We start from the raw sequence: 227119 nt of genomic DNA on the forward strand, positions 1-227119 counted from the left end.
GCCGAGCGCGGCGATGGAGGGCAGGCCCTCGGTGGTGGCGGGCTTGGTGACGCCCCGGGGCTTGTGGCCCTTGCCCCAGAGCTTGCGCAGCGAGGGCACGGAGACGAAGCCCTCGGCGATGCCGGAGGCCAGGCCGATGCGGGCGAGGGAGCCGGTGTCGCCGTAGCAGAGGAACCTCGGGTACCACTCGGGGTGGTACTTGGCGTTGGAGCGGTACAGGGCCTCCAGCTGCCACCACTTGGAGAAGAAGAGCAGCAGCTTGCGCCACAGGCGCAGGACGGGGCCCGCGCCGATGCGGGCGCCCTCCTCGAAGACGGAGCGGAACACCGCGAAGTTCAGTGAGATCCGGCGCACGCCGAGCTTGGGCGCCACGGCGCACACCTCGGCGACCATGAACTCCATGACGCCGTTGGGCGCGCTGCGGTCGCGGCGCATCACGTCGAGCGAGATGCCGTCCCTGCCCCAGGGCACGAAGGACAGCAGGGCAAGGAGTTTGCCGTCGGGGTCGAGGGCCTCGACGAGCAGGCAGTCGCCGTCCTCGGGGTCGCCGAGCCGGTCGAGCGCCATGGAGAAGCCGCGCTCGGTCTCGGTGTCCCGCCAGGCGTCCGCCTTGTCGATGATCGCCTCCATCTCCTCGTCGGTGAGGGAGGCGTGGCGGCGGACGCGAGCGGTGGCGCCGGTGCGCCGGACCCGGTTCACGGCCTGGCGCGTGACGCGCATGTCGCGGCCGTCCAGGTCGAAGTCCGGCACGTGCAGGATGGCCTCGTCACCGAGTTGGAGCGCCCCGAGCCCGGCCCTGACGAAGGCCGTCGCGCCGTCCTCGGACGCGCCCATCACGGCGGGCGCCCAGGCGTACCGCCGGGCCACGTCCAGCCAGGCGCCGATGGCGTGCGGCCAGGCCTCGCGGTCGCCGACGGGGTCGCCGCTCGCCAGGCACACGCCCGCCTCGACGCGGTAGGTCACGGCGGCCTTGCCGCTGGGCGAGAAGACGACGGCCTTGTCGCGCCGGGTGGCGAAGTAGCCGAGCGAGTCCTGGTCGCCGTAGGCGCCGAGCAGGGCGCGGATGCGGGGTTCCTCGTCGCCGTGCAGGGCGGCTTCCATGCGCTGGGAGCGGAAGAGGGTGGCGGCGGCGTTGAGCAGCGCGAGGGCGCCGAAGAGGCCGAGGAAGAAGTACAGCGGGCGCGGCGGCGAGCCGGCGAAGTAGTCGTGGCCCTGCAAGAGGCCGCCGCAGACCCGGTTCGCCGCCCACAGCAGCCGCTCGCCACGGGGCAGCGTGCCGGGGAACAGCTCGACGAGGCCCCAGCCCAGGAGGACCGCGATGCCGAGCCCCGCGGCGAGCACGGCGACGGCCCGCCACAGGGCGCCGCGGCGCGAGTCGGCGTAGAACTCGGCGCGCGCCAGGATCAGCACGACGAGGGCCGCGCCGCAGACGACGAAGGACGGCAGCGACTCACCCCAGTAGCCGAGGGCGAAGCCGAGGACGTCGAAGGCGACGAGGAGGCCCAGATAGACCACCACGAGCCACCAGGCGACCTTCTTGCGGGCCGCGGTGGCCGCGGCGAGCAGGAAGAGGAAGACGGCGTAGGCGAGGTTCGGGCTGACCGGCACGGTGAGCTGGTCGAGGAAGCGGATGACGGGCCGCAGCAGCCTGCGCAGCGGCGCGATCACGGCGAGCACCGCGCAGCACAGGCCGAGGACGCCGAAGAAGGCCGCGAACACCTCGGGCACGCGGTGGAGGCCGCTGACGCGGAAGCCGCCGGGGCGCGTGCCGCCCGGGGCGCCCGGCTCGTGCACGGTGGCGCTCATGGTCACGACTCTAGGAACAGGTGGGGCGCGCCGCCCGTCGAGCGCGGGCAGAGCCCACGCCGTCGCTGCCGGGGAGGCCCGCGAAGGCCGCCGGACCTCGGAACCAGGTCCTCCGATAGCCTCGGAGGCGTGACCGAAGAGCCCACGCAGCAGCCGTCCCAGCAGTTCGAACGGGGCACCGACGGCCCCAAGGTGATCGTCGTCGGGGTCGACGGCTCGGATTCCTCGCTGCGCGCCGCAGCGTATGCCGGAGGCCTGGCCCGGCGGCAGCGGGCGCTGCTCGCCGTCGTGTACGTCCAGCCGGTGCTCGCGGCGGGCGTCGCGCTCGGGGCGCCGGTCGCGGAGGTCACCGACGAGATCGCCGAGAGCCTGATCGCCGAGATCCGGGACGCCACGGAGCGCGTGAAGGGCATATTCGACGTGCGCTGGGAGTTCCACACCTTCCGCGGCGACCCGTACAACGGCCTGGTCACGGCCGCCGACGAGCTGAAGGCCGACGCCGTCGTGGTGGGCGCGTCCGAGCAGGCGGGCCACCGCATCGTGGGCTCGGTCGCGGTGCGCCTGGTGAAGTCGGGGCGCTGGCCGGTCACCGTGGTGCCGTAGGGCCGACCGGGGGAACCTCGTCCGTGCGAAGGGGGCGTGCCGACGCGTGGTGCGTGGTGTCTTCCGTGCCGGGTGCGCCTGAGCCAGGATGATCCGCCAGCAGCCGACCGCCGCCAGCGAAGAGGTGAGGCTCATGGCCGGACTACGGATGGGGCAGGGCGTCCTGCGGCGCAAGCCCATCGAGCAAATCGACGACACCGAAGCCACCGAGGCGGGGGGCGGGGGCACGCAGCTCACCCGCTCCCTCGGCCTGTGGCAGCTCACCGCGATCGGCGTCGGCGGCATCATCGGCGCCGGCATCTTCACGCTCGCCGGCACCGTGGCGAACGAGAAGGCCGGGCCCGCGGTCCTGATCTCGTTCCTCATCGCGGGCGTCGCCAGCGCCGCCGCGGCGTTCTCGTACGCGGAGTTCGCGGGCCTGATCCCCAAGGCGGGCTCGGCCTACACCTACGGCTACGCGGTGCTCGGGGAGATCACCGGCTGGTTCATCGGCTGGGACCTGCTGCTCGAGTACACGGCGATCGTGGCGGTGGTCGCGATCGGCATCTCCGGGTACTTCAACTTCCTCCTGAACGAGATGGGCGCGGACCTGCCCGACTGGATGCTGGGCGCGCCCGGCACGGGCGGCGGCCACAAGGTCGACCTGTTCGCCGCGGTCCTGTGTCTGTTCATCGCGTACATGCTCACCCTCGGGATCAAGAACGCGGCGCGCTTCGAGATGATCATCGTGATCCTGAAGGTGCTCGTCGTCCTGCTCGTCATCGGCGTCGGTTTCTTCCACGTCGAGACCGGCAACTACGCGCCGTTCTTCCCCTTCGGCGTCAGCGGCGCCTTCACGGGCGCGGCCACGGTGTTCTTCGCGGTCTTCGGTTACGACGCGATGAGCACGGCCGCCGAGGAGTCCAAGGACGCGCAGCGCCACATGCCGAAGGCCATCCTGTACTCGCTCGCCATCTCGATGGTCCTGTACGTCCTGGCCTGCCTGGTCCTGACGGGCATGCAGGACTACAAGGACATCGACCCCGAGAGCGGCTTCTCCTCGGCGTTCAAGGCGGTGGGCCTGAGCGGGCTCGCGGACGTGATCGCGGTGGGCGCGATCATCGGCATCCTCACGGTGATGTTCACGTTCATGCTGGGCTGCACGCGCGTGTGGTTCTCGATGAGCCGCGACGGGCTCCTGCCGAAGTGGTTCGCCAAGACGCACCCGACGCGGCACGTGCCGACGCGGGTGACGTGGATCGTCGGCTTCGCCTCGGCCGCCATCGCCGGTTTCCTGCCCATCGGCGAGGCGGCGGAGCTGACCAACATCGGCATCCTGCTGGCCTTCGTCGTGGTGTGCGTCGCGGTAATCGTGCTGCGCTACAAGCAGCCCGACCTGCCGCGCACGTTCCGCTGCCCGGGGATGCCCGTGGTGCCCGCGATCGGGGTGGTCTTCTCGATCTGGCTCATCACCTTCCTCCAGTGGCAGACCTGGGCCCGCTTCGCGGTGTGGTTCGCGGTGGGCCTGGTGGTGTACTTCGCGTACTCGTACCGCAAGTCGGAGCTGGCGAAGAGCGAGCGGGGCGGGCCCCGGGACCCGGGGCAGAGCGCCTGAGCGGCCTCAGGGGGTGAGGAGGTCCCCGACGGCGCTCAGGAGCCCGCCGACGACGGCGCCGACAAAGTCCACCACCCACTGCCCGAGGTCGGTCGGGACGACCAGGACGACGAACAGCAGTACGACACCTGCCATCAGCAGGTCCCCCGGCCGGCCGCCGGTCAGGGCGTGGCCGCGTACGCGCAGCACGATGATGACGGCCAGCAGGAACGCCACGTTGATCGACAGACTCACCCGGCAGGCCTCCCGTCAGGCGCGGCACCGGTCGTGCCCCACCCTTCCTGCATAGCCACCGCCGGGCGCCGAGGGGGGTGCTTTACCCGTGATTGACGGGGAAAAGCCACCCCGAGGCTGGAATCGCCGGACGCCTGGGCGAGGGCCCGCGCCCCTGGGGCCTCAGGGGGCGGCCCTCACTTCCCCATCACCAGACCGTCCTCGGCGGCGCCGCGGCTCAGCACGACGCGGCGGATGCGGTCGCGCACGTCCCGTACGTCGGCGCCCCGGTCCAGGGCGGCGTTGAGGTTGACCACGCGTCCGGCTCCGGTGTCGAACCAGTGCGGGACGAACTCGGCCTTGGACACCTCCCAGCGGCCTCCGGGCGCGCGCGGCGGGGCGAAGGTGAAGCGGCCGACGGTGCCCTGGTTGCCGCGCGGGTCGTGGACGCCCGCGTGGTTGATCATGTCGCCCGCGATCTGGTCGCCCATGCCGTAGATGACCCAGGTGCCGTTGACCTTCTCGTACGCCTGCGGGACGTGGGCGTGGGTGCCGAGGATCAGGTCGATGTCGGGGCGGCCCGCCGTGCGCGCGGCCGTCAGCTGGCGGCCCAGGCGCAGCTGCTGGCGGTCGGGCGCGTCCTGCCACTCGGAGCCCCAGTGCAGCGAGACGACGACCACGTCGGCGCCCGCCGTCCGGGCGGCGCGCGCGTCGGCGAGGATGCGCTCGCGGTCGATGAGGTTCACCGACCAGGGCCTGCCCTCGGGCAGGGGGATGCCGTTCGTGCCGTACGTGTAGGCCAGTTGGGCGACCTTCGCGCCGCCCGCGCGCAGCCAGGCCGGAGAGCGGCCCTCGGTGGCGGTGCGGCCCGATCCGGCGTGCTTGATGCCCGCCTTGTCGAGGGCCGCGAGGGTGCGGTGGATGCCCGGGGTCCCGGCGTCGAGGGTGTGGTTGGAGGCGGTGGAGCAGGAGTCGTAGCCGGTCGCCTTGAGGCCGGTGGCCACCTGGGGCGGGGACTTGAAGGTGGGGTAGCCGGTGTAGTCGCCGTGCGCGCCGTACACCGTCTCCATGTGGCAGATCGCCAGGTCGGCCGGGGAGACGACGGGCCGGGCGCCCGCGAGCATCGGCGCGAAGTCGTAGCCCTCGCCACCCGCGTCCGCCCGGGCGGTACGGATGATCGAGGCGTGCGGCAGGACGTCGCCGGAGGCGACGAGTGTGAAGGGGCGGGCCGCGCCCTTGCTGCCGCCCGCCGCGGACAGGGCGGGCGCGGGCCGCTGCCCGTCCCGCCGCCCTTCGGGGCCTGGCGCGTCAGGGGCGCCGCAGGCCGCGGCGGCGACGGCCACCGCCGCCGCGAGGAGGGCGAGGGCCCGGTGGGGGGACCGAGGGGGCGGGTCGGCGGCCCTGGTGCGCTGTGTCATCGGCCTGTCTTCCATATGAGGGGAAATCAGATAAACAGATACAGACCGTGAGACATGGGGTGGTCAAGAAGCGATGCCGCCCATATCACTGAAATGGACCTCAACGCAGAGTGATCTGAGCGGAAAAACACAGAGGCGCCGACCTGCGACGAAACCGGGTGAATGGTCAAGGGTCGGCAAAGTGCCTTGCTCAGCACCCCCGTTGGGTAATCGTCTTGGCTCATCCGTGTTCCGGGTTGGGGGGCCAGAAGCCGGTGACGCACACACGGAGCCTCGGAAGCTAGGAAGGCGGAGCGTGATGCTGCACGAGAGCACGGGCGGCACCGGAGGCACCGGCGGAGACGAGCTGACGGTGCCGATGGCGTGGCTGTACGCCGAGTACATCGCGGACGAACTGCTCCGCACGGGCGACCTGATGCCACCCACCTCGTTCGAGTACCGGGCGGGGCGCGACGCGCTCGCGCTCACCATCTTCCTGTCGGACACGCGCGGCGAGCTGTCCGGCATCCGCGTGGTCTCGCAGCTGGAGACCTGGCTGTCCCTGACGGCCCACGACGGGGAGTGGCAGGACTGGGTGCGCGAGCGCATGGACGGGCGCACCGCCGACGCGATGGCCGCGCGCGGACCCGCGCCCGACCTCGTCCTCGCCGAGGCCGCGTGGCGCTGGCTCGAGGAGACCGAACTCCTCGCGCCGGACCTTGACGCGGTGCCCGGCGGCGGCCCGGGGCCCGGCGAGGACGACGTGCCGAAGGTGTGGACCCCGGCGTGGCAGCTGGGCCTGCCGCTCGGCCACTTGGCGATCCAGCTCTTCTGACGCGGGCGTGCGGCACGGGGGCGGCTCCCGGCCCGTTGAGTGATGCGGCGGCGTTTTCCGTACCGGAGGACAGGCACGGAGCACCCCACCGACAAGGAACGCCATGAGGTCCCTGGAGCGGCACCGCGACGCCGGAGCCTACGCGCTCGGCGTCCTCGACCGAGCGGACGCGTTCCGCTTCGAGGACCACCTCACGGACTGCCCGCGCTGCCGCGCCGACCTCGACGAACTCGCTCTGCCCGCCCGCTTGTTGCTCGGCCACGGCCGCGATCTGCCGCCCGCCCCCGGCCCGCTGCTGCTCGACCGCGTCCTCGGCGAGGCCGCCCGCACCCGCCGGATCCGGCGCAGGCGGTGCCTGGGCGCCCTCGCGGCCGGCCTCGCGCTCGCCGTGGCCGTCCCCGCGGCGGCCGTGCTCACCCCGGACGGGCCCGGTCCGCTGCGCGCCGCCGCCGCCGACGCGCGCGGCGAGATGGCCGCCGTGCTCACCGCGCGCGCGTACGCCGGGGGCACCGCGGTCGACCTGCGGGTGCGGGACGCGCCGCGGGGGCGCGCCTGCGTGCTCGTCGCCGTGGGCGTCGACGGCTCCGAGGAGACCGTGACGACGTGGCGGAGCACGGGGCGGGCGCTGACGACGCACGGCGGCACGGGGCTCGGCCCCGACCGCGTCGACCACTTCGAGGTACGGGCCGCCGACGGCACCGGGCTGCTCACCCTCCGCCCCCGCTGACGCGGGGCAACCCCGGCACAGGGGACCGGGGTTGCCTCTCCCCCCGGGCCGGCGCGCGCGGGCTACTTCAGGAGCCGTGACATGCGGCGGTCGGCCAGGGGCTTGCCACCGGTCTGGCACGTCGGGCAGTACTGGAGGGAGGAGTCCGCGAAGGACACCTCGCGGATGGTGTCGCCGCAGACCGGGCACGGCTCGCCGGCGCGGCCGTGGACGCGCAGGCCCGACTTCTTCTCCGCCTTCAGGCGGGCGGCGGCCAGGCCGTGGGCGCGGGCCACGGCCTCGGTGAGGGTGGCGCGCAGGGCGGCGTACAGCCGGCTCGTCTCCTCGGCGGTGAGCCGGTCCGCACGCTTGAAGGGGGACATGCGGGCCGCGTGCAGGATCTCGTCGCTGTAGGCGTTGCCGATGCCCGCGATCAGGCTCTGGTCACGCAGGGCGCCCTTGAGCTGCCGCCGCTCGGCGGCGAGGAGTCGCGCGAAGCGGTCCTCGGTGAAGCCCGCGGCCAGCGGGTCGGGGCCCAGGCGGGCGATGCCGGGCAGCGCGGTGGGCGCGTCCGTCACGTACACCGCGAGGCGCTTCTGCGTCCCGGCCTCCGTCAGGTCGAAGCCCGCTCCGGTCTCCAGGGCCACGCGCAGCGCGAGCGGGCCCTTGCCCGGCCGGGGCGCGCCGCTCGGCAGCGGGTCCTGCCAGCGCAGCCATCCCGCCCGCGCCAGATGCGTGACGAGCCACAGGCCGCCGGTGTCGACGGCCAGGAACTTGCCGTGGCGTGCCACCCCGGTGACGGTGCGGCCTTCGAGCGCCGTCACCGGCGGGTCGTACGTCTTCAGGACGCTCACCGCGACGGGCAGCACGCGGACGATCTCGTGCCCGGTCAGCTCCTCGTCGAGGAACTCCCGCAGCGCCTCGACCTCCGGCAGTTCCGGCATCGCTCACCTCTCCTCGCGCCGCGTGCCCCTCCCGGCATCCTCACGCCGCGGGGCGCGCGCCGCATCCCCGGGCCGGTTCCGCTCTCCCCTGTCGAGGGCGCGCACCGTCCCGGCGCGGTGCAGCTTGTCGGGGTTGCGCATGCCGTACAGGCCGGTGATGCGGCCGTCGTGGATCTCGAAGGCGAGCAGCCAGTCGAGCACGCCGTCGACGACGAAGCGGGCCGCGGGCATGCCGTTGTACGTGGCGTGCTCGAAGCGGGTCGTGTCGGTGCCCGCGCGGGCCACGCCGAGGGCGAACCGGGCGACGTCCTCGCGCCCGGTGATCGGGTGGCGCGCGGCGGTGGCCTTGCCGCCGCCGTCGGAGAGCACCACGACGTCGGGCGCGAGCAGGTCCATCAGCGGCTGGACCTCACCGCTCGCCGTCGCGAGCAGGAAGCGCCGGACGACGTCGCGGGTCGCCGCGGACCCGGGCTCGAAGCGGCGCCGCCGGGCGTGCACGTGGCGGCGGGCGCGATGGGCGATCTGCCGGACGGTGACCTCGGTCTTCCCGACCGAGGCGGCGATCTCGCCGTGCGTGTAGCCGAACACGTCGTGCAGGACGAACACCGCGCGCTCGGTGGGGTTCAGGGTCTCCAGGACCAGCATCATGGCCATCGACACCGACTCGGCGAGGATCGCGTCGTCGCTCACCTCGGGCGCGGTGCGGATCGGCTCGGGCAGCCACGGGCCGACGTAGTCCTCGCGGCGCGCGCGGACCGAGCGCAGGTGGTTGAGGGCCTGCCGGGTCACCACGCGGACCAGGTAGGCGCGCGGGTGCTCGACGTCCGCCGGGTCGACGGCGCTCCAGCGCAGATAGCTCTCCTGGAGCACGTCCTCGGCGTCGTCGGCGCTGCCCAGGATCTCGTAGGCGATGGTGAACAGCAGCGGGCGGTGTGTGGTGAAGGCGTCCTCGGCCATGCGGCTCCTTTCCTGACGCCCATCGAGACACACCGGGCCGGAAAAGCGTGACAGCCCGGCGCTGTGATCTCCTTCACGCGCCGGTCAGGCCGTGCCCCGCGCCGGGACGACGAACTCGCACCACACGCACTTGCCGCTCCCCCGCGAGTCCACGCCCCACCCGTCCGCGAGCCGGTCCACGAGCAGCAGGCCGCGCCCGGAGACACCGTCGTCGGAGGCCTCGCGCAGGCGCGGCAGCGCGCTGGAGGAGTCCTCGACGTCGACGCGAAGGCGCCGGTCGGCGCCGCTGACGACGCGCAGGGTGACGATGGCGGGCCCGTCGGTGTGCATCAGGGAGTTGGTGATCAGCTCGTCGGCGGCCAGCTCGATCTCGTCGGCGCGGCCCCGCGCGCCCCACGCGCGGACGGCCGCGCGGATCATGTGCCGGGCCTCCGCGAGGCCTTCGGGGTCGCCCGGCGCGACGTGCTGCTGGAGCCGCCCGCCGGAGCGCGGCGCGTCCACGGCCACGCGGCGCAGCAGGAGCAGCGCCGCGTCGTCGTCGCCCCGGCCGTCGTCGATGCGGCCGCACAGCAGCTCCGCGAGGTGCTCCAGGTCGCGCGGCCCGGTGCTGACCAGGCCCGCGAGCGCCCGGGTGCCGTCGTCGAGGTCGGCGCCCGGCTCCTCGACGAGGCCGTCGGTGTAGAGCAGCAGGGTCTGGCCCGGGTCGAGTTCGAGGGTCGTGACGGGGTAGTCGAGCCGCCCGAACTCGGCGGAGAGGCCGAGCGGCAGGCCGCCTTCGACGGGCACCCGGCGGCAGGTCCCGTCGGTGAGCCGGAGCAGCGGGTCGATGTGCCCGGCGCGCACCAGCTGGACCACGCCGGTGGGCAGGTCGGCCTCGACGTACAGGCAGGTGGCGAAGCGGTCGGTGTCCAGCTCGTGCAGGAAGCCGGAGGCGCGGGCCACGACGGTGGCGGGGGTGTGGCCCTCGGCGGCGTACGCGCGCAGCACGATGCGCAGTTGGCCCATGACGGCGGCGGCGTGCGTGTCGTGGCCCTGGACGTCACCGATGACGGCGCCGACGCGGCCGCCGGGCAGGGGGATGACGTCGTACCAGTCGCCGCCGACGTCACGGCCGAGCGCGGCGCTGCGGTAGCGCACGGCGATGTCGGCGCCCGGCACGCCGGGGATGGTGCGCGGCAGCATGGCCTGCTGGAGGCCCTGCGCGAGGTCTTTCTCCTGTTCGTAGAACATGGCCCGCTGGAGGCTCTGCGCGATGCTGCTGCCGAGCGCCACGATGACGTTGCGCTCCTCCTCGGTGAAGCCGGTTCTGTCCTGGTAGAGCAGGCCGAGCGCGCCGATGGGCCGGGCCTGCGCGATCAGCGGCAGATAGGCGGCGGCCGTGATGCCGAGGTGCTCGATGTGCGGCCACAGGATCGGGTACGAGGACGCGAAGTCGTCCGGCGACTCGATGAAGCGCGGGGAGAGGGTGCGCACGGTCTCGCTCATTGGGTACGGCTCGTCGACCCGGGTGACGCGGGTGCCGGGCACGTAGCTGCCGGAGGGGCCCTCGGCGACGAGGCGGATGCGCCCCGACTCGACGAGGCCCATGACGATGTTCGACGCGCCGAGGTTGGCGAGTCCGTGCCGGTCCTTGAGGACGTCGATGACGTCGGCGACGGTCCGGGCGTGCGCGAGGGCCGCCGTGGTGTTCTGCACGATGCTCGTACGGCGGCGCCGGTCCGCCTCGGCCTCGACGCGCTCGCGGTGGGCCGCGCTGTCGCTCAGCTCGCGGGTGGCGTCGCGCACGATGCCGACGATGCGCAGCGGGCGGCCCGTGGCGTCGCGCAGGATGTGGCCCTGGGTGTGGGTCCAGCGCAGGCTGCCGTCGCGGCGCCGGACGCGGAAGTACGCGCCGTAGGTGACGCTGCCGTCCTTCATGGCCTGCGAGACCTGGCTGTCGAGGCGGTGGGCCTCGACGGGCAGCACGCGCCCCGCGAGGCTCTCGGGGCGGTTGTCGAAGTCCTCGGGGCGTACGTCGAACAGGGCGAGGGCCTCCTCGTCCATGAGCAGCAGCCGGCTGCCCAGGTCCCAGTCGAAGCTGCCCATGCCGAGTCCGGGCCCGTACGTGGCGAGGAAACAGCAGGTGGCCTCGGATGCGGAGCCGCCGCCGCAGCGCCGCACCGCCGCCTCGACACCTTCCGTGCCCGCGTCCATGCGCCAACGCTAGGCGCACCCCGGGACGGCCGCATGTGCACGGCGTCGTCCCTGGTGCGGGCGGTCGGCGCGGGTCATCCGGCGAAGGGGTCCTGGCCGGGCGGCGGCACGTCGGTGCCGTCCGGCTCCAGGGGGTCACCGGGCGAGGGGCAGCCGGGCGGGAGCGGGACCGGGGCGGTGTCCTCGGGGGTCCGGGTGCCGGGCGTGGGGCAGTCGGTGGAGGTGGTGTCCTCGCCGGGGGTGGTGCCCTCGTCGGTGCCGTCAGTCCCGTCAGTCCCGTCAGTCCCGTCAGTGCCATCGGTGCCATCGGTGCCGTCGGGCTCCAGGGATCCGTCCGAGCCGGTGGGGTCGGGCTCCTGACTGCTCGCGTCGGGAGTCGTCTCGTCGGGGCTCGTCTCGTCCGGGGTCGTCTCGTCGGGCGTGGTCGGGTCGGGGGACGTGGTCGGGTCGGTGGGGGTCGGGCGCGGGGGCGGCACGGGGCGGTCGCCGTCGGCGTCCTCGTCCCCGGTCCGCCGCTCGATCCAGGTGTTGTTGACGATGTTGACGATCGTGATGTGGGTGATGGGGCGGGGCGCCGGGGTCACGACGATCACCTGGGTGGGCCGGTAGCCGCTCCACGGCTGTCCGCTGTGGCGCGGGGACTGCCGGAAGGCGACCGGCGGCTTCAGCGGGTTGCCGCAGGCGCAGCGCACCCGGGGCAGGCCGCGGTCGTCGACGAGGACGGCGGTGCCCGCCTGGAGCACGGCCTGGTAGCCGGTGGCGTGGCCGTCGCGGTAGCCGTGGTTGGTGATCCGGGTGTCGGCGCGCAGCACGACGGGCGTGAGGCCGCGCAGATACGCGGGGATGCCGTCGCGGGCGATGCCCGAGGCCTCGGCGAAGGCGCGGGCCTTGGCCGGGTCCGCGGTCAGATAGGCGATCTGCCGGCCGGTGTCGCAGCTGCCGAGCCGGTGCGTGCCGCCGTAGAGGCCGGGCGTGCCGCCCGCGAGGGAGCGCAGGCCCTGGTCGGTGGGCGAGGCCGAGCCGGTGGGCGGGGGCTGCGGCGAACGGGTGACGGGCGGGGGGCTCGCGGCATCCCTGGCCGTGGACGCGGTGAAGGGGTCGGGCCCCTGGGCGGCGACGGGCTGGAGGAACAGCTCGCGCCCGCTGTCGGACGCGGCCTTGGTGGTGTCGCCGCCGTCGCCCCCGGAGCAGCCGGCGGCCGCGAGGGCCGTGGCCATCGCGAAGGTCGTCGCGTACGTGCGGAGCGCTGAGCGCATGGGTGTCTCCCGCCTGTCGCCGGGCAGATTGCTCCCCATTGTCTGGATCGGCTTACGGCGGCCCGCAAGCGGAACAGGGGGCGCCCCCGGGCCGCGGGGGGGGGGGGGGGGGGGGGGGGGGGGGGGGGGGGGGGGGGGGGGCGGCACTCCCCCCCCCCCCCCCCCCCCCTCCCCCCCCCCCCCCCCCCCCCCCCCCCCCCCCCCCCCCCCCCCCCCCCCCCCCCCCCCACCCCCACCCACCCCCCCCCCCCCCCCCCCCCCCCCCCCCCCCCCGCTTCTGTGGACCGGACCGTGAGACGTCGTCAGCCGGCCAGGATCGCCCGGGCCAGCTTCGCCGTCTCGGTGGGGGTCTTGCCGACCTTCACCCCGGCGGCCTCCAGGGCCTCCTTCTTCGCGGCGGCCGTGCCGGAGGAGCCGGAGACGATGGCGCCGGCGTGGCCCATCGTCTTGCCCTCGGGCGCGGTGAAGCCCGCGACGTAGCCGACGACCGGCTTGGTCACGTTGGCCTTGATGTAGTCCGCCGCGCGCTCCTCGGCGTCGCCGCCGATCTCACCGATCATCACGATCAGGTCGGTGTCGGGGTCGGCCTCGAACGCGGCCAGGGCGTCGATGTGCGTCGTACCGATGACCGGGTCGCCACCGATGCCGACGGCCGACGAGAAGCCGATGTCCCGCAGCTCGTACATCATCTGGTACGTGAGCGTGCCGGACTTCGAGACCAGGCCGATGCGGCCCGGCTTCGTGATGTCGCCCGGGATGATGCCCGCGTTCGACTGGCCGGGGGTGATCAGACCCGGGCAGTTCGGGCCGATGAGCCGCGTCTTGTTGCCCTTCTCCACCGCGTACGCGTAGAACGCGGCGGAGTCGTGGACGGCGATGCCCTCGGTGATGACGACCGCGAGCGGGATCTCGGCGTCGATGGCCTCGACGACGGCGGCCTTCGCGAAGGCCGGCGGCACGAAGAGGACGGAGACGTTGGCGCCCGTCTTCTCCATCGCCTCGGCGACGGTGCCGAAGACCGGGATCTCGGTGCCGTCGATGTCGACCTTGGTGCCCGCCTTGCGCGGGTTCACGCCGCCGACGATGTTCGTGCCGTCACCCAGCATGAGCTTGGTGTGCTTCATGCCCGTGGCACCGGTCATGCCCTGGACGATGACCTTGCTGTCCTTGTTGAGGAAGATAGCCATGGTGGTCTGAGTCCCTCGTCCCTTACTTCGCAGCCGCAGCGAGCTCGGCGGCCTTGTCGGCCGCGCCGTCCATGGTGTCCACGCGCTGCACCAGCGGGTGGTTGGCGTCGGAGAGGATCTTGCGACCCAGTTCGGCGTTGTTGCCGTCGAGGCGGACGACGAGCGGCTTCTCCACCTTCTCGCCCTTCTCCTCGAGCAGCGCGAGCGCCTGGACGATGCCGTTGGCGACCTCGTCACAGGCGGTGATGCCACCGAAGACGTTCACGAAGACCGACTTGACGGCCGGGTCGCCGAGGATGATCTCCAGGCCGTTCGCCATCACCTGGGCGGAGGCGCCGCCGCCGATGTCCAGGAAGTTGGCGGGCTTCACGCCGCCGTGGGCCTCACCGGCGTAGGCGACGACGTCGAGGGTCGACATGACCAGACCCGCGCCGTTGCCGATGATGCCGACCTCGCCGTCGAGCTTGACGTAGTTGAGGTCCTTGGCCTTGGCGGCAGCCTCGAGCGGGTCGGCTGCGGCCTTGTCCTCCAGGGCCTCGTGCTCCGGCTGGCGGAAGTCGGCGTTGGCGTCCAGGGACACCTTGCCGTCCAGGGCCAGGATGTCACCGGAGGCGACCTTGGCCAGCGGGTTGACCTCGACGAGGAGGGCGTCCTCCTTGACGAAGGTGTCCCACAGCGTCACCAGGACGTCGGCGACCTTGTCCGCGACCTCGGCCGGGAACTTCGCCGCCTCGACGATCTCCCGCGCCTTCTCCGGGGTCACGCCCTTGTTGGCGTCGATCGGGGTCTTGGCGACGGCCTCCGGGCGGGTGGCCGCCACCTCCTCGATGTCCATGCCGCCCTCGACGGAGGCGATGGAGAGGAAGGTGCGGTTGGTGCGGTCCAGGAGGAAGGAGACGTAGTACTCCTCCACGATCTCCGGGGCCGTCTCGGCGATCATCACCTTGTGGACCGTGTGGCCCTTGATGTCCATGCCGAGGATGTCCGTGGCGCGAGCGACGGCCTCGTCCGGCGTCGCCGCCAGCTTGACGCCGCCGGCCTTGCCGCGGCCACCCACCTTCACCTGCGCCTTCACGACCGACTTGCCGCCAAGGCGCTCAGTCGCCGCGCGCGCCGCCTCAGGCGTGTCGATGACTTCACCGGCCAGCACCGGTACACCGTGCTTGGCGAAGAGGTCCCTCGCCTGGTACTCGAACAGGTCCACGCGCGTCCGTCCCTTTTCAGTGATCTCGCGCCGCTGTCGCCAGCGGCTTCAGTCTCTGCGTGCTCTGCGTGGGCGTGCCGCGAAGGGCAACGTGACTGCGCTGTCACAAGGGAGGCGTAGCCGAAGAGTCCGGTACGCGGCATGTCCGTCTCGCAGGTTATCGCCGTGGGACCTGCGTCCCTAAATCGCAGATCACATTTGCGCGGTGATGACGGTCACAGATCGTGCCCGGCGTGGTAGGCGGGCGGGGCCCGAGCGCCCCGTCGGCGCGGCCCCTCCCGGCCTCCGGGCCCGGGTGGGCCCCGCCGACGACGGTCTCGGCGGACCCCACCCGTTCGCTCTCGCGATCAGCGATCGCACGTGGTGCCGTACGTGCTCCCGCACCCGCGAGGGCCGGGCCCCCGGCCCCCGCGATCCCACCCGCGAACAGCCGCCCGACCCGCTACCGGTGGGTACTGCTCGTGTCCGGCAGGGGCAGCGGACGGCGCTCGATCGCCGCGGCCATCACGTCGGGGAAGTGGTCGGGGGTGCAGGCGAACGCCGGCGCGCCGAGCCCGGCGAGCGCGGCCGCGTGGTCGTGGTCGTACGCGGGCGCCCCTTCGTCCGACAGCGCGAGCAGCGTCACGAACTGCACTCCGGAGGCCTTCATCGCCGCGACCCGCTTGAGCATCTCGTCCCGTATCCCGCCCTCGTACAGGTCGGAGATCAGGACCACGACCGTGTCGGCCGGGCGGGCTATCCGGGACTGGCAGTACGCGAGCGCCCGGTTGATGTCGGTGCCGCCGCCGAGCCGCGTGCCGAAGAGCACCTCCACGGGGTCGTCGAGCTGGTCCGTCAGGTCGACCACGCTGGTGTCGAACACCACGAGCCGCGTGCTGATCGACCGCATGGACGCGAGGACCGCGCCGAACACCGAGGAGTAGACGACCGACGCCGCCATCGAGCCGGACTGGTCGACGCAGAGGATCACGTCCTTCTTCACCGCCTGCGCGGCCCGTCCGTACCCGATGAGCCGCTCGGGGACCACCGTCCTGTACTCCGGCAGGTAGTGCTTGAGGTTGGCCGCGATCGTGCGGTTCCAGTCGATGTCGTGGTGGCGCGGCCTGCGCACCCGCGCGCTGCGGTCGAGCGCGCCGGTGAGCGTGGCGCGGGTGCGGGTCGCGAGCCGCTTCTCCAGGTCCTCGACGACCTTCCGCACGACCGCTCTCGCGGTGTCCTTCGTCTCCTCCGGCATCGCCTGGTTCAACGAGAGCAGCGTGCCGACCAGGTGGACGTCCGCCTCCACCGCCTCCAGCATCTCCGGCTCCAGGAGCAGCGCGGAGAGCCCGAGGCGGTCGATCGCGTCGCGCTGCATGACCTGCACGACGGACGACGGGAAGTACGTCCGGATGTCCCCGAGCCAGCGCGCGACGGACGGCGCCGACGCCCCGAGCCCCGCGGTACGCCCCTGCCCCCGCTCCTTCTTGCCCCCGCCGCCCCCGTACAGCGAGGTCAGCGCCCCGTCCATCGCGGCGTCCCGCCCGGCCGGCGCGCACCCCGTGCCATCGGCCCCGCCCCCACCGAGCACGAGCCGCCACCGCCGCAACCGCTCATCCCCCGGTCCCGCCTCGCCGCCCATGCCTTGCGCGCCCTCCGCCTCGCGCCCGGCCCCTGTGACCTCCACGGCCCTCGTGTCCTCCGCGCCGCCCGCAACCTCCGCGATCCCCATCAGGCCACCCCCACGAGGAAACCGCCCCGTGCGGCCATGGCCCGGCTGCCGCCCGAGCCATTGCCCCGGCCGTCGCCGCGGCCGCCGCCCCAGCCCGTGTCGCCGTCATCGTCGTCAGCACTGCCGTGCACGACACCACCGCCCTTGAGTCGATCGTCCGTGTCCGTGTCCGTGTCCGTGCCCGTGTCCCCGAGCCCCAACAGCAGCCCCACCACCGGCAGGACCGCGTCCGCCCGCTCCCGGTCCGGCTCGGGGGCGAAACCGGGCACCCCCGCGGCGGCCGTCGCGGAGCCGCCCCGGCCCGGGCCCCGCCGCACCAGCTCGCCGAGCGTGCGCCGCACACCCTCCTCGTACGCGGAGAACGTCCGCCGCAGCAGCGGGAGTACGTCGACGAAGGCCTCGGCCGACACTCCCGTCAGCCACTGGTCGACGAGCCCGAGCAGCCGCTCGTCGTGCACGAGCAGCATCCCGCCGCCCGCGCCCCCGCCGACGAACCCCTCGATCCACGCGGCCGCCTCCCCCGGCTCGCTCCCCCGTGACAGTGCGAGGCCCATCAGCCGCGCGGCCTCCTCCTCGGCCAGCGCACCGTCGTCCATCAGCAGCCGAGCACTCCGGCCCCGGACGACCCCCACCACCCGCTCCCCCTCAGCGAGGCCCCGCACCACCCGCAGCCAGCGCGCCCGCACGCCGCTTCCCGCCGGGCCCGCCCCGTCCAGCAACCCCACGGCCCCGTGCACCGCGTCCACGCGGCTCCGCATCCGCCCCGCGGCCTCCGCGTCGAGCCCCACACACGCCGACGGCAAGCCCACGCACACCCGCTCCGCGAGCCCGAGCGCCACCTCCCCGAGCGCCCCGGTGTCCGTGCCCCGCACGTCCCCGTACCGCAGCGACCGCACCAGCGCGGGCAGCGCGTCCGCCAGGTGCCCCACGTCCGCGTCCAGGGCCGCCCGGTCGGCGAGCACCCGCATCACCACGGGCAGGGCCGAGGACAGCTCGGCCAGCAGGCACCGCTCCGCCAGTGCCGTGACGTCGGCGAGGGCCTCCGCGCCCACCGCGTCCGCCGTCGCCTTGGCGGTCGCGGCGGCGGCCACGGTCGTGCCCCACACCCCGGCCTCGGCGACCCGCACCGACAGCTCCGGCTCCCACCGCAGCCGCCAGGTCTCCCGGAACGTCCCGGTGCTGCCGCGCGACCGCGCGGGCTCGCCCCAGCCGACGCCGAGCAGCCGCAGCCGGTGCAGGAGCCTGCTTCGCGCCGCGTCGGTCTCCTTGCGCAGGTCGAACTCCACCTCCCGCTCCAGCGCCTCCGGCTTGAGCCGCAGCTTGCGCTGGAGACGGCCGAGGTCCCGCTGCAACGGCACGGCCGGGGCGGACTCCGGCACCTCGCCGAGCACGTCGCCGACGACGAGCCGGTCGTGCACCAGGGCGAGGGGCACGTCCGAGCCGTCGCACATCACGGCCCGCACCGCGTCCAGCGTCTCGGTGAGCCCGGCGAGCGGCCGCCCGCGCATCGCGGCGAGCGTGTCCGCGAGCCGCACCGCCTCGATGACGTGCGCGGACGACACGAGCCTGCCCTCCTCCCTGAGCAGCCCCGCGACCCTGGTCAGCCAGCGCTCCACGGGCCGGTCGGGCGCGCCGAACAGATGGCCGTACCAGCCGGGCGAGTCGATGCCCGCGCCGTACCCGCTCGTACGGGCCAGACGGCGGTGCGTCCAGGGCACCCACGTCATGTCCACCTTGACCTTCGGCAGCCCCTTGAGCAGCGCCCGGTCCGCGGCCACCGTCGTCCTGAGCCGCAGCGCGGGCACGTGCCAGGCCCCGCACACCACGGCGACGCCCTCGGCCCCGAACTCCCGCTGCGCCGCGCGCACTTGCAGCCGCATGTATGCCTCGCGCAGCAGGTCCCGGTCCTCGCCGCCGCCCGGTGTCTCGCGGAGCGCCCCCATGGCCTCGCCGAGCGCCTCGAAGGGGGCGAACGGGTCGGCGCCCGCGCCGCGGTGCTCGACGACGTCCTCCCACCAGCGCTCCGGGTCGTCGTACCCCCCGGCCCCGGCGAGCGTGCCGATGGGGTCTCCCCTGCCCGGCCCCGGCCCGTCCGGCTCGCCCTGCTCCTCCTCGCGGCGCGCGAGCGTGTGCGCGGCCGGGAGGTCGATGAACCGCACCGGCACCTCACGCCGCACGGCCCACTGGATCGCCACCCACTCCGGCGAGAACTCCGCGAGCGGCCAGAACGCCGACCGGCCCGGCTCGTCCACCACGTGCGCGAGCAGCGCCACCGGCGGCCGCATGTCCTCCTCGGCGGCGAGCCGCACGAGGCCGTCGGCCTCCGGAGGCCCCTCGATCAGGACCACCCCCGGAGCCGCCGCGTCGAGCGCGGCCCGCACCGCGCGCGCGGAGCCGGGGCCGTGGTGCCGCACCCCGAGCAGCAGCGGCCCGCCGGGGCGCCCCCTGGTGGCCGTCATGCGCTCACCTCGCGGCACGCGCGGTAGAAGTCCTTCCACCCGTCGCGCTCGCGCACGACCGCTTCCAGGTACTCCTGCCACACCACGGTGTCCGCCGCCGGGTCCCGGACGACCGCCCCGAGGATGCCCGCGGCGACGTCACCGGCGCGCAGCACGCCGTCCCCGAAGTGCGCGGCGAGCGCCAGGCCGTTGGTGACCACGGAGATCGCCTCGGCCGTCGAGAGCGTGCCGCTCGGTGACTTCACCTTCGTACGGCCGTCCGTCGTGACGCCGTCGCGCAGCTCGCGGAAGACCGTGACGACGCGGCGGATCTCGTCGATGCCGTCGGGTGCGGCGGGCAGATCGAGGGAGCGCCCGATCTGGTCGACGCGGCGGGCGACGATGTCGACCTCGGCGTCGGCGCTCTCCGGCAGCGGAAGCACCACCGTGTTGAATCGGCGGCGCAGCGCGCTGGACAGGTCGTTGACCCCCCGGTCGCGGTCGTTCGCCGTCGCGATCAGGTTGAAGCCGCGGACGGCCTGCACCTCCTCCCCCAACTCCGGTATGGGCAGGGTCTTCTCCGACAGGATCGTGATCAGCGTGTCCTGTACGTCGGCGGGGATGCGGGTCAGCTCCTCGACCCGGGCCGTCATGCCCTCGGCCATGGCGCGCATCACCGGGCTGGCCACGAGCGCGTCGCGGCTGGGGCCGTGGGCGAGGAGCTGCGCGTAGTTCCACCCGTAGCGAATGGCTTCCTCGGGGGTGCCCGCGGTGCCCTGCACCAGGAGCGTCGAGTCGCCGCTGACCGCCGCCGCGAGGTGCTCGGACACCCAGGTCTTCGCGGTGCCGGGCACGCCGAGCAACAGCAGGGCGCGGTCGGTGGCGAGCGTGGTGACGGCGACCTCGACGATGCGGCGCGGGCCCACGTACTTCGGCGTGATCGCGGTCCCGTCCGGCAGCGTGCCGCCCAGCAGATACGTGGCCACGGCCCAGGGCGAGAGCCGCCAGCGGGCCGGGCGCGGCCGGTCGTCCTGCGCGGCGAGCGCGGCGAGTTCGGCGGCGAAGGCGTCCTCGGCGTGCGGCCGCAGCTCCTGCGCCGCACTCTCCCCGCCGCCCTCCGCGGGCCCCGCGGACGCGGCGCGGCCGCCGGTCGGCTCCACGGAAACGGTCATGGTGGTCCCCCTCAAGCTCGGGCATGCGCGAGCCACCCGAAGCGCGCATGCGTCGGCAACGACGCGGCCTCGCCGACGACTCGGCCGCGATGTGGTTCCACGGTGCACCACGCCACTGACAATCGCCCCCGTCGCGCCCCTGACCTGCATAAATGCCGCCCTCACCGCTGATTGTCAGTGGCGGGACCTACCGTCGGTGACATGACTCAGCAGGGGGTGCGCTGGACGGCGGACCAGGTGCTGGCACTGGCACCTGACGCGCCGTCACTCAAGGCGGGAAGCAGGCTCGGCGTCGCCGGGCCGTGGTCGCAGGCGGGCAGTTCGGGCGAGGGGGCGGTGTGGGGACTGTGCAAGGGCAGCGGCAGCAAGCCGTACCAGACGGTGATCGACGTGGCGGACGCGGCGGGCCCGGCCTACAAGTGCACCTGCCCGAGCCGCAAGTTCCCCTGCAAGCACGCGCTCGGCCTGCTGCTGCTCTGGGCGGGCGCGGGCGGCGGCTCGGGGGCTCCTGACAGGTCAACAGGGCCTGGCGGGGCGGCCGGACCTGGCGGATCGACGGACACGGGCGGATCGGCGGACACGGGCGGATCGGCGGACACCGGCGGATCGGCGGGCCCGGTGCCGGAAGGCGCGGTGCCGCCGGACTGGGCGCGGCAGTGGCTGGACGCGCGACGCGAAAGAGCGGAGGCGAAGCGGAGCCCCGCCGCGGCCGCGGCGCCGCAGCGGACGGCCGCCGACCCGGAGGCCGCGCGCAAGCGGGCGGAGCGCCGCGCCGAGCGCGTCACGGCGGGCGCGACGGAGCTGGAGCGACGCTTGGCCGACCTGCTGCGCGGCGGCCTGGCCACGGCCGAGCACTCCGGGTACGGACTGTGGGAGGAGACGGCCGCCCGCATGGTCGATGCCCAGGCCCCCGGACTCGCGGCGCGGGTGCGGGAGTCGGCGGCCATACCCTCCTCCGGATCGGGCTGGCCCGCCCGGCTCCTGGAGGAGTGCGCCCTGCTGCACCTGCTCGCCTCGGGCTGGCTGCACCGCGACCGGCTCCCCGCCGCGCTGGCGGCCACGGTCCGCTCCCGCGTCGGCCTGCCCGCACCGGCCCAGGGCGCGCCGGTCAGGGACACCTGGCAGGTCCTCGCGCAGTACGACACGGCGGACAGCAAGCTCACCACCCGCCGCGTCTGGGTGCACGGCGAGCGGTCCGGGCGCACGGCCCTGCTCCTGTCGTACGGGGCGGCGGGCCGCGCCCCCGCCCTCAGCCTGCCGGTCGGCCTGGCCCTGGACGCCGAGCTGGTTCCGTACGCCGCCGACCCCGCGGCCCACGGGCTCCGCGCCGACCTGGGCGAGCAGTTCACGGCCCCGGCCCCCACCACGCACCGCCCGCCGGGCCTGCCCCCGGCAGCGGCCACAGCCCGTTACGGCGAGGCGCTGTGCGACGACCCGTGGCTGGACGCCTGGCCGGCCACCCTGGCCCGGGTGATACCGGTCCCGGCCCCCGGCAGGGGCCCCGGCGCGCAAGCGCGATGGCAACTGGCCGACGCGGACGGCGACACGGCCCTGCCCCTCACCCCGGCCGCCGCGTCCCGCTCCGGCCTGTGGCGTCTGGTCGCGCTGTCCGGGGGCGCCCCGCTCACCGTCTTCGGCGAGTGCGGCCACCAGGGCTTCACCCCGCTGGCGGCCTGGGCGGACGGCACGACGGAGACCGTGCGGCTGCGAGAGGAGAGCGAGCGAAGATGACGACACCCACCGCCCACGCGCGGGCACCGCATACGCCCGACGCGGAGCCCGCCGCCCCACCACGCCCGACACCTGCGGCAGGGGCCCACCCCCCGGCCCGTACGCGGCCACCGGCGGACCCCCGCCCCGCCCGAGCCGCGGAAGCCTTCACCCACACCCCCTGGGAAGAGCTGGTGACGGCGGCGCTCCTGGGCACCGACCGGCGCACGCCTCCCCTGGACGCGCCCGGCAAGGAGGCCCCCACCGCCCTCCTGGACGCGGCGGCCGTCCAGACGGTGCACCGCAGGGCGGGCCTGCGTCCGGCGCCCGCCGCCGCGCGCCCCGCGCCCGCCCCCGAGGACCCCCGGCCCGTCGTGCCGCCCGCGGCCCGGCGCCGCCTCGCGAGCCTGCTCGCCGACCACCCCACCGCGGGCGGCGGGCGCCGCGGCACCGCGCCCGACCTCATGGAGCTGCTGCCCCAGTGGCTGGCCCTGGCCAACGACCGGGGTTTCACGGCCCCGCCGGAGCTGCTGCCCGCGCTGTTGACCGCGGCCCGCGGCCGCACCGACCTGCGCCCCCAGGCCCTGGCCTTCGCGGGCCCGCGCGCCCTGTGGCTCGCGGGGCTCAACCCGGACTGGAAGTTCGCGCTGCGCGCCGCCCCGCACCGCGCCACGGCCACCGCGGCGCGGGACGGGGCGGAGGTGGAACGCCGCTGGCAGGAAGGCCTGTTCGCGGAGCGCGTCGCGCTGCTCGCCGCGCTGCGCGCCCACGACCCCGGCGCCGCGCGCGCCCTCCTGGCCGGCACCTGGGCGACGGAGCGCGCCGAGGACCGGCTCATGTTCCTGGACTCGCTGCGCACGGGCCTTGGCCCGGCCGACGAGCCGTTCCTGGAGCAGGCCCTGGGCGACCGCAGCCGCAACGTCCGCTCCACGGCCGCCGAGCTGCTTTCCGCCCTGCCGACCTCGGCGCTCGCCGCCCGCATGGCCGACCGCGCCGCCTCCTGCGTGGCGCTCGACCGCACCGCGAGCACGCCGACGCTCACCGTGGAGGCGCCGCACGAGTGCGACGCGGGCATGGAGCGCGACGGCGTCACCCCCAAGCCGCCCGCGGGGCGGGGTGAGCGCTCCTGGTGGCTGGGCCAGCTGGTGGAGGCCGCGCCCCTCGCGACCTGGCAGCGCAGACTCGGCGGCCGCACCCCGGCCGACATCGTGACGCTCCCCGTCACCGACGACTGGCGCGGCGAGCTGCACGCCGCGTGGTGCCGCGCCGCCGTCCGCCAGCGCGACGCGACCTGGTCACGGGCGCTGCTCGGTCCTCCGTCGGCGCCGGACGCGGCGGGCCCGGGCGCGGTGTCCCTCGCGGAGCGCGCCAAGCTCCTCGCCGCCCTGCCCGCGCCCGAGCGGGCCGCGTGGGTGGCGGGCTTCATCGACGCGCACGGCCTGTCCGAGGCCTTCCAGCTGCTCGGCGTGTGCGCCGTGCCCTGGGCCCCCGACCTCGGCCGCGCGGTGGTCGACGCGCTGAACATCGCGCGTGACGCGGGCAGTTACCCCTGGAGCTTCAGCGGCGTCATGGGCCTCGCGGAGCGCTGCCTCGACCCGGCCGAGGCCGTGCGGCTCGACGCCCTCACGGCCGTGCCGGACGAGGGCGAGGACTCCGCGCCCGGCGCCGGTGGCTACTGGTCGGAGGCGTTCCAGCGCCTGGTCACCACCCTGCGCCTGCGCGCGGCGATGCGGGAGGAGCTGACGCCGTGAGGCACGCCACCGCCCGGCCCGGGGAAGCCCTCAGGGGCCGGCCCCGGGGAGCGCGCGCGGTCCTAGGCCTCGGTGTGCTGCCGTACGTTGCCCCGGACCCAGTCCACGATCGCCGTGGTCGTCGCCCCCGGCGTGAAGATCTCCGCCACGCCCATCTCCTTGAGCGGCGGGATGTCCTCCTCGGGGATGATGCCGCCGCCGAAGACCTGGATGTCCGCCGCGTCGCGCTCCTTCAGGAGTTCGATGACGCGGGCGAACAGCGTCATGTGCGCCCCGGACAGGATGGACAGGCCGATCGCGTCGGCGTCCTCCTGGATGGCCGTGTCGACGACCTGCTCGGGCGTCTGGTGCAGGCCGGTGTAGATGACCTCCATGCCGGCGTCGCGCAGCGCCCGCGCGATCACCTTGGCCCCGCGATCGTGGCCGTCGAGCCCCGGCTTGGCGACCACCACGCGGATCGGACCGGCTCCCACACCCATCACTGCCTCCATGTACCGACGTCCATGTACGGAAATTCCGCTGTCCCAGCACGGATACCCCGCGCCGCACCGGCCGGGTAGGTGAACGAACGTTATCCCCAGCATCGCGCAGCACGCCGTTTCGTGGTGGAGAGGGAGGGGGAAATCACACGGTGGGACACGTTCGCTGCGCCGCTCCCGTTTCACGGGGCGAGAGCCGGGGGCCGCGCGAGGGGAGCCGCTGCGAGGCCGCCGCACCACCATGCCGTCAGCCGCACGGCATGGTGGCGGCGGTGTGTCGCCCGCGGTGCGACGCATCGTGGTTCGTCATGCCTCGACCAGGGCTTCCCATGAGGGGCACACGGGGGACGAGGGTGTCTGCCCGTGTGCCGACCGGGAGGTCGACATGACGGTCACGAGGATCCACCCCTTTCGCCTCTGCGGCGCGCTGCTGCCCGCGAGACTGGCGGGACTCCCCATCGCCCTGCTGAAGGCGACGGCCCTGGAGCTGGCGATTCTCGCCGGGCACCTGCTGCTGTACCCCTCGGGCATCGTCCAGGAGCGGCGCCCGGCCCCACAGCCCCCGCCTCCCGACGCCCCGCGGCTCCCGGCGCGGGACAAGCCACCGGTCCTGCTCCTGCACGGCTTCATCGACAACCGCTCCGTCTTCGTCCTGCTGCGCCGCAGCCTCGCCCAGCACGGCAGGCAGCACCTCGAATCCCTCAACTATTCGCCGCTGACCTGCGACATCCGCACGGCGGCCGAGCTGCTCGGCCGCCATGTGGAGGAGATCTGCGAGCGCACGGGCCATGAGCGCGTGGACATCGTCGGCCACAGCCTCGGCGGCCTCATCGCCCGCTACTACGCGCAGCGTCTCGGCGGCGACGCCCGCGTCCGCACCTTGGTCACCCTCGGCACCCCGCACACGGGCACCCGCGTCGTGCCGCTGGCGGACGCGCACCCGATCGTCCGCCAGATGCGGCCGGGATCGGACGTCATCGAGGAGCTGCGGCAGCCCGCGCCGGGCTGCCGCACGCAGTTCGTGAGCTTCTGGAGCGAACTCGACCAGCTCATGGACCCGGTGGAGACGGCCTGCGTCGACCACCCCGACCTGATGGCGCAGAACGTGCGCGTCTCCGGCATCGGACACCTCGCCCTGCCGGTGCACCCCGCCGTCGCCTCGGCGATCCGGCAGGCGCTCGACCTCGCGGAGCCCGCCGCCGACACCCCGGCGCAGACAGGCGGCCTGACGGTCGCCTGACCCGCGGGGCGCGAAGGGCGCCCCTCCTCCGGGTGGGACGGAGCCCGACGGCCCGTCCGGCCGCTGTGTGACGACGGCCGGACGGCCCGCCGAGGCGCGCGCCCCACCGCGTCCACACCCCGCCGACCTCGAACATTCCTCGAACGCAAGGCCAAGCCTGTGCCCGCAGTCCGCCGAAAGGCGGCCGAATGCCCGTTTCCTGCGAGCACGGAACCTGCCGAAGATTGTCGCGCCCGCATACCGCCGGGTACAGTCGCGGCACTGCGCTGCCAGCCCCCATGCTGTCGAGGCGAAAGAGAAGTTGGTGAACGACCGTCACCCGCCGGGGACCCCCGCTCCGGCCCCGGCACCCGACGCCGACTACGCTCCCTACGGTTCCTACGACCAGAGCGCGCAGCACGTCGGCTACGGGTACGACGGCTACGCCACCGGCACCTTCACCGCCACCGGGTTCAACGCCCCAGGCGCGTACGACGGCACGGGCGTCTTCGACACTTCCGGCTCCGGGTTCGCGGCCGGCGGAGGTTTCCCCTCCGACCCGCTCTTCGGTGAGCTTCCGGGCCAGGCCTACGACACCGGCCAGTGGGCCACGACGGGCCAGCAGCCCCTGGGCCACGACGGTTTCAGCGCCCCGCAGGGCCTCTCCCCGTACGACACGGGCAGCCACGAGACCACGGGCATGTGGGACACCGGCGGGTACCAGCAGCTCGCGGACATCCCGGCGCAGCCCGGCCCCGAAACCACCGCCAGCTGGTCCCCCGCTACCTGGAGCGACGCCCAGCAGACCGGCCAGTGGGCCACCCAGGTCTTCGACACCGGCGCGTACGACGCCACCGCCTGGAACTCCGACGACGGCCATGAACCGTACGGCGCGACGTACAGGACCGAGGAGCCGGACGAGGCCGGCGGAGCCGCTCCCGACACGGGTGACGCCTACGAAAACGGCGACACCGCCTCCGGCTCCTACGGCGCGTACGACCAACCGGCCGCCGACGAGCACGAGTTCCCTGCCGACGACACGCCCGGGGACGCACTCGGCGACATCGAAGCGGGTGCGAGTTCCAGCGAACACGCCCCCTCCGAGCGCCCGCGCTCCACGCGCGCCGCCGCCCCGCGCACCCGCACCCGGTCGCGCCGCTCCCCCGCCAAGCGCTCCGCGCTGCTCACCGTCGCCGTGCCGTCGGCGTGCGTGATGGGCGTCGCGGGAGTGGCTGCCGCGTCGGTGAGCGGCCTCAGCGGAGGCGGCGACGACAAGAAGGAGACGCGGGCGGCGGCCGCCCCGGACGCCGCGACCGTGCAGCCGTCCGCCGCGAACAACAAGCTCGACACGCAGCTGGCCAACCTCTCGGCCGACGCGGGTGACTTCGCCGACCGCGCGAGCCGTACGCAGGAACGTATTGACCTCAAGGCCGCCAAGGACGCCGCGCACAGGAAGGCGGTCGCCGAGGCCGCGCGCAAGGAGCGGCTGCGCCCGAAGTTCGCGCTCCCCGTCTCGCAGCACGGCCTGAGCGCCTACTACGGCCAGGCGGGCGTCAACTGGATGTCACAGCACTCTGGGATCGACTTCCCCGTGTCGTACGGCACGCCCGTGCTGGCCGCGACCGACGGCGTCGTCTCCACGAAGTGGAACAGCGCCTACGGGAACATGGCGATCGTGACCGCCAAGGACGGCACGGAGACGTGGTACTGCCACCTCTCCACGCACAAGATCTCCAACGGCCCCGTGAAGGCGGGCGACACCATCGCCTACTCCGGGAACTCCGGCAACTCCACCGGCCCCCACCTGCACTTCGAGGTGCGCCCCGGCGGCGGCTCCGCGATAGACCCCCTGCCGTGGCTGCGCAGCCACGGCCTGGACCCGACGTAGGCGGAGCGAGCACCGCCGCCCTCCTGGTGGAGGCGGCAGAGCCCCCTCGCCCCCCTCCACGGGGCATCGATCAGAGCTTCTCCACCGGCGCGTACCGCAGCAGCAGGCGCTTCGGCTTCTCGCCTCCGAAGTCCACCGTCGCCTCGGCGTTCGCCCCCGTGCCCTTCACGCCGACCACCGTGCCGAGGCCGAACTGGTCGTGCGTGACGCGGTCGCCCACGACGAGCGAGACCACCGGCTTCTCCGCCGCCCGGCGCGTGGCGAACCCCTGCGCGCCCCCCGCGCGCGAGCGCGACGACGACAGCGAGGACGCCACTCCCCCGGCGGGGCCCGAGGAGACGGGCGCGCCGACGGAACCCGTCCGCTTCCACTCCAGGTGGGTCTCCGGGATCTCCTCCAGGAACCGCGACGGCGGGTTGTACGACGGCTGGCCCCAGGCACTGCGCATCGAGGACCGCGTGAGGTAGAGCCGCTCCCGCGCGCGCGTGATGCCGACGTACGCCAGGCGGCGCTCCTCCTCCAGCTCCTTGGTCTGGCCGAGGGCGCGCATGTGCGGGAACACGCCGTCCTCCATGCCCGTCAGGAAGACGACCGGGAATTCGAGGCCCTTGGCGGTGTGCAGCGTCATGAGCGTGATGACACCCGAGCCGTCGTCCTCCTCGTCGGGGATCTGGTCGGAGTCGGCGACGAGCGCCACCTGCTCCAGGAAGTCGGACAGCGACGCGGCCTCGCCCTCCCGGCGGTCCTGCTCGAACTCCAGGGCCACGGCGGCCAGTTCCTGGAGGTTCTCGATGCGCGTCTCGTCCTGCGGGTCCGTGGAGGACTGCAGCTCCGCCAGATATCCGGTCCGCTCGAGCACGGCCTCCAGGACGACGGCGGGGCCCGCGCCCGACTCGACGACGGTACGCAGCTCCTCCATCAGCGTGTTGAACCGCTTGACGGCGTTGACCGAGCGGGCCGCCATGCCGTACGCCTCGTCCACGCGGCGCAGGGCCTGCGGGAAGGAGATCTTCTCGCGCTGCGCGAGCGCGTCGATCATGGCTTCGGCGCGGTCGCCGATGCCGCGCTTCGGCACGTTCAGAATGCGGCGCATGGGGACGCCGTCCTCCGGGTTGGCGAGAACCCGCAGGTAGGCGAGGACGTCGCGGACTTCCTTGCGCTCGTAGAAGCGGACGCCGCCGACGACCTTGTAGGGCAGGCCGACGCGGATGAAGATCTCTTCGAAGACACGCGACTGCGCGTTCGTCCGGTAGAAGATGGCGACGTCGCCGGACTTCGCGTCGCCCGCGTCGGTGAGCCGGTCGATCTCGTCGGCGACGAACTGCGCCTCGTCGTGCTCGGTGTCGGCGACGTAGCCGATGATGCCCGCGCCCGCGCCGGCGTTCGTCCACAGGTTCTTGGGGCGGCGGCTCTCGTTGCGCTCGATGACCGCGTTGGCGGCGCTGAGGATCGTCTGCGTGGAGCGGTAGTTCTGCTCCAGGAGGATCGTGGTGGCGTCCGGGTAGTCCTCCTCGAACTGGAGGATGTTGCGGATCGTGGCACCGCGGAAGGCGTAGATTGATTGGTCGGCGTCACCGACCACGCACAGCTCGCCGGGCTCCTCGCCTTCCTCGCCCTCCGCGAGAGAGGGGCCGACCAGCTCGCGTACCAGCGCGTACTGCGCGTGGTTCGTGTCCTGGTACTCGTCGACCATGACGTGGCGGAAGCGGCGGCGGTAGTGCTTGGCCACGTCCGGGAAGGCGCGCAGGAGGTGCACCGTCGTCATGATCAGGTCGTCGAAGTCGAGGGCGTTGGCCTCGCGGAGCCGCGACTGGTACATCGCGTACGCCTGGGCGAGGGTCTTCTCGAAGCCGTCGGCGGCCTGGGCGGCGAAGTCCTCCTCGTCGATCAGCTCGTTCTTCAGATTCGAGATCTTGGCGCTGAAGGACTTGGGCGGGAACTTCTTCGGGTCCAGGTCCAGGTCCCGGCAGACCAGGGCCATCAGGCGCTTGGAGTCCGCGGCGTCGTAGATCGAGAAGGAGGACGTGAAGCCCAGCTTCTTGTACTCGCGGCGCAGGATGCGCACGCACGCGCTGTGGAACGTCGACACCCACATCGCGCCCGCGCGCGGGCCGACGAGCTGCTCGACGCGCTCCTTCATCTCGCCCGCGGCCTTGTTCGTGAACGTGATCGCGAGGATCTGGCCGGGGTGCACCCCGCGCTCGGCGAGCAGATACGCGATGCGGTGCGTCAGCACGCGGGTCTTGCCGGAGCCCGCGCCCGCGACGATGAGCAGGGGGGAGCCGGCGTGCACCACGGCCGCGCGCTGGTTCTCGTTCAGCCCGTCGAGGAGGGCCGCCGGGTCGAGGGCCGGGCGCGGGGCACCGTCCCGGTAGTACCCGTCACGGGGCGCGGGCGCGTCGAACTTCCCGTCGAACAGGTCGTCCGGAATCGGCTCCGGAGCGCTGTCCTCGGGCGGCGGCGGGGGCTCCTCCTCAGCGCCCTGCGAGGGCTTGAGGTCCGCCAGGAAGCTGTCGTCAAAGAGGCTGCTCATCGCCTCCCGAGTCTAGGCGGCCCCACTGACAACCCGCCCCGGGTTCCGGCCACCGCCGCGGCCGCCCGGGCCCGCCCCACGGGGCGCCGCGGGGCGGCCACGCGGGGCCACGCCGCAGGTGAGGCGGGTCAGGGCGGTGCCGGGGAGGGTGCGGGGGCGCGGCGAGGGTGCATAAAGTCACGAAAATGTATCGGGCATATCGAACATCAATCTTCCCCCGCGCCACAGGAGTTGGCTAGCGTGCTCCGCGGGCCGCACGTCCCCCCAAACCGGCGAACCACGCCGGGCCGCGCGGCCTCCGCCGAGTCCCACGCGCGCCGATCCCGGCGCGCCCGGAGCCGGGGACCCACCATGATCTTGGGGTGAATCCGTCCCGCCGCACCGCGTACGGGCCGGTAGGGCAGCCCTTCCGAACCGCCCGAACCCGACAGCTAACCCGGTAGGCGGTCCACGGAAGGAGTCGCCTCCCTTGGCGTCGCACCGCAAGCCGCGCACCCGCTCACCCCTGGCGCGCACCGCCCCCGGCCTCGGCATCACCACGGCCGCGCTGACCTCCGTAGCGCTCCTGTCACAGAGCGCGAACGCGGCGCCGTCCGCCCCCTCACGGCCCACCGGGCCCGCCGAGCCGAGTCTCGAAGAGGTCCAGAAGAAGGTCGACGACCTGTACCACCAGGCGGGCGTGGCCACCCAGAAGTACAACTCGGCCAAGGAACGCACCGACAAGCAGCGCAAGCACGTCGACAAGCTCCTGGACGACGTCGCCGAGCGCACGGACGACCTGAACGAGGCCCGTCAGCGGCTCGGCTCGTTCGCGGCCGCCCAGTACCGCACGGGCGCCGTCTCCGAGACCGCCGCGATGATGCTCGCCGACGACCCGAAGGGCTTCTTCGACCAGAACCACCTCGCGGACCGGCTCACCAGCCGCCAGAAGAAGGCGGTCGACGACTACCGGACCCAGCAGGTCGCGGCCACCAAGCAGCGCGCGAAGGCCGCGAAGAGCCTGAAGACGCTCGGCGCCTCCCGTGACGAGCTGAAGACGAGCAAGCAGACCGTCCAGGCCAAGCTCGGCGAGGCCCGCACGCTCCTTTCGAAGCTGACCGCCGAGGACAAGGCGCGGCTCGCCGCCATCGAGAAGCGGAAGCAGGAGGCCGCCCGGCGCAAGGCCGCCGAGCTGGCCCGTGAGCAGGCCGAGGCGGAGCGCAAGCGGAAGGCGGAGGAGGCGCGGCGGGAGCGCGAGCGGGAGCGGGGCTCCGGCGAAGGCTCGGGGGCTGGGGCCGGGTCCGGGACGGGGGCGGGGTCGGGCGCCGACTCCGGCTCCGGCTCGGATTCCGGCTCGGGCCCGGGTTCCGGTTCCGGTTCCGGCTCCGGTTCCGGGAGCACGGGCGGCGGGTACGCCGCGAAGGCCGAGAAGGTGATCTCCTTCGCCGAGCAGCAGATCGGCAAGCCCTATGTGTGGGGCGCCACCGGCCCCGGCTCGTACGACTGCTCGGGGCTCACACAGGCCGCGTGGAGGACCGCCGGGATCTCGCTGCCCCGCACCACCTGGGACCAGGTGAAGGCCGGCACCAAGGTGTCCACCTCCAGCGCCAAACGCGGTGACCTGGTCTTCTTCTACGACGACATCAGCCACGTCGGGATCTACATAGGCAACGGCAAGATGATCCACGCCCCCAAGCCGGGCGCGAACGTACGCGTCGAGTCGATCTACTACATGCCGATCCACAGCGTGGTCCGGCCCGCCTGAGCCACGTCTCCGTAGGACGGCGACACGTTTTCGGCCCTCTACTTTTCGGCCCTCTACGGAGAAGATTCGCTCTTCTCCGTAGAGGGCCGAAAACGTGGGCGGCGGGCGGCTACGTCCACAGGACGGCGATGAAGATGTTCGCCGTCGTCAGCGCGCCGACCGCGCCGAACATCGCCTTGTCCACCTTCTCCTCGTCCCGCTTCAGGTACACCAGCCCGAGGATCACGACGAGGACCGCCATCTTGATGCCGATCTTGAGGTTGTTGACCTCGTTGTCGTCGGCCTGGTTCAGGCCGACCAGGACCACGCCAGTGATCAACATGGTGAGCGCGCCGTGCAGCATCGCGGGGCTGAAGCGGGCCGTGCCCTCACCCATCGCCTTCATCTGGGTCAGGAAGCCGCCCAGGAGCGAGGCGATGCCGATGATGTGCAGGCCGACGAAGAGATGGATGAGTACGTCCATGGGGCGGAGCCTAACCGGGCCCGTATCACCCCCCATCAGGCAGGTGGGCCACAAACGCCACATCGGTCACAGGAGCGGGTGAAGCGGACTCCGACCGGCCGCCGAGGTGGTCGCGTCCGGTCACGAGCGGGCCGCGGGCGCCACTTCCGCACAACAGGGCACGACCCGGTGACGGCGAGGTTTAGCGTCCATGACCGGTGACCGGCTCCCCACCGTCGTCCGGACCAGGGACGGCAGCCGGGCACCACCGCCGAGAAGTCCGGCGGCGCCCCGTCCCCCCTGTGCGAGGCGCCGCCGGACCCGGACCTGGCCACTGTGGAAGGACGTGGAGCCTCCGTGGCACAGCACCGCAAGCCGAAACAGCGCCCGCTCAGCGGCCATACCGCCCGCACCGCCGCCACTCTCGCCCTCGCGTCGGCCGCCACGGCGACCGCCTTCGAGGGCACAGGACACGCCGAGCCACGCCTCTCCCCGGGCGAGGTGAAGACCAAGGTCGACCAGCTCTACCGCGAGGCGGAGGTCGCCACCGAGAAGTACAACGGCGCCAAGGAGAAGGCCGACCGCGCCGAGGAGTCCCTACGAGACCTGCGCGACGAGGCCGCCCGCAAGACGGAGCGGCTCAACTCCGCGCGCCAGGGCCTGGGCTCCCTGGCCACCGCCCAGTACCGCACCGGAGCCATCGACCCGTCCGTCCGGCTCGCGCTCTCCGCCGACCCGGACGCCTTCCTCGACCGGGCCGCCCTCGCCGACCGCGCGGGCCGACGTCAGGCCGCCGAGGTCGCCGACGTACGGCGGCAGGTCCGGGAACTCGACCAGCTCCACACCGAGGCCGACGACACCCTCGGGGACCTCAAGACGCGCCAGGCGGACCTGAGGAAACACAAGAAGACCGTCACCGGCAAGCTCGCCGAGGCCAAGCGGCTGCTCGCCCGGCTCACCGCCGACGAACGGGCACGCCTCGCCGCCACCGAGCGCGGCGACGGCGGTGACGGCGGTGACAGCCCCGCGGGCTCCGACCGGGCTTCCCGTGCCGACACGCGCGGCACGGCCCCTACCGGGACCGCGAAGGCCCCCACCGCCCGCGCCGCACAAGCCGTCGCGTACGCCCACAAGGCGCTCGGCAGCCCCTACGTATGGGGCGCCACGGGCCCCAACGCCTTCGACTGCTCCGGCCTCACCCAGGCCGCCTACCGCGCGGCCGGCGTCTCGCTGCCACGCACGACCTACGCCCAGATCGACGCGGGCCGTCGCGTCGGACGCTCCGAACTCCAACCGGGCGACCTGGTCTTCTTCTACTCCGGCATCAGCCACGTCGGCCTCTACGTGGGCGGCGGCCAGATGATCCACGCCCCCAACCCCAGCGCCCCGGTCCGCCTGGCCCCCATCGACCAGATGCCGTTCGCGGGGGCGACGCGGGTGGCGTGAGTGCGGGGTGTGGCGGCGCCGTCAGACGAGTCGCCGTGCCGTCGCCCACCTCGTCAGCTCGTGCCGGTTCGACAGCTGGAGCTTCCGCAGGACCGCCGACACATGCGACTCGACCGTCTTCACGGAGATGTACAGCTGCTTGGCGATCTCCTTGTACGCGTACCCGCGCGCGATGAGGCGCAGGACCTCGCGCTCGCGCTGCGTGAGACGGTCCAGGTCCTCGTCTACCGGCGCCGCGTCCGTCGACGCGAAGGCGTCCAGGACGAACCCGGCGAGGCGCGGCGAGAACACCGCGTCGCCCTCCTGGACCCGGAAGATCGAGTCGACCAGGTCGGTGCCGGTGATGGTCTTGGTGACATAGCCGCGGGCGCCGCCCCGGATGACGCCGATGACGTCCTCGGCGGCGTCCGAGACCGACAGCGCGAGGAACCGCACCGGGCTCTCCACGTCCGCCATCAACGGCGCGCAGCGGCGCAGGACCTCCACTCCGCCGCCACCCGGCAGATGCACGTCGAGCAGCACGACCTCGGGCCGCGTCGCCGTGATCACCGTGACCGCCTGGTCGACGTCCGCCGCCTCGCCGACGACCTCGACACCCGTGCGCTCGGTCTGGCCGATCTCCGCCTGCACTCCCGTGCGGAACATCCGGTGGTCGTCGACCAGGACGACCTTCACCCGCCGCGCGGCGCCGGCCCCGCCCTCGGCCCCGGCTTCCACTGCCCCGGCGGCCGGATCCACGGGCCCGCTCGCTTCGGTCGCGTCGCTCATGTCGCCGCCGTCCTCTCCATCTCCAGCTCGACTTCCGTGCCGCCGCCCGGCACTGTGCGCAGCCGCGCCGTACCGCCGTTGCGCTGCATGCGGCCGATGATCGATTCTCGTACGCCCATGCGGTCGTCCGGTACCGCGTCCAGGTCGAAGCCCGGGCCGCGGTCGCGGACGGACACGAAGACCGTCTCCCCCTCCACCTCGGCGAAGACCTGCACCGCACCGCCCTCGCCACCGTACTTGGCGGCGTTCACCATCGCTTCCCTCGCTGCCTGCATCTGTGCTGTCAGGCGCTCGTCGAGCGGGCAGTCGCCGACGACCACCACCTCGATGGGGACGCCGTGCTTGTCCTCGACCTCCGCGGCGCTGCGCCGGACCGCCTCGGCGAGGGTGTCGGGCTCCTCCGCCTCCTCCTTGCCGGTGCCCTCCGGCTTGTACAGCCAGGCACGCAGGTCGCGCTCCTGGGCCCGGGCCAGGCGGCGGACCTCGCCCGGGCTGTCGGCGTTGCGCTGGATGAGCGTCAGGGTGTGCAGCACCGAATCGTGCACGTGGGCGGCGACCTCGGCGCGCTCCTGGGCACGGATGCGCATCAGCCGCTCCTCGGAGAGGTCCTGCGTCATGCGGACGAGATAGGGGCCCGCGAGCAGGGCTATGCCGACGAGCACGGCGAGCGCCGCCTGCAACGCCGCGCCCAGGTCGGACGCGGAGCCGCGCAGCACGAAGATGCCGGACACGCCGACGCCGACGAGGAGGACTCCGGCCGCGGTCCGGGCGAGCGTCAGGGTGCGGCGCTTGCGGCCGACCTCCATCCAGCGGGCCCGCCGGGCGTTGTCCGCCTGGCGCCAGACGAGGGCGACACCTGCGGCGACGAGCAGCGTCGGCCAGAGATACGCCTTCGTCGGGCCGCCGAGGTCCACGCTGCCGACGAAGACCATGGCGACGGCGAGCATCGCGAGGAGCGCGACGATCTGGCCCTTGTCCGGCTTGCGGGCGACGAGTCTGCGGCGGCCGTCCGGGGCCGTCTCGGTGGTCACCACGGCGGCGCGCTGGGCTGCGACGCCGCCCACGCCGAGCGGCACGAAGAACCAGAACGCCGCGTACAGCAGCGCGCCCAGGCCGTTCGCCGTGAAGAGCCCGATGAAGATGAGCCGCACCCAGATGACGGGCAGCCCGAGGTGGCCCGCGAGACCGCGCGCGACCCCGCCGAGCAGGCGGCCCTCACCGCTGCGGTAGAGCTTCCGCAGCGGCCGCTCGTCTTCGATGGGTACTGCTGCGGCGTCTGGCATGCCACCGATGGTCACACGCGGGCGAGGGCCGGGGCATCAGGGTCGATCCCCGAGACTCCCCTGATCTCGGGGCCGGTCACCGGCCGGTCGCGGGCCGGTCGCGGGCCGGTCGCGAGGACGGTCGCGAGGTCGAAGGCGGGCGGTCGCGGGGCGGGCGGTCGCGGGGCGCGGGGCCCCGCGTCAGGGTCTCGGCTCCGGGGCCGTCAGGGGTGATATCAGGGTTCGGCCAGGGTTGTCCCGACTGCCGCGGGCGGGGCGGGGCCGTCACCATGGACTCATGACAGATCAGCAGCCCGCGCCCGGCCCGCAGGCCCCGCCGCGCGATCATCTGTCCGCCACGGCCGAGGAGCCGGGCGGGCCGGAGATCACGCGCGAGCGGAAGTTCCGCCGCGACCGCCGGCACCGCAAGCTGGGCGGTGTGTGCGCGGGGCTCGGCCGGCACTGCGACATGGACCCGGTGATCTTCCGCATCGGCCTGGCCGTGCTCGCGGTCACGAGCGGTATCGGCCTGGTCTTCTACGGCTTCGCGTGGCTGCTCATTCCCTATGAGGGGGAGGAGGAGAACGAGGCGCGACGACTGCTGACCGCCCGAGTGGACGGCCACGCCCTGACAGCGGTCCTCTTCGCCCTCGTCGGCTGCGGTGTGTTCCTCACCCTCATCAGCAATGGCGGAGCACTGACTTTCGCGGCCGTCCTCGGCCTCCTCCTCGCCGGTGCGGGGTACTGGTCGCGACAGCGCGGCACGCCGGACCCCGACCCGGCGGCCGCCCAGGCCGTCGCGGACGCCCCGCCGGAGACGAAGGCGCCGCCCGTCACCGGCGCCCCGTCCTGGTGGCGCAGCCCTCTCGCTGACGAGGGCACACCCAAGTACTTCTGGGGCCCGGACTCGATCGCGGTGGAGTATCAGCCACCGCCGGGGCACACCCCCGCGTGGGGCGCGCCGCCCTTGGACAAGCAGCCGCCCGGACGTCGCGGGGCGCGCTGGATCGGTGGCTGGGTGTTCCTGGCCGCCCTGCTCGCGGCCGGCCTCGGCACGAGCCTGACCTGGGAGGACGAGCCGCTCGGCACCAGCTTGCAGACGGGGTTCGCCTGCGCCCTCGGCGTACTCGGCCTCGGCATCGCGATCAGTGCCTTCCTGGGGCGCACGGGCGCGGGCTCCATCCTGCTCGCGGTGATCATCGCCGCCCTCGTCGCCACCTCCGCGGCCCTGCCGAAGAACATCACGACGGACTGGATACGCAAGGGCTGGACCCCGCCCACAGCCTCGGACATCCGCCCGCGGTACGAGCTGGGGACGGGCGTGGCCACCCTGGACCTGAGCCGGGTGGACCTCCGCGAGGACCAGACGGTGCACACGCGGGCGGAGGTGGGCGCCGGGAAGCTGAAGGTGATCGTGCCCAAGGACGTCAAGGTGGACCTGAGGATCGAGGTGGGCGTCGGGGACATCCAGCTGCCGAGCGACGACAGCCAGGACGTGGACATCGCCCCCGACAAGCAGAAGAGGGTGACGCTGGACCCGCCCGCGGGCGTCAAGGGCGAGGGCGCCCTCGACCTGCGGCTCGAGGTCGGCGTCGGACAGGCGGAGGTGGCACGTGCTGCGTCATGAGTTCCAGCCGGGCCGGCTGGTCGCGGGGGTCTTCGTGGCACTCGCCGGCCTTGTCTACGCGGGTGACGCGGGTGGCCTGTGGGACACGCCCTGGTTCGTGATCATCCCGATCGTGTCGGGAGGTCTGGGCCTCGCGGGCGCCACGGCGACCGTGGCCCACGGCATACGCAAGAGCCGCGGCAGCCGCACCGTCGGCCGTAAGGACGGGCCGCGATCCACCGGCCCGGGCGAGGCGCATGCGGGCGAGGTGGGCCGGGGCTAGCGCACTCTCAGCCCGGAGGCTTCGCGGCGTCGGGCGAGCCAGGCGTCGACGGAGAGGAAGGAAGCCCCGGCGAGGACGAGGGGCAGCCAGGCGATCAGGTAGGCGAGGTCGTTGCCGTAGTAGTAGGGCTCGGCGGACCAGCTCATGGTCAGCCAGAGGCTGAGCGAGATCAGCGCCCCGCCGAGCGCGGCGATCCGGGCGAGCAGGCCGATCAAGGTGCCGATGCCGACGGCCAGTTCACCGAGGGCGATGGCGTAGCCGAAGCCGACGGGGCTCTTCAGGGCCAGGTCGACAAGCTCGGGGATGGCGGAGATGTCACGGATGTTGCGCATCTGCTCGCCGATCGAGCCGGTGCCGCTCTCCTTCATGAAGGCGCTGTCGGTGAGCTTGTCCAGGCCCGCGTAGATGAAGGTGACACCGAGGAAGATCCTCAAGGGGAGCAGGGCGTATCGGGTGGCGGTGTCCCGCCAGTCGTTCCGCCGCGCATAGCCGCTGTGGGTGTCCGTGCGCATGCCGTGAACCATGGCTGACCGCCGCCTCTCCCGTTGAGCCGTCAACTGACGATACGTAGGAAAGGGAGCCGCCGCTCAGTGGCGTGCGGCGGATCGCACGAGGTATGCCCGGAAACCACGGGGTGGGTGGCTCCGGGCACGCGGAAGGGGGGAGCACATGCGTCCGTTCGACGCGGTGCGGGCTGCCGGACGGTCTGTCGCACGGTCCGTGCGGAGGCTGGTGCGGCGGGGCGGTCAGTCCGTCACGTCGATGGTGCAGCGGTTGGTCTCGACACCCGCCGCCGTGACCACTTGGACGTCGACGCGGCCGGGCTCGACGTCGACGGGCACGGGCACGGTCAGGACGGTGTCCGAGGGGTTGGTGAAGCCCCCGGCGACCGGCACGAGCGGCACGTGGACGTGGACGGTGCCGATGCGGACGGCCATCCGGGCGAGCCGGTCCGCGCTCTGCGCCCCGGGTGGCACGAATCCCGCGCCGCGGATCTCGATGTCGTCCCCTGTGCGGATCGGCGCGTCCAGGTCGCCCGCCTCCCGGGCGCGGACGACGGACAGGATCACGGGCCGGCCGCCTTCGGAGTACTTGCCCGCCACGTATGTGGCCGCCGATACGAGCACGAGGAGCGCGAGGCCCCACGGCAGGTCGGGCAGTTGCTCGGGGCGCCGCGCGAGCCGGACGGCGACGAAGACGACGGCGGCGGTGCTCACGAGGAGGTACTGGGCGTCCGCGAAGTGGCCGCGGCCCGAGTCGTCGGTGAGGAGGTCTGCGGCCCTCGGTCGGTCGGCGCGCACCTTCTGCAGCTTCTGCGCGAGGACCCTGAGGCCCACCACCCGGCGGACGAGCACGGCGACGGCGCAGACGACGGCGAGGACGGTCACCAGGCCCGCGACGCGGTCGAGTTGGAGGCCGTCGATGAGGGCGTCACGCTCGTCATCGGCGGCAGTGGCGAGTTCACCCGCGAGGACGAGCACGGCGAAGACGACGAGCAGCACCCAGGAGGCGGCGACGGCACGCGAGGTGGACAGACGGTTGTCCTCGCCGATGACGGGCGCGAGCACACCCCCACGCGCGCGGTGCAGATACGCGGCACCGGAGAGCAGGAAGGCCACGGCGAGCGCGGCGAGCAGTCCGGCCGTGCGCGTGTCCGTCCAGCCGGTGCCGAGGGCCGTGAGCGCCTGGACGAGCAGGAGCGCGACGACGCCCGCCCAGACGGCGGCGAGGGTGTACCGCCACAGCCGGGCGAGCCAGGCCACCCCCTCGGCGCGCCCGCGTTCGGCCACGGCCTTGGCGGACTGGGTCAGCTCGTCCGACACCCACTGGCGGGAAGCGCCCGCCGAGTGGACGACGGCCGCGGGCACGCCCTGTCCGGCCGCCAACTCGTCGCGCTTGGCGAGGAAGGCGGCCACGGCACGCCGATGCCCCTCGCGTGCGCCGTGCGGGCAGTCGCCGCACGTGCAGCCACCCCCGTGCGTGCTCTGCCTGGCTTCCTGCACCGCCACCGCGTACCCCGCCTTCCCCGCCCTCGGCCGAGGCCGTGATCGAACCCGTGACCGGCTCTGCCGCCGCCCACACGCCCGCGAACTACCCTGCAATGACTGGGAATTGTGCCGTACGGACGCCTGTGCGTGTTCCGCGGGTCAGGTCAGCGGGGGTGGTCCGGTTTCACGCGTGTTGACGCGGGGTTCGGACGGGCCCGGCCGGACGGTGGGCGCGGTGGGTTCAGGCGAGCGGATCGGGTTCGGCGCGGGTGGCGAGCTGGACCTCGGGGTGGGCGGCGAAGGCGGCCTGGTCGACGCGGCGGCGCCCCTTGAGGACCTGGCCCGCCCCGTGGGCGAGGACGAGGTCGCTGACGGTGATGTGCTCGAAGGGCATGCCGAAGGGGTTCACCCGGAAGCGGTCCGGGTGTGCGGGGTCGCGCGCGGTGGTGCGGCCGGAGACGCCGCCCTGGGGAAGAGCGTCCGGAGCCGGATGTGCCTGGCGAGGGCACGGAGGTCCGGGAAGGGGGACAGAAGGTGTCTGGTATTGGCATCAGACTGTGGGCATGACATGCAACTGGGAAGCGTTCACGACTGCGGAACCCGAGCTGGCCGGTCAGGTCGAGGAGCGGTTCGGGCAGTTCACCCACCACGTTTTGGCGACGCTGCGCAAGGACGGGTCGCCGCGCACGTCGGGCATCGAAGTCCGCTTCCTGCACGGCGAGTTGTGGCTCGGGATGATGCCGGGCTCGCTCAAGGCACTGGACCTGCGGCGCGATCCGCGGTGCACGCTCCAGGCGAATCCGGGGTCGGGCACGGAGATGGGCGGCGGGGACGTGCGGATCTCCGGCCGGGCGGTGGAGGTGAGCGACCCGGAGACGGTGAAGTTGTACGCGGACGAGGTGCGGCCGCCGGACCCGTCGGCGTTCCACCTGTTCCGGGTGGAGCTGACGGAGGTCGTGCGGACGTCCATCGAGGAGGAGAAGTATCTGGCCGTGCGGCTGTGGAAGCCGGGGCAGCCGGTGCGTACGACGCGGCGGACGTGAGAAAGCCGGTGCCGCCGTCCCCGGCGGGGGCGGCGGCACCGGCTCTCAGGCCTGGGGGCGCGGGCGGGCCTGGAGGCCCGGGCCGGCCGTGGGGCTCGGCCCCATCGGTCGGGTCACTCCCACTCGATGGTGCCCGGCGGCTTGCTGGTCACGTCGAGGACGACGCGGTTGACGTCGGCGACCTCGTTGGTGATGCGGGTCGAGATCTTCGCGAGCACGTCGTACGGCAGACGGGACCAGTCGGCCGTCATGGCGTCCTCGGAGGAGACGGGGCGCAGCACGATCGGGTGGCCGTAGGTGCGGCCGTCGCCCTGGACGCCCACGGAGCGGACGTCGGCGAGGAGCACCACGGGGCACTGCCAGATCTCGCGGTCGAGCCCGGCGGCGGTGAGTTCCTCACGGGCGATGGCGTCGGCCTCGCGCAGCAGGTCGAGGCGGTCCTTGGTGACCTCGCCGACGATGCGGATGCCGAGGCCGGGGCCCGGGAAGGGCTGGCGCTGGACGATCTCGTCGGGCAGGCCGAGTTCCTGGCCGACCATGCGCACCTCGTCCTTGAACAGCTGGCGCAGCGGTTCGACGAGCTGGAATTCGAGGTCCTCGGGGAGGCCGCCCACGTTGTGGTGGGACTTGATGTTGGCGGTGCCGGTGCCGCCGCCGGACTCGACGACGTCCGGGTAGAGGGTGCCCTGGACGAGGAAGGCGACGTCCTCGCCGCCCGCGGCGCCCTCGGCGATGATCTCGGCCTGGGCCTGCTCGAAGACGCGGATGAACTCGCGCCCGATGATCTTCCGCTTCTCCTCGGGGTCGGACACCCCGGCGAGCGCGGCGAGGAACCGCTCCTGGGCGTCGACGACCTTCAGCTGCACGCCGGTGGCGGCCACGAAGTCCTTCTCGACCTGCTCGGTCTCGCCCTTGCGCATCAGGCCGTGGTCGACGTACACGCAGGTCAGCTGGGAGCCGATGGCCTTCTGCACCAGGGCGGCGGCCACGGCGGAGTCGACGCCGCCGGACAGACCGCAGATGGCGCGCTTGGTGCCGACCTGGGCGCGGATGGCGGCGATCTGCTCTTCGATGACGTTGCCGGTGGTCCAGTTCGGCTTCAGGCCCGCGCCGCGGTAGAGGAAGTGCTCCAGGACCTGCTGGCCGTGCGTGGAGTGCATGACCTCGGGGTGGTACTGGACGCCGTAGAGCTTCTTCTCGTCGTTCTCGAAGGCGGCGACGGGGACGACGTTCGTGGAGGCGGTGACGGCGAAGCCTTCGGGTGCGGCGCTGCACGCGTCGCCGTGGGACATCCACACGGACTGCTCGGCCGGGGTGCCCTCGAAGAGGGTCGAGCCGGGCTTGGAGACGCTGAGCGGGGTGCGGCCGTACTCACGGGCGCCGGTGTTGTCGACGGTGCCGCCGAGGGTGGTGGCCATGAGCTGGAAGCCGTAGCACATGCCGAAGACGGGGACGCCCGCCTCGAACAGGGCGCGGTCGACCGCCGGGGCCTCTTCCGCGTACACCGAAGACGGGCCGCCGGAGAGGATGATCGCCGCGGGGTTCTTGGCGAGCATCTCGGAGACCGGCATGGTGCTCGGCACGATCTCGCTGTAGACCCGGGCTTCGCGGACGCGGCGGGCGATGAGCTGGGCGTACTGCGCTCCGAAGTCGACGACCAGAACGGTGTCGGGAGCGGCGGCAGCGGGAGTCGCTGAGGACACGGCGGCGGCCTTCCGGCGTTGAGCGTGCGCAGGAGGTTCGTGAGCGGAAGGGTGCACGAGGGGTGCGCGCGCGGTTGGAGCTGGGGTTGTTTTGTCGATTCTAACGGGCCCGGCCGTGGCGCCTTCGTCGTATCCGACGGAGCCCGGGCCCCCGCCCCCGGCGACGCAGGCCTTCCGACGACCGCCCCGGGCCTGCCCCGGACCTGCCCCGGACCTGCCGCAGACCCCCCGCGCGCCTGCCGCGGGCCCGTCCCGACCCCGCTCACGGGCCCGCCCAGCACCGTGGCCGAGGCCCGTCGTGGTGGGGCTCAGGGTCGGCCGTGGCAGTGGGGCGGGCGGCGCCCCCGCTCGCCCCGCCTCTCACGATGCGAGCCAGCTCACACATCCGGTTTGACCCGCCGCGCGCGCCTGGGGGCATACTGACCCCGTGAACAAGCACCTCGGCTTCCTCTTTACCTATGGCAACCGGCCCGCCGGCTGCCATGGTCGAGCTGCTTGATCCTCTGACAAGCGACTTCCCAGGCGCCCCGGGCCGACAAGGCCCGGGGCGTCCTGTCGTTTCCGGGTCCTGTCGCTCCGGGGCACCGACGCCAGCCGATTCCAGCGAGGAGCCCCACCATGACCGCCACCGCGCAGCAGCCCACGACCCCGGCCCGTACGACCGCACCCGCGGGCCCCGCCGAGCGGACGGGAGCCCGTACGCCTGAAGCCGCCGAGCTGATCGGCGGTGCCCGTGAACGGATCGACACGCTCGACGACCGGATCATTGGTCTGGTCCAGGAACGGATGGCGGTCTCCGCGGTGATCCAGGAGGCCCGCATCGGCTCGGGCGGGCGGCGCGTGAACCTCTCGCGTGAGATGGAGGTCCTCGCCCACTACCGGGACGCGCTCGGCAAGCCCGGCACCGCGCTCGCGATGACGCTCCTCGAGCTGTGCCGGGGCCGCGTCTGAGGCGCCCCGGCGCGGGCCGGGGGAGCCGCCGGGCCGCGCTCGGCTAAGAGGACGCGCCCGCTCCGGAGGGGCACGTGCGCACGCGGAACCACTGCGCCACGGACCTGAGTTCGGACGGCTTCTCACCCGTACGGCGCGTGACCGGTTCCGGACGGGCTTCGTTGGTCCCGGTGTCCGTGCCAGCCAGGGGCGGGCCCGAAAGAACCACGCGTGGCTCCTCCGCTGGGGCGATGAGGCGTATGGATCATTCGTACGCCGTGGGACCTCGCCCCAGAGATGTGACCGGACGGCAGGGGACAGCAGCCCGGTCACCCAGGGAACGGTCGGCTCCGGGGACGCCCGGAGCCGACCGGCCTCAAGACCTCCCGCTCGGGTGTTCCCCTCGGGCACAAGTGGATGCAGTCGAAACGGTTGCGCGGAGAACCGGCCATCCTCCACGATGCGTAGAGGGCGAACGGAAAGCCCCGTATCACCAAACTTCACCGCCATTGGTCTAAACCAACCGTGCGCCCCTTGTGCGCCGGGGCGGCCACCGGCACACGAGCCGGCGGATGCACAACCAGCGAGACGCACCACCAGCGACACGCACGACCTGCGACACGCACGACCTGCGGCACGCACCACCAGTCGGCAAGCGAACCACCGACACACGAGCCAGCGGCGTACTCCCCCCGGCGCCGCCCCGAAGCACCGGCGCTGCCCTGACGTCGGTGCTGACAGCCAAGGGCCCCGCGGATCCGTCCCGCGGGGCCCTTCGCTCGTCCGCCGAGCGGCGGCTACTTCACCTTGGCGAGCTGCGCGTCCATGACCGCCGCCGGGATCTTCGGCTGAGCGTCCGCCCGGTCCGCCGACGGCCGGTCCGAGGCGCCGTACTCGCGGCTCTCGTCCTCACGCGCCACGCTCCGCGGGTCGTAGAGGTTCGACGCGGCGAACGACACGAGCGTGGAGCCCTTGCGCACGACGGTGACCGTCCAGCGCTTCACGTTCTCGTCCTGACGGCCGCCGACGCGGTAGCCGACGGCCTCATCGCCCTTGTCCGGCGCGGCCAGCGCCTTGACGCCGAAGTAACGCAGATCGCCGGTGCGGAAGGCGGCGCACTTCTCGGCCTCGGCCGCCGCGCGCAAGCGGGCGAGGGCGCGCGTGGACGCGGCCTCGCTGCCGTACGCGTACAGCTCGACGTCCGTCGTCGACAGGTCCTTGGCGGTGACCGTGCGGCCGACGTGGCCCTTCGCACCGGGCGGCGTGGCGGACGTGAGGAGGTCGGCCAGCGGCGCGCAGGCGGCCGGGGAGGCAGCCGCGCCGGCCCACGCGGCCTCCAGCTTGTTCGGCCTGCGCGTGGTCACGTCGTGACCGCGGACGTCGCCCTTGGCCAGGGAGGCCGCCGTCAGCTCGGCCGACGCGGCGCCACCGCCGGCCGCACCGCCCGACGCGCCACTCGACGAGCCGTCCGACGAGCCGTTCCCGGATGACGCGCTGCCGCCGCCCGGCCCCTTCTGCCTCGCCTGCTCCGTCGACGACTTGCCCCCGTCGCGGCCGCCGCCGTCACCGCCGCCGCACGCGGCGGTCAGGCCCAGCGTCGCCGCGACCGACGCGGCCACCACCACACGCGACACAGCTGACTTCACGTTCCCCCTACTTTCGCCCTACTCGTTCCGCGGAGCCCCGGCCGTTGCCACCAAGCCCGCTTCCGCACCATGCGGAATGCCGGATGCGGATGCGGAGTCACCCGCACCCCTTCTACGACCGAAGATCGCCGCGGGCGGTTCCACCGATCGGCACCGAATTGCAAACGGTCACCCTCGCCAGGACCAGAACCGGTACGGGCTCAGGAGCAGGATCGCGAGGGCCATCAGGCTCGCGACGATCACCACGCTGCGGACCTGGCGCCACCGCCCGGAGCCGGGGCCACCGCGGCGCGGACCCGTGGGCGCGGCCCGCCAGTCGTCCGGGCGCCAGGGCTGTGCCGCCGCCTCCTTGCGCTTGCGGCGTTTGCGCCCCACCGTGCCCTCGGCCTGCTGTCGAGCCGCCTCCGCGTCCAGCTTGCGCAGCCGCTCGGCCACCATGCGCGCCCGCGCCGACGGCTCCTTGGGCGCCGACGCGCGGATGTCCCGCTCACTGTCCTCCGCGAACCTCGCCCACACCTCGTCGGGTATGGACGCCTCGTCATCGGGCTCACGCGGCGACTGTACGGACACTGTGCCCCCATCCCCCGCCCGTTGCTCCCCAGCGGGATCCATCTCGCCTGCAAATGGGGGAAGTTCTACGACACCTCGCGCGGGCCGCACAACCCGGACCCTTCACATCCTTCAGGGGTGTGACCCAAACCACATAAATTTTACGTGAGTTCGGAGGCAACCATTCACAGTAAACACAGGTCATGCATGCGTAACTACGGCCACTTCCGTGCCCCGGCGCGGAGGCCCCAGCTTCGTGCCACGCGGGGACGCGCGGTACGCCGGACTCACCGAGGTCTTCATGAAGCTTCGCCGTGCCCTGGCCACCGCGGCGGCCACCGCCGCACTCGCCCCGCTCGCGCTGCTCTCGGCCCCGGCCGCGCTCGCGACCGAGGGCGGCACCGCGACGCCGGGCACGACCGTGAGCGAGACCCCGGACCCCTCCGACACGCCCCCACCGGGCGCGGAGGAGCCGAAGGAGAAGCCCGGCGACAAGCCGGGAGAGCCCAGTGAGCCCGGTGAGCCCGGCACCCCCGAAGACAAGCCCGGCGAGCCCGGCGGCAAGCCCGGCGACGCGCAGAAGCCCGGTGAGAAGCCCGGCGACGGCGAGAAGCCCGGCGGCAAGCCCGGTGAGAAGCCCGGCGGCGAGCCGGGCGGCAAGCCCGGGGAAGAGCCCGGCGACAAGCCCCCGTCCACCGGCAAGGACCACGAGAAGGACCCCGCCCCCGAACCCTGCGAGGTCGACGACGAGACCGGCGACGACCTCGACAGCAAGCTCGAACTGAGCCTCGAAGGCCTGCCCGGCAAGATCGAGGCGGGCAGCGGCTGGCACGAGTTCACGCTGACCGCGGCCAACCCCAGCGACGACGAGCTGGGCGAGGTCAACTGGCTCGCGGCCGTGGACAACTTCTCCGACAGCGAGCACGAGCGGAACTGGCTGAGCACGTACGCGCGCATCCAGTACTACGACCCGGCGGCCAAGGGCTGGAAGTCGATCGTCGACGAGGTCTCGGACGGCAGCTACTTCGGCAAGACCACGCTCGGCGCCCACGAGCAGATCGCACTCGAGCTGCGCCTCGACATCAGCGCCGAGGCCCCGGCAGGGCCGGGCTACGCGCTCGGCCTCGGCGGCTACACGGACGCCGAACTCGGCTGCGCGCACAGCTCGTTCGACTTCTTCGAGTTCACGGTCCTGAAGCCGGGCAGCGACATCGACTACCCGGGCGTGGCCATCCAGCTGCCGGACAGGCCCGCCCCCAAGCCGCAGGGCGGCGTCAAGCCCGTCAAGCACACCACCGTCACGACGACCCCGACCCCGGTCCCCAGCGGCAGCCTCGCCGAGACCGGGTCGAGTTCCGCGCTGCCGGCCATCGGCATCGTGGGCGGCGTCGCCGTCGTCGCGGGCGCGGGCGCCGTGTTCGTGGTGCGCCGCCGTGGTAACTCGGACACCGTGTAACGCGCTCCGCGCGCGGGTGTGACACGAGACCACCGCAAGACGCGAAGGACCTGCACTCGGAGGGGGGTGCAGGTCCTTTCGCCGTACTGGGGCCCAGGAGGACCGGAAGCACCCCGAGGCCATGGAGCCCCCGGGGGCCCCGGCTCACCCCTTGGGCGGCACCACCGGCACCCCGAGGAACGGCAGCCGCAGCGCCCCGAAGGCGTCCGCCGGAACCGCCGGGGACTTCGGCTCGACCGGCGCGAGACGCACGTACGCGGCCCCCTGCGCGGGACGCGGATCGGTGCCGCCCTTGTTCGGCCAGAACGACATGGCGCGCTCCGCCTGCGCGGTGATCGTCAGCGACGGGTTCACGCCGAGGTTCGCGGACACCGCCGAGCCGTCGACGACGGAGATCCCCGGGTGGCCGTACAACCGGTGGTAAGGGTCGATGACCCCCGTCTCCGGGGAGTCGCCGATCGGGCAGCCGCCCAGGAAGTGCGCGGTGAGGGGGGTGCCCATCAGCTCGCCGACGTTCGAGCCGGGGAAGCCGTTGATCTCCTCCGCGATGAGGGTCGCGGCGCGGGTCGCCTCCGGGATCTGGTCCGGGTTGGGCGCGCCGTGGCCCTGCCGGGCCGTCAGCAGGCCCTTGCCGAGGCCCTTCTCCTTGCGGTACGTCGTCAGCGAGTTGTCCAGGGTCTGCATGACCAGGCCGATGATGGTGCGCTCCGACCAGCGGCGGTTCGACAGGGAGCGCAGGGTGAGCACCGGGTGGCGGGCCGAGTTGGCGAGCCAGCCCGCGACCCGAGCCTTGCCGCCCTTGGTGGTGTAGGGCACCTGGAACAGGGTGAGGCTGCCCATGGCGTTGGACTTCTTGCCGTAGCGGACGGGCTCGATGTGGGTGGTGCTGTTCGGGTGGATGGACGAGGTGATGGCCACGCCCCGGCTGAAGTCCGCCCGGCCTCCCTGGGCGCTCCCGTGGCGCTTGCGGTAGCGGCGGTCGGAGGTTTGCGCGCCCACCAGGGCCTCGGAGTTGGTGCGGGTCAGCTCGCCGAGGCGCCCGGAGACACGCGGCAGCAGATGGCTGTCCTTCATGCGGTGCAGCAGCGTCTGCGTGCCGTAGGTGCCCGCGGCCAGGACGACCCGCCGGGCCCGGAACGTGTGTCCCTTGCCCTTGCGCTTGTTGTCGGTGGGCAGCGTGGCCACCGCGTAGCCGCCGCGCGAGTCCTCGGTGAGGGTGACCACCGTCGTCATCGGGTGGATGACCGCGCCGGCCTTCTCGGCGAGGTACAGATAGTTCTCCGTGAGCGTGTTCTTCGCGCCGTGGCGGCAGCCCGTCATGCACTCGCCGCACTCGGTGCAGGCCCGGCGCGCGGGGCCCGCGCCGCCGAAGTACGGGTCGGGAACTTCCGTACCCGGGTCGGCCGTTGACTCACCGGTGGCGTCCCGCCCGTCACCGAAGAAGACACCGACCGGTGCCATGTGGAAGCTCTCGCCCACTCCCATGGCCTCGGCGGCCGCCTTGAGATGGACGTCGGAGGGAGTCGTCGTTGGATTGAGCCGCACCCCGAGCATGCGCTTGGCCTGCTCGTAGTACGGACGCAGCTCGTCCTGCCAGTCCGTGATGTCCTTCCACTGCGGATCGTCGAAGAACGCCGCAGGCGGTACGTAGAGCGTGTTCGCGTAGTTCAGCGATCCGCCGCCCACGCCCGCGCCCGCCAGGACCATCACGTTGCCGAGCAGGTGGATGCGCTGGAGGCCGTAGAGGCCGAGAGCGGGCGCCCAGAGGTAGTTCTTGAGGTCCCAGGAGTTCTTCGGCAGGGTGGCGCGCGTGAAGCGGCGGCCCGCTTCCAGTACGCCTACGCGGTAGCCCTTCTCCGTGAGCCGCAGCGCGGCCACGGAGCCGCCGAAGCCGGAACCCACGACGAGGACGTCGTAGTCGTACCCCTCGCTGCTCTCTCCGCCCTCGCTCCGGACGGAGTTCTCCTGTGGCATCGGCTCTCCTCGCAATCCGCGGGCTGTCTGTGGCTGGTCGCGCGGTCCCCCGCGCCCCTTCGGGGCGCTGCCGTCAGCGCAGGCGCAGTGCCTTCATCACCTTCAGGCTCGTCGTCATGAACTGCGCGTACTTCTCGTCGTCCATGCCGAAGGACGGCGCCAGCGGGATGAGGCGCTGGTGGGCCACGGTCTGTGCCTCGGTGTACTTCAGGATGCCCTCGGAGCCGTGGCGGCGGCCGAGGCCCGAGTCCTTCATGCCGCCCATGGGCGCCTGCACGCTGCCGTAGGCGGGCGCGAAGCCCTCGTTGACGTTGACGGTGCCGGTGCGCAGGCGGGCGGCGAGGGCGCGGCCGCGCTTGCCGTCCTTCGTCCACACCGAGGAGTTCAGGCCGTAGGGCGTGGCGTTGGCCAGCTCCACCGCCTCGTTCTCGTCGGTGAAGCGGTAGACCGAGACGACCGGGCCGAAGGTCTCCTCCGTGCACACGGCCATGGGCGCCTCGACGCCGTCGAGGATCGTGGGCTCGTAGAAGTACGGGCCGATGTCGGGCCGTGCCGTGCCGCCCGCGACGAGCGTGGCGCCCTTGGCGACGGCCTCGTCGACGTGCCGCCGGGTGGTCTCCAGCTGCCGCTCGCCGACCAGCGAGCCCATCTCGGCGCCGTACGCGAGCGAGCACCCGAGCCGCATCGCCCTGGTACGCGCGGCGAACCGCTCGACGAACGCGTCCGCGATCGACTCGTGGACGTACAACCGCTCGATGGAGATGCACAGTTGGCCCGCGGAGGAGAAACAGGCGCGCACCGCGCCCGCGGCGGCCTTCTCCACGTCGGCGTCGTGCAGGACCAGCATGGCGTTCTTGCCGCCGAGTTCGAGGGAGACGCCGACGAGCCGGGCGGCGGCGCCCGCGGCGACCTCGCGCCCGGTGCGCGTCGAGCCGGTGAAGGAGACGTAGTCGGCGTGCTTGACCAGCTCGGGGCCCACGACGGGACCGTCGCCGAGCACGACCTGGAACGCCTCGGCGGGCAGGCCCGCCTCGATGATGAGGTCCCGGGCCCACAGCGCGGTCAGGGCGGTCTCGGTGTCCGGCTTCATGACAAGCGCGTTGCCCGCGACGAGGGCGGGCAGAGCGTCGCCGATGGACAGCTCCAGGGGGTAGTTCCAGGGCGCGATCTGGCCGACGACACCGCGAGGCTGGCGCAGCTCGGTGACCTTCGTCAGGGCCGGTACGACACCGGTGTGGCGCTTGGGGTTCAGATAGGCGGGGGCGCGGCGGCCGTAGTGACGGGCCGCGACGACGACGGCCTGGATCTCCTCGTGCGCGTGCAGCCGCGCCTTGCCCGTCTCCAGCTGGATCAGGTCGAGGGCCTCGCCCTGGCGCTGGAGCAGCAGGTCGTGGAAGCGCAGGAGCACCGCGGCGCGCTGCCGCACGGGCGTGCGCGCCCAGGCGATCTGCGCGGTACGGGCCCGCTCGAAGGCGGTGGCGACGTCATCGGGCGTGGACTCCGGCAGCTCGGCCAGCCGCTCGCCGGTGAGCGGCGTGTGGTTGGCCGTGCGGCCCGAGCCGAGCACGTCGCGGGTGAGGTGGGCGACCAGCTCCGGCGTGACCACGTCGGCGGCGGTGCGGGCGCCGCGCGGGGCCTGAGCGATCGGGTTCGTGCCGAGGGGTGCCGCGGGGGCCTGCGAGTCCGTCATGACGGTGAGCGTATGCCTGAGCGGAGGCTTTGGGTACCCATGGGTAACGGGCTTTCACCGGTCTCGCACGTGGGCGCGACCACCCCCCGGCACCGCGCCAGTGCCCGCTGGCAGCAAAGCCGCTGATCAGGGCGTTAACCGGAGTCGGCCGCGTCCTTGCCCACCTTCAGACGCTCCCGCGCGGCCTTGAAGAGAGCGGTGCCCCGCTTCTCGTGCGTGGCGACTCCCTTGGGCATCCGCACCATCAGCTCGTAGGCCTCCCCCGCGTCGGTGACGATCATCAGCCGCATCTCGCGGGTGACCGCCGCCCGGCCCGCGTTGCCCCCGCCGTCCTTGTACGTGGCGTCCTTGTACGTGGCGTCGAGCAGCGCCGCGCCCTGGCCGTGGAAGCTCGTCGGGGACATGGTCGTGGTGGCCTCGTCGTAGGGCGGTCCCTCGTACTCCTGACGCTCCTCGTCCGCCCAGGCGAGGGCGTTCTTCGCGGGCGCCTTCGCGGGTTTGGTGAACCGCAGAACGACCCGGCCGCCCGGCTCGGAGTACTCGACGGCCGACTCCCCGGGATCGCGGACGACCTCGGTGTAGGAGGCGGGCACGGAGACCTCGGCGGACAGCTCGCGCTCCTTGTGGGCCTTCCAGCGGGTGCCGGACGACGTCGGAGCCGGCCCCTCCGGCGTCACCTCCTCGGGCGGGAACACACCGCCCTCGCCGACCTCTTCGCCGGAGACCGACTCCGCGTCGTACGTCTCCCCGCCGTCGCCGTCCGCCATGGAGGTGCCGAGCCAGACTCCGCCGCCGACGAGCAGGGCGCCCACCAGGGCCGCGGCGAGCAGGGCGGGGGTGCGGCGGCGGGGCGCCGGCGCGGGGCTCTCACGGCCGCCCCTCGCCGGACCGGTGACCTCGCCCGCCGGGTCCCCTTCAGCGGGCGCCCCCGCCGGGTCCCCTTCAGCGGGCGCCTCCTCCTCGGACTTTGGACGAGGCGTGGCGCGCCGGGGCGGCTCGCCCTCTCCACGCGCGGCGCCTCCGGGCGCCTCCGCCACCTCGCTGAGCGCCGACGCCACCTCCGCCGCGGTCGGGCGCTCCTGCGGGTCGCGGTGCAGCAACCTCTCGATCAGTGGCCCCAGTTCACCCGCCCGCTCGGCCTTCGGGACCTCCGCCGAGAGGACGGCCGCGAGGGTCGACTCCAGCGACGTACGGCGGAACGGGGACCGGCCCTCCACGGCCGTGAACAGCAGGACACCGAGAGACCACAGGTCGGACGCCGGGCCCGCGCCGGGGCCCGACATGCGCTCGGGCGCGATGAACTCCAGCGAGCCGACGAACTCGCCGCTGACCGTCAAGGACTCCTCGCCCTGGATGCGGGCGATGCCGAAGTCGGTGAGCACGACGCGGCCGTGCGGGCCGAGCAGCACGTTCGCGGGCTTCACATCGCGGTGCACGATGCCCTTGGCGTGCGCGGCCGCGAGCGCGCCGACCAGGGCGAGGCCGATACGGGCGGACTCGGCGGGCGTGAGGGCGCCACGCCTGAGCACCTCGTGCAGCGACTCGCCCCGGACCAACTCCATGACGATCCACGGCAGTTCGTCCTCGCCGGCGACCACGTCGTGGACGGCGACGGCCGCCGGGTGCTCGACCCGCGCCGCCGCCCGCGCCTCGCGCCGCAGCCGGGCGTACGCGCGCCGCCGCTCCTCGCCGTGCGGGTCGCCCGGAAGGCGCGGCTCCTTGACGGCGACCTCGCGGTCCACCAGCTCGTCGACGGCACGCCACACGGTGCCCATGCCCCCGGAGCCGATGCGCTCGACGAGCCGGTAGCGGCCCCCGATCACACGTCCGCCCTCAGTACTCATGTGTCATGAGTACCGTGCGCGGACGCGCGGGGGCCACCCCGGTGATCGTCCCGTGACCGAGCGTCAGCGCCCCGCGCGTCAGGGCTTGCTGATCTCCAGGTCCTCGATGGCCTTCCTCGCCACCTCACGGCCGCGCTCGGTGAAGTCGCTCTTGGCCGGGTAGTCGATCCACAGCTTGTACATGTCTCCGGACTTGGTCCGGTAGTAGAAGATCGTGGCCTCGCGCGGGTACTCCGTCTCGCTCTCCTTGTTCGTGTACGGGATGACGTTCTCCGCGGACTGGCTGCCCTTGTAGTCGCCCTGCGTGGTCTTCTTGCCCGGCCGCAGCGCGTCCGGGCTCAGCGACGAGCCGAGTACCGAACTGCCCTCGTCCAGGGCCTTCATGTCCTCGTACGCCTCGGCCATGGAGGTGCCCGCGATGTAGTTCAGGTCGTCCTCGGCCTTCTTGTCCAGCGTCAGCGTCACCGAGATCTGGCCGCTGGAGTCCCGGTAGGAGACCCAGTGCTCCTTCGGCGCGGCGTCGTCGCCCGGCATCCATGTCGCATAGCCCTTGGGCGCCCACACCGTGGCGCCGAGCTTCTTCTCGTCGTGCTTCTCCCACTCGCCCGCGTCCGAGGAGTCGCCGCCGAACGGGTTCACGGCGACGAGCACGCCCGCCACCACCACCGCGGCCACCGCGGCACCGATCGCCACGAGCGCCTTGCGGCCGAGGAACACGCCCCCGCCGCGCGCCGCCGGGTCGCCCGCGACCGTGACCACCCGCGTCGGCGGCAGCTGCGGGGGCTGCGGCGGCCGTACGGCGTCTTCGAGGAGCCCCCGTACCCGCGCCGCGTTCGGGCGGTGGCCGGGGTCCTTGTGCAGCAGGCCGTTGATGGCGTCGGCGAGCGGGCCCTGCGCGGAGGCGGGCGCCGCGGGCGTGGCGTTCAGGACGGACTGGAGCGTGGCGGGCGTGTTGCTGCGGCGGAAGGGGGACACGCCCTCCGTCGCCGCGTACAGGACGACGCCGAGCGACCACAGGTCGGACGCGGGGCCGGGACGCTGGCCGAGGACGCGCTCGGGGGCGATGAACTCGGGCGAGCCGACGAAGCCGCCGGTGTCCGTCAGGTTCGTCTCGCCCTCGATCTGGGCGATGCCGAAGTCGGTGAGGACGACGCGGTCGTGGTCGCCGAGCATCACGTTGTCCGGCTTCACGTCGCGGTGCAGGATGCCCGCCGCGTGCGCCGCCTCCAGGGCGCCGAGCACTTCGAGGCCGACGCGCGCCGCCTCCCGCGCGCCGAGGGTGCCCTCGCGCAGAGCGGCGCCGAGCGAGCGGCCCCGTACGAACTCCATGACGATCCACGGCTGGCCGTCCTCGACGACGACGTCGTGGACGTTCACGACCGCCGGGTGGTCCAGGCGGGCCGCGGCGCGGGCCTCGCGGCGCATCCGCTCGAAGGCGTTGGCGCGCTCGCGCTCGGGCAGGTGGTCCGGGACGCGCGGCTCCTTGACGGCCACCTCGCGGTCCACGGTCTCGTCCTTGGCGCGCCACACCGTGCCCATGCCGCCGTGGCCGAGCTTGGAGAGCAGCCGGTACCGGCCGCCCACGAGACGGCCCGCGCCCGGCTCGGACCGAGCGGTCGGCACGGACGGCGTGGAAGGTGCGGCAGGCGTGGAAGGTGCGGCAGGCGCCGACGGCGCCTGCTGGTCCGGGACGACCTGCGTCGGCTCGGCGTACGGATTGGGGTACGGCGTCCCACCCTGCTCGCCGGGCCGTGGCGGTTGCAGCCCATAACTGGTGGTGTCGTGCGGGCCGTAGGAGGATCCCCCGTCGTTACTCATGGACCCATGACTACCTTGCCGGGCGTGTCTGATTCCAGCCGGGGCCCCTAGTTGTGACCGGGGTGATGCACGGACCGGGAACTCACGCCCCCACCAGGCCCTGAGCCCACGGCCGCCGCGCGCGGACCACCCCGTACGGCCCCGCGTACGACCCCCGCGTACGGCGACCCGTCAGCGGCGTACGAACGTGTCGACCGCGGTGTCGAAGTACCGCCGCCCCCGCCCGGCTTCGGACAGCGGCGCCGACACCCACACCTCGTACATCCGCCCGCCTTCCTCCCAGCACAGGTCGTAGGTGCGCCGCGCGCCCCGCTCCGCGCCGCGGCCGTCCCGGGTGAACTGCCACAGCGCTGCGGGGCGGCCGTTGCGCGTGGTCTCGGTGACCTGCCCGTCGCGGTAGCCGGGGCTGCGCGCGGGGCCCTCGGCGTGCGCGCGGCGCTGGGCGGCGGGTGGGCCGCCGGGCACCGGGTCCGCGGCCTCGATGCCGACGCGGAAGGCGCCGTCGGGTGAGGTGTAGTAGGTGCGCGGCCCGTCCGTGGTGCGCCGGTGGTCCGCGGGCACGGCGAGCGCGAAGCCGCGCGGGTCCGTCGCCAGGCGGTAGCCGCGCGGCGCGTCCGGTGTGGAGGGCCGCACGGAGTCCGGGGTCTTGGTGACCGTGGAGGTGGCCGTGGGCCGGGGGGCGCTCGGGGCCGCGGTGCCGGGCACGTCCAGCGAGGCCGACGTGGCCGGATTTCCCCCCTCCCCTTCGCCGTCGCGGCCGAGCAGGAGCGCCGCGGCCGACACCGCACCGCCCGCCACGGCGGCGACGAGGACGGCGGCGACGAGCATGGTGCGGCCCTGCCGGCGGTTCAGCCGCCGCGGCCGGCCCGCCGGTCCTGGCTCGTAGGGGTCCGCCGGCAGCGGGAGCAGCACCGCGGCCCTGGTCCGCGGGTAGCGCGGCAGGTCACGCGGGGTTGGTGGATGGCGTCCCGGGCGTAACGCGGCGGACAGCAGACCGGGGCCCGGCCGGTCCCCGTTGAGCCGCGGCATCGATCCTGTCACGACGTACGTCCGCAGCAGCCGCTCGGCGGCGGTCGCGTCGAGCCGTCGCTCCGGGTCGCGTTCGAGCAGGCCGAGGACGACGGGCGCGAGCGGCTCCGCGGCGGGCGGCGGGTTGATCTCGTCGAAGACGACGGCGTGCAGCACCCCGCCGATCGAGTCGCGGCGGAACGGCGACTCGCCGCTGACCGCCGCGACGAGCAGCGCCCCGAGCGACCACAGGTCGGACGCGGGCCCGGTGCGCTCGCCGGACATCCGCTCGGGCGCGGTGTACTCCGGCGAGCCGACGAACGTCCCGCTCTCGGTGAGCGTCGTCGCCCCGCTGACCTGCGCGATGCCGAAATCCGTGAGGACGACGCGCCCGGTGGCCTCCTCGATGAGCACGTTGGCGGGCTTCAGGTCGCGGTGCAGGATCCCGGCGGCGTGCGCGGTCCGCAGCGCGCTGAGCAGATCGAGGCCCACCCGGGCCGCCGCGTGCGGGCCGAGCGGCCCCGAGCGGGCGATGCGCCGCGCGAGCGACACGCCGTCGACGTACTCCATGACGAGGTACGCGTGGCCGTCCTGGACCACCACGTCGTGCACGACCACGATGTGCGGATGCCGCAGCCGCGCCACCGCCCGGGCCTCGTGCAGGGTGCGCTCGCGCTGCCGGGCGGCCTCCTCGTCGGAGAGGGTCTCGTCGACCTCCAGCTCCTTGACGGCGACCCGGCGGCCGAGGAGCTGGTCGCAGGCCCGCCACACGACACCCATGCCACCCCGGTCGAGCCGCGCTTCGAGGCGGTAACGACCGGCGATCACACGGGTGCTGTCACCCAGGCTCCCCATGCGGCCATCATGCCCCAGAGGTGTGGCCATCGATCCGGGCCGCGGTGAGCGGGGCCGGAGACCGGCCAGTTCAGGCCGCCTGCGCGGCGCGCAAGGGGGCGCGTACGGCGCCCGCGCGGCCGGGGGAGGCCGACTCGCGCGGTGCCCTACTCGCGCCAGCCGCGCAGCACCGCGTCGAACTGTTCCCGCGTCTTGTCCCAGCTCTTCTCGGGGCCCGACATGTAGATCACGTACTCGACGCCGTCCCGGCTGGTGTACATCTGCTCGATGGCGCGCCGGGGGCCCCTGGTCGTGTCGTTCGAGCCCGCCGTCCAGCCGAACTCCCACAGCGCGCCCGGCCGGCCGTGGAAACTGTTCGAGTTCAGGTGCAGGCGCCGGTAGCCGGGGAGCTTGAGCTGCCGCTCCAGGTCGAGCTGGTGGGCGTAGGGGCTGTCGAAGTCCGGGGTGCGGTCGATGGCGATGCGGACGAAGTGGCGGCCGTTGTCCGGCGTGTAGTCGATCTGGCTGCCGTCCACGCGCCGCGACCAGCCCTTGGGCAGCATCAGGCTGAAGCCCTCGGCGTCGCGCACCCGCTCCCAGTCGGCGGGGATGCCGCCGACGACCTTGCCGCCGTCCTCGCCGCTCTTGCCGCCCGTCTCCTTGCCTGCCTCCGCGCGGGTGCGGTCACCGCTGTCGCCGCCGTCGCCGTACTGCAAGTACCCGAAGACCGCGCCGCCGCCGAGCAGCGCCGCCGCCGCGACCAGCGCGAGCCGCCTGGCCCAGCGTCCCCGCCCTGACGCCGCGGGGGCGGCGGGGGCCATGGGCGTCACGGGGGCCGTCTGCGGGGCGGTCGTGGGCTGCGGCACGGGCGGCGGCAGCCGGTCGGCCCGCGTCGGTACGTACGCCGGTGCCGCGCTGGGCCTGCGCCCCTCCGCGGCCTCCGCGAGCATCTGCTCGGCCTCGTCCGCGCTCGGCCGCGCGCTCGGGTCCTTGCGCAGCAGCGCGGCGATGACCGGCCCGAGGGCACCGGCGTGCGCGGGCGGCGCGGGCTCCTCCGTCACCACGGCCTGCATGGTGCCGAGCGGGGAGGTGCGGCGGAACGGCGAGCTGCCCTCCACCGCCGTGTACAGCGTCGCGCCGAGCGCCCACAGGTCGGCCGCGGGCCCCGGGTTGGCGCCGCTGACCCGCTCGGGCGCCAGGTAGTCGACGGACCCCACCACTTCGCCGGTGCGCGTGATGGTCTTGTCGCCCTCGATCGCCGCGATCCCGAAGTCGGTGAGCAGCACCCGGCCGTCGTTCGAGAGCAGGACGTTGCCCGGCTTGATGTCGCGGTGCAGGACGCCCGCGCCGTGCGCGGCGCGCAGGGCGCGCAGCACCCACAGGCCGATGCGGGCGGCCTCGCGCGCCTCGACGCGGCCCCGCTCCTTGACCGCGTCGGCGAGCGAGCGGCCCTCGACCAGCTCCATCACGATCCACGGCCGGTCGTCGTACTCGAGTACGTCGTGGACGGTGACGACGGCGGAGTGGTTGATCTGCGCCTGGGCCCGCGCCTCCGTCTGCGTGCGCGTCAGCAGGATCGCGCGGTCGGCCTCCTGCACCCACTGGGCGGCCGTCAGTTCCTTGACGGCGACGGCCCGGTGCAGCACCTCGTCCCGCGCACGCCATACCCGCCCCATGCCACCGCTGCCGATGGACTCACCGAGCCGGTAGCGGCCGGCGAGGAGCAGGCCCTGCATCTGATTCACGTTCCCCCGCAGTTGGTCTTGACAGGGCCCAGGTTGACAGAGCCAAGGGTAAGGAGGCGTGGGGAGGCAGGGAACGGGAGGGGGTGATCGGAAGCCGCACTGTGACGGATACGGCTCCGGTTCTCCGCCGCGTCCTCACGATTCACCGCGGTTTCCCCGCGGTTTTCCCCTGGTCTCCCCGGATTCCCCGCGTGCGGAGGGGTCACTTCCCACGGTGAGGCACGGTCAGCCGGACCCTCGCTGCGAGGGCCGGTCAGTCGAGGGCCTGGTACGACTTCGTCGCCTGCTCGTACAGCCGGTCCACCTCGTCCCGCTCGGCTTCCGGGCCCCGCACCTGCACCACGTGGTACTTGCCGTCCACGATCAGCGCGAGATTGCGGACGAAGACCTCGGTGCCGTCGGGGCCCTGCCAGGTGAACTGTCCCTCCGCCATGGCGCGACCGCCCACGTCGACCCGGCGCATCCCGCTGGAGGTGGCCCAGGACGAGTCCCGGAACGGCTGGAGCTCGCGCTCGTCCTCCTTCTGGTACTTCATCGGGTCCGTGCCGTAGTCCCCGGTGCTGTCCCGGCCCGGGACGACGAGCAGCTCGAACTTGCCGTGTGTGTAGAGGACTTGCTCCCGGCCGTTGATGGGCCGGCGCTGCCAGCCGCTGGCCACGGCGACGCGGAAGCCCTCCGCGTCCTTGCGCAGCGTGAAGCCCGGGGCCAGGTCGGGCGCGGTGGTCTGCGGCTCCTGCGAGCCGGGGGTCTCCTCGTCGTCGGGTGACTTCCCCGACTCGTCCTCGCCCTCGCCGTCATTCTTGTCGCTTCCGCCCGGGTCGCCGTTCCCAGCGGGGCGGTCGTCCGGGGCGGTGCTCGACTCGCCCGCGTTCCCGGCGCGCCCTGCGCCCTCGTTCTCGTCGGCCTTGGGCATGAACAGCATCGCGTACGTCACCGCTGCCACGAGCCCGGCGAGGATCACCAGGAGCAGCACCCGGCCCAGCGAACGCGGCCCTTGCGCGGGGCGCGGCTCCCGCTCCGGCCGTGGCACCCGCACCGGCTTGGTGTCCCGGGCACGCTCCCGGCCGCGCTTGTGGCGGCCGTGGCCGCCGCCCGTGGCGACGGGCGCGGGCGGGCGCCGCTTGCGCACGACCTCGCCCCGGCGGCGCACGACGGGCAGCCTCCCGCCGTCGTACGGCGGCGCCGGGACCACGTGCGTGCCCGCGTCCGGCTCGGGCGCCGACCGCACCAGGGAGCGCAGCCAGCCGTTCAGCTCCTCGAAGTCGATCCGCTCGGTCGGGTCCTGACGCAGCAGCGACTCCACGACCGGCCGCAGCGGCCCGCACTCCTCGGCGAACGCGGGCGGCTCGGCGCACACCATCTGCACCAGCTCGGCGGTGCTCTCCTCCGGATACGGCGCGTGGCCCTGGACGGCGCGGAAGAGCAGCGCGCCCAGCGCCCACAGGTCGGTGGCGGGCCCGATGGGCGCGGCGAGCTGCCAGTTCTCGTGCACGGGGCCCGCCTGCTCGGGGGCCCACCGCTCGGTGACGGCGCCGACGACGGTCATCCGCGCGTGCCGGGCCCGCTCGGCGGCGAGCGCGGTGGCGGGGCCGCGCCGCGGGCGCCGCTCGGCCGCGGGGTCGTCCCAACGCCCACTGAGCGCACGCCCGTCCGGCTCGGATCCCTCGTATTCCTCGGATCCCTCGTATTCCTCGTCGGCCGACGAGTCGTACGCGTCGTGGGCGTCGTGTGGGTCGTGTGGGTCGTGTGGGTCGTGTGGGTCGTAAGCACCGTGTGCGTCGTACGCGTCGTCCGTCCTGCCGTACGTGTCGTCGTCCGGCGGGGCCTGTCGCTGCGGCGGCGCCGACCGCTTGGCCAGGCTCGGGGCACGGGATTCGCCCTGCGCGGGCACCGCGGTGCGCGGCATGGCGCCGTGCCACTGCTTGCGCCCGCCGCTGTCCCAGCTCTCCCGCGCGCCGTTGGTCCCGCGCCCGCCGCCCCGCACCCCGTACGGGTCCGCGATCCGGCCGGTGGCGCTCTCGGCCTCCGCCTCGCTCACCTGGGCCGCCGCCCGGGCCGCGCCCGCGCGGTACGCGGCGATCGCACCGGCGCGCGCCGCCCGCAGGTCGGACGCGTAGTCGGGCTCGGGGCCGGCTTCCGGCTCGTAGGCGGGATCGGACTCGTACGCGGGACCGGGCTCGTACGCGGGGCCCGGGGCGGGCGCGTAGGGCGGGTCGGGCCCGTACGGCGGGTCGGGCTCGTACGCGGGCTCCGGGGCCGTCTCCGTGCCCCGGGCCTCTTCCTCCGCGAGCGCGCCCGCGGGCTCCGTGAAGCCGGAGAAGTCCTCACCCTCGGGCCGCGGGTCGTACCCGCACAGGGCCTCTTCCGCCGCGCCCGCCGCGAGCCCCGTGAGGAGCACGCGTCCGTCGTCGCACACGAGCACCGTGCGCGCGGTGATGTTCCGGTGGACCCAGCCGTGCGCGTGCAGGACGCGCAGCGCGGTCACGACGTCGGCGGCGACCTCAGCCGCGCGGAACGGGTCAAGCGGCTTGTCCGCGAGCAACGCCGCGAGCGGCCGGGCCCCCACCAGCTCGCTCACTATCCACAGCGAGCCGTCCTCCGCGAACACGTCGAAGACCTGGTCAAGGCGCGGGTGGTCGGGGATGCGCGCGGCGGCCTGCGCGGCCTCGATGGCCCGGCGCACCGCGGGGTCGCTCGGCCTGCGCGTGGCCCGCGTGCCGGGGCGCCGGGGGGTCCGTGCGCCGGAGCCCGCGCTCCTGAAGCCCTCGGGCAGTCCGCCGGGCAGGACGTCGCTCAGGTCGCCGTCGCCGAAGCCCTCGTCGCCGACCACCTCCGCCTCGACGACCTCGGGCAAGGGCACCTGCCTGACCAGGACTTCCTGGCCGCTGTAGGTGTCGAAGGCGCGGGTCTCCCGGAACTCGTACTCGTCGGCCGGCGGCAGCGGCAGGCGGTAGCGGTCGGCGAGTACCCGTCCCGCATAGTCGTCCACGATGCCTCCCCCAACCGCCCGGTGGTCAATTCCGTTCGTTTTACGGCTCGTTGCGCTTGCTTACCCTCCGCAAGCACTCACGATACGTCCCCAGGCCTGACCTTATTGACGGGATGCCAGATCTCACCGGATCGTCAACCGCCGGTTCCGGCTCACCTCGGGGTCCGCTCGCGGATCACCCACGGGGCGCTTCCCAAGTCACCGCGCAGGCACCGCGCAGGGGCTCCTCGGGTGACCGCCCGGTCACTTCTTGGGCTCGAACGTGCGCGTGAAGGTCCGCCAGGTGTCGCGGCGCTGGTCATCGTCCCAGCCGTCCGCCTTCGACGTGTACATCATTCCGTAGCCGAGACCGCCGTTGACCACGAAGCCTCGGTCCACCGAGCGGTACTTCGTGCCGCCGTCGACGTAGGTGAACTCCCAGTCGGCCGTGAGCCAGCCGCGGAAGTCCACCTTCTCTATTCGGATCCGCTTGTACGCCGCCCGGCGCATGCCCGACTCCTGGTTCTTCCAGTCCGCCACCGGGTCGTCCTTGGGCGTCGTGGTCCAGCCGATGAGCAGCCGCTGGTCGTCCGGGCCCGTGAAGCGCGCGCCCGCGCGGTCCGTGGTCCTGAACTTCCACCCCTTGGGCAAGCCGATCGAGAAGCCCTGCGGGTGCTTGTGCGTCGTCTCGGCGCCGTCCTTGCCCTTGTCGCCCTTGCCCTTCTCCTTGCCGCTCCCGCCTATGGGAGCGCCCTGGCCCGCGCTGTCGTCCTTGCCGGAGTCCTGGTCCTGGCCGTCGCCCTTGCCCTGGTCGCCCTTGGCGCCGTCGTCCTTGCCCGAGCCGCCGGACTTCTCCGCGTCTTCCTTGTCTTCCTTGCCCTTGCCTTCGCCGCCCGCGGTCGCGCCGCTGGAGGCCGAGCTGTCGCCGCTCTTGCCGTCCTTGCCGCCCTCGTCGCCGTTCAGCGCGAAGGCGAGCACCGTGCCGAGCACGGCGAGCACGACGACCACCGCGATGACCACCAGCGTGCGCCGGGGCACCACGTCCGTGAGCGGTGCCCTGGCGGGCGGCCTGGGCGGCGTCCCCGGAGGCGTCCCGGGCTGGGCGGGGACCCGGGCCCCGTGCGGGGAAGCGCCGCCCGTCGCGGTCGAGTTCGCTCCGCCACTGGCGTGGGCGGCACCGAAACCGGTGGCCGTGCCCGTGCTCGCGCCGGGGCCCGCCGGGGTGACGCGGGTCGTCGCCGGGCCGGCCGCGGCTCGGGCCGACACACCAGCGCTCGCGGCAGCACCGGGGGCGCGCTCGCCACTGCCCAGGCCCGCGCCTGTGCCGGCTCCCGTGCCCGTCGTACGGTTCCGCGGAGTGACCGCTCCGCCCGTGGCTCCGGCAACCGGGGCCCCGGTCGTGCCCCCGGCCGGGGTGTCCGTCGCGGGCGCGCCGCTTCCCGTGCCCCGGTCCGCGGCGGGGCCGCCGAGCGCGGTGGCGCCGCCCGCCGCCGCGGCTCCCGCGCCCCGGGACGCCGTGGCCGCGGCCGCCTTCTTGCGCACCGAGCGGAACGCGCCCTTCAGCCGCTCCGCCGCCTCCTCGCCCTTACGGCCACCGGAGGTCCCGGGCGCCTGCGCGGGCACCGGGGGCACCGGCGGCAGCGGCACGACCTTCGTGGCGTCCGCCGGGTCCTCGGGGCGCTTGTCCACCGAGCCGTCCGGGGCGTTGATCACTTCCTGGAGCAGGGTCCGCGCGCCGGCGTCGTCGAGCCGCTGCTCGGGGTCCTTGGCGAGCAGGCCGTAGATGACCTTCTCCAGCAACGGACCCGCGTTCTGCGGGGGTTCGACGGCCTCGGTCATGACGGCGGTGAGCGTCGCGATGGCCGAGCCCTTGTCGTACGGCGGCACGCCCTCCACCGCCGCGTAGATCAGCCCGCCGAGCGACCACATGTCGGCGGCGGGGCCGGGCTTGTGGCCGCGCGCCCGCTCCGGCGAGATGTACGAGGGAGCACCGACGAGCATGCCCGTCGACGTGATGGACGGGTCGCCCTCGACCTGGGCGATGCCGAAGTCGGTGAGCACCACCCGGCCGTCCTCGGCGATGAGGACGTTGGACGGCTTCACGTCACGGTGCAGGATGCCCTCGCGGTGCGCGGAGCGCAGCACGTCGAGCACGGCGAGCCCGACCTCGGCCGCGCGCCGCGACGTGAGCAGCCCGTCCTCGCGGACGGCCTCGGCGAGGGACTTGCCCTCGACCAGCTCCATCACGATCCACGGCCGGTCGTCCTCGTCGACCACGTCATAGACCGTCACCGCGCCGGTGTTGCGGATCCGGGCGATCGCCTTGGCCTCGCGGAGGGTGCGCGTGATGAGGCGCCGCTTCTCCTCCTCGTCGATGCTCGAGGGGAAGCGCAGCTCCTTCACGGCGACCGTGCGGCCCAGCGTCTCGTCCTTCGCCCGCCAGACCGTGCCCATGCCGCCCCGGCCGAGCACGTCACCGAGCCGATACCGGCCCGCGAGGAGACGCGCGCTCTGATCCTGACGGGCCCCGCCCGTCTGCTCCGCCTCCGACATGCGTCCCCTCAACTACCCGCACAACCCGCCCTGACAGAGCCTTCATTGTCCCTCACCCGAGGACCGGTCAACGCCGCGGGTCGGATGTCCCACATGGTGGACTTCGTCGCCACGCGAACCCCTGCGCACCACCCCAAACCCCCCTGGCCATACCCCCCTTGGCCACCCCCTCCGGTCAAATCCTCCGATCTCCGGCGTGTCCTTCCTTGACAACGCCGGGCCCGCCCCCTACAGGGGCACGATGTCCGGCGCCCCGAGGCGGGCCGCGTCCGCCGTCAGGTCGTCCGGCTGGCGCTGGGACTCGCGCTCGGCCTCCACCCGCTTCTCGTAGTGCTGGACCTCGCGCTCGACCTGGTCCTTGTCCCAGCCGAGCACGGGCGCCATCAGCTCGGCGCACTCGCGGGCGCTGCGCGTGCCCCGGTCGAAGGTCTCGATGGAGATGCGGGTGCGGCGGGTGAGCACGTCGTCCAGGTGCCGGGCGCCTTCGTGCGAGGCCGCGTAGACGATTTCGGCGCGCAGATAGTCCTCGGCCGCCTGCAACGGGGCGCCGAGCGAGGCGTCGGCCTCGATCAGCTCGATGACCTCCTCGGCGAGCGAGCCGAAGCGGTTCAACAGGTGCTCCACGCGCACCACGTGGAGGCCGGTGCGGGCGGCGATGCCCGCGCGGGCGTTCCACAGCGCTCGGTAGCCCTCGGCGCCGACCAGGGGGATGTCCTCCGTGACGCACTCGGCGACGCGCTGGTCCAGGGCGTGCACCGCCTCGTCCACGGCGTCCTTGGCCATCACGCGGTACGTCGTGTACTTGCCGCCCGCCACGACGACGAGGCCCGGCGCGGGGTGCGCGACCGTGTGCTCCCGGGAGAGCTTGCTCGTGGCGTCCGACTCCCCGGCGAGCAGCGGGCGCAGGCCCGCGTACACCCCTTGGACGTCGTCTCGGGAGAGGGGGACCGCGAGGACCGAGTTCACATGCTCCAGGAGGTAGTCGATGTCCGCGCTGGAAGCCGCGGGGTGGGCCTTGTCCAGGTCCCAGTCCGTGTCGGTGGTGCCGACGATCCAGTGCCTGCCCCAGGGGATGACGAACAGGACGCTCTTCTCCGTGCGCAGGATCAGGCCCGTCGTCGAATTGATCCGGTCCTTCGGTACGACCAAATGGATGCCCTTGGACGCCCGGACGTGGAACTGGCCGCGCTCGCCGACCATCGCCTGGGTGTCGTCGGTCCACACCCCGGTGGCGTTCACGATCTGCTTGGCGCGGATCTCGTACTCCCCGCCCGCCTCGACGTCCTGGACACGGGCGCCGACGACCCGCTCGCCCTCACGGAGGAAGCCGGTCACCCGCGCGCGGTTGGCGGTCTTGGCGCCATAGGCCGCGGCGGTGCGCACGAGGGTGGCCACATAGCGGGCGTCGTCCATCTGCGCGTCGTAGTACTGCAAGGCTCCGACCAGGGCGTCCCGCTTCAGGCAGGGGGCCACGCGCAGTGCGTGACGCCGGGTCAGGTGGCGGTGCATGGGCAGGCCTCGGCCGTGGCCGCGCGCCATCGACATCGCGTCGTACAGCGCGACGCCGGATCCGGCGTAGAGCCGCTCCCAGCCCTGGTGCTGCAAGGGATACAGGAACGGCACCGGCTTCACCAGGTGCGGGGCGAGGCGCTCCAGGAGCAGGCCGCGCTCCTTCAGGGCCTCTCTGACCAGCGCGAAGTCCAGCATCTCCAGATAGCGCAGGCCGCCGTGGATGAGCTTGCTCGACCGGCTCGACGTGCCCGACGCCCAGTCCCTGGCCTCGACCAGGCCCGTGGTCAGGCCGCGCGTCACGGCGTCGAGCGCGGTGCCCGCGCCGACCACACCGCCGCCCACCACGAGGATGTCCAGCTCGCGCTCGGCCATGCCCGCGAGTGACTCGGCACGCTCCGCCGGCCCCAGAGTCGCTGTCCTCACCGCTGCCTCCCGTGGTCGTCGGATGTGGTCGCGCTCACATCATGCCCAGATTCTTGTCGCGCTCGCCGAGTTCAGCCACCGCCTGTGGACAACACTCCGGCGACGGGCGGAGTCCAATGCCGCAAATCGGTCATATTTACTCCTAGTCTGACATTGCGCTGCCCCATCTTGTCCACAGGGCTTGCGCCATCGTCCCGCTCCGGCTATTGGGAAGGACGGCTCACCGCCATGCCAGCAGACCTCGCCGTCATCGGCCTCGGCCACCTCGGCCTGCCCCTGGCTCAGGCCGCCGCCCACAGCGGCATCGCCACCATCGGCTACGACCCCGCCCGCGCACCCGAACTCGCGAGCGGCCGTCTTCCCGGCGACGGCGCGGAGGGCACCCTCACCGCCGCCGATGTCCGCCGCATGCTCGCGGGCGGCTTCCGGCCGACCACCGACCCGGCCGAGCTGGGCCGGGTCCGCACCGCCGTCATCTGCGCGCCCACGCCGCAGGCGGCCGACCGCGCGCTCGATCTCGGCCCCATGGCCGAGGCCGCCCGCGCCCTGGCCGCACGCCTGCGCCCGCACACCACGGTCATCCTCGAATCGCCCGCCTACCCGGGAACCACGGAGGAATTCCTCCGCCCCCTCCTCGAAGAGGGCTCGGGCCTGCGCGCGGGCCGCGACTTCCACCTCGCCTACTCCCCCGGCCGCCTCGACCCCGGCAGCCGCACCCACGGCTACGCCGGCACCCCCAAGGTGATCGGCGGCCTCACCCCGGCCTGCACCGAGTCCGCCGCCGCCTTCTACGGCCGCCTCACCGACAAGGTCGTCCGCGCGCGGGGGCCGCGCGAGGCCGAAACCGTGCACCTCCTGGAGACCAACTACCGCCACGTGAACATGGCGCTGGTCAACGAGATGGCCGTGCTCTGCCACGACCTCGGCATCGACCTCTGGGACGTCATCCGCTGCGCCGAGACCAAGCCGTTCGGCTTCCAGGCCTTCCGCCCGGGCCCCGGCGTCGGCGGCCACGGCGCCCCCCTGGAGGTGCCGGGCCCGGCCCACGGCGCCCGCCCCCTGCGCATGGTCGAACTGGCCCAGCAGGTCAACGACCGCATGCCCGGCTACGTCATCCAGCGCGCCGCGGCCCTGCTCAACGAACACGGCAAGTCCGCACGCGGCGCGCGCGTCCTGCTGCTCGGCGTCACCTACAAGCCGGACGTCGCCGACCAACAGGGTGCCCCCGCCCAGGAGATCGCGGTCCGCCTCATGCAGCTCGGCGCCGCCGTCAGCTACCACGATCCGTACGTGGCCCACTGGAACGTTCTCGGCCATCCCGTCCCGCGCGCGGACAGCCTCTACGAAGCGGCCGCCGACGCCGATCTGACGATCCTGCTCCAGCACCACCGCACCTACGACCTCCAGGGCCTCGCCGTGAAAGCCCAACTCCTGCTCGACACCCGGGGCGCCACCCCGGCGGGCGCCGCCCACCGCCTCTGATCCCCCGCCCGACCCCCTGGGGCACGCCCTCCACTGCTGCTACCGTGCGGATCCAGCCATTTACCGCACACCAGTGCGCTCATGTTCCAGGGGGAAACCAGATGACGCAGCCCACGCCTCCAGGCCAGCCCGGCTATCCGTACGGCCAGGGCGGCGGCGACCCGTACGGCCAGGGCGGCGCTCAGCAACCGTACGGCCAGCCGGGTTACGGCTACCCGCAGCAGCCCTACGGCCAGCAGCCCCAGCAGCCGTACGCCCCGTTCCCGCAGCAGCAGAACGGCTTCCAGCCCCCGCACACGGTGCCCGCGCCGCCCGCGCCTGCCCGGGACAACGTGGGCCTCGGCATCGTCGTCGCCCTCGTGACCGCGCTCGTCGCGGCCGGGGTCTACGGAGCCGTCATCGGCGCCACGGAGCACGAGATCGGCTGGGCCGCCGTGGGCGTCGGCTTCGTCGTGGGCCTCGCCACGGGAAAGGTCGGCGGCCGCAACCCCGCCCTCGCGGTGATCTCGGCCGCCCTGTCCCTCGGCGCCGTCTACCTGGGCCAGCTGGTCGGCGCCGCCATGGTCATCTCCGACAAGTTCAACACGAGCTTCTCGACGGTGTTCTTCGACCACTTCGACGCCCTCCAGAAGGGCTGGAAGGAAGACGCCGACGCGATGACCTTCGTGTTCTTCGCGATAGCCGCGGTGGCCGCCTTCGGTGGCGCCAAGCGCGCCGCGCAGTAGCGCTCGTACGCGAAAAAGGGGTCCGGGGCCGCCTATGCGCGGCCCCGGACCCCTTTTTCGCTGCTCAAGCGCAGCGCGACGTCACCGCTTGTGCTGCGAGTCCGCCACCGTCACCTCGACGCGCTGGAACTCCTTCAGCTCGCTGTAGCCGGTCGTGGCCATCGCGCGGCGCAGGGCGCCGAAGAAGTTCATCGAGCCGTCCGGGATGTGCGACGGGCCGGTGAGGATCTCCTCGGTGGTGCCGACCGTGCCCAGGTCGACCTTCTTGCCGCGCGGCACGTCCTCGTGGACGGCCTCCATGCCCCAGTGGTGGCCCTTGCCCGGCGCGTCCGTGGCGCGCGCGAGGGGGGAGCCCACCATCACGGCGTCCGCGCCACAGGCGATGGCCTTGGGCAGGTCGCCCGACCAGCCCACGCCGCCGTCCGCGATGACGTGGACGTAGCGGCCGCCGGACTCGTCCATGTAGTCGCGGCGGGCGGCGGCGACGTCGGCCACGGCGGTGGCCATGGGGACCTGGATGCCAAGCACGTTACGCGTGGTGTGGGCGGCGCCGCCGCCGAAGCCGACGAGGACACCGGCCGCGCCGGTGCGCATCAGGTGCAGGGCGGCCGTGTACGTGGCGCAGCCGCCGACGATGACCGGGACGTCCAGCTCGTAGATGAACTGCTTCAGGTTCAGCGGCTCGGCGGCGCCGGAGACGTGCTCGGCCGAGACGGTCGTGCCGCGGATCACGAAGATGTCGACGCCCGCGTCCACGACGGCCTTGGAGAACTGCGCGGTGCGCTGCGGGGAGAGCGCGGCGGCGGTGACGACGCCGGCGTCGCGCACCTCCTTGATGCGCTGCCCGATCAGCTCCTCCTTGATGGGAGCGGAGTAGATCTCCTGGAGGCGGCGCGTCGCGGTCTCGGCGGGCAGCTCGCCGATCTCGTCGAGCAGCGGCTGCGGGTCCTCGTACCGCGTCCACAGGCCTTCGAGGTTCAGCACGCCGAGGCCGCCCAGCTCGCCGATGCGGATGGCGGTCGACGGCGACACCACGGAGTCCATGGGGGCCGCGAGGAAGGGCAGCTCGAAGCGGTAGGCGTCGATCTGCCAGGCGATCGAGACCTCCTTCGGGTCGCGGGTGCGCCGACTCGGTACGACGGCGATGTCGTCGAAGGCGTACGCCCGGCGGCCGCGCTTGCCGCGCCCGATCTCGATCTCAGTCACGTGTGTGGCCCTTCAGCTTTCCTACGGCACTACGGCTCTCCATATGCCGTTCCAGTATCCCCGACACGCGCGCGTGGGGGCGGCCCAGGGATTCCGGGCCGCCCCCACGCGCGTGTGGCCGCTACTTGTTGCGGCTGTAGTTCGGTGCCTCGACGGTCATCTGGATGTCGTGCGGGTGGCTCTCCTTGAGGCCCGCCGACGTGATCCGTACGAAACGGCCGTGCTCCTGCAGCTCGGGGACCGTACGGCCGCCCACGTAGAACATCGACTGGCGCAGACCGCCCACCAGCTGGTGCACGACCGCGGACAGCGGGCCACGGTAGGGCACCTGGCCCTCGATGCCCTCGGGGACCAGCTTCTCGTCGGAGGCGACACCCTCCTGGAAGTACCGGTCCTTGGAGAAGGACCGCTGGTCACCACGGGACTGCATGGCGCCGAGGGAGCCCATGCCGCGGTACGACTTGAACTGCTTGCCGTTGATGAAGAGCAGCTCGCCCGGGGACTCCTCGCAGCCCGCGAGGAGCGAGCCGAGCATGACGGTGTCCGCGCCGGCGACGAGCGCCTTGGCGATGTCTCCGGAGTACTGGAGGCCGCCGTCGCCGATCACCGGGACACCGGCTTCCTTGGCGGCGAGCGACGCTTCGTAGATGGCCGTTACCTGCGGTACGCCGATGCCGGCGACGACGCGGGTCGTGCAGATGGAGCCCGGGCCGACGCCCACCTTGATGCCGTCGACACCGGCGTCGATGAGGGCCTGCGCGCCGTCACGGGTGGCGATGTTGCCCCCGATGACGTCGACGCCGCTGGAGTTCGACTTGATCTTGGCGACCATGTCGCCGACGAGCCGGGAGTGGCCGTGCGCGGTGTCGACGACGATGAAGTCGACACCCGCCTCGATCAGCGCCTGGGCGCGCTCGAAGGCGTCACCGGCGACACCGACGGCGGCACCGACGATCAGGCGGCCCTCGGCGTCCTTCGCGGCGTTCGGGTACTTCTCGGCCTTCACGAAGTCCTTGACCGTGATGAGGCCCTTGAGGACGCCGCTGTCGTCGACCAGCGGCAGCTTCTCGATCTTGTGGCGTCGCAGCAGCTCCATGGCGTCCACGCCCGAGATGCCGACCTTGCCGGTGACCAGCGGCATCGGCGTCATGACCTCGCGCACCTGGCGCGAGCGGTCCGCCTCGAAGGCCATGTCGCGGTTGGTGACGATGCCGAGCAGCTTGCCCGCGCCGTCGGTCACCGGGACGCCGCTGATGCGGAACTTGGCGCAGATCGCGTCGGCCTCGGCGAGCGTGGCGTCCGGGTGCACCGTGATGGGGTCCGTCACCATGCCGGACTCGGAGCGCTTGACCAGGTCGACCTGGTTCGCCTGGTCGGCGATCGACAGGTTCCGGTGCAGTACGCCGACGCCGCCCTGGCGGGCCATGGCGATGGCCATGCGGGACTCGGTGACCTTGTCCATCGCGGCCGAGAGCAGCGGCACGTTCACCCGGACGTTCTTCGAGACGTGCGAGGCGGTGTCGATGTCACCGGGCGCCATGTCCGACGCGCCCGGCAGCAGCAGTACGTCGTCGTAGGTCAGCCCGAGTGTCGCGAATTTCTCGGGCACCCCAGTCGAAGAACCGCCGTTTGCAGTCATGACACCTTCCCCAAATGGCCTTGATCGGTGCGGATGTCCATGCTAACGGGAAGCGGGGCTCTCTCATTCCACGGTTCCGGGGGCCCTACGGCTTCGTAGATTCGCACAGAGTGGGCTCGCACCCCGCCCGAGCTGGGGTTCTCCTGCGGCGTCGAAGGCGTGCGCCCTGCGTCTCGCGGTCGTGGCGGAGAAAAATCCGGCTTCGCCGGCCGCTCGGCTACTGCTCGGCCAGGGCTCGCAGTCGGCTCAGTGCCCGGTGCTGCGCCACCCGGACCGCTCCCGGGGACATGCCGAGCATCTGCCCGGTCTCCTCGGCGGTGAGGCCGACGGCGACGCGGAGCAGCAGCAGCTCGCGCTGGTTCTCCGGGAGGTTCGCCAGGAGCTTCTTGGCCCATTCCGCGTCACTGCTGAGCAGCGCCCGCTCCTCGGGGCCGAGGGAGTCGTCGGGCCGCTCGGGCATCTCGTCCGAGGGCACGGCCGTCGACCCGGGGTGGCGCATGGCCGCCCGCTGGAGGTCCGCGACCTTGTGCGCGGCGATGGCGAAGACGAAGGCCTCGAAGGGCCGCCCGGTGTCGCGATAGCGCGGCAGGGCCAGCAGGACCGCGACGCAGACCTCCTGCGCGAGGTCCTCCACGAAGTGGCGGGCGTCACCCGGGAGTCGGGAGAGGCGGGTGCGGCAGTAGCGCAGGGCGAGGGGGTGCACATGGGCCAGGAGGTCGTGCGTGGCCTGCTCGTCGCCCTCGACGGCGCGGAGGACGAGGGCACCGATCACCGTCGTCTTGTCCTCGCGCATCGGTCCATGGTGCCTCGCCGCTGACTGATCTGTGGCACCGCGTCCATAGTTGTGCACCGAAGCGTTATGAGCAGGTGCGCCGAAACTCATCTCCCGCACCCTCCCCTTGCGCTCGGCCGACTCGTCCCCAAGGAACTCCACACCTTCAAGGATGCGGCATCGGCGGCGAAGCGCCACAAGCCGCTCCCGCGGCGGGCCGTTGCGGGCGTCCATGGCCCCGTCCGCCGCACGGCGGACGGGGAACTCCATGCCCCCCGCGACTACCCGTCTAGCGGACCAGGCCCCAGCGGAAGCCGAGCGCCACCGCGTGCGCGCGGTCCGACGCGCCGAGCTTCTTGAACAGGCGCCTGGCGTGCGTCTTCACCGTGTCCTCGGAGAGGAACAGCTCGCGCCCGATCTCCGCGTTGGACCGGCCGTGGCTCATGCCTTCCAGGACCTGGATCTCCCGCGCCGTGAGCGTGGGCGCGGCCCCCATCTCGGCCGACCTCAGCCGCCGCGGCGCGAGCCGCCAGGTCGGGTCGGCGAGGGCCTGGGTGACGGTCGCGCGCAGCTCGGCGCGCGAGGCGTCCTTGTGCAGATAGCCGCGGGCGCCCGCGGCGACCGCGAGCGCGACCCCGTCCAGGTCCTCGGCGACGGTGAGCATGATGATGCGCGCCCCGGGGTCGGCGGAGAGCAGCCGCCGCACGGTCTCGACGCCGCCCAGACCGGGCATGCGTACGTCCATCAGGATCAGGTCCGAGCGGTCGGCGCCCCAGCGGCGGAGGACTTCCTCGCCGTTGGCCGCTGTCGTCACGCGCTCGACGCCGGGCACGGTCGCGACCGCGCGGCGCAGCGCCTCTCGGGCGAGCGGGGAGTCGTCGCAGACGAGGACGGATGTCATGGCCGTCCTCCGCAGCTGATGCGCGTCACCTTGAGCCTCCAGGCTGGTACAAGTCGTCACCTGTGCGGTTGACGCTCTCGGACACCTGCCCGAGCGCTTGTTGTTTCAACCGCCTCCGCACTCTCAACGATGGTCACTCGAAAGAGTTACGGGTCGGACTGCCGCCTTCGGCACTCTACGTGAGGGCGCGGACACGGCACAGGCGGCATGGAACGGCGCGCTCCCGCTTGAGGACTATGCCCCATTTAGCGGCTTTTCTTCCCTTTTGCCGGTGTCTGTGGCTAGATTCGCAATGAGTCATATTTTCATCTCCTTAGACAGTAGATGTACGGTCATGGGCACCGTATCCGCGTCACGACGGCTACCAGGAGACACGCAATGGCAGATTTCTCCCGCCTTCCCGGACCGAACGCAGATCTGTGGGACTGGCAGCTCCTCGCGGCCTGCCGCGGGGTGGACAGCTCGCTCTTCTTCCACCCGGAGGGCGAGCGCGGCGCGGCACGGAGCGCACGTGAGAACTCGGCCAAAGAGGTCTGCATGCGCTGCCCGGTGCGCGCGGAGTGCGCCGCGCACGCGCTCGCCGTACGGGAGCCGTACGGGGTGTGGGGCGGCCTCACCGAGGACGAGCGGGAAGAGCTGATGGGCCGCGCGCGCAACCGGCTGGTGGCGGCGTCGGCCGGGGGCGGGGGCGCCGCCGCCCCCTGAGCCGAGAAGGAACGTTTCCCCTGGGTCGCCGGGGCGCCCGGAAGCGCGCTCAGCGCTCGGCGGCTCGCTCAGCGCCTGACTGTGCGCTCAGCGCTCGGCGGCTCGCCCAGCGCCTGGCTGTGCGCTCAGCGCTCGGCCGCGCGTGCCAGCCGGTCGAGGGTTGCCGCGACCGCCGGCACCTGGGCCAGGTCCGGCAGCGTGAGCGCGACGATCTCCCGGCGCACGACGGGCTCCACCGCCACCGCGCGGGCCCCCTTGGGGCGTACCGACTCCAGGGCCAGCTCGGGCAGGACCGCCACGCCGAGGCCCGCGCCGACCAGGCCGATCACCGCCGGGTAGTCGTCGGTCGCGAAGTCGATGCGGGGCTCGAAGCCCGCGCCGCGGCAGACCTCGACGAGCTGGCGGCGGCAGCGCGGGCAGCCCGCGATCCACGACTCGTCGGCCAGCTCACCGATGGTGACGGAGTCCGCCTTCGCCAGGCGGTGCCCCTCCGGCACGAGGCCGACGAGCCGGTCGGCGAGCAGGGGCCGCACGACGAGGTCGTCCCACTCCTCGGCGGCGCTCGCCCCCTCGTACCGGAAGGCGAGGGCCACGTCGCAGTCGCCCTCGCGGAGCATCTCCACCGAGCGCGGCGGCTCGGCCTCCTCCAGGGAGACGCGGGTGCCGGGGTGCGCGGCGCGCAGGGCGGCGAGGGCACCGGGGACGAGCGTGGAGGAGCCGCTGGGGAAGGAGACGAGCCGGACCCGGCCCGCGCGCAGGCCCGCGATCGCGGCCACTTCCTCCTCGGCGGCGGTGAGCCCCGCGAGGATGCCCGCGGCGTGTCTGACCAGGGCCTCGCCCGCCTGCGTGAGGCGCATCTCGCGGCCCGTGCGGATGAGCAGCGGGGTTCCGGTGGATGTCTCCAGGGCCTTCATCTGCTGGCTGACGGCGGGCTGGGTGCAGCCCAGCTCGCGGGCCGCGGCCGAGAAGGAGCCGGTGGCGGCCACGGCGCGCAGGACACGGAGGTGACGGGCCTCGATCATGTTTCGAGCATAAGCGACCCTTGGGAGTTATGCACAATATTACGTAGCTGCTTTGAGCATGTTCCCCTTAGCCTGACCGCATGAAGCTTCTCTCCGTGAATGTGGGCCGCCCCAAGTCCGTTCCGTACACCAGCTCAGCGGGCAATCTCACCGGGATCGACAAACAACCCGTGGACGGACCCGTTCGGGTGACGGCCCCCGGTCCCAAGGGGATCGGCGGCAGCGGCCTCGCGGGGGACTCGATCGGCGAGCTGCGCCACCACGGCGGGAACGACCAGGCGGTGTACGCCTTCGCGCGCGAGGACCTCGACGAGTGGGGGCGGCAGCTCGGCCGCGAGCTGCGCAACGGCATGTTCGGCGAGAACCTCACCACGACCGGCGTCGACGTGAACGGCGCGCTGATCGGCGAGCGTTGGCGTGTCGGCAGGGACCTGCTGCTGGAGGTCACCTCTGCCCGTATCCCCTGCCGTACGTTCCAGGGGCACATGGGCGAGCAGTCCTGGGTGCGGCGGTTCACCCAGGCGCTGCGGCCCGGCGCGTACCTGCGGGTGCTCGAACCGGGCGAGATCCAGGTGGGTGACGCGGTCGAGACAGCGCACCGGCCGGACCACGACATCACCGTCGCCCTACAGTTCAGGGCGGTGACCACGGAGCGCGCGCTGCTGCCGCGGCTGCTCGCGGCGGGGGACGCGCTGCACCCCGAGTCGACGGAGCAGGCCCTCAAGTACGTGGAGAAGCACGGCGGTTGACACGCGCCGGGGCGCGGGCGCGGGCGGTGCGCACGGGGCGCGTGGCGCGGGAGCGGCCGCGGCCTCACTAGCCTTGGTGCATGACTACGGCTCTCATCACGGGTGCGACCTCAGGGATCGGCGCCGCCTTCGCGCGCCGCCTGGCCACCGACGGCCACAACCTCGTCCTGGTGGCGCGCGACACGAAGCGGCTGCGGGAGCAGGCGACCGAGTTGCACGACCGGCACGGGATCGAGGTGGAGGTCCTGTCGGCGGACCTCGCCACGGACGACGGGATCGCGGCCGTGGAGCAGCGGCTCGCGAACCGCCGTGACCCGGTCGACCTCCTCGTCAACAACGCGGGCTTCGCCAACAAGGGCCGCTATCTGGAGGTCCCGATCGCCGACGAGCTGACGATGCTGAAGGTGCACTGCGAGGCGGTGCTCCGGCTGACGACGGCGGCGGTGGAGTCGATGCGGGAGCGCGGGCGCGGGGGCGTCGTGAACGTGGCGTCGGTGGCAGCCTTCGTGCCGCGCGGCACGTACGGGGCGTCGAAGGCGTGGATCGTGCAGTTCACCCAGGGCGTGGCCCGTGACCTCGCCGGGTCCGGGGTGCGGCTCATGGCCCTGTGCCCCGGCTTCGTCCGCACCGAGTTCCACGAGCGGGCGGGCATGGGCACGGACAACATCCCCAAGTGGATGTGGCTCGACGCGGACAAGCTTGTCGCCACCGCCCTGACCGACCTGGCCCGCGGCAAGGCCCTCTCCGTGCCCGACCCGCGCTACAAGGCCATGATGGGCGTGGTGAAGGTGACGCCGCGCGCCCTGCTCGGCGGGGTGACGTCACGAACCGGACGGAAGTACGGGCCGCGATAGAAGGCGCCCCGAAGGCGCGCGGGGAACCGCGCGAGGACGGACCACGGCCCGCGCCCGGCGACAGGAAGCAACCCGGCAGACGCGAAGCCGGGAACGCCGGAGGCCCGGCACCCCGCGACGGGGTGCCGGGCCTCCGGTCAGCCGTGGCCGGCCGATCGACTCAGCTCACGCTCAGTGGGCGTGCCCGTGGCCGTGACCGGCCTCGGCCTCTTCCTCGGCCGGCTTCTCGACGACCAGGGTCTCGGTCGTGAGCAGCAGGGAGGCGATGGAGGCCGCGTTCTCCAGGGCGGAGCGCGTGACCTTCACGGGGTCGATGACGCCGGCCTTGACCAGGTCGACGTACTCGCCGGTCGCGGCGTTGAAGCCCTGGCCCTTCTCCAGCTCCGCCACCTTGGTGGTGATGACGTAGCCCTCGAGGCCGGCGTTCTCGGCGATCCAGCGCAGCGGCTCCACGGCGGCGCTGCGGACGACCGCGACACCGGTGGCCTCGTCACCGGTCAGGTCGAGGTTGCCCTCGAGGACCTTGGCGGCGTGGACGAGCGCGGAGCCACCACCGGAGACGATGCCCTCCTCGACCGCGGCGCGGGTCGCGGAGATGGCGTCCTCCAGACGGTGCTTCTTCTCCTTCAGCTCCACCTCGGTGGCGGCGCCGACCTTGATCACGCACACGCCGCCGGCCAGCTTCGCGAGGCGCTCCTGGAGCTTCTCGCGGTCCCAGTCGGAGTCGGTGGTCTCGATCTCGGCCTTGATCTGGGCGACGCGGCCCTCGACGTCACCGGCGTTGCCGCCGCCGTCGACGATGGTGGTGTCGTCCTTGGTGATCGTCACGCGGCGGGCGGAGCCGAGCACGTCCAGGCCGACCTGGTCGAGCTTGAGGCCGACCTCCTCGGCGACGACGGTGCCGCCGGTGAGGGTGGCCATGTCGCCGAGCATCGCCTTGCGGCGGTCGCCGAAGCCGGGGGCCTTCACCGCGACGGCGTTGAAGGTGCCGCGGATCTTGTTCACGACGAGGGTGGAGAGGGCCTCGCCCTCGACGTCCTCGGCGATGATCAGGAGCGGCTTGGAGGAGCCGGCCTGGATGACCTTCTCCAGGAGCGGGAGCAGGTCCTGGATGGAGGAGATCTTGCCCTGGTGGATGAGGATGTACGGGTCCTCCAGGACGGCCTCCATGCGCTCCTGGTCCGTCACGAAGTACGGCGACAGGTAGCCCTTGTCGAAGGCCATGCCCTCGGTGAAGTCCAGCTCGAGGCCGAAGGTGTTGGACTCCTCGACGGTGATGACACCGTCCTTGCCGACCTTGTCCATCGCCTCGGCGATCAGCTCGCCGACCTGCTGGTCCTGGGCGGAGAGCCCGGCCACGGCGGCGATGTCGGACTTGTCGTCGATCGGCCGCGCGGTGGCGAGCAGCTCGTCGGAGACGGCCTTGACGGCGGCGTCGATGCCCTTCTTCAGGGCGGCCGGGGAGGCACCGGCGGCGACGTTGCGCAGGCCTTCCTTGACCAGGGCCTGGGCGAGCACGGTGGCGGTGGTGGTGCCGTCACCAGCGATGTCGTTGGTCTTGGTCGCCACCTCCTTCACCAGCTGGGCGCCGAGGTTCTCGTACGGGTCCTCGACCTCGACCTCGCGGGCGATGGTGACACCGTCGTTGGTGATGGTGGGGGCGCCGAACTTCTTGTCGATCACGACGTTGCGGCCCTTGGGGCCGATCGTGACCTTGACGGTGTCGGCAAGCTTGTTGACGCCGCGCTCGAGGGCGCGACGGGCGTCCTCGTCGAACTTCAGGATCTTCGCCATGGGAGCGTTTCAGCCCTCTCGGAAACTCGTGTGAACGAACCGCGCCCCTCGCCGCCCGGCATCAGCGGGGACCAGGGGCGCGGCGCGAAGCAAATCTGCCGGTTGAAGCAGGTGGTGCCGCCCGGTCACTGCGTGGCGCAGGCCGGGCGTGCGATCACTTCTCGATGATCGCGAGCACGTCGCGGGCGGAGAGCACCAGGTACTCGTCGCCGTTGTACTTCACCTCGGTGCCGCCGTACTTGCTGTAGAGCACGACGTCGCCGACCTTCACGTCGAGCGGAAGGCGCTCGCCGTTCTCGAAGCGGCCCGGGCCCACGGCGAGGACGGCGCCCTCCTGGGGCTTCTCCTTCGCGGTGTCCGGGATAACCAGGCCAGAGGCCGTGGTCTGCTCGGCGTCGAGCGGCTGGACCACGATGCGGTCCTCGAGCGGCTTGATGGCAACCTTGGAGCTGGCGGTCGTCACGATCCGACCTCCCCCTTCGGAGATCTCGCGGGGTTAACTGATCTAGAGGTGGCGACCAGGTCGATCCGTCGTCGCGGGTGCCGGACCTGCCCGTCGCTTCTGGCACTCTCCAGGTGGGAGTGCCAGGCCCGAGACTAGGACGGCGATTAGCACTCGGTCAAGCGGAGTGCCAATTGCCCGCCGCCGGCTTGGCAGGTTTCCCTCTGCGGGGGGGCTAGCGCGGGGCTGTGGACGAGGCTGTGGGCCGGGGCCCCTCCGGGCAACGTTCCGCGTCCTGGGCGGGTTCCGCGCGGGCCGCCGGGGTGCTGGGGCCGCGCCCGGGCAGCGGCTTCTCCGCCCGGGGCCCGGTCAGCGGCTGCCGGGCACAGCGGGAGCTTTCCTTCCGCGGGAACTTTTCGGCCGCTTTTCGGCCCAGCCTTTCGATCGGGTCCACCGACTGGGCGCAGCCCGTCAGCGGCAGGAGGAGCAGGAGGGTCGCCGTGGCCGTGGCGCGCCTCACAGGTAGTCCTCCAGGCGGGCTACCGCGTACCCCCTGCCGGTGACCGTCCGCAGAACCGTGCGGACCATGTCGGGCATCGTGCCCTTCCAGTCCTCGCGGCCCCGGAAGTGGGTGAGGATGATGTCGCCGGGGTGCAGGTCCTTGTCCCATTCGCGCCACTCCATGTGGTCGGCGAAGCCCTCGGACGCCCACAGCGGCACCGCCTTGACGCCGCAGGACTTGGCGGCGCGCAGGGTGTCGCGGTTGTAGTTGCCGTACGGCGGCCGGAACAGCTCGGGGCGCTTGCCGTAGCGCCGCTCGATGAGATCCTGCATGCCGCAGATCTCCCGCCGCTGGGCCGCGTACGAAAGGCCGGGCAGATAGCGGTGGTTGAGGGTGTGGTTGTTCAGCGCGACGCCGTGGTCCCGCATCCGCTTGAAGTAGCCGTAGTCCTCCTTGACCAGGTAGTCGCTGAGGAACGCGGTGTACGGGATCCGCAGCTCGCTCATCATCCGCAGGAAGGCGGGGTCCTTCTCGGCGCCGTCGTCGACGGTCAGGAAGACGACCTTGTGCTTGGTCGGGACCGTGGTGAACACCGGCGGCAGCTCCGCCTGCCCCCGCACCTCGAAGCCCGCGCGCGTGGTGAGGCGCGGCTTCACGGCAGGCGGGGCGGGCGCCGTCAGGGGCACCTTCGCCAGGCCCCAGCGCTTCGCGGCGGCGGCCCGCGCGGCCTGGCTCGCGCGCAGCCGCCGGGCGTACTCGCGCAGGGCCTGGGCGGGCGGGGCGAGCCGGGGCTGCTGGCCGTGGGCGGCGGGCGCGCCGTGCTCGCGCCCCGGGCCCGCGTCCGAGGCGCAGCCCGAGGCGACCGCGCCCGCGCCGAGCGCGGCAAGGGCGAGCACCGCCCTTTTCCTCACCTTTACGGCTGACTTTCCATTTTGTCGTACTAGTCGCATGGCGCCGGATCCTCGCAGTTCACGGCCCTGCCGAGGGCTCGACACCGCCGCCGGACGCGCACCTTCCACCGACTGGCCCACAATGGGCCGGTGAACGCTCCGCACGATCCGCAGCCCTCCACGACGGCCTTCGCCGCGCTCCTCACCGACGAGGGCACAGCCCTCCTCGACGCCGTACGGGACGTCGAACCGGCCGAGGAACTCGCGGTCGCGACCCGGCTGCGCCGCGACCACCCCGCCGACCTGGTCTCGGCGGCGCTCGCCCAGGCGCGCCTGCGGCAGCGGGCGGTGGCGAAGTTCGGCGCGGGGGACGCGGCGCGGATGTTCTTCACGCCGAACGGCGTCGAGCAGTCCACGCGCACGTCCGTCGCGACGTACCGGGCGGAGCGGTTCAAGGCGCTCGGCGTGCGGCGGATCGCCGACCTGTGCGGCGGCATCGGCGGCGACGCGCTCGCGCTCGCGCGGGCCGGGATCGAGGTCCTCGCCGTCGACCGCGACCCGCTGACCTGCGCGGTCGCCCGGGCCAACGCCGTCGCCCTCGGCCTGGACCACCTCATCGAGGTCCGCGAGGCGGACGTCACGCGGGTGGACACCGGCGGCTACGACGCGGTCTTCGTGGACCCGGCGCGCAGGGGCGGGCGCGGCCGCATCTTCGACCCGGAGGCGTACTCGCCCCCGCTGTCCTGGGCGGTGGCCGCCGCCCGCAAGGCCCCGCGCGCGGCCCTGAAGATCGCCCCCGGCATCCCGCACGAGGCGGTGCCCGAGGAGGCGGAGGCCGAGTGGATCTCGGACGGCGGCGACGTGAAGGAAGCCGTGCTGTGGTTCGGCACGGACGCGCCCGGCTCGCACCGGGCGACCCTGCTGCCCTCACGCGCCACTTTGTGCGCGGGGCGCGCGACCATGCTCCCGGACGCCGCCGTACGCCCCGTCGGCCGCTATCTGTACGAGCCCGACGGCGCCGTCATCCGCGCCCACCTGGTGGCGGAGGTCGCCGCGCGGGTCGAGGGCGGGCTCGTCGACGAGACGATCGCCTACGTCACCTCCGACGTGGCCTGTACGACGCCGTACGCCGCCGCGTACGAGATCACGGATCAGCTGCCGTTCAACGTGAAGAAGCTGAAGGCGCTGCTGCGGGAGCGGGAGGTCGGGGTGCTCACGGTCAAGAAGCGGGGCTCGGCCGTGGAGCCGGAGGAGCTGCGCCGCAAGGTGAAGCCCCGCGGGCCCGGCTCCGCGACGGTCTTCCTCACGCGGGTCGCGGGGGCTCCCACGATGCTGGTGGGCCACCCGCTCCGCTGACCCAGGCCGCCACCCGCTCCGCTGACCCCGGCCGCTGCCCCGGGTCCGTCGGCCTGCGGCCGAGGCACGGAGCGCCGTGCTACGGATTCCGGGGCGGAGCCCCGGTTCCGGAGAAGGGGCGGGCCTGGGGCGCCTCCGCGAGGGGCACCGCCCTGCGGCCCTCGTGCAGCAGACCCGCCGCCACAGCGGCCGCCGCCAGCAGCCCCGCGGCCACCGCGAACGCCGCGGAGAAGCCGTCCGCGAGGCCCGCCCGGCCCGGCCCGGTGGCGCTCGCCGCCACGGCCACCAGGACCGCGAGGCCGATCGAACCCCCGAGCTGCCGCGAGCTGTTGAGCAGCCCCGAGGCCATGCCCGTCTCCCCCGGCGCCACCCCGGACGTCGCGGACGCGCCGAGGGGGACGAAGCACAGGCCGATGCCGACGCTGGCCACGAGGGACGGCCCCAGGATGGAACCGGCGAAGGTCCCGCCCGCCTCGACGGCCAGCGCGAACCACGCGAACCCGGCGGCGCCGAGCAGCCCGCCCGCCATGAGCAGCACCCGCTCCCCGACCCGGCCGACGGTGCGGGTCGCGACGACCGTGCCCGCCACGACACCCACGCAGAACGGCAGGAAGGCCACTCCCGCGCGCGTGGGCGCGTACGCCATGACCTCCTGGAGGTAGAGCGAGGTGAAGTAGAACGCGGCGAACTGGCCCGCGGACATCAGGAGCGAGAAGACGTTCGCGGCGAGCACCGGCCGGTGCGCGAGCAGGCCGAGGCGGAGCAGCGGCTGCCGGGCGCGCCGCTCGCCGCGTATCTCCACGGCGCAGAAGGCCGCGAGCAGCGCGAGGGCGGCGGCGAGCGTGCCGAGCGTGCCGGCCGAGCCCCACCCGTGGCTCTCGGTGCGGACGAGGCCGAGGACGAGGGCGGACGTACCCGCGGTGACCAAGAGGGCGCCGACGACGTCCAGGCGCGGCCCGTCGGCGGCGCGGCGGTCGGCGGGGACGCCGGGCCCGGTGGCGGCAAGCGCGGCGAGGACGACGGGGACGTTGATGAGCATCACCGAGCGCCAGCCCGCCCAGTCGGTGAGCAGCCCGCCCGCCATGACCCCGACGGCGCCGCCGAGCGCGCCCGAGGCGCCCCACAGGCCGAGCGCCCGCGCCCGGGCCCGGCCCGCCGCGTAGTGCACGGTGATCAGCGCGAGCGCCACAGGGGCGAGGGCGGCGGCGCCCGCGCCCTGCACGGCCCGTGCCGCGACGAGCTGCCCCGGGCTCTGCGCGAGGCCGCCCACGAGGCTCGCCGCCCCGAAGACCGCGAAACCGGCGACGAGCGTGCGCCGCCGCCCCAGCAGGTCGGCGAGCCGCCCGCCGAGCATGAGCAGCCCGCCGAACGCGAGCGCGTAGGCGTTGACGACCCAGGTCAGCGACTCGGGTGCGAAGCCGAGGTCCCTGCCCACGTCGGGCAGGGCGATGTTGACGACGGAGACATCGAGGGAGACGAGGAACTGCACGGTGAGGAGGACGGGCAGCAGCAGCGACCCGCGCGCGGCTCCCGTCGTGGCCGAGTGCGTCATGCGCCGCAGATTACTATACGCGTATAGAAAATAAGCAAGGGTCAGAGCGGCCCCCAAGGGGGCGACAATGAGGCCGTGGCAGCCGAAGCGAATGCGGAAGAACCCCCGGAGCCCGGTGCGGACGGGCGGAAGCGGCGGGTCGGGCGGCCGCGCCGCATCGAGCCCGAGGCGATCGTCGGCGTGGCGCGGCGCATCCTCCAGGAGGAGGGCGTGGCGGCCCTCAGCATGCGGCGGGTCGCCAAGGAGATCGGGGCCACGCCCATGGCGCTCTACCACCACGTGCGCGACAAGGACGAGCTGCTGATGCTCGCCCTGTCAGGGACCGCCGCGACCCTGCCGCGTCCGGAGCTGCCCGAGGACCCGCGCGACCGGCTGCTCGCCGTGTCCCTGCACATGCACGGCGTCCTGCTGCGGCTGCCGTGGGTCGTGGAGGTCTTGAGCCTCGGCGACCTCAGCGACAAGGGCGCGATGTGGATGGTCGACGAGATCGTCGGCTCAGGCGTCGCGTGCGGCCTCACGCCGGAGGAGGCCGTGCACGTCTACCGCACCATCTGGCACTGCGTGTACGGCGACCTCGTGTTCCGGCGCGCGATGGCGCGCCGCGCAGAGGAGCCCGACCGCAAGCGGTACTTCCCCGACATGCTCACCGAAGCGGACGCCGCCGAGCTGCCCCATGTGACCCGGCTTGCCCCGCGCTGGGAGGAGATCGCCGGGACCTACGACATCGGCCGCCACCTGGCAGCCGTGATCGACGGACTCCTGGGCAGGGCCTAGGAGTCGACCGGCTCGAACCGCCAGCGGTGCGGCGTCCGGGAGACCAGGTCCCCCGGCGGCTCGGGCAGCTCCGGCAGCTCGGCGTCGTACGCGGCGTCCCACCAGGTGATGACGAGGACGCGGTCCTGGGGCGCCCGGAACGTCTCCCGACGCACCGGCGCCGCCGCCAGGCCCTGCGCCCGCGCCCAGGCGAGCAGCTCGGGCCCGCGCCCCTCGGCGGCGCGGGCCTCCCACATCAGCGCGACGCTCATGAGTAGAGGTTGTCCTTGCTGACCTCGTGCACGTGATCGTGGTCGTGGGTGTGGGCGTGCGCGCCCGGCACGTGCGGCTCCGTCACCGGAAGGGAGGAGTCCGCCGAGAGCCCGAGGTCGGACGGCTGCCGGTTACGTGCCACCATCTCCGCGCCGAGGGCCGCGACCATCGCGCCGTTGTCCGTGCACAGCTTGGGCCGCGGCACCCGCAGGCGGATGCCGGCGCGCTCGCAGCGCTCCTCGGCGAGCGCGCGCAGACGGCTGTTCGCGGCGACCCCGCCGCCGATCATCAGGTGGTCGACGCCCTCGTCCTTGCAGGCCCTGACCGCCTTGCGGGTGAGCACGTCGACGACCGCCTCCTGGAAGGACGCGGACACGTCCCGCACCGGCACCTCCTCGCCCGCCGCCCGCTTGGCCTCGATCCAGCGGGCCACCGCCGTCTTCAGACCGGAGAAGGAGAAGTCGTACGCCGGGTCGCGCGGGCCGGTCAGACCGCGCGGGAAGGCGATCGCCTCGGGGTCGCCCTCGCGCGCGTACCGGTCGATGACGGGGCCGCCGGGGAAGCCGAGGTTCAGCACCCGCGCGATCTTGTCGAAGGCCTCCCCCGCCGCGTCGTCGATGGTCGCGCCCAGCGGCCGGACGTCGGAGGTGATGTCGGTGGAGAGCAGCAGCGACGAGTGTCCGCCGGACACGAGCAGCGCCATCGTCGGCTCCGGCAGCGAGCCGTGCTCCAGCTGGTCCACGCAGATGTGCGAGGCCAGGTGGTTCACGCCGTACAGCGGCTTGCCGAGCGCGTACGCGTACGCCTTCGCGGCCGAGACGCCGACGAGCAGCGCGCCCGCGAGCCCGGGACCCGCGGTGACGGCGATCCCGTCGAGGTCGGACGCGGCGACGCCCGCGTCCTTCAGGGCGCGCTGGATGGTCGGGACCATCGCCTCCAGGTGCGCGCGCGAGGCGACCTCGGGCACGACGCCGCCGAAGCGCGCGTGCTCGTCGACGCTGGAGGCGACGGCGTCGGCGAGCAGCGTGGTGCCGCGCACGATGCCGACGCCGGTCTCGTCGCAGGAGGTCTCGATGCCGAGGACGAGGGGCTCGTCGCGGAGGTCAGCCATGGATCTCGGTTCCTTGTACGCCGTTGACGGGGCCGTCGGCCCGGCCGTTCGGGGAGGGGGGCGGGGCCTGCGGCAGGGCCGAGGGGTCACAGAGGCGCATCACCAGCGCGTCCACGTTCCCCGGCTGGTAGTAGCCGCGGCGGAAGCCGATGGGCTCGAAGCCGAAGCGCTCGTACAGCTTCTGCGCCCGGGTGTTGTCCACACGCACCTCGAGCATCACCTCGGTGGCCTCGAAGGCGGTCGCGTGCCGCAGCAGCTCGGTGAGCAGCCGCGCGCCGAGCCCGGTGCCCCACTGGTCCCGGGCCACGGCGATGGTCTGCACGTCGGCGGCCACCGCGTCGCCGCCGTCGGAGTCGGAGCCCGCCACCGCGAGGCCGCCGTACCCGACGAGGCGCTCGCCGTCGTACGCCACCAGGTAGCGGCGCGTCGAGCCCGGCCCGCGCGCGTGCGCAAGCTCGGACCAGAACATGCCGCGCGACCAGGCGTCCTCCGGGAAGAGCTGCTTCTCGAGGGCGAGGACGGGATCGATGTCCCACCAGCGCATCTCGCGCAGCACGGCGGCGTGGGTCGTCACGGTGGTCACTTGGGGGTGACCACCTTGTAGTTCTTGGGCACCTGCGCGTCCGGACGGCGCAGGTACAGCGGGCGCGGCTCCAGCAGCTCCTCGCCCGCGGCCAGCCGCTCGGCGGCGAGCGCGGCGACGGCGGCGGCCGCCACGTGCTCGGGCCCGCGGGCGTCGGGGAAGGTGTCCGGGTAGAGCGCGGCGCCCGCGCCGACGGCCGGGAGTCCCGCGACCTGCTCGGCGATGTCGGCGGGCCGGTCCACGGCGGGCCCCGTGACGCGCGTGCGCGCGTCCTCGTACCGGGCCCAATAGACCTCCTTGCGGCGCGCGTCGGTCGCCACGACGAAGGGGCCGTCCTCGATCCCGGAGGCGTACGCCAGACCGTCGAGCGTGCACACCCCGTGCACGGGCACGCCGAGCGCGAGGCCGAAGGTGTCGGCGGTCATCAGGCCCACCCGCAGGCCGGTGTACGGCCCGGGGCCCACCCCGGCGACGACGGCGGTGACCGCGTCGAGTCTCACGCCCGCCTCGGCGAGGACCCGGTCGACGGCGGGCAGCAGCAGCTCACCGTGGCGGCGCGCGTCGACCTGACTCGACTCGGCGATGACGGCCGTGCCGTCGTGCAGCGCGACGGTGACGGCGGGGGTTGCGGTATCCAGAGCGAGCAAGAGCACGCGAACAGCCTACGGCTCCGAGGCCCCGCGCACGGCCGCACCGGCCAGGGGTGCCCCGGCTGCTACCGTCACTCCATAGCCGTACGTAGGGAAGGTGGCTCAGTGTCCAGGACCAGCTCGGGATTCGTGGCCGGGCTCACCGCCGCCGCCCTGGCCGTGGTCGGCTTCCTCGCCTACCAGGCCTCCGCGAGCGCGCCGGACGACCTGAACGCGCGGCCGGACAAATCCTCCACGACCCCCACGAAGTCCCCCAAGGGCCAGGGCGACTCCCTGGCGCTGCCCGACCGCTCGGGCACGGGCAAGCGGGTCGTGTACTCGCTCGGCAACGACCGGGTGTGGCTGGTCGGCGACTCCGGCAAGGCCAAGCGCACGTACAAGGTCACACCGAGCACGGTCGACCCGGAGCCGGGCACGTACGAGGTCACGTCGCGCCAGGGCCAGGTCACCGGTTCGGACGGCCGGCAGGTCGAGCACGTCGTGCGCTTCACGGCGGTCGACGGCATAACGGTCGGGTTCAGCGCGGCGCTCAACGGCTCCACGGAGAAGCCGGACCCGGCGAAGAAGACCGGCGGCATCCGCTCGTCCCGCGAGGACGGCAACGCGATGTGGGACTTCGCGTTCATCGAGACGCCGGTCGTCGTCGTCAAGTAACCGTCGCCGCCGAGCAGCCGCCCCTGCGGAGCAGTCGTGCTTACGCGGCGTCCCGTCGCGGCTCGTTTACGGGAGCGTCCTGGCGCACGGGGGCGGCCGGAGGCGTGGAGACGGCGCTCGCGGCGGCGCACGACGCGAGCAGCTCACGCATCGAGCAGCTGGACGGCTGCGCCGTCACCCCCTGCCGGGGCTGTACGTCTCGTTCTGAAGCCGGCATGGACGCCTCCTGGGGCTTCGGGAGCAGACGTGGTTAGGTAGACCTAACCAGTACCGGTATCCATGTGAACACGCCCGGCACCCGCCACGCAACATCTTACCGACGCCTTGTCGGAAAATGTGGACGGCGACAGTCCCGGCAGGGACCACAAGGGCGGGATCCGGGGGCCGGGGAACGGTCTCAGACGGCCAGGACGCTCAGATCGGCGTCCTGCCAGCGCGCCCCGATGCCGTGCAGCACGATCTCGCGTCCCTCGTCCGTGGTGTCTCCCACGGCCCGGTGGATGACCAGGTGCAGCCGGTCGTCGGACAGGTCCTCGACCTTGCCGTCGCCCCACTCCACGACGACGACGGAGTCCGGCAGGGACACGTCGAGGTCCAGGTCCTCCATCTCGTCGAGTCCGCCGCCCAGGCGGTACGCGTCCACGTGCACCAGGGCGGGGCCGTCGCCGAGCGGCGGGTGGACGCGGGCGATGACGAACGTCGGGGAGGTGACGGCGCCGCGCACGCCGAGGCCCTCGCCGAGGCCGCGCGTCAGCGTCGTCTTGCCCGCGCCCAGCTCGCCGGTGAGCATGACGAGGTCACCCGGGCGCAGGATCTCGGCCAGGCGGCGGCCCAACTCCCCCATCTGCTCCGGGGAGTTGACGGCGAGCTTCAGAGTGGTGGCCGGGGCGGCCGGGCTGTGCGGTGCTTCCATGGGGCCCACGTTAACCGGTGCCGGCCGCGCCCGTACGCGCCAGCAGATCCGCCAGGCGGTCCGTCACCGCCTCCGGGTGCTCCAGCATGACCAGGTGGCCGGCGTCCGGCACCAGGACCAGCTCAGCGTCCGGCAGCAGATCGGCGATCACCTCGCTGTGCTCGCTCGGCGTGACCAGGTCCTTGTCACCGGCCAGCACGAGCACGGGCAGCTCGGTGAAGTGCTTGAGCGCGTCCGCCTTGTCGTGCTCGGTGAACGCCGGGTAGAACTCCGCGACCACGTCGATCGGCGTGGACTCGATCATCCGCTCCGCGAACCGCGCGACCGCCGGGTCGACGTCCTTCGACGAGAACGAGTACCGCTTGATGACGCCCGCGAACAGGTCGGACGTGGCCCGCCGCCCGCGCTCGACAAGCTCGGCCTGCGAACCGAGCGCCCGCAGGACACCGGGCAGCACGCGCCGCACGGCGTTCACCCCCGCCACCGGGAGCCCGAAGTTGACCTCCCCGAGCCCGCCGGCGGACGTACCGACCAGGGCGACGCCCACCACCCGCTCCCGGATCAGGTCAGGGAACTGGTCGGCGAGGGCCATCGTCGTCATGCCGCCCATGGAGTGCCCGACGAGGACCAGCGGACCCTCGGGCGCGGCCGCGTCGATCACGGCCTTCAGATCCCGGCCGAGCCGGTCGATGGTGACCGGCTCGCGGTCCCGCAGCCGCGCCGCGCCCCGCCCCGAGCGCCCGTGGCTGCGCTGGTCCCAGTACACGGCCCGGACGACACCCCGCAGCGCGGCGCGCTGGAAGTGCCAGGAGTCCTGGCTGAGGCAGTAGCCGTGGCTGAACACGACGGTGACGGGCGCGGGCGCCCTGCGGCCGAAGAGCCGGCGCCGCCGCGAGGCCTGCGCCCCTTCGTCGCCCACCTCGTCGACCTCGTAGGCCAGCTCCGTGCCGTCGTCCGCGTACGCCTTGCCGGGCGTGCCGCGCAGCGAGCCGTACGGGCCCGAGGCGTCGAGGGCGAGACGGGCCTTCTTGCGCATGCCGCGCCCGACCGTGAGCCGCTCGATGGCGACCCCGGCCGCGGCGCCCGCCGCGATGACCCCTATGGCGGCGCCCGCGATCCCAGCCCGCCGCCAGGACGTCACCGCGCCCCCGGGCCGCCCTGCCACCGCCTCGACCGCCTCGACCATCTCGGCGGCCGCCCCCGCGCTGCCCTCGCCCACGTGCCGCTCCTCTTCAGTCGTCGGTTCCCGGCCGCTCGTCCACGTAGACGCGCGGGACGCGCGAACCGATGCGCGTCACGATCTCGTACGCGATGGTGCCCGCGGCCCGCGCCCAGTCCTCGGCCGTGGGCTCCCCGCGGTCGCCGGGCCCGAAGAGCACCGCCTCCGCGCCGACCTCGGGCTCGTCACCGCCGAGGTCCACCACGAACTGGTCCATGGCGATCCGCCCGGCGGCGGTCCGCCACTTGCCGCCGACGAGCACCGGGCCCGCGCCCGAGGCGTGCCGCGGGATCCCGTCCCCGTACCCCGCGGGGACCAGGCCGAGCGTCGTCTCACCCGGCGTCGTGTAGTGGTGCCCGTAGCTCACCCCGTGCCCCGCCGGGGCGCGCTTCACATGGGCCAGGGCCGCGGCGACGGTCATCACCGGGCGCAGGCCGAAGTCCTCGGGCGTGCCGATCTCGGGGCTCGGCGAGACGCCGTACATCGCGATGCCGGGCCGCACCAGGTCGAAGTGCGTCTCGGGCAGGGTCAGCGTGGCCGGGGAGTTGGCTATGTGCCGCACCTCGGGGCGGACCCCGGCCCCCTCGGCGTACCCGACCATCTCCCGGAACGTCCGCAGCTGCCCGGCGATCGAGGGGTGCCCCGGCTCGTCGGCACAGGCGAAGTGCGACCACAGGCCGGTGACCTTCACCAGGCCTTCGGCCTCCGCCCGCAGGGCCTCGCCCACCAGCTCCGGCCAGTCGCCGGGCATGCACCCGTTGCGCCCGAGCCCGGTGTCGGCCTTGAGCTGCACCCGGGCCGTGCGGCCCGCGGCCCGCGCGGCGGCGACGACCTCGGCCAGCGCGCCCACCCGGCTCACCGACACGTCCACGTCGGCCTCGACGGCCTCCCGCCAGGGCGAGCCCGGCGTCCACAGCCAGCACATGACGCGCCCGCCGACACCCGCGGCCCGCAGCGCGAGCGCTTCCTCGGGCGTGGCGGTACCGACCCACTCGGCGCCCGCGGCCAGCGCGGCCTTGGCGCACGGGACCATCCCGTGCCCGTACCCGTCCGCCTTCACGACGGCCATGAACGCGGCGCCGGGCGCGTGCGCGCGCAGCGTCCGCACGTTGGCCCGAAGGGCGGCGAGGTCGATCTCGGCGCGCACGCGCGGCAGTGCAGTATCAGTCATCGTCGAACAGTCTCTCAGAGCGGAACAGGAGCACGACGGCACGGGCAGCCCCCGAACCGGCGAGAAGCCGCCGACGCATCGCGAGGGGACGCACCGGCATGCCCGCCCGGACCGCCCCTCGACGCCAGGCCGCTAACCCCGCCGCACGTCCCGCCAGGCCTCCGGAACGGCCTCCGCCACGTCCTGCGCCCCCACCGGCGCCCCCTCCGCCGCGAGCCTCCCCGCGAGCCCGTGCAGGAACGCCCCCACGGCCCCCGCGTCCCGGGCCCCGAGCCCCGCCGCGAGCAGCGCCCCGGCGAGCCCCGACAGCACGTCGCCGCTCCCCGCGGTGGCCAGCCAGCCGGTCCCCGTCGGATTGACCCGTACGACACCCCCGTCGGCCCCGGCGACCAGCGTCGTCGAGCCCTTGAGCAGCACCGTGGCCGCGTACCGCCGGGCCAGCTCCCGCGCGGCGTCGAGGCGGGCCGCCTCGACCTCCGCCCGGCCCACCCCGAGCAGCGCGGCCGCCTCGCCCGCGTGCGGCGTGAGCAGCGTGGGCGCGCCCCGCTCCCGCACGGCCGATGCGTCGGCGAGCCGCAGCCCGTCCGCGTCGATGAGCACGGGCACCTCCGCGGCGACCACGTCCCGAAGGCGCTGTCCCGCGTCCCCGTGCCCGTCCCCGAGGCCGGGCCCCACCACCCAGGCCTGCACGCGCCCGGCCTTGGGCACGGGCCCCGCCGAGACCAGCGCCTCGGGGAAGCGGGCGATGACGGCGTCCGCCGCGGGCCCCACGTACCGCACGGCCCCGGCGCCCCCGCGCAGCGCGCCGGCGACGGCGAGGACGGCCGCGCCCGGATAGCGGGCGGACCCGGCGACGACCCCGACGACACCGCGCCGGTACTTGTCGGACTCGGCCCCCGGCACCGGCAGGAGCCGCTCCACGTCGGCGTACTGCAAGGCCTCCACCGCGGGCGCGTACGCGGAGAGTTCGCCGCCGAGCCCGATGTCCACGAGCCGCAGGGCCCCGGCGTACTCCCGGGCGGGATCCACGAGGAGCCCCGGCTTGTACGTCCCGAACGTCACCGTCGCGTCCGCGCGCACGGCCGCGCCGCGCACTTCACCGGTGTCGGCGTCGACGCCGCTCGGCAGGTCGACGGCCACGACCAGGGCACCCGACTCCTCGGCGGCACGGGCGAGTTCGGCGGCGCCGGGGCGCAGGCCGCCCTTGCCGCCGATGCCCACGATTCCGTCCAGGACGAGATCGGCACGCGCGAGGGCCGCGAGCGCGGCACCGTCCTCCGCTTCCCCCGAGCCGTCGACGACCCGCCCCCCGGCCCGGCGCAAGGCGGCGAGCCCACCCGCGTGCGCCCGCTCCGGCGAGAGCAGCACGGCCGTCACCCCGGCTCCGCGCCGGGCGAGCCGCGCCCCGGCGTACAGGGCGTCGCCGCCGTTGTCCCCGCTGCCGACCAGGAGCGCGACCCGCGCCCCGTACACCTTCTTGAGCAGCTGTCCGCAGGCCACGGCGAGCCCCGCCGCGGCCCGCTGCATCAGCGCCCCTTCGGGAACCCGCGCCATCAGCGCGCGCTCGGCCGCCCGTACGTCCTCCACGCGATACGCAGTACGCATCCACCAAGTCTCGCGCACCCCGCGCGCCCCGGCAGCACCGCGGACCGGGGAACGGGGATCGTGGAACGCGGATCGGGAACGGGCTACCCCTCGGCGATGACCACCGCGGACGCCACCCCCGCGTCATGGCTCAGGGAGACGTGCCAGCCGCGCACCCCCAGGGCCTCGGCCCGCGCCGCCACCGTCCCGGAGACCCGCAGCCGCGGCTGTCCCGTCTCCTCCACGTACACCTCGGCATCGGTCCAGCGCAGCCCGGCCGGCGCGCCCAGGGCTTTGGCCAGCGCCTCCTTGGCGGCGAACCGGGCCGCGAGCGAGGCGACCCCGCGCCGGTCCCCGCCGGGCAGATACAACTCCCGCTCCACGAAGAGCCGTTCCCGCATCCCCGGCGTCCGCTCAAGGGAGGCGGCGAACCGGTCGATCTCGGCCACATCGATACCCACGCCAACAATCACGCCGGAAGGGTACGGCACCCTCCCGCCCCGCCACCCGCGACCCCGTGGCGGAGCGTGACACACCCCACCCGCACAGGCGTTCAAACTGCCGTAACAATGGACTGTGATCTCTTTGGTCTCCTCGCCGCCACGGGGCGCCAACCGGCACAAGCCGGAGGCGACCCCCTACGTCGACCTCACCCGTTCCGAGTGGAGCGCGCTGCGCGAAAAGACGCCGCTGCCCCTGACCGCCGCCGAGGTGGAGAAGCTCCGCGGCCTCGGCGACGTCATCGACCTCGACGAGGTGCGGGACATCTACCTCCCGCTCTCCCGCCTCCTCAACCTCTACGTGGGCGCCACCGACGGCCTGCGCGGAGCGCTCAACACCTTCCTCGGCGACACCGGCGAGAAGGGCTCCCAGTCGGGCACGCCCTTCGTCATAGGGGTCGCGGGCTCCGTCGCCGTCGGCAAGTCGACCGTCGCCCGGCTGCTCCAGGCCCTGCTCTCGCGCTGGCCCGAGCACCCGCGCGTGGAGCTGGTGACCACCGACGGCTTCCTGCTGCCCACCAAGGAGCTACAGGCGCGCGGCCTGATGTCGCGCAAGGGCTTCCCCGAGTCGTACGACCGCAGGGCACTGACCCGCTTCGTCGCCGACATCAAAGCCGGCAAGGACGAGGTCACCGCCCCCGTCTACTCACACCTGATCTACGACATCGTGCCCGGTCAGCGCCTCACCGTACGCCGCCCGGACATCCTCATCGTCGAGGGTCTGAACGTGCTGCAACCCGCCCTGCCCGGCAGCGACGGCCGCACCCGCGTCGGCCTCGCCGACTACTTCGACTTCAGCGTGTACGTCGACGCCCGCACCGAGGACATCGAGCGCTGGTATCTGAACCGGTTCCGCAAGCTGCGCGAGACCGCCTTCCAGAACCCGTCCTCGTACTTCCGCAAGTACACCCAGGTCTCCGAGGAGGAGGCGCTCGACTACGCCCGCACCACCTGGCGGACCATCAACAAGCCGAACCTGGTGGAGAACGTGGCCCCCACCCGCGGCCGCGCCACGCTCATCATCCGCAAGGGCCCCGACCACAAGGTGCGAAGGCTCAGCCTGCGCAAACTCTGAACCGTCAGGCCCGCGTTAAGGTGCGGGCATGCTCCATCTGCGGCTGATCACCCCGGCGGACCGTACCGACGCCGTGGTGCGCCTGATCGAGAACACCCCCGGCACGGCCCACCTCGCCGTCGTGCCGGGTGCCGCCCGCAACCCGTCGGGCGACATCGTGATGTGCGACGTCGCCCGGGAGGCGGGCGACGAACTGCTCGGCGGCCTGCGCGCCCTGGAGATCGACAAGCACGGCTCGATCGCCCTGGAGAACATCGACCTGTCGCTCTCCCTGCGCGCCGACAAGGCCGAGGACGAGGCGCCGGGCGAGGGCGCGGACGCCGTCCTGTGGGAGCACCTGACGGACGCCACGCACGAGGAGTCCACGCTCTCCGTCACCTACGTCGCCTTCATCACGCTCGCCACGATGATCGCCGCCTGCGGCGTCGTCCTCGACAACGCGATCCTCATCGTGGGCGCGATGGCGGTGGGCCCGGAGTTCGGCCCGCTCGCCGGCTTCTGCACGGCGCTCGTGCGGCGCGCCCCGCGCCTTGCGCTGCGCTCCCTGATCGCGCTGATCGCGGGCTTCGCCGTCGCCATGGCGGCGACGGTGGCCTTCAGCTTCTTCATGGACGCGGTCGACCTCTTCGACCGGGCCGCCCTGGAGGCCAAGCGGCCCAACACCAACTTCATCTACCGGCCCGACTGGTTCTCCTTCGTCGTGGCCGTCCTCGCGGGCGCCGCGGGCACGCTGTCCCTGACCTCGGCGAAGTCGGGCGCGCTCGTCGGCGTCGCCATCTCGGTGACGACGGTCCCGGCGGCGGCCAACGCCGCGGTGGCCTTCAGCTACGACGAGTACCGCCAGGCCTGGGGCTCCACCGAGCAGCTCCTGCTCAACCTGCTCGGCATCGTCCTCGCCGGTACGCTCACGCTGCTCACCCAGAAGCTGCTCTGGGCCCGGCAGCGCGAACGTACCGCGAAGAAGGCCGCACTTCCCTAGCCGAGCGCGGACTTCACCACGTCCGCCAGGCGCCCGGCCACCGAGCGGGCCTGCTCGATGTCGGCGGCCTCCACCATCACGCGCACCAACGGCTCCGTACCGGAGGGGCGCAGCAGCACGCGGCCGGTCTCGCCAAGCTCGCGCTCGGCGTCGGCGACGGCGACGGTCAGCTCCGCCGACGTCGTCACCCGGGACTTGTCCACGTCCGGCACGTTGATCAGGACCTGCGGAAGGCGCTCCATGACGGCGGCCAGGTCCTTGAGGCTGCGGCCGGTCTCGGCGACGCGGGCCGCGAGCAGCAGGCCGGTGAGCGTGCCGTCGCCCGTCGTGGCGTGGTCCAGGGCGATGACGTGCCCGGACTGCTCGCCGCCGAGCGCGTAGCCGCTGGCCTTCATCTCCTCCAGGACGTACCGGTCACCGACGGCGGTCTGGACGAACCGCAGGCCCTCGCGCTCCATGGCCAGCTTGAAGCCCAGGTTCGACATGACCGTGGCGACAACGGTGTCGCGGCGCAGCACCCCGCGCTCCCGCATGCCGAGCGCGAGCACGGCGAGGATCTGGTCGCCGTCGACCTCGGCGCCCGTGTGGTCCACGGCGAGGCAGCGGTCGGCGTCACCGTCGTGCGCGATGCCGAGGTCGGCGCCGTGCTCGACGACGGCGGCCTGGAGCTGCTCCAGGTGGGTCGAGCCACAGCCGTCGTTGATGTTCAGGCCGTCGGGGGACGCGCCGATGGTGACGATCTCGGCGCCCGCGCGCGCGAAGGCCTCGGGCGAGACCCGGGCGGCGGCGCCGTGCGCCTCGTCCAGGACGATTTTCAGCCCGTCGAGCCGGTTCGGCAGCACGCCGATCAGGTGCGCCACGTACTGGTCGAGCCCCTGGTCGTAGGAGGTGACACGGCCGACCCCGGCGCCGGTGGGACGCTGCCAGGGCGCGCCGGTGCGGTGCTCCTCGTAGACGGACTCGATGCGGTCCTCGAGGTCGTCGGCCAGCTTGTGGCCGCCGCGCGCGAAGAACTTGATGCCGTTGTCGGGCATGGCGTTGTGGCTGGCGGACAGCATCACGCCGAGGTCGGCGCCGAGCGCGGCGGTGAGGTGGGCCACCGCGGGGGTGGGCAGCACACCGACGCGCAGGACGTCCACGCCCGCGCTCGCCAGGCCCGCGACGACCGCGGCCTCCAGGAACTCCCCGGACGCGCGCGGGTCACGCCCCACCACCGCTGTCGGGCGATGGCCCTCGAAGGTGCCCGCTTCGGCGAGCACGTGTGCCGCGGCGACCGAGAGACCGAGCGCTAGCTCCGCCGTCAGATCGGCGTTGGCGACACCGCGCACGCCGTCCGTGCCGAAGAGTCGTCCCACTGCTGTCCTCCGAACATTCGACATTCCGAGCGTCCACCCCGGATCGACGGGGCGTTGATAAACGAAACGCCCCGGCAGCACACAGGGTGCCGCCGGGGCGTTCGTGAAGTACTAGCAGGCAGCGACGATTAGCGCTTGCTGTACTGCGGGGCCTTGCGGGCCTTCTTGAGACCGGCCTTCTTGCGCTCGACCGCACGGTCGTCGCGCTTGAGGAAGCCGGCCTTCTTCAGGGCGCCGCGGTTGTTGTCCACGTCGGCCTCGTTCAGGGCGCGGGCCACGCCGAGGCGCAGGGCGCCGGCCTGGCCGGAGACGCCGCCACCCGAGATGCGGGCGACCACGTCGTAGCGGCCCTCAAGCTCGAGAACCTTGAACGGCTCGTTGACTTCCTGCTGGTGCACCTTGTTCGGGAAGTAGTCCTCAAGGGTGCGACCGTTGATCTTCCACTTGCCGGTGCCCGGAACGATCCGGACGCGGGCGATGGCGTTCTTGCGACGGCCCAGGCCGGCGGCCGGCTGCGGGTCGCCGAAGCGCGCGGCGTTCGACTCCGAGGTGTACTCGCCCTCGACGGGCGCCTCGGACTCGGTGGTGTAGTGCTCGATGTCGACAGTCTCGTCGATCGGCTGCTCGGCGGTGGTCTCGGCCACGATGCTCCTCAGATTCTCTTCAGGCTTAGGGGGTGGCCGGACTTACTGCGCGACCTGGGTGATCTCGAACGGCTGCGGCTGCTGCGCGCCGTGCGGGTGCTGGTCACCCTTGTAGACCTTCAGCTTCGAGAGCATCTGACGGCCCAGCGAGTTCTTGGGGAGCATGCCCTTGATGGCCTTCTCGATGGCCTTCTCGGGGTTCTTCTCAAGCAGCTCGTCGTAGCGGACCGAGCGGAGGCCGCCCGGGTAGCCAGAGTGGCGGTAGGCCATCTTCTGGGTCTTCTTGTTGCCGGAGAGGTGAACCTTCTCGGCGTTGACGATGATGACGAAGTCGCCCATGTCCATGTGGGGGGCGTAGACCGGCTTGTGCTTGCCGCGCAGGAGAGAGGCGGCGGTGGTCGCCAGACGTCCCAGGACGATGTCCTGGGCGTCGATGACGTGCCACTGACGGGTCACGTCGCCGGGCTTGGGGCTGTACGTACGCACTTCGTAGCCTTCGCTTCTTCAGTGGATGGGGTCCAGACACACGGCACCCAGGAAGCGATCATGCAGCTGGGGCTCACAATGCCGGGGACGCTGCCCGTATGCGAGCCACTGGTAACTGCTCCAGGGAACCTACGTATGGGCCCTTTCGCGTGAGAACGAGGAAGCCAATACGTATCAGTCCCCGAGACTACCCGCGCCGCCCCGTATGGGTCAAAACGCGGCCCTGGAGACCGGCGCCGCCGACCCCGCCGCCTCGGGCGGTCCTGCGTCATCCACAGTAACCACCCTCGGCCGCAGACAGCATCGCGCGACCGCGACGGCCAGTACACAGAGCGTGACGCAATCCTTGAAGGCCCGCCGCGCCCCCGGCTCAAGCCCCACCCACGTGAACCCCGGCACCTGCGGCACGAGGGCCACCCAGAACCCGGCCCCCCGCACCACGGCCCCCGCCTCCCCCGCCCCCGCGAGCAGCAGCGGCACCACGACCAGCAGGTAGTGGTCGTACGAGGGCCGGGACACCAGGAACGCGGCCAGCATCAGGGCCACCGCCGTCTCCACGACCCGCCCTGCCCCCGCGTCCCCGCGCCCCCACCGCCGCCACGCACACCACACCCCCGCCACGGCCCCCGCCCCCGCCACGAGCGACGCCGCCGCCCCCGGCACCCCAAGCCGCGGCAGCACGGCCGCCGGCGACGCCTCGTAGAGCCGTACGAAGCTGTCGCCGCCGCGGAGGAGGAAGGGGAGCGTACGGGTGAGGAAGCCCGCCGGGTCCGGCAGCAGGAGCGCCGCGGCGGCGGACACCGCGACCGGCACCCCCACGGCCACGCCCAGCTCCCGCCACCGCCGCGCGAAGACGAAGAGGAGCAGCACCGGCACCAGGAGCGGCTTCACGGCCACCGCCACGCCGAGCACCACCCCCGCCCGCCCCCACCGGCCCCGGCACACGCACAGGACCGCAAGGGGCAGCGCGACCGCCGACGCCACGGTCCAGTTCCCCAGCTCCACCAGGTGCCCGAAGGGCGCGAAGCCAAGGGCGAGCCCCAGCAGGCCGAGCACCGCGAAGCGGCTGCGCCACGGCACCCCGTGGACGCGCAGCGCACACGCCCAGCCCCCGGCAAGGGCCCCCACCACCCCCACCGGCACCAGCACCCGCACCACGCCCTGCGGCAGCACGGCCTGCGGCACCGCCGCGAGCACCGCTCCCGGGAGATACAGGAAATGCCGGTCCGCGTACGGCGAGCGCCCGTCGAGCCACGCCCCGGCCGCCCGCGCCACGATCCCGTTGTCCATGCCGCCGTCCGGCACCCGGTACGCGACGCGCAGCACGAGCGCGCCGAGGACCACCCCGAGCACCGCCCACGCCTGCCACGCGGCAGGCCGCAGCCACCATCCCGCACCGTCGGAAACATCACATTTGCCCGCGTTCATGCGGCTCAGGCTAGGGCGAGAAGCCGCCCCCGCCCCGGCTCAACATCCCCACCGCCCCGTCTAAGATGCCGCGCATGAGCTTTGGGCAAGGGGGACCCCAGTGGGGTCCGGGGGGCTCGCAGACCCCGGACTGGGCGGCACTGGCCGAGGCGTCCGAGAAGCGCGCCCGGCGCCGCAAGTGGCTCCTGCTGGGCGGCGGCGCCCTCGCCACCGTCGGCGTCGCCACGGCCGTGGCCGTGGCCGTCGTCTCCGCGAACGGCGACGACGCCTCCGCGTCCGACAAGTCCGCGAGCGAACTGCCCTCGTCCCCCGACATCCCCGGCGCCTCCTCGGCCCCGGAGCCCTCCTTCGAGGCGACCACTCCCCCGCCCCCGCCGGACCCGAAGGACTACATCTCCAGCGCCGACAAGGACAAGGCACCCCTCAGTGCCGCGATCCTCTTCCCCGGCACCAAGCTGACCTCCGGCGACACGGTCTACAAGAAGGGCGCCACCGCCGACACCAAGCGGTGCGCCTCGGTCACCCAGCCGGTCCTCGGCCGCGTCCTCACCCGGAACGAGTGCACCAAGCTGATGCGCGTCACCTACGCCCGCGGCGGCGTCGCCGTCACCGTCGGCGTGGCCGTCTTCGACACCGAGGCCCAGGCCGCCAAGGTCAAGAAGCAGGTCGACAAGGGCCTGGTCACCTCGCTCCCCGGCAAGGGTGTCGGCACGTTCTGCCGCACGGCGGTCTGCCGTGGCACGTACAACGCGTACGGCCGTTACGCGTACTTCACGACGACCGGCTTCCTGGGCGGCAAGGACGTCACGGAGAAGGACCGCAAGGCGTACGAGGTCGGCGACGACCTCGCCCGCTTCGCCTTCAACCAGATCAACCGCCGGGGCGAGACGCAGGCGTCCGCCGCCGCCAACAACCCCGAGTAGAACGAACGCTGTATTCAGCGCTCAGCAACATCCCGCCGCCGACGCCGACGGCAGCGACCGCTTGTTGCGCGCCTCCGCGCTGCGCGCCGCGAGCAGCTCGTCCGCCGGATAGCCGACCTCCTCCAGGGTGAGCCCGTGCGGCCGCACCACGTGCACCGCCGAGTCCCGCACGCCCGCCGCGAGCACCTTCCCCGGCCAGTCCGGCGGCCGGTGGCCGTCCCCCACGAACAGCATGGCCCCCACCAGGGACCGCACCATGTTGTGGCAGAAGGCGTCCGCCCGCACGGTCGCTTCGAGGATCCCGTCGGGGCGCCGCTCCCAGCGCAGCTCCTGGAGCGTGCGGATGGTCGTCGCGCCCTCGCGCCGCTTGCAGTACGCGGCGAAGTCGTGCTCGCCGATGAGCGCCCGCGCGGCCTCGTTCATCGCGTCCAGGTCGAGCGTCCAGTCGTGCCACAGGACGTGGCCGCGAAGGAGCGGGTCGACACCGCCGGGGTGGTCGGTCACGCGGTACGCGTACCGCCGCCAGATCGCCGAGAACCGTGCGTTGAACCCGGCCGGGGCCTCCTCGGCCCGCCAGATCCGCACATCGTGCGGCAGCCGTCCGGCGAGCCGCCGCAGCAGCTTCTCGCGGTGCTCGGCCCACACGCTCTCCGGCAGGTCGACGTGTGCGACCTGGCCGCGCGCGTGCACCCCGCTGTCGGTACGGCCGGCCACGGTCAGCTCGTACGTCTCGCTCGACCGCGTGACCGTGCGCAGCGCGTCCTCGATCTCGCCCTGGACGGTCCGCTGGCCTTCGCGCTGCTTCGCCCACCCGGAAAAGTCCCGGCCGTCGTACGACAGGTCAAGGCGCACCCGGACGAACCCGGGCTTCACTTCCTCACTCACACCGCAATCCTCTCAGGCACACGAAAGCGGGCCCGCCCCGAAGGGCGGACCCGCTCACAGCAAGGCAGAGCCTCAGGCGTCCTTGGACTCCTCGGCGGCCTCAACCGGCTTCGCGTCCTCGACGGGCGCGTCCTTCTTGAGGGCGTCCTCCTTGACGGCGCGCTTGGTCGCCGCCTCGGCCTCACCGGTGGCCTCCTGGGCCACGGTCAGGGCCTCCACCAGCTCGATGACGGCCATGGGCGCGTTGTCGCCACGGCGGTTACCGATCTTGGTGATACGGGTGTAGCCACCCGGGCGGTTCTCGTAGCGCGGGCCGATCTCGGCGAAGAGCGTGTGGACGACGCTCTTGTCCGTGATGACCTGGAGCACCTGACGGCGGTTGTGAAGGTCACCCTTCTTCGCCTTGGTGACCAGACGCTCCGCGAACGGGCGCAGGCGGCGGGCCTTCGCCTCGGTCGTGGTGATGCGGCCGTGCTCGAAGAGATCCTTGGCGAGGTTCGCCAGCATCAGCTTCTCGTGCGCGGCGCTGCCGCCCAGACGGGCACCCTTGGTGGGCTTCGGCATGGTGTTTCTCCTAGTGATCTGCCCCGGCCGTATCAGGTACCGGGGTCAGTGGACCCACGCCCCAAAGGGGCGCGGGGAACTGCGCGACCAGCCACAACGGTCCCGCAGCCACAGACAAGCCGCCGGTCCCGAGCGTTTAGTACTGCTCGGTCTCGACGAACCCGGCATCCGCGTCGTCATCCGCGCCGAAGGCGTCCGCGGCGGCGGTCGGGTCGAATCCGGGCGGGCTGTCCTTGAGGGCCAGACCCATCCCGTTGAGCTTCATCTTGACCTCGTCGATCGACTTCGCACCGAAGTTGCGGATGTCGAGCAGGTCCGCCTCGGAGCGGGCGACCAGCTCGCCCACGGAGTGGATGCCCTCGCGCTTGAGGCAGTTGTAGGAGCGGACCGTCAGCTCCAGCTCCTCGATCGGCAGCGCCAGGTCGGCGGCGAGCGCGGCGTCCGTCGGGGACGGACCCATGTCGATGCCCTCGGCGTCGATGTTCAGCTCGCGGGCCAGACCGAACAGCTCGACCAGCGTCTTACCGGCGGACGCCATGGCGTCGCGCGGCCGCATGGCCTGCTTGGTCTCGACGTCGACGATCAGCTTGTCGAAGTCGGTGCGCTGCTCGACTCGGGTGGCCTCGACCTTGTAGGTCACCTTGAGGACCGGCGAGTAGATGGAGTCGACCGGGATGCGGCCGATCTCCTGGCCGACCTGCTTGTTCTGCACGGCGGAGACATAGCCGCGACCGCGCTCGACGGTCAGCTCCATCTCCAGCTTGCCCTTGCCGTTGAGCGTGGCGAGGACGAGGTCGGGGTTGTGCACCTCGACACCGGCCGGCGGCGCGATGTCGGCGGCGGTGACCAGACCCGGGCCCTGCTTGCGCAGGTACATCACGACCGGCTCGTCGTGCTCCGAGGAGACGACCAGCTGCTTGATGTTCAGGATGAGGTCGGTGACGTCCTCCTTGACGCCCGGCACGGTGGTGAACTCGTGCAGGACACCGTCGATGCGGATGGACGTGACCGCCGCACCCGGGATCGAGGACAGGAGGGTCCGGCGCAGGGAGTTGCCGAGGGTGTAGCCGAAGCCCGGCTCCAGCGGCTCGATGACGAACCGGGAGCGGAACTCGTCGACGACCTCTTCGGTCAACGAGGGACGCTGAGCAATCAGCATGTTGCGATCCTTCAGTCATGGGCGCCCGCTATTTGACGCCCTACTGCAATGACAAGGGTACGGGCGGTACGAGCCCCAAGGGGTACGTACCGCCCGAATCCTCAAGGCAACCGCGCGAAGCGGCACCAGGTCAGACGTAGAAATACGTCAGACGCGGCGACGCTTGGGCGGACGGCAGCCGTTGTGCGGGGTCGGCGTGACGTCCTGGATCGAACCGACCTCGAGGCCCGTGGCCTGGAGGGAGCGGATCGCGGTCTCGCGGCCGGAGCCCGGACCCTTCACAAAGACGTCGACCTTGCGCATGCCGTGCTCCTGCGCGCGACGCGCGGCCGACTCGGCGGCCATCTGCGCGGCGAACGGGGTGGACTTGCGCGAGCCCTTGAAGCCGACGTGGCCGGCGGAGGCCCAGGAGATCACGTTGCCGGTCGGGTCCGTGATGGACACGATCGTGTTGTTGAACGTGCTCTTGATGTGCGCGTGGCCGTGAGCGACGTTCTTCTTTTCCTTGCGGCGCACCTTCTTGGCAGCGCCCTGACGACCCTTGGGGGGCATCTTTAACTCCTACGGGAGGTGGTCGGTCCTGCAGCGTCAGCTGTCGATAGACCGCTGAGCGAGGACTACTTCTTGCCCGGCTTCTTCTTACCGGCGATGGCGCGACGCGGGCCCTTGCGGGTGCGAGCGTTGGTGCTGGTGCGCTGACCGCGGACCGGCAGACCACGACGGTGGCGCAGACCCTGGTAGCAGCCGATCTCGACCTTGCGGCGGATGTCGGCCTGGATCTCGCGACGGAGGTCACCCTCGGTCTTGATGTTCTGGTCCACGTACTCGCGGATCTTGACGAGGTCGTCCTCGCTCAGGTCGCGAACACGGGTGTTGCGGTCGACACCAGTGGCGTCCAGCGTCTGCTGGGACAGCGTCCGGCCGATGCCGAACACGTAGGTGAGGGCGACCTCGATGCGCTTGTCGCGCGGGAGGTCAACACCTTCAACGCGTGCCATTCATGGCTCCTGTGAATCTTCGGAGGTCTTCAGCAGAACCACTCCCAGCCGCCGTATGAGGTACGTACTGGGTCCCCGGCCTCCGACCGGGGGTGTCGCCCTCCATTACCTGATGGACCTGAAGAGGGACGGGCTCTGCGTATGTGCTGTTACGTGCGTCGCGCGAAAATCTGCGAGTGCAGTACGTGCGTCAGCCCTGGCGCTGCTTGTGGCGCGGGTTGTCGCAAATGATCATGACCCGGCCGTGACGGCGGATCACCCTGCACTTGTCGCAGATCTTCTTGACGCTCGGCTTGACCTTCATGGGTGTGAGGTTCTCCGGGTCAGTGCCACCACCCCGCCGGGGCGGGATACAGGCAAGATCTACTTGTACCGGTAGACGATCCGGCCACGCGTCAGGTCGTACGGAGACAACTCCACCACGACCCGGTCGTCAGGGAGGATGCGGATGTAGTGCATGCGCATCTTGCCGCTGATGTGTGCCAGGACCTGGTGGCCGTTCTGGAGCTCGACCTTGAACATGGCGTTCGGCAGAGACTCGACGACAGTGCCCTCGATCTCGATGGCACCTTGCTTCTTGGCCACGCTTCGCCCTTCGAATCGACTACCTTGATCGACTCTTCGCGGAGACGCAGACATGCGAATGCACGAGAGCCGACGCGTCAGTCTACGTCAGTGCACCCGGAAAGACGAATCGAGAAAGAATGCCCGCCCCGGGAGATCCTTAAGCAGTCCCGCGGCAACCCTCACCGCACCTGCCCCCGGCCGGGCTCAGCCCAGCGGATCGGGCGCGGCGGTGACCCCGTACTCGGCGAGCTTCGCCCTGCCGCAGTCGGGGGCCGTCAGGACCAGCGGCCCCTGCTCGGTGAGCGCGACGGAGTGCTCCCAGTGCGAGGACCAGGTGCCGTCCGTGGTGATGACCGTCCAGTCGTCCGACAGGACCTCGGTCTTGGCCGTGCCGAGGGAGACCATCGGCTCGATCGCGAGGCAGAACCCGGGCACCAGCTTGGGCCCGCGCCCGCGCCGCCGCTCCACGTAGTTCAGCAGGTGCGGGTCCATGTGCATCTCGGTGCCGATGCCGTGGCCGCCGTAGTCCTCGATGATCCCGTACTTGCCGGACGCGGGGCGCGGCTGGCGGCGGATGTAGGTCTCGATGGCGCGGGAGACGTCGACGAGCCGGTTGCCCTGCTTCATGGCCGCGATGCCGGCCCACATCGACTCCTCGGTCACCCGGGACAGCTCGACCAGCTCCGGAGCGTGACCGCCGCCCACGAACGCCGTGAACGCGGCGTCACCGTGCCAGCCGTCCACGATCGCGCCCGCGTCGATGGAGATGATGTCGCCGTCCTCCAGGACGACGTCGTCGCTCGGGATGCCGTGCACGACGACCTCGTTCTTCGAGGTGCAGATGGTCGCGGGGAAGCCGCCGTACCCGAGGAAGTTCGACTTGGCGCCGTGCTCGGCGATCACCTTGCGCGCCACGTCGTCCAGGTCCTTGGTGGTCGCGCCGGGCACCGCCGCCGCACGCGTGGCCTGGTGGATGGCGGCGACGACAAGTCCCGCCGCACGCATCTTGGCGATCTGCTCGGGAGTCTTGATCTGCACCATGTCCGGGCCTGAGCCTTTCTGAACCTACGACTACGACGTACGACATTCGAGGAGTACCACCACGATACGGCCGCGGCGGGGACCCTCGCGCTCCGCCCACAGCTGAGCCGCGGCACCCGCCCGGGGTACCGCGGCCCAGTCACATCCGTATCAGGCGTGCTCGCCCTGGAGGGCGGACATCGCGCGCTGCGTGACCTCGTCCACCTTGCCGAGGGCCGAGATCGTGACCACCAGGCCCTGCGCCTTGTAGTGGTCGATGATCGGCTCGGTCTCGCGGTGGTAGACGTCGAGCCGCTTGCGCACGGTCTCTTCCTTGTCGTCGCCGCGCTGGTACAGCTCGCCGCCGCAGACGTCACAGACGTCCTGCTGCTTCGGCGGGCTGTACGTCACGTGGAAGACGTGGCTGGAGTCGTTGCGGCAGATGCGGCGGCCGGCGATGCGCTTGACCACCTCGTCCTCGGGGACCTCCAGGTCGAGGACCGCGTCCAGCTTCTGGCCGTCGGCCTTGAGGGCCTCGTCCAGGGCCTCGGCCTGCGACACGTTGCGCGGGAAGCCGTCGAGCAGGAAGCCGTTCTCCGCGTCGGGCTGCGCCATGCGGTCCTTGGCCATGCCGATGGTCACCTCGTCCGGGACGAGGTTGCCGGCGTCCATGTAGGACTTGGCCAGCTTGCCGAGCTCCGTCTGCTGGCTGATGTTGGCGCGGAAGAGGTCGCCCGTGGAGATGTGCGGGATCGACAGGTTCTTGGCAAGGAACGCGGCCTGCGTTCCCTTGCCGGCACCGGGCGGCCCGACGAGGACGATTCGCATCAGCGGAGGAACCCTTCGTAGTTGCGCTGCTGGAGCTGGCTCTCGATCTGCTTCACGGTCTCCAGGCCCACACCCACGATGATGAGGATGCTCGTTCCACCGAAGGGGAAGTTCTGGTTGGCCTGGAAACCCACCAACGCCATCGTTGGCACGAGAGCGATCAGCCCCAGATACAGCGAGCCCGGCCAGGTGATCCGGTTGAGTACGTAGCTCAGGTACTCAGCGGTCGGTCGGCCAGCCCGGATGCCCGGGATGAAGCCACCATACTTCTTCATGTTGTCCGCGACTTCCTCCGGGTTGAAGGAGATCGCCACGTAGAAGAAGGCGAAGAACACGATCAGGACGAAGTAGGTGACGATGTAAATCGGGTGGTCACCCTTGGTCAGGTTCTGCTCGATCCACGTCTTCCAGCCGGACTGACCGCCCGCGAACTGGGCGACGAGTGCCGGAATGTACAGCAGCGACGAGGCGAAGATCACAGGGATGATGCCCGCCTGGTTGACCTTCAGCGGGATGTACGTCGACGTACCGCCGTAGGACCTGCGGCCGATCATGCGCTTCGCGTACTGCACCGGGATGCGGCGCTGCGCCTGCTCGACGAAGACCACCAGGCCGACCATGAAGAGGCCGACGACGATCACGGTGAAGAACTCGATCCAGCCGTTGGCGAGGTCGCCCGACTTCTTGATGCCCCACAGGGCGGCCGGGAAGGTCGCGGCGATCGAGATGAACATCAGGATCGACATGCCGTTGCCGATGCCGCGGTCGGTGATCAGCTCACCGAGCCACATGACGGCGGCCGTACCGGCGGTCATGGTGATGACCATCGTGATGGTGACGAAGATCGACTGGTCCGGGACGATGTCCGAGGCGACCGAGCAGCCCTGGAAGAGGGTGCCGGTGCGGGCGGTGGCCACCAGGCCGGTGCCCTGGAGGATCGCGAGCGCGATGGTCAGATAGCGCGTGTACTGCGTGATCTTCGCCGTGCCGGCCTGGCCCTCCTTCTTCAGGGCCTCCAGGCGCGGGATCACCACGGTTAGCAGCTGCAGGATGATGCTCGCCGTGATGTACGGCATGATGCCGAGCGCGAAGATCGTGATCTGCAGCAGTGCGCCACCGCTGAACATGTTCACCAGGCCGAACAGGCCCTGGTTGGCGTTCGCCTGGTCAATGCACTTCTGGACATTCGTGTAGTCGACGCCCGGGATCGGGACGTGCGTCCCGAGCCGGTAGATCACGATGATGCCGAGCGTGAAGAGCAGCTTCTTGCGCAGGTCGGGCGTCTTGAACGCCCGGGCGAACGCGGTGAGCACGGTGCCTCCTGCGACCCCCGCGCTACTGCGTCAGAGGTGACGGTGGTGTGTCCGACGGATAAGTACGTGTGTCTAGGTAAAACCCAAGAACCGCCCGGCCGGTCGCGAGGACAGACCGCGCGGAAAGTAACAGTGCACGCCACCTTACCGGCGACCGTGCCCCCCTTGGAACGACCAACCGGGGATGCCCCTTTTGTGGGGCATCCCCGGTCGGGATCGCTCAAGTCATCGAGACGCCTGAGAAATTCAGACGAGCTCGGTGACGGTGCCGCCGGCGGCGGTGATCTTCTCCTTGGCGGAGCCGGAGACGGCGTCGACCGTCACCTGCAGCGCCACGGAGACCTCACCCTGGCCGAGGACCTTGACAAGGCTGTTCTTGCGAACGGCGCCCTTGGCGACCAGGTCGGCCACCGTGACCTCGCCACCCTCGGGGTAGAGGGCGGTGAGCTTGTCCAGGTTGACGACCTGGTACTCGGTCTTGAACGGGTTCTTGAAGCCCTTCAGCTTCGGAAGACGCATGTGGAGGGGCATCTGGCCACCCTCGAAGCGCTCCGGAACCTGGTAGCGGGCCTTCGTGCCCTTGGTACCACGACCGGCCGTCTTACCCTTGGACGCCTCACCACGACCCACACGGGTCTTGGCGGTCTTGGCGCCCGGGGCGGGACGGAGGTTGTGGATCTTGAGCGGGTTGTTCTCCGCCATGATCAGTCGACCTCCTCGACCGTCACGAGGTGGCGGACGGTGTGCACCATGCCGCGGAACTCGGGGCGGTCCTCCTTGACGACCTGCGTGTTGATGCCCTTGAGACCAAGGGAGCGCAGGGTGTCACGGTGGTTCTGCTTGCTGCCGATGTACGACTTCGTCTGCGTGATCTTGAGCTGAGCCATGATTACGCACCCGCTCCCGCACGCGCACGCAGGAGAGCCGCGGGGGCGACGTCCTCGAGCGGCAGACCACGGCGGGCCGCGATCTCCTCGGGACGCTGCAGACCCTTGAGGGCCGCCACGGTCGCGTGCACGATGTTGATCGCGTTGTCGGAGCCCAGGGACTTCGACAGGATGTCGTGAACACCGGCGCACTCGAGCACGGCACGCACGGGACCACCGGCGATTACACCGGTACCCGGCGACGCCGGCTTGAGCAGGACGATGCCCGCGGCCTTCTCACCCTGGATCGGGTGAGGAATGGTGCCGGCGATGCGCGGGACCTTGAAGAAGTGCTTCTTGGCCTCCTCAACGCCCTTGGCGATGGCGGCCGGCACCTCCTTGGCCTTGCCGTAACCGACACCCACGGTGCCGTCACCGTCGCCCACTACGACGAGCGCAGTGAAGCTGAAGCGACGACCACCCTTCACAACCTTGGCGACGCGGTTGATCGCGACAACGCGCTCAACGTACGCGGTCTTCTCGGCGGCAGCTGCGCCGCCGTCACGGCCCTTCCGGTCCCGCCGCTCGCCGCCACCGGCACCGCTGCCGCGGCGCTGGGGTCCAGCCATTGGATTTACCTCTCTCTTTTCCGCTAGCTACGCAGCGAGCTCAGAACTTGAGCCCGGCCTCGCGGGCGGCGTCGGCCAGGGCCGCGATGCGACCCGCGTACCGGTTACCGCCACGGTCGAACACGACAGCCTCGACACCGGCGGCCTTGGCACGCTCGGCGACCAGGGCGCCGACCTTGCCGGCCTGCGCCGACTTGTCGTCCGAGCCACCACGGATGGACGCGTCCAGGGTCGACGCCGACGCCAGGGTGTGACCCTGGATGTCGTCGATGACCTGGGCCACGATGTGGCGGTTGGAGCGCGTCACGACCAGGCGCGGACGCTCAGCCGTACCCGAGATGTGCTTACGGATCCGGATGTGACGACGCTTGATGGCAGCACGCTTGTAAGCGTCGCCCTTAGCAATCTTGACACCGTATGCCATGGCTTACTTACCCGCCTTTCCGACCTTGCGGCGGATGACTTCGCCCTCGTACTTGACGCCCTTGGCCTTGTACGGGTCAGGCTTGCGCAGCTTGCGGATGTTGGCCGCAACCTCGCCGACCTTCTGCTTGTCGATGCCCTCGACCGAGAACTTGGTCGGCGACTCGACCTTGAACGAGATGCCCTCGGGCGCCTCGACCAGGATCGGGTGGCTGTAGCCGAGCGAGAACTCCAGGTTGGAGCCCTTCGCCAGGACGCGGTAACCGACACCGCTGATCTCGAGCTTCTTCACGTAACCCTGGGTCACACCGGTGATCATGTTCGCCACCAGCGTGCGGGACAGGCCGTGCAGGGCCTTGTTCTGACGCTCGTCGTTCGGGCGGGTGACGTTCAGAACGCCGTCCTCACCCTTAGCGATCTCGATCGGCGACACGACGGTGTGGTTCAGGGTGCCCTTGGGACCCTTCACCTGGACCGTCTGGCCGTCGATGGTGACGTCCACGCCGGCGGGAACCGTGATGGGGAGCTTGCCAATACGCGACATAGCTGTTTCCTCCGTTCCCTTCCGCTACCAGACGTAGGCGAGGACTTCCCCACCCACGCCCTTCTTGCCCGCCTGCTGGCCGGTGAGCAGACCGTGCGACGTGGAGATGATGGCCACGCCCAGGCCGCCGAGCACCTTCGGCAGGTTGGTGGACTTCGCGTAAACACGCAGACCAGGCTTCGAGATCCGCTTGATGCCCGCGATGGAGCGCTCACGGTTCGGCCCGAACTTGAGCTCGAGAACGAGGTTCTTGCCGACCTCGGCGTCCTCGACCTTCCAGCCCGTGATGAAACCCTCCTGCTGGAGGATCTCCGCGATGTGCGACTTGATCTTGCTGTGCGGCATCGCCACGGTGTCGTGGTATGCCGAGTTCGCGTTCCGCAGACGCGTAAGCATGTCTGCGATCGGATCAGTCATGGTCATGAATTGGCCTTCGGCCTCTCTCGCCGGGGTTTCCTGTCTGCGCCATCCCTCTCCCCACTCATGGGCGGGACGGGTGCGGCGCGGGGACCTACGGCGTAGTAAGTCGTACGAGGGCGGCAGGGCGCCCAACCACACAAGCCTAAGGCATGCGCGGCCGGGCCCCCACCGACCTCATTGCTTACCGAGAGATCCGGGCAGCCCTACGCCCAAAGGGCAGTAGGTGCTTACCAGGAACTCTTGGTCACGCCCGGCAGCTCGCCACGGTGAGCCATCTCACGAAGGCACACGCGGCACAGGCCGAACTTGCGGTACACGGAGTGCGGACGGCCGCAGCGCTGGCAGCGGGTGTACGCGCGCACACCGAACTTGGGCTTGCGAGCAGCCTTAGCGATCAGAGCCTTCTTCGCCATCTCGCTCACGCCTCCTTGAACGGGAAGCCGAGGTGACGAAGGAGCGCGCGGCCCTCAGCGTCGTTGGTCGCCGTGGTGACCACGGTGATGTCCATACCCCGGACACGGTCGATCTTGTCCTGGTCGATCTCGTGGAACATGACCTGCTCCGTGAGACCGAAGGTGTAGTTGCCACGGCCGTCGAACTGCTTGGGGGACAGACCACGGAAGTCGCGGATACGCGGCAGCGCGAGCGACAGGGTGCGGTCCAGGAACTCCCACATGCGGTCGCCACGGAGCGTGACGTGGGCACCGATCGGCTGACCCTCGCGCAACTTGAACTGCGCGATGGACTTGCGGGCCTTGGTGATGGCCGGCTTCTGACCGGTGATCGTGGTCAGGTCACGGACGGCACCGTCCATGAGCTTGGAGTCACGGGCGGCGTCGCCGACACCCATGTTCACCACGATCTTCACGAGACCGGGGATCTGCATGACGTTCTCGTAGGAGAACTCTTCCTGCAGCTTCGCCTTGATCTCGTCGCGGTACTTCGTCTTGAGACGCGGAGTGGTGGTGGTCGTCATCAGATGTCCTCACCCGTCCGCTTGGCAACGCGGATCTTGTTGCCCTCGTCGTCGAAGCGGTAACCGACGCGCGTGACGACCTTGTTGCCGTCCTTCTCCACGACCAGCTGGACGTTGGAGACGTGGACGGGGGCCTCGGTGGTCACGATGCCGCCGGCCTGCGAGCCGCTGGCGGTCGGGCCGGCCTTCGTGTGCTTCTTGACCCGGTTGACACCCTCGACCAGGACGCGCTCCTCGCGCGGGTAAGCGGCAATGACCTTGCCCTGCTTGCCCTTGTCCTTACCGGTGATGACCTGGACCAGGTCGCCCTTCTTGATCTTCATGCTTACAGCACCTCCGGCGCGAGCGAGATGATCTTCATGAACTTCTTCTCGCGCAGCTCACGGCCCACCGGGCCGAAGATACGGGTGCCGCGAGGGTCGCCGTCGTTCTTCAGAATGACGGCGGCGTTCTCGTCGAAGCGGATGTACGAGCCGTCCGGACGGCGGCGCTCCTTGACGGTGCGAACGATGACCGCCTTGACGACGTCACCCTTCTTCACGTTGCCACCGGGGATTGCGTCCTTGACGGTGGCGACGATGACGTCACCGATGCCCGCGTAGCGGCGACCCGAGCCACCGAGAACACGGATGGTGAGGATTTCCTTCGCACCCGTGTTGTCGGCGACGCGAAGTCGCGACTCCTGCTGGATCACGTCTATCTCCTGTGTGTCTGCCGGTTCCCGGCAGGGGCCTCGCTCTCACGAGTCCGGCCCCTGCCGAGCCTGGCGGAACTGATCCGAGGGGAAACCCCCTCGGAAATTACTTGGCCTTCTCGAGGATCTCGACGACGCGCCAGCGCTTCGTCGCGGACAGCGGCCGGGTCTCCGCGAGGAGGACACGGTCGCCGACGCCCGCGGCGTTCTGCTCGTCGTGCGCCTTGAGCTTGTTCGTACGGCGGATGACCTTGCCGTACAGCGCGTGCTTGACGCGGTCCTCGACGGCGACGACGACGGTCTTGTCCATCTTGTCGCTGACGACCAGACCCTCACGGGTCTTGCGGAAGCCGCGCGCGGCCTTCGTCTCTTCAGTCACGTTGCTCTCGCTCATCAGGCGCTCTCCACCGTCTCGATGCCCAGCTCACGCTCACGCATCAGGGTGTAGATCCGGGCGATGTCCTTACGGACCGCCTTCAGACGGCCGTGGTTCTCGAGCTGGCCCGTCGCCGCCTGGAAGCGGAGGTTGAACAGCTCTTCCTTGGCCTCGCGGAGCTTGTTCAGCAGCTCCTCGTTGCCCAGCTCGCGCAGCTCGGACGCCTTGGTACCGGCCGACATCACGCTTCACCTGCCTCGCGCTTGACGATCCGGCACTTCATCGGCAGCTTGTGGGCCGCACGGGTCAGCGCCTCACGGGCGATCTTCTCGTTGGGGTACGACAGCTCGAACATGACGCGTCCGGGCTTGACGTTGGCGATCCACCACTCCGGCGAACCCTTACCGGAACCCATGCGGGTCTCGGCCGGCTTCTTCGTGAGCGGACGGTCCGGGTAGATGTTGATCCAGACCTTGCCGCCACGCTTGATGTGGCGGGTCATCGCGATACGCGCGGCCTCGATCTGACGGTTGGTGACGTACGCCGGGCCCATGGCCTGGATACCGTACTCACCGAACGCAACCTGCGTGCCACCCTTGCTCATGCCCGAGCGCTTGGGGTGGTGCTGCTTGCGGTGCTTGACCCTACGGGGGATCAGCATGTCGGTCAGGCCTCCGTTCCGGTGCTCTCAGCAGCCGGAGCGGCAGCGGCGGGAGCCTCGGCCTTGGGGGCCTCGGCAGCCTGCTGCTGTCCCTGGGCCGCCTGCTGCTGCGGCTTGCGACCGCGGCCGCCACGCTCGCCACCACGGCCACCGCGGGCCGGGCGGTCGTTGCCACCACGGGCCGGGCGGTTGCCGGCGCGGGCAGCGGCGTTCTCGGCGCGGACCTCGGCGATGTTCTTGACGTCGCCCTTGTAGATCCAGACCTTCACGCCGATGCGGCCGAAGGTCGTCTTGGCCTCGAAGAAGCCGTAGTCCACGTTCGCGCGGAGCGTGTGCAGGGGCACACGGCCCTCGCGGTAGAACTCCGAGCGGGACATCTCGGCGCCGCCGAGACGGCCGCCGCACTGGATCTTGATGCCCTTGGCGCCGGCCTTCATCGCCGACTGCATGCTCTTGCGCATGGCACGGCGGAAGGAGACGCGGGAGGACAGCTGCTCCGCGACGGCCTGGGCCACGAGCTGAGCGTCCGTCTCGGGGTTCTTGACCTCGAGGATGTTCAGCTGGACCTGCTTGCCCGTGAGCTTCTCGAGGTCACCGCGGATGCGGTCGGCCTCGGCGCCACGGCGGCCGATGACGATGCCGGGACGGGCGGTGTGGATGTCCACACGCACGCGGTCACGGGTGCGCTCGATCTCCACCTTCGAGATGCCGGCGCGCTCCATGCCGGACGTCATCATCCGACGGATGGCGACGTCTTCCTTGACGTAGTCCTTGTACAGCTTGTCGGCGTACCAACGCGACTTGAAGTCGGTCGTGACACCGAGCCGGAACCCGTGCGGGTTTACCTTCTGGCCCATTACCGGGTTCCTTCCTTGCTGCTGACGACCACGGTGATGTGGCTGGTCCGCTTACGGATCCGGTAGGCGCGGCCCTGGGCACGCGGACGGAACCGCTTCAGGGTCGGGCCCTCGTCCACGTACGCCTCGCTGATGTACAGCGACGAGGCGTCCGTGTGGTCGTAGTTGTGCGCGGCGTTGGCGATGGCGCTGTCCAGCACCTTGCCGACCGGCACGCTGGCGGCCTGCGGGGCGAAACGCAGGACCGCCTGAGCCTCCGTGGCATCCATGCCACGGATGAGGTCCACCACGCGGCGGGCCTTCATGGGCGTGACGCGGATGTACCGCGCCTGGGCCCTGGCTTCCATGGTTGTCCCTTCGGTGTTAGTCATAGTCGATTCCACCCCGCCTTAGCGGCGCTTCGACTTCCGGTCGTCCTTGACGTGACCCCGGAAGGTGCGCGTCGGCGAGAACTCGCCGAGCTTGTGGCCGACCATCGACTCGGTGACGAACACCGGGATGTGGGTCTTGCCGTTGTGCACCGCGATCGTGTGGCCGAGCATGGCCGGGACGATCATCGAGCGGCGGGACCAGGTCTTGATGACGTTCTTGGTGCCGGCTTCGTTCTGGACATCCACCTTCTTGATCAGGTGGTCGTCGACGAAGGGCCCCTTCTTCAGGCTACGAGGCATCTCAACCCGTCCTTAGCGCTTCTTGTTCGTCTTGCGGCGGCGGACGATGTACTTGTTCGACGCCTTCTTGGGCGAACGAGTACGGCCTTCCTTCTTGCCCCAGGGCGAGACCGGGTGACGACCACCGGAGGTCTTGCCCTCACCACCACCGTGCGGGTGGTCAACCGGGTTCATCACGACACCGCGAACGGTGGGACGGACGCCCAGCCAGCGCTTGCGGCCGGCCTTACCCCAGTTGATGTTCGACTGCTCGGCGTTGCCGACCTCACCGATGGTGGCGCGGCAGCGGACGTCGACCAGCCGGATCTCGCCCGACGGCATGCGCAGGTGGGCCATCGAGCCCTCCTTCGCGAGCAGCTGCACCGAGGCACCCGCGGAGCGGGCGAACTTGGCGCCGCCGCCCGGACGGAGCTCGATCGCGTGGATCGTGGTACCGACCGGGATGTTGCGCAGCGCCAGGTTGTTGCCGGGCTTGATGTCGGCGCCAGGGCCGTTCTCCACCCGGTCACCCTGCGACAGGTTGCGCGGAGCGATGATGTAGCGCTTCTCGCCGTCTGCGTAGTGCAGCAGGGCGATGCGCGCGGTGCGGTTCGGGTCGTACTCGATGTGCGCGACCTTGGCCGGCACGCCGTCCTTGTCGTGACGACGGAAGTCGATCACGCGGTAGGCGCGCTTGTGTCCGCCACCCTGGTGGCGAACGGTCACACGACCGGCGTTGTTACGGCCGCCCTTGCTGTGCAGCGGGCGGACCAGCGACTTCTCCGGCGTGGACCGCGTGACCTCGACGAAGTCGGCGACGGAGGAGCCACGGCGGCCCGGCGTCGTCGGCTTGTACTTGCGGATTCCCATTTCTCAGTCCTCGTCCGATATTCGGACCAGGGTCTCCGTTAGGAGGCCTGGCCGAAGATGTCGATACGGTCGCCCTCAGCGAGGGTCACGATCGCGCGCTTGGAGTCGGCACGCTTGCCGAAGCCCGTACGAGTGCGCTTGCGCTTGCCCTGGCGGTTGAGCGTGTTGACGCCGGTGACCTTGACCGAGAAGACCGCCTCGACGGCCTGCTTGATCTGGGTCTTGTTGGCGCCGGGCGCGACGACGAAGGTGTACTTGCCCTCGTCGAGCAGCGCGTAGCTCTTCTCGGAGACGACCGGCTTGAGGAGCACGTCACGGGGGTCCGTGAAGCTCTTGCTCAGCGGCGTCTCGACGGTGTTCTTGCCCTCGGTGGCGTGACGCTTCGCCTTGGCGACGCGCGCGGCCTTGGCGGCCTTGGCGGCCTTCGAGGCGATAGCGGGGTGACGGATAGCCATCAGGCCTCGCTCCCTTCGGTGTCAGCGGCCTTGGGGCCAGACACGAAGGACTCGAAAGCGGCCTGGGTGAAGACCACGTCGTCCGAGACGAGAACGTCGTACGTGTTCAGCTGGCCCGGCTCCAGGATGTGGACCTGGGGCAGGTTGCGGGCGGACAGCACGGCCTTGTCGTTCTCACGCTCGACGACCAGGAGCACGTTCTTGCGCTCGCTGATCTTGCCGAGGAGAGCCTTGACGGCCTTCGTCGAGATGTCGCCCTCGACCACGTCGGAGACGACGTGGATGCGGCTGTTGCGGGCCCGGTCGGTGAGGGCACCGCGCAGGGCGGCGGCCTTCATCTTCTTCGGGGTCCGCTGCGAGTAGTCACGCGGCACGGGACCGTGCACGACGCCACCACCGGCGAACTGCGGCGCGCGGGTCGAACCCTGGCGGGCGCGGCCGGTGCCCTTCTGGCGGTACGGCTTCTTGCCACCGCCACGGACCTCGCCGCGGGTCTTGGTCTTGTGCGTGCCCTGGCGGGCAGCGGCCAGCTGCGCGACGACGACCTGGTGGATCAGCGGAATGCTGACCTTCGCGTCGAAGATCTCCGCGGGGAGCTCGACGGTACCGGCCTTGTCGCCTGCCGGCGAAAGGATGTCAACAGTGCTCATCGGTTACCTCAGGCCCCCTTGGCCGCGGTGCGGACCAGGACGAGGCCGCCGTTCGGACCGGGAACCGCGCCCTTGATGAGCAGCAGACCCTTCTCCGCGTCAACGGCGTGGACGGTCAGGTTCTGGGTGGTGACCCGCTCGTTGCCCATGCGGCCCGCCATGCGGAGGCCCTTGAACACGCGGCCCGGGGTGGCGCAGCCACCGATGGAACCGGGCGAGCGGTGCTTGCGCTGGGTGCCGTGGCTGGAGCCGAGGCCACCGAAGTTGTGGCGCTTCATGACACCGGCGAAGCCCTTGCCCTTGCTCTTGCCGGTCACGTCGACCTTGACGCCCGACTCGAAGGTCTCGGCGGTCAGCTCCTGGCCGAGGGTGTACTCGGACGCGTCCGAGGTACGGATCTCGACGAGGTGGCGGCGCGGGGTCACGTCGGCCTTGGCGAAGTGGCCCTTGAGGGGCTTGTTCACCTTGCGCGGGTCGATCTCGCCGAAGGCGATCTGGACCGACTCGTAGCCGTCGCTGTCATTCGTACGGACCTGGGTAACAACGCAGGGCCCGGCCTTGACCACGGTCACGGGGACGACACGGTTGTTCTCGTCCCAGACCTGGGTCATGCCGAGCTTCTCGCCCAGGATGCCCTTGATCTGCTTGGTCATCTCTTCCGTGCCTCTCAGAGCTTGATCTCGATGTCGACGCCGGCCGGAAGGTCCAGGCGCATCAGCGAGTCAACGGTCTTGGGCGTCGGGTCGAGGATGTCGATCAGGCGCTTGTGCGTGCGCATCTCGAAGTGCTCGCGCGAGTCCTTGTACTTGTGCGGCGACTTGATGACGCAGTACACGTTCTTCTCAGTGGGCAGCGGCACCGGGCCCGCGACCGACGCACCAGTACGCGTCACCGTCTCGACGATCTTCTTCGCCGAGGAGTCGATGACCTCGTGGTCGTAGGCCTTGAGCCGGATGCGGATCTTCTGTCCCGCCATGGCTACTTAGTAGTCCTTTGTCTCGAACGCTCTGGCTCCCGGGAGGCCCTGTTTTCTACCTCCTCCGACCCACGCGGTCGGGCGTGTCGCAGTCCCGCTCACACAGATCTCCCGAAGGATTTCCCTGCTAGGGGCTGCGGCCCTGGATGACCGCTGGTCCGGGGGAAGAAACCCACCGGGCGCCTGGCCGAGCCACCGCGCCGCACTTCCCGAAAGATTCCCGTACGTCCGCCACAGCGCTGCCTTACGGCAGATGGGGCGACGAGTACTGTGGGACTCGCTTTCAGTCCTCCCGGCGGGAGGCGCACAGCATCGGCACTCAACCGAGCAACCTGAACAGTGTGCCACACCTGGGACGACGAAGGCCAATCGAGCCGCTTGTCAAGCGGCACGGCCGGGCCCACTCCCCCTCCGGACGACAAAAGGCCCCACCCGCCGTAAGGCGGATGGGGCCTCTCGCTGCGCTCAGTTCAGAGCAGCCGGGTCGCCCCGACCAGCAAGCAAGAAGACTTACTTGTTGATCTTGGTGACCTGGCCGGCGCCGACGGTCCGGCCACCCTCACGGATGGCGAACTTCAGGCCCTCCTCCATGGCGACGGGCTGGATGAGCTCCACCTTCATCTCGGTGTTGTCACCCGGCATGACCATCTCGGTGCCCTCGGGGAGGGTCACGACGCCGGTCACGTCCGTCGTACGGAAGTAGAACTGCGGGCGGTAGTTGTTGAAGAACGGGGTGTGACGGCCACCCTCGTCCTTCGACAGGATGTACGCCTGCGCCTCGAACTCGGTGTGCGGCGTGACCGAGCCCGGCTTGATGATGACCTGGCCGCGCTCGACGTCCTCGCGCTTGATGCCGCGGAGCAGCAGACCGACGTTCTCACCGGCCTGGCCCTCGTCGAGCAGCTTGCGGAACATCTCGATGCCGGTGACCGTGGTGGTGGTCTTCTCCTGCTTGATGCCGATGATGTCAACGGTCTCGTTGACCTTCAGGACACCACGCTCGATACGACCGGTGACGACGGTGCCACGACCGGTGATCGTGAAGACGTCCTCGATCGGCATCAGGAACGGCTTGTCGACGTCACGCTCGGGCTGCGGGATGGCCTCGTCGACGGCCTTCATCAGGTCGAGGACGGACTTGCCCCACTCGGCGTCGCCCTCGAGCGCCTTGAGCGCCGAGACCTTGACGACCGGGACGTCGTCGCCCGGGAACTCGTACTCGGAGAGCAGCTCACGGACCTCGAGCTCGACGAGCTCCAGGATCTCCTCGTCGTCCACCATGTCGGCCTTGTTCAGGGCGACGACGATGTACGGAACGCCGACCTGGCGGGCCAGGAGCACGTGCTCCTTGGTCTGCGGCATCGGGCCGTCGGTGGCGGCGACCACGAGGATGGCGCCGTCCATCTGCGCGGCACCCGTGATCATGTTCTTGATGTAGTCCGCGTGACCGGGGCAGTCGACGTGGGCGTAGTGACGCGTCTCCGTCTGGTACTCGACGTGCGCGATGGAGATGGTGATACCGCGCTGGCGCTCCTCGGGAGCCTTGTCGATCTGGTCGAAGGCCGAGGCCTCGTTCAGGTCGGGGTACGCGTCGTGCAGCACCTTGGTAATGGCGGCCGTGAGGGTCGTCTTACCGTGGTCAATGTGACCGATGGTGCCGATGTTGACGTGCGGCTTAGTCCGCTCGAACTTCGCCTTCGCCACTGGGGTCCTCCTGTGGAGTGGTTCTGTACGCCTTACTTCATCGGCGCCAGGTGATCTTTGCTGGGGTGCCGACCGCCGGGGCATTCCTCACGGATCGCGGGGTTTGCCCCGGCCGACGGTGTCAAGCCTAAAGCGTGTGCTCGGGTGAGCTACTCGCCCTTGGCCTTCGCGATGATCTCCTCGGCGACGTTCCGCGGAACCTCGGCGTAGGAGTCGAACTGCATCGAGTAGCTTGCGCGACCCGACGTCTTGCTGCGGAGGTCTCCGACGTAGCCGAACATCTCCGACAGCGGGACCAGGCCCTTGACGACCCGGGCGCCACTGCGCTCCTCCATGGCCTGGATCTGGCCACGGCGGGAGTTGATGTCGCCGATGACGTCGCCCATGTAGTCCTCGGGCGTGGTGACCTCGACGGCCATCATCGGCTCGAGCAGCACGGGCTTGGCCTGCCGCGCGGCCTCCTTGAAGGCCTGCGAACCGGCGATCTTGAAGGCCAGCTCGGAGGAGTCGACCTCGTGGTAGGCACCGTCGAGCAGCGTGACGCGGACGCCCGTCATCTCGTAGCCCGCCAGGATGCCGAACTGCATGGCCTCCTGCGCACCCGCGTCCACCGACGGGATGTACTCCCGCGGGATGCGGCCACCGGTGACCTTGTTCACGAACTCGTACGACGCGTCGCCGTCGACGATGGGCTCGATCGCGATCTGCACCTTGGCGAACTGACCGGTACCACCGGTCTGCTTCTTGTGGGTGTAGTCCACGCGCTCGACGGCCCGGCGGATCGTCTCGCGGTACGCGACCTGCGGCTTGCCGACGTTCGCCTCGACGCGGAACTCGCGCTTCATGCGGTCGACGAGCACCTCGAGGTGAAGCTCGCCCATACCACCGATGATGGTCTGGCCGGTCTCCTCGTCCGAGTGGACCTGGAAGGAGGGGTCCTCCTCCGAGAGGCGCTGGATGGCGACACCCAGCTTCTCCTGGTCGCCCTTGGACTTCGGCTCGATGGCGACCTGGATGACCGGCGCCGGGAAGTCCATGGACTCCAGGATCACCGGGGCCTTGTCGTCACAGAGCGTCTCACCCGTGGTGGTCTGCTTCAGACCCATGACGGCGACGATGTCACCGGCGCCCACCGACTCGATCTCCTCACGCTTGTTCGCGTGCATGCGGTAGATCTTGCCGATGCGCTCCTTCTTGCCCTTGACGGAGTTCAGCACGGCGGTGCCGGAGTCAAGGCGACCGGAGTAGATCCGGACGAAGGTGAGCTTGCCGAGGTGCGGGTCGCTCGCGATCTTGAACGCGAGGGCCGCGAGCGGCTCGTCGTCGGACGGCTTGCGCTTGACGATCTCCTCCGGGTCCTTGGTGCCGTGGCCCTCGATGGCCTCGACGTCCAGGGGGGAGGGGAGGTAGCGCACGACCGCGTCGAGCAGGGGCTGGACGCCCTTGTTCTTGAACGCGGTGCCGCAGAACACGGGGGTGACGGTGGTGTCGCCGCCCTTGCCGGAGGCGATGGTGATGCGACGGATCGCCGCGTACAGCTGCTCCTCGGTGGGCTCCTGGCCCTCGAGGTACAGCTCCATCATCTGCTCGTCGTTCTCGGCGACGGCCTCGAGGAGCTTGCCGCGCCACTCGTCGGCGGCCTCGGTGTGCGTGGCCGGGATGTCGACGACGTCGTAGGCCTCGCCCATCTTGGTCTCGGCGGACCAGACGAAGGCCTTCATCGTGACGAGGTCGACGACGCCCTTGAAGTCAGCCTCCGCGCCGATGGGCAGCTGCATGACGATCGGGGTCGCACCGAGGCGGTCGACGATCATGTCGACGCAGCGGTGGAACTCGGCACCCGTGCGGTCGAGCTTGTTGACGAAGCAGATGCGCGGGACGCCGTAGCGGTCCGCCTGACGCCACACGGTCTCGGACTGGGGCTCGACACCGGCGACGCCGTCGAACACCGTCACGGCACCGTCGAGCACGCGCAGCGAGCGCTCCACCTCGACGGTGAAGTCGACGTGGCCCGGGGTGTCGATGATGTTGATCGTGTGATCGACGTCGTTCAGCGGCCAGTGACAGGTGGTGGCGGCAGAGGTGATCGTGATGCCACGCTCCTGCTCCTGCTCCATCCAGTCCATCGTGGCGGCACCGTCGTGGACCTCACCGATCTTGTACGAGACACCGGTGTAGAACAGGATCCGCTCGGTGGTCGTCGTCTTGCCCGCGTCGATGTGAGCCATGATGCCGATGTTGCGCACCTTGGCCAGGTCAAGTGAAGTGGTAGCCATATCGGCTCAGTCTTCTCTCGGTCTCGATGGGGGTAGCGACTACCAGCGGTAGTGCGCGAAGGCCTTGTTGGACTCGGCCATCTTGTGGGTGTCCTCGCGCTTCTTCACAGCGGCACCGAGGCCGTTGGAGGCGTCGAGGAGCTCGTTGAGCAGACGCTCGGTCATGGTCTTCTCGCGACGGGCGCGGGAGTAGCCCACCAGCCAGCGCAGGGCCAGCGTGTTGGCGCGACCGGGCTTGACCTCGATCGGCACCTGGTAGGTCGCACCACCGACGCGGCGGGACTTGACCTCGAGGGTCGGCTTGATGTTCTCGAGCGCGCGCTTCAGCGTGATGACCGGGTCGTTGCCCGTCTTCTCACGCAGACCCTCCATGGCGCCGTACACGATGCGCTCGGCGGTGGAGCGCTTGCCGTTCAGCAGCACCTTGTTGATGAGGGAGGTCACCAGAGGAGAGCCGTAGACCGGGTCAATGATGACCGGGCGCTTCGGGGCGGGGCCCTTACGAGGCATTCTTACTTCTCCTTCTTGGCGCCGTAGCGGCTGCGGGCCTGCTTGCGGTTCTTGACACCCTGGGTGTCAAGCGAACCGCGGATGATCTTGTAACGAACACCGGGCAGGTCCTTCACACGGCCGCCGCGCACGAGCACGATGGAGTGCTCCTGCAGGTTGTGTCCCTCACCCGGGATGTAGGCCGTGACTTCGATACCGGAGGTCAGACGCACACGCGCGACCTTCCGCAGAGCGGAGTTCGGCTTCTTCGGGGTGGTCGTGAACACACGCGTGCAGACGCCACGACGCTGGGGCGAACCCTCGAGTGCGGGCGTCTTGTTCTTCTCGACCTTGTCCTGCCGGCCCTTCCGGACCAGCTGCTGGATCGTAGGCACTACTTCTCCGGTTTCTGTGTGCCGAGTAGTAAAGCTAACCTGGAACGTTGCCGACCCACGCGGTCGGGTGTGTCGAATGCTGCAGACCCCCGCCAGAGGCGAGAAGGGCGCAGATTGCGGTGGCCGGATCAGACTCACGATGCGGTTGAAGACACGCGCGCGAGCCCAGGCACACCCCAGGCACAAGGTCTGAGCGTACCTACCTCATTGGCTGCGGTCAAAACAAATACCCCGCACCCCGGACACGCCAGGCGCCTCGGGCGCCGTGAGCCGGGTTATCGGCCTTCGGCCTCGTCCTCAAGCGCCGGACGGGCTGAAACGTGCCCCGCGGGTTCAGTTCGCTGCCGACACCACCAGGAGCAGGATCAGCGTCCAGCCCACGATGGACAACCAACCGAGGGCCAGGCCCGCGACCGCCTGGCCGTCGCCGCTCTCGTGGGTGCGGCGGATCTCGGAGCGGGCGATGTGGCCGAGCACCACGGCGGGCACCCCCGTGGCCCCGAACGTGAAAAACGTCGCGATCCCGCAGATCATGGCGGCGGTGGCCTTGCCGTTCACGGGCGGCGCCGCCCTGAAGGTGTGCGGCACCGCGGGCGGGCCCTGGTGGAAGCCTGCGGGGCCCTGAGGCAGGTCGGCGACGAGGAGGCTCAGCTCCCCCACCGTACGGGCCTGGTACGCCCGCTCCACGCGGCGCTCGTACTCGCCCTGCTGGAGGCGGCCCTCGGCGAAGCCCGCGCGCAGCACGTCCACCGCGCGCTCCCGGTCGGAGTGGCCCGCCAGCATCGACGGCTGCCCCTGCTGTCCCGGCCACGGCGCCGGCTGCCACGACGGATTCGTCACGAGACGCACACTCCCCCACACGACGTGTGCCCTCCATCATGCGACAAAGCGCCGCAGGGCGGCCACCCGGCTCTCGTCGGGTGACCGCCCTGCGGTGAGACTCGCTGCTGGGGCGAGGACTACTGGTTGTAGGGACCGTAGTCGTAGTCCTCCAGCGGAACGGCCTGGCCGGAGCCGGTGCCGAACGGCGAGTAGTCGATGTCGTCGTAGCCGACGGCCGAGTACATCGCGGCCTTGGCCTCCTCGGTCGGCTCGACCCGGATGTTGCGGTAGCGGGACAGGCCCGTACCGGCCGGGATGAGCTTACCGATGATGACGTTCTCCTTGAGGCCGATGAGGCTGTCGGACTTGGCGTTGATCGCCGCGTCCGTCAGCACTCGGGTCGTCTCCTGGAAGGAGGCGGCCGACAGCCAGGACTCCGTCGCGAGCGAGGCCTTGGTGATACCCATCAGCTGCGGACGGCCGGAGGCGGGGTGACCGCCCTCGGTGACCACGCGACGGTTCTCGGTCTCGAACTTCGAACGCTCGACCAGCTCGCCGGGCAGCAGCTCGGCGTCGCCGGACTCGATGATCGTCACGCGGCGGAGCATCTGCCGGATGATGATCTCGATGTGCTTGTCGTGGATCGACACGCCCTGCGAGTTGTAGACCTTCTGGACCTCGCCGACCAGGTGGACCTGGACGGCGCGCTGGCCGAGGATGCGCAGCACGTCGTGCGGGTTGGTGGCACCCACGGTGAGCTTCTGGCCCACCTCGACGTGGTCGCCCTCGCCCACCAGGAGACGGGCGCGCTTCGAGATCGGGAACGCCGTCTCGTCGCTGCCGTCGTCCGGGGTGACGACGAGCTTCTTGGTCTTCTCGGTCTCCTCGATGCGGACGCGGCCCGCGGCCTCGGAGATCGGGGCGACACCCTTCGGCGTACGGGCCTCGAAGAGCTCGACGACACGGGGCAGACCCTGGGTGATGTCGTCACCGGCCACACCACCGGTGTGGAAGGTACGCATCGTCAGCTGGGTACCGGGCTCACCGATGGACTGGGCGGCGATGATGCCGACCGCCTCACCGATGTCGACCAGCTTGCCGGTGGCGAGCGAACGGCCGTAGCAGAAGGCACAGGTGCCGACCGCGGACTCACAGGTCAGGACCGAGCGGGTCTTGACCTCCTCGACGCCGTTGGCGACCAGGGCGTCGATCAGGACGTCACCCAGGTCGACGTTGGCCGGCGCGATGACCTTGCCGTCGATGACGACGTCCTCGGCCAGCATGCGGGCGTATACGGACGTCTCGACGTTCTCCGTCTTGCGGAGCACGCCGTCCTCGCCACGGACCGCGATCTTCAGCTTCAGACCGCGCTCGGTGCCACAGTCCTCCTCGCGAATGATGACGTCCTGGGAGACGTCGACCAGACGACGGGTGAGGTAACCGGAGTCGGCGGTACGGAGAGCCGTGTCCGCCAGACCCTTACGGGCACCGTGCGTGGAGATGAAGTACTCGAGCACGGAGAGGCCCTCGCGGAACGAGGCCTTGATGGGACGCGGGATGGTCTCGTTCTTCGCGTTCGACACCAGACCACGCATACCGGCGATCTGCCGCATCTGCATCATGTTTCCTCGGGCACCCGAGTCAACCATCATGAAGATGGGGTTGGTCTTGGGGAAGTTCGCGTTCATCGCCTCGGCGACCTCGTTGGTCGCCTTGGTCCAGATCGCGATGAGTTCCTGCGTGCGCTCTTCCTTGGTGATCAGACCGCGCTCGTACTGCTTCTGGACCTTCTCGTCCTGGGCCTCGTAGCCCGCGACGATCTCCTTCTTCGCCTCAGGCACGACGACGTCGGAGATGGCCACGGTGACGCCGGAACGGGTCGCCCAGTAGAAGCCGGCCGCCTTCAGGTTGTCGAGCGTCGCCGCCACGATGACCTTGGGGTAGCGCTCGGCGAGGTCGTTGACGATCTCGGAGAGCTGCTTCTTGCCGACCTCGTAGTCGACGAAGGGGTAGTCCTCGGGCAGCAGCTCGTTGAAGAGCGCGCGGCCCAGGGTCGTGCGCAGGCGGAAGCTGTCGCCCTGCTGGTACTCGCGCTCCCCGACGCCGTCGTCCCCTTCCTCGGCGACCGGAGGGGTCCAGCCGCGCGGCGGGATGGTGCCCACCGGGAAGCGGATGTCGACCTTCGACTGGAGCGACAGCTCGCCCGCGTCGAACGCCATGATCGCCTCGGCGGTGGAGCCGAACGCGCGCTCCTCGCCCTTGACCCCGCGGCCCTCGCCGTCGGTGGTGAGGAAGAACAGACCCAGGACCATGTCCTGCGTCGGCATCGTCACCGGCCGGCCGTCGGCGGGCTTGAGGATGTTGTTCGAGGACAGCATCAGGATGCGGGCCTCGGCCTGCGCCTCCGCGGACAGCGGCAGGTGCACGGCCATCTGGTCACCGTCGAAGTCCGCGTTGAACGCGGTGCAGACGAGCGGGTGGATCTGGATGGCCTTGCCCTCGACCAGCTGCGGCTCGAAGGCCTGGATGCCGAGGCGGTGCAGCGTCGGCGCACGGTTCAGCAGAACCGGGTGCTCGGCGATGACCTCTTCGAGGACGTCGTACACGACCGTGCGGCCGCGCTCGACCATGCGCTTGGCCGACTTGATGTTCTGCGCGTGGTTCAGGTCGACCAGACGCTTCATCACGAACGGCTTGAACAGCTCAAGGGCCATGGCCTTGGGCAGACCGCACTGGTGCAGCTTCAGCTGCGGACCGACGACGATCACGGAACGCGCGGAGTAGTCCACACGCTTACCGAGGAGGTTCTGACGGAAGCGGCCCTGCTTGCCCTTCAGCATGTCGCTGAGGGACTTCAGGGGGCGGTTGCCGGGGCCCGTGACCGGGCGGCCACGACGGCCGTTGTCGAACAGCGCGTCGACGGCCTCCTGGAGCATGCGCTTCTCGTTGTTCACGATGATCTCGGGCGCACCGAGGTCGAGAAGGCGCTTCAGGCGGTTGTTGCGGTTGATCACACGGCGGTACAGGTCGTTCAGGTCGGAGGTCGCGAAGCGGCCACCGTCCAGCTGCACCATCGGACGCAGGTCCGGCGGGATGACCGGCACGCAGTCGAGCACCATGCCCTTGGGGCTGTTGGACGTCTGCAGGAACGCGGAGACGACCTTGAGGCGCTTGAGCGCACGGGTCTTCTTCTGGCCCTTGCCGGTGCGGATGATCTCGCGGAGGCGCTCGGCCTCCTCGTCGAGGTCGAAGGACTCCAGGCGCTTCTGCAGCGCCGCGGCACCCATCGAGCCGTCGAAGTACGTGCCGAAGCGGTCCCGCAGCTCGCGGTAGAGCAGCTCGTCGCCCTCGAGGTCCTGGACCTTGAGGTTCTTGAAGCGCGACCAGACCTCGTCCAGACGGTCGATCTCGCGCTGCGCGCGGTCGCGCAGCTGCTTCATCTCGCGCTCGGCACCCTCGCGCACCTTGCGGCGCACGTCGGCCTTGGCGCCCTCGGCCTCCAGCTCGGCCAGGTCGGTCTCGAGCTTCTTGGCGCGGGCCTCGAGGTCGGCGTCGCGGCGGTTCTCGATCTGCTGACGCTCCACGGAGACGTGCGCCTCCAGGGAGGGCAGGTCGCGCGTGCGGCGCTCCTCGTCCACGAACGTGATCATGTACGCGGCGAAGTAGATGACCTTCTCGAGGTCCTTCGGCGCGAGGTCGAGCAGGTAGCCCAGACGCGACGGGACACCCTTGAAGTACCAGATGTGCGTGACGGGCGCGGCCAGCTCGATGTGGCCCATCCGCTCACGACGCACCTTGGCGCGAGTGACCTCGACGCCGCAGCGCTCGCAGATGATGCCCTTGAAGCGGACACGCTTGTACTTGCCGCAGTAGCACTCCCAGTCCCGGGTCGGACCGAAGATCTTCTCGCAGAAGAGTCCGTCCTTTTCGGGCTTGAGCGTGCGGTAGTTGATGGTCTCGGGCTTCTTGACCTCGCCGTGGCTCCACTGGCGGATGTCGTCCGCGGTGGCCAGGCCGATCCGGAGCTCGTCGAAGAAGTTGACGTCGAGCACTATGCGTCAATCCCTCTCAGGGTTGTGCCACCTCGCGCTAGCGAGATATTGGCGCTTCATCAATGGTCTGTCGGGGTCCGGGGGCCCGCCACCCCGGTATGCCGGGGTGGCGGGGGACCCGTCAGACCTCTTCGACGCTGCTCGGCTCGCGCCGGGACAGGTCGATACCGAGCTCCTCCGCGGCGCGGAAGACGTCCTCGTCCGTGTCACGCATCTCGATGGACATGCCGTCCGAGGACAGCACCTCCACGTTGAGGCAGAGCGACTGCATTTCCTTGATGAGCACCTTGAAGGACTCGGGAATGCCGGGCTCGGGGATGTTCTCGCCCTTGACGATGGCCTCGTAGACCTTCACGCGGCCGGTCACGTCGTCGGACTTGATCGTAAGGAGTTCCTGGAGGGCGTACGCGGCGCCGTAAGCCTCAAGGGCCCACACCTCCATCTCACCGAAGCGCTGGCCACCGAACTGAGCCTTACCACCCAGCGGCTGCTGGGTGATCATGGAGTACGGACCGGTCGAGCGGGCGTGCAGCTTGTCGTCGACCAGGTGGTGCAGCTTGAGGATGTACATGTACCCGACGGAGATCGGGTCCGGGAACGGCTCGCCGGAGCGGCCGTCGAACAGCCTCGCCTTGCCGGACGGGAGCACCATGCGCTCGCCGTCGCGGTTCGGGATGGTGTGCTGGAGCAGACCGGCCAGCTCGTCCTCGCGGGCGCCGTCGAAGACCGGGGTCGCGACGTTGGTGCCCGGGGCGACCGAGTCGGCGCCGATCACCTGGAGGCGCTCGGCCCACTCGTCGGCGAGGCCGGAGACGTCCCAGCCGCGGCTGGCGAGCCAGCCGAGGTGGATCTCCAGGACCTGTCCCGGGTTCATTCGGGACGGCACACCCAGCGGGTTCAGGATGATGTCGACCGGAGTTCCGTCCTCGAGGAACGGCATGTCCTCGATCGGAAGGATCTTCGAGATAACACCCTTGTTGCCGTGACGGCCTGCGAGCTTGTCACCGTCGGTGATCTTGCGCTTCTGGGCCACGTAGACGCGGACCAGCTGGTTCACGCCCGGGGGCAGCTCGTCGCCCTCTTCGCGGTCGAAGACGCGGACGCCGATGACCTTGCCGGTCTCGCCGTGCGGCACCTTCAGGGAGGTGTCGCGGACCTCGCGGGCCTTCTCGCCGAAGATCGCGCGGAGCAGGCGCTCCTCCGGCGTCAGCTCGGTCTCACCCTTGGGCGTGACCTTGCCGACGAGGATGTCGCCGGCGATGACCTCGGCGCCGATGCGGATGATGCCGCGCTCGTCGAGGTCGGCGAGGACCTCCTCGGAGACGTTCGGGATGTCCCGGGTGATCTCCTCGGGGCCCAGCTTGGTGTCACGGGCGTCGACCTCGTGCTCCTCGATGTGGATCGAGGAGAGGACGTCGTCCTGCACGAGGCGCTGCGACAGGATGATCGCGTCCTCGTAGTTGTGGCCCTCCCACGGCATGAAGGCCACGAGCAGGTTCTTGCCCAGGGCCATCTCGCCTTCCTGGGTGGCGGGGCCGTCGGCGAGGACCTGGCCCTCGATGACGCGCGCGCCTTCCTCGACGATGACCTTCTGGTTCACCGAGGTGCCCTGGTTCGAGCGGGAGAACTTCGCGACGCGGTACGTGGTGTACGTGCCGTCGTCGTTCGTGACGGTGATGTAGTCCGCGGAGACCTCCTGGACCACACCCGCCTTCTCGGCCTTGATGACGTCGCCGGCGTCGACGGCGCAGCGGTACTCCATGCCCGTACCGACGAGGGGGGCCTCGGCGGTGATCAGCGGCACGGCCTGGCGCATCATGTTCGCGCCCATGAGCGCGCGGTTGGCGTCGTCGTGCTCGAGGAAGGGGATCATCGCGGTCGCGACCGACACCATCTGGCGCGGCGAGACGTCCATGTAGTCCACGTCCGTCGGCGCGACGTAGTCGACCTCGCCGCCGCGGCGGCGGACCAGGACGCGGGCCTCGGCGAACCGCAGCTCGTCGGTCAGCGGCGCGTTGGCCTGCGCGATGACGAATCGGTCCTCTTCGTCAGCGGTCAGGTAGTCGACGTCGTCGGTGACCTGACCCTCGACGACCTTGCGGTACGGGGTCTCGATGAAGCCGAACGGGTTGATGCGGCCGTACGAGGCGAGCGAACCGATCAGACCGATGTTCGGGCCTTCGGGCGTCTCGATCGGGCACATGCGGCCGTAGTGCGAGGGGTGCACGTCACGGACCTCGAAGCCCGCCCGCTCACGGGAGAGACCACCCGGGCCGAGCGAGTTCAGACGCCGCTTGTGGGTGATGCCCGACAGCGGGTTGTTCTGGTCCATGAACTGCGACAGCTGGCTGGTGCCGAAGAACTCCTTGATGGAGGCGACGACCGGCCGGATGTTGATCAGGGTCTGCGGCGTGATCGCCTCGACGTCCTGGGTGGTCATGCGCTCGCGCACGACGCGCTCCATACGGGCGAGACCCGTACGGACCTGGTTCTGGATCAGCTCGCCGACGTTACGGATGCGGCGGTTGCCGAAGTGGTCGATGTCGTCGGTCTCGACGACGATGGACGCACCGCTGTCGCCCACGGTCTCGGTCTCACCGGCGTGCAGCTTCACCAGGTACTTGATCGAGGCGATGATGTCCTCGACGGTGAGCACACCGGCGTCGAGCGGGGCGTCCGCGCCCAGCTTCTTGTTCACCTTGTAGCGGCCGACCTTCGCGAGGTCGTAGCGCTTGGGGTTGAAGTACAGGTTCTCGAGCAGCGTCTGCGCGGCCTCGCGGGTCGGCGGCTCGCCCGGGCGGAGCTTGCGGTAGATGTCGAGCAGCGCGTCGTCCTGGCCCTGGGTGTGGTCCTTCTCCAGGGTGGCGCGCATGGACTCGTACTCGCCGAACTCCTCGAGGATCTGCTCGGTCGTCCAGCCGAGGGCCTTGAGCAGCACGGTGACCGACTGCTTGCGCTTGCGGTCGATGCGCACGCCGACCATGTCGCGCTTGTCGATCTCCATCTCGAGCCAGGCACCCCGGGACGGGATGATCTTGACCGAGAAGATGTCCTTGTCGGACGTCTTGTCGATGGAGGAGTCGAAGTAGACGCCGGGCGAACGGACGAGCTGCGACACCACGACACGCTCGGTGCCGTTGATGACGAAGGTGCCCTTGTTCGTCATGAGCGGGAAGTCGCCCATGAAGACCGTCTGGGACTTGATCTCGCCGGTCTCGTTGTTGGTGAACTCAGCGGTGACGAAGAGCGGGGCGGCGAACGTGAAGTCGCGCTCCTTGCACTCGTCGATGGAGTTCTTCGGGGGCTCGAAGCGGTGGTCCCGGAACGTCAGGGACATCGACCCGGAGAAGTCCTCGATCGGGGAGATCTCCTCGAAGATCTCCTCCAGACCGGACTTGGTGGGGACGTCCTGTCCGGACTCCAGAGCCGCCTCGACACGAGCCTTCCACGCGTCGTTGCCGAGCAGCCAGTCGAAGCTCTCGGTTTGCAGCGCAAGAAGGTTCGGAACCTCGAGGGGCTCCTTGATCTTTGCAAAGGAGATGCGCAGCGGGGCGGTGCTGGCGCCGTTGTTCGTATTCGCGGTCGAGGCAGTGCGCGAGGCGGCCAAGAGGGGGTCCTTCCGAGGGCTCGGACTCACTACGCGCGTACCGGTCCCAGCCTTGGCACGGGGGAGAGACGGTCTTGAAATGGCTAAAAGGCCAGGTCAGGACGGTTACAACCCACGATGCTCAGGGATGGGCATGCCCCTGGTGACGGGCAGGAGGCAGCTAACAGGCAGCGCAAAGGGTCAGTGTAGCCACCTGGCCCACTGATGTCCAGTGCGGGTTTCTGAAGACCCTCTGTGTTCTCAACACCTGCGGCAAGCCACGTCCTCAACGCACATCGATACTGCCCTCTTCGCCGCCGATCCATGCCTCGGATGCGGATCCTTGTGACGACGCGTCCTGAGAATTGCGCGCTGCGTGCGGTTCGTCAAGGCCCCCCAGCCCTGACAGGCTCCGATTCAGGAACCTTCGGGGGCCGCTCGGAGGCACAACGAAGATCACCATACTCGCCGGTGCCGACAGTGCAAGGCAGCCGTCACGGGAACGCCGAAGGGCGACCACCCAACTGGGTGATCGCCCTTCAGTGTGTGCGCGTTACAGCGCGGGAGCCGTGCGGTCCCTCACAGGACCACGAAGGCTCGGGGAGTCGCGTACGACCCCGTGAGGTGTTACTTGACCTCGACGGAGGCGCCGGCGCCCTTGAGGGCCTCGGCGGCCTTCTCCGCGGCGTCCTTGGCGACCTTCTCGAGGACCGGCTTCGGGGTGCCGTCGACGAGGTCCTTGGCCTCCTTCAGACCCAGGGAGGTCAGCTCACGCACGACCTTGATGACCTGGATCTTCTTGTCGCCCGCACCGGTGAGGATGACGTCGAACTCGTCCTTCTCCTCCTCGGCGGCGGCAGCGGCGCCACCAGCGGCACCACCGGCGACGACGACCGGCGCGGCAGCGGCGGCGGTGACGTCGAACTTCTCCTCGAAGGCCTTCACGAACTCGGAGAGCTCGATGAGGGTCATGCCTTCGAACTGCTCGAGCAGCTCGTCCTGGGTGAGCTTCGCCATGATGGCGGTCCTTCCACTAATTCGGCAGGTGCCGGATGTACTGGTGTGGCGGGCGTACGTCTGGCCCGCTGTGACCGTCGCCGTCAGGCGGCGGTCAAAATGCGAGCCGAGTTACTCGGCACCGCCCTGCTCGTCCTGCTTGGCACGGAGCGCGTCCACGGTGCGGACGAGCTTCGACGGCAGCGCCTGGAAGACAGAGGCAGCCTGGGACTGCTTGCCCTTGAAGGCACCGGCCAGCTTGGAGAGCAGAACCTCGCGGGACTCGAGGTCCGCAAGCTTCTTGATGTCGTCGGCGGACAGCGCCTTGCCGTCCAGAACGCCGCCCTTGATGACAAGGGAGGGGTTCTCCTTGGCGAAGTCACGCAGACCCTTCGCCGCCTCGACCGGGTCACCGGTCACGAAGGCGACAGCGGTCGAGCCCTTGAGGTGCTCGTCCAGCTGAATCCCGGCCTCGTTGGCCGCGATCTTGGTCAGCGTGTTCTTCACCACACGGTACTGAGCGTTGTCGCCGAGAGAACGACGGAGCTGCTTGAGCTGCGCCACGCTCAGTCCGGTGTAAGAAGTCACAACAGCAGCGTTGGAGTCGCGCAGCTTCTGCGTGATCTCCTCGACGGCTGCGACCTTGTCGGACGTCGCCATGAGCCTCGGCCTCCTTCCGGGGTGATGATCCTCGACTGACCTTCCTCGATCAGCCGTGCGTCGCCGGACCGCCTGAATCAGGCACAAGGAAGGGGCTCTGCACAAAACGAAACGCCCCGGCGCAGGCGCACGGGGCGTGGCTCGACCGGACACGAATGCGTCCAGGAGCACTTCCACGGTCACCTGCGCGGGTCGTCCGCAGTTCAGCGGATCCTTCGGCCGCCGCGCACTCTCACGAGCACACGACAACGACCAGCGGTCTTTGGCTTCGATGGAAGGCTACGCGAACGGGGCCGAGTCAAGCAAATCGGGTCAGCCCTTCGCGCCCGAGTCCTTCATCATCTGGGCGAGGTCCATGACCTGGCTCTTCGGCGGCGCCGTGACCGTCACCGGCTTGTTCACGTCGAAGAACGTGATCGTCATGTCGAACTTGCCCTTGTCGGCGTCGCCCTGGGTACGGAACTGCTTGGCCCGGTCGTCGCCGTCGATCCACATGTCCATCGAGAGCTTCTCGATGCCCATGTCCTCGAACTTCTCGATGTTCTTCGTGCGGCTCGCCCGCGTCTTCGCGTCCTCGCCCTTGAGGTCGGCGCGCAGGTCGTCGAGGGTGACCGTGCCCTTGTAGTGGGTCGTCTCGACGCCGTCGACGGTCTCCTCGCCGACCTTCTTCACGTCCTTGGAGCCGGTCAGGAAGGCGGCCTCCTGGGCCGGGTTCTTCTCGGCCTGGCTGGACATGGAGGCGCCCCCGGGCTTGCCCGCGCCCTGCTTCTCCATGGCCTTGGCGTCGAACTTCATCCAGCTCTTGCCGTCCGCCTCGGCGCTGGGCTTGCCGCCGCCGAGGTACAGGCCGCCGTCGACGAGGCGGATCTCGGCCTTCTGCGCCCCCTGGTCGAGCGCGGTCATCTTCATCCGCATGGCGAGCGGCTCGGCCGTCATCGACGCCTCGGCCTTCATGCGCCCGTCACCGGGCACCTGGCCCTTCATGCGGAAGCTGAAGGACTTCAGCTCCTCGCTGTTCTTCGCGGCCTTCTTCACGGCCGCGGCCGGCGAGAGGTCGTCCCCCGCGCTGTCCGACTTCTTGTCCGTGCCGCAGCCCACCGCGCCACCGGCGAGCAGCAGGGCCGCCACGGCGGCGCCGGCCGCCCTCTTGCTGCCCTTGCGTACGGAAATGATCATTACCCCACCCCTAGGAACATTTGATCCATTTATTGCGGTGGGCTGAGATTACCTGACGGACGCGCGCGGGGTCTCCGGGATATCTGCCGAGGTCAGACCGAGATCGGGCCGCTACCGGACCGAGATCAGGTGGCGGGCTGACGGTTCATCAGGTCCTTGAAGTCGGCGGTGTCGGCCGCGGGCGGCTCCTCGGCGGTGACCTTGGTGCCGTAGTCGCTGTAGTACGCGGTCGCGGCCAGCTCGCCGGTCTTCATCTGGCCCTTTTCGACCTTCTTGACCAGCAGGTTCTCGTCGTTGACCCAGATGTCGACGGTCTCGGTCGTGACGCCCGCCTGCTCCAGCTGCCGCTTCATGTCGGAGAGCTGGGACTCGCTGAGGCCGGAGGACTTCTCCGCCAGCTCGGCGACGTCGACCGTGCCGGAGTAGTGCGTGGTGTTCACGCCGCGGACCTTCTCCTGGCCGACCTTCTTCACGTCACCGGAGGCGAGCAGCATCTTCACCGACTGGTGCGGCGTGCTGTTCTGCATCGCGTCCTTCATGTACGCGCCCGAGCCGCCGCCGATCCGCTCCAGGTCGTCGTACGCGTACTTCACCCAGTGCTTGCCGTCGGCCTGGGCGGCGAACTGCTCGCCCATCTTGGCGTAGTACGCGTCGGGCAGGTAGCGGGCCTCCATGGAGGTGCTGCCCGTCCTGCGCATCGTCTCCGCCAGCTGGCCGCCGGTGTAGGTGATCGTCATGGTGCCGGTGAGGCCGTCCTCCCAGCCGAGGGCGCCGCTGGCCTTCATGGACATCGCGGAGCCCATGGTGGTCTCGGACTCCACCTTGGCCGAGTCCGCCTTGTCGGTGGACTTCTCGATGGTGCGCAGGGCGGCTATCGGGCTCGCGCTCAGGCCGCCGCCCCCGCCCTTGCCGGAGGAGTCCTTGGAGTCGCTGTCCGAGCCGTCCGACGAGCCACAGGCGGTGATGCCGGTCAGCGCCGTCGCGGCCGCGATCGCCAGTGCCACGCGGCGTGCTGTCGTGCCGTTCATGTCGTCCCACCCCTTGCGTCCATGGAGAGCCGGCACGCTAGCGCGGCCCGCTCTCCGGCGTCCCGCGTACGTGGTCGACATCACGTACGGCGAAGTCACTTGCGGAGAAGCTCGTTCACTCCCGGGGAAATCCCGTTCCCCCAGCGTCTACCCGTACAACGGGACGGGTCCCGCACCACGAATGGTTGCGGGACCCGTCGGATACGCGCCAGACGCGCGGCTGCCGTCAGTGTCAGACGGCGGCCGGGTCCTCCTCGACGAGGAGGTTGCGGGTGCGGTTGGAGTCGACCGGAATGCCGGGGCCCATCGTGGTGGTGATGGCGGCCTTCTTGATGTAGCGACCCTTGGCGGCCGACGGCTTCAGACGGAGGATCTCCTCCAGGGCCGCGGCGTAGTTCTCCACCAGCTTGGTGTCGTCGAAGGACACCTTGCCGATGATGAAGTGCAGGTTCGAGTGCTTGTCGACGCGGAACTCGATCTTGCCGCCCTTGATGTCGTTGACAGCCTTGACGACATCGGGGGTCACGGTGCCGGTCTTCGGGTTCGGCATCAGACCACGCGGACCGAGCACGCGGCCGAGGCGGCCGACCTTGCCCATGAGGTCCGGGGTGGCGACGACGGCGTCGAAGTCCAGACGGCCCTTGGAGACCTCGTCGATCAGCTCGTCGGCGCCGACGATGTCGGCCCCGGCGGCTTCCGCGGCCGCAGCACGGTCACCGGTCGCGAAGACCAGGACCCGGGCGGTCTTACCGGTGCCGTGCGGGAGGTTCACGGTGCCACGGACCATCTGGTCGGCCTTGCGCGGGTCGACACCCAGACGGAAGGCCACCTCGACGGTGCCGTCGAACTTGGTCGCGGAGGTCTCCTTGGCGAGACGGACCGCCTCGAGCGGGGCGTACAGCTTGTCCCGGTCGATCTTGGCGTCCGCAGCGCGGAGAGTCTTGCTGCGCTTCACTTCGTACTCCTGAGGTTCAGGTTTGGAGTTCGTGGTCCGGGCCAGCGCTGGCCCTGCCACTCAAGGTCAAACGGGGGAGGTTCAGCCCTCGACCGTGATGCCCATGGAACGGGCGGTGCCGGCGATGATCTTCGACGCGGCGTCCAGGTCGTTCGCGTTGAGGTCGGGCATCTTGGTGGTGGCGATCTCGCGGACCTGCGCCTCGGTGATCTTGGCGACCTTGGTCTTGTGCGGCTCGCCGGAGCCCTTCTCCACGCCCGCGGCCTTGAGGATCATCTTCGCGGCCGGCGGGGTCTTGGTGATGAAGGTGAAGGAACGGTCCTCGTAGACCGTGATCTCCACCGGGATCACCCAGCCACGCTGCGACTCGGTCGCGGCGTTGTAGGCCTTGCAGAACTCCATGATGTTCACGCCGTGCTGGCCCAGCGCGGGGCCGACAGGCGGGGCCGGGTTGGCGGCGCCGGCCTGGATCTGGAGCTTGATCAGCCCCGTGACCTTCTTCTTCTTGGGAGGCATTGCTCTCTCCGGGTCCTAGTGAGAGTGTTGAGCAGCCCCATCCGGCATGATCCAGCGGCATTCCGCGACGACCGTCACACGATCGTCTGGATCATTTGGATGGAGGCATACCGCCCTACGATAACGGGTAACGCGCCGGGGCCCAAACCGGCCCCGAGCAGGCCCGTGGGCCCGCCCCCGTATGACGGGCCCACGGACGTATCAGCGGCCCCGCTCGACGAGGGCCGGGAGGGCGGCCCCCGCCGAGCGAGCGTGGGAGCGCGGCTCGGCTCAGCAGCGCTTGGACGTCAGCGCCTGGCCGGGCAGCGGGTCGCCGGGGGCGCGCAGCTGGCCGATCGCCGCGGTGCATTCGGCGGCGGTGGCCGCGGGCAGCGACCAGAACTCCGCGCTGTTGGTGGCGTTCCACCAGTCCTGGCCGACGATCTCGTCCCGGCTGTAGCTGTAGACGCCGGTGCTGACGTCGTAGTCCTTGATCTTGTCGCGGAAGCTCTTCCACACCCACACGTAGCCGTAGTTCTTCTTGCACGAGGGCGAGTAGAACTGCTTGACGGACGCCGCGTGCGCGCCGCCGCGGTCGATGTAGGCGGTGGTCCCGATCTGGTAGGCGTCGGCACAGACCCCCGCGGCCTGTGCCTTGGCGCTCTTCGGGTTGCCGTCCGCGGAGGGCGCCGTCGACTGGGGCGCGGCCCCGCGGGCGCCGGGCGCGGGCGCGGGGCCGGTCCCTGCGAACGCGGAGCCGGCGCCGAGCAGGACGAAGGCACAGGCAGAGGCGGCGATCGCGGTCTTGCTAGCTCTCATGAGGTGTCCCCTTGCTCGTGGTGAGTGAGCCCATCCGGCCATACCTCCGCAGAGCACCACAAATCGCCGCGCCCAGGTCGCGGAGATCCCTTGGGGCGTGGGTGGTGAGTGGTGGGAAGCGGTGCGAAGGCCGGGGGGTTCCGTCTAAGGGGTCAGACAGCCCGAGCGGCCCGATGGTTGTGGTGCGGGACACATTTGCTTCGCCCGCGGGCCGGCCCGGGCTCGCCGGAGGGCCGGCCCGGGCACGCCGCAGGCTCGGCCCGGGCATGCGACAGGGCCCCCTCCCGGCGGAGATCCGCTGGTCGGGGGCCCTGTCGGAAGAGCGTGGTGTCAGTTCTTCTGGATCTGGTCGAAGCTCAGCTCGACCGGGGTCTCGCGGCCGAAGATCTCGACGAGGCCCTTGACCTTCTTCGAGTCGGCGTTGATCTCGTTGATCGTGGCCTGGAGCGTGGCGAAGGGGCCGTCGGTGACGGTGACCGAGTCGCCGACCTCGAAGTCCAGGACCTGGACCTCGACCTTGCGCTGCGGGGCGGGCTTGCCCTCGGCCTCGGCGGCCTCGCGGGCGGCCTTCTCCTCGGCCTCCGGGGCGAGCATCTTGACGATCTCGTCCAGGGTCAGCGGGTACGGGTCATAGGCGTTGCCCACGAAGCCGGTGACGCCGGGGGTGTTGCGGACGACGCCCCAGGACTCGTTCGTCAGGTCCATGCGGACCAGGACGTAGCCGGGGAGCTTGTTCTGGCGGATCGTCTTGCGGTCGCCGTTCTTGATCTGGACGACCTCTTCCTGCGGCACCTCGGCCTGGAAGATGTAGTCCTCGACGTTGAGCGAGACGGCGCGCTGCTCGAGGTTGGTCTTCACGCGGTTCTCGTAACCGGCGTAGGTGTGGATGACGTACCACTCGCCGGGCAGGCCGCGCAGCTCGTCGCGCAGGGCGGCGATGGGGTCGACCGGCTCGGCGGGCTCCGCCTCCTCGGCCTCCACGGCCTCTTCGGCCTCCGCGTCGGCGGCCTCAGCGTCGAGGTCGGTCTCGTCCTCGACCAGCTCGGCGGCGTCGGCGTCCTCGTCGGTCTCCGCGACGGCCTCGGCCTCGTCGTCCTCGTGCACAGCGGCTTCTTCGGCAGCCTCACCGGCGGCGGCGTCGGCAGCCTCGACCTCGTCCGGGTCCACGGCGTCCGCCGCCTCGACGATGTCGATCTGGTCCTCCACGGACTCCGCCGACTCGATGGCGTCGTTCAGGTTCGGGTCAGACACGGTGGCTGCTTCTTCCTGGATGCATGGGGGTGGAACGCGCGAAAGGGGCGCCTGGATCGGCGCCCTTCGCTTTCGGTCTAGCCGAAGACGTACTTGACGAGGTGGCTGAAGCCGTAGTCAATCACGGTCACCAGACCGATCATGATGACGACGAAGACGATCACGACGGTGGTGTACGTCGTGAGCTGACTGCGGGTGGGCCAGACGACCTTGCGCAGCTCGGCGACGATCTGGCGGTAGAAGAGCGCGAGACGGCCCAGCGGGCCCTTCTTGCCGCGCTTGCCGCCCTTGCGGCCCTTCTTCTTGGACTCCGGCGCCTCGTCCTGGGCATCAGGCATGTCGATGGAGCCCACGGCGTCCGTCACTCGTCCTCACCTGATTCCGGGTCGTGGCCGTGCCGCGCCCGGTTGAGCCGCACGGCGGTGCAATGCAGTACGTACATGCGCACACATCCTGGCGAAGGAGTGTGTAGCAGGGCCGGAGGGACTTGAACCCCCAACCGCTGGTTTTGGAGACCAGTGCTCTACCAATTGAGCTACGACCCTTTGATTTCCCCCAACCTACCGCATCCGACCAGGTGCACGGAGTGCGGTGGAAGGAACGGCCGGTGAGGGCCAACGACGAGTGAGTGTACGTGGTCCGGAGCGCCCCGTCGAACAGCTCGGGTCCCGCCGGTCGCTCCGGAGTGTGGTCACGGGTCCGGCAAACCCGTGTGCCCGGGCCTCGCGGGGTCTGGAACGATGGGCGCATGAGCGCTGTCACTCCACCCACCGAGCGCCGGGTCTCCGCCCGAGTCGGCGCGATCTCCGAGTCCGCGACCCTCGCCGTCGACGCCAAGGCCAAGGCCCTCAAGGCCGCCGGGCGCCCGGTGATCGGTTTCGGCGCGGGCGAGCCCGACTTCCCGACCCCGGACTACATCGTCGAGGCGGCCGTCGAGGCCTGCAAGAACCCGAAGTACCACCGGTACACCCCGGCGGGCGGCCTGCCCGAGCTGAAGGCCGCGATCGCCGCGAAGACGCTGCGCGACTCCGGTTACGAGCCCGAGGTCTCCCAGATCCTGGTCACCAACGGCGGCAAGCAGGCCATCTACGAGGCCTTCGCCGCGATCCTCGACCCGGGTGACGAGGTCATCGTCCCGGCGCCGTACTGGACGACGTACCCGGAGTCGATCCGCCTCGCGGGCGGCGTCCCGGTCGACGTCGTCGCCGACGAGACCACCGGCTACCGCGTCTCGGTCGAGCAGCTGGAGGCCGCGCGCACGGAGAAGACCAAGGTCGTCCTCTTCGTGTCGCCGTCGAACCCGACGGGCGCGGTCTACAGCCGTGCGGACGCGGAGGCCATCGGCCGCTGGGCGCACGAGCACGGCCTGTGGGTCATGACGGACGAGATCTACGAGCACCTCGTCTACGGAGACGCCCAGTTCACGTCCCTCCCGGCGCTCCTGCCCGAGCTGCGCGACAAGTGCGTCGTGGTGAACGGCGTCGCGAAGACGTACGCGATGACGGGCTGGCGCGTGGGATGGATCATCGGCCCGAAGGACGTGGTGAAGGCCGCGACGAACCTCCAGTCGCACGCCACCTCCAACGTCTCGAACGTCGCGCAGGCCGCCGCCATCGCCGCCGTCTCCGGCGATCTGACCGCCGTCGAGAAGATGCGCGAGGCCTTCGACCGCCGCCGCAAGACGATCGTGCGGATGCTGAACGAGATCGACGGCGTCGTCTGCCCCGAGCCCGAGGGCGCCTTCTACGCCTACCCGTCGGTGAAGGGCCTCATCGGCAAGGAGATCCGCGGCAAGCGTCCGCAGGACTCCGTCGAGCTGGCCGCGCTGATCCTGGACGAGGTCGAGGTCGCGGTCGTCCCGGGCGAGGCCTTCGGCACGCCGGGCTACCTGCGTCTGTCGTACGCCCTGGGTGACGAGGACCTCGTCGAGGGCGTCTCGCGGATCCAGAAGCTGCTTGCGGAGGCCCGCGACTGACAGCCGCCTCTTCAAGGGACGGGCACCGCATCACGTGATGCGGTGCCCGTTTCTTCGTTCGGTGGCGTACCCCGTGGGAAGAAGCGGCTACCGGGACCGGGGGTGCGTACGGCAAGATCCTGGAATGGAGCGTGTACGAGACGTCAGCGAGCTGCCCAAAGCCCATCTGCACCTGCACTTCACCGGGTCGATGCGGCCCTCCACACTCCTGGAGCTCGCCGACAAGTACGGGGTCCGTCTGCCGGACGCGCTGACCGGCGGGGAGCCGCCGAAGCTGCGTGCCACCGACGAGCGGGGCTGGTTCCGCTTCCAGCGGCTCTACGACATGGCGCGGTCCTGTCTACGCGAGCCCGAGGACATCCAGCGGCTGGTGCGGGAGGCGGCGGAGGAGGACCTGCGGGACGGTTCCGGCTGGCTGGAGATCCAGGTCGACCCGACGTCGTACGCTCCACGGCTCGGCGGGCTCATCCCGGCCATGGAGGTCATCCTGGACGCGGTCGACAGCGCCTCGCGCGAGACCGGCCTGGGGATGCGCGTTTTGGTCGCCGCGAACCGCATGAAGCACCCGCTGGACGCGCGTACGCTCGCCCGGCTCGCGGTCCGGTACGCCGACCGCGGCATCGTCGGCTTCGGCCTGTCGAACGACGAACGGCGCGGCATGGCGCGGGACTTCGACCGGGCCTTCGCGATCGCGCGCGAGGGCGGCCTGCTCGCGGCCCCGCACGGCGGCGAGCTGACGGGCCCCGCGTCGGTGCGCGACTGCCTGGACGACCTGCACGCGCGGCGCATCGGGCACGGCGTGCGGGCGGCCGAGGACCCGCGGCTGCTGAGGAAGCTCGCGGAGCGGGGCGTGACGTGCGAGGTGTGCCCGGCGTCGAACGTGGCGCTCGGTGTCTACGAGAAGCCCGAGGACGTCCCGCTGCGCACGCTGTACGAGGCCGGGGTGCCGATGGCGCTCGGGGCCGACGACCCGCTCCTGTTCGGCTCGCGGCTCGCCGCGCAGTACGAGATCGCGCGGCGCCACCACGGCTTCAGCGACGCCGAGCTTGCCGAGCTGGCGCGGCAGTCGGTGCGCGGCTCGGCGGCCCCCGCGGACATACAGGCGAAGCTGCTCGCGGGGATCGACGCGTGGCTCAGCGGCTGACGCCGGCGAGCAGCGTGCGGGCGAGCCCGGCGGCGAAGGCGTCGACCGGCAGCGGGGGCCGCTTGCCGACCGTGGCGTCGTAGGCGAAGGCGCGCTGCGCGCAGGCGCCCAGGAGCAGCGAGGCCGCGGCGAAGGTGTCGGCGCCGGGGTCGATGCGGCCCGCGTCGCGTTCGGCGCGCAGATAGGTCTCCAGGGCCTCGATGGGCATGTGGGGGCCCATGCCGCGCTCGCGCATGGCGTCGTCGTGGCGGCGCTTGAGCTTCGTCTCCGCGTACAAGGAGGCGGCGACCGGGAAGCTCTGTGCGTAGAACTCGCAGGCCAGGACGGCGATCTCGGTGAGGTTCTGCTCGACGGTGCGCTCCCCCGGCTCCTCGATGAGGCGGCGCAGGAGCGGTCCGAGGCGGGGCAGCCGCTCCTGGAGGACGCCGACGAACAGGTCTTCCTTGCTCGCGAAGTGCTTGTAGAGCGCGGCTTCGGAGCAGCCCGCGGCCTTGGCGATCTCCTTGGTGGTGGCCCGGGCGAGGCCGAGCGTGAACATGAGCTGGTGGGCCGCGTCGAGGATGCGCTCGCGCGTGGGCTTTCGCGGTGCCTGCCGTTCCATGAACCGTCCAACCGGGCTTGACGACGGGGTGAGTACGTACTCACCCTAGTGGTGAGTGAATACTTACCCACCTGGAGGGCGCGCGATGAGGATCACGGTGTTCGGGGCGAGCGGCGGCATCGGCGGGGAGATCGTCCGCCAGGGCCTGGCGGCGGGGCACGAGGTCACGGCGGTGGTGCGCGATCCGGCGCGCCTGACGGCGTCCGGGGACCGCCTGGAGGTGGTCCGGGCGGACCTCACGGACGCGGAGGAGCTGCGCGGGGCCGTGGCGGGGCGGGACGCGGTGCTCTCCGGCCTGGGGGCGCGTGGACGTGCGGACGCGCGCGGGGGCATCGCGACGCGCCTCACCGTGCCGGTGCTGCGCGCCATGGAGGCGGAGGGCGTGCGCCGTCTCCTGGTGGTGAGCGCGGCGCCGCTGGGCCGGGCGGCGGAGCGCGAGCCGCTCGCCGACCGCGTCACGATGGCCCTGGTGAGCAGGGTGTTCGGTCCGGTGTACGCGGATCTGCGCGTCCTGGAGGACGAGCTGGCGCGCAGCGCGACGGACTGGACGTCCGTGCGCCCGCCGCGGCTCCTCGACCAGCCGCTGACGGGCGTCTACCGGACGGCTGTCGGCCACAACCCGCGCAGTGCCCGGCAGATCGGCCGGGCCGACGTGGCGCACGCCATGCTGACGATGATCGACGACCCGGCGACGGTGAAGCAGGGCGTGGGGGTGGCGTACTGAGCGCCTTGCCGGGGCTGCCCGGGTCTCCCCTACGGCTGCCCCGGGGGCTACAGGCTGACGCCCACCGTCACCGGCTCGTTGACGAGCGTGACCCCGAAGGCGTCCCGTACGCCCGCGACGACCTCGCGCGCCAGGGTGAGCAGGTCCTCGGTGGTGGCGCCGCCGCGGTTGGTGAGGGCGAGGGTGTGCTTGGTGGAGATGCGGGCGGGGCCCTGGCCGTAGCCCTTGGGGAAGCCGGCCTTGTCGATGAGCCAGGCGGCGGAGGTCTTCACCCGGCCGTCGCCCGCGGCGAACGCGGGCGGGGCGACGTCCGGGCCGAGCCGGTCGGCCACGCGCGCGTGGAAGGCGGCGAACTCCTCGTCGGTGAGGATCGGGTTGGTGAAGAAGGATCCGGCCGACCAGCTGTCGTGGTCCTCGGCGTCGAGCACCATGCCTTTCCCGGCGCGCAACTTCAGGACGGTCTCGCGGGCGACGGCTGCGGGCACGCGGTCGCCGACCTCGACGCCGAGCGTGCGGGCCGTCTCCGCGTACCGGATCGGGGCGCTCATGCCGTCCGCGTCCTCCAGTGCGAAGCGCACGCGCAGGACCACATAGCGCTCGGGGTCGGCCTTGAAGCGGCTGTGGCGGTAGGAGAAGGCGCACTCCGCGTTCGAGAGGGTGACCGTCTCGCCGGTCCTGCGGTCGTAGGCGACCACTTCGGTGATCGTCTGGGAGACCTCCTGGCCGTACGCGCCCACGTTCTGGATGGGCGTCGCGCCGGCGGAGCCGGGGATCCCGGCGAGGCACTCGATGCCCGCGAGGCCGGCCGCGACGGTGCGCTCCACGACGTCCGTCCACACCTCGCCCGCCGCGATCTCCAGGGTGGTGCCGTCGAGCGTGAAGCCGGTGGTGGCGATGCGCAGCGCGGTCCCGGCGAAGCCCTTGTCGCCGATGACCAGGTTGCTGCCGCCGCCGATGAGCAGCAGCGGCGTACCGGATGCGTCGGCCTCGCGGACGGCGGCGACCACATCGGCGTCGGTCGTCGCGGTGATCAGCCGGTCGGCGGGGCCGCCGAGCCGGAAGGTGGTCAGCGGGGCGAGGGGGGCGTCGTGAAGTACCTGCACGCACACCAGGGTATGCGGGGCCGCCGCGGCGCCCGGGCGGCGGGCCCGCGGGACCTGGGCGGACAAGCGGGGGCCCACCCGCCCGGAAGGGCGGGTGGGTCCGAGGGAGGGCCTCACGCGGCGACCGGCGCCTTCTCCTGGACCGGAGCGGCAGCGGACCGCTCCGGCTGCCGCCGGGGCAGCAGCGCCGCGGCGGCGGCCGCCAGGGCGACGACTCCCGCGCCGCCCCACAGCGCGGGCTCCAGGCCGTCCACGAACGCGCGCGGCGACTCGTATCCGCCGTGCGCGGAGAAGACCGAGGCGAGGACGGCGATGCCGAGGGCGCCGCCCAGCTCGCGCAGCGCGTTGTTCGCCCCGGAGGCGATGCCCTGTTCGGCGGGCCGGACGCTGGACATGACCAGGCTGGCGGCCGGGGCGAAGAACAGGGCCATGCCGACCCCGCTGATGATCAGGGCGGGGAGCTGGGCGGCGTACGACACGTCAGGAGCCACGATCAGGGCGAACCAGCCGAGGCCCACGGCCTGCAACGCGAGGCCCGCGGTGACGATCGGACGGCCGCCGACGCGGTCGGAGAGGTACCCGGCGATGGGCGCGACGATCATCGGCATGCCGGTCCAGGGCAGCATCCGCAGCCCCGCCTCGGTCGGCGAGTAGCCGAGCACGCCCTGGAGGAACTGGCTGAGCAGGAAGATCGAGCCGAACATCCCGACGAACATCAGCAGGCTGGCGGCGTTGATCGCGGAGAAGGCACGGTTGCGGAACAGCCGCATGGGCAGCATCGGGGCCCGGTTGTGGATGCCGTGGTGCACGAACCCGGCGAGCAGCGCGCCGCCCGCGATCAGGCCGGTCAGGACGGGTGCGCTGGCCCAGCCGTCGATGTTGCCGCGGATCAGCGCGTACACGATGCCGAACAGGCCGCCGCTGGCGAGCAGGGTGCCGGCGATGTCGAGGCGGGCACCGGTGCCGTACGACTCGGCGAGGCGGAGGCGGGCCAGCGGCAGCAGGGCGAGGCCCAGCGGCACGTTCAGCCAGAAGATCCACTGCCAGGACACGTGTTCGGTCAGGGCGCCGCCGATGAGGGGCCCGCTGGCGACGGCGAGGCCGTTGACGGCCCCCCAGATCCCGTACGCCATGCCGCGCTTGGCCGCGGGCACGGCGGCCGTGAGCAGGGTCAGGGTGAGCGGCATCATGACGGCCGCGCCGACGCCCTGGACCGCGCGGGCCGCGATCAGCTCCTCGATGCCGGGCGCGAGGGCCGCGGCTGCGGAGGCCGCGGTGAACACGGCGAGGCCCGCCCCGAAGAGCTTGCGGCGCCCGAACCGGTCCCCCAGGGCCGCGCCGAACATCAGGAGCACGGCGAAGGTGAGGGTGTAGGCGCTCACCGTCCACTCCAGCTCTTCGAGCCCGCCGCCGAGGTCCTCACGGATGGAGGGCAGCGCGGTGGTGACGACGAGGTTGTCGAGGGCCGCCATGAACCCGGCGACGCTGGTGATGACGAGGGCCCACACGACTCCCCCGCGCGGTGCTGCTTGCTGTGACATCGCTCCCCCTGACACGGATGTACTGACGTGGATGTACTGACGTGGATCTGCCGACGTCGATCTACTGACGTCGATCTGCTGACGTCGACATTGATTAGTGATTAGTTACTAACTTTCGCGGGCAGGGAAATGCCCGGCGACGGGCGGTTCCACTGGAAGCCCGAGGCTCTTACCGAGGCTCCCTTGCGGGTCAACCCTGCTGCGGCACCCCCGGCGGCTGAGCCGAGATGTAGAACCCCTCCCACACCCGGTGCTCGGGCGGGAACCCCATGGCCGACAGGGCGTTGACCAGCATCCCGTAGGCCAGGAAAGTCGTGGTCTCGTTCACGTCGGCGCCGAGCGGCAGGTGCACCGTCTCCCACAGCTCCATCCAGTCGGCGCGCACCATCTCGCCGAACTCATGGTCCCCGGCCGCCTCGGCGGCGGCCACCGCCACGTACGTCTGGAGCTGCATGTGCAGCTTGTCGGGGTCCTCGGTGATGAGCCTCTGGTACGCCTGGGCCATGGAGTGCAGGGCCTCTTCGCCTTCGAGCCCCTCGCTCGCGGCCTGGAAGACCTTCCGGACCTCCTCGCAGCAGCGCGCCGACGCCGCGAGGAAGATCGCCTTCTTGCCGGGGAAGAGCCGGAACAGATACGGCTGCGAGACCCCGACGCGCTTGGCGATCGCCTCGGTGGACGTCCCGTAGTAGCCGCCGCGGGCGAATTCGCTCATCGCCGCCTGGATGACGCTTTCGCGTCGCTCCTCCGCGCTCATCCTGACCATGCGGCTAAGTTAGTACTCAATCACTAACTAGGTCAAGGGGCTCGGGATCGGGTCCGGGCTCCGGATCCGGTCCGGGCTCCGGATCCGGTCCGGGCTCGGGCCTTGGGGTGCCTCGGGGCCCCTCAGGAACGCCCTCCCCACGTGGAGCGTTGATCAGGCCGGGGGGCCGCAACGCGTAAGGGGCGCCCCACAATGGAGAACGCCCCTTACCTCTTGGCCTCTTCGGCCAGGCCTGTCGCCGTCTCAGGCGAGCCGCACGACCGCCCGTGACATCCCGAGGACCTTCTGCCCGGCGCTGGTCGCCAGCAGGTCCACGCGGACCTTGTTGTCGTCGAGCTTGGCCGCGACCTTGGCGCTGACCTCGATCGTCGCGCCCTCGTCGTCGTTCGGGACCACGACGGGCTTGGTGAAGCGCACGCCGTACTCGACGACGGCGGCCGGGTCACCGGTCCAGTCCGTCACTACGCGGATCGCCTCGGCCATGGTGAACATGCCGTGCGCGATGACGTCCGGCAGGCCGACCTCCACCGCGAACTTCTCGTTCCAGTGGATGGGGTTGAAGTCCCCGGACGCGCCCGCGTACCGCACCAGCGTGGCGCGCGTCACGGGGAAGCTCTGGGCCGGCAGCTCCGTGCCGACCTCCACGTCGTCGTATGCGATCTTCTCCGCCATCGCCTTACGCCTCCTCGGTCCCGGCCGCTCGCGCGACGAGCTTGGTCCACGCGGTCACCACGTGCTCGCCCGCCTCGTCGTGAACCTCGCCACGAATGTCCAGGATGTCGTTGCCCGCCATCGACTTGATCGCCTCGATGGTCGAGGTGACGGTGAGCCGGTCGCCCGCGTACACGGGGCGCGTGTACGCGAACTTCTGGTCGCCGTGGACGACGCGGCTGTAGTCGAGCCCCAGCTGCGGGTCCTCGATGACCTGGCCCGCGGCCTTGAACGTGATCGCGAACACGAACGTCGGCGGGGCGAGGACGTCCCGGTGGCCGAGCGCCTTGGCGGCCTCAGGGTCGGCGTACGCGGGGTTGGCGTCGCCCACCGCGACCGCGAACTCGCGGATCTTCTCGCGGCCGACCTCGTACGGGTCGGTGGGCGGGTAGGTCCGCCCGACGAAGGACTGGTCGAGCGCCATGGCTCGGCACCTCCTGCAACTGGGTTCCGATGGGCTCGCCTTCTCGCGAGCCCGGTTCCGCCGGCGGCACCCGCACCGCGTCCAGGGCCGCCCGTGAACGGGGCCACGGGCTGCGCCACGGACTGAGGCGAGAGACGCTACCGGCGATCCACGAAGACTGGGTCCACCAGATCTCTTCCGGATCTACTGGATCTACATCCGGATCTGCATCCAGGTCTACATCCAGGTCTACCTACGGATCGACATCCGGGTCTTCTCGGATCTACATCCGGGTCTTCTTGGATCTACTGGATCTGCTGAGCTACTCGATCTGCTTGAGCTGCTCGATCTGCTGAAATCTTCTGGATCTACAAACGCCTAGAGGCCGCCCCCGTTGATCCGGGGACGGCCTCTAGTACTAGCCTGTGTTTATCGCGTCTCGCGGTGCGCGGTGTGCGAGTTGCAACGCGGGCAGTGCTTCTTCATCTCAAGACGGTCCGGGTTGTTACGCCGGTTCTTCTTGGTGATGTAGTTCCGCTCCTTGCACTCCACGCAGGCCAGCGTGATCTTCGGGCGGACGTCGGTGGCAGCCACGTGAGTGCTCCTATGACGGACGGATGGACGGATGAACGCAAAAAGAGTAGCCGATCGAAGGACCGACCCCGCAATCGGCTACTGTGAGTAGCGGTGACCGGACTTGAACCGGTGACACAGCGATTATGAGCCGCTTGCTCTACCGACTGAGCTACACCGCTGCGATGTGATGCAGCTCCTCGCCGAGGCGAGGAACCCTTCACATCAGAGCCCCAAAACGGAATCGAACCGTTGACCTTCTCCTTACCATGGAGACGCTCTACCGACTGAGCTATTGGGGCGAGCGATGAAGACATTACACGCTCGGCAGCCGTTCGCCCAAATCCGTTTCGCGAGGCCCGTCCGGGGTCACGGCAGGCGCCCCGATCAGCCCGTCTCGTACGCATCGCCACGCGTCGCGACCCGCCACGGCTCACTCACGCCACACCGGCACACGGGCCCCCTGGCGCCGCACCGGCACACAGGGTCACCTGCGCCACGTCAGCACGCGCCCTCAACCGACGTCACGCCGCGCGTGCGCTCATCGTCACCACACGGGTACGTACGCCCGCTGTCACCACAGGGGTACGCGCGCCCGCTGACGACTCAGGGGCACGTGCGCCCGCTGACGTCACACCGCCACGCGCACCCACGGTCACCACACCGGCATGTGTGCTCACTGACGTCACACCGGCACAAGCCCTCGCACGCGCCGCACCAGCAAGCCTGAGTGCGCTCGCACCACAGCGGTACGACTATTGCGCTCCTCCGCGATGCGGGGCCGCCGCGGTCCTAGGCTCGACTCACGCTGCGTGATCTTGCGCGCCTCGAAGCCGCGTCCGCGCGCTCCCGGTGCCGTGCCCGCGCGGCGGCGCCGGGGCCCGGTGCCGCGCGCTCCGAGCCGTCCGCAGCCGCCCCCGAGCCCCAGGAGCGCGATGCCCGACAGCCAGCCGCAGCAGCCGAACTCCGCCGAGCCCGCAGCCGAGTCCGGGTCCCTGCTGCTCAGCGGGGCGCGGCTCGTGGACGGCAGGTCCGTGGACGTCCGGCTCGGCGCCGGGCGCATCGAGGCCGTCGGCACGGCGGGCAGCCTCAGCGCGCACGCCGCGCGCGTGGACCTGAGCGGCTATCTGCTGCTGCCCGCCGCCGCCGAGCCGCACGCCCACAGCGACACCGCGCTGTCGGCGCTCCGTGAGGGGCCGGTCTCGTACGACGCGCAGGATGTCCAGCGGCGTACCACCGAGGCGGCGTTGCTCCAGCTCGGGCACGGGGCGACGGCGCTGCGGGCGCACGTGCGCGTCGGGGACGTGCAGGGGCTGAGCTGTCTTGAGGCGGTGCTCCAGGCGCGCCGGTCGCTGCGCGGGCTCGTCGACCTGTCGGTCGTGGCGGTGCCGCGGCTCCTGACGGGCGCGGCCGGGGCCGACGGGGTCGCGATGCTGCGGGACGCGGTGCGGATGGGTGCCTCCGTGGTGGGGGGTTGCCCGGACCTGGACCCCGATCCGACGGGGTACGCGGAGACGGTCCTCGACCTGGCGGCGGAGTACGGCCGTCCGGTGGACCTGCACACGGACGGGGGCGACCCGGCGCGCGTCGGCCGGCTCGCCGTGCTGGCCGGGGGCCTGCGGCCTGGCGTGGCGATCGGCCACTGCGGCGGCCTGGGGCGGCTGCCGTCCGACGTGGCGGCGCGCGTGGCGGAGCAACTCGCGGCGGCCGGAGTGACGGTGGTCTGCCTGCCGCAGGGCGGTTGCGGCGCGCTGCCGGGCGGTACCGGTTCAACTCCGGTACGCCTGCTGCGGGCCGCCGGGGTGCGGGTCGCGGCGGGCAGCGGCGCGCTGCGTGACGTCGCGAACCCTGTGGGCCGTGGGGATCCGCTGGAGGCGGCGTATCTCCTCGCGTCGCGCGGCGGACTGCGGCCCGACGAGGCGTACGCCGCGGTGAGTTCGGCCGCCCGGGCGGCCATGGGCCTGCCGCCCGTCAGGATCGAGGCGGGTTTCCCCGCCGAACTCCTCGCCGTCCGTGGCGACAGCCTCGAAGGTGCGCTGTCCTTGGCGTACAGCCGTGTGGTGGTGCACCGGGGGCGCGTGGTGGCGCGGACGAGCGCGGTACGCGAGTACTGCGACTCCGCGGCCGCGGTGGCGCTGGATCTGCCGCGGCAGGGGCGCGGGGCGTGACGGCGTACACCTGAGGGGCGGGGGTGCCTCGTGCGCCGCCCGAGGCCGAGTGGCCGGATCTGCCGTACCGTCGAAGACATGCGCATTGTCATCGCTGGAGGCCATGGACAGATCGCCCTGCGTCTGGAGCGGCTGCTCGCCGCGCGCGGGGACGAAGCCGTAGGGATCATCCGCAATTCGGCGCACGAGTCCGACCTGCGGGACGCCGGCGCCCAGCCGGTGCTGTGCGACCTGGAGTCGGCGTCCGTCGAGGAGGTCGCGGGGCACCTGGAGGGCGCCGACGCGGCCGTGTTCGCCGCGGGCGCGGGTCCTGGCAGCGGCGCCGCGCGGAAGGACAGCGTGGACCGCGCGGCCGCGGTCCTGTTCGCGGACGCTGCGGAACGGGCCGGCGTGCGCCGGTACATCGTGGTGTCGTCGATGGGCGCGGACCCGCAGCACGCCGGGGACGAGATCTTCGACGCGTACTTGCGTGCCAAGGGCGAGGCCGACGCGGACGTCCGCGGCCGTTCGGCGCTCGACTGGACGATCCTGCGGCCGGGGATGCTCACGGACGACGCGGGCACGGGGCTCGTGCGCCTGGAGGCGTCGACGGGGCGCGGCCCCATCCCCCGCGACGACGTCGCCGCGGCGCTCGCGGAACTGTTGGAGACCCCGGCGACGGCGGGTCTGACCTTGGAGCTGGTCAGCGGTTCGACGCCGGTGTCGGTGGCGGTGAAGTCGGTCGCCGGGAACTGACCCGCGCGCCACCGGGCTCAGAACAGGGGCAACTGCCCGGGAAATTCAGGCACTACGTAGCCGTCGAGTGCGGGCTGCGCGGCGCCGAGCTGGGCGTGCCGGCGTGAGCCGGTGCACGAGACCAGGTCCTCGCCGCCGCGCGGCCCCGGCGGATCGTGACGGGCGAACCGCCCGCCGACTACGGCGATTTCGCGACGGCACTCCGGGCAGTGCCTGCGACGCGCTGAACTGGACGACGACGACATGGCACCAGTGTGCCCGCGGCACCTGGTTCAGCGGCGAACCCGCTCCCGTCGGTACGCAGGTCGGTGGCGTGCCGCTGCCTTGCGGGGCGCGCGGCCGAGGCGGGCCAAGGCCAGAGCAGGGCAAAGTGAGGCACATCACTAATTTTCGACCCTGCCCGCACGGCCGCGTCCAGGCACACGCAAAGACCCCCTCCGATCCTGCGTAATCGCAGGTCGGAGAGGGTCTCTCTCAGCGTGGCGGCGCCAGGATTCGAACCTGGGAAGGCTGAGCCGGCAGATTTACAGTCTGCTCCCTTTGGCCGCTCGGGCACACCGCCGGGGTTGCTGCCTGGCCCCGCTCTCGCGGTGCTCCGTGGCAACGACGTAAACGATACCTGATGCCCAGGGGTGCTTCGCCACTCGATTGATCAGCACCCGGCACGGGGGGCAGTGGCTAGGCTTTGCGGATGCGGTCGGCGACTGAAGGCCGTGTACCCGCTGAGTACGCAGATACCGATACAAGGAGCCACAGGACATGGCCGACTCCAGTTTCGACATCGTCTCGAAGGTCGAGCGGCAGGAGGTCGACAACGCCCTCAACCAGACGGCCAAGGAGATCTCGCAGCGCTACGACTTCAAGGGCACGGGCGCCTCGATCTCGTGGTCCGGCGAGAAGATCCTGATGGAGGCGAACGGCGAGGACCGCGTGAAGGCGATCCTCGACGTGTTCCAGTCCAAGCTGATCAAGCGGGGCATCTCGCTGAAGTCGCTGGACGCGGGCGAGCCGCAGCTGTCCGGCAAGGAGTACAAGATCTTCGCGTCGATCGAGGAGGGCATCTCCCAGGACAACGCGAAGAAGGTGGCGAAGATCATCCGCGACGAGGGCCCCAAGGGCATCAAGGCGCAGGTGCAGGGCGAGGAGCTGCGCGTCAGCTCGAAGAGCCGCGACGACCTCCAGACCGTGATCGCCCTCCTGAAGGGCAAGGACTTCGACTTCGCGCTGCAGTTCGTGAACTACCGGTAGGCAGGGCGCAGGACGTAAGGGGGCGGGCACCCGGTGGGGTGCCCGCCCTTGCTGCTGGCTGCGGTTTTCGGGGTGCCCGGCGGAGTCAGCGTCGGGAGTGGCCGAAGACGATGCGGTAGGCGACGAGCAGGACGAGTGAGCCGCCGATGGCCGCCGTCCAGGTCGCGGCGTCGAAGAACTGCTCGGCTATGGGCCGGTCGAGGAAGCGCGCGGAGATCCAGCCGCCCACGAAGGCGCCCGCGATGCCGATCACCGTCGTGCCGATGAAGCCGCCCGGGTCGCGGCCCGGGAGCAGCAGTTTCGCGGTGGCACCGGCGAGGAGTCCCAGAATGATCCAGCTGATGACACCCATGCGGTGACCTGACCTTTCGTGCCTTTTCGTACGTTGTTGTCCTGGAGGACGCCGTGCGGGCCGGTGGTGGTTCCCGGGCGCCGGTAGGGTGCGGGCCCATGACACGGCGGGCGGGGCGGCGGGGCCCCACGGAGGCTGTTGAGCTGCGGCGGACGCTGGGGGTCCGCGACGCCGTGGTGATCGGGCTCGGCGCGATGGTGGGGGCCGGGATCTTCGCGGTCCTCGGGCCCGCGGCGGACGCGGCCGGATCCGGGCTGCTGATCGCGCTCGCCGTCGCCGCCGTGGTCGCGTACTGCAATGCCGTGGCCTCAGCTCGGCTCGCGGCGCGGTATCCCGAGTCCGGTGGGACGTACGTGTACGGGCGGGAGCGGCTCGGGGAGTTCTGGGGCTATCTGGCGGGCTGGGCGTTCGTCGTCGGCAAGACGGCCTCGTGCGCGGCCATGGCACTGACGGTCGGGGCGTACGCGTGGCCGGGGCAGGCGCACGCCGTCGCGGTGGCCGCCGTGGTGGCGCTGACGGCCGTGAACTACCTGGGCGTGCGGAAGTCGCTGTGGGTGACCCGGGTGATCGTGGCCGTGGTGCTCGCGGTCCTCGTCCTGGTCGTCGCGGTCTGCCTGGGTTCCGCCGGGGCCGAGGCCGGGCGCGTGGAGGTGGGGCTCGCCGGGGGCGGGTTCGGCGGGGTGCTGGAGGCGGCGGGGCTGCTGTTCTTCGCCTTCGCCGGGTACGCGCGCGTGGCGACGCTGGGCGAGGAGGTACGCGATCCGGCACGCACCATTCCGCGCGCGGTTCCGCTGGCGCTCGGCATCGCGCTCGCGGTCTACGCGTGCGTGGCCGTGGCGGTGCTCGCCGTGCTGGGGGCGGGCGGGCTCGCGGAGGCTTCGGCTCCGCTGGCGGACGCCGTACGGGCCGCGGGGGCGCCGGGCCTGGTGCCCGTGGTGCGGGCGGGCGCGGCCGTGGCGGCCCTCGGTTCGCTGCTCGCGCTCATCCTGGGGGTGTCACGGACGACGCTCGCCATGGCGCGCGACCGCCATCTGCCGGGGGTGCTGGCCGCCGTGCACCCGCGGTTCCAGGTGCCGCACCGGGCGGAACTCGCCGTGGGCGCGGTGGTGGCGCTGCTGGCCGCGACGGTGGACGTGCGCGGCGCCGTGGGCTTCTCGTCCTTCGGGGTGCTGGTGTACTACGCCATCGCCAACGCGTCCGCGTGGACGCTGAGCCGGGCGCCACTCGCGCGCGTGGGGCCGGTGGTGGGGGCCGCGGGGTGCGTGGTCCTTGCGTTCGCGCTGCCGGGGGTTTCGGTGGGGGTGGGCGCGGCGGTGTTGGCGGTGGGGGTGGTGGCCTATGGGGTACGCCGGTGGAGCGGGGGGCGGGGGTGACACGGGGCTGCGGGCTGGGGCGGTGGGCGGCTGGGGCTCGGCTGTTGGAGCGCTGTTCTGCCTGGCGGGGCTTTCGTGGCACGGGTTCCGCTGCCGCGTTCGGGGGCCGTCGTAGCGTCGGGTGGCCGCCCTTTGTGGGGCGGCTTCTGCGCTGAGCTATGGCTCTGTGTGGGCAGGGCTTTCGTGGTCCGGCTGGGGTGGCCTGCCGACGGGCTAGTGGGATGGCAGGGCCGCTGTCCCGCTGGGTTGCCGTCGTCCTGCCTGGGCCGGCCGTTCCGCCGGACCACAGCCCCGTGTAGGGCTGCCGGGCCTGTAGCGGCCGTTCCGCCGGACCACTGCCCCGTTGTGGGCCGCCGTTCCGCCGAGTCGCCCCCCCTGCCTAGGGCAGCCTCTGTGCCGGGCCGGCGCCGTGTCCAGGCGAGTTCATCCCCTGGCCCCCCGTCCACGTCAGGCCCTCCGGCCAGGTGGCGGCCCCGCACCGGCCAACCTCCGCCGGGCCGGACGAACCCGACCGCCGCCCCGCCAGGGCAGCCCCTACGCCGGACCCACCCTGCCCAGGCAGACCCCGCGCCTCACCACCCCTGATTCGGCGCGTGCCCCGCAGGGGCAGGTCGTACCGACGCGGCGCCGAACGGCTCGTCCGTGGGGACGATTTCGCGGCCCAGCGGCATCAGGGAGATCGGGATCATCTTGAAGTTGGCGAGGCCCAGCGGGATGCCGATGATCGTGACGCACAGCAGGACGCCGGTGATGATGTGGCCGATGGTCAGCCACCAGCCCGCGAGGAGCAGCCACACCACGTTGCCGATCAGGGACGGCGCGCCCGCGTCGGGTCGCTCGACGGCCTTGCGGCCGAAGGGCCACAGGGCGAAGAGGCCGATGCGGAAGGCGGCGAGGCCGAGCGGGATGCCGATGATCGTGACGCAGAGGATCAGGCCCGCGACCAGGTAGGCGAAGCACATCCACAGGCCGCACAGGATGAGCCAGATGAGGTTCAGGATTACTTTCATCGCGGGCGACCTGCCATCTTTTCGAGCCGGGCGATGCGCTCCGCCATCGGCGGGTGAGTGGAGAACATCTTCGACATACCCTGGCCCGGCCGGAACGGGTTCGCGATCATCATGTGGCTCGCCGTTTCCAGCCGCGGCTCGGGTGGGAGCGGCAACTGCTTTGTACCGGCGTCGAGTTTACGCAACGCGCTCGCGAGGGCCAGGGGGTCGCCGGTGAGCTGCGCGCCCGACGCGTCGGCCTCGTACTCCCTGGAGCGGCTGATGGCGAGCTGGATGATCGACGCCGCCAGGGGGCCGAGGAGCATGATCAGGAGCATGCCGAAGATGCCCGGGCCCTCGTTGTCGTTCGACCGGCCGATGGGAATCAGCCAGGCGAAATTGACCAGAAACATGATGACCGAGGCGAGGGCGCCGGCGACCGAGGAGATCAGGATGTCCCGGTTGTAGACGTGGCTCAGCTCGTGGCCGATGACGCCGCGCAGCTCGCGCTGGTCGAGGATGCGCAGGATCCCCTCCGTGCAGCAGACGGCGGCGTTGCGCGGGTTGCGGCCCGTCGCGAAGGCGTTCGGTGCCTCGGTGGGTGAGATGTACAGGCGGGGCATGGGCTGGCGGGCCTGCGTGGACAGCTCGCGCACCATGCGGTACAGCTCGGGGGCCTCGAACTCGCTCACCGGGCGGGCGCGCATGGCGCGGAGGGCCAGCTTGTCGCTGTTCCAGTACGCGTACGCGTTCGTCCCGATGGCTACGAAGAGCGCGACGATCAGGCCCGTACGCCCGAAGAAGCTGCCGATGACGAGGATGAGTGCCGACAGTCCCCCGAGGAGTACGGCGGTTTTCAGCCCGTTGGTTCGGCGGTGCACGGTACGCCCTCCTGGTGGTGCGCGGGGGAACCCTCTGGTCGCAGGTGCTTCCACTGTTCAGTGGACCCTCCCTTCCTGGTCAACGCCAGGCGGGAGGAGCTAGTTCCCTTGTGCGCGCCGGAGCCGCTGTGGGCCGCCCGGGTGACGCTGTCACATCCGGGGGGCAGCGGCTTCAGGAAGGCGTCAGAACGGGCTGGTCCCGGTGAACCTCAGGACGAGCTGGGGCGCCCCGGAGAGGGCGATGCCGAGCACCGCGGTCAGGACGATGGCCGCGGTGAGCGGGGCGGGGACGCGGTGCCGGGCGGGCTCGCCCTCGGGGGCGCGGAACAGCAGCGCCGTCCACTGGAGGTAGTAGTACAACGCGATCACCACGTTGACGGCCATGATCACGGCGAGCCAGCCGAGGCCCGCGTCGACCGCCGCCGAGAAGACGGTGACCTTCGCGAAGAGGCCGATGATGCCGGGGGGCAGGCCCGCCAGGCAGAGCAGGAAGAAGGCGAGGGTGAGGGCGGACAGCGGGCTCTTGGCGTACAAGCCCCGGTAGTCGCTGACGCGGTTCTTGCGCCGTGTGCGGCCGACGAGCGCGGCGACGGCGAAGGCCCCCAGGTTCACGACGGCGTACATCAGGGCGTACGCGACGGTGGCGCCGACGGCGTCCGTGGGGTCGTCCTCGCCCCTGCCGTTGTCGAACCCTGCCGCCGCGATCGGCACCAGGAGGTAACCCGCCTGGGCGACCGACGACCAGGCGAGCAGCCGGACCGCGCTGTACGCGCGCGTGGCCTGCTGTCTGAGGGCGGCGACGTTGCCCGCCGTCATGGTGAGCGCGGCCAGCGCGGCGATGGCCGGGCCCCACACGTCGTCGTACGACCGGAAGCCGACGACGGTGACGAGGATGAGGCCGGTGAAGCCGACCGCCTTGCCGACGACAGAGAGGTACGCGGCGACGGGCAAGGGCGCGCCTACGTAGGCGTCGGGTACCCAGAAGTGGAACGGGACGGCCGCCACCTTGAAGGCGAACCCGACGAGGGTGAGCACGACGCCGGCCTGGACGAGCGTCTCCAGCTGCCCGTCGACCTGGCCGAGCTTCTCGTCCAGTTCGGTGAGGTAGAGGGTGCCCGTGGCCGCGTACACGAAGCTCACGCCCAGGAGGGTCACGGCGGTGGCGGCGACCGAGGAGAGGAAGAACTTCAGGGCGGCCTCGGAGGACCGCTTGTCACCGCGCTTGAGGCCGACCAGGGCGAAGGCCGGAAGGGACGCCACTTCGAGAGCGACGACGAGGGTGGCGAGGTCGCGGGAGGCGGGCAGCAGGACGGCGCCCGCGACCGAAGACAGGAGCAGGAACCAGAACTCCCCTTCGGGGAGTTCCCTCTTGGCGGCCCGCGCGTCCTTGAGGGTGCTCAGGGACAGCAGGCCTGCGAGCAGCGCCCCGCCGAGGACGAGGAGCTGGATGGCGAGGGTGAACTCGTCGACCGTGTAGCTGCACACGGTGCCGCCCGTGCCGACCACGCAGAAGGTGTCGCGGTGGTGGGAGTCGGCGATCGGCAGCATGGAGAGCGCGGCGGCGGCCAGGCCCGCGAGGGAGATCCAGCCGAGGAGCGCCTTGCGGTGCTCTCCTACGAAGAGGTCGATCACGAGCACGGCCAGCGCGACGACGGCCGTGATGGTGGGCGGCAGGATCGCGGGCCAGTCGACGCTCTGGACGACACTGGCCGCGCTCTCGACGAAGGCGCTGTCGGTGGGGGCCACGGTCACGACTTTCCTCCCGCGAGGAGCTGCTGCACGGCCGGGTCGGTGAGGCCGAGGAGGGCCGCGGGCCAGAGTCCGGCGAGGACGGTGAGGGCGACGAGCGGGGTCCAGGCGGCGAACTCGTAGCCGTGGACGTCGGCGAGCCGGGGCACGTCCGGGCCGGCGGCCGGGCCCATGCACACGCGGCGTACGACGATGAGCATGTACGCGGCCGTGAGGAGGGTGCCGAAGGCGGCGATCGTCATGAACGTGAGGTACGCCGGTCGGCTGAGTTCCTCAGCGGGCTCGAACGCCCCGAACAGGGACAGCATCTCGCCCCAGAACCCGGCGAGGCCGGGCAGGCCGAGGGAGGCGACGGCGCCGAAGGCGAGCAGGCCGCCGAGGCGCGGGGCCTTGCCGTACAGGGCGGCGCCGGACCCCTCGGCGAGGGCGTCGAGGTCGCTGGTGCCGGTGCGGTCCTTGAGGGCGCCGACGAGGAAGAAGAGCAGGCCGGTGATCAGGCCGTGGGCGATGTTCGCGAACAGGGCGCCGTTCACGCCGGTGGGGCTCATCGTGGAGATGCCGAGCAGCACGAAGCCCATGTGGCCGACGGACGAGTACGCGATGAGGCGCTTGAGGTCGCCCTTCGCGCCGGGCCTGGCGAGGGCGAGGCAGGCGAGGGAGCCGTAGATGATCCCGACGACGGCGAACGCGGCGAGGTAGGGCGCGAAGGTCCGCATGCCGTCGGGCGCGATGGGCAGCAGGATCCGGACGAACCCGTACGTACCCATCTTCAGCAGGACACCGGCGAGCAGGACCGAGCCGACGGTCGGCGCGGCGGTGTGGGCGTCCGGCAGCCAGCTGTGCAGCGGCCACATCGGCGTCTTGACCGCGAGCCCGATCCCGATCGCCAGAACGGCGGTGACCTGCACGGACTTGGTGAGCCCCGAGTGATTGTCAGTGGCGAGTGCCACCATGTCGAATGTGCCGGACCTGAGACCGATGAGGAGGAGGCCGAGCAGCATCACGACGGAGCCGAGCAGCGTGTAGAGGATGAACTTCCAGGCCGCCCGCGTGCGTTCGGCCCCGCCCCAGCGGGCGATGAGGAAGTACATCGGGATGAGGACCATCTCGAACGCGAGGAAGAACAGCAGCAGATCGAGGACGGCGAAGGTCGCGAGGGTGCCGGACTCGAGCACGAGGATCAGCGCGACGAAGGCCTTGGGTGACGGGCCCTCAGGCAGCTTGAAGTAGCTGTACAGCGCGCACAGGAAGGTCAGCAGCGCGGTCAGGACCAGAAGGGGGAGGGAGATGCCGTCGATGCCGAGGTGGATGCGCACGTCGAGCGCGGGGATCCAGCTGATGTCGGTCGTGGCCTGCATCTTCGACGGGTGGTCGTGGTCGAAGCCGAGCGCGAGGACGATCGCGGCGAGCAGGATCACGCCGGTCACGGTCACGCCGTGGCGCAGCACGGCCTGGTCCGGTGACTTCCCCTTCAGCCCGGGCGGCGCCGGCAGGAGGGCGGCCACGGCGCCGGCGAGCGGACCGACCACGATCAACGCGAGAAGGAACTGCATCACGGACTCACTGATACCGATCACTGCTGCTCACGCTCCGGCGGTGGCGACGAGGACGGCGGCGACCGCCAGGACGACGGTGCCCGCGAGCAGCGCGCTGAGGTAGGTCTGCACGTTGCCGGTCTGCGCGCGCCGGACGGCGGCGCCGAGCAGGCGGGGCGCGGCTCCCGCACCGCGGACGTACGTGTCGACGACCTCGCGGTCGAGGAAGCGGACGAGGCGGGCGCCCGCCTGGACGGGGCGGACGAACAGGGCCGCGTAGACGGCGTCCAGGTGGAAGCCGGCGGCGGCGTGGCGGTGCAGCGGGCCGAGCAGGAGACGGCCGGGGTCCGCCGGGTCGGGGGCGCTCGCGATGTCGCCGTACGCGGGGGTGTGGGTGGCGATGGCCTCCGCCTCGACCTCTCCCCCGTCGGCGTCGAATGGGGTCTCCCCTGTTCGAGCGGAGCCGAGACCTTGATGACGGGTGGCGACGGCACCGATCGGTACGCGGGCGGCGAGGGCCGTGGTGTGCCGCCAGGCGCCGTAGGTGACGAGGGCGCCGGCGAGGGCGAGGCCGGTGCCGAGGACGGAGGTGATGAGCTTCGGGGCGAGTTCGTGGCCGTCGAACCAGTCCGGCAGGGCGCCGACGGCCAGACCGAAGGCGAGCGACGGGACGGCGAGCACCCAGAGCACGGCGGTCATGGGGACCGGCTGCCTGCCGTGATCCGGGGCCTCCGCTCCCCTGCCGTGGAAGGCGAGCAGCCACAGACGGGCCGCGTAGGCGGCGGTGAGGAGGGCGCTGACCAGGCCCGTGACGAGGACGATCCAGCCCGCCGCGCCGGGGACGGACCCGGCGTGCCCGGTGGCCGCGTGCTCGGCGGCGCCGAGCACCGCCTCCTTGGAGAAGAAGCCGCTGAAGGGCGGGATCGCGGCGAGCGCGAGGAGCGCCACGGTCATCGTCCAGTAGGCGTCGGGGACGCGGGCGCGCAGGTTCCGCATGCGGGACATCGCGGCCAGGGAGTTGGTGCCCGCCGCGTGGATGATCACGCCGGCGGCGAGGAAGAGGAGCGCCTTGAAGGCGCCGTGGGACAGGAGGTGGAAGACGGCGGCGCCCCGGTCGCCGACGGCGAGCGCGCCGGTCATGTAGCCGAGCTGGCCGATCGTCGAGTACGCGAGGACGCGCTTGATGTCGTCCTGGGCGAGCGCGGCCAGGGCGGAACCGGCCATGGTGGCGGCGGCCATGACGGCGAGGACGACCAGGGCGGCCGAGGAGGCGGCGAAGACGGGGAGGAGCCGGGCGACGAAGTAGACACCCGCGGCGACCATCGTCGCGGCGTGGATCAGCGCGGAGACGGGTGTCGGGCCGGCCATCGCGTCGGGCAGCCACGTGTGCAGCGGGAACTGCGCGGACTTGCCCGCGACGCCCGCGAGCAGCAGCAGGGCGATCAGCGTCGGGTGGTCGAGGCCGCCGTCCGCGACGGTCGCGAGGACGGTGGTGATCCGGAACGACCCGGCGTCGACGGCGAGCGCGAACAGGCCGATCAGGAAGGGGACGTCGCCGAGCTTGGTGACCAGGAAGGCCTTCAGCGAGGCGGCGCGGGCCTCGGGGGTCTCCCAGTAGTGCCCGACGAGGAAGTACGAGCAGATGCCCATGACTTCCCAGCCGACCAGGAGGACCATCAGGTCGCCGGAGTAGACCACGAGCAGCATCGCGGAGGTGAAGAGCGACACGAGGGCGGCGTACGAGGGGTAGCGCGGGTCGTCGCGCAGATAGCCCGTCGAGTAGATCTGCACGCAGGAGGCGACGACGCCGACGAGGACGGCGACGAGCGCGGCGAAGCCGTCGATGTGCAGGGCGAGATCGATCGGCACCGAGCCGGTGGGGGTGAGCTGCGTGGCGGCGTCCACGGCGGAGTCGCCGCCCTGGCGGGCGGCCACGATGGCGGCGAGGGCGAGCGAGGCCAGGGTGGGCAGCACCGCGAGGGGCCGCACCAGGCCGGGGACGGTGCGGCCGAGCAGCAGGCCCGCGGCGGCGCCGAGGAACGGCAGGAGGGGGACGAGGACGGCGAGGGTGGTCGTGGTCACGCGGTGGCCTCGGCCTTCTGCGACTGCTGAGACGTCTGGGACTGCTGAGCCGCCTCGTCGGGGGCGGGCTCGGGCTCGTCGAGGGCGGCGCCGTCAGCCATGTCGTCGCCGTCGTCGCCGTCGTCGCCGTCGGGGTGTTCGGCGGTGTCGCGGAGGTCGTCGACGGCGGAGGAGCCCCGGTTGCGGTAGACGGCGAGGACGATCGCGAGGCCGATGCCGATCTCGGCCGCGGCGATGGCGATGGTGAAGAGCGTCAGGGCCTGGCCGGAGTGCAGCTGGTCGCGCAGCCAGACGTCGAAGGCGACGAGGTTGAGGTTGACGGCGTTGAGCATCAGCTCGACGGACATCAGGACCAGGATCGCGTTGCGGCGGGCGAGGACGCCGTAGAGGCCGACGCAGAAGAGGAGGACGGCGAGGACGGCGGGGTAGGCGAGGTGCATCAGCGGGTCCTCTCCTGCTGGGCGGTCCCGCCCTCGGGGGTCCGCGGGCCGGGGCGGCCCCGCGGGGGCTTGTCGCCGGGGCCGTCCTTGGCCTTGCGGGACAGCACGATCGCGCCGACCAGTGCGGCGAGGAGCAGCACGGACAGGGCCTCGAAGGGCAGCACCCAGTTCCGGAAGAGGAACGCGCCGGTCACCTCGGTGGAGCCCTGCGGGGCGCCGTCCAGGTCGATCCACTGCGTACGGAACGCGTCCACGACGACCCACACCAGGGCGGTGGCGGCGGCGAGGGCCACGGCGAGCGCGACCCAGCGGTTGCCCGAGTCGGCGTCCGGGGAGCGGCCGATGGGGGCCCTGGTGAGCATCAGGCCGAAGAGGAGGAGGACGACGACGGAACCCACGTAGATGAGGACCTGCACCCAGGCGATGAACTCGGCGGTCAGGAGCAGGTACTCGACGGCGAGCCCGCCGAGCGCCACGACCAGCCAGAGCGCGGCGTGCACGAGCTGCTTGGTGGTGACGGTGACGATCGCGGCGCCGAGGGTGACGAGGCCGACGAGGAGGAAGGCGATCTCGACGCCGGTCGGGGACAGGAAGCCGTGGGGGGCCGTGGCGGCGACGGAGAAGTTCACGCGTCCCCCTCGGCCGTGGTGTCCTGCTGCCCGGCCGCGGGCCGCCCACCCGCGGGCTGCTCGGCGGCCGTACGCTCGGCGGCTTCGCGTTCGGCGGCCAGCTTGTCGGCGGTCTTGCGGGCGGCGCCCAGTTCCTTGGGCTCCTCGGCGGCGGGGTCGAGGGCGGGCGGGGCCGGGACGGTCCACATCCACTCGCGGAGCTTGTCGCGCTCGTGGGTGAGTTCGCGGATGTCGGTCTCGGCGTACTCGAACTCCGGGGACCAGAACAACGCGTCGAAGGGGCAGACCTCGATGCAGATGCCGCAGTACATGCAGAGGGAGAAGTCGATGGCGAAGCGGTCGAGGACGTTGCGGCTGCGCTCGCGGCCGCCGGGCGCGGCGGGCGGCACCGTCTCCTTGTGGGAGTCGATGTAGATGCACCAGTCCGGGCACTCGCGGGCGCAGAGCATGCAGACCGTGCAGTTCTCCTCGAACAGGCCGATGACGCCGCGGGTGCGGGGCGCCAGGTCGGGCTGGACGTCCGGGTACTGCTCGGTGACGGACTTCCGCGTCATGGTGCGGAGGGTGACGGCCAGGCCCTTGGCGAGGCCGCTGCCAGGTACTGGGGCCATCAGTTGATCGCCACCTTCACGATTCCGGTGAGCGCGATCTGCGCCAGGGCGAGCGGGACGAGGAGGGTCCAGGACAGCTTCTGGAGCTGGTCCTCGCGGAGCCGGGGGTAGGTGACGCGCAGCCAGATGACGACGAAGGCGAGGACGCCGGTCTTCAGGAGGGTCCACACCCAGCCGAGCCCGTCGGCGCCGCCAGGGCCGTGCCAGCCGCCGAGGAAGAGGACGGTGGTCAGGCCGCACAGGACGACGATCCCGGCGTACTCGGCGAGGAGGAAGAGCGCGAAGCGAAGGCCGGTGTACTCGGTGTACGCGCCGAAGATAATCTCCGAGTCGGCGACCGGCATGTCGAAGGGCGGGCGCTGGAGTTCGGCGAGCCCGGCCACGAAGAAGACCAGGGCGCCGACGATCTGCCAGGGCAGCCACCACCACTCGAAGGCGTTGAGGATGCCGGGCAGCGAGACCGTGCCCGCGGCCATCGCGACGGAGGCGGCGGCGAGCAGCATCGGCAGTTCGTACGCGAGCAGCTGGGCCGCGGTGCGCAGGCCGCCGAGCAGGGAGAACTTGTTGGCCGACGCCCAGCCCGCCATCAGGGAGCCGAGGACGCCGACGCCCATGACGGCGAGGACGAAGAAGACACCCGCGTCGACGACCTGGCCGACGGCGCCTTCCTGTGGGCCGATGGGGATGGCGACGAGGACCAGGAGGTAGGGCAGCAGCGCGACGGCCGGGGCGAGCTGGAAGACGCGGCGGTCGGCGTCGGCGGGTACGACGTCTTCCTTCTGCGCGAACTTCACGCCGTCGGCGACGAGCTGGGCCCAGCCGTGGAAGCCGCCCGCGTACATGGGGCCGAGGCGGCCCTGCATGTGGGCCATCACTTTGTGCTCGGTCTGGCCGACGATCAGGGGCAGGGCGAGGAAGGCGACGAAGACGACAAGGAGTCGCAGGGCGACGTCGAGGGCGTCGTTCACTGCGGGCCTCTTTCGTCGCCGGTGTCTCTGGTGTCCTCGGTGTTCCCAGGGGCCTCTGGGGCCTCAGGGGCCGCCGGCCCCTCTCCTGGCGCCGCCTCAGGCTTGCGCCCGGGTTCCGGCTCCGGCGTGTCGAAGGCCGGGCGGGCGTGGTGCCACGGGGCGTCGGAGGCCGGGGCCGCGCTGGGCTCCGCCGTACGCTGCGACGCCGATCCCTGGCTCGCGCTGCGCGCGCGGCGCGGTGGCCGTGCGGGAGCGGGGGCCTGGTCGGCGGCCGGGGCGTCGGCGGCCGGAGTCTCGGCGGCCGGAGTCTCGGTGGCCGGGGCGTCGGCGACCGGCGCGGCGCTCTGGCTGGCCGAACCCGCGCTCGCGCTGCGCATCCGGCGCGCGGGACGCTCCCCCGCGCCCCCGGAGGCCCCGGCAGCCGCGGCGCGGCCCGCGCCGCGTGCGGGGCGCGCCGGGGCAGCGGGCAACTGGCCCTTCAGAGGGCCCCACTCGTTCGGGTCGGGCACACCGGGCGGAAGCATCTGACGCCGCTTGGGGCCACCATGCGCCGCACCCGCCGCAGGCTCCCCCGGCTCCTTCGCGCCCGGCCACGCCTTCGCCACCCGGGCCGCGAGCACGAAGTCCTTGCGCAGGGGATGGCCCTCGAAGTTCTCCGGAAGCAGCAGCGGGACCAGGTGCGGATGGCCCTCGAAGCGGACGCCGAACATTTCGTGGGTCTCGCGCTCGTGCCAGGCCGCGCCCGCGTAGACGTCGACCGCGGAGGGCAGGACGGGCGCCTCGTGCGGCACCGTCGTACGGACGAGGAGGCGCCGTACCGGGGACAGCGCCACCACGTGGGCGCTCACGCGAAAGCCGGTGCCCGGCTCGTCGACGGCGCTCAGCCAGTCGAAGTACGTGCAGCCGAGCGTGTCCCGGGCGGTCCGCAGGGCCTCGGGCCAGGAGACGGACGGCACGTCCACGGTCAGCAGTTCGTACGCCTCATCGGCGGTCGCCTCCGCGCCGAACAGCTCCTCGACGGGGGCGGGCAGCCAGCCGGTCATCTGCCGTCCTCCTGAGCCGAAGTCGAAGACAAAGACGAAGCCGAAGCGGGCGGAGCCACCAGGCCGCTGCGCAGCGCGGCCGTGGAAGGACGCGCCCCGTCAGCGGCGTAGCGCTCGCCGAGGGACTCCCGCGCGATCTTCTCCTGGAGCTTGAGGATGCCCTGGAGCAGCGCCTCCGGCCGGGGCGGGCAGCCGGGCACGTACACGTCGACCGGGATGATCTGGTCGACGCCCTTGGTGACGGAGTACGAGTCCCAGTACGGGCCGCCGCAGTTGGAGCAGGCGCCGAAGGAGATGACGTACTTGGGCTCGGGCATCTGCTCGTACAGGCGCTTCACGGCGGGCGCCATCTTGTCCGTGACCGTGCCGGAGACGACCATCAGGTCGGCCTGGCGCGGGCCCGGGGCGAAGGGGATGACGCCGAGCCGGATGAAGTCGTGGCGGGCCATGGAGGCGGCGATGAACTCGATGGCGCAGCAGGCGAGCCCGAAGTTGAAGACCCACAGGCTGTAGCGGCGGCCCCAGTTCAGGACCACCTTCATCGGCTCGGGGGCGAGCCGGGACAGGACGCCCAGCTTCTTCGGCTCCGGGAGGAGCACGGGCTCGGGCGGCCCCGCGGGCTCCTGGTTCACGTCCATGTGAGGACGCCCTTCTTGTAGGCGTACAGCAGTCCCACGGCGAGGAAGCCGAGGAAGATGAACATCTCGACGAGGGTCGTCGCGCCGTAGCCGGACTCGGCGAAGACCGTCGCCCACGGGAAGAGGAAGATCGAGTCGACGGCGAAGATCACGTAGAGGAAGGCGTACACGTAGTAGCGCACTTGGGTGTGTGCCCAGCCCTCGCCGACCGGGTCCACGCCGCACTCGTACGTGAGGAGCTTCTCGGGGGTCGGCACGACGGGCCTGAGCAGCCGTCCGGCGCCGAAGGCGACGGCGACGAACAGCACGCCGACCACGGCGAGCAGTCCGACGACGGAGTACGACTCGTAGTAGCTCGCCGCGACGTACGTCGTCCCTGGCACGTCAGCCCCTCGCTCCCTGCACTCCGTCACTCGCCCTGTTCGACGATCTGTACGCACGGGAGTCTAGGGCCTGCTAAAGGCGAGGTAAGCAGACCGTCACGGACCGGTCGGCCGCGGGCCCGTCATCGGCCGGATCCGCCGGATCGGTCCGCCGGCTCCGCCGTGGGTGATCTGGTGGGGTTATCCACAGCCCGGTCCGGCGGCCCCCCTCATGGCGCGCGGTGGGGCGCGCCGGGCACCCTTGCCCGTATGACCCCACGTTCCACGTCTTCGCAGGCCACGCCGGAGCCGCTGCCGCCTGCCCGATTCGCGTACGACGCGCACACCTGGAAGGAGATCCTGCACCTCCTGGTGAATCTCCCGGCCGGCCTGGTCGGGTTCACGTACGTGGTGACGGCGTGCTTCATCGGCGGATTCCTGTCGTTCACGGTCATCGGGCTTCCGCTGCTCGCGCTGGCGCTGTACGGGGCGCGGCTCTTCGGCAAGTTCGAGCGGGCGCGGGCGCGGCGGCTGCTCGGCGTGCACATCGACGAGCCGAGCCCCATGCCGCTGAAGTCGCGGCGCGGCGGCGGGGTGCTCGCCTGGCTGTGGTCGACGCTGAAGGACCCGGTGGGCTGGCGGGCGGTGCTCTACGGCTTCGTCCGGCTGCCGTGGGGCATCGCGACGTTCACGCTGACGCTGTGCGGTCTGTTCCTGCTCTGGCCGGTGCTGCCGTTCGCCGTGCGGGCGCTCGCCAACGCCGACCGGGCCATGGCCCGCGGGCTGCTCTCGCCTTCGGACGAGCTGGAGCGGCGGATCGCGGAGCTGGAGTCGGACCGAGGTGTCGTGGTGGACACCGCCGCCGCGGATCTGCGCCGCATCGAGCGGGACCTGCACGACGGCGCGCAGGCCCGGCTCGTCGCCCTCGCCATGGGGCTCGGCCTCGCCAAGGAGAAGCTCCTCGAGGACCCGGACGCGGCGGCGGCCATGGTCGACGAGGCGCACGGCGAGGTGAAGCTCGCCCTCCAGGAGCTGCGCGACCTGGCCCGGGGCATCCACCCGGCGGTCCTCACCGACCGCGGCCTGAGCGCGGCGCTTTCGTCGGTGGCCGCGCGGTGCACGGTGCCGGTGAAGGTGACCGCCGACCTGACCGCGCGCCCGGCGGCCGCGATCGAGGGCATCGCGTACTTCACCGTCTCCGAGCTGTTGCAGAACGTGTCCAAGCACAGCGGAGCCCGCACCGCGAGCGTGGAGGTGTGGCGCTCGGACCAGCGTCTGCTCATCCAGGTGCGTGACGACGGGCGCGGCGGGGCCAGCCTGGACGGCGGCACGGGCATGGCGGGCCTCTCGGAGCGGCTCGGCGCGGTCGACGGCCTGTTCGTCATCGACTCGCCGGAGGGCGGCCCGACGACGATCACGGCGGAGCTGCCGTGGCGGGACCGGACGGGATGAGGCGTTCGCGGCGCCGGAGCGTGTCCTTCCGCGGACGGGGCCCGCGTCCTCCGGTACGGGGTCCACATCCCCCGGAGGGGTAGGGAAAACCCCCGGCCGAAGACGCCGACGCGCTCCATGGCCCGGCGCACGCCCCGGAGCGCACTCTGGGGGTACGACAAGGGGTAGCCCGCGCAGGTCACGGAGGGCCGGGAACCCGCGCGGTACGAGCAGAACGGACGGCAGCGATGGCCACGGACTACGGACAGGGGTACGGACGCGTCATGAGGAGCGACCTCGACGGCCGCTGGGCCGAGGACCGCGGCGGCGACGGAGCGGCGGACGCCCGCCGCCCCCGCCTCCCGGTCTGGCTGCGCGCGCCCTTCGAGGGGCGCACCCTGCGGGAGTTCCTGTACGTGCTGCTCTCCCTGCCGCTCAGCGTCGTCGGCTTCGTCTTCGCCGTGACGATGCTCGCGCTCGGCGCGGGCCTGCTGGTCACGTTCATCGGCGTCCCCGTCCTCGCCCTGGGGCTGACCGGCCTCCGCGGCTTCGGCTCCCTTGAGCGGGTGCGGGCGCGGACGCTGCTCGGCCTCGACGTGAAGGACCCGCACCCGCTTCAGCCGCGCGACCCGGGGCCGCTGGCGTGGATGGGCGCCGTCCTGAAGAGCGGCGTCTCCTGGCGGCACGCGCTCTACGCCGTCATCCACATGCCGTGGGCGATCTTCTCCTTCACGGTGACGGTGGTCTTCTGGACGTACGGCTGGGCGATGCTCACGTACCCGCTGTGGTTCTGGGTCTTCCCCGTGTACGCGGGCCAGGACGGCATCCAGCTCTACGGGGACGACACGCACCGCGTCTACCTGGACAACCCCTTCGAGATCGGCCTCACCGCGTTCACCGGCCTGCTGATCACGCTGGCCACGCCCTGGATCATCCGCGCCCTGACCACGGTCGACCGCGGTCTGGTGCTCGGGCTCCTCGGCCCCTCGCGCCTGGTGTCGCGCGTCGCGGAGCTGGAGTCGGACCGGGGCGTCGTGGTGGACACCGCCGCCGCGGACCTGCGCCGCATCGAGCGGGACCTGCACGACGGCGCGCAGGCCCGGCTCGTCGCCCTCGCCATGGACCTGGGTCTCGCCAAGGAGAAGCTCGCGGAGGACCCGCAGGCGGCGGCCCGCATGGTGGACGAGGCGCACGGCGAGGTGAAGGTGGCCCTCCAGGAGCTGCGCGACCTCGCGCGGGGCATCCACCCCGCGGTCCTCACCGACCGGGGGCTCGACGCGGCCCTGTCCGCCCTGGCCGCGCGGTGCACGGTGCCGGTGGACGTGGAGGTCGACCTGCCCGCGCGGCCCGCCGCGGCGATCGAGGGCATCGCGTACTTCACGGTCTCCGAGCTGTTGCAGAACATCAGCAAGCACAGCGGGGCCTCGCGGGCCTCCGTGGACGTGTGGCGGGTGGCCGACCGGCTGATGCTCCAGGTGACCGACGACGGGCGCGGCGGGGCCGACGTGGGCGCGGGCTCCGGGCTCGCCGGCCTCTCCGAGCGCCTTGACGCGGTGGACGGGATCCTCGTGGTGGAGTCCCCCGTCGGCGGGCCGACCCTGGTGACGGCGGAGCTGCCCTGGCGGGGCTAGCCCGCACCGGCCGCCCGCACGCGGCTGGAAAGCCACGCCCCGGACGGGCTTGATCTGCCCGTTCGGGGCGCCGCGCTGTTCGGTCCTGGCCGGAGTCGGTCCCCTGGGGGTCCGGATGCTGGGATGCTGGGGTCTGTCAATGGGGTGGGGACAGGCTGTGGGGGCCGGAACATCGTGGAGGACAAGGTGCGGGTGGTCATCGCCGAGGATTCAGTGCTGCTCAGGGAGGGGCTGACCCGGCTGCTGACCGACCGCGGGCACGAGGTCGTCGCGGGCGTCGGGGACGCGGAGGCGCTGATCAAGACGATCACGGAGCTTGCTGCCCAGGGCGAGCTGCCGGACGTCGTGGTCGCGGACGTGCGGATGCCGCCGACGCACACGGACGAAGGGGTGCGCGCGGCCGTCAAGCTGCGCAAGGACCATCCGGGGCTCGGTGTGCTCGTGCTGTCCCAGTACGTGGAGGAGCAGTACGCGACGGAGTTGCTCGCGGGGTCGAGCCGGGGCGTGGGCTATCTGCTCAAGGACCGGGTCGCCGAGGTCCGCGAGTTCGTGGACGCGGTGGTGCGGGTGGCGCAGGGCGGGACCGCGCTCGACCCGGAGGTCGTGGCGCAGCTGCTCGGGCGCAGCCGCAAGCAGGACGTCCTCACGGGGCTCACCCCGCGCGAGCGCGAGGTCCTGGGTCTGATGGCCGAGGGACGGACCAACTCCGCGATCGCGCGCCAGCTGGTGGTCAGCGACGGGGCGGTGGAAAAGCACGTCAGCAATATCTTCCTGAAGCTCGGGCTTTCCCCGAGCGACGGCGATCACCGAAGAGTGCTTGCCGTACTCACCTATCTGAATTCCTAATTCCGTATTTCCGGTGCCGTTCCGGAGCGCCCGGAGCCATTCCCGAGGCGTTCCGGATTTACCGCACACCCACCGCACTGACACCGTGTCAGGGGTGCCGGACGAGGTACTCCGACCAGGCGGGGACGTCCCGGCAGCGGGACAGCGCCCGGCCCGGGAACGCGCCGGTCCTAGGCCCGGCGCCCTAGAACCAAAGGATGAGCGGAGAGCGTCTTCATGAGAGGCCGGGGGGCGAGGCAGAACGTGATAAATCAGGGCATCAAGCTGTCTCAAAGGTGCGTCCACCATGCGAGCGGCCCCAGGAAGGTACCCCTTACAGACGTAGGGTGGGCGATGGGAGGGCAGGTCTGCCTGCGATTCCCGCACAGTCGCCTCGAGGGAGGTCCAGTTCAGTGACCAGCCAGGTCAGTAGCCCGGCCGAGCAGGCCGACGAAGCCGTAGTCGGAGAACAGCGCAAGCCCGCGGGCGAGAAGGACGTACGCCGACTCGACCGAGTGATCATTCGTTTCGCGGGTGACTCCGGTGACGGCATGCAGCTCACCGGTGACCGGTTCACCTCCGAGACGGCGTCCTTCGGCAACGACCTGTCGACGCTGCCGAACTTCCCCGCCGAGATCCGCGCCCCCGCCGGCACGCTGCCCGGCGTCTCCAGCTTCCAGCTGCACTTCGCCGATCACGACATCCTCACCCCGGGCGACGCGCCGAACGTGCTGGTCGCGATGAACCCGGCCGCCCTCAAGGCGAACATCGGCGACGTGCCGCGCGGCGCCGAGATCATCGTCAACACCGACGAATTCACCAAGCGGGCCATGCAGAAGGTGGGGTACGAGACCTCACCGCTGGAGGACGGTTCGCTCGACGGCTTCCAGGTCCACCCGGTGCCGCTGACCACGCTGACGGTCGAGGCCCTGAAGGACTTCGACCTGTCCCGCAAGGACGCGGGCCGCAGCAAGAACATGTTCGCGCTGGGGCTGCTCTCGTGGATGTACCACCGGCCCACCGAGGGGACCGAGCGGTTCCTGCGGACGAAGTTCGCCAAGAAGCCGGACATCGCCGAGGCGAACATCACCGCGTTCCGCGCGGGCTGGAACTTCGGCGAGACGACCGAGGACTTCGCGGTCTCGTACGAGGTGGCGCCCGCGGCGACCGCCTTCCCGCCGGGCACCTACCGGAACATCTCCGGCAACCTCGCCCTGGCCTACGGCCTGATCGCCGCCTCGCGCCAGGCCGACCTGCCGCTGTACCTGGGCTCGTACCCGATCACCCCGGCCTCGGACATCCTGCACGAGCTGAGCAAGCACAAGAACTTCGGCGTGCGCACCTTCCAGGCCGAGGACGAGATCGCGGGCATCGGCGCCGCCCTCGGCGCCGCTTTCGGCGGCTCCCTCGCGGTGACCACGACGTCGGGTCCCGGCGTGGCCCTGAAGTCCGAGACGATCGGCCTCGCGGTCAGCCTGGAGCTGCCGCTCCTCATCGTGGACATCCAGCGCGGTGGGCCCTCCACCGGGCTGCCCACCAAGACCGAGCAGGCCGACCTGCTCCAGGCGATGTACGGCCGCAACGGCGAGGCGCCGGTGCCGGTGGTCGCCCCGCGCACCCCGGCGGACTGCTTCGACGCCGCCCTGGAGGCGGCCCGCATCGCGCTGACGTACCGCACGCCCGTCTTCCTGCTGAGCGACGGCTATCTGGCCAACGGCTCCGAGCCGTGGCGCATCCCGGAGCCGGACGAACTGCCGGACCTGCGCGTGCAGTTCGCCTCCGGGCCGAACCACACCCTCGCGGACGGCACCGACGTCTTCTGGCCGTTTAAGCGCGACCCGAAGACCCTCGCCCGGCCGTGGGCGATCCCCGGCACCCCCGGCCTCGAACACCGCATCGGCGGCATCGAGAAGCAGGACGGCACGGGCAACATCTCCTACGACCCGGCCAACCACGACTTCATGGTCCGCACCCGCCAGGCCAAGGTCGACGGCATCGACGTACCGGACGTCGAGGTCGACGACGTGACCGGCGACGCGCGTCTCCTGGTCCTCGGCTGGGGCTCCACCTACGGGCCGATCACGGCCGCCGTGCGCCGGCTGCGCGCCGCGGGGCAGAGCGTCGCGCAGGCCCATCTGCGCCACCTCAACCCGTTCCCGCGGAACCTGGGCGACGTCCTGAAGCGTTACGACAAGGTGGTGATCCCCGAGATGAACCTCGGTCAGCTCGCCACACTGATCCGCGCCGAGTACCTCGTGGACGCGGTCTCCTACAACCAGGTCAACGGAATGCCGTTCAAGGCCGAGCAGCTCGCCACGGCTCTGAAGGAGGCCATCGATGGCTGACACCACGATCGAGGGGCCCACCGGCTCCGAGACGCTTCTGAAGCTCGTGCCCAAGGCCGAGGCCAAGCAGTCCATGAAGGACTTCAAGTCCGACCAGGAAGTGCGCTGGTGCCCCGGCTGCGGTGACTACGCGGTCCTGGCGGCCGTCCAGGGCTTCATGCCCGAGCTGGGCCTGGCCAAGGAGAACATCGTCTTCGTCTCCGGCATCGGATGCAGCTCCCGCTTCCCGTACTACATGAACACGTACGGGATGCACTCCATCCACGGCCGCGCCCCCGCCATCGCCACGGGCCTCGCCTCCTCGCGGCGCGATCTGAGCGTATGGGTGGTCACCGGTGACGGCGACGCCCTGTCGATCGGCGGCAACCACCTGATCCACGCCCTGCGGCGCAATGTGAACCTGAAGATCCTGCTGTTCAACAACAGGATCTACGGCCTCACCAAGGGTCAGTACTCCCCCACCTCCGAGGTCGGGAAGATCACCAAGTCGACGCCGATGGGTTCCCTCGACGCGCCCTTCAACCCGGTGTCCCTGGCGATCGGCGCGGAGGCCTCCTTCGTCGCGCGCACGGTGGACTCCGACCGCAAGCACCTGACCGAGGTGCTCCGCCAGGCCGCCGACCACCCCGGCACGGCCCTGGTGGAGATCTACCAGAACTGCAACATCTTCAACGACGGCGCGTTCGAGGTCCTCAAGGACAAGCAGCAGGCCGAGGAAGCCGTGATCCGCCTGGAGCACGGCGCGCCGATCCGCTTCGGCGCCGAAGGCTCCAAGGGCGTCGTGCGCGACCCGGCCACCGGCGACCTCAAGGTCGTCCCCGTGACCGCGGAGAACGAGGGCGACGTCCTCGTCCACGACGCCCGCGCCGCCTCCCCGACCACGGCCTTCGCGCTCTCCCGCCTGGCCGACCCGGACACCCTGCACCACACCCCGATCGGCGTGTTCCGGAACGTGGAGCGGCCGGTGTACGACACGCTGATGGCCGACCAGCTCGACTCGGCGATCGAGCAGCACGGCAAGGGCGACCTCGCGGCGCTGCTCGCCGGCGGCGACACCTGGACGGTCGTCGGCTAGCCGTCACCGCCCGCGTTCGACGAGGCCCGGTCCTGATCCCTCAGGACCGGGCCTCGTCGTACTTCTCGCGCGCTTTCAGTACGTCCTCCATGCGCCGGTCCGTCCAGGTGGCCAGGGCCCTGACCTGCTCGGCGGCCTCGCGGCCCAGGCCGGTGAGGGAGTAGTCGACGCGCGGCGGGATGACCGGCTTGGCGTCGCGGTGCACCAGGCCGTCGCGCTCCAGGATCTGGAGGGTCTGGGCCAGCATCTTCTCGCTGACGGTCCGGCCACCGCCGGTGCCGATCGCGCGGCGCAGCTCGCTGAAGCGGTACGAGCGCTCGGCGAGCGCGATCAGGACGAGCACGCCCCAGCGGCTGGTGACGTGCTCCAGGACGAGGCGGTGGGGGCACATCTGCTCGGCGTCGGAGTCCCCGACCCTACTTACTGCCATACCAGTACCTTACTTCAAAGTGGGTACTTACGCGTGGTTAGCGCGGTGGCTAGCGTGAGTGGCATACCGAATCCCAAATAGGGCACAAGGGAGTAATCACCCATGAGCATCGTCGTCACCGGAGCCACCGGACACCTCGGCCGTCTCGTTGTCGAGGGCCTGCTCGCCGCGGGCGTGCCCGCCGGGCAGGTCGTGGCCGTCGTACGGAACAAGGAGAAGGCCGCCGACCTCGCCGCGCGCGGCGTCGAGCTGCGGATCGCGGACTACAGCGCGCCCGAGACCCTCGCGGGCGCCTTCGCGGCGGGCGACAAGGTGCTGCTGATCTCCGGCAGTGAGGTCGGGCGCCGGGTGCCGCAGCACCTGGCCGTCATCGACGCGGCGAAGGCGGCCGGGGTCGCGCACCTCGTGTACACGGGTGTCCTCGGCGGGCCCGACGCCGACTTCGAGCTTGCCGCCGAGCACAAGGAGACCGAGCGGGCGGTGCTCGCCTCGGGCCTCGCGTACACGTTCCTGCGCAACGGCTGGTACCACGAGAACTACACCGAGCACCTCGCCCCCGTCCTGGAGCACGGGGCCGTCGTCGGCAGCGCCCCGTCCTCGGGCCGTGTCGCGTCCGCCGCGCGCGCCGACTACGCAGCCGCCGCCGTCGCCGTCCTGACCGGCGAGGGGCACGAGGGCCGCGCCTACGAGCTGAGCGGGGACGTGGCGTGGACCTTCCCCGAGTACGCGGCGGAGGTCGCGAAGGCCTCCGGCAAGGAGGTGACCTACGCCCAGGTGTCGCCCGCGGAGCACCTCGCGGTGCTGACCGGGGCGGGTCTGCCGGAGGGCATCGCCTCGGTCCTGGTGGACGTGGACGCGGCCATCGGGCGCGGGCTGCTCGCCGGGACCGGCGGGGACCTCGCCCGGCTGATCGGGCGGCCGACCACGCCGCTCGCCGCGGCCGTCGCCGCCGCGGTGGCCTGAGAGGGCGGGGCGTGTCATGACCGTATGGCGAAACGGGCATGACACGGAAGGGCCGTGGGCGCTACCTTCGGGATGCAGCGTGGGGCTGCCGGTACGGAGGAGGAACTGTGGGACCTGCGCAGGCGAAGGGGGAAGCCCGCACAGGCCTCCTGAACGGCATCGCCGCCTACGGCATGTGGGGCCTCGTCCCCCTCTTCTGGCCGCTCCTCAAGCCCGCGGGCGCGGGTGAGATCCTGGCCCACCGCATGGCCTGGTCCCTCGTGGTCGTCGCCGTCGCGCTGCTCTTCGTACGCCGCTGGGCCTGGGCCGGTGAACTGCTGCGCCAGCCCCGCAAGCTGGGCCTGGTCGCCATCGCCGCGGCCGTCATCACCCTCAACTGGGGCATCTACATCTGGTCGGTGAACACCGGCCACGTCGTCGAGGCCTCCCTCGGCTACTTCATCAACCCCCTGGTCACCATCGCGATCGGCGTCCTGCTGCTCGGCGAGCGGCTGCGGCCCGTGCAGTGGACCGCCGTCGCCGTGGGCCTCGCCGCCGTGCTCGTCCTCGCGATCGGCTACGGCCGCCCGCCGTGGATCTCGCTGTGCCTGGCCTTCACCTTCGCGACGTACGGTCTGGTGAAGAAGAAGGTCAACCTCGGCGGCCTGGAGTCCCTGGCCGCCGAGACCGCCGTGCAGTTCCTGCCCGCCGTCGCCTATCTCGCGTGGCTCGGCACGCGCGGCGACCTCGTGTTCGGCACGGAGGGAGCGGGGCACGCCGCGCTGCTCGCCGCGACCGGCGTGGTGACGGCGGCGCCGCTGGTCTGCTTCGGCGCCGCCGCGATCCGCGTCCCGCTGTCCACGCTCGGCCTTTTGCAGTACCTCGCGCCCGTCTTCCAGTTCCTGCTCGGCATCCTGTACTTCCACGAGGAGATGCCGGCGGAGCGCTGGGCCGGGTTCGCCCTGGTGTGGCTGGCGCTCGCGCTGCTGACGTTCGACGCGTTCCGCTTCGCGCGGCGGGGCGCGACCCGGCTCGCCGCCGCGCGGGTCACCGCGCCCAAGCCCCCCGCGCCGCAGCAGCCTTCACGTACTCCGTGAAGTCCCGCGGCTCGCGCCCCAGTACGTCCCGTACGCCCGTCGCCAGCGACGAGAGGTGGCCCTCGGCCGTGAACGTGAAGACGGCCGTCAGCTCGCGCGCCAGCGGCTCGGGGACCTCCGCCGCGCGCAGTTCCGCCAGGAACTGCTCCGCCGTGACGGGTTCGAAGCGCATCGGGCGGCCCGAGGCCGCCGCGATCTCCGTGACCGCGTCGGCGTAGGTGAGGGCGCGCGGGCCCGAGAGGTCGTACACGCGGTGCGCGTGGCCCTCCTCGGTGAGCACCGCGACCGCGACGTCCGCGATGTCCTCCACGTCGACGAACGGCTCCGCCACGTCGCCGACCGGCAGGGCGAGGCGGCCCGCGAGGAGCGGCCCGTGGGCGAAGTCCTCGTCGAAGTTCTGCGCGAAGTTGTTGGCGCGGATCACCGTCCAGTCGACGTCCGCCTCGCGCACCACCCGGTCGGCCCGCGCCATGCCCGCGAGGAAGGACTCGCCGGACACGTCGATGCCGCGCCCGGACAGGACCACGAAGCGGCGCACTCCGGCCGCCACGGCCTGGGCCACGAAGTCCTCGACGGGCTCCGGCTCCTCCGGCGCGACCAGATAGAGGGCGGAGACGCCGTCCAGAACTGTCGGCCAGATAGAACGTTCGTTCCAGTCGAAATATGTTTCTCCGGAGCGGGAGGCCGCCCGCACGGTGTGGCCCGCCGCGCGCAGCCGGGGCACGATCCTGCGGCCGGTCTTGCCGGTGGCCCCGAGGACGAGGATCAGGTCGCCGGTGGTCCGTGGTGTTGTCGTCATGCGTCCAGCCAACCCCCGTGCGGCACCTGCCGACATGGGCGTCTGTCTCCGCCCCATAGGCGTCCGTCTACGGTGGGGGCATGGACGCTCTGGGGGATCTGCTGCGCGGCATCCGCGCGGACGGCGCGCTGTTCGGTCGTACGGTGCTGCGCGGCGCGTGGGAGCCGGAGCGGACGGAGCCCGCCGCGCTGACCCTGGTCATGGTGTTGCGCGGGCAGGCGCGGGTCACGGGCCCGGGCGGGACGCGCGTCCTGGGGGCGGGCTGCGCCGCCGTGCGCACCTCGGGCCCGTTCGGCGTGGCCGCCGCGGGCGACGGGGAGACCGAGCTGGTCACCGGCACCTACCAGTGGGACGGCAGCGGCGGGCGGCGGCTGCTCAGTGCGCTGCCGCCGCTGCTCGTGGTGCCGGGCGGCGAGGAGTGCCTGACGATCATCGGGCTCATCGCGGACGAGGTGGCGGCCGACCGGCCGGGGCGCCAGTACGTGATGGACCGGATGCTCGACTGGCTGCTGGCCTGCACCCTGCGGGAGTGGTTCGACCTGCCCGAGGCCTGCCCGCCCGCCTGGTACCGGGCGCTCGGCGACGACGTGGTCGGCCCGGCCCTGCGCGCCATGCACGACGAGCCGGGCAGGGCCTGGACGGTGGCGGCGCTCGCCGCGCGCGCCCAGGTCTCGCGCGCGGCCTTCGCCCGTCACTTCACCGACCTCGTCGGCAGGCCGCCGATGGCGTACCTCACCGAGTGGCGCATGGCGCTCGCCGCCGAGCTGCTCGCCGAGCCGGGGGCGACGGTGGCGTCCGTGGCGGGGCGGGTCGGGTACGCCGACGGATTCGGGTTCAGTGACGCGTTCAAGCGGATCCGGGGGATCACCCCGAGCGGTCACCGCGCCTCGCTGGTCACGGGCAGGGCGGCGGACCCCTCGCTCCGGGCCGCGGGCTGACCCGGACGCCTTCCGCGCACCACCCCGGCCAGGGCGACGGCCACGCCCACCAGGGCGAGGGCCACCGGCACCACGAGGGCCGCGCGGAAGGCGTCGAGCGAGTGCCCGGCCCTGTCCGTGCCGCTGTGGCCCCCGGCGGCGAGGCCGTACACCGCCGTCACGCCGGAGACCCCGATCGCCGCCCCGAACTGTGTGGCGGTGTGCAGGATTCCGCCCGCGAGGCCCTGCTCCCGCGCGGCGACGCCGTCGGTCGCCGCGATCATCAGCGGGCCATAGGCGAGGGCGAAGGACGTGCCCGCGATGAGCAGCGTCGGGAACATCGCCGCGTACGTCCAGTCCCTGCCGGCCGGCAGGAAGAGCGCGTACGCGAGGGCCGCGAGCAGGAAGCCGCCGAGGATCACACGGGCGTGGCCGTAGCGGTTCACCAGGCGGGGCGTGAGGGTCGGCGCGAGCACCACGTCGCAGCCCATCACGACGAGGGCGATCGCCGTCTGCCACGACGACCAGCCGCGCAGCTCCTGCAAGTACAGCGTGAGCACGAACTGGAAGCCCATGAAGGCGCCGAGGAACAGCAGCGCGCCGACCCCGGCCCGCACCACCGTGCCGGTGCGGAAGATCCCGAGGCGCACGAGCGGTACGGCCGCGCGGCGCTCGATGCCGACGAACGCCGCGACGAGCAGCGATCCGCCGAGGGCCGCCCCGAGGGTCAAGGGCCAGCCGTCGAGGCCGTGTTCGAGCCGTACGACGCCGTAGGCGAGCAGCAGCATGGCGCCCGCGGCCGCCGCCGCGCCCGGCAGGTCGAAGCCGCCGGAGCGCAGGGTCGCCGAGGCCTTCGCCGCGGGCGCCTCGGCCCCGGGCACGAGCCGGACGGCGGCGGCGAGGATCGCGGCGGCGAGGACGACCGGGGCGAAGAACACCCACCGCCAGCCGAGTTCGGTGAGCAGTCCACCGATGACCAGGCCGAGCGAGAAGCCGCCCGCCGATGTGCCCGCGAACACGAGCAGCGCCTTGTTGCGCTCGGGCCCTTGCGCGTACGAGGTGGTGATGATCGACATCGCGGCCGGTGTCATGAACGCCGCGGCCACGCCGGTCACGAACCGCGCCACGATCAGCATCCAGCCCTCGGTGGCGAACCCGCCGAGCCCGGAGAAGGCCAGGAACACCCCGAGCCAGGTCAGGAACATGCGCCGCCTGCCGAGCAGGTCCGCCGCGCGGCCGCCGAGCAGCGTGAAGCCCGCGTAGCCGAGGACGTAGGAGCTGATGACCCAGGCGGCGGTGGCGGTCGACAGGTCCAGGTCGGACCTGATCGTGGGGACGGCGATCGCCAGCATCGCGATGTCGGCGCCCTCCAGGAAGATCGTGCCGCAGAGGACGAGCAGCAGTGCCCAGGCACGGGCGCCCATGGTGACTCCTCGATTCAACCCGCTGGTTACCCAACTGGTGGCCGGTTCCTTCTTGTAACCACGGACAGCGTGCGGCAGCATCGAGGGGTATGGAAGAAGGCACTTTGAAGTCACCGAGTAACTCCAAAGGCACCGTGGCCCACGGCGGCGAGGAGTACGGGCACGGGACGGACTACGGGGACGCCGACCCCTTCCAGTGGGACACCCGCGAGGACTGCCAGGTGCGGCAGATCCTCGACCGGATCGCCGACAAGTGGTCGCTCCTGGTCATCGCGCTCCTGGACCGGCGCCGGCTGCGCTTCACCGAGCTGCGGCGCGAGATCGACGGCATCAGCCAGCGCATGCTCACCGTCACCCTGCGGCAGCTGGAGCGCGACGGTCTGGTGCTGCGCACGGTCCACCCGGTGGTACCGCCGCGCGTCGAGTACGAGCTGACGCCGCTCGGCGGCACCCTGCACCACACCATCCGCTCCCTGGTGACCTGGACCGAGCAGCACCAGAACGAGATCGCGGCGGCACGGTCCGCGTACGACGCGCGCGCGGAGGACGACGCCGGGCCCGGTGCTTGACTGAGCGCATGACCCTGCACTGGAAGCTCGTCATCGACGCACACGACCCGCACGCCCAGGCCGCCTTCTGGGCCGAGGCGCTCGGCTACGCGGTGGAGGACAACGACGCCCTCATCGAGCGGCTGCTCGGCCTCGGCGCCGTGAGCGAGGCCGAGACCGTGGAGTTCCGCGGGCGCCGCGCCTTCCGCGACCTCATCGCCGTACGGCACCCCGACGACCCGTACGAGGAGGACAGCGGCACGGGGCTCGGCCGCCGCCTGCTCTTCCAGCGGGTGCCGGAGCCGAAGTCCGGCAAGAACCGGCTCCACATCGACGTGCACGCCGCGCCCGGCACCCGGGACGAGGAGGTCGCCCGCCTGGAGAAGCTGGGCGCGGCCGTGCAGCGGCGGATGAAGGCCGCGGGCGGGGAGTGGGTGCTGATGACGGACCCCGAGGGGAACGAGTTCTGCGTGCAGTGAGGGCGCCGTCCCGCGGCGGCTAGGCCTTCAGGGCGTGGCCCGTCGTGACGTCCACGTGGTCGGGGACCTCGTCGTGCCGGTCCCCGACCGACAGCGTGCCCGTCGGCTCGAAGAGCAGGATCTCGGCGCCGACGCGCGCGCTCGGCTTGTGCTCGGTGCCGCGCGGGACCGTGAAGACCGACCCCTTCGGCAGGGTCACCGTGCGCTCCCCCGACGGCTCGCGCAGGGCGATGTCCAACTCGCCGTCGAGCACGAGGAAGAACTCGTCGGTGTCGTCGTGCACGTGCCACACGTGCTCGCCCTCGACCTTGGCCACGCGGACGTCGTAGTCGTTGACGTGGGTGACGACGCGGGGGCTCCAGCGTTCGTCGAAGGAGGCGAGGGCCTGGTCGAGAGCGATCGGCGTACGCCTCTGGGCTGCGGTTTCTCCGGTCATGGGCTCATGGTGACCCCTGGCCTGCCGCGAGGGTGAGTGCTAGAAATCGCATATGGCGCCAGAAAACTCGCAAGCGGTGGGGCGGCAGGGGCAGCCGGGTGCGGCCCCGGCGGGAAAGCCTGGCGCGGCTCCGGAGGGAACACCTGGCGCGGCTCCGGAGGGGGCGCCGCATCGGGTCGTCGTCATCGTGGACGAGAACTCCAACCCCTTCGAACTCGGCTGCGTCACCGAGATCTTCGGCCTCCAGCGACCCGAACTCGGCCGCGAGCGCCCCGCCCTGTACGACTTCGCGCTGTGCTCGCCCGAGCCGCGCACCCTCATGCGGGACGGCTTCTTCACGCTCACCGGGGTGGCCGGGATCGAGGCCGCCGACACCGCCGATACGCTGATCGTGCCCAACCGGCCCGACACGAAGGTGCCGCGGCGCCCCGCCGTCCTGGACGCCGTACGGCGCGCGCACGCGCGCGGGGCCCGGCTCGTCGGCTTCTGCAGCGGCGCGTTCACGCTCGCCGAGGCCGGGGTGCTCGACGGGCGCCGTGCCACCGCCCACTGGCAGTGGGCCGACGACTTCCGGGCCCGCTTCCCCGCCGTGCGGCTCGAACCGGACGTCCTCTTCGTCGACGACGGCGACATCCTCACCGCCGCGGGCAGTGCCGCCGCGCTCGACCTCGGCCTGCACATCGTGCGCCGTGACTTCGGCGCGGAGGTCGCCGTTTCCGTGTCGCGGCGGCTCGTCTTCGCCGCCCACCGGGACGGTGGACAGCGGCAGTTCGTGGAGCGGCCCGTGCCCGACGTCCCCGACGAGTCGCTCGCGCCGCTGCTCGCCTGGGCGCAGGAACGGCTCGACGAGCCCCTCACGGTGGCCGGGCTCGCCGCGCGGGCCGCCGTCAGCCCGGCCACGCTGCACCGGCGGTTCCGGGCGCAGCTGGGCACGACGCCGCTGGCCTGGCTGAACGGGGAGCGGGTGGGGCTCGCGTGCCGGCTCATCGAGCGCGGGGAGGAGCGGCTCGACGTGGTCGCGCGGCGCAGTGGCCTCGGCTCCGCTGCGAACCTCCGCGCACGGCTGCGCCGGGCGACGGGCCTCAGCCCCTCGGCCTACCGCCGCCGCTTCGGCCCCTGACGAACCCAGGGGCCCCGCGGGCACCGTCCGCGAGGCCCGGGCCGTGGCTCAGCCCGCGCGGAGCAGGTCCAGGACCCGCGAGCCCAGCTCCAAGGCCTCCCCCGGCTCCTCCACACACTGCTGCAAGTCGACGAAGCAGCCCTCGGCCCCGGTCCCCCGCACCTCACGCAGCACCCCGGCGATCTCCTCCGCGGAAGCCCCCGGCCTGGGGTTGTGACGGATCTCGCGGCGCAGCGCGCCGGGGTCGCGCCCGGCCTCCTCCGCGGCGCGGCGGGCCGCGGCCCACAGGCCCGCCAGCGCCTCGGGCGGCAGCGTGACGCCGACCCACCCGGCGGCGCGACGGCCGACGCGCGCCATCGCGGCGGGGCTGAACCCGCCCAAGTACACCGGAGGACCGGCCTTCTGGACGGGCCGGAGGCCGACGTGGGAGCGGGGGATCCGCCAGTGCGGCCCCTCGTGCTCGAAGGTCTCCTCGGTCCATATGCCGTCGAGCACGTCCAGGACCTCGTCGAGGCGCGCGCCCCGCTTGCCGAACTCCGCGTTCACGGCCGTGTACTCGTCGCGCAGCCAGCCGAGGCCGAGCCCCACGTCGAGGCGCCCGCCGCTGACGCGGTCGAGCGTGGTCAGGGAGCGGGCGAGCAGCAGCGGCGGATACCAGGGGGCGTTGAGGGTGCTGGTGCCGAGCCGCACACGGGTGGTCGCCGCGGCGGCGACGGTGAGGACCGTCAAGGGGTCCATGAAGGTCTTGAACCCCGGCGGATACGGGTTGTCCGGGGTGTGGCCCGGGTACAGGTCGCTGGGCGCGACCGGCGCGAGCGAGCGGTCCCCGACCCACAGCGAGTCGAACCCGACGGCTTCGGCGTCCCGGGCGAACGGCGCGACGGACTCTTCCCGGGCATGGGTGCCGTACTGCGGCAAGGCGATACCTATGTGCATGGGCCCATCCTGGGCGCGGGGCCCGCCCCGGACCGCGTAGCTCCACGTGTGACCCGCGCCACCAGTGGCCTCGCCCGCCCCGGGATCGGCCCGTTCGTTGAACAGCCGTTGACCGGCTCTGTACCGGCCCCCTCCACAGTCGCTCCATGACCGACCGCACCCTGGCCCCCGCTCCCGCCCCCGACCTGACCGGCATCCGCCTCGCCCACCGCGCGATCACCGGTGACATCGAGCGCCTGGCCGCGCTGGCCGACGGCATCGCCGCGTCCGGCCGCCCGGTGAGCGGCGCGTGGGCCCGCTCCATCGCCATGTACGTGCACCGCTACAACATCGGCGTCCGGCACCACCACGACAGCGAGGACGCCGTCCTGTGGCCGGTGATCGCCGCCGCCGTCGAACAGGCCCTGACGGACGGGGCCTTCGTCGAGGGCCTCTCCCCCGAAGGCGTCGCCGACCTCACCTCGCTCACCGAGGACCACACGGCCCTCGACGCGCTCCAGGACGCCACCGACTGGGCGGCCACGCTGTTCGGCGAGGACCCCGCGCGGCACGCCCGCCGCCTCGCCGACGCCCTCGCCGCCGAGTGCGCGGCCCTGGCCGGGCACATCGCCGCCGAGGAGCGGGAGGTGTTCCCGGTCATCACGCGGCACGTCAGCGCCGAGGACTACGCCGCCGCCGAGGCCAGGATCCGCGCGGCCACCCCCGTCGAGCACGCGCCGTGGCTGCGGGCCTGGCTGCTGTCGTTCGCGACGGCCGACGACCTGCACGCCCTCGCCCCGGGCGGCACGGCGCCCGCCGTGAGCGACACGGTGTTCCGGGCCTACGCCGAGCACGAGGTGGAGGTCTTCGGCCCGCTCTCCTGACGCCGGGCGGCGGCGCCGGTTCACGACAGCGCGAGCCACGCCGGACGGCAGGCGTACTGCCGTCCGCCCGCCCGCGTTCCTTACGGTGGTCAAGTGGCGCTCGACTTGAGGAAACAGGAAGCACGGCGCACCGCGCGTCGCGACCGCGAACAGCGCGCTCACCGCATGCTGCTCGCCGTCTGCGCGCTGTTCGCCCTCATCTCGCTCGTCCTCGTCCCGCTCGGCCTGCGGCTCGGCTGGGACGAGCTGGTCTACGCGAGCCGCTTCGACCCGTACGCGGGCCCGGGCGCCGGGGTGCCCTTCAGCGCGCCCCGCACCCGGGGCGTGCCGCTGCTCCTCGCGCCCGTCGCCACCTGGAGCGACTCGGTCCCGCTGCTGCGGGCCTGGCTGACGCTCCTGGCGAGCGCCGCGCTCTACCTCGGCTTCCGCCCCTGGGTGCGGGCCGTGCCGGACCGCCCCGAGGCCGCGCCGGTGGCCGCGGCCCTGTACGGCAGCCTGTGGTTCGCGCTCTTCTACGCGAACTCCGCGATGCCGAACCACTACACCGCCATGGGCACCGCCGGCGCCGTCGGCCTCTTCCTGCACCGCCGCCCCACGCCCCGCGTCTGCGCGGGCGTCGCGGGCGGCCTCGCCCTGGCCACCCTGATGCGGCCCAACGACGGGGCCGCCGTCGCCGGGCCGCTGCTGCTCGCCGCGGCCCTGGTGCCGATGTGGCGCTCCGCGGCGCGCGCGTCCGCGGCCCTGGCCGGCTTCGCGGCAGGCTTCCTGCCCTGGGCGATCGAGGCGTACGTTCGCTTCGGTGGCGTACGCGAACGTCTCAGCGCCGCCAGCGAAGTCCAGGGCGGGCTGCGGCTCACCGACTCCGCGCTGCACCTGTTCACCGTCATCGACGGGCCGCTGCTCTGCCGCCCGTGCTCCGGCGACGGGGTGCGGCCGACCGCCCTGGGGTGGTGGCTGCTGCTCGCCGCCCTCGTGCCGCTCGGTCTGTGGTCGGCGCGGGGCCTTCGGCGCACGGCCGCCGGGGGGCTGCTCGCCGTGGCCGTCGGGGTATCGGTCGCGCTGCCGTACGTGCTCGTCGTGCCGTACACCGCGCCGAGGTTCCTGCTGCCGACGCACGCCCTGCTCGCGGTGCCCGCCGCCTTCGGGGTGCTCGCGGCGGTCCGGGCGGCACGGCGCGCGCGGCTGCGGGAGGCCGCGTCGGGCGCGCTCGCGCTGGTCCTGGCGGCCCATCTGGCCGTGCAGTTGACCATGGCCGCGTCCACCTACCGCGTCCAGGACTCCGCGAGGCGCGACTGGGTGCGGGTCGCCGACGTCCTGCACGAGCAGGGCGTACGACAGCCCTGTGTGCTGGGCGGCAACACGTCGGTGATTCCGCTCGCGTACGTCGCGGGCTGCGAGCCCGCGCCCCGGGGAGCCGAACGGCACCCGACCGCCCTGGTCATGCGGTCCGCGGCTCCGCCGACGTGGGCCCGGTCCTGGACCCCGGTGCCGGTTCCGGATACGTACGCGCCCGGCTGGGTGGTCTACGTACGGCCCTGACGCGGCGCCGCCGTCACCCGCGAAGCGCACGGAATGCGGAACCATGCGTCCGGATCCCGCTCTTGACGTGAACTCAACACACCTCCACCATCGGGCACCCCGGGCTCATTCGACGTTCAACTCGGGATGTGAGCCCCGGGAAGCAACCCGGAATTCACCACACAGAAGCCGGAGCCCCCCACATGAGACTCTCCGCACCCGGACGCACCGCGACCGCGGCCGCCATAGCCGTCGCCGCGCTCCTGACGACCAGCGCGATATCCACCGCGGCCACCGGGACCACGGCGCCGACGCGCGCCGCCGCCCCCGACATCCCCGTGGCCAACGTCAAGGCGCACCTCTCGCAGTTGCAGTCCATCGCCTCCGCCAACGGCGGCAACCGCGCGCACGGCAGCGCGGGCTACAAGGCCTCGGTCGACTACATCAAGGGCAAGCTGGACGCCGCCGGATTCACCACGACCGTCCAGCAGTTCACGACCAGCGGCCGCGTCGGCTACAACCTGATCGCCGACTGGCCCGGCGGCGACCCGAACCAGGTCATCATGTCGGGCTCGCACCTCGACAGCGTCAGCCGCGGCGCGGGCATCAACGACAACGGCTCGGGCTCGGCGGCCGTCCTGGAGACGGCTCTCGCCGTGTCCCGTGAGCAGTACAAGCCCACCAAGCACCTGCGCTTCGCCTGGTGGGGCGCGGAGGAGCTGGGCCTCGTCGGCTCCTCGTACCACGTGCGGAACCTGCCCGCCGCCGAGCGCACGAAGATCAAGGGCTATCTGAACTTCGACATGATCGGCTCGCCGAACCCGGGCTACTTCGTCTACGACGACGACCCCACGATCGAGCGGACCTTCAAGAGCTACTACGCGGGCCTGAACATCGGCACCGAGCCCGAGCGCGAGGGCGACGGCCGCTCCGACCACACCCCGTTCAAGAACGCGGGCGTCCCGGTCGGCGGCGTCTTCACCGGCGCGAGCACGGCCAAGACCTCGGCCCAGGCCCAGAAGTGGGGCGGCACGGCCGGCCAGGCCTTCGACCGCTGCTACCACTCGTCGTGCGACACCACGGCGAACATCAACAACACGGCGCTCGACCGCAACAGCGACGCGGTCGCGTACGCGGTGTGGGGCCTGTCGCAGTAACGGCCGGCGCGGCACTCGATCACCCCTGGACCAGGATCCTTGCGCGTGCATATAGTGCACGCGCAAGGATTCGTCGCACGGTCCAGGGGGCCTCATGACCCGGAAGTTCCTGTTCGTCCTCGGCAGCGCCCGGCCCGAGGGCAACACCGAGACACTGGCCCGCAAGGCCGCCGAGCAACTGCCGCCCGGCGTCGGGCAGCGCTGGCTCCGCCTCGCCGACCACCCTCTGCCCGACCTCCAGGACCTGCGGCACGACCCGGCGCACGCCCGTGCCCGCCCCATGCCGGAGGGCGACAACGAGGCGCTGCTCCTGGAGGCCACCCTCGACGCCACGGACATCGTCATCGCCTCGCCGCTGTACTGGTACTCGGTCTCGGCCACCGTCAAGCGCTACCTGGACTACTGGGACGCCTGGCTGGAGGTCCCGGAGCTGGGCTTCCAGGACGCCATGAAGGGCCGCACCCTGTGGGGCGTGACGGCGCTCGCGCACCGCGAACAGGAGGTCGCCGAGCCGCTGATCGGCACCCTCCGCTACTCGGCGGCGTACTTCCCGATGCGCTTCGGCGGCGTCCTGCTCGGCAACGGCACCCGGCCCGGGCAGGTGCTCGACGACACCGACGCGCTGACCCGCGCCAAGACGTTCTTCGCCCGGGAAGCGCCGCTCGCGCGCTACCCGTACGACGACGGCGCGTGACCGGCGCCCGTCAGGTCGCGATGTCCTTCGCCCCGAACCGCGCCCACGCCGCCGAGCCGAACACACCCGCGTACAGGGCCTGGAGGCCGAGGTTCTTCACCAGCTCGTCCCAGTAGACCGGATCGCGCATGAGGTCGGCGAAGGACAGCCAGTAGTGCGGGAACAAGTACGGGTGGACCGCGTGCAGCTGCGGGATCTGGTCGACGATCTGGACGGTGATGAGCAGGCCCACCGTCGTCGCCATCGCGGCGATACCGCTGCTCGTCAGGGTCGACACGAAAAGGCCGAGCGCCGCCACGCCGACCAGTGAGGCGGCGACGACGAGCGCGATGAGCAGCGCGCGCAGCAGCCCGTCGGCGAAGCTGATGCGTGTCCCGGAGATCGTCGTGACCTCTCCCAGCGGGAACAGCAGGGCGCCGACCGCGAGCGCCGACACGGCCACCACCAGGGTCGCGACCACGCAGAAGACCAGCGTGGTCGCGTACTTGGCGAGCAGCAGCCGGGTGCGGCCCGCGGGCGCCACCAGGAGGTAGCGCAGCGTGCCCGCGCTCGCCTCGCCCGCGATCGCGTCGCCCGCGACGACGCCGACCGCCATCGGCAGGAAGAACGGCAGCGTCGCGGCGAGCGCCGTGAAGACGAGGAACAGGCCGTTGTTCGTGACCTGCGCGATGAACGCGGGGCCCTCGCCGTCCGGGCCGCCCGCGCCGACCGAACCGCCGTCGCTGGTCTCGATCTTCACCGCGATGCCCACGAGGACCGGCACGGCGGCAAGCACGGCGAGCAGCGCGAGGGTGCGCCAGCGCCGGAACGTCACGGACAGCTCGCTGCGGAACAGACCGAGGCTCCACAGGGGGCTCGGCGTGCGGGGCGCGCCGCCCGCCCGCTCCGCGTGGGCCTCTTCGGCCACGTCCGCGCTTCCTCTCGTCACTTCAGCCCGCGACATCGAACCCCTCTCCCGTCAGCGCCACGAACGCGTCCTCCAGTGAGGCCCGTTCGACGCCGAAGCCGCGGACGCGCACGCCCGCCCCGACCAGTGCGGCGGTCACGTCGGCGAGGTCGGGCACGCGGTCCGTGCCCGGCGGCTCGCCCGTCACCCGGTCCTCCTCGACGACGACGTCCGCGACGCCGTGCTCCTTCAGGACCCGGGCGGCGTCGCCGGTGTCCGGCGTCGTCACGACCAGGCGCCCCCGCGCGCCCGCGGCCAGCTCGGCCACCGGGCCCTGGGTGATCAGACGGCCCCGCGTCATCACCGCCGCGTGCGTGCACACCTGCTCGATCTCGTCGAGCAGATGCGAGGAGAGGAAGACCGTCGTGCCCTCGGACGCCAGCTCCCGCACCAGGGAGCGGATCTCCCGCATGCCCTGCGGGTCGAGGCCGTTCGTCGGCTCGTCGAGCACGAGCAGCTCGCGCGGCTGGAGCAGCGCGGTGGCCAGGCCCAGGCGCTGCTTCATGCCGAGCGAGTACGCCTTGGCCTTCTTGCCCGCGGCGGCGGTCAGGCCGACCCGCTCCAGCGCGGCCTCGGCGCGGGCGCGGCGGGTGCGGGGGTCGGCCGTCGGATCGGCGGCGTCGTACCGGCGGAGGTTCTCACGCCCGGAGAGGAAGCCGTAGAGGGCGGGGCCCTCGATGAGCGCGCCGACGCGCGGCAGGACGGAGCGCTGCGCGCGCGGCATGGGCCTGCCGAGCACCGAGGCGCGGCCCGACGTCGGTTCGATCAGGCCCATCAGCATGCGGATGGTCGTGGTCTTGCCCGAGCCGTTGGGCCCGAGGAAGCCGAAGACGCTGCCGCGGGGCACGACGAGGCTCAGCCTGTCCACGGCGACGTGCTTGCCGTACCGCTTCGTCAGCGCGGAGGTCTCGATCACGCTGTCGCCGCGTGCGCCGCCGCGCGGGTCCCCGTCGGTGCTCGGCACCCGTGTCCTCCTGTCGTCCGGCCCGCGGCCGGTGGTCGTGCCGGCTCCGCCGCCGGTGCGGCGGGGAGGGGCGCGGGCCGGGCGCCGCCGCGGCGGACCGAGGGATTCCGCCCTCGGCCCGCCGCCCGGTCACCCGCTACCGCTCCGCGCTCAGCGCTCGGCGGCCCGCACCAGCGCGTCCTTCGTCACCGCGCCCACGTATACCTTGCCGTCGTCCGTGATCAGGGCGTTGACCAGGCGGGTCTTGAAGACCGTGCCCGAGCCGAAGTCACCGCTGACCTTGTCGCCGAGCGAGTCGAGGAACCGCTGGGCGTCCGCAGGGACGTCGGCGGAGCCGGGCGCAGGCAGGCCCTGGCCGCCGGGCAGCTTCAGCTCGGCGACGGACGTCCAGCCCTCGCCGATGACGTTGACCTCGGGCTCCGCGCCCTTGAGGCCGTCGGGCCCGTGCTTGCCCGCCTTGCCGTCCTCCTCGGTGACCTTCGTGCCCTTCGCGGGCTTGAAGTCGAAGGTGGACGCGGCCGGCCGGGCGAAGTCGACCTTCGTGAAGCCGACGTCGACGACCGCCGCGCCGCCGCTCGCCGGGGTGAGCGTGAACTTCAGCGGCGTACCCGTCTTCGCGTCGACCGCGATGGTGATCCGGCCGACCGTCGTGCCGGTGTCCTTCGGCTTGAGCACCAGGCGGTACGCGTCGCGGCCCGCGACCTTCGCGCTGCCGTCGACCTTCACCGACGTCGTCTTGCCCGCCGCCTTCAGGGCCTGGCGCGCGAACTCCTTCGGCGTGGCCGGCACGCCCTTCGGCAGGTCGCCCTTCTTGCCGGAGCTGTCGCCCGCCTTGCCGGTGTCCTTCGTGTGGTACGCCTCGTTCGACGCGCTGTCGTACGCCCACACGTCGTCGCCGTTGTGGATCACGCTGTACTCGGCGGCGTCGTCCAGGACCGAGATCTTCTGCTTGTCGGGGCCGTCCGCCGCGACGCGCAGCGTGTGCGAGCCGGACGCCAGCTCCATCAGCTTGGTCGACGGGTCGGCGGCGGAGCCCTTGCCGTCCTTGCCGTCCCCGCCGTCGTGGGAGCCGCCGCCACCCGCGCCGCCCGGCGCGAAGGCGCCGCCGAGCGACGGCAGGCCCAGATCCGTGTTGATCTTCACGGTGCCGGACAGCTGCTCGGTGTCCGACGCGGCTATCTTCTCGATGAGTTCCTGCGCGGTCAGCTGGGGCAGGTCCGGGTCGCCGCCGGACGCGAGCGCCGGGACCAGCCCGATGGTCGCCGCCGCCACCCCCGCCACCGCGACCGGGACGAGGTAGCGCGCCGCCTTGCGGCGGCCCGCGCTCAGTTCCTCGGCGTCGGTCGTGCCCTGCTCCGGTTCGTACGGTGCCATTGTGTGCCCTACCTCCGTGGTCGGCGGCGGCTTTCCGTTTCGTACACGCGCTCGTCCACCCCGCGCCGCCATTCTCACCCGAATTGGTCAGGAGTGGTGGTCCGTGTTCGCCTTTCGACTGTCTCCATCCGACCAAATCGGCCAGCGGGAAGCGTCAGACCCCGGGAGCAACTCGACGTACTGCTACGGGATGACAAAAAGGGGCGGCGCCTCCCCCGTCCCGTAAGGGGAGGCGCCGCCCTGGAGGTGACGACCGGCCCGCCGGGGGTGTACAGGCCGGTCGTCCGCACAGTGGCTCGATGGGGCCCGCGCGTGGCGTAGCCCTACGGGTCCGCGCGGGTCGCGCGGGTCGCGCGGGTTCAGCGCTGGACGAACACGTAGTCCGCCTCGTACGGCACGGAGGCGATCGCCCCGGGCCTGCACGGGCCTGAGGGCTGGACGCCGCCCACCGTGTTCAGGCGCAGGATCTCGACGGTGTGCGCGAGCAGGCCGCTCCGCCGCCCCACCTGCTTGGCCCTGAGGTCCAGTTCGGGGATGTTCCTCGCGCCGTTGGGCGTCTTGGAGACCACCTTGCCGGTGACGGCGCTGCGGTCCGGGGCCCGCCAGCGCGGCGTACCGGAGTTCGGGGCGACGAAGTCGTGCGCGACACGGCGCCCGAGCGTCGCGCGTACGTCGCGCTGGGCGAAGGCGTACGTCCCGTCCGCGCGCTTGGCGCACTGGTAGATCTGCTCGCCTTTGACGACCGGGGCCTGGAAGCCGCGCGCGGCACCGGCGGTGACCCGGTGGAGCTGGCCCCGGACGGCGCCACCGGGGAACTGGGCGGTGTGCAGGTTGGCGTAGAAAACGGTCGGTTTCGTCTTCAGGCGCTTGAGCAGGGCCGCGTCGCGCACCGTGACCGTGCCGGTGACCCGCCGGTGCTCGGCGCGCGCCAGGAGTCCGGTGAAGTCGACCTTGACGCCGCCGTTCGCACCCTTCGCGCCCTGGTGGATGTGGAGGGCGGTGGGCCTGGCCGTGCCGCGCCAGGTGGCGGTGACAGTGACCTTGTCGCCCTTGATCCGGACGAACTGGAGGGCGGCGCCGTCCTTGTCGCCGACGGCGGGGCCACCGGGCACGGGCACCTCGTTGGCGCCGTTCAGGCTCGCCACGAGAAGGGCGCCGCTGGTGGCGGTGCCGGCGGTGTCCTTCGCCGTCGCGGGGAGCACGGCCGCGCCGAGGGCGCCCACCGTGGCCACCGCGACCCCGGAGGCGAGCAGCGCCCGGCGGCGGTTCTTCGCATACGCAGTGAAAGCGCCCATGACGTGAAATCTCCCCGTTCCGCAGCCGACGCCCCCTGCGTCGGCTTCCGGGCATGAGTACGGAACGGATCTGAGCCTGGACTCAATCCAGGCTCAGCCAAGTCGTGTGACGCGCACCACACGAGCGCGGCGCCCCGGGGGTCAGCCCGCCCGGTGCACCACCAGGTCGCACAGCTCGACGAGGGCGGCCTTCGCGTCCCCCTCCGCCAGCGGGGCCAGCGTGGCCCGCGCCTCCTCCGCGTACCGCACGGTGTCCCGCCGGGCCTGCTCGAGGGCGGGGTGGGCCCGCAGCAGCGAGAGCGCCTCGGCGTGCCGGGCGTCATCGGTGAGGTCGGAGTCCAGCAGCTCGCTGAGCGCGATGTCCTCCGCGAGCCCGAGCCGCTCCACCCGCTCCCGCAGGCGCAGCACGGGCAGCGTGGGAATGCCCTCGCGCAGGTCCGTGCCGGGCGTCTTGCCGGACTCGGTGGAGTCGGACGCGATGTCGAGCACGTCGTCGGCGAGCTGGAAGGCGACCCCGAGCCGCTCCCCGTACTGGGTCAGGACGTCCACGACCGTCTCGTCCGCCCCGGACATCATCGCGCCGAAGCGGCCGGCGACGGCGATCAGCGAGCCGGTCTTGCCGCCGATGACGTCCAGGTAGTGCTCGACCGGGTCGCGCCCGTCGCGCGGTCCCGCCGTCTCCAGGATCTGCCCGGTGACGAGCCGCTCGAAGGCCTCCGCCTGGATGCGTACGGCCTCGGGGCCGAGGTCGGCCAGGATGTGCGAGGCGCGCGCGAAGAGGAAGTCACCGGTGAGGACGGCCACGGAGTTGCCCCAGCGCTGGTTGGCGCTGGGCACCCCACGGCGCACATCGGCCTCGTCCATCACGTCGTCGTGGTAGAGCGTCGCGAGGTGCGTCAGCTCCACGACCACGGCGGACGGCACGATGCCGGGCGCGTAGGGATCGCCGAACTGGGCCGCCAGCATCACCAGGAGTGGCCGAAAACGTTTGCCCCCCGCGCGGACGAGGTGCTGCGCCGCCTCGGTGATGAAGGGCACTTCGCTCTTGGTGGCCTCGAGCAGGCCCTCCTCGACAGCCGCCAATCCTGCCTGGACATCGGCTTCGAGAGCCTGGTCCCGCACGCTCAGCCCGAAGGGCCCGACGACGGTCACGAGGGGTTCTCCTGTCTGCTGACGATCACAAGTCGATCACTCGGTCGATCATTCGTCGATGACACGGTTTGTCGATGTGTCGCTGCCATCACTCAAGTCAGCGTATCCGGTCGCCTTTCGATCACAGCCAGCGCCTGCCCGACCAGAGGGGGCCAGCCTGCCCGATAGACAGGAAATGACCGATTTACCACCCGCCGGGCGAAGCGCCCGACATGCCGATCGCCCTCCGTACAACCGTCGCCGCCAGCCGGTGACACGGGCCGCGCCGGCCCGCGTCACCGGATCACACCGCGTGAGCCGACGGCCACGCCGCACCGTGTCGGATACCCTCACGCGCGCTGCCTGCCACCCACCGCTTTCCGGCCATCGGTGCCGAGCATCCGCTCCAGGACGGCGGCGATCCCGTCCTCCTCGTTGGACAGCGTCAATTCGTCCGCCACCGCCTTGAGTTCGTGGTGCGCGTTGGCCATCGCCACGCCGTGCGCCGCCCAGGCGAACATGGGGATGTCGTTCGGCATGTCACCGAACGCGATCGTGTCGGCGGCCCGCAGGCCGAGCCGCTCCGCCGCGAGGGCGAGACCGGTCGCCTTGGTGACGCCGCAGGGCTGCAGCTCCACCGTGCCGGGCCCGGACATCGTCACCGTGGCGAGCGACCCGACGACGGCCCGGGCGACCGCCGCCAACTCGTCGTCCGCCAGCGTGGGGTGCCGCAGCAGCACCTTGCTGATCGGCTCCTCCCACAGCACGTCACGGCCGGGCACCCGCATCGCGGGCAGCGTCGGGTGCGGCATCTCGTACCCGGGCTCGATCAGGGTCAGGCCGTCCGCCCCGTCCTGGTCGACCGCCGCGAAGACCTGGCCGACCTCCGCCTCGATCTTGCCGAGGGCCACCTCCGCCAGCTCCCGGTCCAGGGTCACCGACCACACCAGGCGCTCCGCCCCTGCGTCGTACAGCTGCGCGCCCTGCCCGCACACGGCGAGCCCGTCGTACCCGAGGTCGTCGAAGAGCGGGCGCACGCGGGGCGCGGGGCGTCCGGTGACGACGAGGTGCCGCGCTCCGCCCTCGCTCGCGGCGGCCAGTGCCCGGCGGGAGCGGTCGGAGACCGTGTCGTCGCCGCGCAGCAGCGTTCCGTCCAGGTCAGTAGCGATGAGGGAATATGCGAGGGGAGCGGCCATGATCCGAAGAATACGGATCTGAGCCCGGCCGGTAAGCCGTGTCACAGGACCTGTGACGCTTTGGGTGCGCCCGGCGCACTCCCGGCAGACACCTGGTCGTGCGGCCAACGCCACCCGCTCGTACGCGCCGGGGGCGCAGAGGCGCGCCGGGCGTGACCGCCCGCTCCCGGTTCACCGGAACGGGGCGGGCCGGGCGGTGGCCTCCGCGACGCGGGCGCCGGTTCTCCCCGCGCCCCGCCGTCCGCCCCGGGCGCGCCGCACCGCCGCCGGACGCCCGCGGGGGCCGGTGAGGCAATTCCTTTGTGAACGGGGTGCCTTGGCTGCTGTGTACGGGGGGCCGTGAGCGCTGTGCAGGGGGTGGCCCGGCCGCTGCCTGCGGGGTGCCCTGGCCCCGCCCGGCGATCGCGGCGCCCCGGACCTTTCGCAGGTGACGGAACCTCTCGGCGCCCGGCCACGTCACAGGAGTATCGATACGCCCGGAATGCAGCTCGACGACCGAGACACCGAGACACCGAGACACCGAGACACCGAGACACCGAGACACCGAGACACCGAGACAAGGAACGACATGGCCCTCCCGCAGAACCGCAAGCTCGCCCTCGTCACCGCGACCGCCGCCGCGGTGCTCACCGCGGGCCTCGCCTGGCAGGCGTCGGCCGCGGACGGGAGCGGACGACCGGCCTCGCCCGGGGCGGGTGCGCGGTCGGACACCGTGAGCAGCGAGCGCGTCGAGCACGCCCCGGGCCCGGCCGAGGACTACTGGACGCCCGAGCGCATGCGCACGGCCGGGCCCGCCCCGATGCCAGTGCTACCCAACGAGTAACCCCCGGCAGCGCCGCCCCTTAAGGGGCGCGGGGAACTGCGCGACCAGCCACCACGGCCCCGCAGACGACAACGGCCCTCCGCAGCAGCAGCCACGGCGGCGCTCAGCCAGACGCGGCACTCAGCCGTAAGCCGCCGCCAGATGCCGGGCCAAACGCGGTGACGCGTACTCCGTGCCGCACACGAACCGCATCACCGGCCCGTACGACGACGCGGCCGCCATGCCCGTGAAGTACAGGCCGGGGACCGATGAGGCGTAGCCCTCGCCGAGCCTGGGGGTGCCACGGCTGACGGCCATGGCGGCGCGCAGGCCGTGCCCGAGGAAGCTCAGGGCGGCGAGGTCGACGCGGTAGCCCGTGGCGGCGATGACGTGGTCGGCGGTGAGTTCCCGGGTGCGGCCGCCGAGCGACTCCACCGTCAGGAGGGGGCGGCCGTCGTGGACCTCGGCCCGCACCAGGCGCCGCATCTCCCGCGCGTCGACCTGGTCGCGGAAGCGCTCGCGCAGCCACCAGGCGCCGAGCGGGCCGAGGACGCGGCGCGCGAGGAAGTGCCGGGTCCGCGGCGGGAGATGGCGGTAGAGGCCGGCGTGGTGGCTCAGCGCGTACAGCGTCCAGGCGCGACCGAAGGGGGACTCCGGGCGCAGCCTGGGCTGCTCCCACGGGGGCGCGCCGAAGCCGATGGAGCCCCTGCCGCGGGCCACGAGCCGGACCCGGGCGCCCGCCTCGGCGGCGAGCACGGCCGTCTCCAGGGCGGACTGGCCCGCGCCGACGACGAGCAGGTCGGTGTCCGCGTACCGCGACAGGTCGTGGTGCTGGGCGCTGTGCGAGAAGGGGCCCGCGGGCGAGGGCCCTTCGGGCACGGCGGCGGCAAGGGCGGGCGGGAGGTGCGCGAGGCCCGTCAGGCCGCTGGCGACGACGACCGCGGGGGCCGTGAACTGCTCCCCCGAGTCGAGCTTCAGCTCGAAGCCGCCCCGCTCGCCGCGCTCGACGGTCACCACCCGCACCTGCTCGAGGCCGGGCACGAGCAGCTCCTGGAACCACTGTCCGTACCCGGTGAACGTCTCGACCGGGATGATGTCCTCGTCCGTGACCAGGCGCGGGATGCCCACTGCCGCGCAGTAGTCGGTGAGGGTGTGGCCCGGCTGCGGGGCGTCGATGTCCGACGCAGCCGGGGTCGACTTCAGGAGCATTCCTGCGGGCATGTGGGAACGCCAGCTGACCATGGGGTCGCCGAAGACGCGCACGGGCAGGCCGCGGGCGCGCAGATGGGCTGCGGTGGACAGGCCGTAGGGGCCCGCCCCGATGACTGCTACTGGTTGCTTCACGAAGTCCCTCCCCAGGACATCGCATGTGCCGTGCCGTGGCCCGGCACACTGTCTTACCTCGTGGGTGTTGCCTTCCCGCGCCCCTCGACTGCCGGGCGGCGGTCATTCCCGCGACGACGACGGGTCGCCCCTTCGGCCCGACGGCGTCGCGCTGCCCCGGCGGCTGGTCCGCCACAGCTGGTACAGGTGGGTCGCCCCCGGCCGCACGAAGCGCGCCAGCATCGTGAAGAACGGCTTCATGTCGTCCGCGGCGAACCAGGCCAGCTCCGTGCCGCTGGCGCGGGCGGGGGCGTGCGGCGTCACGTACCCGCTGCGGCGGTAGGCGATGAGGGCGGGCAGGTCGATGTTCTCCACCACATAGCGGTGGCCGGCGCGCTGGTCGCCTTCCGGAACGGGGCGGCCCGTCAGGTGCAGATGCATGGCCCGGACGACGTCGATGCCTGTCTCGCTCTCGAAGAGCCGGAACTGGGCGCCCATGCGCGGGTTGAAATCGAGCAGTTTGTACTGGCCGTCGCGGCGGTCGAATCGGAGGTCCAGGTCGATGACGCCGGTGAAACCGATCTGTTTGATGAAACGCGCCGCGATGTCGGCGAGTTCCGGATTGTCGACGACGTACGCGTGGGCCGTCATGCCCGCGTGCGGCGGCCAGGAACGGACCTTCACCCCGGTGAACAGCGCGAGGGGCGCCGAATGCTCGTCGAAGTAGGCGTGCACCACGCAGTCCTCGGCCTGCTCGCGCGGCAGATACTCCTGGAGGATCACCCCGGGCCGCTCGCCCCAGTCACGGGCGAGGTCGCGCAGGCCCTGGGCGGTGTCGATGCGGGTGGTGCCGTGCACCGCGGGCCGCTCGCGGCGCTGGAACGCCTCGCGGTTCTTCGCCACCACCGGGAACGTCGCCGTCTGCGCGAACTCCTCGATGTCGCCCCGGCTCCGCGGGCAGGCCGACGCGGGCGAGCTGAGGCCGTGCTCCTCGCACAGCTCGTGCAGGCCCTGCTTGCTGGCGAGGCGCCGCGGCAGGGCGGCGTCGACGTGCGGGAACAGGAAGCCCCCGAAGTCCGTGTCGCCCAGCTCACGCTGGTGCTCGGCGATGAGGACGGCCGCTTCCTCGTCGGTCGGGATGAGCACCGCCGGCCTGCCGATGCGCCGCCCGATGCGCAGCAGTCCGTCGACGAGGTATCCCGGGTCCTCCGCTCCGGTGGTCCGCCACGGGAAGGCGCCGGTGAGATAGCGGGACACGGCGGCGGGTGTGCGCCGGTCCTCCGTGATCGCGTACATCGGCACGCCGACGCGGCCGAGGCTCCGAATCGCTCCCACGCCACCGTGGTGCAACGGATAGTCGCCGAACTTCACGACGAGTCCGGGCACTTCACGGTCGGGTGCGCAGGGCACACCACCGCTGGAATTGGTCACGGGTCCCCCCACGCGTCCGCATCGCACCGACCCGGACCCACCCCGTCCGCGTCCCCCGAGGAACCTAAGCCGGAATTGAACACTCCATGCGCGGTTTATCCGGACATTGCTAACTCTTTAGACACTGCCCGAATACGGGGCTTCCACGTAACGTGTGGGGCACCCAGATTGGAAAGCGAGGCAGGAACGCATGTCCGAGCAGAATCCGCTCGACCTCCCCGAGGGCGACCCCTTCGGCCCGCACAATCTTCCGTACGGTGTCTTTTCCCCGGCCGGATCCGCCGAGCCCGCGCCCGGTTCCGCTTCCGGCTCCGCGCCTGGGTCCGCCTCCGGCTCCGCGGCGGGGCCCGCGCCCCTCTCCGAGGGCCGCGGCGGCCGACGAGTCGGTGTCCGGCTCGGGTCCTACGTCCTCGACGCGGGGGCCGCCGCGGCCGCCCTCGGCTCGCCCTATGTGTCCCTGCTCGCCCAGCCCACGCTGAACCCGCTGCTCGCCGCGGGCCGCCGGACGTGGAGCGACGTCCGCCGCGCGCTGACCGCCTGGGTGACGGTGCCCGCCCACCGCGAGGCCATCCGCCCGCTGCTCCACCCCCTCTCCGACGTCACCCTGCACCTGCCCTTCGACGTCGCCGACTACGTGGACTTCTACGCCTCCGAGCACCACGCGTCGAACCTGGGCCGCATGTTCCGCCCGGACGCGCCGACTCCGCTCACTCCCAACTGGAAGCACCTTCCCATCGGTTACCACGGCCGGTCGGGCACCGTCGTGGTCTCCGGCACGGATGTGATCCGCCCCAGCGGGCAGCGCAAGACGCCCGCCGACGCCGCCCCGGTCTTCGGCCCGTCCGCCAAGCTGGACATCGAGGCCGAGGTCGGCTTCGTCGTCGGCAAGCCCTCCACGCTCGGCACCCCGGTGCCGCTCGCCGACTTCCGCGAGCACGTCTTCGGCCTGTGCCTGCTCAACGACTGGTCCGCCCGCGACATCCAGGCCTGGGAGTACGTGCCGCTCGGGCCCTTCCTCGGCAAGTCCTTCGCCACCTCCGTCTCCGCGTGGGTCACGCCCCTCGAGGCCCTGGACGCGGCGCGGGTCGCCCCGCCGGAGCGCACCGAGCCCCTGCTGCCGTACTTGAACGACACAGCCGACGCAGCCGGCACGACCGGCCCGGCCGAGCCCGCGTCCGACGGGCCCGGCGGCTACGACCTGCGCATCACCGTCACCCTGAACGGCGAGGTCATCTCCAACCCACCCTTCTCCACCGTCTACTGGACCGCCGCCCAGCAGCTCGCCCACATGACGGTCAACGGCGCCTCCCTGCGCACCGGTGACCTCTACGGCTCCGGCACCGTCAGCGGGCCGTCCCCCGACCAGTTCGGCTCTCTCATCGAGCTGACCTGGAACGGCCGCGACCCCCTCGAACTCCCCTCCGGCAAGCGCACGTTCCTGGAGGACGGCGACGTGGTGACCCTCTCGGCCTGGGCCCCAGGGCCGGACGGCACCCGGGTGGGCCTGGGCGAGGTGACGGGCCGCGTGACCGCACCACGCTGACGCGGCGCCCTCCGGACCCGCCCCTTCCTTGAGCCGAGGCCCCGGCGGCCCCTTCCCTGAGCCGAGGCCACCACCGCCCGGCTCGGGGAGGGCCGGGCCCGGGCGCGGCTCGCGGGGCTACGCGGCTGGTCTCCGCCAGGACGCGAGGCCACGCGGTCGGCTTCTGCCAGGACGCGAAGGCTACGCGGCTGGTCCCCGCCAGGACGCGAGGGCTATGCGGCCAGCCCCAGCCCCGGCCTCCCCCAGGGCCCGAGGATCACGCCCCGGCCCCGGCCTCCGCCTCCGCCAGGACCTCCAGCACCCCTTCCCCATAGGTCATCAGCTTCTTCTCGCCGACCCCGCTGATCCCCCCCAGCTCCTCGACGGACCCGGGCCGTGCCGCGGCGATCTCCCGCAGCGTCGCGTCGTGGAAGATCACATACGCGGGCACGCCCTGCTCCCGCGCCTGCGCCGCCCGCCACGCCCGCAGCGCCTCGAACACCGGCACCGCCTCCTCCGGCAGCTCGGCCACGGCCGCGGCCTTGGCCTTGCGCTCGCCGCGCGCGGCGGACCGCGCCGAACCCGCGGGCTTCTTCGGCTCCTTGCGCAGCGGCACCTCCCGCTGCCGGCCGAGGACGGCGGCGCTCTCCTCGGTCAGCACGAGCGTGCCGTACTCCCCCTCGACGGCGAGGAGGCCCTGCGCCAGCAACTGCCGCACCACGCCCCGCCACTCGGCCTCGCTCAGCTCCTCGCCGATGCCGAAGACGGAGAGCTGGTCGTGGTCGAACTGGATGACCTTGGCGGTCTTGCGGCCGAGCAGGATGTCGACGATCTGGCCCGTGCCGAACTTCTGGCCGCGCTCCCGCTTCAGGCGCACCACCGCGGACAGGACCTTCTGCGCGGCGACCGTACCGTCCCAGGTCTCCGGGGGTGTCAGACACGTGTCGCAGTTCCCGCAGCCGGTGGCCGTCGGGTCCTGGCCGAAGTACCTCAGGAGCTGGGCGCGGCGGCAGGAGACCGTCTCGCACAGCGCCAGCATCGCGTCCAGGTGGGCCGCCGAGCGGCGCCGGAACGCCTCGTCGCCCTCGCCGGACTGGATGAGCTTGCGCTGCTGCACGACGTCCTGGAGGCCGTACGCCATCCAGGCTGTGGAGGGGAGGCCGTCGCGGCCCGCACGGCCCGTTTCCTGGTAGTACCCCTCCACCGACTTGGGCAGGTCGAGGTGGGCGACGAAGCGGACGTCCGGCTTGTCGATGCCCATGCCGAAGGCGATCGTGGCGACCACGACCAGGCCGTCCTCGCGCAGGAAGCGCGACTGGTGCCGCGCGCGGGTGCCCCCGTCGAGACCCGCGTGATACGGCACCGCCTCGACTCCGTGGGAGCTGAGGAACTCGGCGACCTGCTCCACCGACTTGCGCGAGAGGCAGTAGACGATGCCCGCGTCGCCCTCGTGCTCCTCCTTCAGGAAGGTGAGGAGCTGCTTCTTCGGGTCGGACTTGGGCACGATCCGGTACTGGATGTTCGGCCGGTCGAAGCTGGCGACGAAGTGCTTGGCGTCCGGCATGGCCAGGCGCTGGGTGATCTCGCGGTGCGTGGCGTCCGTCGCCGTGGCCGTCAGGGCGATCCGGGGGACGTCGGGCCAGCGCTCGCCGAGGACGGAGAGGGCCAGATAGTCGGGCCGGAAGTCGTGGCCCCACTGGGCCACGCAGTGCGCCTCGTCGATCGCGAAGACGGAGATCTTCGCCCGGGAGAGCAGATTGAGCGTGGTGTCCAGGCGCAGCCGCTCCGGCGCCAGATACAGCACGTCCAGCTCGCCCGCGAGCAGCTCGGCCTCGACGACGCGGCGCTCGTCGAAGTCCTGCGTCGAATTCATGAAGCCCGCGCGCACGCCGAGAGCCCGCAGCGCGTCGACCTGGTCCTGCATGAGCGCGATCAACGGGGAGACCACCACGCCCGTGCCGGGTCTGACCAGGGCCGGGATCTGATAGCACAGCGACTTTCCGCCGCCGGTCGGCATCAGGACGACCGCGTCGCCGCCCGCCACCACGTGCTCGATGATCGCTTCCTGCTCACCCCGGAAGGCGTCGTACCCGAACACTCGGTGGAGCGTCCGCAGCGCGTCGCTCTCCACCACCTCTGCCATGCCGACCCCACTGCTCCCGCTCATCGCCGTGCCCCCGCCTGTCGCACCTCGACCACTGCCTCCACGATAGGCGCCCGCGCCGACACCCCGGGAAGTTATCCACAGGCCGGCCGGACGCTTCTCGCTCAGCCCTACGGCCCACGCGGTCTGGCGGCGGGAGCCACCCCGGGACATCCTGCTGCTTACGGCGGCTCGGGGGCTGAGCCCGCCCCAGGTCATGGCTCCCCAGTGTGCCGACCCTTCCGAGGAGTCCCTCCATGCCTCAGCCCCGTACCGTCCAGGCCGCCCTCGCGCTGGCCGCGGCCTCCTGCCTGGCCCTGTCCACAGCGCCCGCGCAGGCGGCCGCCCCGGCACCTCCGCCGCCCCCGCGGCAGGCGCAGTTCGCCAAGGTCTACGCCGCGACCGCCAAGTACGCGCACGAGCCGCTCGCGATCAAGGACGGCTTCGTCCGGACCGACGAGTGCGTCGCCGACCCTGACCTCGGCGGGATGGGGTACCACTACATCAACCCGAAGAACTTCGGCTCCGTCGATCCGGCGAAGCCCGCAGCGGTGCTCTACGAGGACGGGGGCGACGGCAAGCGCAAGCTGATCGCCGTGGAGTGGATCGTCTACGACGCCGACCAGGACAAGAGCACCCACGACGACCGCCCGTCCCTGTTCGGGCAGCCCTTCGACGGGCCGATGGACGGGCACTTCCCGGGCATGCCGATCCACTACGACCTGCACGCCTGGCTCTACAAGGACAACCCGAGCGGCAGGCTCTCCCCCTGGAACCCGGACGTCCACTGCCCCGCGGAGCCCTGACGGCACACGCGAGAGGGCCCCGGCCTCCCGAAGGAGAGCCGGGGCCCCGCGCGTGGACGCGGACGACCGGGTCAGCGCACGAACACGCCCGCCTGGTACGCCAGGTCCAGGAAGTACTGCGGCGCCACACCGAGCACCAGCGTCACGGCGACGCCGATCCCGATCGCCGCCGTCGTCAGCGGTGACGGCACGGCCACCGACGGGCCGTCGGCCTTGGGCTCGCTGAAGAACATCAGCACGATCACCCGGATGTAGAAGAACGCCGCGATCGCCGACGAGATCACACCGACCACGACGAGCGCGCCCGCACCGCCCTCGGCCGCCGCCTTGAACACCGCGAACTTCCCGGAGAACCCGGACGTCAGCGGAATGCCCGCGAAGGCGAGCAGGAACACCGCGAAGACCGCGGCGACCAGCGGCGAGCGGCGCCCGAGCCCCGCCCACTTCGACAGGTGCGTCGCCTCGCCGCCCGCGTCCCGCACCAGCGTCACCACGGCGAACGCGCCGATGGTCACGAACGAGTACGCGCCCAGGTAGAAGAGCACCGACGAGACGCCCTCCTCGGTGGTGGCGATGACACCCGCGAGGATGAAGCCCGCGTGCGCGATCGACGAGTACGCGAGGAGCCGCTTGATGTCGGTCTGTGTGATCGCGACGATCGCGCCGCCCAGCATCGTGACGATCGCGACGCCCCACATCACCGGCCGCCAGTCCCAGCGAAGGCCGGGCAGCACCACGTACAGCAGGCGCAGGAGCGCGCCGAACGCGGCCACCTTCGTCGCCGCCGCCATGAAGCCGGTGACCGGCGTCGGCGCGCCCTGGTAGACGTCCGGCGTCCACATGTGGAAGGGCACCGCGCCCACCTTGAACAGCAGGCCCATCACGATCATCGCGGCGCCGATCAGGAGCAGCGCGTCGTTGCCCATGGTGTTCGCGAGGGCCGGGTCGACCGTCTTGACCGTGCCGTCGACGACGTCGGCGATGGTGCCGTACGACACCGAGCCCGCGTAGCCGTAGACCAGCGCGATGCCGAAGAGGGTGAACGCGGACGCGAAGGCGCCGAGCAGGAAGTACTTCACGGCCGCTTCCTGCGACATGAGGCGCTTGCGGCGGGCGAGCGCGCACAGCAGGTAGAGCGGGAGCGAGAAGACCTCAAGGGCGATGAACAGCGTCAGGAGGTCGTTCGCCGCGGGGAAGACGAGCATGCCGCCGATCGCGAAGAGGGCGAGCGGGAACACCTCCGTGGTGGTGAACCCGGCCTTCACCGCCGCCTGTTCGCCCGCGCCGCCCGGGACGGCCCCGGCCTGGGCCACGAAGGAGTCGACGCGGTTGCCGTGCGCCTCCGGGTCCAGGCGCCGCTCCGCGAAGGTGAAGATCGCGACCAGGCCCGCGAGGAGAATGGTGCCCTGGAGGAACAGCGCGGGCCCGTCCACCGCGATGGCGCCCATCGCGGCGATGCGCGCCTTCGTGGTGCCGTACCCGCCGGAGGCGAGCGCGACGACGGCGGCGAAGGCGGCGGCGAGCGCCACCACCGACACGAACAGTTGGGCGTAGTAACGGGACTTGCGCGGCACGAAGGCTTCGATGAGCACTCCGATGACGGCGGCGCCGATGATGATGAGCGTCGGCGCGAGCTGGCCGTACTCGATCTTCGGAGCGTCGATCTTGTCGACCGGCTCCGCCGCCACTGTCCACAGGCTGTGGACGGCTGTCGCACTCACTTGGCGGCCTCCACCTCGGGCTCGGGGTCTGTCTTCTGTACGTCGGACATGGTGTGCTCGACCGCCGGGTTCACCAGGTCGGCCACCGGCTTCGGGTACACGCCGAGGCCGATGAGGAGCGCGATCAGCGGGGCCACCACGGCCAGCTCACGCACCCGCAGGTCCGGCATCTTCGCCAGCTCGGGCTTCACCGGGCCCGTCATCGTCCGCTGGTAGAGGACGAGGGTGTAGAGCGCGGCGAGCACGATGCCGAGCGTCGCGATGATCCCGACCGCCGGATAGCGCGCGAACGCGCCGACCAGGACCAGGAACTCGCTGACGAACGGTGCGAGCCCCGGCAGCGAGAGCGTGGCGAGACCGCCGACCAGGAAGGTGCCCGCGAGCACCGGGGCGACCTTCTGCACCCCTCCGTAGTCCGCGATCAGACGCGAGCCGCGGCGCGAGATCAGGAAGCCCGCGACCAGCATCAGGGCGGCCGTCGACAGGCCGTGGTTGACCATGTAGAGGGTCGCGCCGGACTGCCCCTGGGACGTCATCGCGAAGATGCCGAGGACGATGAACCCGAAGTGTGAGATCGACGCGTACGCCACCAGGCGCTTGATGTCGCGCTGGCCGACGGCGAGCAACGCGCCGTAGATGATGCTGATCAGGGCGAGCACCAGGATCACCGGCGTCGCCCACTTCGAGGCCTCCGGGAAGAGCTGGAGACAGAAGCGCAGCATCGCGAACGTGCCGACCTTGTCGACCACCGCCGTGATCAGCACGGCGACCGGCGCGGTGGCCTCCCCCATCGCGTTCGGCAGCCAGGTGTGCAGCGGCCACAGGGGGGCCTTCACCGCGAAGGCGAAGAAGAAGCCGAGGAAGAGCAGCCGCTCGGTGTTGGTCGCCATGTCAAGCGAGCCGTCGGCCCGCGCCTGGGCGATCTCCTGGACCGAGAAGTTCCCCGCGACCACGTGGAGCCCGATCACGGCGGCGAGCATGATCAGACCGCCGACCAGGTTGTAGAGCAGGAACTTCACCGCTGCGTACGAGCGCTGCGCCGAGGCGTTCTCGTCGCTGCCCCCCGCCGCGGCAGCGGCATATCGAGCAGGGGCGGCGCGGTCTCCGAAGCCGCCGATGAGGAAGTACATCGGGATGAGCATGGCTTCGAAGAACACGTAGAACAGGAACACATCGGTGGCCTCGAAGGAGAGGATCACCATTGCCTCGACGGCGAGGATCAAGGCGAAGTAGCCCTGCGTCGGTCGCCAACGCTTACTGTTCGTCTCCTCAGGATCGGCGTCGTGCCAGCCCGCCAGGATGATGAAGGGCAGCAGCAGGGCGGTCAGCGCGATCAGGGAGACCGCGATGCCGTCCACGCCCAGTTCGTACCGCACCCCGAAGTCCTTGATCCAGGAGTGCGACTCGGTCAGTTGGTACCGGTCGCCGTCCGGGTCGAACCGGACGACCACCGTGATGGCGAGGGCGAGCGTGGCCAGCGAGAAGAGGAGCGCGAGCCACTTGGCGGCGGTGCGCCGTGCGGCCGGTACGGCCGCCGTGGCGATCGCGCCCACCGCGGGCACCACGGCCGTCGCTGTCAGCAGAGGAAAGGACATCGGTATCAGACCGCCCTCATCAGCAGCGTCGCGGCGATGAGGACCGCCGCGCCGCCGAACATCGAGACCGCGTAACTACGGGCGTAGCCGTTCTGGAGCTTGCGCAGGCGCCCGGAGAGCCCGCCGACCGAGGCCGCCGTGCCGTTGACCACTCCGTCGACCAGGGTGTGGTCGACGTACACCAGGGAGCGCGTGAGGTGCTCGCCGCCGCGCACCAGGACCACGTGGTTGAAGTCGTCCTGGAGCAGGTCGCGGCGGGCCGCGCGGGTGAGCAGCGAGCCGCGCGGGGCGACGACCGGGACCGGCCGGCGCCCGTACTGCGCCCAAGCCAGGGCCACGCCGACGACCAGGACGACGACGGTGGCGCCGGTGACCGTGGCGGCGCTCAGCGGGGAGTCGCCGTGGTCGTGGTGCGTGACCGGCTCCAGCCAGTTCAGGAAGCGGTCGCCGATGCTGAAGAAACCGCCGGCGAACACCGACCCGAAGGCCAGCAGGATCATCGGGATCGTCATGGTCTTCGGGGACTCGTGCGGATGCGGCTCCGCGTGCTCGCCACGGGTCTCCGCGGCGGGCTCGACGCTCGGCTCCTGCGGGGAGGGCGTCCGGCTGCGGCGCCAGCGCTCCTCGCCGAAGAAGGTCAGGAGCATCACGCGCGTCATGTAGTACGCCGTGATGGCCGCGCCGAGCAGCGCCACCGAGCCGAGGATCCAGCCCTCCGTGCCGCCCTTGGCGAACGCCGCCTCGATGATCTTGTCCTTGGAGAAGAAGCCGGAAAGACCCGGGAAGCCGATGATCGCGAGATAGCCGAGCCCGAAGGTCACGAACGTCACCGGCATGTACTTCCTGAGGCCGCCGTACTTCCGCATGTCCACCTCGTCGTTCATGCCGTGCATGACCGAACCGGCGCCGAGGAAGAGCCCGGCCTTGAAGAAGCCGTGCGTCACCAGGTGCATGATCGCGAAGACGTAGCCGATCGGGCCGAGGCCCGCGGCCAGGATCATGTAGCCGATCTGCGACATCGTGGACCCGGCGAGGGCCTTCTTGATGTCGTCCTTCGCGCAACCGACGATCGCACCGAAGATCAGCGTGACCGCGCCGACCACCGCGACCGCGAGCTGCGCGTCCGGGGCGGCGTTGAAGATCTCCCCGGAGCGCACGATCAGATACACGCCCGCGGTCACCATCGTCGCCGCGTGGATCAGGGCGGAGACGGGGGTCGGGCCCTCCATCGCGTCCCCGAGCCAGGACTGGAGCGGCACCTGCGCGGACTTGCCGCACGCCGCGAGCAGCAGCATCAGGCCGATCGCCGTGAGCTTGCCCTCGCCCGTCTGGTCCACGGACTCCAGGACGGGCCCGAAGGCGAACGTCCCGAAGGTGGTGAACATCAGCATGATCGCGATCGAGAGGCCCACGTCGCCGACGCGGTTGACCAGGAAGGCCTTCTTCGCCGCGGTGGCCGCGCTTGGCTTGTGCTGCCAGAACCCGATCAGGAGGTACGAGGCGAGGCCGACGCCCTCCCAGCCGACGTACAGGAGCAGGTAGTTGTCGGCGAGGACGAGGAGCAGCATCGCCGCGAGGAACAGGTTCAGATACCCGAAGAAGCGGCGGCGGCGCTCGTCGTGCTCCATGTACCCGACCGAGTACAGGTGGATCAGCGTGCCGACGCTGGTGATCAGCAGGACGAACGTCATCGACAGCTGGTCGAGCTGGAAGGCGACGTCGGCCTTGAAGCCCTCGACCGGGATCCAGCTGAACAGGTGCTGGTGCAGGCCGCGGTCCTCCGCGTCCTTGCCGATCATGTCGGTGAAGAGCACCGCGGCGAGGACGAAGGAGACGGCCGAGAGCAAGGTGCCGAGCCAGTGGCCGACGCGGTCGAGCAGGCGCCCGCCGCACAGCAGGACGGCCGCTCCGAGCAGAGGCGCCGCGACGAGCAGCGCAATCAGTTTCTCCACGATTCAGCGACCCCTTACAGCTTCATCAGACTGGCGTCGTCGACCGAGGCCGAGTGGCGGGAGCGGAACAGCGACACGATGATCGCGAGCCCGACCACGACCTCGGCCGCGGCGACGACCATCGTGAAGAAGGCGATGATCTGGCCGTCCAGATTGCCGTGCAGCCGGGAGAAGGCGACGAACGCCAGGTTGCAGGCGTTGAGCATCAGCTCGATGCACATGAAGACGACGATCACGTTCCGCCTGATCAGCACGCCGGTGGCGCCGATGGCGAACAACAGGGCCGCCAGATACAGGTAGTTGACCGGATTCACTTCGACGCCTCCTCGGTCTGCCCGGCCCTCTCGCCGCCCACCTCGCGCCCGGGGTCCGTGCGGCGCAGGTCGGGGCGGGCCAGGCGGTCGGTGGAGCGCTGCTCCAGGGCGCGCAGGTCCTCCAGGGCCTCGGTGGAGACGTCGCGGATCTGGCCGCGCTCCCGGAGGGTCTTGTTGACCGTCAGCTCCGATGGCGTGCCGTCGGGGAGCAGGCCCGCGATGTCCACGGCGTTGTGCCGGGCGTAGACGCCCGGGGCCGGCAGGGGCGGCAGGTGCTTGCCGGCGCGCACGCGCTCCTCGGCCAGCTCGCGCTGGGTCTTGGCGCGCTCCGTGCGCTCGCGGTGGGTCAGCACCATGGCGCCGACGGTCGCCGTGATCAGCAGGGCGCCGGTGATCTCGAAGGCGAAGACGTACTTCGTGAAGATGAGGGCGGCGAGGCCCTCCACGTTGCCGCCCTCATTGGCCTTGCCGAGGCCGTTGAAGTCCTTCACCGAGGCGTTGCCGATGCCCGCGAACAGCAGGACGGCGAAGCCGGTGCCGCACAGGGCGGCCAGCCAGCGCTGCCCCTTGATGGTCTCCTTCAGGGAGTCCGCGGCGGTGACGCCGACGAGCATCACGACGAACAGGAAGAGCATCATGATCGCGCCGGTGTAGACGACGATCTGGACGATGCCCAGGAAGTACGCGCCGTTGGCCAGGTAGAAGACCGCCAGGATGATCATGGTCCCGGCCAGGCAGAGGGCGCTGTGCACCGCCCTCTTCATGAGGATCGTGCTCAGCGCGCCGATCACGGCGACCGTGCCGAGCACCCAGAACTGGAAGGCCTCGCCCGTGGAGGTGGCGTAGGCCGCGACGGAGGTCACGCGTCCACCCCCTCGGTCCTGGACTCCGGCGCCGCCTCGCCCTCGGAGGCGGCGGTCTGGCGCTCCGTGCCGGGCGCGGCCCGCGTCACCAGGCCGCGGTAGTAGTCCCCCTCGTCCGTGCCGGGGTAGATCGCGTGGGGCGCTTCGACCATGCCCTCGTCCAGACCCGCGAGCAGCTGCTCCTTGGTGAAGATCAGGTTCTGGCGGCTGGTGTCGGCCAGCTCGAACTCGTTCGTCATCGTCAGGGCGCGCGTGGGGCACGCCTCGATGCACAGGCCGCAGAAGATGCAGCGGGCGTAGTTGATCTGGTAGACGCGGCCGTACCGCTCGCCCGGGGAGTAGCGCTCCTCCTCGGTGTTGTCCGCGCCCTCCACATAGATGGCGTCCGCCGGGCAGGCCCAGGCGCACAGCTCGCAGCCGACGCACTTCTCCAGGCCGTCCGGATGGCGGTTGAGCTGGTGCCTGCCGTGGAAGCGGGGAGCGGTGGTCTTCTGCTGCTCCGGATACTGCTCGGTCAGCCGCTTCTTGAACATGGCCTTGAAGGTCACGGCGAAGCCCGCGACGGGGTTCTGGAACCCTTGATCCGACTGGTTCGCCTGTGCCGCTTCCTGGCTCTGCGGCCGCTCGGGCGGCTGCCCGTGCGGCGGCAGGTCCGGCGCGTTCGACTGCTCAGCCATCGGACGCCTCCTTTCCGTCACTTTGAGTATCCGGGCCACCACTGACAATCAACTCCCGCTCGTGGCGCGGGCGTCGTCGTGGCACGGGCGGCAGGGTCTGTCCGGGCAGCGGTGGCACCGGGAAGCCGCCCGCCATCGGGTCGAAGGCGCCGGCCTCCGCGGGCTCGGCGGCGGCCGCGGCCTCCTTCTCGCGCTTGTCCCGGAACAGGTCGTACAGGACGGAGAGCAGGAGCAACGCGATGACTCCGCCCCCTACGTAGAGGGCGATCTCGCTGAAGTCGTAGTCCTCGTTGCGCAGCGCGCGGACGGTGGCGACGAGCATCAGCCACACCACCGACACCGGGATGAGGACCTTCCAGCCGAGCTTCATCAGCTGGTCGTAGCGGACGCGGGGCAGCGTGCCGCGCAGCCAGATGAAGAAGAACAGCAGCAGCTGCACCTTGAGCGTGAACCAGGCCATCGGCCACCAGCCGTGGTTGGCGCCCTCCCAGAAGCCGCTGATGGGCCAGGGGGCCCGCCAGCCGCCGAGGAAGAGCGTCGCGGACACGGCCGAGACGGTGATCATGTTGATGTACTCGGCGAGCATGAAGATCGCGAATTTGATCGACGAGTACTCGGTGTTGAAGCCACCGACGAGGTCGCCCTCGGACTCCGGCATGTCGAACGGCGCGCGGTTGGTCTCGCCGACCATCGTCACGATGTAGATCAGGAACGACACCGGCAGGAGCACGATGTACCAGCGCTCCTGCTGCGCCTCCACGATCGCCGACGTGGACATCGACCCGGAGTACAGGAAGACCGACGCGAACGCGGCGCCCATCGCGATCTCGTACGAGATCATCTGCGCGCAGGAGCGCAGACCGCCGAGGAGCGGATAGGTGGAGCCGGAGCTCCAGCCCGCGAGGACGATGCCGTAGATGCCGACCGAGGCGACCGCGAGGATGTAGAGCATCGCGATCGGCAGGTCGGTGAGCTGCATCGTGGTGCGGTGCCCGAAGATCGAGACCTCGTTGCCCGCAGGCCCGAAGGGGATCACCGCGATCGCCATGAAGGCGGGGATGGCGGCGACGACCGGCGCCAGGATGTAGACCACCTTGTCTGCGCGCTTGACGATCAGGTCTTCCTTGAGCATCAGCTTGATGCCGTCCGCGAGGGACTGGAGGAAGCCCCAGGGGCCGTTGCGGTTGGGGCCGATGCGCAGCTGCATCCAGGCCACGACCTTGCGCTCCCACACGATGGCGAAGAGCACGGACACCACGAGGAACGCGAAGCAGAAGACCGCCTTGACGGCGACCAGCCACCAGGGGTCGCGGCCGAACATGGAGAGGTCCTCGGCGGCGAGCTGGGTCATGGGGCTCATGACTGCACCTCCTGGGCGCCCTGGGCGGGCTCGACGCGGACAGCGGGGCCGACCCTGACCAGCTCGCCCGGCCGCGCCCCCGTGGCGGAGGCGACGCCGCCGGCCACGGAGTTCAGCGGCAGCCACACCACGCGGTCGGGCATCTCCGTGACCGCGAGCGGCAGTTCGACCCGCCCTTCGGTTCCGGTGACGGCGAGCGTGTCGCCGTCCTTGACGCCCGCCTCGGCCGCGGTGGCAGGCGAGAGCCGGGCCACCGCCGCGTGCCGCGTCCCGGCGAGCGCGTCGTCGCCCTCCTGGAGGCGGCCCCGGTCGAGCAGGAGCCGGTGTCCGGCGAGCACGGCCTCCCCCGCGGCGGGCCGCGGCAGCTGGACCGCGGTCTCCAGGGGCTCGGTCGCGCGCGGCCCGTCCCAGCCGCCGAGCCGGTCCAGCTCGCGCCGGACGGTCAGCAGGTCGGGAAGGCCGAGGTGGATGTCGCCCGCGTCTGCCAGCATGTGCAGTACGCGCGCGTCCGTGGGTGCCAGGCGGCGCGTCATCTGGTCCGGCTTGAGCGCCGCCTCGAACATCCGGGCCCGGCCCTCCCAGTTGAGGAAGGTGCCCGGCTTCTCGGCGACGGCGGCCACCGGGAGGACCACGTCGGCGCGCTCGGTCACCTCGCTCGGGCGCTGTTCGAGCGACACCAGGAAGCCGACCGCGTCGAGCGCCTCACGCGCGCGTGACGGGTCGGGCAGGTCGGCGACCTCGACGCCGCCCACGAGAAGGGCGCTCAGCTCGCCCGTCGCGGCGGCCTCCACGATCTGGCCGGTGTCCCGGCCGTAGCGGTGCGGGAGTTCGGCCACGCCCCAGGCGGCCGCGACCTCCTCCCGCGCGCGCGGGTCGGTGGCCGGGCGGCCCCCGGGGAGCAGCGACGGCACCGCGCCGGCCTCCACCGCGCCGCGCTCGCCCGCGCGGCGCGGGATCCACACCAGGGACGCGCCGGTCGCGGACGCGGCCCGCACGGCGGCGGTGAGCGCGCCGGGCACGGCCGCGAGCCGCTCTCCCGCGACGATGACCGCGCCGTCGGCGCGCAGTGCCTCGGCGGCCTGCGCGCCGTCGTCCTCCAGGCCGACCCCGGCGGCGAGCGCGTCCAGCCACTCGGTCTCCGTGCCGGGCGCGGCGGCGAGGAGCGTGCCGCCCGCCTTCTCCAGGCCCCGCGTGGCGTGCGTGGCGACGGCGTACGTGCGCTGGCCGTGCTTGCGCCACGCCTTGCGCAGGCGCAGGAAGACGCCGGGCGCCTCCTCCTCGGCCTCGATGCCGACGAGCAGGACGGCGGGCGCCTTCTCCAGGGCGGTGTACGTGACGCCCGTGCCGTCGAGGTCCCGGCCGCGCCCGGCGACACGGGCCGCGAGGAAGTCGGCCTCCTCACCCGAGTGCACCCGCGCGCGGAAGTCGATGTCGTTCGTGTCGAGGGCCACGCGCGCGTACTTGCTGTACGCGTAGGCGTCCTCCACGGTGAGGCGCCCGCCGGTGAGGACACCGGCCCGCCCGCGCGCGGCGGCGAGGCCGCGTGCGGCCGCCTCCAGGGCCTCGGGCCAGCTGGCCGGTTCGAGCGCGCCCGATGAGGCGTTCCGCACCAGCGGCGTGGTCAGGCGGTCCGGCTTCTGCGCGTACCGGAAGGCGAAGCGCCCCTTGTCGCAGATCCACTCCTCGTTGACCTCGGGGTCGTCCTGGGCGAGCCGCCGCATGACCTTGCCGCGCCGGTGGTCGGTGCGGGTCGCGCAGCCGCCCGCGCAGTGCTCGCACACGGACGGCGAGGAGACCAGGTCGAAGGGGCGCGACCGGAAGCGGTAGGCGTGCGACGTGAGCGCTCCCACCGGGCAGATCTGGATGGTGTTCCCGGAGAAGTACGACGCGAAGGGGTCGCCCTCTCCAGTGCCCACCTGCTGGAGCGCGCCCCGCTCAAGGAGTTCGATCATGGGGTCGCCCGCGATCTGGTTGGAGAAGCGGGTGCAGCGGGCGCACAGCACGCAGCGCTCGCGGTCCAGCAGCACCTGCGTGGAGATCGGCACCGGCTTCTCGAAGGTGCGCTTGCTGCCCTCGAAGCGGGACTCGGCGTTGCCGTGCGACATGGCCTGGTTCTGGAGGGGGCACTCGCCGCCTTTGTCGCAGACCGGGCAGTCCAGCGGGTGGTTGATGAGCAGCAGCTCCATCACGCCGTGCTGGGCCTTCTCGGCGACCGGCGACGTCAGCTGCGACTTGACGACCATGCCGTCGGTGCAGGTGATCGTGCAGGACGCCATCGGCTTGCGCTGGCCCTCGACCTCGACGATGCACTGGCGGCAGGCGCCGGCGGGGTCGAGCAGCGGGTGGTCGCAGAAGCGCGGGATCTCGATGCCGAGCAGCTCGGCGGCGCGGATGACCAGGGTCCCCTTGGGGACGCTGATCTCGATGCCGTCGATCGTCAGCGTGACCAGGTCCTCCGGCGGGACGGCCGCCTCCCCGCCCCCGGAGGGACGCTGTTCGCCCGCGGCGGAGCCGCTGGACGGCTGAAGTACTGTCATGCGTTCACCTCCGTGCTCTTGAGGGGCCTGTCGGCCCAGAGCGTCGACTTGGCGGGGTCGAAGGGGCAGCCCCTGCCGGTGATGTGCTGCTCGTACTCCTCGCGGAAGTACTTGAGCGAGGAGAAGATCGGCGAGGCGGCGCCGTCGCCGAGGGCGCAGAAGGACTTGCCGTTGATGTTGTCGGCGATGTCGTTCAGCTTGTCGAGGTCGGCCATCACGCCCTTGCCCGCCTCGATGTCGCGCAGCAACTGCACGAGCCAGTACGTCCCTTCGCGGCACGGCGTGCACTTGCCGCAGGACTCGTGGGCGTAGAACTCGGTCCAGCGCGTCACCGCGCGCACCACGCACGTGGTCTCGTCGAAGCACTGCAAGGCCTTGGTGCCGAGCATGGACCCGGCGGCGCCGACACCCTCGTAGTCGAGCGGCACGTCGAGGTGCTCGTCGGTGAACATCGGCGTCGAAGAGCCGCCCGGCGTCCAGAACTTGAGGCGGTGCCCGGGCCGCATGCCGCCGCTCATGTCGAGCAGCTGGCGCAGCGTGATGCCGAGGGGCGCCTCGTACTGGCCGGGCGACGCGACGTGCCCGCTGAGCGAATAGAGCGTGAAGCCCGGGGACTTCTCGCTCCCCATCGACTTGAACCAGTCTTTTCCGCGATGCAGGATCGCGGGAACCGACGCGATGGACTCGACGTTATTGACAACAGTGGGGCACGCGTAGAGGCCCGCGACCGCGGGGAAAGGGGGACGGAGTCGCGGCTGGCCACGGCGGCCTTCGAGCGAGTCGAGCAGCGCGGTCTCCTCACCGCAGATGTACGCGCCCGCGCCCGCGTGCACGGTGAGTTCGAGATCGAGTCCGCTGCCCAGGATGTTCTCGCCCAGATAGCCCGCCGCGTATGCCTCGCGCACGGCCTCGTGCAGCCGCCGCAGCACGGGGACGACCTCACCACGCAGATAGATGAAGGCATGCGACGAACGGATCGCGTAGCAGGCGATCACGATGCCCTCGATGAGGGAATGCGGGTTCGCGAAGAGGAGCGGGATGTCCTTGCAGGTCCCGGGCTCCGATTCGTCGGCGTTGACAACTAGATAGTGCGGCTTGCCGTCGCCCTGCGGAATGAACTGCCACTTCATGCCGGTGGGGAAGCCCGCGCCGCCACGCCCGCGGAGCCCGGATTCCTTCACATAGGCGATGAGGTCGTCCGGTTCCATCGCGAGGGCCTTGCGCAGGCCCTCGTAGCCGTCGTGGCGCCGGTAGACGTCGAGCGTCCAGGGCTTCTCCTGGTCCCAGAAGGCCGAGAGGACCGGGGCGAGCAGCTTCTCCGGGCTGGTCTCGTTGATCTCGGCGGCCAAGGTCATCACTCCCCCTCCTCGCGGTCCTCGCCGACCGGGCCCGCGGAGTGCGAGGGGTCGGATGCCGAGGTCCTCTGCGGCGCGTCGTGCGAGCTGAGGTGCTCGCTGGGCGACGGATCGTGCGGCTGGGTGCCCTCCGGTCCGCCCGCGCGCGGATGGACCACGCGCGCGGGGGCGGCCTCGCCCTTGGCCAGGCGCAGCCCGATCAGCGAGGCGGGGCCCGCGCCGCCGGTGGCCTCGACGGCTCCGGGGCGCTCGTCGGGGAAGCCCGCGAGGATGCGGGCCGTCTCCTTGAAGGTGCACAGCGGGGCGCCGCGGGTCGGCTCGGCCTTGACGCCCGCGCGCAGGTCGTCGACGAGGCGCTTGGCGCTCTGCGGGGTCTGGTTGTCGAAGAACTCCCAGTTGACCATCACCACGGGCGCGAAGTCGCAGGCGGCGTTGCACTCGATGTGCTCGAGCGTCACCTTGCCGTCCTCGGTGGTCCCGCCGTTGCCGACGCCCAGGTGCTCCTGGAGGGCCTCGAAGATGGCGTCGCCGCCCATGACCGCGCAGAGCGTGTTGGTGCACACGCCGACCTGGTAGTCGCCGGAGGGCTTCCGCCGGTACATGGTGTAGAAGGTCGCCACGGCCGTGACCTCGGCTGTGGTCAGGCCGAGCACCTCCGCGCAGAACCGCATCCCGGTGCGCGTGACGTACCCCTCCTCCGACTGCACCAGGTGCAGCAGCGGCAGCAGCGCGGAGCGGGAGTCCGGATAGCGGGAGATGACCTCCTTGGCGTCCGCTTCGAGCCGGGCCCGTACGTCGGCCGGGTAGTCGGGGGCGGGGAGTTGGGGCATCCCCAGGCTCGTCGGCGATGCTTCTGTCACCGGTCGACGCCTCCCATCACGGGGTCGATGGACGCGACGGCGACGATGACGTCGGCGACCTGGCCGCCCTCGCACATCGCCGCCATGGCCTGAAGGTTGGTGAAGGACGGGTCGCGGAAGTGCACCCGATAGGGGCGGGTGCCGCCGTCGGAGACGACGTGCACGCCGAGTTCGCCCTTGGGGGACTCCACGGCGGTGTAGGCCTGGCCCGGTGGCACCCGGAAGCCCTCCGTCACCAGCTTGAAGTGGTGGATCAGGGCCTCCATGGAGGTGCCCATGATCTTCTTGATGTGGTCGAGCGAGTTGCCGAGGCCGTCGGGGCCGAGCGCGAGCTGGGCGGGCCAGGCGATCTTCTTGTCGGCGACCATGACCGGCCCCGGCCGCAGCCGGTCCAGGCACTGCTCGACGATGCGCAGCGACTGGCGCATCTCCTCCAGGCGGATGAGGAAGCGCCCGTAGGAGTCGCAGGTGTCGGCGGTCGGGACCTCGAAGTCGTAGGTCTCGTAGCCGCAGTACGGCTGGCTCTTGCGCAGGTCGTGCGGGAGCCCGGCGGAGCGCAGGATCGGGCCGGTGGCGCCGAGGGCCATGCAGCCGGTCAGGTCCAGGTAGCCGACGTCCTGCATGCGGGCCTTGAAGATGGGGTTCCCGGTGGCGAGCTTGTCGTACTCGGGGAGGTTCTTCTTCATCTTCTTCACGAACTCGCGGATCTGGTCCACCGCGCCGGGCGGCAGGTCCTGGGCGAGTCCGCCGGGCCGGATGTACGCGTGGTTCATGCGCAGGCCGGTGATCAGCTCGTAGATGTCGAGGATGAGTTCACGGTCGCGGAAGCCGTAGATCATGATCGTGGTGGCGCCCAGCTCCATGCCGCCGGTGGCGATGCACACCAGGTGCGAGGACATCCGGTTCAGCTCCATCAGGAGCACGCGCAGGATCGTCGCCCGGTCGGGGATCTGGTCCTCGATGCCGAGCAGCTTCTCCACGGCCAGGCAGTACGCCGTCTCGTTGAAGAACGGCGTCAGATAGTCCATGCGCGTGACGAACGTGGTGCCCTGGGTCCAGGTGCGGTATTCGAGGTTCTTCTCGATGCCCGTGTGGAGGTAGCCGATGCCGCAGCGGGCCTCGGAGACCGTCTCGCCCTCGATCTCCAGGATGAGCCGGAGCACGCCGTGCGTGGAGGGGTGCTGCGGGCCCATGTTCACGACGATGCGCTCGTCGTCGGCCTCGACCGCGGACTTGGCGACCTCGTCCCAGTCGCCGCCGGTGACCGTGTAGACGGTGCCTTCGGTGGTCTCGCGCGCGGAGGCGGAGGAGGCGGATGCAGAAGGAGTGCTCATCAGCTGTACGACCTCCGCTGGTCCGGAGCCGGGATCTGGGCGCCCTTGTACTCGACGGGAATGCCTCCGAGCGGGTAGTCCTTCCGCTGCGGGAAGCCCTGCCAGTCGTCCGGCATCATGATCCGCGTGAGTGCGGGGTGGCCGTCGAAGATCAGGCCGAAGAAGTCATAGGTCTCGCGCTCGTGCCAGTCGTTCGTCGGGTAGACGGCGACGAGGGACGGCACGTGCGGGTCGGCGTCCGGGGCGCTGACCTCCAGGCGGAGCAGGCGGTTGTGGGTGAGCGAGCGCAGGTGGTAGACGGCGTGCAGCTCGCGGCCCTTGTCGCCGGGGAAGTGCACGCCGGACACGCCGGTGCACAGCTCGAAGCGCAGCGCCGGGTCGTCCCGCAGGGTCCGGGCCACCCGGACGAGGTGCTCGCGCGCGATGTGGAAGGTCAGCTCGCCGCGGTCGACGACCGTCTTCTCGATGGCGTTCTCGGGGACGAGGCCCTGTTCCTCCAGGGCGCCCTCCAGTTCGTCGGCGACCTCGTCGAACCAGCCGCCGTAGGGGCGGTTGGAGGGGCCGGGGAGCCGGATGGAGCGGATCAGGCCGCCGTAGCCGGAGGTGTCGCCGCCGTTGTCGGCGCCGAACATGCCGCGCTGGACGCGGATCTCCTCGCCGCGCTCGCCGCGCTGGCCGGGGAGGTTGGAGGCCTGGAGGTCCTTCTCGGGGTTGGCCCCGCCGGTGGTGCTGTCGTTCGCGTCGGTCACCGCAGCAGCCCCTTCATCTCGATGGTGGGGAGCGCCTTGAGGGCCGCTTCCTCCGCCTCGCGGGCCGCTTCCTCGGCGTTCACGCCGAGCTTGGTGTTCTGGATCTTGTGGTGCAGTTTGAGAATCGCGTCCATCAGCATCTCGGGCCGGGGCGGACAGCCGGGCAGATAGATGTCGACCGGGACGACGTGGTCCACGCCCTGGACGATCGCGTAGTTGTTGAACATGCCGCCGGAAGACGCGCAAACCCCCATGGAGATCACCCACTTGGGGTTGGGCATCTGGTCGTAGACCTGCCGCAGGACGGGCGCCATCTTCTGGCTCACGCGCCCGGCCACGATCATCAGGTCCGCCTGCCGCGGTGAGCCGCGGAAGACCTCCATGCCGAAGCGCGCCAGGTCGTAGCGCCCGGCGCCGGTCGTCATCATCTCGATGGCGCAGCACGCGAGGCCGAACGTGGCGGGGAAGACGGATGCCTTGCGCACCCACCCTGCGGCCTGCTCGACGGTGGTCAGCAGGAATCCGCTCGGCAGTTTCTCTTCGAGTCCCATGCTCAGTGGCTCCTCTGTCCCCTTCCGGGGCTCAGTCCCATATCGGGGGTCAGTCCCTTGCCGGGGTCAGTCCCATTCCAGGCCGCCGCGCCGCCATACGTACGCGTAGGCGACGAAGACGGTGAGCACGAAGAGCAGCATCTCCACGAGCCCGAAAATCCCCAGGGCGTCGAAGCTCACGGCCCAGGGGTAGAGAAAGACGATCTCGATGTCGAAGACGATGAAGAGCATCGCCGTCAGGTAGTACTTGATGGGGAAGCGCCCGCCGCCGGCCGGCGTGGGGGTCGGCTCGATTCCGCACTCGTAGGCCTCGAGCTTCGCGCGGTTGTACCGCTTCGGGCCGACAAGCGTGGCCATGACCACGGAGAAAATCGCAAAGCCTGCCCCGAGGGCTCCCAGTACGAGGATGGGCGCATACGCGTTCACCGCTCCTCGCTCCTCTCAGTCGGCACTGACTGCTGGCGGTTGCGTCGGACCCGCTCGCCGCCCCGCCCGTACGCGATCCCGGGCCTTCGGAGCCTCCCGAAGATCGCTTACATGTGAAGCAGGTCACAAGCCCAACTGCCCCGCATCTTATGCCTGCCGGTCTGTGATCTGCGACACGGGGTACGACAACGGCTTTGTGATCTCCACCACCTGACGAAGGATCATGAAGTCGGATGAGCGGTGATCTTCGTACGCGAAGCACCTGAGTGATCACCAGAGGTGACATCTTGGTGCGTCAGGGCTGGTCGGGGCGGTGTTGCATTATCAAGTGATGGCCACTACAGGCAAATTGGCGCTGGACGTGATCACTTGATAGAGGGACGCGTTCACACTTTGGCGGCAGGGATGTGGACGGCGGTGGACGCGTCCGGGGAAGGGGGCGGGAAGCCTCGCCGTGTGCACGCGTTCACGAGTCCGCCACCGAAGTCGCACGCGAGGAGAGCATCCGGCCGTCGCTCAAGGGTTCGGAAGGGACTCATGAGGTACCCGGGAGATATCGGCCAGGTCTCGGCCGGGTCTCGGGCGATGCCCACGCGGCCCGGAAGGTGACGTGCGCCACACTCGACCCCTGGCTCGAACAACCGGGCTTGGCCAACGGCCTGAACACGTGTTAGACCACGGGCAATTCGGACGTAACTCGGAAAACCCATGATCACAGGCGTGATCACCACTGTCCGCATTGCCCGTTACGGCGTCAATAAGAAGCGACACGCCCGGGATTCAAGGCCGCACGGGGCAACTGTGGCGCAGCACACGTTTCTTGAAGGGAACCCCTACTCCTTGATAGCGGTTGTTCCCATGTCCCACACCGCTCACATACCCAGCCACCGGAAGCCCCGTCGCAGCGCGTCGAAGATGGCTCTGCGCGCCGGAGTTGCCGGTGGCGTCCTCAGCACCCTGGCCGTGGCCGGCGCCGCCGGTACGGCGAACGCCGCCGAGCCGGTGACCGAGACGATCGAGCTGCCCACCCTGACCGCCGATCTGTCCGCTCAGATCGCGCAGTCCGCGGATGCCACGCAGCAGACGGCCGACAGCTACGAGGCGCGCGCCCAGCAGGAGGCCGCCGCCGTCAAGGCCGCCAAGCAGGCCACCAAGGACCAGAAGGCCGCTGAGAAGAAGGCGGAGGCCGAGCAGAAGGCCAAGGCCGAGGCCGAGGCCAAGCGCAAGAAGGCCGCGGAGCGCGCCGCGCGGGCCACCGAGCGCACGCAGCTCAGCACCAACTCCGCCCCCTCGGGCGGCTCCGGCGGCGGCAGCTCCTCCTCGTCCGCCTCCGACACCTCGAACGTCTCCGCGCCCTCCAGCGGCAGCGTGGCCACCGTCATCAGCTTCCTCAAGGCGCAGCTGGGCGACGCGTATGTGATGGGTGCCTCGGGCCCCAACGCGTGGGACTGCTCCAGCCTCGTCCAGGCCGCCTTCAAGCAGGCGGGCGTGGACCTGCCGCGCGTCTCGCAGGCGCAGTCGACGGCCGGCACCCCGGTCTCGCTCTCCAACATCCAGGTGGGCGACATCCTGTACTGGGGCGGCGCGGGCTCCGCGTACCACGTCGGTGTCTACATCGGCAACGGCCAGTACCTGGACGCCGCGAACCCGAGCAAGGGCGTCGTGATCCAGGACCTGTCGGGCTACCCGGCCTCCGGTGCCGTGCGCGTGCTCTGAGCTTGAACTGGGCTTGAACTGGGCTTGAACCGCGAAAGGGCCGCCGCTCCCGTCGGGAGCGGCGGCCCTTTCGCGCATGCGGCTCTCAGGCCTTGGGGGCCACGCGGCTCAGGCCGTTGATGATGCGGTCCATCGCGTCGCCGCCCGTCGGGTCCGTGAGGTTGGCGAGCATCTTCAGGGTGAACTTCATCAGGAGCGGGTGCGTGAGGCCGCGCTGTGCGGCGATCTGCATGACCTTCGGGTTGCCGATGAGCTTCACGAAGGCGCGGCCGAGCGTGTAGTACCCGCCGTAGGTGTCCTTGAGGACCTTCGGGTAGCGCTGGAGGGCCAGTTCGCGCTGGGCGGGCGTGGCGCGGGCGACGGCCTGCACGATGACGTCCGCGGCGATCTGCCCGGACTCCATGGCGTAGGCGATGCCCTCGCCGTTGAACGGGTTGACGAGGCCGCCCGCGTCGCCGACGAGCAGCAGGCCGCGGGTGTAGTGCGGCTGGCGGTTGAAGGCCATGGGCAGGGCGGCGCCGCGGATCGGGCCCGTCATGTTCTCCGGGGTGTAGCCCCAGTCCTCGGGCATGGAGGCGCACCAGGCCTTCAGGACCTCGCGCCAGTCCAGCTCCTTGAAGGCGGCGGTCGTGTTCAGGACGCCGAGGCCGACGTTCGACGTGCCGTCGCCCATGCCGAAGATCCAGCCGTAGCCGGGGAGGAGCCGGTCCTGGGCGCCGCGGCGGTCCCACAGCTCCAGCCAGGACTCCAGGTAGTCGTCGTCGTGGCGCGGCGAGGTGAAGTACGTGCGCACCGCGACGCCCATCGGGCGGTCCTCGCGGCGGTGCAGGCCCATCGCGAGCGACAGGCGCGTGGAGTTGCCGTCGGCGGCGACCACCAGCGGCGCGTGGAAGGTGACCGGCGTCTTGTCCTCGCCGAGCTTGGCCTCCACGCCGGTGATGCGGCCGGTGCGGTCGTCGACGACGGGAGCGCCCACGTTGCACCGCTCGTACAGCCGCGCGCCCGCCTTCTGGGCCTGGCGGGCGAGCTGCTCGTCGAAGTCGTCGCGCTTCCGGACGAGCCCGTAGTCGGGGTAAGAGGCGAGATCCGGCCAATCCAGCTGGAGCCGTACCCCGCCACCAATGATGCGGAGGCCCTTGTTGCGCAGCCAGCCGGCCTCTTCGGAGATGTCGATGCCCATGGACACCAACTGCTTCGTGGCGCGCGGCGTCAGGCCGTCGCCGCAGACCTTCTCCCTCGGGAAGGCGGTCTTCTCCAGGAGGAGCACGTCGAGCCCGGCCTTCGCCAGGTAGTACGCGGTGGTCGAACCGGCCGGACCGGCGCCGACGACGATGACGTCCGCGGAGTTGGCGGTGGTGTCGGAGAGCGGCTCGGTCACGGCGGGTTCTCCCGAAGGCTCGAAATCAGTGTGCCGACCGGCACGGGATGAGGGCAGTCTATGAGGCGGTACTGATCGATCACCCGAAGGGCCACTTGTGAGCGACGTGAGCGAGCTGGACGACGCGCCCCACCGGACCGGCACCGCCCCGGCCGTCGGCCTGCGCGTGCCGACGCATGAGGACGCCTTCGTCTGGCACCGGCTCTTCGACGACCCCCAGGTCATGCGGTACGTGGGCGGCGGCGTGTCCAGCGAGCTGTCCGTGTACGAGGAGCTGACCGCGCGCCAGCGCCGCCACGACGCGGAACTGGGCTTCTGCCTGTGGACGTTGCTGGATCCGGACGGCGAGCCCGTCGGCCTCGCGGGGGCCCAGCCGTGGCCGCGGGAGTGGGGCCCCACGGGGGAGATCGAGATCGGCTGGCGGCTCGCCCGCAAGGCCTGGGGGCGCGGCTACGCGATCGCGGCGGCCCGCGCGACCCTGGACCGGCTGCGGGCGGCGGGCGTGCCCTCGGTGGTCGCCGTCATCGACACGCGCAACGAACGGTCCATGGCGGTGGCCGCGCGCCTCGGCATGGAGCGCCAGGAGACGTACGACGTGCCCGGCGCGGACCGGTACGCGTCCTGCTACCGCGTGGGGTTGTAGTCCGGCCCGGCCGGGCTACCCTTCCCCTACCGCCGGGGCCTCCCCTACCGCTGGGGGCTCGCGCCCCTGCCGTCGAGGGGTGACGCCTGTGCCGAGGACTCCGGAGGACGCCGGGCCGCTGGAAGTGCGCGTGCCGCGCTTCGTGGGCCTGATGGCGATGGACGCGCGCAAGAAGGCCGCGGAGCGCGGCGTGCGCCTGGTGGCGGGCGACCGCTCCGAACTCGACGACGCGGCCCTGGAGTACGTGGTGCGCCAGTACCCGCTGCCGGAGGTCGAGGTGCCGCGCGGCGCCGTCGTGACCGTGTGGTTCGACCTCGGCCCCGACGAGGGCGAGGGCGGCGCGGGCGTCCGCGAGCCGCGGCTGCCCGGCCCTTCGGACGGCGGCCTCCAGCGGGAGCTGGCCGAGCCGGGACAGCCGGAGGTCGGCGTCGGGGGTTGAGGGCCGGGGGCCGCGTGCCGAGGCGGGCGGCTGCCCGGGCGGGCCGCTGTCCACCGTGTCGGCCGGCTGCCCGGGCCGGCCGCTGTCCACCGTGTGGGTGGCTGCCCGGGCGGGCCGCCACCCCCCGGGGCGGCCGTCGGATCAGCCCGTCGTCTGCCAGGTGTCGAGCGCCGTCCGGTGCGTCCGCGTGCCGCGCTCCGTCGACCACACCTTCGCGCGCCAGGACAGCTGGATCGCGTACTCGGTGCCGTCGGCCGTGACGTAGCTCTGGTTGATCGCGTGGATCTCGCGGCCCGACTTGTCGGTGTACGTGTACTCCCACACCGCGCCCGCGCGGCCCTGGAAGGTGTTGTCCTCCAGGCGGAGCCGCCGGTAGTCCGACTTGTCGGGGTCCTTCTCGGCGAACCTCTCCATCTTCGTGAGGTTCTCGTACGAGGTGTAGCCGGCGTCCGGGATCACGCCGACGAGGAAGTTCTCCGCTCCGCTCGTACCCGCGTACGTGGACTGCGTGGGGTTGTCCCCGGCGCGGCTGCCCCAGCCGTCGGGCGCCGCGAACGAGAACCCCTTCGGGTCGGTGACGCGGGTGGAGCCCGGCGGCACCGCGGCGTCGTCCACCGTCTCGCCGCCGTCGCTCTCCCCCGTGGAGGGGCGCGCGGGTTCGGTCGGCGTCCGCCGGCTCGGCTCGTCGGTGTGGCTGACGGCCGGGCCGCCGTTCCTGTTGTCGTCCTCGGTGCCGGTCGCGCCCTGGCCGGCCTTGTCGGGCCTGTTCGGCTTGCCCGCGTCGTCCGACGTGCTCTGGTTGTCCTGCCAGACGACGATGCCCGCCGTCGTGCCGCCGCCGACGAGGAGGGCGACGGCCAGCGTGAGGGCCCAGACCCCGACGCGGCCACGCGGCCGCGCGGGGGCGGGAGGTGCGGCCAGAACGCCCTGGGTGGGGGCCGCGTGAGGGTCGTACGGGCCGGGGACGGCGTACGCCGCGGGCGCGCCGGGGCCCGCCGCGCCCGGTGCCGCCGGGGGCGGCTGCCCCACCGGCGGGCCGGGCGGAACGGGCGGCACCCCGCTGCCGCGCGCGGTGAACACCGCCACCACGAGCACCGCCCCGGCCACCCACAGAAGGCCGAACAGCAGCAGGTCCGGCATGCTCACGCCCGCGTCGAACGAGCCGCTGGACGTCTCGCCGCCGAGGCCGCGCTGCTGGGTGGACGTCTCGACGCCGACGCCGCCGACCGCGGCGAGCAGCAGGACGAGACCGAAGGAGAGCCCCGCGGCCAGGATCTGCTCACCGCGGCGGGCGCAGCGGCGCGCGCCCACGAGCGCGATCACGAGGGCGCACACCAGGCCGAGCGCCAACGCGCCCACGACGGCTCCGGAGTTGACCAGGTCACCGAGTTTCGACAGGCCGAACGACTCGCTCTCGTCGCTGTCGCCGTAGCCGCCGTACCGCGAGCCCCGGCTCGCCTCGGACGTCAGCGGCGCGCCCCAGCCGAGGCCGAGCGCGTGCAGACCGAGGTTCGGCAGGAGGAGCAGCGCGACGAGGTAGGGCGAGACCCGGTCGTCCGACACGTCCGAGCCGGGCACGTCGGAGTCGCCACTGAAGGCGTCGATCTGCGTGACGCTGAAGTACGCGGTGACGGAACTGAGGACGAGCACGAGGGCGAGGGCGCGCAGGGATGCGCCCAGGGCGCGGGTGAAGGCCTGTGCGCCGGGGCGCGCGGCCAGCCAGGGCGCTCCGCCGTCGCGGTGCAGCACGGCGGCCGAGACGCCAAGGCCGAGCGCCAGCGCGCCGAGCATCGCGAGGAACGGCCCGGACGACACCTCGACGCGCTGGATCTCGGGCTGTCCGAAGAGGGCGAGCACCAGCACGCCGAGCGCGGTGAGGACCCCGACGCGGACCGCCGCTTCGAGACCCACCGTGCTCCCCGGCAGGCTCTGCCCGCGCAGCCGCACGCGGCTCCTGAGGATGCGCGCGCCGACGACGAGCGCCCCGATGAACAGGGCCGTCACCGTGAGCGGCACCAGGTGCACGGCGAAGGTGCCCTCGACCACCCGTTCCGACGTCGAGCCGTCGAGGCCGGTCTCCTCGCTGCCCGAGAACTCCAGGCTTCCGCCCACCGCCTGGAGGACGAAGGCGAGGGCGATGCGCAGCCGGTCGGCGAAGCCGACGACGTCCTCGTCGTCCTGCCCGTACGTCGGCACGGCGCACGCGAGCGCGGAGATCAGCAGCGCCGCCAGCGGCCACAGCGCGGCCTGCGCGGACCCGGCCCAGTCACCGCGCGCGGTCCGCCCGAGGAAGGCGCCGACGGGCGAGGGCCGGGCGGGGGCGGGGGCGTACGCGGGCGGGTCCGGTGGAGGGAAGGAGGCCGGTGGGGCTGCCGGGGCCACCGGGGGCGGTGCGACGGCCGGGGGCGGTGCGACGGCCGGGGGCGGTGCGACGGCCGGGGGCGGTGCGACGGCCGGGGGTGGTGCGGCCGTCGGGGTGGGGGGCACCACCAGTGTCTTGGGGTGACTCGGCTCTTCGCCGGGGCCTGTGGGACCGGCGGGGCCGGCAGGGCCTGCGGGGGCGCCCTCGGAAGCGTCCTGGGGCGTCTCCTGAGGCGCGTCCCGCGGCGCGGCGTCCGGGGCCTCCGCTCTCGGCTCCGCAAGGCGTTCCCGCCCGCATTTCATACAGAAGCGGGCCTCGTCCGGGGATGGCGCCCCGCAGTGCGCGCAGTACGACGACATCGGAACGCTCCGTCTTGGGGAGATCGTCAGGGGGACGGGTCGGTGAGCGCCGACCGTTATGCCCCGGCCACACGGAGTGGCCGGTACATATCAACTGACACATCTTCCCCGGCGTGCGGTTCCCGTCAACCGCCGTGTCCGAAACGACCGTTCGACCGTTGCCGAAACGACCGTTCAGTCCTTCTTGAACCCCCGGTGGAGCGCCACCACACCGCCCGTCAGGTTCCGGTACGCCACCTTCGACCAGCCCGCGTCGGCCAGGCGCGCCGCGAGCTGCGGCTGGTTCGGCCAGGAGCGGATGGACTCGGCGAGGTAGACGTACGCGTCCGGGTTCGAGCAGACCGTGCGGGCGACCGGCGGCAGGGCGCGCATCAGGTACTCGATGTAGACCTTGCGGAACGGGCCCCACGTCGGCTCGGAGAACTCGCAGATCACCACGCGCCCGCCGGGCCGGGTCACGCGGAACAGCTCGCGCAGCGCGGCGTCGGTGTCCTGCACGTTGCGCAGGCCGAAGGAGATCGTGACGGCGTCGAAGGTGTCGTCCTTGAACGGCAGCCTCGTGGCGTCCCCCGCGGTGAACGGCATCCACGGGTGGCGCTGCTTGCCGACGCGCAGCATGCCGAGCGAGAAGTCGCACGGCACCACGTACGCGCCCGCCTGCGCGAAGGGCTGCGAGGACGTGGCCGTCCCCGCGGCGAGGTCGAGGATCTTCTGCGCGGGCCGCGCGTCGACGGCCCTGGCGACCTCCTTGCGCCACAGCCGGGCCTGGCCGAGCGAGATCACGTCGTTCGTGAGGTCGTACCGTTCCGCGACGTCGTCGAACATCGAGGCGACTTCGTGCGGCTGCTTGTCCAGGGATGCGCGGGTCACCCGGCCCATTGTGTCAGGCCGGTCCTCTCCCTCGGCCGGGGCCTCTCGCCTGCCCTCTTCCCACCGTGGGTGGGTGCGGCGTTCGTGTGGTTGCTCGCGCAGTTCCCCGCGCCCCTTCGGGCCCCTTAACGGCGGCGGAAGACGAGGCGGCCCTCGATGGCCGTCGCGAGGCAGGTGCCGTCCCCGGAGAAGATCGCGAAAGCCGCTGGGGCCGACGGGGCCAAGGGGGTTTCGGGCGGGGCGGCGGCGGTGACCCTGATGCCTGAACGAGTGACGGCCGTACGCACCGAAGGGTGGGTGAACGGGCCCGTCAGCGACGTGGTGCCGGTGGCGAGCAGGCGTTGCAGGCCGCGGCGGGCGCTGGCGCCCCAGCGGGTGTCCGTCATGCCGAGCCGCGCCAGGTCCGCGCCGGTCAGCGGCTCGGTGCCGAGCTGCTCCGCCTCGCGCGGGTCGGGCCAGTAGGCGGACTCCAGGAGGGCCGCGGCGTCGGGCTCGTGGCGGCCGGGGGTCAGGACGCCGTCCCAGCGCCGGACCCGGGCGCGGCCGTCGTACGCCGCGACCAGTTCCTCGCACGGTCCCACGGCCGCGATCCGGCCGCCGTCGACGACGACGGCGTCCGCCCCCGCGGGAGCGGGCCGGACCGCGCACACCTGGTGCAGTGTCAGCAACTGGCCCTCGCGCGGCCCTAGTTGGCGGTGAGGAGCTTCAGCTCCGGGTGGGCCGTGCCGCCCTCGATGGCGGTGGAGGAGATGTGCGAGGCCACGCGCTCGTCGACCGGGTCGTCCGCCGGGTCGTCGTGCACGACCAGGTGCTCGTACGTCGTGGCGCGCTGCGCGGGCACGCGGTCGGCGGAGCGGATCATGTCGATCATCTCGCGCAGGTTGGAGCGGTGCTTGGCGCCCGCCGACGAGACCACGTTCTCCTCCAGCATCACCGAGCCGAGGTCGTCCGCGCCGTAGTGCAGCGTCAGCTGACCGGCCTCCTTGCCGGTGGTCAGCCAGGAGCCCTGGATGTGCGCCACGTTGTCCAGGAAGATCCGCGCGATCGCGATCATCCGGACGTACTCGAAGATCGAGGCCTGGGTGCGGCCCTTGAGGTGGTTGTTCTCCGGCTGGTACGTGTACGGGATGAAGGCCCGGAAGCCGCCCGTCCGGTCCTGTACGTCGCGGATCATGCGCAGGTGCTCGATGCGCTCGGCGTTCGTCTCGCCCGTGCCCATGAGCATCGTGGAGGTGGACTCCACTCCGAGGTTGTGCGCGGCCTCCATGATCTCCAGCCAGCGCTCGCCCGACTCCTTCAGCGGGGCGATGGCCTTGCGCGGCCGCTCCGGGAGCAGCTCGGCGCCGGCGCCCGCGAAGGAGTCGAGCCCGGCGGCGTTGATCCGCTGGATGGCCTCCTCGACGGACACCTTCGAGATCCGGGCCATGTGCTCGACCTCGCTCGCCCCCAGGCTGTGGATGACGAGCTGCGGGAACTCCTTCTTGATGGCCGCGAAGTGCTTCTCGTAGTACTCCACGCCGAAGTCCGGGTGGTGGCCGCCCTGGAACATGATCTGCGTGCCGCCCAGCTCCACGGTCTCCGCGCAGCGGCGCAGGATGTCGTCGAGGTCCCGGGTCCAGCCCTTCTTGGTGTCCTTGGGGGCGGCGTAGAAGGCGCAGAACTTGCACGCCGTCACGCAGACGTTCGTGTAGTTGATGTTCCGCTCGATGATGTACGTCGCGATGTGCTCCGTGCCCGCGTACCGGCGGCGGCGCACGGCGTCGGCGGCGGCGCCGAGCGCGTGCAGCGGGGCGTCACGGTACAGGGCGAGCGCCTCTTCGGCGCTGATCCGTCCGCCCGCCGCGGCACGGTCGAGGACGGCTGTGACATCAGAGGACGTGAGGTCGGCCTTCTCGGTCACCGGGGCGTCCCTTCCGTAAGGGGGTTGGACAGATCGCTCTTCAGCGTACGCCAGGCCTCCGGGCCCCCGGCGGCCGGTGGGGCGTGCCCCGGAGTCAGGCCGCGGCCGCGCCGAGCAGGACGCCCGCGAGGCCCCCGGCCAGCAGGAACGGGCCGAACGCTATCGCCGTCCTGCGGCTCGCCCCGCGCACCACGACCAGCCAGGCGCCGTACAGCGCGGCGCACACGAAGCCGGCGAACGTGCCGAGCAGCAGCGCTCCCCAGCCGTACCACCCCAGGGCCGCGCCGAGCGAGAGCGCGAGCTTCACGTCGCCGAACGCCATCCCGTTCGGATTGATCAGGAACAGCAGGAAGTAGCCGCCGCTGAGCACCAGCGCGCCGAGGGCCGCCTTCGTCCACTCCCCGTCGTGCCCGGGCAGCGCGGCGGCCACCCCGAGGAGCCCGAGCGCCACCGCGGCGAGCGGCAGCGTCAGCACGTCCGGCAACCGCATGACCGCGCGGTCGACACAGGCCAGGACGAGGGCGGGCGGCACGAGCAGCAGCCACACCACCAGCTCCGGGCGCGGGCCCGTGGCCAGGCCGAGCAGCGCGCAGACCACCGCCGCGACCAGGGCGAGGAGGGGGGCGCGGGGGCCGAACCGCTCCCCGTCCGGGCAGCGGCCCCCGCCCAGCCAGCCCCGCACCTCGTGCGCGCCGCTCGGGCAGCGGTCGCGCCAGGGCTCCCCCGCCGGGGCCGAGAAGCGGTACACGGCACGGGGCAGCGCGAGCCCGGCCAGGGCGCCCCAGGACGCGGCGCCGAGCACGAGGGCGGGCTCCACGGTCACCCCACCGCCGTGAGTCCGTCGCGCCACGCCGGGAGCAGCTCGTCAAGGAGCGCCTCCGTGCGCGGCGGCAGGCCGCGCGCGCCGCTGCGGGCGACCAGGTCGGCGGCCAGGGTCCGGAGCCGGGCCGGGTCGTCGGTGGCGTGCGTGGCACGCAGCAGTTCGTTCCACAGCCGCTCGTCGGCGGGGGCCGAGGCGCGGGCGGAGGTCAGGGCCTCAATGGCCTTCTCCGCGCGCCCCTTCTCCAGGTGGAACTCGCTGAGCGCGAGCCCGATGTCCGCCACGAGCAGCGGCAGCTGCGCGTCGACTATCTCGTGCGTCAGCCAGCCGTACCTCCCCTGGGGGCGGTCGGCGAGCAGCGGGCCGCGGACGAGGACGAGCGCGTCCGTGAGCATGCGGCCGCGCACCGCGCGATTGCCTGCCCCGCGCCCCTGCGTCGCCTCGTGGTACAGCGAGCGCAGCACGTCCAGGTCGGAGACCACGGACGGGGCGAGCGTGAGCCGGCCCGACATGTCCGCGCGCAGCCGGGGCGCGCCGTCGGGGTCGCTGCCGAGCCACTCCCTGACCCGGTCGACGAGGGCGTCCCGCACGTCCTCGGTCACGCCGCGCGGCCACAGCGCGGAGGCGAGCACGCGCGGGTGCACCCCTTCGCGGTGGAGCAGCAGCAGGGCGAGCGCCTCATGCATCAGCGGGCTGCGCTCGCCTTCGGGGCTCTCCAGGCCGATGATCTCGTACGTCCCGACCAGGCGCGCGTACACCGCGGGGCGGCCCTGCTCGCTGACGTCGACGAGGAAGGGGGGCGCGGCCGCGCCGCCGGTGGAGTCGTCGCCGCCGTCGCCGCCATCACCGCCGTCGGGGTCCGCCGCGGTGAACAGCTCGACCACCGCGCGCTGGAGCGTGTCCGGCAGCCGCTGCGCCGCCAGCTCCAGGCCGAGCAGCGGCGCGAGGAGCTTGCCGTCGCCGGTGATCTCCATCTCCCAGGCGGCGCCGGGCAGTTCGCCGGAGTCCGTGCCGACGAGATAGCCGATGCCGAGGCGGCTGGCGTCGGCGGCCAGCTCGGCGAGCTTGACGGCCTCGTCGGCGGCGGGCCGGGCCGCGAGCAGCACCAGGTGCGGAGCCCAGCGGGTGTGCCGGGCGGGGCCGGTGCGGCCGGTGAGGACCGAGTCGTGCCCCGCGGCGCCGAGCGCGCCGCGCCGCTGCCGCGTCTCGGCCTCCATGGCCTCGATGAGCGCCTCGACGTCCTCCAGGTGCCGCAGCCTGTTCGGCGCGAGCGGGGTGAGGTCCCGGCCGAAGCCGACGAGCGTGATCGTCATGCGGTCCGACCAGCCGTTGGTGGCCAGCTCCGCGGCGACGGAGGCGAACACCGCGGCCCGGTCGGCGGCGGTGCCGCTC

At 71.6% G+C, this 227119-nt stretch carries 211 protein-coding genes, 4 tRNA genes, 2 pseudogenes and 1 riboswitch (2 of these 218 cut by a window edge); of the genes and pseudogenes, 54 read left to right on the plus strand and 163 right to left on the minus strand.

Annotation, left to right across the window (positions count from 1 at the left end):
- Positions 1 to 1806, minus strand: partial view of a bifunctional lysylphosphatidylglycerol synthetase/lysine--tRNA ligase LysX gene (lysX, locus tag AC07GB_RS06850; RefSeq protein ID WP_478842331.1) — the 5' portion only. It extends 1485 nt beyond the left edge of the window; 1806 of the gene's 3291 nt are visible here — the first part of the coding sequence; it begins with the start codon at positions 1804 to 1806; its stop codon lies off the left edge, out of view.
- A gap of 129 nt (positions 1807 to 1935) precedes the next feature.
- Between lysX and AC07GB_RS06855 the strand changes: the two genes are divergently transcribed.
- The gene (locus AC07GB_RS06855; protein WP_478842333.1) at positions 1936 to 2409 is read left to right on the plus strand and encodes a universal stress protein; all 474 of its coding nucleotides are present in this window, start codon (positions 1936 to 1938) and stop codon (positions 2407 to 2409) included.
- Positions 2410 to 2542: 133 nt separating this feature from the next.
- Complete coding sequence (locus tag AC07GB_RS06860) at positions 2543 to 4003, plus strand: amino acid permease (RefSeq protein ID WP_478842335.1); 1461 nt, start codon at positions 2543 to 2545, stop codon at positions 4001 to 4003.
- A 6-nt stretch (positions 4004 to 4009) separates the two neighbouring features.
- Here the strand turns inward: AC07GB_RS06860 and AC07GB_RS06865 are convergent, their stop codons facing one another.
- Together AC07GB_RS06865 and AC07GB_RS06870 are read right to left on the minus strand one after the other, a co-directional pair.
- The gene (locus tag AC07GB_RS06865; RefSeq protein ID WP_478842337.1) at positions 4010 to 4237 is read right to left on the minus strand and encodes a hypothetical protein; all 228 of its coding nucleotides are present in this window, start codon (positions 4235 to 4237) and stop codon (positions 4010 to 4012) included.
- A 176-nt stretch (positions 4238 to 4413) separates the two neighbouring features.
- Positions 4414 to 5634: a CapA family protein gene (locus tag AC07GB_RS06870; RefSeq protein ID WP_478842339.1), complete on the minus strand. Its 1221-nt coding sequence runs from the start codon at positions 5632 to 5634 to the stop codon at positions 4414 to 4416.
- A gap of 298 nt (positions 5635 to 5932) precedes the next feature.
- Between AC07GB_RS06870 and AC07GB_RS06875 the strand changes: the two genes are divergently transcribed.
- Both AC07GB_RS06875 and AC07GB_RS06880 read left to right on the plus strand, forming a co-directional pair.
- A complete protein-coding gene (locus tag AC07GB_RS06875; protein ID WP_478842341.1) occupies positions 5933 to 6448 on the plus strand; it encodes a hypothetical protein in 516 nt (171 codons plus the stop codon).
- A 103-nt stretch (positions 6449 to 6551) separates the two neighbouring features.
- Positions 6552 to 7175, plus strand: coding sequence for a zf-HC2 domain-containing protein (locus AC07GB_RS06880; RefSeq protein WP_478842343.1), 624 nt, complete (start codon positions 6552 to 6554; stop codon positions 7173 to 7175).
- A gap of 62 nt (positions 7176 to 7237) precedes the next feature.
- Here AC07GB_RS06880 and AC07GB_RS06885 read toward each other — a convergent pair whose 3' ends face one another.
- From AC07GB_RS06885 to AC07GB_RS06925, 9 genes are all read right to left on the minus strand, one after another.
- A complete protein-coding gene (locus AC07GB_RS06885; RefSeq protein ID WP_478842345.1) occupies positions 7238 to 8098 on the minus strand; it encodes an Fpg/Nei family DNA glycosylase in 861 nt (286 codons plus the stop codon).
- A 3-nt stretch (positions 8099 to 8101) separates the two neighbouring features.
- The gene (locus AC07GB_RS06890; protein WP_478842347.1) at positions 8102 to 9055 is read right to left on the minus strand and encodes an RNA polymerase sigma-70 factor; all 954 of its coding nucleotides are present in this window, start codon (positions 9053 to 9055) and stop codon (positions 8102 to 8104) included.
- 84 nt (positions 9056 to 9139) lie between these two features.
- A complete protein-coding gene (locus tag AC07GB_RS06895) occupies positions 9140 to 11248 on the minus strand; it encodes a SpoIIE family protein phosphatase (RefSeq protein ID WP_478842349.1) in 2109 nt (702 codons plus the stop codon).
- A 74-nt stretch (positions 11249 to 11322) separates the two neighbouring features.
- Positions 11323 to 12504, minus strand: coding sequence for a DUF6777 domain-containing protein (locus AC07GB_RS06900; RefSeq protein ID WP_478842351.1), 1182 nt, complete (start codon positions 12502 to 12504; stop codon positions 11323 to 11325).
- A gap of 302 nt (positions 12505 to 12806) precedes the next feature.
- A complete protein-coding gene (gene sucD / locus AC07GB_RS06905; protein ID WP_478842353.1) occupies positions 12807 to 13691 on the minus strand; it encodes a succinate--CoA ligase subunit alpha in 885 nt (294 codons plus the stop codon).
- A 22-nt stretch (positions 13692 to 13713) separates the two neighbouring features.
- Positions 13714 to 14895: an ADP-forming succinate--CoA ligase subunit beta gene (sucC, locus tag AC07GB_RS06910; RefSeq protein WP_478842355.1), complete on the minus strand. Its 1182-nt coding sequence runs from the start codon at positions 14893 to 14895 to the stop codon at positions 13714 to 13716.
- 442 nt (positions 14896 to 15337) lie between these two features.
- Positions 15338 to 16513: a VWA domain-containing protein gene (locus tag AC07GB_RS06915; protein WP_478842688.1), complete on the minus strand. Its 1176-nt coding sequence runs from the start codon at positions 16511 to 16513 to the stop codon at positions 15338 to 15340.
- An 89-nt stretch (positions 16514 to 16602) separates the two neighbouring features.
- Positions 16603 to 19062, minus strand: coding sequence for a DUF5682 family protein (locus tag AC07GB_RS06920; RefSeq protein WP_478842357.1), 2460 nt, complete (start codon positions 19060 to 19062; stop codon positions 16603 to 16605).
- Positions 19059 to 20213 (minus strand): ATP-binding protein, encoded by a 1155-nt coding sequence (locus AC07GB_RS06925; RefSeq protein WP_478842359.1) that lies wholly within the window; start codon positions 20211 to 20213, stop codon positions 19059 to 19061. Before AC07GB_RS06925 ends, AC07GB_RS06920 begins: the two co-directional genes overlap by 4 nt.
- A gap of 201 nt (positions 20214 to 20414) precedes the next feature.
- On the opposite strand from AC07GB_RS06925, the gene AC07GB_RS06930 reads away from it, so the two are divergent.
- The gene (locus AC07GB_RS06930) at positions 20415 to 21944 is read left to right on the plus strand and encodes an SWIM zinc finger family protein (protein WP_478842361.1); all 1530 of its coding nucleotides are present in this window, start codon (positions 20415 to 20417) and stop codon (positions 21942 to 21944) included.
- Positions 21941 to 23674, plus strand: a complete 1734-nt coding sequence (locus AC07GB_RS06935; RefSeq protein ID WP_478842363.1) for a DUF5691 domain-containing protein — start codon at positions 21941 to 21943, stop codon at positions 23672 to 23674. Before AC07GB_RS06930 ends, AC07GB_RS06935 begins: the two co-directional genes overlap by 4 nt.
- A gap of 62 nt (positions 23675 to 23736) precedes the next feature.
- On the opposite strand, the gene AC07GB_RS06940 is transcribed toward AC07GB_RS06935, so the two are convergent.
- Entirely contained in the window at positions 23737 to 24153 is a 417-nt protein-coding gene (locus AC07GB_RS06940) for a cobalamin B12-binding domain-containing protein (protein WP_478842365.1), read from the minus strand.
- Positions 24154 to 24538: 385 nt separating this feature from the next.
- On the opposite strand from AC07GB_RS06940, the gene AC07GB_RS06945 reads away from it, so the two are divergent.
- Positions 24539 to 25393 (plus strand): esterase/lipase family protein, encoded by an 855-nt coding sequence (locus tag AC07GB_RS06945; protein WP_478842367.1) that lies wholly within the window; start codon positions 24539 to 24541, stop codon positions 25391 to 25393.
- Between the two features lie 304 nt (positions 25394 to 25697).
- A complete protein-coding gene (locus AC07GB_RS06950) occupies positions 25698 to 27260 on the plus strand; it encodes a M23 family metallopeptidase (RefSeq protein WP_478842369.1) in 1563 nt (520 codons plus the stop codon).
- A gap of 70 nt (positions 27261 to 27330) precedes the next feature.
- On the opposite strand, the gene pcrA is transcribed toward AC07GB_RS06950, so the two are convergent.
- On the minus strand, positions 27331 to 29793 hold the full coding sequence (pcrA, locus tag AC07GB_RS06955) for a DNA helicase PcrA (protein ID WP_478842371.1): 2463 nt from the start codon (positions 29791 to 29793) through the stop codon (positions 27331 to 27333).
- A gap of 305 nt (positions 29794 to 30098) precedes the next feature.
- A riboswitch (cyclic di-AMP (ydaO/yuaA leader) is annotated at positions 30099 to 30254 on the plus strand.
- 8 nt (positions 30255 to 30262) lie between these two features.
- Here pcrA and AC07GB_RS06960 point away from each other — a divergent pair.
- Positions 30263 to 31537: a C40 family peptidase gene (locus AC07GB_RS06960; RefSeq protein WP_478842373.1), complete on the plus strand. Its 1275-nt coding sequence runs from the start codon at positions 30263 to 30265 to the stop codon at positions 31535 to 31537.
- A gap of 109 nt (positions 31538 to 31646) precedes the next feature.
- On the opposite strand, the gene AC07GB_RS06965 is transcribed toward AC07GB_RS06960, so the two are convergent.
- A complete protein-coding gene (locus tag AC07GB_RS06965; RefSeq protein ID WP_478842375.1) occupies positions 31647 to 32000 on the minus strand; it encodes a hypothetical protein in 354 nt (117 codons plus the stop codon).
- 336 nt (positions 32001 to 32336) lie between these two features.
- Here AC07GB_RS06965 and AC07GB_RS06970 point away from each other — a divergent pair, with 336 nt between their 5' ends.
- Positions 32337 to 33425 carry a C40 family peptidase gene (locus tag AC07GB_RS06970; RefSeq protein ID WP_478842377.1) on the plus strand — a complete coding sequence of 363 codons (1089 nt, stop codon included), beginning with the start codon at positions 32337 to 32339 and terminating at the stop codon, positions 33423 to 33425.
- 21 nt (positions 33426 to 33446) lie between these two features.
- On the opposite strand, the gene AC07GB_RS06975 is transcribed toward AC07GB_RS06970, so the two are convergent.
- Both AC07GB_RS06975 and AC07GB_RS06980 read right to left on the minus strand, forming a co-directional pair.
- The gene (locus AC07GB_RS06975; protein WP_478842379.1) at positions 33447 to 34193 is read right to left on the minus strand and encodes a LuxR C-terminal-related transcriptional regulator; all 747 of its coding nucleotides are present in this window, start codon (positions 34191 to 34193) and stop codon (positions 33447 to 33449) included.
- Positions 34190 to 35476 (minus strand): PspC domain-containing protein, encoded by a 1287-nt coding sequence (locus AC07GB_RS06980; protein ID WP_478842381.1) that lies wholly within the window; start codon positions 35474 to 35476, stop codon positions 34190 to 34192. Before AC07GB_RS06980 ends, AC07GB_RS06975 begins: the two co-directional genes overlap by 4 nt.
- A gap of 277 nt (positions 35477 to 35753) precedes the next feature.
- On the opposite strand from AC07GB_RS06980, the gene AC07GB_RS06985 reads away from it, so the two are divergent.
- Together AC07GB_RS06985 and AC07GB_RS06990 are read left to right on the plus strand one after the other, a co-directional pair.
- Positions 35754 to 37082 carry a PspC domain-containing protein gene (locus tag AC07GB_RS06985; protein ID WP_478842383.1) on the plus strand — a complete coding sequence of 443 codons (1329 nt, stop codon included), beginning with the start codon at positions 35754 to 35756 and terminating at the stop codon, positions 37080 to 37082.
- Positions 37069 to 37344 (plus strand): hypothetical protein, encoded by a 276-nt coding sequence (locus AC07GB_RS06990; protein WP_478842385.1) that lies wholly within the window; start codon positions 37069 to 37071, stop codon positions 37342 to 37344. The genes AC07GB_RS06985 and AC07GB_RS06990 overlap by 14 nt, the downstream gene beginning before the upstream one ends.
- On the opposite strand, the gene AC07GB_RS06995 is transcribed toward AC07GB_RS06990, so the two are convergent.
- The 3 genes and pseudogenes from AC07GB_RS06995 to AC07GB_RS07005 all read right to left on the minus strand — a co-directional run.
- Entirely contained in the window at positions 37341 to 37868 is a 528-nt protein-coding gene (locus tag AC07GB_RS06995) for a DoxX family protein (protein ID WP_478842387.1), read from the minus strand. The genes AC07GB_RS06990 and AC07GB_RS06995 overlap by 4 nt on opposite strands.
- A 222-nt stretch (positions 37869 to 38090) precedes the next feature.
- The gene (locus AC07GB_RS07000) at positions 38091 to 39353 is read right to left on the minus strand and encodes a hypothetical protein (RefSeq protein WP_478842389.1); all 1263 of its coding nucleotides are present in this window, start codon (positions 39351 to 39353) and stop codon (positions 38091 to 38093) included.
- A 223-nt stretch (positions 39354 to 39576) separates the two neighbouring features.
- Positions 39577 to 39795 (minus strand): annotated as a pseudogene (locus AC07GB_RS07005) (class II aldolase/adducin family protein); the annotation flags it as partial.
- Between the two features lie 100 nt (positions 39796 to 39895).
- On the opposite strand from AC07GB_RS07005, the gene AC07GB_RS07010 reads away from it, so the two are divergent.
- The gene (locus AC07GB_RS07010) at positions 39896 to 40375 is read left to right on the plus strand and encodes a pyridoxamine 5'-phosphate oxidase family protein (RefSeq protein ID WP_478842391.1); all 480 of its coding nucleotides are present in this window, start codon (positions 39896 to 39898) and stop codon (positions 40373 to 40375) included.
- A 113-nt stretch (positions 40376 to 40488) separates the two neighbouring features.
- Here AC07GB_RS07010 and guaA read toward each other — a convergent pair whose 3' ends face one another.
- Positions 40489 to 42078 carry a glutamine-hydrolyzing GMP synthase gene (guaA, locus tag AC07GB_RS07015; protein WP_478842393.1) on the minus strand — a complete coding sequence of 530 codons (1590 nt, stop codon included), beginning with the start codon at positions 42076 to 42078 and terminating at the stop codon, positions 40489 to 40491.
- 618 nt (positions 42079 to 42696) lie between these two features.
- Between guaA and AC07GB_RS07020 the strand changes: the two genes are divergently transcribed.
- Positions 42697 to 43029: a chorismate mutase gene (locus AC07GB_RS07020; RefSeq protein WP_478842395.1), complete on the plus strand. Its 333-nt coding sequence runs from the start codon at positions 42697 to 42699 to the stop codon at positions 43027 to 43029.
- 776 nt (positions 43030 to 43805) lie between these two features.
- Here the strand turns inward: AC07GB_RS07020 and AC07GB_RS07025 are convergent.
- Both AC07GB_RS07025 and AC07GB_RS07030 read right to left on the minus strand, forming a co-directional pair.
- A complete protein-coding gene (locus AC07GB_RS07025; RefSeq protein WP_478842397.1) occupies positions 43806 to 44654 on the minus strand; it encodes a hypothetical protein in 849 nt (282 codons plus the stop codon).
- A gap of 168 nt (positions 44655 to 44822) precedes the next feature.
- Positions 44823 to 45224, minus strand: coding sequence for a hypothetical protein (locus AC07GB_RS07030; protein WP_478842399.1), 402 nt, complete (start codon positions 45222 to 45224; stop codon positions 44823 to 44825).
- Positions 45225 to 45504: 280 nt separating this feature from the next.
- Between AC07GB_RS07030 and AC07GB_RS07035 the strand changes: the two genes are divergently transcribed.
- Positions 45505 to 46659: an LAETG motif-containing sortase-dependent surface protein gene (locus AC07GB_RS07035; RefSeq protein WP_478842401.1), complete on the plus strand. Its 1155-nt coding sequence runs from the start codon at positions 45505 to 45507 to the stop codon at positions 46657 to 46659.
- A gap of 144 nt (positions 46660 to 46803) precedes the next feature.
- Here AC07GB_RS07035 and AC07GB_RS07040 read toward each other — a convergent pair whose 3' ends face one another.
- The 9 genes from AC07GB_RS07040 to AC07GB_RS07080 all read right to left on the minus strand — a co-directional run bounded on the left by AC07GB_RS07040 (position 46804) and on the right by AC07GB_RS07080 (position 65028).
- Positions 46804 to 48633 carry a GMC oxidoreductase gene (locus AC07GB_RS07040; RefSeq protein ID WP_478842403.1) on the minus strand — a complete coding sequence of 610 codons (1830 nt, stop codon included), beginning with the start codon at positions 48631 to 48633 and terminating at the stop codon, positions 46804 to 46806.
- A 73-nt stretch (positions 48634 to 48706) separates the two neighbouring features.
- Positions 48707 to 50323 (minus strand): succinic semialdehyde dehydrogenase, encoded by a 1617-nt coding sequence (locus AC07GB_RS07045; protein WP_478842405.1) that lies wholly within the window; start codon positions 50321 to 50323, stop codon positions 48707 to 48709.
- 134 nt (positions 50324 to 50457) lie between these two features.
- Positions 50458 to 52167, minus strand: a complete 1710-nt coding sequence (locus AC07GB_RS07050; RefSeq protein ID WP_478842407.1) for a serine/threonine-protein kinase — start codon at positions 52165 to 52167, stop codon at positions 50458 to 50460.
- A gap of 78 nt (positions 52168 to 52245) precedes the next feature.
- Positions 52246 to 53985, minus strand: coding sequence for a serine/threonine-protein kinase (locus tag AC07GB_RS07055; RefSeq protein ID WP_478842409.1), 1740 nt, complete (start codon positions 53983 to 53985; stop codon positions 52246 to 52248).
- Between the two features lie 171 nt (positions 53986 to 54156).
- Positions 54157 to 55848 (minus strand): serine/threonine-protein kinase, encoded by a 1692-nt coding sequence (locus AC07GB_RS07060; RefSeq protein ID WP_478842411.1) that lies wholly within the window; start codon positions 55846 to 55848, stop codon positions 54157 to 54159.
- Between the two features lie 146 nt (positions 55849 to 55994).
- The gene (locus tag AC07GB_RS07065; protein ID WP_478842690.1) at positions 55995 to 57563 is read right to left on the minus strand and encodes a serine/threonine-protein kinase; all 1569 of its coding nucleotides are present in this window, start codon (positions 57561 to 57563) and stop codon (positions 55995 to 55997) included.
- A gap of 262 nt (positions 57564 to 57825) precedes the next feature.
- The gene (locus AC07GB_RS07070) at positions 57826 to 60561 is read right to left on the minus strand and encodes a protein kinase (RefSeq protein WP_478842413.1); all 2736 of its coding nucleotides are present in this window, start codon (positions 60559 to 60561) and stop codon (positions 57826 to 57828) included.
- A 243-nt stretch (positions 60562 to 60804) separates the two neighbouring features.
- Entirely contained in the window at positions 60805 to 63093 is a 2289-nt protein-coding gene (locus tag AC07GB_RS07075) for a serine/threonine-protein kinase (protein WP_478842415.1), read from the minus strand.
- 228 nt (positions 63094 to 63321) lie between these two features.
- Entirely contained in the window at positions 63322 to 65028 is a 1707-nt protein-coding gene (locus AC07GB_RS07080) for a glycerol-3-phosphate dehydrogenase/oxidase (RefSeq protein WP_478842417.1), read from the minus strand.
- 228 nt (positions 65029 to 65256) lie between these two features.
- Here AC07GB_RS07080 and AC07GB_RS07085 point away from each other — a divergent pair, with 228 nt between their 5' ends.
- Complete coding sequence (locus tag AC07GB_RS07085; RefSeq protein ID WP_478842419.1) at positions 65257 to 66510, plus strand: nucleotide sugar dehydrogenase; 1254 nt, start codon at positions 65257 to 65259, stop codon at positions 66508 to 66510.
- Between the two features lie 101 nt (positions 66511 to 66611).
- On the plus strand, positions 66612 to 67235 hold the full coding sequence (locus AC07GB_RS07090) for a hypothetical protein (RefSeq protein WP_478842421.1): 624 nt from the start codon (positions 66612 to 66614) through the stop codon (positions 67233 to 67235).
- 81 nt (positions 67236 to 67316) lie between these two features.
- On the opposite strand, the gene AC07GB_RS07095 is transcribed toward AC07GB_RS07090, so the two are convergent.
- The 4 genes from AC07GB_RS07095 to AC07GB_RS07110 form a co-directional block, all read right to left on the minus strand.
- Entirely contained in the window at positions 67317 to 68441 is a 1125-nt protein-coding gene (locus tag AC07GB_RS07095; RefSeq protein ID WP_478842423.1) for a GuaB3 family IMP dehydrogenase-related protein, read from the minus strand.
- A 121-nt stretch (positions 68442 to 68562) separates the two neighbouring features.
- Entirely contained in the window at positions 68563 to 70080 is a 1518-nt protein-coding gene (guaB, locus tag AC07GB_RS07100; RefSeq protein WP_478842425.1) for an IMP dehydrogenase, read from the minus strand.
- A gap of 217 nt (positions 70081 to 70297) precedes the next feature.
- The gene (locus AC07GB_RS07105) at positions 70298 to 70873 is read right to left on the minus strand and encodes a sigma-70 family RNA polymerase sigma factor (protein ID WP_030681702.1); all 576 of its coding nucleotides are present in this window, start codon (positions 70871 to 70873) and stop codon (positions 70298 to 70300) included.
- 268 nt (positions 70874 to 71141) lie between these two features.
- Positions 71142 to 71753 carry a response regulator transcription factor gene (locus tag AC07GB_RS07110; RefSeq protein ID WP_003948568.1) on the minus strand — a complete coding sequence of 204 codons (612 nt, stop codon included), beginning with the start codon at positions 71751 to 71753 and terminating at the stop codon, positions 71142 to 71144.
- A 378-nt stretch (positions 71754 to 72131) separates the two neighbouring features.
- Here AC07GB_RS07110 and AC07GB_RS07115 point away from each other — a divergent pair, with 378 nt between their 5' ends.
- The gene (locus tag AC07GB_RS07115; protein WP_150512611.1) at positions 72132 to 72458 is read left to right on the plus strand and encodes a WhiB family transcriptional regulator; all 327 of its coding nucleotides are present in this window, start codon (positions 72132 to 72134) and stop codon (positions 72456 to 72458) included.
- Between the two features lie 125 nt (positions 72459 to 72583).
- Here AC07GB_RS07115 and AC07GB_RS07120 read toward each other — a convergent pair whose 3' ends face one another.
- Complete coding sequence (locus tag AC07GB_RS07120) at positions 72584 to 73480, minus strand: LysR family transcriptional regulator (protein ID WP_478842427.1); 897 nt, start codon at positions 73478 to 73480, stop codon at positions 72584 to 72586.
- A gap of 80 nt (positions 73481 to 73560) precedes the next feature.
- On the opposite strand from AC07GB_RS07120, the gene AC07GB_RS07125 reads away from it, so the two are divergent.
- Positions 73561 to 74229 (plus strand): MOSC domain-containing protein, encoded by a 669-nt coding sequence (locus AC07GB_RS07125; RefSeq protein WP_478842429.1) that lies wholly within the window; start codon positions 73561 to 73563, stop codon positions 74227 to 74229.
- An 80-nt stretch (positions 74230 to 74309) separates the two neighbouring features.
- The gene (locus AC07GB_RS07130) at positions 74310 to 75083 is read left to right on the plus strand and encodes an SDR family NAD(P)-dependent oxidoreductase (protein WP_478842431.1); all 774 of its coding nucleotides are present in this window, start codon (positions 74310 to 74312) and stop codon (positions 75081 to 75083) included.
- A gap of 171 nt (positions 75084 to 75254) precedes the next feature.
- Here the strand turns inward: AC07GB_RS07130 and groL are convergent, their stop codons facing one another.
- From groL to AC07GB_RS07145, 3 genes are all read right to left on the minus strand, one after another.
- Positions 75255 to 76877: a chaperonin GroEL gene (groL, locus tag AC07GB_RS07135; RefSeq protein WP_478842433.1), complete on the minus strand. Its 1623-nt coding sequence runs from the start codon at positions 76875 to 76877 to the stop codon at positions 75255 to 75257.
- Between the two features lie 154 nt (positions 76878 to 77031).
- A complete protein-coding gene (gene groES / locus AC07GB_RS07140) occupies positions 77032 to 77340 on the minus strand; it encodes a co-chaperone GroES (protein WP_004955293.1) in 309 nt (102 codons plus the stop codon).
- A 495-nt stretch (positions 77341 to 77835) separates the two neighbouring features.
- A complete protein-coding gene (locus AC07GB_RS07145; protein ID WP_478842435.1) occupies positions 77836 to 78771 on the minus strand; it encodes a polysaccharide deacetylase family protein in 936 nt (311 codons plus the stop codon).
- A gap of 90 nt (positions 78772 to 78861) precedes the next feature.
- Between AC07GB_RS07145 and AC07GB_RS07150 the strand changes: the two genes are divergently transcribed.
- The gene (locus AC07GB_RS07150; RefSeq protein ID WP_478842437.1) at positions 78862 to 80067 is read left to right on the plus strand and encodes a THUMP-like domain-containing protein; all 1206 of its coding nucleotides are present in this window, start codon (positions 78862 to 78864) and stop codon (positions 80065 to 80067) included.
- A 79-nt stretch (positions 80068 to 80146) separates the two neighbouring features.
- Here AC07GB_RS07150 and AC07GB_RS07155 read toward each other — a convergent pair whose 3' ends face one another.
- Positions 80147 to 81619 (minus strand): MFS transporter, encoded by a 1473-nt coding sequence (locus AC07GB_RS07155; protein WP_478842438.1) that lies wholly within the window; start codon positions 81617 to 81619, stop codon positions 80147 to 80149.
- 75 nt (positions 81620 to 81694) lie between these two features.
- Between AC07GB_RS07155 and AC07GB_RS07160 the strand changes: the two genes are divergently transcribed.
- On the plus strand, positions 81695 to 82393 hold the full coding sequence (locus AC07GB_RS07160) for a TetR/AcrR family transcriptional regulator (RefSeq protein WP_478842440.1): 699 nt from the start codon (positions 81695 to 81697) through the stop codon (positions 82391 to 82393).
- Here AC07GB_RS07160 and AC07GB_RS07165 read toward each other — a convergent pair.
- From AC07GB_RS07165 to tsaB, 4 genes are read right to left on the minus strand one after another with little or no spacing between them, the layout of a single operon-like run.
- Entirely contained in the window at positions 82390 to 82644 is a 255-nt protein-coding gene (locus AC07GB_RS07165) for a hypothetical protein (protein WP_478842442.1), read from the minus strand. The genes AC07GB_RS07160 and AC07GB_RS07165 overlap by 4 nt on opposite strands.
- Positions 82641 to 83756: a tRNA (adenosine(37)-N6)-threonylcarbamoyltransferase complex transferase subunit TsaD gene (gene tsaD, locus AC07GB_RS07170; protein WP_478842444.1), complete on the minus strand. Its 1116-nt coding sequence runs from the start codon at positions 83754 to 83756 to the stop codon at positions 82641 to 82643. The genes AC07GB_RS07165 and tsaD overlap by 4 nt, the downstream gene beginning before the upstream one ends.
- Positions 83749 to 84300 (minus strand): ribosomal protein S18-alanine N-acetyltransferase, encoded by a 552-nt coding sequence (gene rimI, locus AC07GB_RS07175; protein ID WP_478842692.1) that lies wholly within the window; start codon positions 84298 to 84300, stop codon positions 83749 to 83751. The genes tsaD and rimI overlap by 8 nt, the downstream gene beginning before the upstream one ends.
- 35 nt (positions 84301 to 84335) lie before the next feature.
- Positions 84336 to 84992, minus strand: a complete 657-nt coding sequence (tsaB, locus tag AC07GB_RS07180; protein ID WP_478842446.1) for a tRNA (adenosine(37)-N6)-threonylcarbamoyltransferase complex dimerization subunit type 1 TsaB — start codon at positions 84990 to 84992, stop codon at positions 84336 to 84338.
- 102 nt (positions 84993 to 85094) lie between these two features.
- Here tsaB and AC07GB_RS07185 point away from each other — a divergent pair, with 102 nt between their 5' ends.
- Positions 85095 to 85643 carry a hypothetical protein gene (locus AC07GB_RS07185; protein ID WP_478842448.1) on the plus strand — a complete coding sequence of 183 codons (549 nt, stop codon included), beginning with the start codon at positions 85095 to 85097 and terminating at the stop codon, positions 85641 to 85643.
- Positions 85644 to 85683: 40 nt separating this feature from the next.
- Here AC07GB_RS07185 and AC07GB_RS07190 read toward each other — a convergent pair whose 3' ends face one another.
- The 6 genes from AC07GB_RS07190 to AC07GB_RS07215 form a co-directional block, all read right to left on the minus strand.
- A complete protein-coding gene (locus AC07GB_RS07190) occupies positions 85684 to 85860 on the minus strand; it encodes a hypothetical protein (protein ID WP_478842450.1) in 177 nt (58 codons plus the stop codon).
- A gap of 180 nt (positions 85861 to 86040) precedes the next feature.
- A complete protein-coding gene (tsaE, locus tag AC07GB_RS07195; protein ID WP_478842452.1) occupies positions 86041 to 86556 on the minus strand; it encodes a tRNA (adenosine(37)-N6)-threonylcarbamoyltransferase complex ATPase subunit type 1 TsaE in 516 nt (171 codons plus the stop codon).
- 10 nt (positions 86557 to 86566) lie between these two features.
- Positions 86567 to 87775, minus strand: a complete 1209-nt coding sequence (locus AC07GB_RS07200; protein WP_478842454.1) for an alpha/beta fold hydrolase — start codon at positions 87773 to 87775, stop codon at positions 86567 to 86569.
- Positions 87776 to 87788: 13 nt separating this feature from the next.
- Complete coding sequence (gene alr / locus AC07GB_RS07205; protein WP_478842456.1) at positions 87789 to 88946, minus strand: alanine racemase; 1158 nt, start codon at positions 88944 to 88946, stop codon at positions 87789 to 87791.
- Positions 88947 to 89078: 132 nt separating this feature from the next.
- Positions 89079 to 90551: an NAD(P)H-hydrate dehydratase gene (locus AC07GB_RS07210; RefSeq protein WP_478842458.1), complete on the minus strand. Its 1473-nt coding sequence runs from the start codon at positions 90549 to 90551 to the stop codon at positions 89079 to 89081.
- A gap of 83 nt (positions 90552 to 90634) precedes the next feature.
- Positions 90635 to 91003, minus strand: coding sequence for a holo-ACP synthase (locus AC07GB_RS07215; protein ID WP_478842460.1), 369 nt, complete (start codon positions 91001 to 91003; stop codon positions 90635 to 90637).
- Positions 91004 to 91106: 103 nt separating this feature from the next.
- Between AC07GB_RS07215 and coaA the strand changes: the two genes are divergently transcribed.
- Positions 91107 to 92105 carry a type I pantothenate kinase gene (gene coaA / locus AC07GB_RS07220; protein ID WP_478842462.1) on the plus strand — a complete coding sequence of 333 codons (999 nt, stop codon included), beginning with the start codon at positions 91107 to 91109 and terminating at the stop codon, positions 92103 to 92105.
- 28 nt (positions 92106 to 92133) lie between these two features.
- The gene (locus AC07GB_RS07225) at positions 92134 to 93084 is read left to right on the plus strand and encodes a DUF389 domain-containing protein (RefSeq protein ID WP_478842464.1); all 951 of its coding nucleotides are present in this window, start codon (positions 92134 to 92136) and stop codon (positions 93082 to 93084) included.
- Here AC07GB_RS07225 and glmM read toward each other — a convergent pair.
- The 4 genes from glmM to AC07GB_RS07245 all read right to left on the minus strand — a co-directional run bounded on the left by glmM (position 93081) and on the right by AC07GB_RS07245 (position 96997).
- On the minus strand, positions 93081 to 94439 hold the full coding sequence (gene glmM, locus AC07GB_RS07230; RefSeq protein ID WP_478842466.1) for a phosphoglucosamine mutase: 1359 nt from the start codon (positions 94437 to 94439) through the stop codon (positions 93081 to 93083). The two genes, AC07GB_RS07225 and glmM, sit on opposite strands and share 4 nt — an antisense overlap.
- A 128-nt stretch (positions 94440 to 94567) precedes the next feature.
- Positions 94568 to 95083 (minus strand): 30S ribosomal protein S9, encoded by a 516-nt coding sequence (gene rpsI / locus AC07GB_RS07235; RefSeq protein WP_399610223.1) that lies wholly within the window; start codon positions 95081 to 95083, stop codon positions 94568 to 94570.
- Between the two features lie 42 nt (positions 95084 to 95125).
- Positions 95126 to 95569 carry a 50S ribosomal protein L13 gene (gene rplM, locus AC07GB_RS07240; RefSeq protein WP_478842468.1) on the minus strand — a complete coding sequence of 148 codons (444 nt, stop codon included), beginning with the start codon at positions 95567 to 95569 and terminating at the stop codon, positions 95126 to 95128.
- A gap of 210 nt (positions 95570 to 95779) precedes the next feature.
- The gene (locus tag AC07GB_RS07245) at positions 95780 to 96997 is read right to left on the minus strand and encodes a glycosyltransferase 87 family protein (protein ID WP_478842470.1); all 1218 of its coding nucleotides are present in this window, start codon (positions 96995 to 96997) and stop codon (positions 95780 to 95782) included.
- Positions 96998 to 97071: 74 nt separating this feature from the next.
- Between AC07GB_RS07245 and AC07GB_RS07250 the strand changes: the two genes are divergently transcribed.
- Positions 97072 to 97920: a hypothetical protein gene (locus AC07GB_RS07250; protein WP_478842472.1), complete on the plus strand. Its 849-nt coding sequence runs from the start codon at positions 97072 to 97074 to the stop codon at positions 97918 to 97920.
- Between the two features lie 21 nt (positions 97921 to 97941).
- On the opposite strand, the gene truA is transcribed toward AC07GB_RS07250, so the two are convergent.
- The 48 genes from truA to AC07GB_RS07490 form a co-directional block, all read right to left on the minus strand.
- Positions 97942 to 98805: a tRNA pseudouridine(38-40) synthase TruA gene (gene truA, locus AC07GB_RS07255; protein WP_478842474.1), complete on the minus strand. Its 864-nt coding sequence runs from the start codon at positions 98803 to 98805 to the stop codon at positions 97942 to 97944.
- Positions 98806 to 98877: 72 nt separating this feature from the next.
- Positions 98878 to 99369: a 50S ribosomal protein L17 gene (rplQ, locus tag AC07GB_RS07260; protein WP_478842476.1), complete on the minus strand. Its 492-nt coding sequence runs from the start codon at positions 99367 to 99369 to the stop codon at positions 98878 to 98880.
- Between the two features lie 136 nt (positions 99370 to 99505).
- Positions 99506 to 100528 (minus strand): DNA-directed RNA polymerase subunit alpha, encoded by a 1023-nt coding sequence (locus tag AC07GB_RS07265; RefSeq protein WP_016645160.1) that lies wholly within the window; start codon positions 100526 to 100528, stop codon positions 99506 to 99508.
- Between the two features lie 147 nt (positions 100529 to 100675).
- Positions 100676 to 101080, minus strand: coding sequence for a 30S ribosomal protein S11 (rpsK, locus tag AC07GB_RS07270; RefSeq protein ID WP_003948617.1), 405 nt, complete (start codon positions 101078 to 101080; stop codon positions 100676 to 100678).
- A gap of 65 nt (positions 101081 to 101145) precedes the next feature.
- Positions 101146 to 101526, minus strand: coding sequence for a 30S ribosomal protein S13 (gene rpsM, locus AC07GB_RS07275; RefSeq protein WP_478842478.1), 381 nt, complete (start codon positions 101524 to 101526; stop codon positions 101146 to 101148).
- A gap of 190 nt (positions 101527 to 101716) precedes the next feature.
- Positions 101717 to 101830, minus strand: coding sequence for a 50S ribosomal protein L36 (gene rpmJ / locus AC07GB_RS07280; protein WP_003948619.1), 114 nt, complete (start codon positions 101828 to 101830; stop codon positions 101717 to 101719).
- Between the two features lie 59 nt (positions 101831 to 101889).
- Positions 101890 to 102111, minus strand: coding sequence for a translation initiation factor IF-1 (infA, locus tag AC07GB_RS07285; RefSeq protein ID WP_003948620.1), 222 nt, complete (start codon positions 102109 to 102111; stop codon positions 101890 to 101892).
- Positions 102112 to 102297: 186 nt separating this feature from the next.
- The gene (gene map / locus AC07GB_RS07290) at positions 102298 to 103134 is read right to left on the minus strand and encodes a type I methionyl aminopeptidase (RefSeq protein ID WP_478842480.1); all 837 of its coding nucleotides are present in this window, start codon (positions 103132 to 103134) and stop codon (positions 102298 to 102300) included.
- 150 nt (positions 103135 to 103284) lie between these two features.
- Complete coding sequence (locus AC07GB_RS07295) at positions 103285 to 103941, minus strand: adenylate kinase (protein WP_478842482.1); 657 nt, start codon at positions 103939 to 103941, stop codon at positions 103285 to 103287.
- The gene (gene secY / locus AC07GB_RS07300) at positions 103941 to 105254 is read right to left on the minus strand and encodes a preprotein translocase subunit SecY (RefSeq protein WP_478842484.1); all 1314 of its coding nucleotides are present in this window, start codon (positions 105252 to 105254) and stop codon (positions 103941 to 103943) included. The genes AC07GB_RS07295 and secY overlap by 1 nt, the downstream gene beginning before the upstream one ends.
- A 246-nt stretch (positions 105255 to 105500) precedes the next feature.
- Positions 105501 to 105956 carry a 50S ribosomal protein L15 gene (gene rplO, locus AC07GB_RS07305; RefSeq protein WP_366789144.1) on the minus strand — a complete coding sequence of 152 codons (456 nt, stop codon included), beginning with the start codon at positions 105954 to 105956 and terminating at the stop codon, positions 105501 to 105503.
- Positions 105957 to 105958: 2 nt separating this feature from the next.
- Entirely contained in the window at positions 105959 to 106141 is a 183-nt protein-coding gene (gene rpmD / locus AC07GB_RS07310; RefSeq protein WP_005481207.1) for a 50S ribosomal protein L30, read from the minus strand.
- Positions 106142 to 106143: 2 nt separating this feature from the next.
- Positions 106144 to 106749: a 30S ribosomal protein S5 gene (rpsE, locus tag AC07GB_RS07315; RefSeq protein ID WP_030685449.1), complete on the minus strand. Its 606-nt coding sequence runs from the start codon at positions 106747 to 106749 to the stop codon at positions 106144 to 106146.
- 40 nt (positions 106750 to 106789) lie between these two features.
- Positions 106790 to 107173, minus strand: coding sequence for a 50S ribosomal protein L18 (rplR, locus tag AC07GB_RS07320; protein WP_138961318.1), 384 nt, complete (start codon positions 107171 to 107173; stop codon positions 106790 to 106792).
- Between the two features lie 3 nt (positions 107174 to 107176).
- A complete protein-coding gene (rplF, locus tag AC07GB_RS07325) occupies positions 107177 to 107716 on the minus strand; it encodes a 50S ribosomal protein L6 (RefSeq protein ID WP_030685454.1) in 540 nt (179 codons plus the stop codon).
- 24 nt (positions 107717 to 107740) lie between these two features.
- On the minus strand, positions 107741 to 108139 hold the full coding sequence (gene rpsH / locus AC07GB_RS07330; RefSeq protein WP_018528360.1) for a 30S ribosomal protein S8: 399 nt from the start codon (positions 108137 to 108139) through the stop codon (positions 107741 to 107743).
- A gap of 224 nt (positions 108140 to 108363) precedes the next feature.
- Positions 108364 to 108549: a type Z 30S ribosomal protein S14 gene (locus tag AC07GB_RS07335; RefSeq protein ID WP_003956452.1), complete on the minus strand. Its 186-nt coding sequence runs from the start codon at positions 108547 to 108549 to the stop codon at positions 108364 to 108366.
- Positions 108550 to 108554: 5 nt separating this feature from the next.
- Positions 108555 to 109112, minus strand: coding sequence for a 50S ribosomal protein L5 (rplE, locus tag AC07GB_RS07340; protein WP_398122113.1), 558 nt, complete (start codon positions 109110 to 109112; stop codon positions 108555 to 108557).
- A complete protein-coding gene (gene rplX / locus AC07GB_RS07345) occupies positions 109112 to 109435 on the minus strand; it encodes a 50S ribosomal protein L24 (protein ID WP_030685463.1) in 324 nt (107 codons plus the stop codon). The genes rplE and rplX overlap by 1 nt, the downstream gene beginning before the upstream one ends.
- 2 nt (positions 109436 to 109437) lie before the next feature.
- Positions 109438 to 109806, minus strand: a complete 369-nt coding sequence (gene rplN / locus AC07GB_RS07350; protein ID WP_003974257.1) for a 50S ribosomal protein L14 — start codon at positions 109804 to 109806, stop codon at positions 109438 to 109440.
- A 106-nt stretch (positions 109807 to 109912) separates the two neighbouring features.
- The gene (gene rpsQ, locus AC07GB_RS07355) at positions 109913 to 110200 is read right to left on the minus strand and encodes a 30S ribosomal protein S17 (protein ID WP_016434628.1); all 288 of its coding nucleotides are present in this window, start codon (positions 110198 to 110200) and stop codon (positions 109913 to 109915) included.
- Positions 110200 to 110424 (minus strand): 50S ribosomal protein L29, encoded by a 225-nt coding sequence (gene rpmC / locus AC07GB_RS07360; RefSeq protein WP_010036720.1) that lies wholly within the window; start codon positions 110422 to 110424, stop codon positions 110200 to 110202. The genes rpsQ and rpmC overlap by 1 nt, the downstream gene beginning before the upstream one ends.
- Positions 110424 to 110843, minus strand: coding sequence for a 50S ribosomal protein L16 (rplP, locus tag AC07GB_RS07365; protein WP_030685469.1), 420 nt, complete (start codon positions 110841 to 110843; stop codon positions 110424 to 110426). Before rplP ends, rpmC begins: the two co-directional genes overlap by 1 nt.
- 5 nt (positions 110844 to 110848) lie before the next feature.
- A complete protein-coding gene (gene rpsC, locus AC07GB_RS07370) occupies positions 110849 to 111700 on the minus strand; it encodes a 30S ribosomal protein S3 (RefSeq protein WP_478842486.1) in 852 nt (283 codons plus the stop codon).
- Positions 111700 to 112047, minus strand: coding sequence for a 50S ribosomal protein L22 (rplV, locus tag AC07GB_RS07375; protein WP_030685471.1), 348 nt, complete (start codon positions 112045 to 112047; stop codon positions 111700 to 111702). Before rplV ends, rpsC begins: the two co-directional genes overlap by 1 nt.
- Positions 112048 to 112089: 42 nt before the next feature.
- A complete protein-coding gene (gene rpsS, locus AC07GB_RS07380; protein ID WP_003948639.1) occupies positions 112090 to 112371 on the minus strand; it encodes a 30S ribosomal protein S19 in 282 nt (93 codons plus the stop codon).
- Between the two features lie 12 nt (positions 112372 to 112383).
- Complete coding sequence (gene rplB / locus AC07GB_RS07385) at positions 112384 to 113220, minus strand: 50S ribosomal protein L2 (RefSeq protein ID WP_030685474.1); 837 nt, start codon at positions 113218 to 113220, stop codon at positions 112384 to 112386.
- A 38-nt stretch (positions 113221 to 113258) separates the two neighbouring features.
- Positions 113259 to 113675, minus strand: coding sequence for a 50S ribosomal protein L23 (gene rplW / locus AC07GB_RS07390; protein WP_030685476.1), 417 nt, complete (start codon positions 113673 to 113675; stop codon positions 113259 to 113261).
- Positions 113675 to 114325, minus strand: coding sequence for a 50S ribosomal protein L4 (gene rplD / locus AC07GB_RS07395; RefSeq protein ID WP_478842488.1), 651 nt, complete (start codon positions 114323 to 114325; stop codon positions 113675 to 113677). Before rplD ends, rplW begins: the two co-directional genes overlap by 1 nt.
- Positions 114326 to 114333: 8 nt before the next feature.
- A complete protein-coding gene (rplC, locus tag AC07GB_RS07400; protein WP_138961312.1) occupies positions 114334 to 114978 on the minus strand; it encodes a 50S ribosomal protein L3 in 645 nt (214 codons plus the stop codon).
- Between the two features lie 14 nt (positions 114979 to 114992).
- Positions 114993 to 115301, minus strand: coding sequence for a 30S ribosomal protein S10 (rpsJ, locus tag AC07GB_RS07405; RefSeq protein WP_003948644.1), 309 nt, complete (start codon positions 115299 to 115301; stop codon positions 114993 to 114995).
- Positions 115302 to 115811: 510 nt separating this feature from the next.
- The gene (gene tuf / locus AC07GB_RS07410) at positions 115812 to 117005 is read right to left on the minus strand and encodes an elongation factor Tu (protein WP_384798749.1); all 1194 of its coding nucleotides are present in this window, start codon (positions 117003 to 117005) and stop codon (positions 115812 to 115814) included.
- A 149-nt stretch (positions 117006 to 117154) separates the two neighbouring features.
- The gene (gene fusA / locus AC07GB_RS07415) at positions 117155 to 119281 is read right to left on the minus strand and encodes an elongation factor G (protein ID WP_478842490.1); all 2127 of its coding nucleotides are present in this window, start codon (positions 119279 to 119281) and stop codon (positions 117155 to 117157) included.
- Positions 119282 to 119320: 39 nt separating this feature from the next.
- Positions 119321 to 119791: a 30S ribosomal protein S7 gene (gene rpsG / locus AC07GB_RS07420; protein WP_003974303.1), complete on the minus strand. Its 471-nt coding sequence runs from the start codon at positions 119789 to 119791 to the stop codon at positions 119321 to 119323.
- A 2-nt stretch (positions 119792 to 119793) separates the two neighbouring features.
- A complete protein-coding gene (rpsL, locus tag AC07GB_RS07425) occupies positions 119794 to 120165 on the minus strand; it encodes a 30S ribosomal protein S12 (protein WP_003948652.1) in 372 nt (123 codons plus the stop codon).
- Between the two features lie 333 nt (positions 120166 to 120498).
- Entirely contained in the window at positions 120499 to 121005 is a 507-nt protein-coding gene (locus AC07GB_RS07430) for a DUF1707 and DUF4190 domain-containing protein (RefSeq protein WP_478842492.1), read from the minus strand.
- A 119-nt stretch (positions 121006 to 121124) separates the two neighbouring features.
- Positions 121125 to 125039, minus strand: coding sequence for a DNA-directed RNA polymerase subunit beta' (locus tag AC07GB_RS07435; protein WP_478842494.1), 3915 nt, complete (start codon positions 125037 to 125039; stop codon positions 121125 to 121127).
- Between the two features lie 121 nt (positions 125040 to 125160).
- Positions 125161 to 128646: a DNA-directed RNA polymerase subunit beta gene (gene rpoB / locus AC07GB_RS07440; protein WP_478842496.1), complete on the minus strand. Its 3486-nt coding sequence runs from the start codon at positions 128644 to 128646 to the stop codon at positions 125161 to 125163.
- A gap of 606 nt (positions 128647 to 129252) precedes the next feature.
- A complete protein-coding gene (rplL, locus tag AC07GB_RS07445; RefSeq protein ID WP_030685497.1) occupies positions 129253 to 129642 on the minus strand; it encodes a 50S ribosomal protein L7/L12 in 390 nt (129 codons plus the stop codon).
- Between the two features lie 111 nt (positions 129643 to 129753).
- The gene (gene rplJ / locus AC07GB_RS07450) at positions 129754 to 130281 is read right to left on the minus strand and encodes a 50S ribosomal protein L10 (protein WP_478842498.1); all 528 of its coding nucleotides are present in this window, start codon (positions 130279 to 130281) and stop codon (positions 129754 to 129756) included.
- A 312-nt stretch (positions 130282 to 130593) separates the two neighbouring features.
- Positions 130594 to 131457, minus strand: coding sequence for an SCO4651 family lipoprotein (locus AC07GB_RS07455; protein ID WP_478842500.1), 864 nt, complete (start codon positions 131455 to 131457; stop codon positions 130594 to 130596).
- A gap of 125 nt (positions 131458 to 131582) precedes the next feature.
- A complete protein-coding gene (locus AC07GB_RS07460; RefSeq protein ID WP_478842502.1) occupies positions 131583 to 132485 on the minus strand; it encodes an SCO4651 family lipoprotein in 903 nt (300 codons plus the stop codon).
- Between the two features lie 232 nt (positions 132486 to 132717).
- Positions 132718 to 133440, minus strand: a complete 723-nt coding sequence (gene rplA / locus AC07GB_RS07465; protein ID WP_478842504.1) for a 50S ribosomal protein L1 — start codon at positions 133438 to 133440, stop codon at positions 132718 to 132720.
- 81 nt (positions 133441 to 133521) lie between these two features.
- Entirely contained in the window at positions 133522 to 133956 is a 435-nt protein-coding gene (gene rplK, locus AC07GB_RS07470; protein ID WP_016645192.1) for a 50S ribosomal protein L11, read from the minus strand.
- Positions 133957 to 134226: 270 nt separating this feature from the next.
- On the minus strand, positions 134227 to 134754 hold the full coding sequence (locus tag AC07GB_RS07475; RefSeq protein WP_478842506.1) for a hypothetical protein: 528 nt from the start codon (positions 134752 to 134754) through the stop codon (positions 134227 to 134229).
- Between the two features lie 330 nt (positions 134755 to 135084).
- Positions 135085 to 136005: a transcription termination/antitermination protein NusG gene (nusG, locus tag AC07GB_RS07480; RefSeq protein ID WP_478842508.1), complete on the minus strand. Its 921-nt coding sequence runs from the start codon at positions 136003 to 136005 to the stop codon at positions 135085 to 135087.
- A gap of 77 nt (positions 136006 to 136082) precedes the next feature.
- The gene (secE, locus tag AC07GB_RS07485; RefSeq protein ID WP_478842510.1) at positions 136083 to 136370 is read right to left on the minus strand and encodes a preprotein translocase subunit SecE; all 288 of its coding nucleotides are present in this window, start codon (positions 136368 to 136370) and stop codon (positions 136083 to 136085) included.
- Positions 136371 to 136477: 107 nt separating this feature from the next.
- Positions 136478 to 136550, minus strand: a tRNA-Trp gene (locus AC07GB_RS07490).
- 203 nt (positions 136551 to 136753) lie between these two features.
- Here AC07GB_RS07490 and AC07GB_RS07495 point away from each other — a divergent pair.
- Positions 136754 to 137980, plus strand: coding sequence for a pyridoxal phosphate-dependent aminotransferase (locus tag AC07GB_RS07495; RefSeq protein ID WP_478842512.1), 1227 nt, complete (start codon positions 136754 to 136756; stop codon positions 137978 to 137980).
- Positions 137981 to 138104: 124 nt separating this feature from the next.
- The gene (locus AC07GB_RS07500; RefSeq protein ID WP_478842514.1) at positions 138105 to 139124 is read left to right on the plus strand and encodes an adenosine deaminase; all 1020 of its coding nucleotides are present in this window, start codon (positions 138105 to 138107) and stop codon (positions 139122 to 139124) included.
- Here AC07GB_RS07500 and AC07GB_RS07505 read toward each other — a convergent pair.
- A complete protein-coding gene (locus AC07GB_RS07505) occupies positions 139114 to 139725 on the minus strand; it encodes a TetR/AcrR family transcriptional regulator (RefSeq protein ID WP_478842516.1) in 612 nt (203 codons plus the stop codon). The genes AC07GB_RS07500 and AC07GB_RS07505 overlap by 11 nt on opposite strands.
- Positions 139726 to 139810: 85 nt before the next feature.
- Between AC07GB_RS07505 and AC07GB_RS07510 the strand changes: the two genes are divergently transcribed.
- The gene (locus tag AC07GB_RS07510; RefSeq protein ID WP_478842518.1) at positions 139811 to 140449 is read left to right on the plus strand and encodes an NAD(P)-dependent oxidoreductase; all 639 of its coding nucleotides are present in this window, start codon (positions 139811 to 139813) and stop codon (positions 140447 to 140449) included.
- A gap of 47 nt (positions 140450 to 140496) precedes the next feature.
- On the opposite strand, the gene AC07GB_RS07515 is transcribed toward AC07GB_RS07510, so the two are convergent.
- From AC07GB_RS07515 to AC07GB_RS07550, 8 genes are all read right to left on the minus strand, one after another.
- Positions 140497 to 141552 carry a UDP-N-acetylmuramate dehydrogenase gene (locus tag AC07GB_RS07515; RefSeq protein WP_478842520.1) on the minus strand — a complete coding sequence of 352 codons (1056 nt, stop codon included), beginning with the start codon at positions 141550 to 141552 and terminating at the stop codon, positions 140497 to 140499.
- Positions 141553 to 141665: 113 nt separating this feature from the next.
- Positions 141666 to 143093: an MFS transporter gene (locus AC07GB_RS07520; RefSeq protein WP_478842522.1), complete on the minus strand. Its 1428-nt coding sequence runs from the start codon at positions 143091 to 143093 to the stop codon at positions 141666 to 141668.
- A 190-nt stretch (positions 143094 to 143283) separates the two neighbouring features.
- Positions 143284 to 143856, minus strand: a complete 573-nt coding sequence (locus tag AC07GB_RS07525; RefSeq protein ID WP_478842524.1) for a TetR/AcrR family transcriptional regulator — start codon at positions 143854 to 143856, stop codon at positions 143284 to 143286.
- Positions 143857 to 144099: 243 nt separating this feature from the next.
- Entirely contained in the window at positions 144100 to 144528 is a 429-nt protein-coding gene (locus AC07GB_RS07530) for a MaoC family dehydratase (protein ID WP_478842526.1), read from the minus strand.
- Between the two features lie 4 nt (positions 144529 to 144532).
- Positions 144533 to 144991, minus strand: coding sequence for an FAS1-like dehydratase domain-containing protein (locus tag AC07GB_RS07535; protein WP_478842528.1), 459 nt, complete (start codon positions 144989 to 144991; stop codon positions 144533 to 144535).
- A 408-nt stretch (positions 144992 to 145399) separates the two neighbouring features.
- Entirely contained in the window at positions 145400 to 145564 is a 165-nt protein-coding gene (gene rpmG / locus AC07GB_RS07540) for a 50S ribosomal protein L33 (protein WP_003956487.1), read from the minus strand.
- 88 nt (positions 145565 to 145652) lie between these two features.
- Positions 145653 to 145725: transfer RNA gene (locus AC07GB_RS07545), tRNA-Met, on the minus strand.
- Between the two features lie 47 nt (positions 145726 to 145772).
- Positions 145773 to 145845, minus strand: a tRNA-Thr gene (locus AC07GB_RS07550).
- Positions 145846 to 146478: 633 nt separating this feature from the next.
- Between AC07GB_RS07550 and AC07GB_RS07555 the strand changes: the two genes are divergently transcribed.
- Together AC07GB_RS07555 and AC07GB_RS07560 are read left to right on the plus strand one after the other, a co-directional pair.
- Positions 146479 to 147711, plus strand: coding sequence for an amidohydrolase family protein (locus AC07GB_RS07555; protein WP_478842530.1), 1233 nt, complete (start codon positions 146479 to 146481; stop codon positions 147709 to 147711).
- 78 nt (positions 147712 to 147789) lie between these two features.
- The gene (locus tag AC07GB_RS07560) at positions 147790 to 148446 is read left to right on the plus strand and encodes an NAD(P)H-binding protein (RefSeq protein WP_478842532.1); all 657 of its coding nucleotides are present in this window, start codon (positions 147790 to 147792) and stop codon (positions 148444 to 148446) included.
- A gap of 17 nt (positions 148447 to 148463) precedes the next feature.
- Here AC07GB_RS07560 and AC07GB_RS07565 read toward each other — a convergent pair whose 3' ends face one another.
- Together AC07GB_RS07565 and AC07GB_RS07570 are read right to left on the minus strand one after the other, a co-directional pair.
- Entirely contained in the window at positions 148464 to 148691 is a 228-nt protein-coding gene (locus AC07GB_RS07565; RefSeq protein ID WP_478842534.1) for a hypothetical protein, read from the minus strand.
- Positions 148692 to 148926: 235 nt separating this feature from the next.
- Positions 148927 to 149008 (minus strand) — tRNA-Tyr (locus AC07GB_RS07570).
- Between the two features lie 197 nt (positions 149009 to 149205).
- On the opposite strand from AC07GB_RS07570, the gene AC07GB_RS07575 reads away from it, so the two are divergent.
- Positions 149206 to 149694 (plus strand): YajQ family cyclic di-GMP-binding protein, encoded by a 489-nt coding sequence (locus AC07GB_RS07575; protein ID WP_030684979.1) that lies wholly within the window; start codon positions 149206 to 149208, stop codon positions 149692 to 149694.
- A gap of 85 nt (positions 149695 to 149779) precedes the next feature.
- Here the strand turns inward: AC07GB_RS07575 and AC07GB_RS07580 are convergent, their stop codons facing one another.
- Complete coding sequence (locus AC07GB_RS07580; protein WP_478842536.1) at positions 149780 to 150046, minus strand: GlsB/YeaQ/YmgE family stress response membrane protein; 267 nt, start codon at positions 150044 to 150046, stop codon at positions 149780 to 149782.
- A 98-nt stretch (positions 150047 to 150144) separates the two neighbouring features.
- On the opposite strand from AC07GB_RS07580, the gene AC07GB_RS07585 reads away from it, so the two are divergent.
- The gene (locus AC07GB_RS07585; protein ID WP_478842538.1) at positions 150145 to 151419 is read left to right on the plus strand and encodes an APC family permease; all 1275 of its coding nucleotides are present in this window, start codon (positions 150145 to 150147) and stop codon (positions 151417 to 151419) included.
- A 572-nt stretch (positions 151420 to 151991) separates the two neighbouring features.
- On the opposite strand, the gene AC07GB_RS07590 is transcribed toward AC07GB_RS07585, so the two are convergent.
- From AC07GB_RS07590 to AC07GB_RS07645, 12 genes are all read right to left on the minus strand, one after another.
- Entirely contained in the window at positions 151992 to 152429 is a 438-nt protein-coding gene (locus AC07GB_RS07590) for a YccF domain-containing protein (protein WP_478842540.1), read from the minus strand.
- Positions 152426 to 153289 carry a zinc metalloprotease HtpX gene (htpX, locus tag AC07GB_RS07595; protein WP_138961288.1) on the minus strand — a complete coding sequence of 288 codons (864 nt, stop codon included), beginning with the start codon at positions 153287 to 153289 and terminating at the stop codon, positions 152426 to 152428. Before htpX ends, AC07GB_RS07590 begins: the two co-directional genes overlap by 4 nt.
- Before the next feature lie 183 nt (positions 153290 to 153472).
- Positions 153473 to 155041 (minus strand): NADH-quinone oxidoreductase subunit N, encoded by a 1569-nt coding sequence (locus tag AC07GB_RS07600; RefSeq protein WP_478842542.1) that lies wholly within the window; start codon positions 155039 to 155041, stop codon positions 153473 to 153475.
- A complete protein-coding gene (locus AC07GB_RS07605; RefSeq protein WP_478842544.1) occupies positions 155038 to 156615 on the minus strand; it encodes an NADH-quinone oxidoreductase subunit M in 1578 nt (525 codons plus the stop codon). Before AC07GB_RS07605 ends, AC07GB_RS07600 begins: the two co-directional genes overlap by 4 nt.
- A 6-nt stretch (positions 156616 to 156621) precedes the next feature.
- A complete protein-coding gene (locus AC07GB_RS07610) occupies positions 156622 to 158655 on the minus strand; it encodes an NADH-quinone oxidoreductase subunit 5 family protein (RefSeq protein ID WP_478842546.1) in 2034 nt (677 codons plus the stop codon).
- Complete coding sequence (gene nuoK, locus AC07GB_RS07615) at positions 158652 to 159095, minus strand: NADH-quinone oxidoreductase subunit NuoK (RefSeq protein WP_478842548.1); 444 nt, start codon at positions 159093 to 159095, stop codon at positions 158652 to 158654. The genes AC07GB_RS07610 and nuoK (AC07GB_RS07615) overlap by 4 nt, the downstream gene beginning before the upstream one ends.
- Positions 159095 to 159724 (minus strand): NADH-quinone oxidoreductase subunit J family protein, encoded by a 630-nt coding sequence (locus tag AC07GB_RS07620; RefSeq protein WP_478842550.1) that lies wholly within the window; start codon positions 159722 to 159724, stop codon positions 159095 to 159097. The genes nuoK (AC07GB_RS07615) and AC07GB_RS07620 overlap by 1 nt, the downstream gene beginning before the upstream one ends.
- On the minus strand, positions 159721 to 160335 hold the full coding sequence (locus tag AC07GB_RS07625; protein ID WP_478842552.1) for a NuoI/complex I 23 kDa subunit family protein: 615 nt from the start codon (positions 160333 to 160335) through the stop codon (positions 159721 to 159723). Before AC07GB_RS07625 ends, AC07GB_RS07620 begins: the two co-directional genes overlap by 4 nt.
- A complete protein-coding gene (locus AC07GB_RS07630) occupies positions 160335 to 161303 on the minus strand; it encodes a complex I subunit 1/NuoH family protein (protein WP_478842554.1) in 969 nt (322 codons plus the stop codon). Before AC07GB_RS07630 ends, AC07GB_RS07625 begins: the two co-directional genes overlap by 1 nt.
- The gene (locus tag AC07GB_RS07635) at positions 161300 to 162346 is read right to left on the minus strand and encodes an NADH-quinone oxidoreductase subunit C (RefSeq protein WP_478842556.1); all 1047 of its coding nucleotides are present in this window, start codon (positions 162344 to 162346) and stop codon (positions 161300 to 161302) included. The genes AC07GB_RS07630 and AC07GB_RS07635 overlap by 4 nt, the downstream gene beginning before the upstream one ends.
- A complete protein-coding gene (locus AC07GB_RS07640; protein ID WP_478842558.1) occupies positions 162343 to 162984 on the minus strand; it encodes an NADH-quinone oxidoreductase subunit B in 642 nt (213 codons plus the stop codon). Before AC07GB_RS07640 ends, AC07GB_RS07635 begins: the two co-directional genes overlap by 4 nt.
- A complete protein-coding gene (locus tag AC07GB_RS07645; RefSeq protein ID WP_030684951.1) occupies positions 162975 to 163367 on the minus strand; it encodes an NADH-quinone oxidoreductase subunit A in 393 nt (130 codons plus the stop codon). The genes AC07GB_RS07640 and AC07GB_RS07645 overlap by 10 nt, the downstream gene beginning before the upstream one ends.
- Positions 163368 to 163616: 249 nt before the next feature.
- Here AC07GB_RS07645 and AC07GB_RS07650 point away from each other — a divergent pair, with 249 nt between their 5' ends.
- The 5 genes from AC07GB_RS07650 to AC07GB_RS07670 all read left to right on the plus strand — a co-directional run bounded on the left by AC07GB_RS07650 (position 163617) and on the right by AC07GB_RS07670 (position 170653).
- A complete protein-coding gene (locus AC07GB_RS07650) occupies positions 163617 to 164798 on the plus strand; it encodes a sensor histidine kinase (RefSeq protein ID WP_478842560.1) in 1182 nt (393 codons plus the stop codon).
- A 227-nt stretch (positions 164799 to 165025) separates the two neighbouring features.
- Positions 165026 to 166408 (plus strand): sensor histidine kinase, encoded by a 1383-nt coding sequence (locus AC07GB_RS07655; protein ID WP_478842562.1) that lies wholly within the window; start codon positions 165026 to 165028, stop codon positions 166406 to 166408.
- A gap of 186 nt (positions 166409 to 166594) precedes the next feature.
- The gene (locus tag AC07GB_RS07660) at positions 166595 to 167254 is read left to right on the plus strand and encodes a LuxR C-terminal-related transcriptional regulator (RefSeq protein WP_478842694.1); all 660 of its coding nucleotides are present in this window, start codon (positions 166595 to 166597) and stop codon (positions 167252 to 167254) included.
- Positions 167255 to 167646: 392 nt separating this feature from the next.
- Complete coding sequence (locus AC07GB_RS07665) at positions 167647 to 169578, plus strand: 2-oxoacid:acceptor oxidoreductase subunit alpha (RefSeq protein ID WP_478842564.1); 1932 nt, start codon at positions 167647 to 167649, stop codon at positions 169576 to 169578.
- The gene (locus AC07GB_RS07670; protein ID WP_478842566.1) at positions 169571 to 170653 is read left to right on the plus strand and encodes a 2-oxoacid:ferredoxin oxidoreductase subunit beta; all 1083 of its coding nucleotides are present in this window, start codon (positions 169571 to 169573) and stop codon (positions 170651 to 170653) included. Before AC07GB_RS07665 ends, AC07GB_RS07670 begins: the two co-directional genes overlap by 8 nt.
- A 40-nt stretch (positions 170654 to 170693) precedes the next feature.
- Here the strand turns inward: AC07GB_RS07670 and AC07GB_RS07675 are convergent, their stop codons facing one another.
- Positions 170694 to 171083 carry a winged helix-turn-helix transcriptional regulator gene (locus tag AC07GB_RS07675; RefSeq protein ID WP_478842568.1) on the minus strand — a complete coding sequence of 130 codons (390 nt, stop codon included), beginning with the start codon at positions 171081 to 171083 and terminating at the stop codon, positions 170694 to 170696.
- Positions 171084 to 171185: 102 nt separating this feature from the next.
- On the opposite strand from AC07GB_RS07675, the gene AC07GB_RS07680 reads away from it, so the two are divergent.
- On the plus strand, positions 171186 to 172046 hold the full coding sequence (locus AC07GB_RS07680; RefSeq protein ID WP_478842570.1) for an SDR family oxidoreductase: 861 nt from the start codon (positions 171186 to 171188) through the stop codon (positions 172044 to 172046).
- Positions 172047 to 172153: 107 nt separating this feature from the next.
- Positions 172154 to 173122: an EamA family transporter RarD gene (gene rarD, locus AC07GB_RS07685; protein ID WP_478842572.1), complete on the plus strand. Its 969-nt coding sequence runs from the start codon at positions 172154 to 172156 to the stop codon at positions 173120 to 173122.
- Here rarD and AC07GB_RS07690 read toward each other — a convergent pair.
- On the minus strand, positions 173073 to 173921 hold the full coding sequence (locus AC07GB_RS07690; protein WP_478842574.1) for an NmrA family NAD(P)-binding protein: 849 nt from the start codon (positions 173919 to 173921) through the stop codon (positions 173073 to 173075). The two genes, rarD and AC07GB_RS07690, sit on opposite strands and share 50 nt — an antisense overlap.
- An 80-nt stretch (positions 173922 to 174001) precedes the next feature.
- On the opposite strand from AC07GB_RS07690, the gene AC07GB_RS07695 reads away from it, so the two are divergent.
- Positions 174002 to 174859 carry an AraC family transcriptional regulator gene (locus AC07GB_RS07695; protein WP_478842576.1) on the plus strand — a complete coding sequence of 286 codons (858 nt, stop codon included), beginning with the start codon at positions 174002 to 174004 and terminating at the stop codon, positions 174857 to 174859.
- Here the strand turns inward: AC07GB_RS07695 and AC07GB_RS07700 are convergent.
- Positions 174799 to 176262, minus strand: coding sequence for an MFS transporter (locus tag AC07GB_RS07700; RefSeq protein ID WP_478842578.1), 1464 nt, complete (start codon positions 176260 to 176262; stop codon positions 174799 to 174801). The two genes, AC07GB_RS07695 and AC07GB_RS07700, sit on opposite strands and share 61 nt — an antisense overlap.
- A gap of 89 nt (positions 176263 to 176351) precedes the next feature.
- Here AC07GB_RS07700 and AC07GB_RS07705 point away from each other — a divergent pair, with 89 nt between their 5' ends.
- Together AC07GB_RS07705 and AC07GB_RS07710 are read left to right on the plus strand one after the other, a co-directional pair.
- Positions 176352 to 176831 carry a winged helix-turn-helix transcriptional regulator gene (locus AC07GB_RS07705; RefSeq protein WP_478842580.1) on the plus strand — a complete coding sequence of 160 codons (480 nt, stop codon included), beginning with the start codon at positions 176352 to 176354 and terminating at the stop codon, positions 176829 to 176831.
- Between the two features lie 8 nt (positions 176832 to 176839).
- The gene (locus AC07GB_RS07710; protein WP_478842582.1) at positions 176840 to 177289 is read left to right on the plus strand and encodes a VOC family protein; all 450 of its coding nucleotides are present in this window, start codon (positions 176840 to 176842) and stop codon (positions 177287 to 177289) included.
- A 19-nt stretch (positions 177290 to 177308) separates the two neighbouring features.
- Here AC07GB_RS07710 and AC07GB_RS07715 read toward each other — a convergent pair whose 3' ends face one another.
- Positions 177309 to 177725, minus strand: a complete 417-nt coding sequence (locus tag AC07GB_RS07715) for a cupin domain-containing protein (RefSeq protein WP_478842584.1) — start codon at positions 177723 to 177725, stop codon at positions 177309 to 177311.
- A gap of 52 nt (positions 177726 to 177777) precedes the next feature.
- On the opposite strand from AC07GB_RS07715, the gene AC07GB_RS07720 reads away from it, so the two are divergent.
- Positions 177778 to 178845 carry a helix-turn-helix domain-containing protein gene (locus AC07GB_RS07720; RefSeq protein WP_478842586.1) on the plus strand — a complete coding sequence of 356 codons (1068 nt, stop codon included), beginning with the start codon at positions 177778 to 177780 and terminating at the stop codon, positions 178843 to 178845.
- A 48-nt stretch (positions 178846 to 178893) separates the two neighbouring features.
- Here the strand turns inward: AC07GB_RS07720 and AC07GB_RS07725 are convergent, their stop codons facing one another.
- Positions 178894 to 179781: a TIGR03619 family F420-dependent LLM class oxidoreductase gene (locus tag AC07GB_RS07725; RefSeq protein WP_478842588.1), complete on the minus strand. Its 888-nt coding sequence runs from the start codon at positions 179779 to 179781 to the stop codon at positions 178894 to 178896.
- Between the two features lie 146 nt (positions 179782 to 179927).
- On the opposite strand from AC07GB_RS07725, the gene AC07GB_RS07730 reads away from it, so the two are divergent.
- From AC07GB_RS07730 to AC07GB_RS07745, 4 genes are all read left to right on the plus strand, one after another.
- Positions 179928 to 180644: a hemerythrin domain-containing protein gene (locus tag AC07GB_RS07730; RefSeq protein ID WP_478842590.1), complete on the plus strand. Its 717-nt coding sequence runs from the start codon at positions 179928 to 179930 to the stop codon at positions 180642 to 180644.
- A 93-nt stretch (positions 180645 to 180737) separates the two neighbouring features.
- On the plus strand, positions 180738 to 182183 hold the full coding sequence (locus AC07GB_RS07735; RefSeq protein WP_478842592.1) for a hypothetical protein: 1446 nt from the start codon (positions 180738 to 180740) through the stop codon (positions 182181 to 182183).
- 182 nt (positions 182184 to 182365) lie between these two features.
- Entirely contained in the window at positions 182366 to 183319 is a 954-nt protein-coding gene (locus AC07GB_RS07740) for a M28 family metallopeptidase (RefSeq protein WP_478842594.1), read from the plus strand.
- 94 nt (positions 183320 to 183413) lie between these two features.
- Complete coding sequence (locus tag AC07GB_RS07745; RefSeq protein WP_478842596.1) at positions 183414 to 184013, plus strand: flavodoxin family protein; 600 nt, start codon at positions 183414 to 183416, stop codon at positions 184011 to 184013.
- 10 nt (positions 184014 to 184023) lie between these two features.
- Here the strand turns inward: AC07GB_RS07745 and AC07GB_RS07750 are convergent, their stop codons facing one another.
- The 6 genes from AC07GB_RS07750 to AC07GB_RS07775 all read right to left on the minus strand — a co-directional run bounded on the left by AC07GB_RS07750 (position 184024) and on the right by AC07GB_RS07775 (position 190919).
- Positions 184024 to 184956 (minus strand): ABC transporter permease, encoded by a 933-nt coding sequence (locus AC07GB_RS07750; protein WP_478842598.1) that lies wholly within the window; start codon positions 184954 to 184956, stop codon positions 184024 to 184026.
- The gene (locus AC07GB_RS07755; RefSeq protein WP_478842600.1) at positions 184943 to 185923 is read right to left on the minus strand and encodes an ABC transporter ATP-binding protein; all 981 of its coding nucleotides are present in this window, start codon (positions 185921 to 185923) and stop codon (positions 184943 to 184945) included. The genes AC07GB_RS07750 and AC07GB_RS07755 overlap by 14 nt, the downstream gene beginning before the upstream one ends.
- Positions 185924 to 186073: 150 nt before the next feature.
- Entirely contained in the window at positions 186074 to 187297 is a 1224-nt protein-coding gene (locus tag AC07GB_RS07760) for a LolA family protein (RefSeq protein WP_478842602.1), read from the minus strand.
- A gap of 359 nt (positions 187298 to 187656) precedes the next feature.
- On the minus strand, positions 187657 to 188592 hold the full coding sequence (locus tag AC07GB_RS07765) for a CHRD domain-containing protein (RefSeq protein WP_478842604.1): 936 nt from the start codon (positions 188590 to 188592) through the stop codon (positions 187657 to 187659).
- Between the two features lie 141 nt (positions 188593 to 188733).
- Positions 188734 to 189744 (minus strand): polyprenyl synthetase family protein, encoded by a 1011-nt coding sequence (locus AC07GB_RS07770; protein WP_138961261.1) that lies wholly within the window; start codon positions 189742 to 189744, stop codon positions 188734 to 188736.
- A gap of 329 nt (positions 189745 to 190073) precedes the next feature.
- Positions 190074 to 190919, minus strand: coding sequence for an HAD family hydrolase (locus AC07GB_RS07775; RefSeq protein WP_478842606.1), 846 nt, complete (start codon positions 190917 to 190919; stop codon positions 190074 to 190076).
- A gap of 568 nt (positions 190920 to 191487) precedes the next feature.
- On the opposite strand from AC07GB_RS07775, the gene AC07GB_RS07780 reads away from it, so the two are divergent.
- On the plus strand, positions 191488 to 191742 hold the full coding sequence (locus AC07GB_RS07780; RefSeq protein WP_478842608.1) for a hypothetical protein: 255 nt from the start codon (positions 191488 to 191490) through the stop codon (positions 191740 to 191742).
- A gap of 120 nt (positions 191743 to 191862) precedes the next feature.
- On the opposite strand, the gene AC07GB_RS07785 is transcribed toward AC07GB_RS07780, so the two are convergent.
- On the minus strand, positions 191863 to 193065 hold the full coding sequence (locus AC07GB_RS07785; protein WP_478842610.1) for an FAD-dependent oxidoreductase: 1203 nt from the start codon (positions 193063 to 193065) through the stop codon (positions 191863 to 191865).
- Positions 193066 to 193167: 102 nt separating this feature from the next.
- Positions 193168 to 194475, minus strand: a complete 1308-nt coding sequence (locus AC07GB_RS07790) for a carboxylate--amine ligase (RefSeq protein ID WP_478842612.1) — start codon at positions 194473 to 194475, stop codon at positions 193168 to 193170.
- Between the two features lie 190 nt (positions 194476 to 194665).
- On the opposite strand from AC07GB_RS07790, the gene fahA reads away from it, so the two are divergent.
- A complete protein-coding gene (fahA, locus tag AC07GB_RS07795) occupies positions 194666 to 196018 on the plus strand; it encodes a fumarylacetoacetase (protein ID WP_478842614.1) in 1353 nt (450 codons plus the stop codon).
- Between the two features lie 256 nt (positions 196019 to 196274).
- Here the strand turns inward: fahA and recQ are convergent, their stop codons facing one another.
- A complete protein-coding gene (gene recQ, locus AC07GB_RS07800) occupies positions 196275 to 198140 on the minus strand; it encodes a DNA helicase RecQ (RefSeq protein ID WP_478842616.1) in 1866 nt (621 codons plus the stop codon).
- Between the two features lie 257 nt (positions 198141 to 198397).
- Between recQ and AC07GB_RS07805 the strand changes: the two genes are divergently transcribed.
- Entirely contained in the window at positions 198398 to 198946 is a 549-nt protein-coding gene (locus tag AC07GB_RS07805; protein WP_478842618.1) for a hypothetical protein, read from the plus strand.
- A gap of 71 nt (positions 198947 to 199017) precedes the next feature.
- On the opposite strand, the gene nuoN is transcribed toward AC07GB_RS07805, so the two are convergent.
- The 14 genes from nuoN to AC07GB_RS07875 form a co-directional block, all read right to left on the minus strand.
- Positions 199018 to 200667 (minus strand): NADH-quinone oxidoreductase subunit NuoN, encoded by a 1650-nt coding sequence (gene nuoN / locus AC07GB_RS07810; RefSeq protein ID WP_478842620.1) that lies wholly within the window; start codon positions 200665 to 200667, stop codon positions 199018 to 199020.
- Positions 200664 to 202262 (minus strand): NADH-quinone oxidoreductase subunit M, encoded by a 1599-nt coding sequence (locus AC07GB_RS07815; protein WP_478842622.1) that lies wholly within the window; start codon positions 202260 to 202262, stop codon positions 200664 to 200666. Before AC07GB_RS07815 ends, nuoN begins: the two co-directional genes overlap by 4 nt.
- 5 nt (positions 202263 to 202267) lie before the next feature.
- Complete coding sequence (gene nuoL / locus AC07GB_RS07820) at positions 202268 to 204214, minus strand: NADH-quinone oxidoreductase subunit L (RefSeq protein ID WP_478842624.1); 1947 nt, start codon at positions 204212 to 204214, stop codon at positions 202268 to 202270.
- A gap of 14 nt (positions 204215 to 204228) precedes the next feature.
- Positions 204229 to 204528 carry an NADH-quinone oxidoreductase subunit NuoK gene (nuoK, locus tag AC07GB_RS07825; protein WP_030678055.1) on the minus strand — a complete coding sequence of 100 codons (300 nt, stop codon included), beginning with the start codon at positions 204526 to 204528 and terminating at the stop codon, positions 204229 to 204231.
- Positions 204525 to 205391, minus strand: coding sequence for an NADH-quinone oxidoreductase subunit J (locus tag AC07GB_RS07830; protein WP_478842626.1), 867 nt, complete (start codon positions 205389 to 205391; stop codon positions 204525 to 204527). The genes nuoK (AC07GB_RS07825) and AC07GB_RS07830 overlap by 4 nt, the downstream gene beginning before the upstream one ends.
- On the minus strand, positions 205388 to 206068 hold the full coding sequence (nuoI, locus tag AC07GB_RS07835) for an NADH-quinone oxidoreductase subunit NuoI (RefSeq protein WP_478842628.1): 681 nt from the start codon (positions 206066 to 206068) through the stop codon (positions 205388 to 205390). Before nuoI ends, AC07GB_RS07830 begins: the two co-directional genes overlap by 4 nt.
- Positions 206061 to 207428 carry an NADH-quinone oxidoreductase subunit NuoH gene (gene nuoH, locus AC07GB_RS07840; protein WP_478842630.1) on the minus strand — a complete coding sequence of 456 codons (1368 nt, stop codon included), beginning with the start codon at positions 207426 to 207428 and terminating at the stop codon, positions 206061 to 206063. The genes nuoI and nuoH overlap by 8 nt, the downstream gene beginning before the upstream one ends.
- Positions 207425 to 209965: an NADH-quinone oxidoreductase subunit G gene (locus AC07GB_RS07845; RefSeq protein ID WP_478842632.1), complete on the minus strand. Its 2541-nt coding sequence runs from the start codon at positions 209963 to 209965 to the stop codon at positions 207425 to 207427. Before AC07GB_RS07845 ends, nuoH begins: the two co-directional genes overlap by 4 nt.
- Positions 209962 to 211323, minus strand: a complete 1362-nt coding sequence (nuoF, locus tag AC07GB_RS07850) for an NADH-quinone oxidoreductase subunit NuoF (RefSeq protein ID WP_478842634.1) — start codon at positions 211321 to 211323, stop codon at positions 209962 to 209964. Before nuoF ends, AC07GB_RS07845 begins: the two co-directional genes overlap by 4 nt.
- Complete coding sequence (gene nuoE / locus AC07GB_RS07855) at positions 211320 to 212150, minus strand: NADH-quinone oxidoreductase subunit NuoE (protein WP_478842696.1); 831 nt, start codon at positions 212148 to 212150, stop codon at positions 211320 to 211322. The genes nuoF and nuoE overlap by 4 nt, the downstream gene beginning before the upstream one ends.
- A gap of 26 nt (positions 212151 to 212176) precedes the next feature.
- Positions 212177 to 213514 (minus strand): NADH-quinone oxidoreductase subunit D, encoded by a 1338-nt coding sequence (locus AC07GB_RS07860; RefSeq protein ID WP_478842636.1) that lies wholly within the window; start codon positions 213512 to 213514, stop codon positions 212177 to 212179.
- Complete coding sequence (locus tag AC07GB_RS07865) at positions 213514 to 214263, minus strand: NADH-quinone oxidoreductase subunit C (protein WP_478842638.1); 750 nt, start codon at positions 214261 to 214263, stop codon at positions 213514 to 213516. The genes AC07GB_RS07860 and AC07GB_RS07865 overlap by 1 nt, the downstream gene beginning before the upstream one ends.
- Complete coding sequence (locus tag AC07GB_RS07870; protein WP_150512514.1) at positions 214260 to 214814, minus strand: NuoB/complex I 20 kDa subunit family protein; 555 nt, start codon at positions 214812 to 214814, stop codon at positions 214260 to 214262. Before AC07GB_RS07870 ends, AC07GB_RS07865 begins: the two co-directional genes overlap by 4 nt.
- A 66-nt stretch (positions 214815 to 214880) precedes the next feature.
- Positions 214881 to 215240, minus strand: a complete 360-nt coding sequence (locus AC07GB_RS07875) for an NADH-quinone oxidoreductase subunit A (protein ID WP_138961244.1) — start codon at positions 215238 to 215240, stop codon at positions 214881 to 214883.
- Between the two features lie 858 nt (positions 215241 to 216098).
- On the opposite strand from AC07GB_RS07875, the gene AC07GB_RS07880 reads away from it, so the two are divergent.
- Positions 216099 to 216956 carry a C40 family peptidase gene (locus tag AC07GB_RS07880; RefSeq protein WP_478842640.1) on the plus strand — a complete coding sequence of 286 codons (858 nt, stop codon included), beginning with the start codon at positions 216099 to 216101 and terminating at the stop codon, positions 216954 to 216956.
- An 85-nt stretch (positions 216957 to 217041) separates the two neighbouring features.
- Here the strand turns inward: AC07GB_RS07880 and AC07GB_RS07885 are convergent, their stop codons facing one another.
- On the minus strand, positions 217042 to 218334 hold the full coding sequence (locus AC07GB_RS07885) for a geranylgeranyl reductase family protein (RefSeq protein WP_478842642.1): 1293 nt from the start codon (positions 218332 to 218334) through the stop codon (positions 217042 to 217044).
- A gap of 97 nt (positions 218335 to 218431) precedes the next feature.
- Here AC07GB_RS07885 and AC07GB_RS07890 point away from each other — a divergent pair, with 97 nt between their 5' ends.
- Together AC07GB_RS07890 and AC07GB_RS07895 are read left to right on the plus strand one after the other, a co-directional pair.
- A complete protein-coding gene (locus AC07GB_RS07890) occupies positions 218432 to 218977 on the plus strand; it encodes a GNAT family N-acetyltransferase (RefSeq protein ID WP_478842644.1) in 546 nt (181 codons plus the stop codon).
- A gap of 88 nt (positions 218978 to 219065) precedes the next feature.
- The gene (locus tag AC07GB_RS07895) at positions 219066 to 219416 is read left to right on the plus strand and encodes a PASTA domain-containing protein (RefSeq protein WP_478842646.1); all 351 of its coding nucleotides are present in this window, start codon (positions 219066 to 219068) and stop codon (positions 219414 to 219416) included.
- A 141-nt stretch (positions 219417 to 219557) separates the two neighbouring features.
- On the opposite strand, the gene AC07GB_RS07900 is transcribed toward AC07GB_RS07895, so the two are convergent.
- The 7 genes and pseudogenes from AC07GB_RS07900 to AC07GB_RS07930 all read right to left on the minus strand — a co-directional run.
- The gene (locus AC07GB_RS07900) at positions 219558 to 221903 is read right to left on the minus strand and encodes a zinc ribbon domain-containing protein (RefSeq protein ID WP_478842698.1); all 2346 of its coding nucleotides are present in this window, start codon (positions 221901 to 221903) and stop codon (positions 219558 to 219560) included.
- A 165-nt stretch (positions 221904 to 222068) separates the two neighbouring features.
- A pseudogene (locus AC07GB_RS07905) lies at positions 222069 to 222137 on the minus strand (zinc-ribbon domain-containing protein); the annotation flags it as partial.
- A gap of 174 nt (positions 222138 to 222311) precedes the next feature.
- Positions 222312 to 223007 carry a demethylmenaquinone methyltransferase gene (locus AC07GB_RS07910; protein ID WP_478842648.1) on the minus strand — a complete coding sequence of 232 codons (696 nt, stop codon included), beginning with the start codon at positions 223005 to 223007 and terminating at the stop codon, positions 222312 to 222314.
- Between the two features lie 125 nt (positions 223008 to 223132).
- Entirely contained in the window at positions 223133 to 223675 is a 543-nt protein-coding gene (locus AC07GB_RS07915) for an imidazolonepropionase-like domain-containing protein (protein WP_478842650.1), read from the minus strand.
- Positions 223676 to 223692: 17 nt separating this feature from the next.
- Positions 223693 to 224907 carry a cyclic dehypoxanthinyl futalosine synthase gene (mqnC, locus tag AC07GB_RS07920; protein ID WP_478842652.1) on the minus strand — a complete coding sequence of 405 codons (1215 nt, stop codon included), beginning with the start codon at positions 224905 to 224907 and terminating at the stop codon, positions 223693 to 223695.
- 94 nt (positions 224908 to 225001) lie between these two features.
- Positions 225002 to 225757, minus strand: coding sequence for a prepilin peptidase (locus tag AC07GB_RS07925; RefSeq protein WP_478842654.1), 756 nt, complete (start codon positions 225755 to 225757; stop codon positions 225002 to 225004).
- Positions 225727 to 227119, minus strand: partial view of a BTAD domain-containing putative transcriptional regulator gene (locus tag AC07GB_RS07930; protein WP_478842656.1) — the final stretch only. The gene runs 1646 nt beyond the window's last position; only the last 1393 of its 3039 coding nucleotides appear in the window; the start codon falls outside the window, past its right edge; the stop codon is at positions 225727 to 225729. The genes AC07GB_RS07925 and AC07GB_RS07930 overlap by 31 nt, the downstream gene beginning before the upstream one ends.

The organism is Streptomyces sp. NPDC045778 (assembly GCF_056431945.1).

Coding starts and splice junctions, on each gene's coding strand:
- AC07GB_RS07650 (WP_478842560.1), top strand. CDS start 163,617: ATGACCCCACGTTCCACGTCTTCGCAGGCCACGCCGGAGCCGCTGCCG.
- rplD (WP_478842488.1), bottom strand. CDS start 114,325: ATGAGCACTGTTGACATCCTTTCGCCGGCAGGCGACAAGGCCGGTACC.
- AC07GB_RS07505 (WP_478842516.1), bottom strand. CDS start 139,725: ATGGAACGGCAGGCACCGCGAAAGCCCACGCGCGAGCGCATCCTCGAC.
- rpsC (WP_478842486.1), bottom strand. CDS start 111,700: ATGGGCCAGAAGGTAAACCCGCACGGGTTCCGGCTCGGTGTCACGACC.
- AC07GB_RS07780 (WP_478842608.1), top strand. CDS start 191,488: ATGGCCCTCCCGCAGAACCGCAAGCTCGCCCTCGTCACCGCGACCGCC.
- rpsE (WP_030685449.1), bottom strand. CDS start 106,749: ATGGCTGGACCCCAGCGCCGCGGCAGCGGTGCCGGTGGCGGCGAGCGG.
- AC07GB_RS07155 (WP_478842438.1), bottom strand. CDS start 81,619: ATGACGCACTCGGCCACGACGGGAGCCGCGCGCGGGTCGCTGCTGCTG.
- AC07GB_RS07740 (WP_478842594.1), top strand. CDS start 182,366: ATGAGACTCTCCGCACCCGGACGCACCGCGACCGCGGCCGCCATAGCC.
- tsaD (WP_478842444.1), bottom strand. CDS start 83,756: ATGGCTGACCTCCGCGACGAGCCCCTCGTCCTCGGCATCGAGACCTCC.
- AC07GB_RS06885 (WP_478842345.1), bottom strand. CDS start 8,098: ATGCCGGAACTGCCGGAGGTCGAGGCGCTGCGGGAGTTCCTCGACGAG.
- AC07GB_RS07745 (WP_478842596.1), top strand. CDS start 183,414: ATGACCCGGAAGTTCCTGTTCGTCCTCGGCAGCGCCCGGCCCGAGGGC.
- guaB (WP_478842425.1), bottom strand. CDS start 70,080: ATGACTGCAAACGGCGGTTCTTCGACTGGGGTGCCCGAGAAATTCGCG.
- AC07GB_RS07845 (WP_478842632.1), bottom strand. CDS start 209,965: ATGACAGTACTTCAGCCGTCCAGCGGCTCCGCCGCGGGCGAACAGCGT.
- groL (WP_478842433.1), bottom strand. CDS start 76,877: ATGGCGAAGATCCTGAAGTTCGACGAGGACGCCCGTCGCGCCCTCGAG.
- fahA (WP_478842614.1), top strand. CDS start 194,666: ATGTCCGAGCAGAATCCGCTCGACCTCCCCGAGGGCGACCCCTTCGGC.
- AC07GB_RS07805 (WP_478842618.1), top strand. CDS start 198,398: ATGCCTCAGCCCCGTACCGTCCAGGCCGCCCTCGCGCTGGCCGCGGCC.
- rpsJ (WP_003948644.1), bottom strand. CDS start 115,301: ATGGCGGGACAGAAGATCCGCATCCGGCTCAAGGCCTACGACCACGAG.
- AC07GB_RS06935 (WP_478842363.1), top strand. CDS start 21,941: ATGACGACACCCACCGCCCACGCGCGGGCACCGCATACGCCCGACGCG.
- nuoK (WP_478842548.1), bottom strand. CDS start 159,095: ATGCACCTCGCCTACCCCGCCGTCCTCGCCGTCCTCCTCTTCTGCGTC.
- AC07GB_RS06985 (WP_478842383.1), top strand. CDS start 35,754: ATGACAGATCAGCAGCCCGCGCCCGGCCCGCAGGCCCCGCCGCGCGAT.
- AC07GB_RS07725 (WP_478842588.1), bottom strand. CDS start 179,781: ATGCACATAGGTATCGCCTTGCCGCAGTACGGCACCCATGCCCGGGAA.
- AC07GB_RS07045 (WP_478842405.1), bottom strand. CDS start 50,323: ATGACGGACTCGCAGGCCCCCGCGGCACCCCTCGGCACGAACCCGATC.
- rplQ (WP_478842476.1), bottom strand. CDS start 99,369: ATGCCGAAGCCCACCAAGGGTGCCCGTCTGGGCGGCAGCGCCGCGCAC.
- AC07GB_RS07210 (WP_478842458.1), bottom strand. CDS start 90,551: ATGCGTACTGCGTATCGCGTGGAGGACGTACGGGCGGCCGAGCGCGCG.
- AC07GB_RS07190 (WP_478842450.1), bottom strand. CDS start 85,860: ATGCCGGCTTCAGAACGAGACGTACAGCCCCGGCAGGGGGTGACGGCG.
- tsaE (WP_478842452.1), bottom strand. CDS start 86,556: ATGGAAGCACCGCACAGCCCGGCCGCCCCGGCCACCACTCTGAAGCTC.
- AC07GB_RS06945 (WP_478842367.1), top strand. CDS start 24,539: ATGACGGTCACGAGGATCCACCCCTTTCGCCTCTGCGGCGCGCTGCTG.
- map (WP_478842480.1), bottom strand. CDS start 103,134: ATGGTGCAGATCAAGACTCCCGAGCAGATCGCCAAGATGCGTGCGGCG.
- AC07GB_RS07750 (WP_478842598.1), bottom strand. CDS start 184,956: ATGTCGCGGGCTGAAGTGACGAGAGGAAGCGCGGACGTGGCCGAAGAG.
- AC07GB_RS07710 (WP_478842582.1), top strand. CDS start 176,840: ATGACCCTGCACTGGAAGCTCGTCATCGACGCACACGACCCGCACGCC.
- AC07GB_RS07120 (WP_478842427.1), bottom strand. CDS start 73,480: ATGATCGAGGCCCGTCACCTCCGTGTCCTGCGCGCCGTGGCCGCCACC.
- AC07GB_RS07525 (WP_478842524.1), bottom strand. CDS start 143,856: ATGGTCAGGATGAGCGCGGAGGAGCGACGCGAAAGCGTCATCCAGGCG.
- AC07GB_RS07635 (WP_478842556.1), bottom strand. CDS start 162,346: ATGACCGGCTGGCTGCCCGCCCCCGTCGAGGAGCTGTTCGGCGCGGAG.
- AC07GB_RS07675 (WP_478842568.1), bottom strand. CDS start 171,083: ATGGCAGTAAGTAGGGTCGGGGACTCCGACGCCGAGCAGATGTGCCCC.
- pcrA (WP_478842371.1), bottom strand. CDS start 29,793: ATGAGCAGCCTCTTTGACGACAGCTTCCTGGCGGACCTCAAGCCCTCG.
- AC07GB_RS07730 (WP_478842590.1), top strand. CDS start 179,928: ATGACCGACCGCACCCTGGCCCCCGCTCCCGCCCCCGACCTGACCGGC.
- fusA (WP_478842490.1), bottom strand. CDS start 119,281: ATGGCTACCACTTCACTTGACCTGGCCAAGGTGCGCAACATCGGCATC.
- rplB (WP_030685474.1), bottom strand. CDS start 113,220: ATGGGAATCCGCAAGTACAAGCCGACGACGCCGGGCCGCCGTGGCTCC.
- AC07GB_RS07705 (WP_478842580.1), top strand. CDS start 176,352: ATGGAAGAAGGCACTTTGAAGTCACCGAGTAACTCCAAAGGCACCGTG.
- rpsQ (WP_016434628.1), bottom strand. CDS start 110,200: ATGAGCGAGAGCAACGTGACTGAAGAGACGAAGGCCGCGCGCGGCTTC.
- AC07GB_RS06890 (WP_478842347.1), bottom strand. CDS start 9,055: ATGGCCGAGGACGCCTTCACCACACACCGCCCGCTGCTGTTCACCATC.
- AC07GB_RS07680 (WP_478842570.1), top strand. CDS start 171,186: ATGAGCATCGTCGTCACCGGAGCCACCGGACACCTCGGCCGTCTCGTT.
- nuoE (WP_478842696.1), bottom strand. CDS start 212,150: ATGCCCCAACTCCCCGCCCCCGACTACCCGGCCGACGTACGGGCCCGG.
- AC07GB_RS07455 (WP_478842500.1), bottom strand. CDS start 131,457: ATGATCATTTCCGTACGCAAGGGCAGCAAGAGGGCGGCCGGCGCCGCC.
- AC07GB_RS07580 (WP_478842536.1), bottom strand. CDS start 150,046: ATGGGTGTCATCAGCTGGATCATTCTGGGACTCCTCGCCGGTGCCACC.
- rplR (WP_138961318.1), bottom strand. CDS start 107,173: ATGGCATACGGTGTCAAGATTGCTAAGGGCGACGCTTACAAGCGTGCT.
- rplV (WP_030685471.1), bottom strand. CDS start 112,047: ATGGAAGCCAGGGCCCAGGCGCGGTACATCCGCGTCACGCCCATGAAG.
- AC07GB_RS07295 (WP_478842482.1), bottom strand. CDS start 103,941: ATGCGAATCGTCCTCGTCGGGCCGCCCGGTGCCGGCAAGGGAACGCAG.
- alr (WP_478842456.1), bottom strand. CDS start 88,946: ATGACTGATACTGCACTGCCGCGCGTGCGCGCCGAGATCGACCTCGCC.
- AC07GB_RS07050 (WP_478842407.1), bottom strand. CDS start 52,167: ATGAGTACTGAGGGCGGACGTGTGATCGGGGGCCGCTACCGGCTCGTC.
- rplK (WP_016645192.1), bottom strand. CDS start 133,956: ATGCCTCCCAAGAAGAAGAAGGTCACGGGGCTGATCAAGCTCCAGATC.
- AC07GB_RS07670 (WP_478842566.1), top strand. CDS start 169,571: ATGGCTGACACCACGATCGAGGGGCCCACCGGCTCCGAGACGCTTCTG.
- AC07GB_RS07055 (WP_478842409.1), bottom strand. CDS start 53,985: ATGAGTAACGACGGGGGATCCTCCTACGGCCCGCACGACACCACCAGT.
- rpsM (WP_478842478.1), bottom strand. CDS start 101,526: ATGGCACGCGTTGAAGGTGTTGACCTCCCGCGCGACAAGCGCATCGAG.
- rplE (WP_398122113.1), bottom strand. CDS start 109,112: ATGACGACCACCACCACTCCGCGTCTCAAGACGAAGTACCGCGACGAG.
- AC07GB_RS07145 (WP_478842435.1), bottom strand. CDS start 78,771: ATGCGACTAGTACGACAAAATGGAAAGTCAGCCGTAAAGGTGAGGAAA.
- rplW (WP_030685476.1), bottom strand. CDS start 113,675: ATGGCTATCCGTCACCCCGCTATCGCCTCGAAGGCCGCCAAGGCCGCC.
- AC07GB_RS07500 (WP_478842514.1), top strand. CDS start 138,105: ATGGAGCGTGTACGAGACGTCAGCGAGCTGCCCAAAGCCCATCTGCAC.
- AC07GB_RS06880 (WP_478842343.1), top strand. CDS start 6,552: ATGAGGTCCCTGGAGCGGCACCGCGACGCCGGAGCCTACGCGCTCGGC.
- AC07GB_RS07010 (WP_478842391.1), top strand. CDS start 39,896: ATGACATGCAACTGGGAAGCGTTCACGACTGCGGAACCCGAGCTGGCC.
- rplF (WP_030685454.1), bottom strand. CDS start 107,716: ATGTCGCGTATTGGCAAGCTCCCCATCACGGTTCCCGCCGGCGTGGAC.
- rpsK (WP_003948617.1), bottom strand. CDS start 101,080: ATGCCCCCCAAGGGTCGTCAGGGCGCTGCCAAGAAGGTGCGCCGCAAG.
- AC07GB_RS07250 (WP_478842472.1), top strand. CDS start 97,072: ATGAGCTTTGGGCAAGGGGGACCCCAGTGGGGTCCGGGGGGCTCGCAG.
- AC07GB_RS07815 (WP_478842622.1), bottom strand. CDS start 202,262: ATGTCCTTTCCTCTGCTGACAGCGACGGCCGTGGTGCCCGCGGTGGGC.
- AC07GB_RS07560 (WP_478842532.1), top strand. CDS start 147,790: ATGCGCATTGTCATCGCTGGAGGCCATGGACAGATCGCCCTGCGTCTG.
- AC07GB_RS06940 (WP_478842365.1), bottom strand. CDS start 24,153: ATGGGTGTGGGAGCCGGTCCGATCCGCGTGGTGGTCGCCAAGCCGGGG.
- AC07GB_RS06995 (WP_478842387.1), bottom strand. CDS start 37,868: ATGGTTCACGGCATGCGCACGGACACCCACAGCGGCTATGCGCGGCGG.
- rpmC (WP_010036720.1), bottom strand. CDS start 110,424: ATGTCGGCCGGTACCAAGGCGTCCGAGCTGCGCGAGCTGGGCAACGAG.
- AC07GB_RS07775 (WP_478842606.1), bottom strand. CDS start 190,919: ATGGCCGCTCCCCTCGCATATTCCCTCATCGCTACTGACCTGGACGGA.
- rpsG (WP_003974303.1), bottom strand. CDS start 119,791: ATGCCTCGTAAGGGCCCCGCCCCGAAGCGCCCGGTCATCATTGACCCG.
- rpmD (WP_005481207.1), bottom strand. CDS start 106,141: ATGGCTCAGCTCAAGATCACGCAGACGAAGTCGTACATCGGCAGCAAG.
- AC07GB_RS07090 (WP_478842421.1), top strand. CDS start 66,612: ATGACGCAGCCCACGCCTCCAGGCCAGCCCGGCTATCCGTACGGCCAG.
- AC07GB_RS07040 (WP_478842403.1), bottom strand. CDS start 48,633: ATGCCACAGGAGAACTCCGTCCGGAGCGAGGGCGGAGAGAGCAGCGAG.
- AC07GB_RS07870 (WP_150512514.1), bottom strand. CDS start 214,814: ATGGGACTCGAAGAGAAACTGCCGAGCGGATTCCTGCTGACCACCGTC.
- AC07GB_RS07880 (WP_478842640.1), top strand. CDS start 216,099: ATGTCCCACACCGCTCACATACCCAGCCACCGGAAGCCCCGTCGCAGC.
- AC07GB_RS07535 (WP_478842528.1), bottom strand. CDS start 144,991: ATGGCGCTCGACCAGTCCTTCGTCGGGCGGACCTACCCGCCCACCGAC.
- AC07GB_RS07125 (WP_478842429.1), top strand. CDS start 73,561: ATGAAGCTTCTCTCCGTGAATGTGGGCCGCCCCAAGTCCGTTCCGTAC.
- AC07GB_RS07110 (WP_003948568.1), bottom strand. CDS start 71,753: ATGACATCCGTCCTCGTCTGCGACGACTCCCCGCTCGCCCGAGAGGCG.
- AC07GB_RS07625 (WP_478842552.1), bottom strand. CDS start 160,335: ATGGCCCCAGTACCTGGCAGCGGCCTCGCCAAGGGCCTGGCCGTCACC.
- AC07GB_RS06975 (WP_478842379.1), bottom strand. CDS start 34,193: ATGAGCGACGCGACCGAAGCGAGCGGGCCCGTGGATCCGGCCGCCGGG.
- AC07GB_RS07460 (WP_478842502.1), bottom strand. CDS start 132,485: ATGAACGGCACGACAGCACGCCGCGTGGCACTGGCGATCGCGGCCGCG.
- rplC (WP_138961312.1), bottom strand. CDS start 114,978: ATGACCAAGCAGATCAAGGGCATCCTGGGCGAGAAGCTCGGCATGACC.
- rplJ (WP_478842498.1), bottom strand. CDS start 130,281: ATGGCGACGTCCGACAAGGTCGCAGCCGTCGAGGAGATCACGCAGAAG.
- AC07GB_RS06930 (WP_478842361.1), top strand. CDS start 20,415: ATGACTCAGCAGGGGGTGCGCTGGACGGCGGACCAGGTGCTGGCACTG.
- AC07GB_RS07555 (WP_478842530.1), top strand. CDS start 146,479: ATGCCCGACAGCCAGCCGCAGCAGCCGAACTCCGCCGAGCCCGCAGCC.
- AC07GB_RS06875 (WP_478842341.1), top strand. CDS start 5,933: ATGCTGCACGAGAGCACGGGCGGCACCGGAGGCACCGGCGGAGACGAG.
- nuoI (WP_478842628.1), bottom strand. CDS start 206,068: ATGGCTGAGCAGTCGAACGCGCCGGACCTGCCGCCGCACGGGCAGCCG.
- AC07GB_RS07105 (WP_030681702.1), bottom strand. CDS start 70,873: ATGCGCGAGGACAAGACGACGGTGATCGGTGCCCTCGTCCTCCGCGCC.
- AC07GB_RS07585 (WP_478842538.1), top strand. CDS start 150,145: ATGACACGGCGGGCGGGGCGGCGGGGCCCCACGGAGGCTGTTGAGCTG.
- AC07GB_RS07495 (WP_478842512.1), top strand. CDS start 136,754: ATGAGCGCTGTCACTCCACCCACCGAGCGCCGGGTCTCCGCCCGAGTC.
- AC07GB_RS07530 (WP_478842526.1), bottom strand. CDS start 144,528: ATGGCGGAGAAGATCGCATACGACGACGTGGAGGTCGGCACGGAGCTG.
- rplL (WP_030685497.1), bottom strand. CDS start 129,642: ATGGCGAAGCTCACCCAGGACGAGCTGCTCGAGCAGTTCGAAGGCATG.
- AC07GB_RS07245 (WP_478842470.1), bottom strand. CDS start 96,997: ATGAACGCGGGCAAATGTGATGTTTCCGACGGTGCGGGATGGTGGCTG.
- AC07GB_RS07520 (WP_478842522.1), bottom strand. CDS start 143,093: ATGTCACAGCAAGCAGCACCGCGCGGGGGAGTCGTGTGGGCCCTCGTC.
- AC07GB_RS07690 (WP_478842574.1), bottom strand. CDS start 173,921: ATGACGACAACACCACGGACCACCGGCGACCTGATCCTCGTCCTCGGG.
- AC07GB_RS07265 (WP_016645160.1), bottom strand. CDS start 100,528: ATGCTGATTGCTCAGCGTCCCTCGTTGACCGAAGAGGTCGTCGACGAG.
- AC07GB_RS07640 (WP_478842558.1), bottom strand. CDS start 162,984: ATGGACGTGAACCAGGAGCCCGCGGGGCCGCCCGAGCCCGTGCTCCTC.
- AC07GB_RS07130 (WP_478842431.1), top strand. CDS start 74,310: ATGACTACGGCTCTCATCACGGGTGCGACCTCAGGGATCGGCGCCGCC.
- rpmJ (WP_003948619.1), bottom strand. CDS start 101,830: ATGAAGGTCAAGCCGAGCGTCAAGAAGATCTGCGACAAGTGCAGGGTG.
- AC07GB_RS07760 (WP_478842602.1), bottom strand. CDS start 187,297: ATGGCACCGTACGAACCGGAGCAGGGCACGACCGACGCCGAGGAACTG.
- AC07GB_RS06920 (WP_478842357.1), bottom strand. CDS start 19,062: ATGACGGCCACCAGGGGGCGCCCCGGCGGGCCGCTGCTGCTCGGGGTG.
- rpsH (WP_018528360.1), bottom strand. CDS start 108,139: ATGACCATGACTGATCCGATCGCAGACATGCTTACGCGTCTGCGGAAC.
- AC07GB_RS06870 (WP_478842339.1), bottom strand. CDS start 5,634: ATGACACAGCGCACCAGGGCCGCCGACCCGCCCCCTCGGTCCCCCCAC.
- AC07GB_RS07860 (WP_478842636.1), bottom strand. CDS start 213,514: ATGAGCACTCCTTCTGCATCCGCCTCCTCCGCCTCCGCGCGCGAGACC.
- AC07GB_RS07075 (WP_478842415.1), bottom strand. CDS start 63,093: ATGTCGGAGGCGGAGCAGACGGGCGGGGCCCGTCAGGATCAGAGCGCG.
- AC07GB_RS06915 (WP_478842688.1), bottom strand. CDS start 16,513: ATGGGCGGCGAGGCGGGACCGGGGGATGAGCGGTTGCGGCGGTGGCGG.
- AC07GB_RS06895 (WP_478842349.1), bottom strand. CDS start 11,248: ATGGACGCGGGCACGGAAGGTGTCGAGGCGGCGGTGCGGCGCTGCGGC.
- sucD (WP_478842353.1), bottom strand. CDS start 13,691: ATGGCTATCTTCCTCAACAAGGACAGCAAGGTCATCGTCCAGGGCATG.
- AC07GB_RS07695 (WP_478842576.1), top strand. CDS start 174,002: ATGGACGCTCTGGGGGATCTGCTGCGCGGCATCCGCGCGGACGGCGCG.
- AC07GB_RS07715 (WP_478842584.1), bottom strand. CDS start 177,725: ATGACCGGAGAAACCGCAGCCCAGAGGCGTACGCCGATCGCTCTCGAC.
- AC07GB_RS07115 (WP_150512611.1), top strand. CDS start 72,132: ATGGCAGATTTCTCCCGCCTTCCCGGACCGAACGCAGATCTGTGGGAC.
- AC07GB_RS07700 (WP_478842578.1), bottom strand. CDS start 176,262: ATGGGCGCCCGTGCCTGGGCACTGCTGCTCGTCCTCTGCGGCACGATC.
- rpsS (WP_003948639.1), bottom strand. CDS start 112,371: ATGCCTCGTAGCCTGAAGAAGGGGCCCTTCGTCGACGACCACCTGATC.
- AC07GB_RS06900 (WP_478842351.1), bottom strand. CDS start 12,504: ATGCGCTCAGCGCTCCGCACGTACGCGACGACCTTCGCGATGGCCACG.
- AC07GB_RS07565 (WP_478842534.1), bottom strand. CDS start 148,691: ATGTCGTCGTCGTCCAGTTCAGCGCGTCGCAGGCACTGCCCGGAGTGC.
- nuoH (WP_478842630.1), bottom strand. CDS start 207,428: ATGAGCCCCATGACCCAGCTCGCCGCCGAGGACCTCTCCATGTTCGGC.
- rimI (WP_478842692.1), bottom strand. CDS start 84,300: ATGCGCTGGTGGGACATCGATCCCGTCCTCGCCCTCGAGAAGCAGCTC.
- AC07GB_RS07060 (WP_478842411.1), bottom strand. CDS start 55,848: ATGGGGAGCCTGGGTGACAGCACCCGTGTGATCGCCGGTCGTTACCGC.
- AC07GB_RS07575 (WP_030684979.1), top strand. CDS start 149,206: ATGGCCGACTCCAGTTTCGACATCGTCTCGAAGGTCGAGCGGCAGGAG.
- AC07GB_RS07085 (WP_478842419.1), top strand. CDS start 65,257: ATGCCAGCAGACCTCGCCGTCATCGGCCTCGGCCACCTCGGCCTGCCC.
- AC07GB_RS07065 (WP_478842690.1), bottom strand. CDS start 57,563: ATGCAGGGCCTGCTCCTCGCCGGCCGCTACCGGCTCGGTGAGTCCATC.
- rplO (WP_366789144.1), bottom strand. CDS start 105,956: ATGGCGGAGAACAACCCGCTCAAGATCCACAACCTCCGTCCCGCCCCG.
- AC07GB_RS06860 (WP_478842335.1), top strand. CDS start 2,543: ATGGCCGGACTACGGATGGGGCAGGGCGTCCTGCGGCGCAAGCCCATC.
- AC07GB_RS07020 (WP_478842395.1), top strand. CDS start 42,697: ATGACCGCCACCGCGCAGCAGCCCACGACCCCGGCCCGTACGACCGCA.
- AC07GB_RS07165 (WP_478842442.1), bottom strand. CDS start 82,644: ATGAGCGTCGCGCTGATGTGGGAGGCCCGCGCCGCCGAGGGGCGCGGG.
- AC07GB_RS06925 (WP_478842359.1), bottom strand. CDS start 20,213: ATGACCGTTTCCGTGGAGCCGACCGGCGGCCGCGCCGCGTCCGCGGGG.
- AC07GB_RS07590 (WP_478842540.1), bottom strand. CDS start 152,429: ATGAAAGTAATCCTGAACCTCATCTGGCTCATCCTGTGCGGCCTGTGG.
- AC07GB_RS06980 (WP_478842381.1), bottom strand. CDS start 35,476: ATGCCAGACGCCGCAGCAGTACCCATCGAAGACGAGCGGCCGCTGCGG.
- rplP (WP_030685469.1), bottom strand. CDS start 110,843: ATGCTGATCCCCCGTAGGGTCAAGCACCGCAAGCAGCACCACCCCAAG.
- AC07GB_RS07655 (WP_478842562.1), top strand. CDS start 165,026: ATGGCCACGGACTACGGACAGGGGTACGGACGCGTCATGAGGAGCGAC.
- AC07GB_RS07765 (WP_478842604.1), bottom strand. CDS start 188,592: ATGGGCGCTTTCACTGCGTATGCGAAGAACCGCCGCCGGGCGCTGCTC.
- recQ (WP_478842616.1), bottom strand. CDS start 198,140: ATGGCAGAGGTGGTGGAGAGCGACGCGCTGCGGACGCTCCACCGAGTG.
- AC07GB_RS07225 (WP_478842464.1), top strand. CDS start 92,134: ATGCTCCATCTGCGGCTGATCACCCCGGCGGACCGTACCGACGCCGTG.
- AC07GB_RS07510 (WP_478842518.1), top strand. CDS start 139,811: ATGAGGATCACGGTGTTCGGGGCGAGCGGCGGCATCGGCGGGGAGATC.
- rplX (WP_030685463.1), bottom strand. CDS start 109,435: ATGAAGATCAAGAAGGGCGACCTGGTCCAGGTCATCACCGGTAAGGAC.
- AC07GB_RS07035 (WP_478842401.1), top strand. CDS start 45,505: ATGAAGCTTCGCCGTGCCCTGGCCACCGCGGCGGCCACCGCCGCACTC.
- AC07GB_RS07475 (WP_478842506.1), bottom strand. CDS start 134,754: ATGAGAGCTAGCAAGACCGCGATCGCCGCCTCTGCCTGTGCCTTCGTC.
- AC07GB_RS06965 (WP_478842375.1), bottom strand. CDS start 32,000: ATGGACGTACTCATCCATCTCTTCGTCGGCCTGCACATCATCGGCATC.
- AC07GB_RS07720 (WP_478842586.1), top strand. CDS start 177,778: ATGGCGCCAGAAAACTCGCAAGCGGTGGGGCGGCAGGGGCAGCCGGGT.
- AC07GB_RS07335 (WP_003956452.1), bottom strand. CDS start 108,549: ATGGCGAAGAAGGCTCTGATCGCTAAGGCTGCTCGCAAGCCCAAGTTC.